The sequence below is a fragment of the Burkholderia sp. 4M9327F10 genome (assembly GCF_005503145.1).
Lineage (GTDB): Bacteria > Pseudomonadota > Gammaproteobacteria > Burkholderiales > Burkholderiaceae > Paraburkholderia.
Window position 1 is genome coordinate 115,051 of sequence record NZ_SCNV01000002.1, and the last position, 230,686, is coordinate 345,736.

Here is a 230,686-nt window from a genome sequence, read left to right on the forward strand (position 1 = left end):
ACAATCCGGATCGTCGAGATCGCCGGCCTCGACCGTCAGGCGTGCGGAGGCACGCATCTGACGAACACCGCACAGTCGCGCCCGGTCCGCATGACCAAGATCGAGAACAAGGGACGCCGCAATCGCCGCGTCCGAATCGAGCTTACGTAGGATAACTTGACATACCCAGGAAGCAGCCATGCCAAGCGGCAGCTCAAAACAGGACGTTCTTTACTGGCGCGACGGTGCGCTCGAGGGAGCGGCACTCGCCACCGCGCGTTACGGCGCGCACGAATTCGAGCGCCACGTGCATGACGAGCTCGTGATCGTGATGACTGAGTTTGGCGCAGGAGAATGCCGCACACGCGCCGGCAGCGAGGTATCCGGCGCGGGCACCGTGCTGGTTTTCGAGCCCGGTGAATATCACTGTGGCGAGGTCTGGGAGAATAAGGCGTGGCACTACCGCGCCATCTACCTCGATATGCACGGGCTTGCAGCGTTAAGCGCTGTCTTCAGCGACGACTCGCGCGGCGACCGGCCCTTGTTCATTCCGCCCGGCCTGTATTGCGACCCGCAGTTGTGCCGGCTCCTGTTGAAAGCGCATGCGAGTCTGGACCAGAACGGCCAAACGCCGCTGATGGAACGGCAAGCAAACTGGTGGGCGGCAATGGGCATGCTCTTTGGCCGCTATGGTCAGCCAAGACCTGTCGTCAACGCGCTCGGCCGCGACACGCAGAAAATGGCGCGCGTGCGCGATTACATCGCGGCCAGGTTTGCCCGCGACATTCCCATCGACGAGCTGGCGGCGGTGGCGAGCCTCAGCCGGTATCACCTGATACGGGCATTCCGGAAGGAATACGGGCTGCCGCCCCACGCCTACGCAAATCAGCTCCGCCTGATTGCCGCGAAGCAGTTGCTGGTGGCCGGCCGCAGTGCCGTGGACGCAGCCGCCAGCGCAGGTTTCTACGACCAAAGCCACCTTAACCGTGTCTTCAAGCGCGCTTACGGTATTACGCCCGGCGCTTACGCAGCGCTAAAGCCCGCGTTCTAGAGAGGCGGCGCGAATCCGCCCGCGCCGCGCGAGGCCCTGACCCGCTCAAGCGTGCAGCAGCAACTTCTGCACACGCCAGTTCAACAGTTCGGCCACGAACAGCACATTCTCCGAGGGACAGGCCATTTGATGAATCCAGCCGAACTGCTTGAGTTGCTTGCCGGACTCGCCAAGCACGCCCAGCACCTTGCCCTCTAGCGTGAGCTTGTAAATGCGCCCAGGAAAACCGTCGGCGCTGTAGAGCACCTGGTTGGGCCCCGGCGAAATGGCGATGGCCCACGGCGCACCCGGTGCGAAGGTGCCGGCGGCAATAGCGGCTTCATCCGGCGCATAGCCGATCGCAGGACGCGCACCGGGAGGGACCGGCACGTCGATCGTGAACTGGCGCTGGAAGTTGCCCTCGCCGTCGAACACCTGAATGCGCCGGTTGCTGCGGTCGGCCACATACACGCTGCCGTTGGCATCGAGCGCGATGCTGTGCGGCGTGTGAAACTGGCCAGGGCCCGTGCCGCGCTCGCCCCACGACTTGAGCCAGTTGCCGTCCTTGTCGACCTTGGCGACGCGCGAGTTGATATAGCCGTCGCTGATGTAGGTGTTGCCGGCTGCGTCCCAGGCCACGTCGGTCACTTGCCGGAAGCGGCCCGGCTCGGCCGGCAACGGCGGATTCGGATGCTTGAGCGGCGCGGTGTCTTCGTCCGCCGCTTCCTGCTTGCGGCCGAACACCATCGCCACGCGCCCCTCCGGAGTGAACTTGATCACCATATCCGAGCCCTTGTCGGTCACCCAGATATTGTCGTGCGCGTCGATCTTGACGGTATGGGCAAACGACCACGCATACAGGTTGCGGCCGATCTCGCGGATATAGCGGCCGTTCGGCGCGAACTCGAGCAACTGCGCGGCGGCCGCACCATAGGCCGGGCCGCTCGTATTGCCGCGCGACAGCACGAAGATGTGGCTTTTCGAATTGAGCGCCACGCCCGAGCATTCCCCAAAGTAGATATCCTGCGGCAACTGCACCGGGTCGGGCACCGAGTCGTAGCGAATCGACGGAACAGACTCGGTCTCCGCATAGCCGAAGCGAGGCATCAATGCGAGTGCCGCGGCGCCCTCCCCGGCAAGAGCAAGAAAGCGCCGCCTGGTGACGAGGCGCTGCTGCAGGTCCCCGCAGCACGGACAGGATTCCAAATGAGGGTGGTTCATTGAAGTCGCCTCCTTGTTATTCCCTTTTGGGTCGATGGCGCTTCGTTTGCTGTTTGCTTTTCGCCGGTTCCTGACTGACTGCCCGAGCGCCGCGCCGCTCTCACTATAGTCCATGTTTCAAGGGACATGCAGCGCAACTGCACGGGTTGCGCTCACCTTAACGCTCACCTTAACGCGCCCCACCCTGGCTCACAAGGCAAGCTTATAGCCGACGTGGCTCGCCACGAAACCGAGCTTCTCGTAGAAGCGGTGTGCATCGGCACGGCTCCTGTCGGTGGTGAGCTGGACGAGATTGCAGCCACGCGTGCGGCATGCCGCAATCGCCCATTCGAACATCTTCTGGCCGAGGCCCGAATCGCGCCGGTGCGCGGCGATCCGGACCGCTTCAATCTGACCGCGCCACGCACCCATGCGGGCAATCCCTGGGATGAACGACAATTGCAACGTGCCGATCACCTCCTCGCCGTCAACGACCACGACCAGTTGCTGATTGGGATCCGCTTCGATGGCGCGAAACGCCGCGACATAGCGCTCATCGAGCGGCAAGCCGGTTTTCTCGCGCTGACTGCCGAGTTCGTCATCAGCCAACATGGCCACAATGGCCGGGACATCGGAGAAAACGGCCGAGCGAAAAACAATCTGTTCCATGCGGAAGCCCCACGTGACTTGAAGAGGTTGCAAAGCAACCCGGAGTCTGACACGTTTTGAGGCGAGAGACGCGCCGGGCAATCCTGGCCCGACAACGTGATGTGCGAGCAGGATCGAGGCGGCAGTTGGAGCGTGCTAGCTGGAGTGGCGCTGAACGGTGCTCCATTCAGCGGCGCCGCCGTTGCCGAAGCTGGGCGGAATTCGCGCGAGACATTCCTGGTAGACCGCCTCGGTGCGCTCTGCAAACATCTGCAGCGAGAACTGTGCAACGCTGCGCGCCCGCGCTGCCATGCCTGCCAGCGTCACTTCCAGCCGGTTGCCGAGCAGACGCGCCAACAGTTGCGCCATGCGTTCATGCTCGTGGGGCGCGACGATCCACCCGTCCACGCCAGCTTCCACGTTCTCCGGCAGGCCGCCGGCGTCGGAGACGATCACGGGTTTGCCCATCGCCATCATCTCCCGGCACGCAAACGACAGCGTTTCGCGCTTCGACAGCACGAAACCCACGTCGAGCGCCGCCACCACCGGACGCACGTCGCTCAGCACGCCAGTGAATATCACATGATCCGTCATGCCTAGCGCGGCGACTCGCGCGCGTTGCTGCGCATCGGGCAACCGGCCGGCAACCACAATGCGAACCCGCTCGCGTTGCGAGGCCGGCAACAACGCCACCGCGGCTACCATATTCAGCCAGCCCTTGTTGCTATCGGTACCGGCGACGCTACCCACCAGCAGCGCGTCGCGCGGAATCACCGGGCACCAGCGGTTACGCAACCGCTCGACCACTTCGGCTCGCACCGGCGCAAAGCGGTGCAGATCGATGCCATGGTGCACGACCCACACCACCTTGCGGTCGTAGACCGTCTTGGCGAGCCGGCGCCGTGTGTAGTCCGACACGCAGATCACCGAATCGGTGCCGAGCTTACCCTTGAGCCACGTGCTCAAACCGCTCACCGGCAGATCATTGTGCTTGGTGAAGACGATGCGCGGCCGGGTCCGTCTCAAGCCGAGCGTCGCCAGCATAACAATGCGGTGATCGGCCGAGCCGTTGACATGCACGATGTCAAAGCGCCGGTTCTCGATCAACTGGCGCAGTTTCCAGCCTGATCCGACCATCTCGCCCAGTCTGTTGCGGAACTCGAGCGCAATCACTTCGACACCGGCAATCTGTTTCGCGCTCAGATAGAGCCGGCTCGAGAGCGGCGCCGCGATCGTCACGCGATGGCGTGCGCTCAGCGCTTTGGCAAGGCTCAGGATGTAGGTGGTATGGCCGCCCCCATCACCCGAATGAAAGTTCGTATAAAGGATTCTCATGACCACGCTTCGTTCCGGAAGTGTCTGGCTCGCTTGAACCAGTAATACGCACGCCCCCAGATGGGGTCCTGGTAGCGATGTACCTTTCGCGCCAGCCATTGCGCGTCCTTGCCGTTGTCGGCGAGGCGATGGATGCGATAGGTGTCGCCGCCCGGCACATTGCGCCGCATGTTGCGGGTCGTGTAGAGATACTCGTACCCTGCGGCCCTGGCAGCATCGATATAGTCGGTGTCGAAATAGCCTTCGGGCCAGCACAGGTGGCGCGAGACCGAGCCGAGGCGTTCGTTCAGGATCGCCTTCGACTTCTCGATGTCGGCGCTGATCTGCTGACGCTTGCTGGCGGCGTCGCAGCACAGTTGGTCCCAGCGCAGGTGGCTATGCGTGTGGCTGTGGAATTCGAAGGTGCCTGCGGCGCGCATCAGTTCGACTTCGCTCCAGCGCACCGTCACCTCGTCTGCGCGGCCGTCGTACACGAGCCGTTCACAGGCCTGGTGCGTACGTGCCGGTGCCGTCAGCTCCGCGCCGATCGAGCGGAACGCGCCGTCATGGACGCGGCTCGTGACGAGAAACATGATGGCGTTGAGCCCATAGCGCAGGAGAATCGGATGCGCGTGGACGTAGTTGTCCAGATAGCCGTCGTCGAATGTCAGCACGATGGATTTAGCCGGCATCGGCGCGCCGCGCAGAAAGCGCGCGAATTCATCTGCCGTTAGCGTGACATAGCCGTTCTTCGCCAGCCACCTGATTTGCGACTCGAAGTTCTCCGGCGAAATGGTGAGCGGCCCACCGGCCGGTGAAACGTGGTGATACATCAGTACCGGTATCGATTTCGCAAACGATTCAGTCGTTTGTATCATTTACTATTCAAACCAAAAGGTGCTTTATCGATTGCGGATCGAAAATGCCGGTTAATATCACGCGGAGTTGCGTTTTCTCCGGGCAAAAGACCGCCCATGGCGGCCTTCCCGCACGGTCGATGCCATTACTACGATGTAATCTGATTTAATATTAGAGTGAACAAACTCTGCGATCTATGGTTGCTTTGTGGAGATTTGTGTCGCAATGTCAAAAACGCCCATCAATCTCGACAAAAAGATCATGCGGGCGAAGTTGGGCCGCACCCGGCCGGATACCGTTGAAAGAGCGGATACGCAAATCCACTGAAGACGCAAACAGCAATGGGACTCGGCGCCGCAAGCGCAACGCCGAGTCCCACTGTGTCAATTAATGTCGTGTGGCACGCACACTTCTTGTCGTATCTTGAGGTCTCTTCGCGATCCCGTGCCTCTGCTCATTGAAGCACTACACCCGCAGCGCGAGCCGTCGCAACTGACGGACCACCTCAGCCACGCTGCCGGTCACAACCTTGTTGCGGAAGGCGCGCGTCACGACCTGGCTCGACATTGCATCGTAGTACCAGACACCCACCTTCCGCCCGCTCAGCTCGACGATACCGCCCACGCTATCTTCGGGCCCATCCTCGACGGAAACGACGAGCCTTACCGACGGCCCCTGGCGCATAAGCTTCGATCCTCTATCCGCCTCCCGCCCATCCATGCGCAGCACGCTGCGTTCACTTCGGAGCCGGGGCCGCCACCGGTGCTGCTGCCGCCACCAGCGAGTCGCTCTTCATCTGCCTGACCGCGTCGGCAGCCGTCGGCGCCAGCTTCTGCTCGGTCAAGGACGCTTCGAACGCGTCGTGCTGCGCCTGCTTCGCCTGCCCATAGTCCGCATCCAGCTCGGCAATGCGCCGCTGATACCAGCTCAGCACGCAGGCCTTGTCGGTACAGTTGCGTTGCCGCCAGCGCCATTGTTCGATGCGGGCGGATTCCACCGAGCGCGGATCGAGACTTGCCGCTACCGCGCGCTGGTAAGACGCGGCCAGTTGGTCATCGAGGCTGGAGAGCTGCGGGTCCTGGCAGACAATCTTCTCGGACGCCGAAGCCTTGCTGGTGCAATGGAAGCTTGCCGCCGACGCCGTGCCCGCGAACGTTGCGCATGCCGCGAATGCGCAGATCGACACGAGTTTCGATCGCGTTGCAAACAAGCGGGTAATGAATGGAAAGGCAGTATTCGATGTAGACATGACTCACCCTGGACGAGGAATTGATCTGATTGCAGCAGACCGCACTCGGGCTGCACGCGGGCTCATGGCAGCCCCGGTCACACCGAGGGATGCTGCTCGCGTGAGGGCAGAATAGTCGTCTTGGGAGGTATCTAGACCCGAAAAAAAGGCCCTCGCCTCACAGTGCTTACGAAACGTTTCCTGGCCTGGGCGCACCCGGCACGCGCGGCTCGCACGCCACGCAAACAAAAACGCTCCGGTCCCGCGGCGCGGAACCGGAGCGGTGTGTTCATTGCGCCTCTACCAGGGCATCAGAACTTGTACGTCGCGCCGATCTGACCGTAGCGGCCAATGTACGAGTACAGCGACGAATCGTAGTAGCTGCGGTTATCGTATTGCCACACCGGGTCATACGGCGGTGCGCGATTGAAGATGTTGTTGATGCCCGCGTAAAGGGTCCAGTGCTTGAAACCGGAGTAGCTCGTGTACAGGTTGAACTGGCTGTACGAGGCCACCGCCGGCGAGCCGGATTCAATCGCCTGCGCGTACGGGCCGGTGAATTGCCAGCTCAGCGTGGTGGTCCACTTGCGATACGCCCAGCTCAGATCCGTGTTGCCCTTCCAGCGCGGGAACGCCGCGCCGAATACCGTGTCGATTGCGCCATTGTTACCCGCATAGTCGACGGCAACACCGTTGCTCGGCATCGTGAAGTGCCACACGTAGGCCCAGTCGGCCGAGAACGTGAAGGTCCCGATCTTGGTCGGCAGCGATTGTTTGAACGTCGCTTCGAAGCCGTCCGTATGCAGGTACGACAGATTCTCGAAAGCTACGTTATAGACCGACTGCCCAGGGTTCGCGGCCACCAGCGACGCAATGCTCTCCTCGCCGATCACGTTGCTGACGTCGATCTTGTACCAGTCGAGGCCGATGTCCGTGGTACGGGTCGGCGACAGCTCAAAGCCGATGTTGTAGTTCTTGGTGCGCTCCGGTTGCAGGTTCGGATTGCCGATCACGTTCTCGTTGACATTTTGTCCGTTGACGGTCTGGTAGACCAGATTGGCTTTTTCCGACGTTTCGATCAGGGTCGGCGCGCGGAAGCCGCGGTCGTACGACGTATACATCGTCAGCATCGAGACCGGCTGGTAACGCAACGCGAAGCGCGGCGAGAATGCCCCGCCGAAGTCGTCGTAATGGTCGTAGCGCCCCGACTGGCTGAACGTCAGGTTGCGCAGGATCGGAACGTCGATCTGGTAGTAAACCGCCGCAACGTTGCGCTCGCCGTCTACCGCCTGCGTAATCGGGCTCAGGTATGCCGTGGAGCCCGCCCCGATATATTCGCTCTGATGCTGGAACTGCGCGCCGAAACCGAGGCCCACGTTGCCCGCCGGCAGCGTAAACAGGTTCGCCGTCGAGATCGTCGCGTCGAGCGTATCGAGCTTCGAAATAGCCTGATCTTGCGACGTGCCGAACAGGCCCGGCAATGAGTTAAGCGTATTCGAGCTGAACGTGCTCGTCGTCACGCTGCTCAGATAGCTAGAGAGGACCGAGGCGTTGATCTGGTTGCCATACGAGTTGGACACTTCGTCTTCCGAGTGGCCGTAGGACGTCGTCCAGTCCCAGTCACCGAGCTTCTCCGTGCTGAAGCTGCCTTTCAGGCCAGTCGAAACGCGATAGAAGTTGGAGACCGTGGTCACCGACTGTGCTTCGGGGAAATAGTAGGTGAGCCCGGTTCCACCCACCGTGGCAGGGAACGCCGAAACGACGCCACCGTTCTCGTACAGCGTCGTTCCCAGGTTGTCGCCCGAGGTAAAGCCGGCGAGACCCTGGAGCAGGCGCGTGGTGTTGTAGCTGTCCCAGACGTCCGCAAACGCCTGAACGTTATCGTTGATCTTGAAATCGGCATGCACCTTCACGTTGGTGCGCTCGGCTTCCGGGGCAATAGACTGCGCGCTCGCGCCGTTGCGGGAGCAGACTGTCCCGGCCTCTTCCGTCTGGATGTTGTTCAACGCCGACGTGACCTTGCCGCCCGATGCGCTGCAATCGCTGAGCGCCTGCACGCCGTTTGCCGTGGTCCAGTAGGAGCTGGGCTGCGAAAAGTAACCGCCGTTCTCGCCGGAGTAATCCTGGTTGCTCGTAATACCCCGCTCATCCATGGTCACGCCGCTGGTGCGGTAGTAGCTGGCCGCAGCCGTAATATTGAAGCCGTCCGAAGTCAGATTGCCGAAGCCGCCCAGTATGCTGAAGTTCGTGGTGCCTTCACCGCCGTGTTGTGCGCCGCCGATGCTGCCGTCCAGTTGAAGCCCCTGGAAGTCCTTCTTCGTAATGATGTTGACCACGCCCGCGATCGCGTCCGAGCCGTATTGCGACACCGCACCGGTCTTGACGATTTCTATGCGGTCGATCATGTTCGCAGGCAGCGTGTTGATGTCGAAGAACGTGTCGGTACCGTTCGACCCAAACGCGTACGGTGCGGCGCGCTGGCCGTCCACCAGCACCAGCGTGTACTTCTCGCTCAGGCCACGCAGCGCGATGCCCGCGCCGCCGGGCGCGAGGTTGTTCACCGTGCTGTCGCTCCAGCTACTCGCCGAGTTGGCGCTGGTCGAGCGCAGGAAATCCGATACCGTGGTGGCGCCACTGTCCTGGATATCCTTCTGTGAAATCGTCTGCACCTGGTTAAAGCCCGTCTTGTCCGCACTGCGGATCAGCGAGCCGGTAACTTCGAATTTCTGCAACTGCGCCACCGCACCGCTCGACTTGCCGCTGGTCGAGGCGGCCGTTGCGGAGGCTGCGGTTGCTGCGGCCGGCCTGGCCGCGGCCGAAGCCGGTTTTGCCGGCGCCGCAGTGGCCGGCGTTGCCGAAGCCGCGTCGGCAGCCGCCGCCGGTTGGCTTTGCGCATAGGCCGGCGCGCCGCAGACCGCCGTGAGCGCCAGTTCAGCCCAAACAATTCGCTGGATAGCGAGCGTCAAACCCCGTTGTTTCATTTCCCCTCTCTCTTGTCAGTAGGGACCACAGCCATAGTGAAAAGCCTTGTGGACTCGTCACCCCGATCCGCAAGCACGACCGGCGCGTGGTCCGGTCGTTCATGCCGAAACTACAATCTCATTTCTTCTCATTACGTGTCGTAGTACTAATTACATTTTCATTGCCTCGTCCTTTCGATTTTTCCGAAACACACCTCTGTCTGGCGAATACGCGTGCAGCGTCCTTCACCTCAATGACTGGCGAATCCCGGCGGACTTATGGCGATAGAAACGTGGATACCGGATGCCATCCGTATGTGGCACGGCATCGATCAATGATTCGGCATACGAACCATATGGCTACATGCCCCCTCTAGACGCGGGGCTCGTGCGGCAGGGGAAAGTTATCAAGTCACAAACCCGTCATCAAACTTTTTTTGATGTTTGTCGCGTTTTAAGCCACGCTTTTTCCTTTCGCCGTCTTACCTTTCGACAGAAAGATTTGGCGGATCGACGAGATGCGGCCCTGGAAGACGTCCATCGCTTACGTCACATTACGTACGGCCCTATCCGTCCGCCTGAAGGCATACGATGCGCTCACACTGCCTCCTCACTCGTTGCAGTGGTCGTAAAACACTTGTTCTAGTCCGCCTTATGACCGTAAGGCGGACTTTTTTTGTTCGTGACGCTCAGCGCCCCGCCCTTCCTGCCGCTCCGGCCGCAGACGCACCTCCCTGTCTGCGGATGTCACGGTCTTGTCATTACCATCGGTTTCAATAGCCTCGCTGTGACGGGTTTGCGTGCGTCGGCCGTGACGGATTCGTGAAGCGCGCCCTTTTTAGCGCTCTGGTTACATCCCTATACGTCTAGACGATTAGATGTTGTGAGATTCCATGCCTGACGCCGGACGGGACGCGCCGGTGGCTCTTTCGTCTGACTACGCGCCCGCGATCCTGCTGGATTTTTCCAATTGGGTTCAATTGGGTTCGCCAGAAATTCATCTAGACGTCTCTATACGTACACCGATGTGTCATATGAGATTCCTAGAATGGTCCGGATTACATGGCGGCTCCGGAGCAGCGGTGCAGCGCCCCTTGAAACGGGTAGCAAGCGCAGGGTATCGATCATCGAGCGGTTCGGTGCGGTTCAAATATAACTTGAGGAAAATATGAAGTTGTCCAAAGTTTTTACCGCTGCGGCGCTAGCGGCTGGCTTCGTCTGCGGTGCGGCACATGCGGCAGGCACCTGCCCGAACGACGGCGTGGTCCGTTTCGGCGTCGAACCGTACGAGTCGGCTCAACGCATGCTGCCCGTGTACACGGATCTGGCCAAGATGATCGGCGACAAGCTCGGCTGCACCGTGCAGATCTACGTCGCGACCAGCTACAACGCCGAAATCGAAGCCATGCGCAACAACAAGCTCGAATTCGGTCAATTCGGCCCGCTCGGATATGTGCTCGCCCATCAGGTCGCGCACGCTGAGGCGGTCGCCACGTTTGCCGGCGCGGAAGGCAAACCGGCCACCTACTACGCGTCCATCGTCACGTGGCCCGGCTCGGGCATCAAGACGCTCGCCGACATCAACGGCCACTCCTTCGCCTACGCCGATCCGGCCTCCACTTCAGGCCATCTGTTCCCGGCCTATGGCCTGAGCAAGAACGGTATCGATCCTGACAAGGGCGTCAAGGCGATCTACGCGGGCAGCCACACCGCCTCGTTCGAAGCGCTGCGCAACCATAAGGTCGACGCCGGCGAACTGAACAGCGAAGAGATTGCCAGCGCCAAGCTGCACAACGAGTACGACCCGGCGGCTTACGTGACGCTGTGGAAATCGGAGCCGATCCCGCTCGATCCGCTCGCCGTGCGCAGCGACCTGCCGGAAGATTTCAAGGCGCGTCTGGCGAGCGTGCTGAACTCGCTCGATCTGCGCCAACTGCCGGAGGCCGACCAGAAATTCATGGCCGCGAACGAGACGCCTGAACTGAAGACGGTGCCGCAGACGGATGCCGCCTACAACCAGATTCGCGATCTGGTCTCCACGCTCCATATCGACCTGGCCAAACTGTGAATACTCTGTCCAGCGCTTCCGGCGATCTGCCGCTCGACCCGGTAGGGGCATTCGTAGCGGCCGGTTCCAGCATGCCGGGCACGGCGCAACGCGCCAAGCTCGCGCCCGGCGTCAAGCTCGCCGTCCGTGATCTGACCATGCGGTATGACAACGGTCATACCGCGCTGCGCAACCTCAACCTGTCGGTCAAGGCCGGTGAGATGGTGGTGGTGCTGGGCAGCAACGGCAGCGGCAAGTCCACCTTCATGAAGTGCGTGGTGGGACTGAACCGGCCCACCGGCGGTGCAGTGGAGCTGGCCGGACGCGATCTGGCCAAGCTTTCTGGCAAGCCCTTGCGTGAAGCCCGCCTGCCGCTCGCGCTGATTTCCCAGAACGCCAATCTGGTCAAACGCCGCAGCGTGCTGGCAAACGTCTGCTGTGGCACGCTGGGCCGCCACCGCACCGTCGCGACCGCGCTCGGACGCCTGCCACGCGACGAGATCGAACCTGCCCGCGCCTACCTCGACGAAGTCGGCCTGCTGCATCTGGCCGGCCAGCGCGCCGGCACGCTTTCCGGCGGCCAGGCCCAGCGTGTGGCCGTGGCGCGCGCGCTCGCTCAACGCCCGCACGTCCTGCTCGCCGACGAGCCCGTCGCAAGCCTCGACCCCGAGGCCGCTGACGAAGTCATGCGGCTGCTACGGCGCCTCGCCACCGAGGATGGACTCGCGGTGGTTTGCGTGCTGCATCAGCCCGATCTGGCCACCCGCTATGCCGACCGGCTGGTAGGTCTGCGCAGCGGACAACTGGAGTTCGACAAGCCCGCGTCGGCCGTCTCCAGTCAGCAGATTGCGAGCCTCTATCTGGCCGAGGCTGCATGAATAAGGTACTCGATATGCGCACCCCGGCGAGCTCATCGGGAATGCGAAGCTTCTGGTCGGTATGCGCCATCGTCGTCGTGCTCGCGCTGTTCGTGCAGGCGTGGATTGTCGTGCAGGCGCGTCCGCAGGATCTGGTCACCGGCGCGCACGGCATGGCCGATATCATTTCGCGCGCCATGCCGCCCGCTTTCGATCAGTTCGTGCCGAATCTGTGGCCGGTGCTCGAAACCATCGACCTGGCGATTTTCGGCACGGTATTCGGCGTCCTGCTCGCCTTCCCGCTGGCAATTCTCGCCGCCGCCAACGTGACGCCGGCCAAGCCGCTGTACTACACGGCACGGGCGATTATCGGCGTGACCCGCGCGGTGCCGGATCTGGTGTGGGCGCTGCTGTTCGTCACGGCGGTGGGGCTAGGGCCGTTTCCGGGTGCGCTGGCGCTGGCGGTTCACTCTATCGGCATGCTCGGGCGGCTCTTCGCCGAAGTGATCGAAGACATGGATATGGGCCCCGTCGAAGCGCTTACGCTGACCGGCGCCGGGCGCCTGCAGGTCTTGAGTCACGCGGTCGTGCCGGGGGTGCTGCCCTCGCTGCTCGGCATCGGACTGTTCCGCTTCGACGAGAACCTGCGCTCCTCGCTGGTGCTGGGCTTCGTCGGTGCGGGCGGGATCGGCTTCCAGTTGCTCACGGCAATGAACCTGTTCCAGTACCAGACCGTGTCGTTTCTGCTGATCGCCACCTTTGTGCTGGTTGCGTGCGCGGAACGCGTTTCAGCTTATCTGCGTAGTCTGGTCGCCTGACGCGGCCCATCCCCTCTCCCTCTTTATCGAATCACGAGAACTTGCATGCTTATTGATCATGGCGTCCCAACCGATCCTTGGACGCTTGGCCGTACCTTGACAGTAGAACCGGAGATCCATTCGTCGTCACTGGTGCGCGCCAGCGATTTTGGCCGCTATACCTACCTTGGGCCGCGCAGCCATGTCGCCCAATCGATACTCGGCGACTACGGCTATGCGATGGGCGACAATCAGATCGCTCATGCGCATATTGGCAAGTTCGCCAATATCGCCACCGGCGTGCGCATCAATCCGCCCAACCACCCTGCCTGGCGCGCCACGCTGCACCACTTCACGTATCGCTCACGCTCGTACGGTTTCTCGCTCGACGACGACTCCGGCATCTTCGAGTGGCGTGCGCAGGACCGTGTCGAGATCGGTCATGACGTCTGGATCGGCCACGACGCGATCGTCATGCCGGGTGTGAAGATCGGCACCGGCGCAGCAGTCGGCTCGGGTGCGGTGGTGACGAAGGACGTGCCGCCGTTCGCGATCGTGGTGGGTGTGCCGGCGCGGGTGCTGCGCTTTCGCGTGGATGAGCAGACGGCAGAGCGTCTGCAGCAGATCGCCTGGTGGGACTGGAGCGCCGAGCAGATCGACGCTGCGCTAGGCGATTTCCGCGAACTCAGCGCGCTCGAATTCGCGGAAAAATACCATCGTTGAGACGGCAGGCGCGTGACGATCCTGCGAGGCAAACCCGCCACGCGCCGCATACCGCTCAGAAGCTATACCCCACCCGCACATTACCGGATTGCGCCGACGTGTGTCCGGTGTTGATCAAGGCGTCGTAACCGAGCGATACCGTCAGTGCCTTGAGCGGCTGCAGGCTCACGCTCACGCCGGTCGTCAGATAGCTGCGCGGCAGCGTCGTGCCGGGCGCGGCGAAGACGGTGCCGTCCTGCGCGGTCACCGTCATGGTCCGGCTGGTGTCGAGCACTTCGTGTGCGTAGCCGACCCGCAGTTGCACATCCACGGGCTTCCATGCATTGCCGAACGACTTGTCGAGCGTCACCTCGGCATACGGCTGCAGGCTGTGAACATTGTCGGTGCCCACCGAGAGATCCTGTCCGTTTGCGCCGCTTTCGCCAAACCCGTTGCCGTGGAAGTAGGCATAGCGCAAGCCGAGCCGCGGGGTCAGCACCACGCTGCCGAGCGTGAGCGGCAAGCTCGCCTGCCCGGCGGTGGTGAACTCCTGCCCCATGTGATCGCCTTCGGCCGTGCCGATCGAGCCGAACGGCCGCTTCTGCGACAGGAAGTCGAGGCCGTAACCGGCGGTGGCCGACACCCCGACCGGGCCCAGCCAACGGCTGCCGTACAGCGCCACCCGCAAGGTGTCGATAGAGCCGGAGTCGCCCGTGCCCTGCTCGTCGGTATCCGTGTGCGTGTAGCCCGCCGCCACGCCGGCGGTGTACGCGCCGAGGGTCTGGTCGAGTCCCGCCATGAAGCCATACTGGTCGGACTGAAAGCCTGGCTGTGCGCCGTTGCCGTCGACCTTGGTCTGTGCGCCGGTCGCGCTTACCCAGCCATCCGGCGCGGCGCCTGCGCCCGTCGAGGCATGGCTGAGCCGTTCGAGCAGCGCCGCGTTGGCCGACTGCGCGCCGATTGCCGCCGACGTGCCGAGCGCCGTGTAGATGCTCGTGCCGACCGGCGCCACCACCACGGGGGTCACTGGAGTCACGGGCGTGGTCGAATTGCCAGGGGAAGTGGCTTGTGCGTCGCTCAGCACAAGATCGACAGCGTTGGCGCCGTAGCTGACCGATTGCTGTAGCGAGCCGAGACTGGCGCCGCTCTGCGCGGTGCTGCTCGCGCTGGCAAAACGTCCTGTCACGCCGTTCGCGGCGCTCAGGATCGTGTACTGGCGCGCCGCATAAGTGCCCGGATCGTAGACGATCGCCAGCGCGCCGTTCAGGACGGCCGCGCCGGCCACATTGAGCGACGAGCCGGCGCTCGGGCTGACTTCGATGGCAAGCGTCGCACTGCTCGCCTGGCTGTAATTGCCGCTCACCGTCAGCGTGCCGATCGAGCCACCCGGCATCACAGTGCCGTTGTTGACGACATTGCCGCCGACCGTGCCGTGGCCGCGCAAGGTGCCGTTGCTGTCGACGGACACATTGCCGCCCAGCACGGCAGTAGGCGTATTGATGTCGCCCACTTCGAGCAGGCCGTTGGCGACTTCGGTCGTACCGGTAAAGCCGGTGCTGACGCCGTCAAGGATCCACGAGGCGCTGCCCTGCTTGAGCAGCGTGCCGGCTCCGGTAAAGGCGCCGCTGTACGTCTGGTTAGCAACGGCGTTCAGGCTCAGCGTGCCGCCATTGATGGCGACACTGCTGCCGCTCGCGCCGCTCAGGCTGGCGACGCTCTGCGTACCGCCTGCTGCGAGATCGAATACGGCGTCCGGGCCGGCCAGGATGACCGCACCCACGACGCTGCCCCCGCTCGCGACCACGAGTGTGCCGTCCTCGATCGTGGTGCCGCCGCTGTACGTTTCCGCAGCGCTCAGCGTGAGCGTGCCGCTGCCCGCCTTGACGAGCGCGCCGCTGCCCGACACCGTTCCGGAGAGCGTCAGGTTCGTCCCGGCGTTGGTGTTGAAGACGCCGTTGCTGGCCAGCGTGACATTGCGCGCGCTGCTCAGCGTACTGGTGGTCTGCAGCGTTCCGCCACTAAAGGTCAAGGCGCCCGAGGCTGCCCCGAGGCTCGTGTCCTGCGCAATCGCCAGGGTGCCGCCGCTGAGCGTCGTGCCGCCGGAGTAGGTGCTGGCGCCGCTTAGCGTCTGCGTGCCGCTGCCCTGCTTCGTCAAGCCGCCGCTGCCGCTGATGGCGCCTGCGAAAGTCTGGCTCGTGCTGCCGTTGATGGTCAGCGCGTTGGCGCCCAGTACGACGCTCGAACCGGCGACACCGCTCAATCCGCCTATCGTCTGACCGCCGCTCGCGGCGCTGAGATTGAAACCCGCGGCGGCGAGGGTGAGACTCACCGTGCCGCTCGACGAAAGGCTGCCGCCCGAACCGATCGCCAGTGTGCCGTTGGCGATCGTCGTGCCGCCGCTATAGGTATTCGCGCCGCTCAGGGTCTGGGTGCCGCTGCCCTGCTTGATCAGGCCACCCGCGCCGGTGACCACGCCGGCAAAGGTCTGGTTGGTGCTGTCGCCGAAAGTAAGCGTGTTGGCGCCGAGCGTCACGCTCGAGCCTGCCGCGCCGCTCAATGCGCCGATCGTCTGATTGGTGGCCGCGCTGATATCGAAGCCCGTTCCCGTACCCGCAAGATTCACCGAACCGGTGGCGGCAAGGCTGCCGCCTGCGCCAAGTGCAAGCGTGCCGGCCTCGATGGTCGTGCCGCCGGTGTAAGTGCTGGCGCCGCCCAACGTCTGCGTGCCGCTGCCCTGCTTGATCAGGCCGCCGGTGCCGGAGATGCTGCCGCCAAACGCCTGGCTCGTGCTGCCCGCAAGCGTGAGCGTATTCGCGCCGAGCATCACGCTGGAACCGCTCACGCCGCTCAGCGCGCCGATAGTCTGGCTGGCCGCCGCGCTGATATCGAAACCGGCTCCAGCGCCCGTGAGGTTCACCGAACCGTTGGAAGCAAGGCTGCCGCCCACGCCGAGCGCAAGCGTGCCGGCCTCGATAGTCGTACCGCCGCTGTAGACATTCGGCCCGGTCAGCGTCTCGGTGCCGCTGCCCTGTTTGATGAGGCCACCGGTGCCCGAGATATTGCCGCCGAAGGTCTGGTTCGTACTATCGCCAAACGTGAGCGTGTACCCGCCCAATGAGACAGACGAACCTCTGCCGCCGCTCAGCGCGCCGATGGTCTGGTTGCCGGCGGCGCTAATGTCGAAGCCCGCGCCGCTTCCCACGAGGTTCAGTGCGCCCGCTGCAGAAAGGCTCCCGCCTGCCCCGATCGCGAGCGTGCCGCTATTGACGGTCGTGCCACCGGTGTAGGTGTTCGCGCCAATGAGCGTCGTGGTGCTGGGGCCGTTCAAGGTCAGGCCGCCGCTGCCGGAGATCGTGCCGGCGAGCATCAGATTGTTGCTTCCGCCAAGCGTCAGGACACTGCCGCTAACGATTTCAATATTGTTGCCAAGCGCAACGGCGGCGATGGAGTCGAGCGTCGCCGAACCGTTAACCGCTACACTGCCCGTGCCGAGCGCCAGGCCGTTGCCGACGCTGAGCGTGCCGCTGTCGAGGTTCGTGCCGCCGGTATAGGTGTTCGCTCCCGTCAGCGTCAACGTACCAGTGCTGTTCTGGCTAAGCGAGCCCGAACCGCCGATCGTGCCCGACAGGGTGATGCCGTTGCTCCCCTGGACCGCCAGTCCGCCCGCGCCGAGCGTGACCGTGTTGGAAACATTGAGCCCCTGGACAGCGGCCTGGATCGCGCCGCCGTTACCCGTGATCGTGCCGGTACCGAGCGACGTGTTGTTGTCGATGATCGCAACGCCGCCGCTGAGCGTCGCATCCTGGTAGGTTCCCGCGCCGCTGACGCTCCACGAGCCACTGGCGATATCGAGGTGCTGGAAATTGACGTAGCTGCTGTTGCTGAGTGAACCGCTCGCCGGGCCGCCGCCGTTCTGTTGCAGCACCAGGGTATTGTTGCCGCCGGCGCCGCCGTCCACTGTGCCGGTCGCCGCAAATTCCAGCGTTGCGGCGCCGACGCTCACGTTGATCGCGGTGCCGGTGCCGCCGGCTGCGTTCACCGACGAGCCGGTCGTGGCGGTGAAGGTATTGGTGCTGCCCGCTCCCAGCGACACGCTGCCGTTGATGGTCCCCGAGTTGACGAAGGTGTTGCCCGTTCCGGGCGTGCCGGACGCCTGGAACGCCACGCGGCCATCGATCGTACCGCTGTTGTTGAAGTTGACCTGGGCGCCACCGTAGGCCATCACGACCGGTGCATCCGCGCCGGTGAGCGTGGCGCCGACCAGCGCGGTCGACCCTATGGTGCCGGTGTTGGTGATGTTCGTCACGCCGCCGGCGCCGTTCTCGGCGCCGAGCGCCATGCCGGTGACGCCGCTCAGCGCGACGCCGGTCGAGCCGTTCAGAGTCCCGTTATTGGTCACCGTAGTGGTGCTCGCCGACGCGTTGCCCACGAGCAGGCCGCTCGACAGGACGCCCAGCCCGTCGCCAAGTGCGGCCGGGTCGATCACGCCATTGTTCGTCACCGTGACGCCGCTGCCCGACAACGACATCGCAGTGCCGCCGACCCCGAGCAGCACACCGAGGCTCGCGCCGGAGTTGACGGTCACATTGAGGTTGCTGGTGCCGTTCGCGTAGCTCGGCGCAAGAGGGTTGGCGACACCGGAGCAACTGACATTGCTGCCTGCTGCGCTGCAGGTGGCATGCGCAGGGATAATGCCGGCGCTCACGAGAGCGAAAAAAACGCCCATGACGGGCACGAACTTCGGCGCTTCGATCTGCGTTTCCCGACGACTGCGGTGCATGCCTACCCCCGATAATTTAGAAACCTGCAACCTGCGCGCTTTCTTTATTTGATTGGAATGTGTAAGGTTTTAATAAGCTGCGTGTTACGTTAATAATTTGTGGTTCGGATTATGGCAGGATCTACGCAATATCTAAAGCCCGGTGTTAAAAGCGATATGGGGTAATGCTTTGACCCGCCGGATTTGTGGGATCCAGCGGGCGCCGAAGGCAGCACTGGCGTGGGTAGCGCGCGAAGGCGACGATAAGGCCGCGCCGGATTTCAAAAGTAATCCAGTACGGCGGTTTTTCTGAATTGCTGCATTAATCACAGTAGTGTAGAGCCGGAAATTCTTAAATTCGGATTCAGGTGCCGCACAGTGGCTGATCCGGAGCGGCAGCGGGCAATCCGCCACCACTCAAGAAATCCAGTCAATTAGCCGATAACCCGATTAGCGGCTTTTTTTCACTCACCGTAACGGACCCTACTCCGACCATGCAGATCCAGAATTCGCTCTCCGTCAGCAGCGGCACGGCCGCTACGCAGGCAACGTCTTCGACGCCCGCTACGTCCGCCACGTCCGCGACCACAGCTACGACCGATCCGGCACAAGCATCGAACAGCGGCAGCGCCACCAGCACCAGTTCGAGTTCGACCACCAGTTCATCGACGAGTACTGGCAAAACCCAGGCCGCAGGTGGCGGCGGCGGTGGCGCGAGCAGTAGCAGCAGCTCGACGGAATCGGAGATCGAGAAGCTGAAGCAACTCATCAAATCGCTGCAGGCACAGCTCGCACAGGTCGAGCAGCAGATCGCGCATAGCTCGCAGCAGCCGGCGCAGGGCACCCAAGGCGCGCAAGACCCCCAGGCCGCATCGAACACGGCAGCGAGCGGCGCCAGCACTGAGGCAAGCTCGATTTCCGCGGCCATCCAGATGGCCACGGCGGAACTGGCTCAATTGATGCTGTCGTCGGGCCAGACCACGGGCATTGTCAACACGCAGGCGTGAGCGCTTCGCCGGCGCCGCGCCCGCGTGTCAGCCGGTAGATTGCGATGTTTTTGACGAGGCAGGAGGGTTGAGCGCTGCGCGCCACTATGCAGGCTCTGGCGGGAATTCGAGGCGATAACCGCGCTGCTCCAGCATCTGCGCAATGTCCATTTCGCGAAAGCCGTTCTTGACCCGGCTCTTCCTGGCCGTGTAGCGGACAACAGGCGGATCGATGCTCACCAGCCGCCGCCATCTGCAATGATGGCCGAAAAGCTGCATCAGATCCGTATCGGCGTTGATGTACCCTGCGTGCTCGATGCCGAATTGCAGGCACAGATCAACCGGCGCGAATTTCAGACCGGCTGCTTCGAGTGACGGCCGCATGACAGCCGTCAGTTGCACATCTTCGTTTAGCGCACCATTGGCCCAGTTCATCCGCAAAGGGACGCCTTCGACCGTATCCGGCGGTCGAATCTCCATCTTTATCTCGGGATGATCGACTAGCGCACGTAGCATGCGGCGGCTGCGCAGGCTGAAACCGCCGTTCAATACAGGCATGACAGTGGTGCCGGGTTTGCCCAGCTCGTGGTTCCAGTCGTACCTGTAAAGCCACTTCGTACCTTGTGCATTGTCGACCCGGCCAACGTGAGTCGTCGGACCCACATAGTCGTAGTTGAGAAAGTCATCGCCCCAATTGGCTGTGTCGAGCACCCAGCCGTCGTCCTGCACCACCAGTACAAACTCCGTTTCAATCAGGCGCCATAGTGCGAACATCATGAACCAGCTGTATTCGTGATAGTTCATGGGGGCAATCGCACGATGTTCGATTCCCTCAGCCCTATTCCGGGGCGCGTTTGGACTGCATAGCAAAGCGCGCGCACCGGGCATCTGGCGTTGACTCAGAGTGAGAGCAAATGCAGCGCCTTGGGCATCCGGCAATCCTGTTACCGAAACGATCGTTATCTGGCTGAAATCGGGCATGTCTGACGGTTAGTGGTTCGATTGGGTAGTCCGCAATGAGCGGAAAGATTGCGAGCGCAACCAACCAGACAGTGTTTCGCAAGAGTAACGGGGACTCAATAGCAAGATTTCGAAAGCTTTTGCTGCAAAGGCGCAGGCCGGCGAATCAGCTGCATGCGCCCAGGCTGCCTCAACGGCTTGCGTCGTATCGCAAACGGCTGTCCTGAATGGCGGTGCGATGCGCACGCGCCCAGAGTGCCAACTGCCGAACCGGCTCGGATAGCGATCGCCCGAGTGCGGTCAACGCATAGTCCACCTGCGGTGGTGTAGTGGCGCGTACCGTGCGCTCGACCATGCCGTCGCGTTCGAGCGTCTTGAGCGTACGCGTCAGCATCTGCTGCGAGATACCGCTCACATGGCGCTTGATGTCGTTGAAACGCCGCGGCTGGTCGCGCAACGCTACCACCACCTGCATCGTCCACCTGTCTCCAACCCGGCTGAGGATCTCGCTGACCCCGCGGCAATCGCTGGGCGCATCAAGCTGCGTGGGCACATCCATATGACCTGGTCCTGAAAATATGCGTTTTTGGTGAACCGCGAGAAATCACATACTGGGTGCTGGCCAACCATCCAGACCCCACATCGCGGAGAATATTATGAAGCTTTTTTACCACCCCGGTGCCTGCAGCCTCGCTGTCCACATTGCGCTTATCGAGGCGGGAATGCCTTACGAACTGGTGAGCATCACCCGCGACAAGCGAACCTCGGACGGGCGAGATTTCATGAAGATCAACCCGAAGGGCTTCGTGCCGACACTGGAATTCGACGATGGAACGGTGCTGACGGAAGCGCTCGTCATTCTCGTCTACATTGCCCATCGGGCGGACGCACTGCTCCCGGAGGACGGCCCGGTACGCTGGCACGCGCTCGAAGCCACCTCATTCATGACGAGTGAAATTCACGGCAATTTCAAGCCATTCTGGAAGGGCGCGAGCGAGGCCGAAAAGGACCACGCAGGACAGATGCTGGTCAGGCACTTCGCCGTCATCGCCAGGCAACTGGGTGACAGGCCGTTCCTGACGGGTGAGCGCATGACTATCGCCGACCCATACCTGTTCGTGATGTTGATGTGGGCGGACAGGCACGGAATCGGAGTATCCGGGCCGTTCGGAAACTATGTTGCCCGGATGAAGGAGCGGCCGTCCGTCGCGCAGGCGCTCGCGGAGGAAGGGCTTGTCTGAATGTGATGGGTAAGCGGCTCACTGCCCGGGTGTTCATTCACTGGCGCACGTCGCCCGCGCCAGGCCCCACCCTCTTTAACCATCCGCGAGGCGAAAAGCACCGGCCATTCGATCCTGCTCGCGAGCAGAAAGCCTGAGCCCATTCGCAATGATTCTCCATTGGCTAACTGTGCTCCGGAAGTCTTCGATGATCGTATCGGCATCGTTCAGGCGTACCCGGAAATATTCGGCTACCTCTCGCGCCAGATCGAGATCCAGGGCATTGTCGGCTTCGGTGATATTGAGCTTCAGACCGTCGGCAACCGGGACGGGGTTCATGTCATAGGCTTCGGAGAGTCGCCATCCGGCGCCCGGAACCAGAATGAAACCGTGGTTACGCAAATGGTCGTCGGTGTTCGAGACGAGGATGTTGAAGACAATCCTCGACCATAGCTCGCGCAAGTCAGCATTGGTTTGCACTCCGCGCATCATGAGAACCTCGGCCAGTTCCAGATAACTGGCGCCTGTGGAGGCATCGTCACCGTCGACATGGCCAGTCATGGTCATCGCCGAGGCAAAGTGAAGGCGTCGGCCTTGCTCGGTGCGATCAAACCGGCGGACCATGAAGCAATGGTAGTCACTGGCGAATTTGCGGGCTTCGGCGACGGCCACATTCAGGCCACAGCCAAGGGCGAGAGCATTGACGACCATCTCCCACCCGCCGACGTCGTAGTCGTCGCGGGTACTCGGAAACTTGGCGATATACAAACGCCCACTGTCGTCCGCGACGCTTGCCTTGGGTCTGGCGCCGCCGAGCGAACCACCAGGGGCAATCAGCATTCTCAGCCAGTCTTGCCCCTCCAGAGCCACGTTATCCGGGTCATCCTCCAAAGCGCGGCTTGCGCTTTCCAGATCGTGAATTTCGGTGAACGGAGGAGCCGCCTCGCCAATCCGGTCATCGAGAAACTCGCCAGCATCATCAAATTTGTAGCGTAAGGCGCCTACACGATAGAGGTCATGCACGCCCAACAGGTAGTCCGATTCGTAGAGCCGTACATCCTTACGCTGGAGGCCGGTGCGAATGTCCCGCTCGAGCCTGCGATCCATGAGCAGGCGGCCCCATCGATCGGGACTCGAATCCGCAAAGACACCGAACTTGTCCTGCGGCGGGACCGGATACTGGGGACCTTCAAACAATCCAAGCCCGGGATCGAGCTGCAATTGGCCGAGGTCGTGGTCACTCAAGGCTGCAGGGTCATACTGAAACTCAAATAGCTCGCTCGCACGGGACTTACGGCTATGCAGAAGCCCGAGCTTTTTAGGCTCACGCAGTCCGTCCCAGTCAGCATACACGCCGATCATGGTCATTTTTTCCCGTGCTCTGCGCGCGCTCTCTTGACCGGCTTCAGAAGCGAAGCAAGATCCACCGCCGTGGTGCCGTGTGATTTCGCTGGAGTTCCCTTCGCACTCCCTGGTGATTCTTGCTTGCCTGCTGCACCCACTCGCTGCCCCTCTGCGACCAGACTCTTACGGACAACGGGACGTGCGGTTCGCCCAGTGCTTCGCTTCACCAGGCTTGCATCCTGCAATTGACGACCGAGTTCGTCCTCTGCTGCCAGTTTTGCCAGATCTTTCTCGAGTCCCAAGACCTGCATGACGGAAACATAGGCTCCGATCGTTACCCCCGAGCTACCGGCCTCCAGCGAGCGAAGCGTCATCGGAGACATACCCGCCCGCTCCGCGACCTGCCTGGCAGTCAGCCTACGGCGCAGGCGCGCGAGCTTCAGCCGCTCACCCAGTTCGGCAAGCAAGCGGTCCGCATACGGTAAGAGCACTGCCGTCTTCTTAGCCATCGTGCCAATATTCCTGCTATTTTGGCCTAAATTAGCCAGAATATTAGCATATTTGAGACTCGCCACGCGCTCGGATAGGCGGAGAGAGGGAGCTGGCAGAGCACCGAAAGTGCTAATATTTTGGCTATATTCCTTAAAAATAGCCAAAATATTAGCATCTTCAAAGGATAAACATCTGGTTGGCGATACGGCTGAGGCCGGCCAGCCGAGCCGCCGTAGCGTATCGGGCGTTCAGATTGAAAAAGGGGCAGCGCACTGCCCCTTCACCGCCTCCATCGCGCTTCATGTGCGGGCGGCGCTCCAGCGCCACCCGCATCACCGTGCACAGTCCTCGCGCTGCAAACCTAGGTCGCCGAAGCAGTCACGATTGCGAGGCCTGGGCAATAATGCGTCGCCCCCAGATAGTCCGCCTGCTGCGACCGGGCTCCAGCAGCATTCGATGTCGGCGGATCGATAAAGACAGAGGCGTTATTCGATCCCACAGGCGCCGTGAAGCTCATGGTCACTTTCCACCAGTTCCCCACCTTCACGGCGCTCACCGAACTCGCTTGCCCAGCGCCCCACGTCCCTCTCACCGCCTGACCGGTGTTCGTATTCAACACCCAGGCGAATTCAGTGCCGTTCGCGTCATCGGTCTGTACCGAGCCACCGGGAAAGACCGTTGCATTGGTGGTAGCGAGAACGTAGTCGGTGAAGCTGTAGTTTTGTCCGCCCTGCACCCTGATGATTTCGTGGATATTGGCCACAGGCGACCCATTGGTGCCGGTCACCGTCGCCGCAAGCGTGCTGCTTCCCGTGATATCCGTTGCAGGCACAGCAGTGCCGCCATTCGACTGGCTCCATGCGTCCGGCGTCGCAAGACTCAGCGGTGAATTGACCAGGTTGTCCGCATAGCAGGCAGCAGCAGTCTTGTCGGCCGGCGGCCCGTAGAAGCTCGCCACGCTGGCCTGAATGGCGTTGTCGGTCGCGTCGGAGGTCGCCTTGGTGATGATTGCGCCTTCGGAGAACTGGATAGGCGCAGCGCTGCCGTCGCCGCCTTCGCCAAGCGAGAGCCCTCCCTGCCATTGCCCATTGAAGGCATGACCCGCATCGTTGCCAAAGTTATAGGCTTCCGGGGGAGCCTGGTCGTACACCGGCGTGAGTACACTTTGCGAAGCCGAACCGCCTTTGACCGCGAAGAGATTCGACGCCGTCACAGGTGAGTATTTGGAGAGCACCGTGACAAATTTCTCCCTCGCCGGTTGCTGCGGACCGTAGAGATAGACGCCCGCTTCGGCGTCCACCCCTGGCCAGTTGACGTCGAGTCCATTACATACGGGGTCTTTTACATTAGGCGCCTGGTCCGAATCACCATCGCAATAGCCGAACACCGCTGCGGCGCCGTTCGAGAACGCCAGCGCGAACATCTCGCCTTCGACTTCGCCGTGCGCATAGGTGCTGGAATTCGCGCTGCTTTCCATATTTCCGTAGGTACCGCAGCAAGTCGACGACTGATCGTAGTGTGCCCCTGCCACCATATATTCGGCGATCTCCGTGTCGCCGATCGACTGGTTAACCGTGCCGAACCTGTTGCGGTAGGCTTGCCCGGCCAAAGTCGCGAGAACCGGAACCTGCGCGCCATGCAACTGCACGAAACTCAGCTTGGCGGGCGTACCGGCAAGCGCCGGCAAGTCGTTGCCGATCGATACCTGAAGCGTCGGCGACTGCGTGGTGAGCGCCGTGGGGGGCTGCTGCAGTTGCACGGTCAGCGTTCCCGCGGTTCCAGGAAGGGTAATCGTCGCAAAACCGTTGAGGACCGGAACGGTCGTCGTTGCCTGCGATCCAGTACCGCCATTCGGCACGCTCAGAGATTCTGTGCCGTTCTGATTGAGCGTGAGCGTGGCCGTCACATTGCCGAACGTCCCGCCTTTGAGCGGTGCAACCAGATCGATCTGATCGTAAATGTAGGTGATCGAGCAAGACGTATTGCTGCAGAACGCGTTGGCGCTTCTGGCATTGGCCGAGCCGATCAGCGCCGGGTCAGCGCCATTCGGCAAGGTACCCCACGTATACGGGTAGATGTTCTGCGTTGCGTTATCGGACGCACGTTGAATCTGGAACAACGGGCCACTGTAGTTTTTCGTCAACAGGCGTGTCACGCTGTGAGCCGCGGAACACGGCGTATTGGCGGCGGCCGCGGCGTCGCATGGCAGCGGCAACTGTGATGACTCCGCCGCCGAGGTGCTCGCAGTCGACTGGGTTGGCGTTGTCACCGGCGACGAATTCTGGGTCGACGCGTCTATCGCCTGAGTCCCCGCAGACGTGGAGCTGGTACCCCCGTCACACGCGGCAAGCGCGACAGTCATCGCCAACAAAGCAGCAATTAATCCAATTCCTCTGGACATCATGACCTCCTCCTATGGGACCAAGCTTCGGAATAGTCTCATCACGCTTAGTTGTACAAACTGAATGGAACGGCACCCTCTTTGCTTGAGCAGATACGTTTTGGTACTGTCACTGCAGGCGACCGCCCTACCCGCCTTCTGCAAGCCATGCTTTGCCGGCGACCACGGCCATCATGCGAATCTTGCTGAGGTGGAGAAAAAAGGAACCGGAATATGCCCTGACACTGGCAGATGGCGAACGCAGCCTGCGTCCAGCACCACCGCCATGCGGTGCAGCACAGCGCGGATCAGCATGGTCGTCTCCATCGTCGGTGCATCGATTGTCCGCCCCGGCGGGGCGGCATCCGGCCTTACACGGCAACACATATTATTACTAATATTAGGCAATGACATCGCTTAGCCATGTAAGGACTATCCCTTATACGCTCAGCGATAACGCCAGCTGGCGCTTGCTGGCGCTGGGACGGAGATGTATCACAGCAATCATTACAGAAATATTATTTATAATATGAACGACCAACGCACGGACTCCAGCGACGCGATACGAACCGTCCCAGGCGCTCCTACACCCAAGCCAGCAGCGGCCTCCTGGCAGGAAGACGAATTCCTCGCCCAGAACCCGCGTCGCTGCTACCCTTTCCGTGAAAATTCCAATCCACGCCTGGGGCCGAACGCAACGCCCCTCTTGATAACGAGTCCGGCCCGCACGGCGCCGGCATTTCACCTGAACTCATGAGCAGAATCAAATTCGACACCGTCGTACTCGGCGCGGGCATCGTAGGCGTATGCGTCGCTGTGCATCTGCAAAAACGCGGCCGCCAGGTCGCGCTGATCGACCGCAAGCTGCCTGGCAACGAGACGTCCTTCGGCAACGCCGGATTGATCCAGCGCGAAGGTGTCTATCCGTACGCGTTTCCGCGCGAACTCGGCACCTTGTTGCGCTATGCGCGCAACCGTTCGCCGGAGCTTCGCTACCATGCCGACGCGTTGCTCAAAACGGCGCCGTTCCTGTGGCAATACTGGCGCAACTCTCATCCGGCAAAGCACGCCGCCATCGCGAAGTCCTATGCGACGCTGATTGAACATTGCGTGAGCGAGCACCGGGCTCTTGTGACCGAGGCCGGTGCGGGCGAATTATTGCGTGCGAGCGGCTGGATCAAGGTGTTTCGAACCGAGGCGGCCCGCGATGCGGAAATTCGTCTCGCCGAAAAGTGGCATCGGGAATATGGCGTCGCGTTCGAACCGCTCGACCCCGCACGCCTGCAACGGGCCGAGCCGCATCTCGACGCGACGTTATCAGGCGGCTTGCTTTATTCGTCATCCCATTCCGTGAGCGACCCCAACGCCCTCGTCACCGCCTACGCAAAATATTTCGAAGCGCTGGGCGGACGGTTTTTTATAGGCGATGCGGACTCGCTTCGCGAAGGTTGGGAACTCGAAACTCGGGCCGCAACAATCGCGGCATCGTCCGTGGTCGTTGCGCTAGGACCGTGGTCGGACCGCCTGGCTCGCCGGTTCGGCTACCGCTTGCCGCTTGCCGTGAAACGCGGCTACCACATGCACTATGCGCCTCTCGCGCAGGCCCGCCTGCATCATCCGGTGCTGGACATCGAGCGAGGCTACCTGCTGGCGCCCATGGCACGAGGCATCCGCCTCACCACCGGGGCGGAAATCGCACACTGCGACGCACCGAAGACGCCTGCGCAACTCGCCGCCGTCGAGCCGGTTGCCCGCACGCTGTTTCCCTTGGGTGAGCGACTCGACGACGAACCCTGGATGGGCCGCCGTCCATGCACCGCCGACATGATGCCTATTATCGGACCGGCAAGAAATCAAGCGGGCCTGTGGTTCGCGTTCGGTCATGCGCACCATGGCTTGACGCTCGGCCCTGTCACCGGAAGGTTGATCGCCGAGATGATGACGGGTGAAGAAACGCTAGTGGATGCACGGCCATTTCGGGTCGAGCGTTTCTAGCGGCAAGCGGTTACGGGGTTGTGAGTTTGGTTAGCATTCCAATTTATACTGAACCGGCCATGATTCATGGCCGCGCCCAATGCATCCAAACTACCTGGCTCTTACCTTCAGCTTCACCTGAAGCAAAGTCAGTGCACCCAGCAGGAACACCGCCACGCTCCACATGCCGTCGTGCTGCAGCAGCACCGAGGCCGCCGCAGCGATGCCTGCCAGCCCTTGCTGCAAGAAGCCGCATAGGGCCATGGCATGCGCGCCGTAGTCGTGGGCATCGCTGACGGCGGTTGCCATGCTGTTTGGAAACAGCACCGCCTGGCCAAAGATAGTCAGGCAATACAACGCGATAAAAATCCACAGCCCGGTGAGATGGGTCAACAGGCCATCCAGCCAGAACACCAGCATCAGCGTGGTCGCCAGGGCGATCAGCGCGGCGCCCGCATGCATCAGCCGGAAGCCGCCAAGCCGGCCCACCAGGCGATTGACCAGCATGGCGCCGCTAAAATAGGCCAGACCAATCAGCAGGCCAATGCTGCCGAAGCCCGTCACGGCCAGGTGAAAATGCTCCTGGAACACGAAGGGACTCACTTCCTGCAAAGTCACGGTCGTGGCAAATCCCAGGCCGCCCGCGCACGCGGGCCAAAAGAAACCGGGGCGTCGCAGGACACTCCAGTAGGTCGCGGCCATCCCCGACGTGACGGCGGTATGGCGCCCCGCCTTCAAAGGCAAGGAATACGACAGCACGACGGCCAGCGCGGCAGTGATAGCCATCAGCACAAAACCGGCTTCCCAATGACTGTACTGGCCGATCAACCCGCCGACAAACTGCCCGCCGCCCAGCGCCGTGATAAAAGCAATCGACAGCACGGAAAGCCGCCGCGCCAGCTCGTCGCCACGCCAGTTATCGCGGACAATAATTCTCGCAATGATCGCCGCGCCACCGCCCGCGATACCCTGGATCGCGCGCAGCACCAGTAGCTCCAGCGCGGAGGTGCAACTTGCGAGCAGCAGGCTGCTGGCAATGAAGAGCAGTAGGGAAATCAGCAAAGGAGCACGCCTGCCCCAGCGTTCGGCAGCGGCGCCCCAGAACAGCACAGGCAGCGCTGCGCCGATCACATACGCGGAAATCGACAACTCGACGGCGCTCTGGGTCATCTTCAGGTCGCGCATGACGGTGGGCAACGACGGTAGATAAACGGTCGTCGCCATCTGCGCCATGAACACCACCAGGCACGCCAGCGCCATGGCGCGCAGAGCCGACCCGGCGCCTTCGAAGGCCGCGTCAGCGGCCAGAGCAGGCTTGTCACTCATGTTCGGCCTTGACTTGAGCGTACATCGTGAGGCGCGCGGCACAGCCGGCCCATTTCCGCCGGCTCATTTCCGCCACATAACGCGCCAACGCCTCCGCAGCTGCAGCGCCGTTATCGCGTCGATATTCGCTGTATCGCATGGCACGTTCGATCTGCAAGGCATCGATCAACGGCCTCGCGTTCGTGGATAAATTGCCACCCTATTGACCGGCGGGTTCGGCAAGGTGCAACAGACAGTCGCCACGTTGCACCCAGGCGGGCACGCGCTTGCACACTACCTCGCCGGCGCTCGCGAACTGCAGCGTCACCGGTTCGCGCAAGGGCGTATCGGGGAAATGGATACGCGCCGCCGGCTGCCCCGCGCTCACCTGCTCGCCCAGTTCCACCAACGGCTCGTATAGTCCGCGGTCATATGCGTAGACGTAGTGTCTGGAGCCCGACACTCGCATAAAGCGCGTACTGCCGGGCGGCTGACCAGGCACGAGCGGGCCATGCAACAGGCCAACAAAGCCGAGCAGATGCAACAGTCCGTGGCGTGCTTCGCGCAGCAGTTGCGGCTGCACGGTGCCGCCACCACCCAACTCCGTCAAGATTGAAATCGCTCCCTGACGACGCGCGGCGGTCGCTGCGTGAACCGGATTCTCCGGGTGCAGAAACGCTTTCGGCAAGCCGAACGCCGCCAGCAGCGAGCGCAAGTGCACGGCTTCCTCGGCGCTGCGTGGCTCGATTGCGAGCATATTGGCGCCGTGATACGCCAGCGAGCTGCCGCCGGAATGCAGATCGATCAGGTATTCGGCACGCGCGAGCAAGGTGTGTTCAATGTAGTCCGCGATCAACTCGGTCGGCGTGCCCGCCGGATCGCCCGGAAACGTGCGGTTCAGATTGCCGCCGTCAAGCGGCGAGGTGCGCAAACCCGCTTCCGCAGCCGGGTAATTCGCCATCGGCAACAGAATCAGTTGCCCTTGAACCATGCTCGCGTCAACTTCGCGAATCAGTTGGGAAACGAGGATCTGCCCTTCGTACTCGTCCCCGTGGTTGCCTGCCATGATCAGCACCACCGGTCCGTCGCCGTTGCGGATCGAGGCGATCGGGATCGGGATCCATCCATATGCCGAGCGGTGCACCGAATGAGGCAGCCGCAGGTAGCCCGTGTGCTTGCCGTTCGCGTCCAGATCGATTTCGCTGCGAATGGGATTGGCTGGTTTTGTTTCCATGGTCACCTGTCGCGGGTCATTGAGCTCTATTCTCGATCAGGGTGGCTTCGAGCGTTACCAAGATATCCAGCAATTTATATCCGCGACGAAGCTATGCTCGTTAAATCGAGCGCAATCCTCGTTATGCTCGGTTTTAGATACATTCTATCTTGGTATCTGGCGGCCCATCTCCTACGATATGCTCGTAATATCGTTCAAAAAGCCCGTTAGGCTTGATTTTACGAGCACGAAGATCGACCAATCCGCAGTTGCGGATTCGGCTGTCCTGTTGCAAGCCCTGAACCTCGGGGAACGGCTCGCGCGCCTGCTTACGGAAGAAGACCCGTCTGTAAAGGCGCAATCACTTCGTGAACGGCAGCGGCGGGTAAATAGACCTTCTCCGAAGAATCCCGATGAGCTGGACTTCCAAGACCAATTGTTGACTGGGCGGATCTGGGAGTAAACGTAGTTTTAGCGAACACAGTGAGGGCCCTGCCATGAAAGCGTCCGTCTTCGTGGGAACCAGTCTCGATGGCTTCATTGCAAGAACCGATGGCTCGCTTGATTTTCTCCCGCCAGGTGGTGGGGAACCCCACGGCTATGATGAATTCATGGCCACGGTCGATGCGCTCGTCATTGGCCGCAACACATACGACACGGTATTGGCGTTCGATGCGTGGCCGTACGCACAAAAGCCGGTATTTGTGCTGAGCACTCGCCCACTGGCAAAGGCTCCTTCGGGCGCGATAGTCGAACGTATCGAAGCGGAACCCGCGCAGATCGTGTCTCTGCTCGAAAAACGTGGCCTCCAGCATATCTATGTGGATGGCGGGATCACGATTCAGGCGTTTCTACGGGCGGGTCTCATACAGCACCTCACCATTACGCGCGTTCCCGTTCTGATCGGCGCCGGGATACCCCTCTTTGGCGGCACACTGCGCGACATTCCTCTCAAGCATGTCGCAACACGGCACTACGCAAGCGGACTCGTGCAGAGCGAGTATGAGGTTGGCGCCTAAGAGACCGGGCATGCGCAGACGCGGCATGCCCGGTCCGATTGCCGAACAGCTTACATCTTCACGACGTCAAGCAACGTCTTCTTGCCGCTCTGGTACGTGTACAGCGTGATCACGCCGTGCTTCAGATCGCCCTTCGCATCGAATGTCGTCTGGCCAATCACGCCGTTATAGTCCGTGGTCGGCATCGCTGCCAGGATCTTTGCCGGATCCGTCGAGTTGGCACGCTTCATCGCGTCGACGATGATGTAGACCGAGTCGTACGTAAACGGCGCGTACAGCTGGATATGCTGGCCGAAGCGCTTCTCGTACTTCGCCTCGAACGCTGCGCCGCTTGCCATCTTCTCGAGCGCCATACCCGCTTCCGAGCACACGATGTTGTCGGTGCCGGCGCCGCCCAGGTTGGCGAGGCTGCTGGTGCACACACCGTCACCGGCCAGAATCTTCGCACGCAGGCCGAGTTGCTTGGCCTGCTTGGCGAACGGGCCGCCGGTCGCGTCCATACCGCCGTACATGATCGCGTCAGGGTTCTCGCCCTTGATCTTGGTCAGAATCGCGCGGAAGTCGATCGCCTTGTCGTTGGTCGCATCGTGCGACACCACGGTCAGGCCCAGCGCCTTGGCGGTCTTCTCGAACTCGTTTGCCAGACCCTGGCCGTAAGCGGTCGAGTCGTCGACGATCGCGACGCTCTTCACCTTCAGATCCTTGGCAGCGTAGTTAGCCAGTGCCGGGCCTTGCTGCGCGTCGGTCGCCACGACACGGAAGGTCGTCTTGAAGCCTTGCTGCGTGTACACCGGATTGGTCGCCGACGGCGAAATCTGCACGATGCCTGCGTCGCTATAGATCTTCGAAGCCGGGATCGAGGTACCCGAGGTTTCGTGGCCGACCACCGCCACAACCTTGTCGTCGACCAGCTTCTGCGCAACCTGGGTGGCCGTACGCGGGTCGCCTGCGTCGTCCTGTGCGTCCAGTTGCAGCGTGACCTTCTGACCGGCGATCGTCAGACCCTTTGCGTTGATTTCCTCGACCGCAAGCTGCGCGCCATTCTCGTTATCCTTGCCCTGTTGAGCGGAGCCGCCGGTCAGGGGCGACACGTGACCAATCTTGACGACCGTATCGGCAGACGCGGCACCGCAAACAGCGAACATCGCCAACGCCGCGAGCGCGGTCTTCTTTGTCAAGCACACATTCATTACTGCTTCTCCTTGATTAACGCTCTTCGAAAAACCCCGTTATGCATAGCATGTCGTCTTGTCGGGACCCGAGATAATCTTGGGCGCCTGGCTAAAACTCCAATGCAAAATAGGCATAGGCCATGCATAAATTGCATAACCGAGGTTAATCCCACGCCCTCAAAGAGATCCGCCTCTCACCTGGCGTTTCCCCCACTATCTAGTCCGTGAAATGCACGGAGCGCTGGAAAGTGCGCCCACGCTACGCGTCTTTTGCGCGAATCAGGTAGCCAATTCCACGCATGGTGTGAATTTCCACCCCGGCATCCGCATGATCGAGCTTGCGCCGCAGATTCGATACGTGCGAGTCCAGCGCGTTCGAGGCGATATCGCGCTCGAATCCGTAGACCTGGGTAGAGAGTGATTCGCGCCGAACGGTCTTGTCGCGCCGTTCGATGAGCGCCTGCAGCACCAGCAATTCACGGCGTTGCAAGGCAAGACGCTCGCCATTCACCAGCGCCTCCTTGGCCTCGAAATCGAATACGAGTCGTCCAATGCTTTCTTGCGGGTCCCTGAGCACGGCGGGGCGGCGATCGAGGGCACGCAGTCGCGCCACGAGTTCGTCCATTGAGAACGGCTTGGGCAGATAATCGTCCGCGCCCGCATCGAGACCTTCAACTCGCGCGGTCACGTCACACATTGCGCTCAGTACGATGATGGCGACGCCAGGCGCGCTGGCACGCAAATGTGGAATGATCGAAATGCCGTCGCCGTCGGGCAGCTTCCGGTCGAGGAGCGCCAGCTTGTAAGTCACCTCATTGATCGCATAGCGCGCGGTGCTGAGCGTCGAAACGTGATCGACCGCCATCCTGCGTTTTTCCAGCGCGCTCTGAATGGCGGAGGCAAGCTCCATTTCATCTTCGATAAGCAGTATTCGCATAGAGCCTTTCGGGTCGTGCTCTCTGGGTTCGACGCAACATGGAGTCCTCATCGGGAGAGCGCCGGTCCAATCACATCAGGCGCCCTCGCCGGCCAGTCTCACTTGAAGGTGTAAGTGACCATCGCGTCAGTCAAAAGGGACGCACGGCGCTGCACAATCGGACTATTGGCGGCATCTCCGGTCAGATTGGTGACCTGCTGCGTTGCCGATACGGACCAGTTCTTGTTGAACTGATGGTTCCATGTCACCCCGGCACGGACGGCATACAGTCCCGAGCCCACGCCGTATTGGGGGAAGCCACTGTTTGCGCTTTGCGACGCGTCGACACCGAAGAATGTCTGGTTGTACTTCGAGGAGCCGAAATCCGCCTCCGCGTTCGTACTCAGGCTATCGCGCCCCACCTGGACAATCACGTATTGAAAGCCTATCCGGTAGGTCTCTCCACGGCTGCGGTTCGTCAGCGGCAGGTCCGCCGCAAGCGTCACGGCGCCGCGCTCACCGAGACGGTATCCCGCCGTGACCGTGGTAATCAGGGCGCCGGGAATGTCGCCCATACCCCTCAGATAGTTGGAACCGCCTAGCCACGATTCATTCTCGTCCTTGCGCCCGCTCGCGTAGTTGATGCTCGTATCGATGAAGAAATTCGCCGGCAGCAGCCACTTGTAGCCAATCCCCTTCCCCGAATCGATATAGATGCCGAGCGGAGTGACCACGTCGAGATAAGGAATCGGCAGAACAAAATAATCGCTGCTTCCCAGGTATCGCGGAGCAATTACGGCGCCAAGCCCAGCGGTGACGCTGTATCCACCTTGTGCACCATCGGCCCGGGCAAGTGGTGCAGTACAAAGACATACCGCCGCAACGGAAATGCAGGAAAAATCTCGAAGGTTCATAGAATCTCAAATCGATGATAACGCCGCCCGAAGCGGTCACGGATCGTCAAGCCCAAGCGGCGCAGAGGTGAGCGCGTCAACCGCAGGCGCACAGGGAGCGACGGCACGCGCAAGTGCGCGGCCCCCTCCTCGCGGCGATCCTGGACGACTTGCTAGCGCAGCGGCGATTCTAGGGACCGCACGTTGTCGGAACATTGTGGAAGTGGCCCGGCATGCTTAAAAGTGCGGACGCGGTGCTGGAAAACCTGCCTTGTCATAAGCGTCTTGTATTGCGGCAGACCGATTTCATCTTGGCGTGCCCGGCGCGGGGAGCATACCGTTATGACCATACGCTGCCCGCATCAACGAGCCTCGTCAGTGTGCGCGCAGCGATCTCTCTTCTTTCCCGAAGCCAATCCAACCATGTACAAAGCCATTCGCAAGAACCCCTCGGCTGCGCCAGCCGACGCAAGAATACTGAATGCGTTGCGGGATATTCCGGTTTCCGCGCTCAGCGACAACATGCACCGCAATATCGGTAGCGTGGGGTTACAGCCCTATCAGAAGCCCGCCAAGAAAACCATGGCAGGCACCGCGGTCACGGTGAAATCGCGGGGTGGCGACAATCTGACCTATCTGCGTGCACTGGAATTTTGCCGCCCAGGTGACGTTCTCGTTGTCGATGCCGGGGGCGATCTCAACAACGCGGTCGTCGGCGGCATCCTGTCGTTCTACGCAGCCAGTATCGGTGTCGTAGGCCTTGTGATTGACGGCGCGATACGCGACGTAGCCGAAATCCGCGACCGCGACTTTCCGGTCTACGCACGCGGCGTGACGCACCGCGGCCCCTACAAGGACGGCCCCGGCGAGATCAATGTGCCGGTGTCGGTTGGAGGCATGGTCGTCAACCCGGGCGATGTCGTCGTGGGCGATCAGGATGGCTTGCTGGCGATTCCGCAGGTGGATGTCGAGCGGGTGATCGAAAAAGCTCGCGAGGTTCTGAAAGCAGAGGCCGAAACCATGCGCGCCATGAAGGAAGGCCGCTGGGACCGCGCGTTTATTGACGCGCTGGAGGCACGCTGCAATAACTAGGGATGCAAAAGCGGCGGTCCCCGGTTACCCGGTGACCGCCGTAATTCTGTTAGCGACAGCTAGCGATAGCGCATTACTCGAAACTGACCAGCACCTTCATCGATTTCGAGCGGTCGCCGGCAGCCTGAAACGCCGCGACCGAATCCTGATAGGGAAATACGCCCGAAATCAGCGGTTTGACGTCGATCAGACCTTTGTTCAGCAACTCCACTGCCACCGCGAATTCCTCGTGAAAACGGAATGCGCCGCGCAAGTCGAATTCCTTGGCAACCACAACGTTGATCGGCAAGCTGATATCGCCACCCAGTCCAACCTGGACGATGACGCCGCGCGGACGCAGCACATCGAACGCACTGCGCAGCGCCGCGGCGTTTCCACTCGCCTCGAACAGGACGTCGAAGCTCCCCTTGTCGGCGGAGAACGGCGCCAGGGCATCGGGCTGCGCGGCAATATTGAACGCAAGGTCGGCGCCGACACGCAGCGCGCTCTCGAGCGGCAGCGCGTTGACATCGGTTGCGACTATCGTCGCGGCTCCCGCTCGACGGGCGGCGGCGACGATCAACGCACCAATCGGTCCGCAGCCCGTGACGAGCACCCGCTTGCCCAGCAGAGGCCCCGCGCGCCGCACCGCATGAAGCGCCACGGAGAGCGGTTCGGCCATCGCGGCTTCCGCGTCGCTCAGGGTGTCGGCAACAACGTGAGCCTGCGCCCGGTCGATGACGATTTCCTGGCGAAACGCCCCTTGCACATGGGGTGTGCGCATGGCGCTGCCGTAGTAGCGCATATCCAGGCAGTGATTCTGCAAGCCTTGCTGGCAATACTGGCAAAGCCCGCATGGCCGGCTCGGACTGATGGCGATGCGCGTGCCGATGGGCAGGTCGGTCACGCCTGAGCCGGCGCCCGCCACGACACCCGATACCTCATGGCCCAGGACCATCGGCTCCTTGATGCGCACGGTCCCAAACCCGCCGTGATTGAAATAATGCAGATCGGAGCCGCAAATTCCTCCAGCCCGAACGCGTATCAGCAACTGGCCGGCCTCGGGTTCAGGCGTCGGAATGTCCTCGATACGCAGGTCCAGCGGAGCGTGGATAACGAGTGCATGCATGGCAAAAGCCTCTGTCGGTAAACCAGTGAAGTGGGATGCGTGAATACGCTGTGCCTGCGGGTTCAGAACCTGTGACGCAGGCCGATATCTGCCTCAAACAGCGAGTTGTGTCCGTAGAACGGCTGATTGGACCCGGAAGCGGCAGCCAGCGTGACCCATGCACCGGTCAGATGATTGTAGTCCGCGCCGATATAGACGTCGGTCCGCTTGCTCAGGAAGTAGTCGAGCGTCGGGCCACCGGTGATGCGCGTGCCGCTTTCGCCTGCATGGTGCACGAAGTCGACGTAGAGCGGCAGATCGACGACAAACTCCGGTGTGACGTAGTACTGCACGGCCGTCGAGAACGAGTCGTTGCGGTAGTCGGCCGGATAGACGTGGCTATAGATATAGGAGCCGAAGACCTTGGCCGCACCGAACTGATAGGTCGCGCCCGCCGTGAAGACTTTCTGCGAGCTGTCCGGAATCGTGAGTCCGAAGTAGGTGCTGCCATACTCGGTCGTGGCCGGCGTCAGGCCGCCAATGTCGTTGATCACCTGATAGGCCGCGCCGACGCTCAAGGGCCCATGCTCATACGAAAGACTGACCGCAGGAGACGAATACTGGTGGAATTCACCCGCGGTCTGGCCAAAGGTGTAAGCGCCTTTAGCGGTAAAACCGGCAATCGTCGGTGAGGTGTACCGGACCGTGTTGTCCAGGCGCCCGCCGCCGGTCTCGCCTGCGCCCTGGAAGCCGACTGTGCCGGTGTAATTGGCAAACGCATAGATGTCGTGCGTCCAGCCCATTTCGTGCACCAGCGTGTATTGACGGCCCAGTGTGATCGTGCCGTATTGACTGGCGAGGCCGACCATGGCGGTGCGGCCGAACAGACGTGCCGTGCCTGAGGGCGTCGATTGCTGGGTCACGCCGGTATTCGGCGTGAAACCGCCTTCAAGCTGAAAGATCGCCGCCATGCCGCCGCCGAGGTCCTCCTTGCCCTGAAAGCCCCAACGGCTTCCCTGAATCTCCCCGCCGCTTCCCATGGTGAAAAGACTGCCGTTGCCGGTCTTGGTCTGATGGTTGTCGTAGCGCACCGCTTCGTCGATGATGCCGTACAGCGTGACGCTGGATTGTGCATATACGGTCCCCGACAATGCCAGTCCAATACCAGTAAGTACACCTAATGTATTATTTTTCACGAGAAGATCCCCTTGCAATTGGAAGAAAACGGAAAGTTTCAGGTCGGCTGCCGCATCCGGCCGGTGCGGCATGTTTTTATATTCAGGGGTGTGACGCGGGAAGCCGCGCCACGTCCCGGCTCTCAGTCCAACGCAGCCACGGCTGCTGCGATCTTCCTGCAGCCTTCGTCGATGATCTCTACGCTGGTGGCAATCGACATCCGGAAGAAGGGCGATAGGCCATAAGCCGAACCTGCCACCACCGCCACCCCGGCATGTTCGAGCAGGTAGAGCACGACATCGGCGTCACCTTCGAGACGCTTTCCCTGCGGCGTGGTGCGGCCAATCATGCCGCTGCAGTTCACGTAGAGATAGAAAGCGCCGCCCGGCGTCCGGCAACTGATGCCCGGTATCGCATTGAGCGCTTCCAGCGCGCGGTCGCGCCGTTGCCGATAGATCTGCACGGAATCGCTGAGGAAACTCTGGTCGCCCGTCAACGCCGCGAGCGCCGCGGCCTGGCTAACGGAGCTGGCATTGCTGGTCGACTGGGACTGCAGCGTGTCCATTGCAGCAATAAGATCGGCTGGCCCAGCCGCATAGCCAATGCGCCAGCCGGTCATCGCGTAGGTTTTCGACACGCCGTTGACGACCAGGGTGCGGTCCGCCAGTTCGGGCTCGACTGACAGCAGATGTTGGGGGACATCGCCGTCGAAGCGGATATGCTCGTAGATATCGTCCAGCATCACGAGCACGCGCGGATGTTGCAGCAACACGTCCGCCAGCGCGCGCACCTCCGCGGACGTATAGGTGGCGCCGGTTGGATTGGTCGGCGAATTGATGACCAGCCAGCGCGTGCGCGGCGTGATGGCGGCCGCGAGATTCGCAGCCGTCAGTTTGAAACCGTCTTCCTCGGTGCAGGGCACCACTACCGGTACACCGTCGCAGGCCAGCACCATGTCCGGGTAGGACACCCAGTACGGCGCGGGAATCAGCACTTCGTCGCCGGCCTCGACCGTGATGGCGAGTGCGTTAAAGATCGCGTGCTTGGCGCCGCACGTGACGATAATGTGTTTGGGATCGTACGTGAGCCCGTTTTCACGCTTGAGCTTGCCGGCAATCGCGGTGCGCAGCGCCGGCGTACCGGCGGTTTGCGTATAGCGTGTTTCGCCACGCTCCACGGCTTCGAACGCCGCGCGGCGGATATGCTCCGGCGTGTCGAAGTCGGGTTCACCAACGACCAGATTGACGATTGTTTTGCCCTGGCGCCGCAGCTCGGCGGCACGGTCGGCCGCAGCACTGCTAGGCGATGGTTTGATTCGCTGGACGCGGGCGGCAATGCGCGATGCACTCACACTGAACTCCTCAACGGCGGTTGACGAGCCCTAACAGTAAGCGCGCAGAAAAGTTGACGCTAAGAGGTCTTTCCGCTGGCGTAATAACATCCACTTATGACAGAACGAGGTACGCACTGCAGCAAATCGCGCCTCCCGCTGTGCATGCCGCAACGCGCCGACCCGGCAGTGTGGGCCTCCGGTCGATTCGCCGGCCTACGGGTTTTTGTCGGGCTGTGCGTCGATCATCGCTTGCCCTATGATGGTTGCAATCCCGTAACCGACGATGGATGCGACCAGCGTGAACCTGCGGCGTTTGAAGTACTTTGTGAAGATTGTCGATATTGGCAGCCTGACTCAGGCGTCCGAAGTGCTGCATATTGCGCAGCCCGCGCTGAGCCAGCAGTTGATCACGCTCGAAGACGAGTTTCAACAGCAGTTGCTGGTCCGCACGAAGCGCGGTGTGACGCCGACGGAAGCAGGCGCCACCCTGTATCGCCATGCGCAACTGATCCTGCGGCAATACGAGCAGGCCCAGTCCGACGTCAAGAGCGCCGGCCAGACCTTGTCGGGCCAGGTCTCGGTTGGCCTCGCGCCAGGCACCGGCGCTTCTGCCCTGTCGTTGCCGCTGTTGCGCACCGTGCGCGCCCGGCACCCGGACATCCTTCTCTACATCAACGAGAACTTCGGGACCACGCTCAGCGAACTGATCATGAACGGCCGCATGGACATGGCCGTCCTGTACGGCGACAAGCCGGTCCACGGGCTTTCGTTCCAGCTTCTCATGAACGAAGAGCTGTTCCTCGTCGCGCCTCGCAGTATGGGCATTACGCAGGAGCAGATCAACGTGACCGATTTGCGCGATGTGCCGCTGCTGCTGCCGCGACCCTATAACTATCTGCGCAAGTACGTGGATGAAGGCTTCGCGCGGGTTCAGATGATCCCCAAGGTGGTGGCGGAGATCGAATCGGCGTCGACGCTTTCGGCTGCCGTGGGTGCGGGCATCGGCGCGACCATCCTGCCGGACTCCACAGCGCGGGTCGTGTCCGCGGCGGGTGACATCGTTCAGTGCCGCATCGTGTCCCCGGTGATCAAGATCCCGCTCTCGGTCTGCCTGTCCGACCACCTTCCCCTTTCGGAGCCCGCCGCTGCGGTCAAGGACATCCTGCTGGAACTGGCAGGAGACCTTGCGCTCGACGTGCGTTCGGAGCCCAGCGCCGATACATAAGCGCGCCTTATCGCTACAAAGCCAAACCGTCTTGGCGCAATATTTCTGCGCCGGATACATTGAGTCCATCGTCGCTCACCCGGTTCGAGCCGGGCCACGGACTCATTGATGGATCTCCAAAAAATTAAGGGCCTGATAGACCTGCTGGCCGGATCGCCGCTCGCCGAACTCGAACTGATCGAGGGCGAAGAGAAGATCCGGCTTGTCAAGGCGCATGGGCGCGGCCGGGCCGCCGCCGCTTCCCTTGCATGCGAGGACAGCCCTGCTACAACGCTTTCGCCTTCGACGCCACACGACGAAGCAGAGCCGGCAAAGACTGACAAGCCCGCTGTCTCTTCTACCGCCCTGGCGTCCGTAGCGAGCGGATCAAGGCTGATATGCGCCCCGATGTTCGGCGTGGTTCATCTCACGCCGGCGCCGGGCGAGGCGCCATTCGTCAACGTAGGCGACGCTGTTGAAGAAGGACAGGTGCTATGCACGATCGAGGCGATGAAGATGTTCAACGCGCTTGAGGCGGAATGCCGCGGAACCGTCGCCGACATTCTCGTCAAGCCGGGCGACGAGGTGGAAGCCGGTCAACCGCTTCTTCGGATCGAGTGACGATGTTCAACAAGGTATTGATTGCCAACCGCGGTGAGATAGCGCTTCGGATCCAGCGAGCCTGCCGCGAGCTGGGACTTAAGACAGTAGCGATTCACTCGGAAGCAGATGCGCAGGCGCGTTACGTGCGGCTGGCGGACGAGGCTTTGTGCATTGGCCCCGCGGCGCCGGGGCAGAGCTATCTGAACCGCGCGGCCATTCTGTTTGCCGCGCATATCAGCGGTGCGCAGGCGATTCATCCGGGCTACGGCTTCCTTTCGGAAAACGCCGACTTCGCCGGGGAAGTCGAGGCAGCAGGCTTGACCTTCATCGGCCCGGAGCCGCAATCCATCCGCACGATGGGCGACAAGGTGGCGGCCAAGCGGGCCATGCGCGCCGCCGGTGTGCCGTGCGTGCCCGGTCCGGATGGCGGCCTGCCTGACGATCCGGCGGCGATCCTGCAGGTTGCCGAAGCGATCGGCTTTCCGGTCATCGTCAAGGCGGCAGGCGGTGGCGGCGGGCGCGGCATGCGCGTTGTAGAGAGCGCCGCGCAGTTGCTGGAAGCGGTGTCCGTGACGCGCGAGGAAGCGCGCCGCGCTTTCGGCAAGCCGGAACTCTATGTCGAGAAGTTTCTCGAGCATCCGCGCCACGTCGAAATTCAGGTCTTGTGCGACACCCACGGCAATGCACTCTGGCTGGGTTCGCGTGACTGTTCGTTGCAGCGGCGCCATCAGAAGGTGCTGGAAGAAGCGCCCGCGCCCGGCATCGATCCGGCGCTGATCCGCCAGGTCGGCGAGCGCTGCGTGGAGGCGTGCCGGCAGACCCGCTACCGCGGAGCCGGCACATTCGAATTCCTGTTCGAAGACGGCGAATTCTATTTCATCGAAATGAATACCCGGCTGCAGGTCGAGCATCCCGTGACGGAGATGACTTCCGGCATCGATATCGTCAGGGAACAGATTCGCATTGCGCAAGGGCACGCATTGACGCTCAGGCAAGCGGACATCCGCACGCTTGGGCATTCGCTCGAATGCCGTATCAATGCCGAGGACCCCTTCAGCTTCATCCCCTCCCCTGGCAGGGTAAGCGCGTGGGAACTGCCGGGCGGAAACGGAGTGCGCGTCGACTCGCATCTGAGCAGCGGCGAGATCGTGCCACCGTATTACGATTCGCTGATCGCCAAGCTCATCACGCATGGGGCGACCCGCGACGAGGCGCTCGCGCGCATGCGGCTCGCGCTCTCGGAGATGCGGGTCGAAGGTATCCGTACCAACGTGCAGTTGCATCAGGCCGTGCTGGAGGACGAAGGGTTTTGCGCGGGCGGCGTCGACATTCATCATCTGGAACGCTGGCTCGCAAAGAGGACACCGACATGACGGCCATCGTTGAGCGTGAGCCGGTTGCGCATGCCGGCGCGGCCGGCGCAATGCCACTGCGGCCGGACTCAGAAAGGACTGCCCCCGTAATGAAACACAACGATTCGGACCAGCCGCTCTGTATCAGCATGCTTGGTACGACGGCCATGCTGTTCGAGGCGCCCGGCGCGCTCGACCTGCGCACGCAGCGCCGCATCTGGACGCTCGCCCGTGAGGTCGAGTCATGGCCGGGTGTGCGCGAGGCGGTGCCCGGCGTCACCAACCTGATGCTGACGTTCGTCACGCCGCCTGCCGATCCACGCTCGCTCGACGCCGCTTTGCGCGACGCATGGGCTGCGGCAGTCGAGCTGCAGATCGAAGGGAAAGTCGTGGAACTGCCGGTCGAATACGGCGGCGAATTCGGACCGCATCTGCATGACGTGGTGACGCATACCGGTTTGTCCGTCGATGACGTTGTGCAGTTGCACTGCGCGCCGCTCTATACCGTCTACGCGCTTGGCAGCCACCCTGGCTACTGCTATCTCGGCGGCATGGACCCGCGCATTGCCACGCCGCGCCGCAAGGTTCCGGTGCTCGGCCTGCCTGGCGGCGCGGTGTCGATCGGCGGGGTGCAGACCGGCGTTTCCGCGTCCACCGGCCCGAGCGGCTGGAACACGATCGGCCATACGTCAATGTCGTTCTTCGATCCGGCGCGCGAGAACCCGGCCACGCTCGCGCCTGGCGACATGATCCGCTTTCGCGTCGAGAGGATCGTCCCATGATCGAGATCCTGTCTTCCTCTGCGCTCGCCACGGTGCAGGATCAGGGGCGCGAGGGCTATCTGCGCTACGGTGTCGGGACCAGCGGTGCGATGGACCGCCTCGCGCTCTCGGTAGGCAATCTCCTGCTCGGCAACCCGGAAGACGCAGCGGGCATCGAGATTCCGCTGTTTCCCTTCCGCATCCGCTTTCTCGAAGATCTCGCGTTCGCCCTCACCGGCGCGGATTGCGCGGCGCGCCTCGGGGAGCGGCCTGTGCTCCCCTGGTGGACTGCGCAGGCAAAGAAGGGCGACGTGCTGACGATCGGTGTGCCGGCCAGCGGCACGCGTTGCTATCTGTCGCTCGCGGGCGGGGTCGACGTGCCGGTCGTGCTCGGCTCGCGCAGTACCCAGTTGCGCGGACAGTTCGGCGGCTACAACGGGCGTCAGCTGCAGAAAGGCGACGTGGTGCAGGCTGTCCGCGCGGCTTCCACGGGGCTGGATGAGCAGACCCGCGACACCGGGTTCGGCACCGTGCCGCCGGAGTATTCGCTGCCGGGTCCGCTGGCCGTGCCTGCGGCCGACGCGGCTGAAACCGTCGTGCGGGTGCTGCCCGCGGCCGAATACGACCGTTACCAGCCGGAATCGCTCGACGCATTCTGGCGCGAAGGATGGAAAGTGACACCGCAAAGCGACCGCTATGGATACCGTCTTGCGGGACCGGCCTTGAACGCGATCCATACGCTCGAAAAGCGCTCGCACGGCATCGTCCCCGGCGTGATTCAGGTGCCGCATAGCGGACAGCCGATTATCCAGTTGCGCGACGCGCAGCCCTCCGGAGGCTACCCGAAGATCGGCACGGTGATCGAAGCGGACTTGTGGCGGCTCGCGCAGGCCCGCATTGGCACGAAAATCCGTTTCGTCCAGACGACTTATCCGGAAGCGGTAGCGGCACTCGAAGAAGTGGAGCGTTATCTCGTCAAGGTGCGCAACCTCGTTAGCCTTTTTCGCGGCTCCAGACACTGAAAGATGACACAGAAAATCGAAGTGGAGATTGGCGAACTTCGGCAGATCACGACGTGGCTGGCCGCGGGTAATGTCGAGTTCGTCGAGATCAGCAGACCCGGGACGACCATTCGTCTGACCATGGAGCAGGAGCCTTGCGCTGCTGTGGACGCGCCGCCGCTAGCGGCGCAAAGCGCGCGCCCTGCCGCGGCGTTCGATGCAACCACGCGCGTACAGAAGCGGACTACTACCGTGACGGCGCGCTCGGTGGGTGTTTTCCTGGCAGCGCATCCCGCGCGCTCTACGCCGCTCGTCGAGCCTGGCACCCCCGTCGCCCAGGGCGAAGTGGTCGGCCTGTTGCAGATTGCGCAGTTGTGCGTGCCGGTCGTCGCGCCTGTGGATGGGACCGTCAGCCAGTTGCTGGCCGTGCACGGCGCTACCGTCGGCTATGGAACCCCCTTGCTTGAGCTTGAATAACGGAGACTGGACTGTGGAAATCGATCTTAACGCCGATCTCGGCGAGGGCTTTGGCCCCTACACCATGGGCGAAGACGAAGCGATGCTCGGGGTCGTCTCGTCCGCCAACGTCGCTTGCGGCTATCACGCGGGCGACCCGGTCATCATGGACAAGACCGTGCGTATGGCGCTGGCACGGCAGATCGACATTGGCGCGCATGTCGGTTTTCCCGACCTGATGGGTTTCGGCCGGCGGCCGATTCACGCCGATCCGCTGGAGCTCGCCAAGTACGTTCTGTATCAGATCGGTGCGCTCGCCGGAATCGCGAAGGCCGCTGGGCACCGGGTTACGCATATGAGCTTTCACGGGGCGCTCGGCAACATGGCCGCCGCATCCTACGCGCTGGCCGAACCGCTGGTGCGGGCGGTCGCCGAGTTCGACCGCGATCTGGTGATCAGCGTCTCGACCAACACGGAGATCGAACGCGCTGCCGAACGGGTGGGAATCCGCACCGCCAACACTTTCCTCGCCGATCGCGCCTATGACGATCAAGGCGCCCTTGTGTCGCGCAAGCTGGACGGCGCGGTGATCAAGGACCGTGCAGCGGTGCTGGCGCGCGTCACGGAGTTGCTCGAACAAGGCACGATCACGACGATTAGCGGTAACAAGCTGAAAGTCACCGTCCAATCAATCCTGCTGCACGGCGACACTCCCGGCGCAGTCGAACTCGCGCGCACCGTGCGCGGCGTGATCGAGGCGGCTGGCGGGCGGGTCGTGCCCCTGTCGAAGCTGGTGCGTTGAATCGCGCGCATCCATCATAAGACCACCTTATCGCTACAGGCCCAATTCGTCTTGGCGTCGCGTTGTCACGCCATATACATTGAATCTCGAGGTGCTCGCCCACCTCGGAGTGAGACATTTCACAGAACCACAAACAGAGGTGATTCATGCCGTTTTCAGACTACAAGACCGCGCTGGTGACAGGTGCTTCGACCGGAATGGGCGCTGCAATCGTCGAGCGGTTCTGCCGTGAAGGACTCGAGGTGCATGCCCTCGCCCGCAATGCTGACCGTCTGAACGAGCTGGCCACGCGCACCGGTTGCATCGCACACGCGATCGATGTCTGCGATCTGGCCGCCGTGACGAAGCTGACACAGGAAGTGCCGTTCGACATCGTCGTGAACAATGCCGGCGTGTCGCGCAAGGGTTCGATTCTGGATGCGGATGTTGAAGATATCGACGTCCAGGTAGAGGTGAACCTGCAGGCGGTTCTGCATCTCGTGCGGTTGACGATGCCTGGAATGGTAGCGCGCGATCGCGGCCATATCGTCAATATCAGCTCGATTGCGGCGATCTACAACTTCAACGGAAACTCGATTTATCACGCTACCAAGGCAGGCATTCATGCCTTGTCGCGTCAGTTGCGGGTCGATGCCACCGGCAAGCGGGTACGCGTGACCGAGATCTGTCCGGGTCGCGTGGCCACCGATATCTTTGGCCATGTGCATGGCGACATTGAGGAAGCCCGCAAGAAGTTCATCGATGGCTTCGAACTGCCGCAACCCTCCGATATCGCCGACGCAATCGCCTTCGCGATTGCCGCGCCGCTCGCCGTCAACATCAGCAACATGGAAATCCTGCCGACGCTGCAGGTTCCAGGCGGACTGACGACCATCAAACGCGAGCCCGGGCATCACGGCCAGTAGGCGCCGGTCCGATCCGAATCCAACAAGGAGGTTTTCCCATGCGAGCATCGGTCCTCGTTACCCGTGCCTCATTTCCCGATATCGTCGATCGCTTGCGCGCCCATTTCGAGGTCAGCGATAACCCCGACGATACCCTCTGGACGCAACCGGAACTGATTGCGCGCCTGCAAGGCAAGACCGCCGCGATGACAGCGGGCAGTGACCGGATCGACGCAACCTTGCTCGACGCCTGCCCGCAGCTCAGAGCGGTGTGCAATATCGGCGTGGGCTACAACAATATCGACGTCGAAGCCTGTACGTCCCGTGGCGTGCTGGTCACCAACACGCCCGACGTCCTGACCAACACGACTGCGGATTTCGGTTTTGCCTTGATGATGGCCGCCGCGCGGCGCATCACGGAGTCGGAACGTTTCCTGCGCCGCGGCGAGTGGGTCAAAACCGGGCGCTACGACATGTTCATCGGCGGCGACGTGCACGGAGCAACCCTGGGGATACTCGGCATGGGCCGCATCGGCCAGGCGATCGCGCGGCGCGCAGCGCGGGGTTTCGACATGCAGGTGATCTATCACAACCGCTCGCCGCTCTCATCCGAGGTCGAGGCAAACTGCAACGCACGCTATGTCGACAAGGACACGCTGTTGCGCGAATCAGATCATCTGATCATTGTGGTGCCCTATTCGGCGAGTTCGCATCATGCCATCGGGGCGCAGGAGCTCAAACAGATGAAGTCGTCTGCGACGCTCACCAATATCGCGCGCGGCGGCGTGGTCGACGACGCGGCCCTCGCGGCGGCGTTGGCCGAGGGCAGCATCGCGGCAGCGGCGCTCGATGTATTCGAGGGTGAGCCGGCCCTGCATCCAGGACTTCTCGGGTTAAGCAACGTGGTCTTGACGCCCCATATTGGGAGCGCATCGTTCGCCACCCGGCGCGCGATGGCGGCGCTGTGCGTGGACAACCTGATCGCCGTGCTTGGCTTTGGAGCGACGCCCGGCAAACCGCCGACCCCGGTCAACCCGCAGGTGCTGGAACGCTCGCCGGCCAGCGCCTGAGCACAGCGGAACAGGCATTTTCAAAGCCGCTCTGTCACGCGCTCGTGCCCCGCAGCAGGAGCGCGTTTAAAAACACAATGGCCGCCAGTACGGCCGGATATCGGAGACAAAAATCATGCAAAGCCTCATCCAGAGGCCCGCCTACGGCGCCTCACCTGCGTCATTCGTGAAACTTATCGGCCCAGAAGAAAGGCGTCTGCAAGCACAATTTTTCGCGAGCTAGTATGAAATCAATGCGGAAGCCAACGGTGTCTTCCGCCTTGAAAACGATGTGACCGCTGATCGGACGAGACGGGGAACATCGGTTCGATCCGAACCATTGGGGCGTGCAATATGAAACTTCATTTTGACCTGGCAACCGTGCTGCAAGGCGACTACGGCGCCCTGTTCCTGCACGGGATCGAACTGACCGTGGCGATGGCCGTGTTGGCGTGGGTGCTCTCATTGGTGGTAGGCATTCTGCTGACGTTGATCCGCATGACCAACAATCGCATCGCGACCGCCTTCGTGTCCACGTTCGTGGCCTACCATCGCAATGTACCGATGCTTGTGCAGATCCTGTTCTGGTACTTCGGCATTTCGAATGTGTTACCGCAGGGACTGCAAGCGCTTCTGAACCAGTACAACGGCCAGTTCATCTTCGCCGTGATTGCGATCGGGCTGTGCAGCGCCGCTTACCTTTCCGAGGACATCCGCAGCGGACTGCGCGCGATTCCCTATGGCCAGTATGAGGCTTCGCGGGCACTTGGGCTGAATTTCCTGAACGGCATGCGCTATGTGGTTCTGCCTCAGGCACTGCGCAATGCGATCCCGCCGATGGTCAACCACGCCGTCCTGCTCTTCAAGAATACGAGTCTTGCCATGGCTATTGGCGCCGCCGAGTTGACCTATGTCACCCGGCAGATCGAGAACGAGACGTTCCTCTCCTTTGAATCGTATTTCGTCGCCACGGTGGTTTACCTCGCGCTGTCTCTCGTCATCATGCTGGCGGGCGCGAGGCTCGCGACGCACTACCGCATTCCGGGAGTGAAGTGACCATGCTTGAGATCTTGCGCGACAACTGGACACTGCTGCTCATCGGGCAGTATCCGCATGGACCGCTGGGCGGCATCGTGCTGACCATTCTGCTGTCGCTGGCGGCACTGGTCATCGCCTTCCCGCTCGGCATCATGGTGGCTCTCGCGCGGGTGAGTCCGTTCCCGTTTCTGCGGGCGCCGGCAACGGCCCTCGTCTACATGGTGCGCGGCATCCCGCTGCTGATGGTGATTTTCTGGGTGTACTTCCTGGTTCCCGTGCTGACCGGCTATCCGGTCACGGGTTTCGTGACCATGCTGTGCGCACTGGTGGTTTATGACTCCGCCTATCTGGGCGAGATCATTCGCGCAGGCATCGAAGCGCTGCCCAAAGGGCAAAGCGAAGCGTCACGCGCGCTCGGCATGAGCTACCTCGGGACGATTCGCTCGGTGGTCCTGCCGCAGGCTCTCTATAACGTCGTTCCGAGCATGGTCACGCAGTTCGTCTCGACGGTTAAGGAAACTTCGCTCGGCTACATCATCAATGTGCAGGAAATCTCGTTTGCGGCCGATCAGATCAACAACCGTCTGCTGACGAAGCCGTTTGCCGTATACCTGATTCTCGCGCTGAGCTATTTCGTTCTGTGTTACGCGCTCACACAACTCGCGCAGCATCTGGAACGGCGCGTGACGCGCAAACGTGCAGGCGCGGCCGCAAGCAATCGCACGGCGGTCGTGGCTCCGCTGGCAGACCCACTGCCCAGCGAGAACTAGACGGTTCACTCCTTCCAGGGAATTCGCATGATCAAGTTTTCCAGCGTCAATAAATGGTACGGCGAGTATCACGCGCTCGTGGACGTCAACGCCGAGGTGCGTAAAGGCGAAGTGGTCGTCGTATGCGGGCCGTCCGGATCGGGAAAATCCACGCTGATCCGCACGGTCAACCGGCTCGAGGAAATCGACCGCGGCCAGATCTCCTTTGACGGCCAGAACATTCACGACAGAAAGCTCAAGCTGAATGCTTACCGCAGCCGTATCGGCTTTGTCTTTCAGCAGTTCAACCTGTTCCCGCACCTCTCGGTGATGGAAAACATCACGCTGTCGCCAATGCGCGTGAACGGTCTCAAGCGTGCGGAGGCGGAGCGCAAGGCGGCCGATCTTCTGTCGCGCGTCGGGCTGTCCAACAAGGCCAGCGCCTATCCTCCGCAACTCTCCGGCGGCCAGCAACAGCGTGTTGCCATCGCCCGCGCGCTGGCAATGGATCCTCCCGCCATGCTGTTCGACGAGCCGACCAGCGCCCTCGATCCGGAAATGGTCGGCGAGGTGCTGAACGTGATGAAGAGCCTTGCCCAGGAAGGGATGACGATGATGTGCGTGACCCATGAAATGGGCTTTGCCCGCGAAGTCGCAGACCGCGTCTGGTTCATGGATGCCGGCAAGATCCTGGAGACGGCGGAACCCGAGGAATTCTTTTTACGACCCAAACATGCGCGCGCACAGAGGTTTCTCTCGGATCTGCGTGTGCATTGACGCAGCGCTTCAGGCGCGAAAGACCCCATACGAGCGTTGCGCGCCATCGAATTGATTACTGTATTCATCCATACGTTAGGAGCACTACGATGCAAGGGAAGAAGATTGTTGCGGGGATGCTGGTCCTGGGTGCTTCAGCCTGTTTCACGCCCGCATATGCGGACCAGCTCGCCGATATCAAGAGCCATGGCGAGCTGACCTGCGGTGTCTATTCGAACGTTGAGCCGTTTTCATATCCGAATGCCCAGACCCGCCAGCTGGAAGGGATGGATGTCGACCTGTGCAATGCCATTGCCAAACAGATCGGCGTCAAGGCAAAGCTTGAACCGCTGGCCGTCGAGGCACGCATTCCGCAGTTGAAGCTCGGACGCGTCGACCTGGTGGTGGCGAACCTCGCCTATACAAAGACACGCGCCAGCCAGATTGCATTCAGCGATTCGTACTATTCGACCAAGGAAGTGCTCGTCGTCAAGAAGGCGGACGCGACAAAGAAACTGACCGATTTCGCGGGACAGAAGATCAGCGCGGCGGACGGCTCGACATCCGCACAGTCGATTCCCCTCTCCATCAAGAATGGCCAGGCGGTGACGTTCCACGACACGAGCTCAGCCTTTCTCGCTCTGGAGCAGGATAAAGTAAAGGGGTTCGTCACGAACCAGATGACAGCCACGAAAATCGCCAGGCAGGTGGACGGCACGGATGGCGCCGTGGCGATCGCTTCGGAGCCGATGCTGATTGAACCGATCGCGGTGGGTTTGCGCCAGAACGAACCGGCAATGCTCGATGCGGTCAACAAGGCCTTGACCGCGCTGGAACAGAGCGGTGAGATCGGCAACATCTTCAACAAGTGGCTTGGACCGAAGACACCCTATGGTCTGGTGCGCACCGACAAGGTGACGCCAATCAGCCAGCTCAAGTTCACTCCGGTATCCTGATACAGGTATTCAGTTAAAAAGGGATTTGAATTGAACAACATCCTCGGCATGTTCGATCTGTCCGGACGCCGTGCATTGATCACGGGTTCGAGCACCGGTATCGGCTACGCGCTGGCGAAAGGGCTTGCTGGCGCGGGCGCCGAAGTCATCCTCAATGCCCGTAACGAAGCGCGCCTCGCGCAGGCTGTCGAGCAGTTGCACGCCGACGGCGCCACCGTGCACGCGGCCAGCTTCGATGCCACCTCGGCAAGCGAGGTGGATGCGGCGGTCGAGCGGATCGAGCGGGAGATCGGCGCAATCGACATTCTGGTCAATAACGCGGGCATGCAGCGCCGCGCGCCGCTGGAACAGTTTTCCCAGGCACAGTGGCAAGAGTTGATGAAGACCAACGTCGAAAGCGTCTTCCTGGTCGGGCAGGCAGTGGCGCGCCACATGATTGGCCGCAAGCGCGGCAAGATCATCAACATCTGCTCGGTGCAAAGCGAACTGGGGCGGCCCAATATTGCGGCCTACACCGCCAGCAAAGGGGCCGTGAAGATGCTCACCAAGGGCATGGCAATCGACTGGGGGCAGCACGGCATTCAGGTCAACGGCCTCGGTCCTGGGTACTTCAAAACCGAATTGACCGAGGCGCTCGTCAAGGACGAGACCTTCAGCAACTGGCTGATCGGGCGCACACCATCGCGGCGCTGGGGCGACGTGGAAGACCTCGTCGGCGCGGCAGTGTTTCTGGCGAGCAATGCATCGAACTTCGTGAACGGGCACATCCTGTACGTTGACGGCGGCGTCACCGCGACGCTGTAGCCGCATCGTCTTTGCGTTATTCGACCGGCGCCCCGCCCGCCTTATTGGGCCCCGCCGCCGAGCCGTGCCTTTGCATTGCCTTGATGAGCTGAGTCCAGAGGAATTCGGCGGCGGGCGACAGGCGGCGCCCAACCCGCCGTATCACCTGGCTGCCGAATTCGCGGGCGATCGGATGGTCGATTTCGAGCGGGACCAGCTTTCCGGCGTCCAGATACTGGCGCGCGGCATCGGTCGACATGAACGCGACGCCCAGCCCCGCAGCGGCAATCGCCTGTGCCGCCGAAAACAGGTCGCAGCGATACGCCGGCGTCAGATTCAGCCGCTCCGCGCGGATCAGCGAGTCGAGATACTGCTGAACGCCAAAGCGCGCCGGCATGAAGATCAGCCGGTGGTGTGCCAGTTGTTCGACGCGGATGCGCCGTTCGCCCGCCAGCGCGTGCTGCGGACTCACGAGCGCGCAAAGCGGCGCGGCGCGAAAGGTTCGCGAGCGAATCGCCGGGTCGCTGCTGCCGCCTGCACACAGGCCGAGATCGACCTCGTCGTTGCGAACCATCGCAATGATTTCGGTGGTCGCGCCGCCGCGCAACTCCACCACGATGTCCGGAAACTGCTGGCTGAACGCCTCGAGCACGGTGGCCAGCAGCTTCTCGACGAACCCCTCGCCGGTGCCAATCTCGATCCGCCCCCGCCGCAGGCCGCGATAGTCCTCCAGTTGCGCCAGCATCTCGGCGTCGCGCCGCGCGCTTTCGCGGAAATGCTCGACGAGGCTCATGCCGATCGCGGTAAGCGTGACGCGCCGCCCGCGCCGCTCTAGCAGCGCCACCCCATGCACGCGCTCCAGATGCGCCACCTGGCGGCTGATGACCGAACCGTTGATGGACAGCGCATCCGCGGCCGCCCGCACGCCGCCGTGCACCTCGATTTCGTGCAGATAGCGCAGACTACGGGTGCCGGGCAAGGTATCGCGCAGGGTTTCCGGGTCGCTCGACATGGCTTTATCTGTTGACATAACAGTCAACATTATCGACCACCAGAGGTCATTGATCGGCTTTTTTTGCGGCGAAATACTGGCCCCCATTACTTACCCTCTTGCAAGCTAGAAACCATGTCAGGCACTCAGGACTTCTGTTCCCTCGACGACACGCGCGACCTGCGCGACGAACTCAGCGGCATGCGCCACCATCTCCATCGCCATCCGGAACTGGCCTATCAGGAGTTCAGGACCGCCGATTTCGTTGCGCAGAACCTCGAAAGCTGGGGTTATGCCGTGACACGCGGCCTGGGCGGCACCGGCATGGTGGCGACGCTCAAGGCAGGAACAGGTTCCCGCGCGGTGGCCGTGCGCGCCGACATGGATGCGTTGCCGATCAACGAGGCCACCGGCCTGCCCTACGCCAGCATCGAGCCGGGCCACATGCACGCCTGCGGCCACGACGGGCACACGACGATGCTGCTGGGCGCCGCGCGCCACCTAGCCCGCACGCGCCGTTTCGACGGCACGGTGCATCTGGTGTTCCAGCCCGCCGAAGAAATCGGCGCGGACAGTGGCGCCAAGCGCATGATCGAAGACGGCCTGTTCGAGCGCTTTCCGTGCGAAGCGATTTTCGGCTTGCACAATCACCCCGGCTACCCGAGCGGCACCTTCATGTTCCGCAGCGGGCCGTTCATGGCGGCATGCGATACGGTCGAGATGGTGATTCACGGGCGCGGTGGCCATGCGGCACGACCGCATCTGGCCGTCGACCCGGTGGTCATCGGCGCGGGACTGGTGAGCGCGCTGCAGACCGTCGTGTCGCGCAGCGTGGACCCGATGCAAGCCGCCGTGGTGACCGTTGGCGCCTTCAATGCCGGGCATGCGGCCAACGTCATCCCCGAAAGCGCGCGTCTGCAGATCAGCGTGCGCTCGTTCGATGCCGAGGTGCGCAAGCTGCTCGAGACGCGTATCCGCGCGCTGGCCCAGGCGCATGCGGACGCCTATGGCGCCCGGATCGACGTCGACTATGTGCCGGGCTATCCGGTCGTCGTGAATAGCGCGCCCGAGACCGAACTGGCGTTGCAGGTGGCGCGCGAACTGGTCGGCGAGGAGCGGGTAATCGACGGCTTCGGGCCGATCGCGGGCAGTGAGGATTTCGCTTATTACCTGCAGGAAAAACCGGGCTGCTTCCTCCGTCTTGGCAACGGTGAAGGCGCTCCCATGCTGCACAACGCCTCATACGATTTCAACGACGACAACCTCACGGTGGGCGCGGCGTACTGGACGCGTCTGGTCGAGCGCTTCCTCGCCGGGACGCCTTAAAGAGCGCGGACGTCTTCGCCATTGATCCAGAACGCTGCGCACAACACCTGAACCACCACGCGCGGACGTACGCAAACTCCGAGCACAAGGGAATCATCATGTCAGCCAAACCCATTGCGGCGTCCGCCTCCTCACCCGATGCAACCGCTTCGTCCCTTCCGACGGCCGTGTCGCAAAGCAAGATCGTGGTGGCCGCGGTCATCGGCAATCTGCTCGAGTTCTTCGACTTCACGGTCTACAGCTTCTTCGCGCTGACCATCGCCAAGCTCTTCTTTCCTGCGCACGATCCGGTCGTCTCCACGCTGCTCGCGCTATCCGCGTTCGCGATCGGCTTTGTTGCGCGGCCGGTGGGCGGCTTCGTGCTGGGACACTACGCCGACAAACACGGACGGCGCGCCGCGCTCACGCTGACGATCTTCCTGATGGCGGTCGGTTCCGCGCTGATCGGCCTCGCGCCAGGCTATGCGACGATCGGCCTCGCGGCTCCCGCCTTGATCGTGTTCGCTCGCCTGTTGCAGGGCTTCGCACAGGGTGGCGAGTTCGGCGCCGCCACCGCAACCCTGCTGGAGACGGGTTCGGCCAAGGGCCGTGGCTTTCGGGCAAGCTGGCAACTGGCCAGCCAGGGCGCCGCTGCACTGCTCGGCTCGGGCATGGCCACGCTGCTCAACTACCAGCTCACCCCCACCCAACTGCTCGACTGGGGATGGCGCATCCCGTTTCTGGTCGGAGTCCTGATCATGCCGGTGGGCGTCTATCTGCGCCGGCATATCGTGGACGATCAGGCCGAAGCCGCCAGAGAGAAAGGTTCGCGCCTCGAGCCGGCACTCGTGCGCAAATGGTTTCTGACCGTGTTCGCAATCATGGGGATGACCGTCGCGACCTACGTCATGATGTACTACATCCCGACTTACTCGATTCAGTACCTGAAGCTGCCGCCGAAGCTCTCCATGCTGGTGTCGATCGGCGCAGCATGCGCCTCGCTGACTCTGTGCCCGCTGTGGGGCGCGCTCTCGGACAAGATGCAGCGCCGCAAACCGCTGACCGTCATCGGCCGTGTCATGCTGATCGTCCTGCTTTATCCGGCGTTCTGGCTGATGAACCAGTTCCCGGAACTGCCGGTTGTGTTCAGCCTGATCGTGCTGTTGATGATTTTCTACACGATGGGATCGGCCCCGGCGTATTCGCTGATGCCCGAAAACTTCCCCAAGCATGTTCGCGCCGGCTACCTGGCAAGCGCATATGCGGTTGCAGTATCGGTGTTCGGCGGGACCTCGCAACTGGTGGTCGCGTGGCTCATCAAGGTCACGGGCAGTACGATGGCTCCAGCCTGGTACATGATTGTCTGCGTGATTATTTCGCTGATCGCCGTTTCGATGCTCGAAGAAACCGGGGGCCGCGAATTGACGTAATTGGGGTTCGGTGGTGCCGCCTTGACATGCAATATGGATAAGGCGAATAATGGGATGTTCGATTAACGAAACACAGTTCGTATATCGAACATCCCAGTTCGCGCTGCCCGGCAAACGATCGGGGGCCATATAGAGCAAAACAACATGAAGCGAGACACCACCCTCACAGCCGCCGGCCAGCCGGCCGCCCAACGCGGAATCGTGGCGGGCCTTGTTTATGTATTCGAGCGGGTCATGCCTGACCCGTTCGTACTGTCCATCTTCCTCACGTTCTTCGTCGCCGTGCTGGCGCTCGTGATCGGGCCGCTCGGCACGGTGCCGACGCTGCTCGACTCCTGGTACACCGGCACCTTCGGCATACTCGGCTTCGCGCTGCAGATGATCCTGATCCTCGCGACCGGTTATGCGATCGCCGAGGCGCCCATCGTCCAGCGCGGCCTGCGTGCGTTGGCGGCGAACGCGCAGACACCGGCCCGCGCCGCGCTGCTGGTATTTCCAGTCGTCGCAATTGCGGCCTGGCTGAACTGGGGACTCGGTCTGATTGTGGGCGCGCTGCTGTCGCGGGAAATCGCCCGGCGGGTCAATGTCGATTTCGCCTGGCTCGTCGCCGGCAGCTATTCGGCGTGGTCGATCTGCAACAGCGGGCTGTCCAGTTCGATTGCGCTGTCGCAGGCCTCGCACGGCAACGCGCTCAATCTCGTCGAAAAGGCGACCGGCCAGGTCGTACCGCTGAGCCAGACCATCTTTGCCCCTTTCGTCTTCGTCCCGACGGTGCTGGTGGTGGTCGTCATGACCGCGATCTTCATCAGGATGCATCCGAAGCCGGAGAATGTGGTCGCGTTTGCCGCTGCCGCAGACAACACCGATGCTGCCGATGACGCCGCCAGTGCCGATCCGCATGCACGTAGCAGCGGTTCCGCGTCATTCGCGACGCGCCTCGAACAGTCGATGCTCGGCACACTGCTCCTGCTGGCGCTCGGCATTGGCTATCTTGCGATGACATGGCGCGCCAAAGGGTTCGATCTGGACATCAACAACACGATCCTGATCTTCCTGCTGATCGGTCTCGCGCTGCAGCGCACGCCGATCGCCTATGCCAACGCAATCCGGCGTGCTGCGCGCCAGACCGGGTCGATGCTGCTGCAGTACCCGGTGTATGGCGGCATCATGGGGATCATGAAGGGAACCGGACTGGCTTCGATGATCGCCAAAGCGTTCGTCACGATCGCAACGCCGGCCACGCTGCCGATCTGGAGTTACCTGAGCTCGCTGATCATCACGCTGCTCGTGCCGAGCGCGGGTGGGCACTGGGCCGTACAAGGGCCGTTTGTCCTGCCTGCCGCGCTCAGTTTGCATGCATCGGTGCCGCATACCGCCATGGGCGTGGCCATGGCCGAAAACGTGTCGAACATGCTGCAACCGTTCTGGGCCGTGCCTATTGTCGCGATTGCAGGGATCCGGATTCAGCGTGTGATGGGATATACGGCGGTTACGTTTGCCGTGTCGCTCGTGATTTATGCGGTGGCGTTGTGGTTGATACCGTGAGGGGGGCGCCCTAAGCCGCGATGTGTCGCGCGTAGTCGGTATAGCCGGCCTCTCCGCCGGCGTAAAGCCCCTGCTCGCGCACTTCGTTCAACGGCGCACCCGACTTGAGGCGTTCGACCAGGTCGGGGTTGGCGATAAAGTGCCGGCCGAACGCGACGAGTTCCACCTGCCGCATTTCAATCAGCGACTTCGCCTTCTCGACGGTCAACCCGCCGTTGGCAATCAACACGCCGTTGAATCGCGGCCTCACAATCTCCAGAATCCTGTCCAGATCGGGCGCGCCATACCAGCCGTTGACGTCGGCGATGTGCACATAGCCGACACCTCGCCTAGCGAGGAACTCTGCGACATGTCCATACATCTCGGGAACCTGATCGTCCAGCGCACTGTTATAGGACGTATAAGGTGAGATTCTGATGCCTACGCGCGACAACGGCATCACCTCGGCGACCGCTTCGACGATCTCTTTGAGAAACCGCGCCCGATTCGCGACGCAGCCGCCATACTTGTCCGTGCGCCGGTTGACATGCGCCGACAAAAACTGGTGTGGCAAATACCCGTTGGCCGCATGAATTTCGACACCGTCGAAACCTGCAGCAAGTGCATTTTCAGCCGCCTGCCGATACTCCTGCACAGTCGCACGCACCTCTTCCTCTGTCATCGCACGTGACGGCGTCGCGCAGATCCGCACATAGCAGCCATTGTCCAGCAGGCCCCAGACGTGGAGACTGTCTACATCATCATTGAAGCCAGATGGAGAAACCGGCTGCTGCCAATCGAGCAAACCCATTGCACCCACGCGGCCACCGTGCCAGAGCTGCGCGAAAATCCGGCCGCCTGCACCATGCACGCTGGCCGTCACCTTTTTCCAGCCTTCGACCTGTTGTGGCGAATAGAGACCAGGCGCCCTGTCGAATGGCCGCGACAAGCGGCTAACATTGGTCGCCTCGGAGATCATAAGACCTGCTTCAGCACGCTGGCCGTAATACTTGGACATCAATTCCGTCGGTGCATCCTCCGTGCCTGCGCGCGCACGTGTAAGCGGCGCCATCACTAACCGATTCGGCAATTGCAGATCGCCCAATTGGAATTCGTCAAACAGACTGCTCATTACCACACTCCTTCAAACGAAAAATCGACGCCCGTACTGTTACGAACGACCGCTAGCCGGTCAGATCCTCGCGCCCGCTTACCTGCAAGCGCAGCTATTCCGTTGCGATCGGCTCGGCGAGGACAATCCCAGCATGCCGCCTGCGGCTGTCGTAAAGCCAAAGCAAAGCGAAGAAGACCAGTGTGATCATCGGCATCGCGCTACCGTCGCCGAAGATCGTCGCTGCCGCTACGACCATGGTCTTGTCGAAAGCCGGCGTCCCCACGGCAAGCGCCTTGAAAGCCGCTGCCCCACCGGCCGCATCGATCTTCGCCGCGTCGAACATGCGACCGAAGACCGGCATCATGACGTAAGTAGAAAGCATGCCAGCCGAGGCCATCGTACCGATCGCAAAAGAACCGCCACCGGGAAACCGCTCCGAAGTGGCCGCCATGGTCGTCGGCCACATGACCGCTGTCCCGATGCCGAACACCAATGCGGCGAACAGGCCTGTCGCGGGTGTACTGGCATGGCTTAGCATCAGCAACCCGGCCAGAGCAAACAGCGACGCGAGCATCAGAAGTCCTGCTGAGCCAAGATGTTTATTGAGTACGCCTGCAAAACTCTTCACGACAAGATGTACGGTATAGATGAAGGCCACCAGCCAGAAACCCTGAATGCCGACCACCTTGGTCAGCGTCAGGTCGATCCAGTTGCTTGGCACCAGTTCGGTAGCCGCAGTCAGAAACATGGCGCACAAGCATAGGTAGAACAGCGGCCGGCTTAGCGTATGGCGAAACATTTCCCTGAACGAGACGCCATGGATCACGCGCTCGCTCAACGGGTACTTCAGCCTGGAAACCAGTATGAGCGCGACAAATGCAGGAAAGAACACGATGCACAGTTGCAGTTTCCATCCCAATGCGTACCGTCCGACCAGCACGCAGATCGGCGCAGCCACAAGCATGCCGAGAGCATAGGCAGCGTGAAACAGGTTGAGCCGGGCAACCTTGCGCGTCGGGTAGATACTGACCACCAGAGGGTTCAAGACGCTTTCGAGCGTACCCCATGCCAGACCTTGCAACAGCGAACCGCCCCACAGGAGTGCGTAGGCATACTCGGCACCGGGATGTGCAAGACAAATCGTCGCCGTGCCGGCAAGAAACGCGAACACGCCGAGCACGTGGACCCGCCGCATGCCGATAGCGTCTATGAAGGGAGCCATGACGAAATTGGCAATCGCAAACCCCAGAAAAAGAACCCCGAGAATCTCTCCAATATGAGCGCCGGACGTCAAAGGATCCACGGCATCGAAGAACGCTCTCTTGATCGGCGTTGCGGCACTGATCCTCAACAGAACTTCAAGTCCCATACAGAACTGGGTAATGAACGCTGCAACGAATATCCTCGTTACGGGCACGCCCTTTAGACTTTTCAGGGTCTTTTCCTGATCGAACATGCTCATCTCACGTCTCCTTCCATACCGTCTTCGATGTCTCTTGTGACCGGTTCCGCATCTCGCTCTTCATCGACTCGCGGCCCTCGCAGCCAATGCGGCCTACACCTCGGAATCGAGCGTCAACTCGAGTTGGTCAATCTTCCACGAACCCGAGACTCTGGAAACCTGGGCGCGATATTCACCCGTCGCCGCAATTTCAGGCGTCTCGCCACGCTCGCACGAGAAAAGCGACAGATAGGTCTTTACCGTCGCCCGGTCATGCTCAAGCGCAACGAACAGCGGCGTCGTGAGTTGATGGCTGCTCCAGAGGGGGTTAGCGTCCCGCTTTCTTGTGAGAGCACTCGCGATCGTCTCGCGTCCTTGCCACGGTTCCGCGCTTGCGGCCTTTCCAGCGACCCTGACGCTTGCGGTGGCGCTCTCGTTGAAAACGTCCTTCAGCCCGGCGCCGTCTCCGCCATCCAAACTCCATGCATATTGATGGAGAAGATCGATAATCTCGAGCATCGACGCTTCGCGCTCATTCCCGGTAAATTCATTCATATGGAATCCTTCTCAATGGATGGTGTCGATCATCTTTCCACTGCCGTCAAAAGGCATCGTCCAGTTCGGCGTCGAGCTTCCTGATCTTCCACTTGCCGAGGGAGCGATGCAGTGTGGCAAGGTAGTGCCCTGTGGTAAGCAGACGCGGCTTTTCGCCTTCGAGGGTCGACACAATCGACAGGTACACCTTCAAAATGGCTTCCTCATCCGTCAACGAGAGGAAAACCGGTGTGGTCAACTGGTGGCGGCGGCGATCGGTCTGCGTGCGGCGGATTTCCCCCAGTCCCTCCAGGATCGCTCGCTGCCCTTTCCACGGCCCCCATCCAAGTGCAGTTCCGTTGACCACGCCGCCTGTGATCGCGTCCTCGTCAAATACCGACGCCAGCAGCGCCATGTCGTTGGCGTCGTAGCCCCACGCGTACCCGTGGACGACATTGAGCACAGCCTGGGCACCCGTCCTGTTGATGAATTCAGCTTCCATAGTGTCTCGATCCATACGGTTGACGACTCGAGTTCAAATTGCCCGCCACGCCAACGCGGCCGCGAGCGCCCTTCGTGGTGCGCTTAGAATGGCGACTCCAGCACCTCGTCGAGCGAATCGATCAGCCAGACGCCGTCACGACTTGATGCCCTCATCACGTATTCACCGGTAGTCACGAGATGAGGCGGCTGCCCGTCGCCATAGGAGAACAGCGACAGATAGACCCTCAAGGTCGCTTGCCCGTCGGTCACCGATTCGAAAACGGGCGATGTAATGACGTGGCGGCGCCGATCGCGTTGTGAACAGCGAATGGCTGAAAGTTCATCGACAATCTTTTGCCGGCCCTGCCATGGACCCCACCCGATCGACGTATCGGCAACCACGCCACCCGTGCTTCCGTTCTCGCTGAATACGCTGCCGAGCAGCGCCATGTCATTGGAGTCGTATCCCCACGAATACCTGTAAAGCAGCGCCAGAACTTCCTGCCGGGGGTTCGAATGATTCACGCCAGAGATGTTGTCCATTTGCGATAGCACCCATAGATACACGTCGATTCAGGCGGCCCGGCACTGCAAATTCCGCCTCGCCGCCGCGTCTTCCTTGATGAACTCAGCCGCGCGCTCCGCGATCATCACGACTGGCGCCGTCGTATTGCCGCGCACGAGCGTCGGCATGATCGAGGCATCGGCTACCCTGAGCCCCTTGATGCCGTAGACCTTTAGCCGTGTGTTAACGACTGCCCTGGCATCGTTGCCCATGGCGCAGGTTCCCGCCGGGTGGAAAGCCATCTGCACATGATTGCGCACATACCGCTCCAGCGACGCGTCGTCATCTCCGAATTGCGCGCCGGGCATGATCTCGCCCTTGACATGCCTGGCGAACGACGGTGCCTTCAGAATCTGCCGCGCGAATCTCACCCCGCGAATCAGGTTTCGCAAGTCTCTATCGTCTTTCAGATAGTTCGCGGCAATGATCGGAGGCTCTGCCGGGTCGGCACTTCTCAGCCTGATCGTGCCGCGCGAGTAGCTCGTGAGGCAACACGGGGCGACCGAGTAGCCATGAACCTGTTCGCCGGTCTCCAGCTTTCCCCAGCTCGTGGATGCCATCGCGAGCGCATGGAGCTGGATCTCCGGACGCCCATCTCCATCCAGATCGAGAAATCCTCCGGCTTCAACCTGATTCGAACTCAGAAGCCCTCGCCTGAACAGGAGCCAGTTCAGGCCGTGACCGAGTGCCTTCAAGCCGTGGTCCTGACCCAGCAGGCTGATCGGTCTGAGCAGTTCGCCGTCGACCGGCGCCACCAGGTGATCCTGATAGTTCTCGCCGACGCCGGGCAGATTGCTATGGACCGTAATGCCGAGAGGCTCCAGTTCGAGCGCATTGCCGATGCCGGAGAGCATCAGCAGTTTCGGAGAGGTAATGGTGCCGGCAGCGACAATGACTTCCTCCCGCGCGTCGATGCGAGTTTCCACACCTTGCGCGTCGCCGATCACCACGCCCGTCGCGCGCCCGTTCTCGATGATGATTCGCAACACCCGGGTGTCGGTCCTGACGCTGAGATTCCACCGTCCCTTGGCGCTTCGCAGATAGCCTCGCGCCGTGCTGCAACGCTCGCCGTTTCGGCTCGATATCTGGTAGTACCCGACTCCCTTTTGAAACTCGCCGTTAAAGTCGTCGTTTACCTGGAGATCGACACCGAAGCCGGTGCCGGCCTCGCGTGCCGCATCGACGAAAGCGCCGCTCAGGATGTGCCGGTAATTGCTGTCGGAAACGACGAGCGGGCCACTGTTTCCATGGAACTCGTTGACAAGGCGCTGGTTGTTTTCGGCCTTGCGAAAATACGGCAACACCTCGTCGTAGCCCCAGCCCGCGCATCCCGCGTCCCGCCAACCGTCGTAATCGTCGCGTTGGCCCCGGATATAAACCATGGCGTTAATGGAGTGCCCGCCACCCAATGTATTGGCCTGCATCACCTGGATCGGCCTGTTGTTGGTGTATGGTTGCGGCTCAGTGAAATACTGAACGGTTCGTTTCGTGCCCATTGTGCGGAAGTACGCGCCATTGATCCTGATCGAGGCAGCCCTGTCGTGCGGACCTTGTTCCAGCATCAGAACCGTCTTTTCCGAGTCCTCACTGAGCCTCGCCGCAATGACACAACCGGCCGCACCGCCACCAACGACGATGTAATCGTATGCGCAGGTTTTCATCTGTCTCCCACTCCATGTCCAGCTTTTTACTTTGGTTTCAGGCTCCTACTTTAGGTGACAGCGAAGCGGCTTTCTCGGCTATGCGCGCCAACCGCTCGACTGCTTGCGCCATGCCGGACTAAGGACGGTAAGGCTTTAGTGTCCTCGTTGATAGGGGCCGGTTGCCCGCGCGTAGGTCGGGATGACGAGATCTGGCTCGATGCCAATTTCCCTCGCAACATGCAGCAGCCAGAACGGATCCCTTAGCAACGCGCGACCGATATAGACCAGGTCAGAAGATCCGCCGTGAAGAATCGACTCGATCAGCTCGCTGGATGTGATCGATCCATTGCATGCCATCGGCATGTTCAGTTCATGCTTAAGCTTCGCTGCATACTCCACCTGGTATCCCGGGTAGATCTCTCCATCGAACACGGGCGACAACCCGCCTGCAGAAACGCTCAGAAGATCGACACCCGCATCCTTCAGTTGAAGCCCCAGCGAGATGGTGTCAGCCAGCATCGCGCCACCCGGCCCCGCTTTATCCTCGGCGGAAAGCCGCACAATCAGAGGCTTGTGATCGGGCCACACCTTCCTCACTGCCGTCACCACTTCGAGCACGAAGCGCTGCCGGTTCTTCGAAGAACCGCCGAAGGCGTCATTGCGCACATTACTGAGTGGAGACAGAAACTCATGCGCCAGATAACCGTGTGCAGCATGAATCTCGAGGCAGTCGAATCCCGTTTCGACGGCGCGTGCGGCGGCAGACACATAAGCCTCGATGACGTTCGTGATCTGCCCGACCGATAGCGCCGTGGGAACTCGTGACGATTCGCTGTAGGCGATCGCCGAAGGCGCGTAGATTTCGCCCTCTATTTGCGACTTGCGCCCGGCATGCGCGATCTGAAGGCAGCTCCTGGCACCGCAGTTGCGGATCATGTCAGCGAGGCGGCGTAACCCATCGATCTGCACATCGCTCCAAAGTCCCAGATCCTTGTGGCTGATACGGCCCGCCGGATCGACGGCGACGACCTCTGTCGTGATCAGACCTACGCCACCGAGAGCCCGTGCCGCATAGTGGGCAAGATGAAGATCATTCACCTTGCCGTCCTCCTGCCCCGTGTACATAAGCATGGGTGCCATTACGACACGGTTTTTGAGCGTCACGCTACGCAGCGAGAGCGGCTGAAATATCAAACTCATGACGTCCTCGGTCCATCCGTCCCTGTCTGTTTCTGTGGCACGCCACAACGCGTCCGTCTAACGAGAAAAACGATACACGTCCGCAGCACGCGTTACTCTGCTCCACGCGCCAGTCGATTGACTCCACGCGCCTAGGGGTTTCACCTCAATTGACGCACCGAAGGCGATGTTTGATCGTGGCGAGCCATCTGCATGGTTAATGAGTAGTACGAGGAACAGTCCACATGATCACGTCCACCTTCAATCTCAATGAGATACCTGCACCACGGCGTCTCAAGTACTGGCAGGACGCGATCTGCAAGACGTATATCACCGTGGATTGCAAGAAGTTGAGCGACAACTCCATTGATGGAGCGATCAGCGCGCGCATGCTGGGAAGCCTCGAACTCAGCGAGGTCACCTCCCCTCCCATGGCGTACTCCCGAGGCAAAGAACAGTTACGTGGCAGCCAAAGCGACTGCTTCCAGCTTGTGCTGGCGGTCGAAGGAAAAGGCATCGTCGAGCAAGGCAACCGGCGGACGCGGTTCAAGCCCGGCGATATGGTGATCTACAGCTCAATGGAAGCATCCACGGTCGCCTATCCGGAAGGTTCGACGACCCAGGTCGTCAAGATTCCGAGTGCGCTACTGGTGGATCGCGTCAGGTCGACCGACGGTATTGGTGCAACGCTGGTGGACGGTTCGACAGCCCTCGGCTCGATGACCAGGAGCCTCATCCGCGAATGCGTGAACTTATCCTTGTCCGGCCAAACTGGGGACACGCGCATCTGCAACGGCGCACTGGACATCTTCGCGGCGGCGCTCGAAAGTAGCCTGCCGGACAGTCCCGAAAGCAGGTTCACCAAGCGGCTCGCAAACATCAGACGATACATCGAGGCGCATCTTTCGGATCCGGATCTCGACGTACAGCAGGTCGCCCAGCACAACGGCATCTCACTACGCACGCTGAATCGCATGTTCGCTGCCGAGGGCACCACGGCGAGCGCATGGATCTGGAATCGCCGGCTCGCTGCAAGTCACAAGGCGCTCAGCGAGGGCAAGGTAAGGCAGGTAAGTGAGGCGGCTTTCGATTGTGGGTTCAACGACCTCTCACACTTCGGCAGGGCATTCAGGAGGCGTTATGGCTTGCTTCCACACGAGGTGCTGCGCGGCAGCCGTTGAGGAAAAGGCGCGAAAAGAAAAGTCGGACCAACGTTTTGCCTGCCGGCCCTGCGCCGCCATTCAGTGCACACGCAGCACGCTATGAGGCACTACGCCAAACGCCTTCTTGAAAGCACGGGTGAAGTGCGAGAAGTCGCTGAAGCCGCAATTGATTGCAGCCTCCGACACTTGCGAAACCTTGCACTCCGCCAATGCCCGATAGCTGGCGGTCAAACGTTGCTGCCACAGCCAGCGTATGACCGTTGTGCCCTCCGCTGCAAACAGGCGATGGATTGTCCGCGGCGCGGCATGACATGCTTCAGCAATGGCCGCGACGTCGAGATCTGGGTCGCCAAGATTGTCGACCATGTATTGCTTGATACGCGCAACCAATCCTGCGTGCCTGGAGTTCGAAGTACGGGGTCCACAAAGCTCGGTTTCGATCGCGACGCACAGGATGTCCATGATCGACCCGCTCAGTCGCGTCGCCACGGCCTGGTCGTCCGGATCGTCAAAATGCACCGCTTCGCAGATGACGGTGTTGGCAAGCGCACCCAATTTCGATTCACCAGACAAACGCAAAGCCATCAGCTTTTCTATGTCCGGCAGGCGCGCCGACAGTACGGCCCGAGGAACTTTCAGGGTCAGTCCGCGGTAGCGTTCTCCAAACTCCAGTGAAAATGGCCGCGCCGCATCATACAGCGCGGAATCGCCCGGCTTCAGTACCGCCTGCCGCCCGCTCTGGGCAATGGCGGCGCTCCCCTCGCGAATCAGACATAGCTGGAGCTCATCGCTTGGGCCGCTGCGAATATCGTCTGCGGTCCGAGCGTAGCTCATCGCCGACGATGTTATATCGGTCAATTGCGCCGGCCCGAAGTCGTGAACCGACACGCTCGCTTCAAGCGCACTCTCCAGCGGTGAGCAGCCCACCGGTACATAAGTACGGCATACAACCTCACGCCAGAACTCCAGGCGGTTTTGGGCAGATACCGATAAGGTCGAAAAGTGCGTAGTCATGATCGCGGACGATGGTACAAATAGATAACAGAAAAAGCAAAATCTACGCCAGCCTTACCCGTGGCCAAAGTATGCGGCGCCGCTGTGCGCGAGCATGCGCCACCCCAACTGCCCCTTCAAGACGCGTTAACCCGACGCATTCCGCTGTTCAAAGCCGCGGCTGGCAGCGAGAGGCCACCGCATTGTCACCCGCAGTCAGGCGGCGTCGTTTTCGTCACATTACCCTGACCCAGCGTCTCATTGGCGGCGCGACACCGCGGCTCGTCATCAACCTGGCAGTCCTTCAACGGCTACCTCAACCCACAGGACAAGTATGCATACCATCGCTTTTCTCTTCAAACGCAAACCCGGCATGACGCGTGAGGAATTCGAGCACCACTACAAGGTGGTGCATGCGCCCATCGCCGCGAAATTACCCGGCCTTCTGGAATATCGCCACTATCCGGTGCGCGAGGCGAACCAGGGCGATGTTCACGCACGCATTCCACCCGGCTTCGACGCCCTTTCTGTGTATACCTTCGAAAGCGCGGAAGCGGCAGAGGCAGCCTGGAATTCGCCCGAAAACGGCCCCGTACAAACCGATACGCTCAAGTTCATCGATGTAGAAACGATGGTCACCTTGCCGTTACTGTTGCGGAAAGTGGTCTGATTGGCGAACCGGGTCAATCACATGGCACTCCTGACCGAGTACCGCTATTTTGGGCTTCATACATTCATCCCCACCAGACGATTTTCTACAACCACCATTCATCTCTATCGGGGAGATCTGTATGCGAGCGAAAACAGAAGGGAGTTTCAGGCACCGTCACGTACCCAACGCGATTGAGCACACGCCATTTGTCACCGGCAAGGGTCGCCGTTGGACCATCGCTGGTGCATTGACAATCGCTTGCACCGGAATGGCACATGCCCAATCGAGCGTGACGCTGTACGGGCAAGTCGATGCCGGTGTTCGCTATGTATCGGCCTTCGACGGGCAGCATGGCAATACCTACCTGTCCTCAAGCGGAATGAGTCCGACCTTCTTCGGTTTTAAGGGTGTAGAAGATCTGGGCGGCGGCATGCGAGCGGAGTTTGCTCTGGAGAACCAGTTCTCGGCGGCCAACGGCGCCGCATCGTCGATCAGCACCAGCCAGCAGCTTTTCGGGCGACAGGCGTATGTCGGCCTGGACACCGATAACTTCGGCACCGTGACGTTCGGACACCAGTACAACGCCCTCAACGTCTTCTTCGACTACGCGCCGTTGTGGGTCGATGGGGCATCGCCATTCTATGTAGGCGGTGACAATTTCGCGCTGGGTTACCGCATCAACAGCAGCGTCGTCTATAAAAAGTCCCTTGGGCCGGTCGCATTCCAGCTCGACTATGGACTCGGCGGACAGCCCGGCAGCCTCGCACAAGGAACCACCCTGGGCGGCAATGTGGCCTACAGCTTCGCGAACGCGATGATTGGCGGCGCCTACGAACAATACAAGAGTGCGGACGGTGCGAGCATGGCACAGAACTGGACCGCAGGCGGACGATATACGCTTGAAGAGGCGTCTCTGTACGCAGGCTACATGCACAACTTGGATAGCGGCACAGAAAGCCAACGGCGCGATCTCTATTTCGGCGGCGCCCAATACTCGGTCACGCCTTCGTTCCTGTTGTCCGGCGGCTATTTCTACTATCGGCAATCGGCATGCAACGGAACCTGCACCGCTGGCCAGTCCGTAGGTGCGGGCAGCAGCGGCAGCGAGATCTACGGCATCAGCGGTGGCGGCGGAACCGGACACGCAAACATCATCGCTCTGAGCGCCAAGTACTTCCTCTCCAAACGCACCACGCTCTATGCCGAAGCGGATACCTACCGGCTTCGAGGCGGCGCCGCACAAGATCAGATCTATTACTGGACCGGGACAGACGACTCGAATCTGAAATCCGTCAACCAGTATGCCCTGATGTTCGGCATGACTCACTCCTTCTAACGGATCACCTGCCATGCACTTCACGAAATCACTCACGCCATTTGCGCGTCACGCCACCGGCATCGTCGCACTGCTTGTTGCAGTGGCAAATCCAGTTCACGCGGCCGCAACTGACGCGAAAGTCATCCTGCTCGGCGCCGACGATGTCTGCGGATACTGTGCCGCCTATAACACGACCGCTCAGCAATATGCGAAGCAGAAAGGCATCGACCTGAAGCTGGTCACCAATAAATTCGATCCGGCCGAACAGGCCGCACAGGTCGATCAGGCCATCGCCCAGAAGCCCGCCGCCATCCTGCTGTGGGCAATCGACGGAACGGCACTCCTGCCGTCGATGCATAAGATCCAGCGGGCCGGGATCCCGCTGTTGCTGACGGACGTTTTGCCGGACCAGAAATACGACAGCCTGTGGCGCCAATACAGTGGTGGCAACTATGAGGCCGAAGGGCGCGCCGCGGCACACCTGATGGTCGACGGCTTTAAGGCAAAGGGGCTCGGCACGACCGGGGCGGTCATCGAAATTACCGGATACGTCGGACAGGCGCAAACCATCTCGCGGCAGCAAGGCTTCCAGGATGAACTCGCGAAAATCGCGCCCGGCATCAGGGTCGTCGGCGTGCAACCGGGCAACTGGGATCAAGGGACCTCGACGACTGCCGCCGCCGGACTCTTCACCAAGTTCGGCAAGGACATCAAGGGCGTGTACGCGCAGGAGGACGCCATGGCGGCCGGTGCAATCGTCGCGGCAGAACGCGCCGGACTGACGCCGTCGAAGCTGGCGGTGGTCGGCGTGGGCTGCGAACCGATAGGTGTGAACCTGCTCAAGTCCGGCAAGCTTTACGGCACTGTGCTGCAGTCGCCGGTTGATGAAGCGCACTACGCCATCGACAGCGTCGCCGATCTGCTCAACGCGCGGAAACTCGACAAACTGCGCTACGTGCCTATGCCTTCGGTAACGGCAAAGGATGACGTCGACCAGATCTGCAAACCCTGGCCGAACGCATCCTGACCGATACGTCCGTGCTTCATAGGGCCACGGGCGCCGGCAACGGTGCTCATGGCCATTTGACCGACTGGTAACACCATGACTGACTCCATACTCATCGCGCAGAATCTCAGCAAACGCTATGGCGGCGTACAAGCCCTCTGCAACGTCAGCTTTGAGCTTCGACGCCAGGAAATTCACGGCCTGTGCGGCGAGAACGGCGCCGGCAAGAGCACCATCGTCAAGATCCTGGGCGGATTCGTCAAGCCAGACGCGGGCACGATAACGGTGGACGGCGATCCACTTCCACTCGGTGAACACGTCGACCCGAACCTGATCTCCATCGTCCATCAGGAACTGTCGATCGTCCCTCACCTCTCGGTACTCGACAACGTCATGCTCGGGGCGCCCGAAGTGCGTTCGATCTATCTGCGGAATCGTTTCAGGGCCATCGTACGTCAACATCTCGACGGCGTAGGGTTACCGCATATCGATCCTATGCAACCCGCGTCGACGCTCAGCCTGGCAGAGCGTCAACTGGTCGAAATTGCCCGAGGCATCGCGCGGGGTGCCAAGGTACTGTTGCTCGACGAACCAACCGCGACCCTCTCTGATGCGGAAATCAGCCGGGTTTTCGGCGTCCTGCGTCGTCTGAGGGATAGCGGCACATCGCTCGTCATCATCAGCCACCGCCTCGACGAGATTTTCGCGCTAACCGATCGCGTCACCGTGTTTCGCAGCGGACAGCACATCTGGACGCGCGCCACGCAAGGGCTGACGAGCGCAGAACTGGTGCATGCCATGATCGGCCGCGATCTGGTCCGTGGCGGACATGTGGCATCCATTCCTTCCCGCCTCGCCGGGTCGCTACGAGTCCGCACAAGAAGCCTCGCCGTGCCAGACCGATTCACGGCGTTCGATCTCGCATTCGCACCGGGACAAATCGTTGCCATCGCGGGACAGCTTGGCTCCGGCGCGGACGCCTTCGTCGAGGCACTCGCGGGCTTGCATCCCGCGTGCACCGGGCATGTCGAACTGGACGGCGAACCCATCGTCCTGAACAGCATCGAATCCGCTCATGCGGTGGGAATTGCCTATGTTCCCGAAGATCGGGCCGGCAAAGGAGTCTTTCTGGATGCACCTATCGGCGTCAATTTAACCTCCCATATCCTTTCACAGATCAGCAAGCGGGGTTGGCTGTCCTCCACCGTAGACCGTAGCCGTGCGCTCTCCCTCGCGACGGAATTCCAGATTGACCCGGCCAGGCTCCCACACGACGTATCGACGCTCAGTGGCGGCAATCAGCAGAAAGTGGCAATCGCGAAAGCGGCCGCAATGCAGCCGCGCGTCCTGCTACTCAACGAACCGACACGAGGCGTCGATATTGGCGCTCGGGCGGAAATCTACGGACGCCTGCAAAACATGACTCAGACAGGCATGACGGTCATCTTCTATTCGACCGATCTCGAGGAAATCATGGAGGTTGCGCAACGCGTCGTGACCGTCTACCGGGGTACCGTCGTCCGACTGCTTGAGCGTGGCGAAACAAGCAGCAACGAGATCCTGCACGACATCCTGCACGGTTCGAGTGTGCCGGAGGCCGCATGAGAATCGCGCTCTCATCTTCAACCGAAAGGTCCGGCTCAAACCGGTCAAAGACTCATATGTGGCTACGCAACCAGTTCGTACCGGCTCGTGTACAGGCAACTTCCATTCAAATTCTGTGTGTCGTCGTACTCATTGTGGCAGGCATAAGTGTCCCGCACTTTGCTTCGATGACCAATCTCGCTGCGATCATCTACTCGACAGCAGCCATCGGTACGGCTGCAATCGGCCTTGCAGCCGTCACACTCTGCGGCGAATTATTCCTGCTATCGACTGGCGCCACGGCGGCATTTGCCGCAATCGTCTTCGTTTCTTCGCTGGGAGCCGGTCCGATCCCGGCCAGCATGGCTGCAGTGGCAGTCGGCCTGATATCAGGCTGCCTCCAGGGCGTCGCAATTGGTCCGCTGCGCTGCAATCCGATCATCGCGTCAATCGCGGCAGCATCGGTTATTACCGGCATAGCATCGTTGCTCACCGGCGGACGGACGATCATCGGCGGTGGGGACGCATCGTGGCTCGGCCTAGGTGTGCTGTTTCCCGGACTGCCACACCAGGGGGTGCTACTCGTTGTTGCAACGCTCGCACTCGAACTGGTCGTCCAGCGCTCGCGTTTTGGACGCGAGTTACGGCTTGTCGGTATCAATCGCGTCGCCGCGCGCGTTGCCGGCCTGAGAACGAGGACAACCGTGCTGATGGGCTGCACGCTCGCCGGCGGCGCAGCAGCAGCGGCAGGCGTGTTGATCGCATCGCAGTCCGGAACCGCGAATCTGCTAATCGGCAGCGATCTGAATTTCGGCGCGATCGCCGCTGTACTGGTCGGCGGCATCGGAATCGCCGGAGGCCGCGGACGAATCTCGGATGCGGCCTTCGGCGCGCTGTTCCTCGCGATCATCGGCAATCTCCTGCTCGTCAAGAACCTTCCTTATGAGGCTCAGCTCGCAGTCAAAGGGGCTGCGGTGCTGCTGTCGGTCACGATAGGCGCCTTCCTCGGCGGAAAACGCCGCTAACCGCTCATGGTTCCACTATCTACTATGAAGACGCACATCCAGCGGACCTTGTGGCAACTCATCCTCCCAGCCGCTTTGCTGTTGATCTTTTCCTTCGCAAGTCGCGATTTTCTGTCTTCGGGCAACCTCTACGCGCTGATGCAGGCGTTTGCGCTGCTTGGCCTCGCCACGCTTGGCATCTCGCTCACCATGATTGCCGGCGAATTCGATCTGAGTGTCGGCGCGGTCTCCGCCGTAGCCGGCCTCGTGCTGGTCAAGACCGGTGAGTCGCATCCCGTTTGCGGCATTGCCCTGGCGCTTCTTGCGGGACTGGCTATTGGTTTCGCGAACGGTGCGCTCACCCGGGCTCTGCGGGTCTCGTCGCTCGTCACCACACTCGGTTCGATGATCCTGCTCAATGGCCTCGCTGTCTGGCTGGAAGGCGGCCAGGTACTGGCCTACAACAACTTCGATGAAGCCGATCTGCTGGATCAGGCAATCGCCGGCATTCTCTCAGTACGAAGTCTGATCGCGTTTGGGGGCTTCACGCTCGTCGCGCTGATGCTCTCGTTCACCCGGATCGGCCGGGACATCCGCGCAATCGGAAGCTACCGCAGGGCCGCGGAAATGGCTGGTGCGAACGTATCAGTCGCACTGTATATCGCCTTCATGTTGTCCGGGATGCTGGCTGCGCTAACCGGAGCCTTGACGTCCGTCAGTCTCTCGACCGCATCTTCGCGCTTCGGTGCCGACCTCGTATTGCAGGCCGCCACCGCCGCCATCGTCGGTGGCGTCACGCTCACTGGAGGCGTCGGCTCTCCGGCAGGAATCGCGTGTGGCGTGATGACACTGACCATCCTGAACAACGGCCTGAGCCTGCTCGGCATCCCCTCGGCGACGATTCTGCTTCTAAACGGCGCGCTGCTGTTCGTCGTTCTCATTTCCGGTGGCCGCAGGCTGCTGCCTCGCTGGATTGCCACAACACCCGGACGCAACACTCGCACATAACCTCGGAAAGCGCCACTGGCACGCCGAGCCTATCCGTTGGCCGCCAAGGACAAGTGGCGCCGGAGCCTTTCTGTAAAGCTAAGAGCCTTTCCCGGGAGAAACAGATATGCCCACTACCCAAACTACAAATACCCTGCGCCTGCTGATGCCGCAATGGCAAGGCGGGAACAACCCGCCCTACCATTTCGGCGCGCAATTGCTCGCATGGCTCGCCCCTCCGGCGAACGGTCCTGTTGAAACAGTTGAGGTGACCCCGCCCGGAGATACGCCGTTACCCATCGAGGAAGGAATCGTGGGCCGTAGCGCGCTGCTTGCGCAACTGCACTCGGCGCGGGAATGCGTCGAGCGTCACCAGCCCGATCGCATCGTGGTTCTCGGTGGCGACTGCCTGGTCGACCTGGCTCCCTTCGCCTACCTGAACGAACGATATGACGGCGAGCTGGCCGTGCTATGGATCGATGCTCACCCCGACATCATGACGCCGCGTGATTTTCAGCACGCGCACGCGATGGTGCTTGGCAATCTGCTCGGCGAGGGAGATCCGGATTTCGTAAAGGCAGTCAGCCGGCCGCTCAATCCAAAACGCGTGATGTATGCCGGCCTCAAGGAAACGCTCGGGGTCGAAAACGCTTTCATCAAGCGGCTCGATCTTCGGCACGCCGGACCGGCCGATCTGGCAACAAACAGTCAGGCCGTCCTGAACTGGCTCAAGGAAACGGGCGCACGAAAGGTGGCGATTCACTTCGATCTGGATGTACTCGACCCAGCCCAGTTCCGCTCCTTGCTGTTTGCCAATCCGCAAACACCGGCAGGGACGTTCGATGGTATCGCGCAAGGCTCCATGTCGATCGAACAGGTCGTTCGATTGATCAACGACGTCACGAAAGTTGCCGATGTGGTGGGTCTCGGTATCACCGAGCATCTGCCCTGGGATGCACTCGCCATGAAAGAAATGCTGAAGCGACTACCCTTACTCGGTTGATCGCCCTGCCGCGCTGCCGGACTGGTAGCGCAGCAGAGGCAAACGCCCCATCACTCCCGCTCCAACCCCGCGAGCAGTTCATCCACCGCGCGATAGACCCGCTCGACCACACTCTCCCCAACCTCGCGCTCCAACGCCCGATACTCGGCCTCCAGATCCGCGGATAGCGCCCGCACCAGTTGCATACTGAGCTTCGTCAACGAGACGCTCACACGGCGTTGGTCGTCTTCAAAACGCTCCTTCACGACAAGCCCTAAGGTCTCCATCCGGGCCAGCACGCCCGCCATGCTCGGGCTCGAAATCGTGCACAGATCCGAAATCTGCCGAGGTTCGAGCGGCCCGCTTTCATTGAGCGCGCGTATCACACGCCACTGCTGCTCAGTCAATCCGTGTGCGGTAATCAACGGACGAAATCGCTCCATCATCTTTTCGCGCGCACGCAGCAGCAGCATGGGCAGATTGCGGTGTTGAAGGGAATCGGCGCTGGAGTCTGACATGGTGGATCGCAAACCTGAGATTGCCCCGGGAAAACCCGAGGGGACGTAACTTTCCGTTGACCTTGCATCTTATCAGGCGCAAACTCACTAACATATTAGTGATTCGTCATGGAGCGACATCCATGTTCAGTGTGAACGATCACCTGCTTCACGTCGAAGGGGAAAGCGTGCCCCGTGATGCGGATGTCCAGACAGTCCACCGTCTGCTCGCCAGCGGCGTTGCCTGCCGCCCCCCGGTAACGGGCGCCGTCTACGGGACGCTGCTCAACGACCAGCGTGCGCTCGACGCGCTCGGCGACGCCATGCATGCCCCTCCCTACCAGGCCCCGCCCCGCGCGCCGGTGCTTTACGTGAAGCCGCGCAACACGCTCGCCGGGCATGGCGCGCAAATCGAGGTTCCGGGTCCGGAAGGGGTGCAGATCGGCGCCTCGCTCGGTATCGTGATCGGCCGCACCGCCACTCGCGTCGCGGAACAAAACGCACTTGACTGCATCGCGGGATACACGCTCGTAGCGGATCTCTGCATCCCGCATGACAGTGTTTACCGGCCATCCGTCCGGTTTCGCGCACGCGACGGTTTCTGCGTGATCGGACCGGCCGTCGTCGCGCGTCGCCATATCGGCGATCCCGATCGCCTCGAGATCAGCGTCGAGGTGGAAGGCCGGCCGGCCATGACGGCAAACACCGCGACTTCGGTACGCAAGGTTGCGCGTCTGCTCGCCGACGTGACCGAGTTCATGACCCTGCGTGCCGGCGACGTAATCACGCTCGGTGCGCCGCATGATTCACCGGTCGCCTGCTCCGGCGATCGTGCGACTGTCACACTGGGCAATCTGCCGCCGTTGCGGATTGCGTTCATCGCACCGGACCAGCAACAAGGAGCAGCAGCATGATGCGCGGACGCGTCGCCTATGCAGGCGCCATTCACGAAGTCACGCCGCAAGGCGCACAAATCCGTCTTTCCGATGGGCGGGTACGAGAGGAACACGAAGTCGTCTGGCTCGCACCGTTCGAGCCCGGCACCCTCTTTGCGCTCGGACTCAACTACGCGGAGCATGCCAAGGAACTGCAGTTCTCCAAACAGAGCGAACCGCTCGTCTTTCTCAAGGGCCCAGGCAGCGTAATCGGCCATCGCGGCGTGACGCGTCGGCCTGCTGACGTAGCCTTCATGCACTACGAGTGCGAACTCGCGGTCGTAATTGGACAGCATGCGCGCCATGTATCGCGTGAACATGCCATGCAATATGTCGGCGGCTATATGATCGCCAACGACTACGCGATTCGCGACTACCTCGAGAACTACTACCGCCCCAACCTGCGCGTCAAAAACCGTGACGGTGGTACCGTGCTCGGCCCCTGGTTTTGCGACGCCGGCGATATCGCGGACGTGAACGCGCTCGAACTTCGCACCTACGTCAATGGCGAGCTGAAGCAGCGCGGCAACACGCGCGATCTCGTGACCGGCATTCCCGAGCTCATCGAATATCTGAGTGGCTTCATGACGCTTTCTCCCGGCGACATCATCCTGACCGGCACGCCCGAAGGGGTCGTCAACGTCAATGCGGGCGATGAAGTCGTCTGCGAAATCGACGGTCTCGGCCGTCTCGTCAACACGATTGTGTCCGACGCCGAATTCGGACTTGCCTAGCAACCGAGGTCATCCACCATGCGCATCGAACATCTGATCAACGGCCGTGCCCATACCGGCCGCGAGTATTTCGAAACCATCAACCCTGCCACGCAGGACGTTCTCGCCGAAGTGGCACGCGGCAGCGCCGAGGAGATCGATCTCGCCGTGCAAGCCGCGAAGCAGGCTTTCCCCGCGTGGGCCGCGCGGCCGGCCGCCGAACGGGCCAAACTGATCCGCAAGCTCGGCGAGCTGATTGCTCAGCATGTTCCCGAGATTGCCAGGACCGAAACGCAAGACACGGGCCAGACCATCACGCAGACAGGCAAGCAACTCGTGCCGCGCTCCGCCGACAACTTCAGCTATTTCGCGGAAGTCTGCACAGCAGTGGATGGCCATACCTATCCCACCGCTACGCATCTGAACTACACGCTGTTCCATCCGGTTGGCGTGTGCGCCTTGATCTCGCCGTGGAACGTGCCATTCATGACGGCCACGTGGAAAGTCGCACCATGTATTGCATTCGGCAACACGGCCGTACTGAAGATGAGCGAACTCTCGCCGCTAAGCGCCTCTATGCTCGGCCAGCTCGCCCTCGAGGCCGGCATCCCGGCCGGTGTGCTGAACGTCGTGCATGGCTATGGCAAGGAAACCGGCGAACCGCTCGTGGCGCATCGCGACGTGCGCGCCGTTTCGTTCACCGGTTCGACCGCAACCGGCAATCGCATCGTTCAGACAGCGGGCCTCAAGAAATTCTCGATGGAGCTCGGCGGCAAGTCGCCGTTCGTGATCTTCGACGACGCCGATTTCGAGCGTGCGCTCGACGCCGCTGTCTTCATGATCTTCTCGAACAACGGCGAACGCTGCACGGCCGGTTCGCGGATTCTGGTGCAACGCTCGATCTACGCGAAGTTCGCCGACCGCTTCATCGAACGCGCCCAGCGCCTCGCAGTCGGAGATCCGCTCGACGAGCGGACGATTGTCGGCCCGATGATCAGCCCCGGCCACCTTGCAAAAGTCCGCAGCTATATCGAACTCGGACCCAAGGAAGGAGCGACGCTTGCCTGCGGCGGCCTCGACGCCCCGGCGCTGGAAGGCGCCCTGGCAAGAGGAAACTTCGTCAAGCCGACCGTCTTCGTCGACGTCGACAACCGCATGCGCATCGCACAGGAAGAGATCTTCGGCCCGGTTGCCTGCCTGATCCCGTTTGACGATGAGGCAGAAGCGATCCGCCTCTCGAACGACATCGCCTACGGCCTGTCCAGCTATATCTGGACAGAAAACACCGGCCGCGCGCTGCGCGTGGCCGCGGCGGTCGAGGCCGGCATGTGCTTCGTCAACAGCCAGAACGTGCGCGATCTGCGTCAGCCGTTCGGCGGCACGAAGGCCTCCGGCGTCGGGCGCGAAGGCGGCACATGGAGCTACGAAGTGTTTCTCGAACCGAAAAATGTCTGCGTGTCGCTTGGCTCGCATCACATTCCGAAGTGGGGCCACGAGTGATCGTGCGTACCGCCATGCAAGCCATCTATCCAGGAGCCGATCATGGGTGAAGTCGCACTGGTCGCCAAGATCACGCATGTCCCGTCGATGTATCTCTCCGAGTTCGACGGCCCACGCAAGGGGTCGAGGCAAGCGGCCATCGACGGGCACATCGAGATTGCCCGGCGCTGCCGCGAGCTGGGTGTCGACACGCTGATCGTGTTCGATACGCACTGGCTCGTCAACGCGGGCTACCACATCAACTGTGCGCCGCATTTCAAGGGGCTGTACACGAGCAACGAGTTGCCGCACTTCATCAGCAACATGCCTTACGAGGCGCCCGGCAACCCCGCGCTCGGCCAGCTACTCGCCCGCGTGTGCAACGAGTACGGCGTCGAAACGCTTGCACACGATTCGACCACACTCGCGCCGGAATACGGCACGCTCGTGCCGTTGCGGTACATGAATGCCGACCAGCACTTCAAGGTGATTTCGGTATCGGCGCTGTGTACGTCGCACTATCTGAATGACAGCGCCCGGCTCGGCTGGGCCATGCGCCAGGCAGTCGAACAGCACTACGACGGCAAGGTGGCGTTCCTGGCGAGCGGCAGCTTGAGCCACCGTTTCGCACAAAATGGACTGGCGCCCGAATACGCCTTCAGGATCTGGAGTCCGCTGCTGGAAACGCTCGATCGGCAGGTCGTCGAAATGTGGCTGAGCGGGGACTGGAGTACCTTCTGCGAGATGCTGCCCGAGTATGCGTCCAAAGGGCATGGCGAAGGCTTCATGCACGACACCGCAATGATGCTCGGCACACTCGGCTGGTCGGCATACGACGGCAAAGCAGAAGTCCTCACGCCCTATTTCGGCTCTTCGGGCACCGGCCAGATCAATGCGGTGTTTCCGGTCACGCCCCAGCGCGGCGACGCGATCCCACGTGCCGAAAGCTCGACAGCCAAAAGCTATCGCGCGTTTCCGCGTCTCTGAACCTATGCCCTCGGTATCTCACCATGCCACATCTGACGATCCTCTATACCCCTGATCTCGACCGTGCGCCGGACCACGGCGGCGCCGATATGCCGGCACTGTGCAAGGTGCTCGCCGAGACCATGGTCGCCCAGCGCGACGAGAGCGGCCAGCCGGTGTTTCCGGTCGGCGGCGTCCGTGTGCTGGCCTACCCGGCCGCGCATCATGCGGTGGCCGACGGCGGCGCTGCCGGCCTTGCGGCCGGCGGAACCGGCGAATACGCATTCGTCTACCTGAACCTGCGGATGGCGCGCGGCCGCAGTGCAGCCGTGCACGAGTCGGTCGGGCAAGCGCTCGATGCCTGCATCAAGCGTCATTTCGCTGCGCTTCTCGCCACCCGGCACATCGGCATCACGCTGCAGATAGACGAAGGCGCCGAAGTGTTCAACTCGCGGACCAGTTCGCTGCACCCGCTCTTCCAACGAGGCTGAGCCATGCTGACGCAAGACACGATCCGCTCGCTCGCGCAACAGCTCTACGAAGCCCGCAAGACGCGCACCCCCCTGCGGCATTTCTCGGCGCAATTTCCAGGCATGACGATCGAGGACGGTTATGCCATCCAGCGCGAATGGGTCAAGCTCGAAATCGCGGACGGCCGAACCATCAAGGGCCGCAAGATCGGCCTCACCTCGCGCGCCATGCAGCAGGCAAGCCAGATCACCGAACCCGATTACGCGCCGTTGATGGACGACATGTTCTTCGACACCGGCAGCGACATCCCGGCCAGCCGCTTCATTGCACCGCGGGTCGAAGTCGAACTGGCCTTCATTCTCGACACAGCGCTGGAGGGTCCAGGCGTCACGCTCTTCGACGTCTTGTCGGCGACGCGTTATGTCGTGCCCGCAGTGGAAATCATCGATGCGCGCATCGAGCAGTACGACCGCGAGACGCGCGTGATGCGCAAGGTCTACGACACGATCAGCGATTTCGCCGCCAACGCGGGGATCGTGCTCGGGGGGCGCCCAGTGCGAGTGGACGATGTCGACCTGCGATGGGTCGGGGCCATGCTTCACAAGAACGGCGTGATCGAGGAAACCGGCCTGGCGGCTGCCGTGCTGAACCACCCGGCCACCGGTGTGGCCTGGCTCGCGAACAAGATCGCACCCTACGGAGAGCAGTTGAACGCGGGCGACATTGTGCTGGCCGGCTCCTTCACCCGTCCAACACCGGCCTCGGCCGGCGACACATTCCATGTTGACTACGGGCCGCTCGGCTCGATCTCTTTCCGTTTCGTCTGATTCGTCTAATTCCTCCAATAGGTACGAAATGCAGATTCCGGCCAACACCTTTCGCAACGCACTGCGCGCGCGGCAGACCCAGATCGGACTTTGGGTTGGCCTAGCCGACGCCAATGCCGCGGAACTGCTGGCGGCCTGCGGGTTCGACTGGTTGCTGTTCGACGGCGAGCACGCACCGAACAACGTGCGCACGGTGCTCGACCAGCTACGCGCGGTGGCGCCTTACGCGGTACACGCCGTAGTCCGGCCGGTGAGCGCAGAGGCATCGCTGATCAAGCAATACCTGGACATTGGAGCGCAGACACTGCTGGTTCCGATGGTCGACACCGCCGCGCAGGCTGAGCAGATCGTGCGGGCCACGCGCTATGCGCCCGACGGCATTCGCGGCATGGGAGCGGCGCTCGCGCGTGCCTCGCGCTGGAACCAGGTCGAGGACTACCTCAATCGCGCGAACGATGAAATGTGCGTGCTCGTGCAGGCCGAGACGGCGTTGGCGATCAATAACCTGCAGCAGATCGCCGAGGTGGAAGGCGTGGACGGCGTATTCTTCGGCCCGGCTGATTTGTCCGCGTCTATGGGTTATCGCGGGCAACCGAACCACCCGGCTGTCCAGCAGGCGATCCTCGAGGGAATCCGGACCGTCCGGGCTGCGGGCAAGGCAGCCGGCGTGCTGATGGCGAATCGCCAGGTCGCCCAGATCTATCTCGACGCGGGCGCGCAGTTCGTCGCGGTTGGAGTAGACACAACACTGCTCGTACAGGCCGCGTCGGCGCTCGCCCGTGACTTCAGACAGGAACCCGCCGGCTCGCGCGACTCCGTGGCGCCCTCCTCTGGCCCCTACTGATTCGTTTCGTTTCAGCGGACCGCCACAAAGCGGTCACGGTCACACTGAACCGCCGTCCCGACGAGTCAGGAAAGGAAATTCTTCAGCTCCAGAAAATCGCGTAGCCGCTGCGAATCCACCCGGAAGACCTCGGGGTCATACCTCAGTGGACTCGTATACAACTGCGCCATGGACCTGATCCCATGCTGCTCGAGTCTTGCGCGCTCAACCGGACTGGACGTGTGCCGCGACCACCCGCGCTGCTCACGCAGCGCATGGCTCGCGTCGATCTCCTCGTCGCTGGGGTCCCGGTAATACTCCTCGTGGACCACTGCAGCCAACGGCAAGCGCTCACGCTTGTCGGGATTCTCGTCCGGATACCCGACGACAATCGTCGCCACCGGCACGCAGGTATCCGGAAGATGCAAGGCCTCCGCAATGCCCCCCATCGCGGATAGCGTCGATCCCATGTAACAGACGCCCAGGCCCCGTGCCTCGAAACCGAGGCACACATTCTGGGCCACGATCATCGCGTCGCATAGTGCGATGTGGTAGCCCATCAGGTTGTTGAAATTGTCGCGTGCCGCTCCACGCGCGAGCCAGCGTCGCGTGCGGTAGCAGTCGGCCACAAACGTCACCAGCAAGGGCGCCTGCAAGATCATTGGCTGCCGTGCATGTAGTTCGTAGAGCTGCCGCCTGCGTTCTACCTCCAGCGTCAGGACCAGTGAGACGCTGTTCAGATTGCCCGAGGAGGATGCACCGGCCAGTGCGTCGGCACATACCTCGTCGATCAGTTGGCGCGGGATCGAGTCGGACTTGTAACGCCGGATCGAGCGATGCCGGTTAAGCAGCCGGGAGATTTCAGTCATTGATCCCACCCTGCGCTGCGCACATCGTCGAAAAGCAGCGATCGAGGATAGCCAACCCCGCTTCGAGCGTAGCCAGTTCGATCGTGAGCGGCGCCAGCATACGCAGGACGTTGCCGTGCATGCCCCCAGCGAGCAGAAGCAGACCCTGCTCGCGCGCTGAGTTCACCAGCTTCCTGGTAAGCTCCCTTGCCGGTTGCCCATCGGCCGTGCGCAACTCGACGCCGATCAGTGCCCCCAGTCCCCGCACGTCTGCAATCAACGGATAGCGCCTCTGCATGGCTTGCAAGGCCGTGCGCGTGACCTCGCCGATCTGGCGGGCACGAACCAGAATCTGTTCCCGCTCCATGACGTCGAGTACGGCGAGCGCAGCCGCACAGGCGAGCGGGTTCCCGGCGTAGGTGCCACCCAGGCCACCGGGCCCCACCGCGTCCATCAGTCCGGCATGGCCCGTCACGCCCGCAAGCGGCAAGCCGCCCGCCACCGATTTGCCGAACACCACCAGGTCCGGCGCCGCCCCCATCTGCTCGACGGCGAAGAAGGTACCCGTGCGGCCGGCGCCGCTCTGCACCTCGTCGGCAATCAGTACAATCCCTTCACGGTCGCACAGCGCCCGCAGTTTCGAAACGAACCCGGGCGGGGCAACCTGTATTCCGCCCTCCCCCTGCACCGGCTCGAAGAGAATCGCAGCAATGTCCTCAGGGGCCGCGTCGCTTCGGAAAATCTGCTCGATACTGGCGAGCGCCGCATCGACGCCTATGTTGTTCAGCGCGTCAGGATACAGCGCACGGTAGACGTGGCCCGGCATCAGGCCCATCCCGGATGCGTAGGGCGCCACCTTGCCGGTCAGTGCGAGCGTCATCAGTGTGCGGCCGTGATAGGCGCCGCTAAACGCAATCACACCGCTGCGCTTCGTATGCGCGCGTGCAATCTTGATGGCGCTCTCCACGGCTTCGGAGCCGGTACTGAACAGGGCGGTCTTTTTTGCGCCGTCGCCCGGCGCCAGTGCATTGATCCGCTCACACACCGCAACGTAGGATTCATACGGCAGCACGGCGAAGCAGGTATGAACGAAATGGCGCAATTGCCGCTGCACCGCCTCGACGATATCCGGGTGAAGGTGGCCGGTATTGAGCACGGCAATGCCGCTCGTAAAATCGATGTACTCCTTGCCGTCGACATCCCAGAGGCGGTCGTTGTGCGCCCGCGCTGCAAAGACCGGGTGTACCTGGTTGACGCCGCGGGCAACCGCAGCCTGCCGGCGACCGAGCAGCGCTTCGTTGGTGACATTCATGGGGGTGAGAATCCTCTATAGGCAACATGGCTGCGACTGAAACGGGTTGGCGCCGTATCACGGCGCCGCCTGACATCAACTCACAGGCAATTGCTCCGACCGGATGGCGGCGAGACGCTCGTCGGCGCGTGCGGCAAGTTCCAACCGGTCACCATAGCGATAAGGGTCGAGGAACTCGAACGGTCGCGCGCTCGGGCCACGCGCAAGCTTTGCCGCGAGACCGTCGGGCGCGTGGTTGGCCCAGTCGAGCAGCGATCTGGCGAATTCAGTCGTCGGCCGCGAAACATAACGGTTGGCAAAATCCGAGAAGTCCAGCGGTAGATGGGCGCGATTCTCCTGATACAAACCGTGCAACGTCTGGATTGTCTCCGCCTCGGCGATCTCGCCGGCCTTGAAACGCTCCATCGTCGAACACGCGGCCTCGAACATCTGTTCGTAACGGTGGCTTTCAATCGACAGGTGACCAGGGTAGGTTGCGTTCTCGAACGCTGCCTGCAACGCGTCATCGTCCCGATTGGCCAGATAGTCCGCGAGAATCCGGCGCAGCCGCAGCACACCAATGTAGCTGCCGCTCAGCCAGATGCGGAACCATGCGTTCCAGAGCGGAAAAGTCTTGAAGGCAGTGTACGAGTTGGCAACGAGGCGATCGTTGATCCGTACCACCTCGAGACTGTAGCGTTCGAGCGGAAGCAGGTTTTCCCGTGTCCATGAATCGCTTTTCACCGATTCAAGCAGCGTCGGCGCCAGTCTTGCGATCGATTCGAACGTATTGACCAGGCCTCGTGAAAACAACGGGTCGACAAACCCGACGGCGTGCCCGAGCAGGCAGTACCGGTCACCTACCGTCTCGCGGCTGGTGTAATTCAGGCGCGGAGCGACAGTCCACTCCCGCACGCGCGCTGCGTTTTTGAAGTGCCTCGCCGCTGACGGATGATCTGCCAGAAACTGCTGGAATTCCTGCTCCGGATCGCGGCCGGCCGGGCCATGCCTGTCGATATCGAACTGCAGCCCGACGCTGCACAGCGGATTGGTGCTAAACGGTTGATTGTTGAACGGGATAATCCAGAGCCAGCCGCAATCGAACATGTGATGCAGCGTGGTCTGCGACAAGGCGGTCGGTGCGCCATGCGTCTCCACCGGTGCGATCACGTCCTCGTAAAGATCCACGTTGACCATATGCGTGAACAGCGAACGCGTGTTGGCCTGCATCGGCCGGGCGCCTTCGCGCAACTTCAACGCATCGGCGAGCGGCGCACGGTAGCCTGCGGCGTCCACCACGAAGCGCGTGCGCAGTTGCTGTGCGTCGGCAAGCGTCAACGTGACGCCGTCCGCTGCGATCCCGATGGCCTGGATGCGCGCCTGCTGCCTGATGACCGCACCGAGCCGGGCCGCCAGCGCGACATAGTATGCGTCGATGTCCTGGCGAAACAGGTGGGCCTCCGGCGCGAGCACAGGGGTCGACACCACATCGGCGATATCGTGTTCCTTGCGAAAGCCGTTCCACGCAAAGCTGAAAGCGAGCTTGATGCCGGCCGCCGACGAACCAATGTGGCGGTTGATCTCGGCAATGTTGCCCGGATAGGCCAGTTCGGGGATGTCGTAGCGCGCCGCCATCAGTTCAAGCAGCACGGCGCTTTCCGGCACCATCGACTCGCCGACCGCAAAGCGCGGGTGCGTCCCCGCGTCCAGCACAATGACCTTCACGCCGTTCCTGGCAAGGATAGCCGCGAGCATCGAACCCGAGATACCTGAACCGATAATGGCAACGTCATAGTCGTACATCATGTTTCGTACTCCGATTTATATAACCTGTAAATGGAACACCCAAATCACCCTTCAATCTGGTGAATGTCAGTAGGAATCGGCTTTGCTGATCAACGTGCCCGTCACCCAAACCTCTTTCGCCTGATCGAATTCCGCCGCGATAAGGATCAGATAGCGCGCGCTATCTTGCCTCAGCCAGCGCGTAGCAAGCACGTCGACCGGCGTCCTTGCCTCCGCGGCCGGCATCGTCAGGTTCATCGTCGGGCCGCGAAAACCGAAGCGAGTACAGCAGATGGCCAGCGCCGCGCCCGCATTGGCGTTGATGAACGCTGCCGGCGACACGCGGCCGCTGCGCTTGAGGTCGGACCTCACGCGCAACGCTGTGGCTCTCGGGTAGGCGCTGCCGGACTGGATCATGCCAACGTGGTCCCGATGGGCTTCCAGCCGGGCACCGTGCGCGCGATACAGCCGTGCGACACATTCGAGCACGGGCCATACCATCGGATCGGCATTTCTGACGCCGCCGCGCACCTCGGAATTCAGTTGCTCGTACGCAGTGCCGTGCACTTCACAGATGTCGACGATGTCGTAGCGACGCTCTCGCAGAAAAGTCCCGTTCATCACGCTCCGACTCCCTCAAAAACCAGACTGGTGTTGAAGCCGCCAAAGCCGATTGTGAGGCTTAGCCCATAGACGGCGTGGATGGACCGGGGACGCGCCACTGGCATCGGCAAGGTAAAACCCTCTATCGGCTCTTCCAGTTCGTATATGGGGGGTGTCACCTGCTCCTGCAGCGCGAGAATCAGCGCGATTGCCTCAAGTGCACCGGTCGCTCCGAGCGTATGACCGAACGAGCCTTTGGTCGCAAAGATCGTCGGCTGGGACGCGCCGAACAACGTCAGGTATGCGGCGCTCTCGATCCGGTCGTTGGTCAGGGTTCCCGAACCGTGCGCGTTCACGACACCGATATCCGCGTGCCTCAGCCCCGCGTCTTTCAGCGAGCGCTCGATGGCGAGCCGGATGCCGTTGCCGTCCTTGTCGGGTGCGGTCAAGCCGGCTGCATCGTTGGACGAACCCGCACCGCGCAGGACTGCGAGCGGCGGGACCGCACGCTCACCGCCGCGTTCGAGCACCAGGAAGCCGACGCCTTCGCCGAGGATCGTGCCGTCGTGACGGCGATCGAAGCTGCGCAGCGTGGTCGGCGACATGGTGCCGAGCGCGGTATGCGCGAGGCGTTTGGAGTCGGCGAGCACGTCGGCGCCGCCGCAAATGCAGCGGTCGGCCACGCCGGCCCGGATCAGCTCCGCTCCTAGCAGAAGCGCATCCGATCCCGACGAGCAGGCCGTCGACAGCGCAACCGACGCGAGGCCGAACCCGTCGGCGATCTCCTGCACCCAGCGATCAAGGGGCTCAGCAGCCGCAAGTGCATCGTCAAGCCGCGCACCGAAGCTCGTGCCTACCACCAGCACCGTGCGCGCCGCATGATGGGACAGATCCAGTTGCGCATGCGCGGCAGCGGCGGCAACGGTTTGCCGGGTCAACCGCTCGAGCGTATCGCGTGTGTCGCGCGTGTCGACGCGCTCAGCCAGCACGATCGCTGCCGCCCGGTCGTTTTTCAGCGTATGCGGCGAGGCGAGCGTGGCAATGCCGGTCTCGCCGTCGAGCAGCCGCTGCCATACGCCGGATAACGTGTGGCCCAGTGCTGTGTGCCAGGCCATTCCCGTGATCACAATGTCGCTCATGACGCGTCATCCTGCGCCGGCGTGCAGGCAAGGTTCCAGTCGTTGCGCGGCGCGGCTCCGGCACACTCCGCGGGCCCATAGACGCGCAGATAGTCGTCAGGCTTGTCGGCGTCGAGCGGGTTCGGATAGAAACTGTCGTGGATCGACTCCCCCGCCGGCGAAATCGTTCGTGCGAACGGCTCGCGTTGCAGCCAGTTGTCACTCACCAGAAAGCGCGCTTGCACGTCCGCATTGTCGAACCCGGGGAGTTCGTCCGGCCGCACGAATTTCCGGCGAGATTTGTCAAACACCTGCCGGTACGCTGATGAATCGAAGTAGCGAATCCGCCCGTCGCTCACGAGCGCGTTCACGGAGTGCCACGGCTGCGGCAGATACAGGTAATTGACGAAGATTTTGCGGATCGCATAGACCGGTTTCCCAAGCAACGCGCTAACCAGCGTACCCGCCACATCGCTCATTTCCGTGCAGAAACACGGCAGGCGCGGTGTGCCAGGCTCGACAAACGCGCGCAGATAGTCGCCGAGAGAAATCGACGGAATCACCTCGTCGCGGTAGTGCGCATAGACCGCGTCATGCTCCGCCCATTCCTCGCGGGGGTAGGTCAGGCGGACAAGATTCGCCGGCCAGGTGCGAAAGACTTCCGACTCCTGGGTGATATGACACATATGCACAGGAATGAGCCGCACCACGTCCTCGATGCTCTTCAGACCATGCTTTGCGATGATCGCGCGGGTTAACTCGGCAATGTCTTTGTTCACGGTGCGCATCCTCATTTATAAAATTCGTACTGCTGCCTGTTCACGGGCGTGAGCGTCAAGGTGCTCGGGCGTTCGATATGCTTTAAGCCTTTCATGATCTCCGCCTTCATCGCATCGGCTTCAGCGGGCCCCACCAGCAGGTCGTCCACCGTGACCTCGAGAAAATATCCATTGACGGTATCGGCATGGCGGATCGATCGGGTCCTGCAGGTCAGCACGCCCGGTAGCGCACGACAGAACTGCTTGATCGCGGCCAGGTTGACCTTCTCGTCGTTCAGCACAATGAAGTCGGATCTGCGGTGCTTGAAGAAGAGATAGCCGTCTTCGTCGATTTCAAAGATGTCTCCCGTTTTCAGCCATGTGTGCCCGTCCATTTCGACCAATGGGTTTTGGGCGTTTCGGCCAATCTTGCGCCGCAGAAGCGTGTCTGAATGAACCAGCAGTTCGCCCTCGCGCGCAGCTCCGTCCACCTCGAGCAGGCGCACCAGGGTTCCCTGCATTGGACGGCCGACGGACGCCAGCCGCCTCGCGTCCGATTCGTGAGCCCGCCCGGTGGATACACGTGGCCCCGCTTCGGTGACGCCGTAGGTCAGGTACAGTTCCTTGCCGGGGTAGCGCTGGACGAAAGCCGCAGCATGCTCCGGTGCGAGAAAGTCGCCGCCCACGGTGAGCGCACGGACGCTCGCCGGAAGTTCGGTGGATGCATGCGCAAGCAGCGTGCGCATCAGGACCGGCGTCACGGAGCTGACTGTCACGCGATGGCACGCGAGATCCGCGATGTAACGCGACCCGATGAACGGCGGCCCACTGATGACGAGCCGCGCACCGCACTCAATGCTGGCGATCGCCTGGGCGACAAGCGCGAACGAATAATAGAGCGGCAGGTTGACCAGAACCGTGTCCGCCGCACACAGGCCGATATCGGCTGCGTGTTTGCGTGCATTCGCCCTGAGCGAATCGATCGAGTGCACGCAGCCGCTACTGAAGTCCGACGACGTGCCCGAGGTAGTCAGGACCACTTCGCCCGGTTCGGTGACCGGTCTCGTGCCCGCGCGGAAAAAGCCGATCTCGACACCCGCGTGCCGGTTGACTGCGTCAATACGCAACTCCCTGCGCAATTCCTCCCCCAGGCGTGGCTTGACCACAGCCATGGCGTGAAAGTCTTCGGCCATCTGACTCAGGCGAAGGACGGGCGTAGTCGGCGACAGCATGGCCGGGACATAGCCGGCTTCCACAAGCGCGAAGAAAAGCCGCAGCAGATTCCTGCCGTTAGGCATGCAAACCAGCACCACGGCGCCCTCCGGCAGCGCATGGGCCCGCAGTCCGGCTAGCAACGGTTCGAGTGCTACCTCCTCGCCTCCCGGCAAGGCAACGCTGGATGTTTCGGTAATCAGGTGATCAACGTCAGCGATATGCATAAGGATCTCTCTTGTTGAGCAACGTGCCCGCATGGGGACTAGCGGGCCGCCAACTTCGTAAGCAGGAATCCGGACAGCACATCGCAATTCAGAAAGTTGTCGGGCACAAAATCGCTCTCGTCGATCTTGATTCCGAATTCCTCCTCGCACTGATAGCGAAGTTCGATGAAGCCAATCGAGTCGATCCCGACCACGGACAGGAAGCCGTCGGTGAGGCCGATCCGGTCAGGGGAAATGTCCACGTCAAGCCGTGTTGCAACGATATGGCGAAGACGCTCGACGATCTCTTGTCTGCTTGCGTTCATTAATTACCTTCAGGAAAGGAGTGCTGGTTTAAAGGTCACGCAGCCGGCTTGCGCTGCGGGTCCGCCAGCGGTTGATTTCCCGCACGCATGTGATAGCGCACGAGCGGTGTGGTCATTGCAGTCGTAACGAGAGCAAACAGGACCAGCATCGTGTAGACCTTGGGCGGCAAAATGCCCAACTGCAGGCCGATCGAGAGCACGATGAGCTCCATGAGGCCTCTCGCGTTCATCAGCGAGCCAAGGAATGCGGCATCGCCCGAGCGCAGTCCGCAGATTCGCGCGGCGAGATACGAGCCACCGAACTTGCCGGCGAATCCCGCCCCGAGGAAGACGCACAGCCATAGCCAGGCGCTGGCCCCATCAATTGACGAGATGGAGGTGTGCAAACCCGCGTAGGAGAAAAAGACCGGCATCAGGACGGTACGGATGAAGCCGCCAAACCATTTGTCCCATTGCTCGCGAACGGCCGGGATGCCGCGCAGGAGCATCCCCGGAAGCAGCGCGCCGAATGCACTGTGAAAACCCAGGCTGGCAGTGATGCCGGCGGAGATCAGGACATGGCACGTGACGATGGTGAACACGGCGCGCATGTCGTCGCGCTGCGCCGCCCGTATCAACATGGGCCGAACCGCGTAGCGTGTGACGAGCACGCATCCGATCGAATACAGCCCGATCCCGCCAAGGGCCAAGGCAAGCCCGAGTGCGCCATTACGTGGATGCGCAATCGACGCGACCACGGCCAGCAGCACCCAACCCGCGACATCGGTCAGCATGGCAGCCGAGAGCGCCGTCCTGGCCAGTGGATTCCTGTCGAGGCCAAGATCGATCACAATGCGCGCCATGACTGGAACGGCGGAGACCCCCAGCGCGACGCCGCAAAAGAGAACATAGGGCACACCCGGCACACCTGAAGCCAGCGCATCCTTCGAGCCGATCGCCACGAGCACGCCAAGAACAAACGGCATGACGAGTCCAAGCGCCGCGATCAGTCCCGGCAAGCGCAATCCGGCGCCAGCACGCCTGTCCGGAGGCTGAATGTGCATGCCGATCTCGAACATGAGCAGGACAATGCCCACTTCGCCGAGCTGGGACATGCTGGACGCCGAACTCGCGGGGAAGATAACGTCGTGGATACCCGGGTGGAGCACCCCGAGGACCGAAGGGCCAAGCAGGATGCCTGCCGTGATTTCGCCCACTACACGGCATTGACCGATGCGCTCAGCCACATGACCGCACGCATGACACGCCAGGATAACGATTGCTAACTGGAGAAGAAACATTGGAATTTCCGCCGTGGACCCGAAGGCAAAAAATAGCGCGAACGCTCAGGGCCAGATAGCTCCAGGAAATGAGAGGGGTGCAGTCCCGCGCCCGGTTCGCCTCCGCTGCCGCAGCGCTTACCCGATGAGCCCGAGTACGGCCGCTTTCGCCGCTGCGTGCGTCTTGTTGACGGCGCCGAGCTTGCGCGTGGCGTTCGTCAGGTGAAAGATGCAGGTCGACTCGGCGATGCCCAGAATCACCCCGATTTCCGCGGCGGTTTTTCCTTCCGCAGTCCAGCCCATCACCTCGCGCTCGCGCGGCGACAGGTGAGGCATGCTGCCCGCGAACATGGTTGGCAACAGCCTCGCGCCGAGGCTCGCATGGGCGAAGTGGGCAAGCCAGGTCATCGGATACTCCGTGACGGCCAGTTCATCCGGGTAGATGGGCGAGGAATTGCGGGCCAGCGTGAACCAGGTGACGGCGCTGAAGCGGTCGCGCAGCGAAATCGACCATCCATACCGGATGCCGTGTGCTTTGGCGTCGTCCCAATACTGCCGCTCCGATGAGGGAGCTTCAGCCGTCCATATCAGCGGGACCGATGACACCTTGCAATGACGGAGGATGGGATCGATCTCGACATAGCCAGGCGTCCGGTAGCGGGACTGCCATGACGGTGGATAGTTACCGCGAACCTCGGTGGCCGGGCGCGTCACTGGAATCGGCAGGCGAATGCCGAACATCCAGAAGTCGAAACTCAATGCCTTGGCACTGCTGGTAATTTCCCCGTACAGCTCTTCGTCGGAACTGTGATGGTCGGCCATCCGTTGCAGCTGTTCCTGGTACCACTCGCGCATGTCAATCCTCTCCGGAAACAAGAAACTCGGAGAGAGCGCGGCAGCCGCGGCGGGCCGGATTAGTGAAAGGAAGAGGCGCGATGAAACAATAAAAATGGCTTGCGCAAGAAATGCCCGAACAGCGTCGATAGCTGGACCGGAATCAATCCCGGAGATTGAGGGTGAACGGGATTGCGCAGATCGGGAGAACGCCGACTTCAGCCATGCGGATTCCCTTCCTTACTTGCGTAAGGTTTGAAATCCAGCATCGCTTCGCCCGGTTACCGCACCTCCGCGCAAACACAAACCGGTGACCGGAGCAACGCAAGTCGTGACACACCCTTCCCCGTAATTGGCCTGGCCTATCCGCTTATAAAGTTGCCGCTTATTAAGTCGATTATGAAAGCGCGAACGCGCTATGGTTGTGCGGCTTGTACAAGTATGGGCGCCCGGCTTGTCCGAGCATAGCGTGCCGGAGCTAATTGCGCTTTGAAGCCGCTGCTGCCACACCGGCAGCTTGATGTCCGGTGACCGCTTCACCGCTTCGCTGCGCAGCAAGGTGATGAATGAGCGTAATCGCGAGGCCAAGCGCCGCCAGTACGAGGCTCACCATGCATACCATGTCCCATCCATAACTCACGAAGACCAGCGGTCCGAGGACCGAGCCGAGCGCGCCCGCTGCGTAATAGCAAAACATATATACGCTATATATGCGACTGCGTGCGTTGGCGTCAATTGCCAGTAGCCGGGTCTGATTGGCCACCTGCGCGGAAAAGCAGCCGACATCGAATAACACCAGGCCAATTGCCGTTCCTGCTATTGATGAGCGAGCAACGAACAAGGTGACCACGCCGGCAAGCAGCAGCGTGAAGCCGCATGCGATGACCGGCCGGTACCCAAACCGGTCAGCCGCACGCCCCGCGACACGCGTTGCAAACAGGCCGAGCGCGCCAGCAAAGCCGAACATACCCGCCTGAGCGGCGTTCAGATTAAGCGGAGCCTTTGCGACCGCCAATACGAGCGTGACCCAGATCATGCTGAAAACGAAGAACCAGCACGCTCCCACGGCTACGCCCTCTCGCAGCAGGCGATACCGGAATAACACCGAAGGCAGTGATCTGAGCAAGCCTAAGTAGCTCTGTTCGACGCGTGGCGTCTCTTTGGGCAACAGGCGACGTGTCAGGCAGGCCAGCAGAAAGGACGCAAGGCCGAACAACAGGAGCATGATCCGCCAGTTCAGCTCCTGCGATATGAGCCCACCGACGAAGCGGCTCAACAGGACGCCCGCGGACACCCCCGTTCCAACCGTACCAACCGCGCGGCCACGTGACTGCGGCTGCGATGTGCGAAACGCGACCGCCGCGAGGTGAACGGCATTGGTTGCCATCGCACCGATCACACAGCCCGCGATGGCCAGCAGAGGCAGGGTTGGCGCATACCCCGCCGCCGCCAACGCCAGTGCCAGCACCGCGAATTGCAACGAAACAATTCGCGCCGCGGACACCTTGTCGCCAAACGGCACCAGCAGGACGATACCCGCCATGTACCCCGCCTGCATGCTGCCGGCCACGAGACCCATTGCGGTCAGCGGCACATGGAAAGTCTGCGCGACGGCGGGAAGTGCAGGCAGGAGCGCGTAATTGTTCGAGATCGCCACACCCGCGGCAATCGCGATAAACACCGTCAGCCACCCATGCGGCGTATCTCGCCCTTGCTCATCACTCCCGCGCGCAACGCGACTCATGACAGGTTCGAAGCCGCGGCGCTTTTGACTGCAGTGATTTCGATCTCGATGAGGATCTTCGGATCGACGAACGGCAGCACGTGCAGCAGCGTCAGCGCCGGGCGAACGTCGCCGAACACCTCGCCATGAGCGCGCCCCGCCTCCTTCCATTGACTGACATCCGTCACGTACAGACGGCTGCGCACGACGTCCTTATACGCGAACCCGGCGTCGGCCAGCACGCTGCCGAGTTTCTCGAGAATGGTTTTGGTCTGCGTGTACAGGTCGTCACCGACGATTGAACCATCCGGCCCGCTCGACGCCGTGGCCGACACGTAGAGCGTGTTGCCCGACTGAATGGCACGCGAATACCCGACCGTCGTTTCCCAGCTCGAACCCGACGAATAGCGCTTGTTCATACTGCACTCCTTGTGGTGAGTCCTAAATAAACGGCTACACTACCGAGGTAGTGAATATCTACACTACTGAGGTAGTGTACTGTATCGGAATGACATGTGCTAGTCTCGCGCCATATGACCACACAGATTCCTGCCGACCTGATATCCGCGCTGATCCGTCTCGGCTTTTCACAATACGAAGCGCAAGCCTACTGTGCGCTCCTGCAGCGTTCACCGATGAATGGTCACGAGGTTGGCAAGCTTTCCAGCGTGCCGCCGTCGAAGATTTACGAAACCCTTCAACGCCTGGACGCCAAGGGCGCGGTTCTCATGCATCGGTCGGAACCGGTCCGCTATGCAGCGGTTCCTTACGCAGAGGTGCTGGCCCGGTTGCGGGACCGCTTTGAGGACGACCTCGCCATCGTGAACGATGGACTGTCGACGCTGCCCGCGGCCCGCGAGCCCGGTCTCGTCTGGTCGCTGCGCGACAGCCGCGCAATCATCACCGCATTCCTGACCACCATAGATAGCGCCCAGCAAACCCTGTTCGCGGCCATCTGGGACGAGGAAATGGAACCGCTGCGCGGCGCGATCGAAGCGGCCTCCGCACGTGGCGTGGATGTCCATGTGGCGATCTACGGCAAGGCGAGCCTGAGCGGCCCCCGCTGTTACGACCTGCGCGAATGCGGTGAAAGTGCCCGGAACCGTCTCGAGGGCCGCCGCCTTTCGGTCGCCGTCGCGGACGAACAGGACGCGATTACCGCGGAATTCGGGCCGTCGGCCAATGAAGAAGCCGTACTCACCAACAATCCGGTAATCAGCCTGCTCGCGATCGAGTACGTCAAGGCTGACGTCATGGGGCGAATCCTGATCAACTCGATGGGTCAGGCCGCCTATGAAAAAGCGCTCCATGGCGATGTGATGCAGGCGCTCCTCGCGGCCAAAACCGTCCTGTTACCGAGACTGAAAAGCAAAGCCACCGCAGCCGCGAGCGGAGTCAAACGACGAAGCCGGGCCGGCACATCAGGAAGCGGGACAGATCAGGGCTAGAACGCCTCGCTCGATCGCGCCCCAAAACACGCAGACCTTTTGTTGGGTGACAGGCACAAGATCTGTCGCCCTGGTGCCTCATTCCACACGCGTTCTCGCCCAAGTGTCTGAAAAATGAGATATGCATCTAGCAAAAGACTGCGGATAGCTCTACACTACCGAGGTAGGGTATTGATTCCCTACCTCGGTAGTGAAGTTCAGCAGTTAAGTTGTTCAAGGTTGGCCACAAAAAAAAACCGACCCGCTAGGGGTCGGTGAAAAGATCCTGGCCAATTCCGAGGGCCGGGCCAGAATCTGAGAGCTAGATATAAGTATCGCATTATAAGAATGTCGTGTGCGGGCAAATCGCTCGCACACGCGAATTTACGCGCCGCGGAACGGCGGTTGCTGGCGGGATGCGAGTGCCGTTCTCTCATCGCCGCCATGCAGTTTCGCGGCTAGCGTAGATATTCGCACGCGAGAATCCAATCGCTCCAATATCTGAACAATAATCACACCAATCTTCCCGCGCCATTTGCTGATTGACGGCGTCATGTCTGATTTTTCGATTTAACAATTCAGCAGCGCTTCTTGCAATCACGCTTTCCCGCAATGGCGATCTCCGGCGCGAGCGATTAATCTGCAGCGCCCGGTACAGTCCATAACCAAAGTACCGATCCGGCAATCATGGCTTTTGGTCCATATGCATCGGGGGGAGCGACGCTCATAGTTCGGCAGTCGGAACGCAGCATTCCCGGCGATTTCAACTCAACCGAAGGAGCGTCATCATGGTAACCCGTGCAGCACTTCCCGCCGACCTCAAGGAAGTCGTCCGTCAAATGGTCGACCGTCATAACTCAGGCCGGGCTTATCCGGGTCTGAATTACGGCGTCTATGCAAACGAAGGGGGTCACGGTTCCGTCCGCTTGCCGACGGCCAAAAAAAATCAGCAGTACTACGAAGGCCGTGTAGGTGAAGATCAGGCCGGCCAACCCGGTGTTTACCGCATCGTCATGCTGTTCGACGACAACACCAATCAGATACTTGCGGGTTACTACACGCGCGATCACTATTTCAGCTTTGTGCAGTTTCAGTGATGCCGCGGACAACTGACGGGTGATTGCGCAGTCGTTGCACCGGCAGGCCAACTGCGGCGCCGGTGCTTTTGATTACCGGGCCGACGTATGCCCGAAACTCGTCGACAGTGCGTCGATCTGACGCTGCGTGAAACGCGCCAGCGCACGCCAGGTGATGCGTGTGAGCCAGATGCAAAGCAGCAGGCCGAGCAGCCCGATCGGCAAGGCGACAAAGGCGTAGCGCAGGGCAATGGATTCAAGCGATTTACCGCCGAGCCCTGAGATATGGATATGATCGTTGCCGTCGTCGACCGCAATCTCATCGTTGCCGATCGATACATGGCTGTTGTCGCTGTTGTCGTGCACGCTCAGATGTTGCGTATCGCCGTTTGCGTCCTGCACGAAGCTCACACGACTGCCGTCCTTGCCGGCGATGCTCCACCTCAGTTCCTGCTTATGCTCGCCGCTGCGGGCCAGCGAGAGCCGGCCGTCCACCGTGTCGCGGAAATCGAGTGCGTTCACCACGTCGCGGTCGATGCTGAAGCTGCCGTCGGCGTTTTGCGTCAGCAGTTTGCGTGCGGCGGCGTCCGGTATTTCCATCACGAAATGGCCCTGCGCGCTGCGCTTGAGCTCGATCGGCCCGGCATTGGTGACAAGATCGACCCGGGCACCGTTGTTCAGACGCAAGACGAAGCGCTTGTCGAGTACTTGCAACCCGGAGAAACCGGTGTGTAGATCTCCGACCAGGTCGGCTTTCGTTTTCGCATCGCTGCCGGGTTTCAGGTTCAAATCTGTACCGAGCAGATGATGACTACCGAGCGCGATCACTGCGACCAGCCCGGCCACGGTTAGCGCGCCGGATACGATATAACCGGCTGTCAACATCAGCAGATACAGCAGGAACGGTCCGAGCAGAAACAGTTGCAGCAGGCCAAGCCCGGCGACCGATGCAACCACGCGCATCAGGTTGCCGAACGAGCGTTGGGCTTCCCACTGCTTGTAGCTGGCTTGAGCCTTGAGTTCACGGGCAAGCTTGGCCGGGTCACCCAGCGCGGCGATCACCTCCTCCTCGTGGCGGCCGGCTGCCAGCGCATCGCCGATATATTCACGGTAATCCGCCACGATCTCATCGATCGCCGCCTTTGGCAGACCACCGAGTTCCTGCCGCAGCGTATCAATGAATACGTCCTGCTTCATGGGTTTTCCCCTTTGCTCTGTTGCTTGCCTTGTTGCCCCAGCACGCCGTTGACTTCATCAACGAAGCTGCGCCATTCCCCTTCCATTTCCAGCAGGCTGCGGCGACCCGGGCCCGTGAGCGAGTAATACTTGCGCGGCGGTCCCGACGGCGACTCCACAAGGTAAGTGGAGACCCACGCTTCAGCCTGAAGCCGCCGCATCAACGGGTAAATGGTGCCTTCGCTGATTTCCATGGTGGCCGACAGCGTCGACACGAGTTCATAGGCGTAGCTGTCCCCGCGGGCCAGCACCGCAAGAACACACATGTCGAGCGTGCCTTTCTTGAGTTGGGTCTTCATCGCGTCTCAGAACATATCCGGCACGTTGCTAGCTACTGTGTTATGCATGATATCTGGGCACAATAAGGCCCTGCCGAGTGCCAAGGCCGGACTTTATCAGCCTGTACCGTTTTATGCAAAGTACGGGTTTTGGCAAGTATGAATCGCTAATACAAAAGAGGACAAAAAAGGCGGTGCACGAGGCACCGCCTGAAAAGGAACTGTCGGTGGAGATTTCGGCCGGATCGCACGGTGAAGTGCGGATCGGTCCGTCGTCCCCGTCACCGGGTTCCCCTGCAATGACGCCTGGGAACCCGGATCACAGCATGCGACTTATTTCGACGCTGCCAGTGAAGTCTGCGGCGTCACCGGTCCCGGACCCTGCTTGAGCCAGCCGTGCGACTTCACCACGTACGCCTTGCCGTCCTTCATGCCGCGCTCCGTGTAGAAGTACTCGTGCGTCTGGCCCACGTTGAACGTGTCCCAGTTGATCACGGTGCGTTGCGTGCCCTGGTTGATGGTCATCGTGTTGGCGTTCTGCGAGATGCTCGCCTGGCCCGCCGCAACCTGGCCGTTGGTCGGCAGGCTCTGCGCGAAGCTCACCGTCGCGCCGGTAGCCATCAGCGCTGCGGCCAGCGCCTTCATGATCGAAACAACACCCAACTCAACGTCGGCTGCGGCCACGCCTGCGCCGCCACCCTCACCCGGGTGCTTGCCCTGACTCGTTGCAGTTTCTTCAACTGCGACCAGCATGCCCAGGCGCTTGCTGAATACCCGGCGAAATCGATTCTTGTTCATGGTTCAGGAAATTTAAAAGAAAAAAGTGCGGCGCTCAGGCAAGCGCTGCTCGACACGCAGTGATACGGAAGGGGGCACACTCAACCAAAGGAGTGCGACCGGAGTCCGCGGAAGCCGGAGTAGTGAGACTGGTCAAAGTCATCAGGTGGACAGACGGAAGTCCGGAATACGCGGAACTCATCGATCAGTACGAAGCCCTCTGTGATATCGCGTTGACGTGCAGACGGTTGCTGCGGATAGGAAATGCTCGTGCAAATTCCTCGGCGGAGAATAGAAATGACGGGATTCGCCTCATATCGAATAAATTCGAAAACCAGCGAACTGTGGTGTGCTTACATCATGGGAAGCAAAATACGTCGACAGCAGAAGCGAACGCTGCGCAGGGCAAGGAGGGGAATGTCCCGAAAGCGGGAACTCGAGGCCTGCGCGGTTCATCGCATTTGCGACTACACGCGCCACACACATTCGTGTGGCCGGACGGAATAACTCACCGGTGCTGGCCGTTCTCCATTCACCTATCGCTATCCTTTGCCTGCCAGCCCACCATGACCTCATACGATCTGAGCCGCCTGCTCACCCCCATCGACGATGCCTCACCGTCTGGAGATGACCTCGAATACGATCCGGCATTTGTCGAACTCGAACGGATCGCCGCCCCCACCACGGAGCGCTCGATCGGTGACAATGTGAAACCCGCCAGGGAACCCGACTGGGACAGAGTCGCGCTTGCTGCGCAAGCGCTGCTAGGACGCACGAAAGACGTGCGCGCGGCAATCCACCTGAGCGCCGCGTGGACCCGGCTGCGGGGTTTGTCAGGATGGTGTGACGGTCTCGCACTCGTGCGCGGGCTGCTGGAGCCCTACTGGGACAGCGTGCATCCGCAACTGGACGCCGACGACAACAACGATCCCACTGCACGCGCGAACGCCGTGATGCCGCTCGGCGATCCGCAAGCCGTACTCGGCTATTTCCGGACCGCGCCCTTCGTCCAATCGCCAAGGCTTGGCCGCTTTTCGCTGCGTGACCTGCGTATCGCCAACGGCGCGATCAGTGTTGCGCCGCCGGCTGACGGCTCTGCGCTCCCCACGATGGCCGACCTTGAAGCGTGCTGCATGGATTGCCCCGACGATCAGTTGCCCGCCGCAGCCGCGGCGCTAGCCGAGGCGCTCGAGCATGCGCAGGCCATCGATACACTGCTGGCCGGCAAACTGGGGACGGCCGCTCCCGACCTGTCGCACCTGAGTGGCGATATCCATGAACTGAAGCGATTCGTCGATACGCAGTTGTCCAAACGGTTTCCCGACTTCACCGCTAACCACACCGTCGAGAGCGCCGCGCAGGACAGCGATGCCCACGCCAGTCCGGAAGCCGGCGTCCAGCACCACGACATCCGCGGCGGCGAGGACGTCATCCGCCGAATCGACGAAATCTGCGAATACTATGACCGCCATGAGCCGTCGAGCCCGTTGCCGATTCTGCTGCGGCGGGCCCGACGTCTCGTGGGTAAGAGCTTCACCGATGTGCTAAGGAACATCGCGCCGGGCGGACTCTCCGAGCTGCAAATGCTGTCCGGCCCGGACGACGAGTAACGCGTCACGCGCCAGAAGCGCGCCGCCGCTGCGATACCGCATCTGCCAGGGCGGCATCGTCACAGCGAAAGTGGCGCAAGCCACCAGGCCAGCGCGACGCACAGTCCGGCCACGCTGAGCAGCGCCGCGAACACCGCCAATCGTGCGATATACCGCATCCGGCTCATCTGGTTCGCGCGCCTCGCAATCGTCTTGTTCACACTGCCTGCGTCATCACGTGGCGCTGTGGCGCCTTTGGGATGCGCGTCGTCCGCCGGTACCCGCACTGCACGGCGCACAGTGTCGAGATCGGTGTCACCCAACTCGCGCAGCGATTCGAGCAACCCGCGCCGCCGGTGCCGGTATTCATCGCGTGCGATGCGGCCCAGTCGATACGCTTCGTCGAGGGCACACAACACCTGGCTAGCCCGCCGTTCGCGCTGGCTCGCTACGTAACGCTCTGTGGAGGATGTCGCATCGAGCCGCACTATCACGGCGGAAAGGTTGTCGCGGGCGGGACGCTCCAGCGCCAGCGAAAAAATTTGCGCGAGTGCCTCGTCGGGCTCAATGGGGCATTCATGGCCAGGAGCCAGCTCCTCGTCGCTCAGTTCCTTGTTGATTCCATCGGAGCACAGCAGGAAATGCATGCCAGGACGGCTGCCAGCCACGCTCCAGTCTATGTACAACTGATCCTCGGCGCCCACTGCTCTCGAGAGCACGCCCGCGCCAGCGGACACGCAGACGCTCCGGCCAAACGGCAAACCATATTGCGTCACGTCACCTGGCCGTCCGCAAACATGATCACTGGTGAGTTGCACGAAAGCGCCGTCCTCGTGGACATAGGCGCGACTGTCGCCAACCCAGCCGCACAGCACGAAGTCGCGGTCGTGGACCAGCACCACCACGGTTGACCCAATCACGTCGACGTGCCGCGAAATAGCCTCCTCGCGCAATTCAGTATTGACCTGCCGCAGGCTGTCCTCGATCGCTTCAATGAAGTCGCAGACGCTGCCCTCACGCTTGAGTGCCCCCAGCCGCCCAACGATCAGCGCACTCGCATAGTCGCCAGCCGAATGACCACCCATGCCGTCGGCGACCACCCACATCCCGAGGTCCTCGCGAACGAGGATTGCGTCTTCGTTCCGGTGACGCACCTTGCCGGTCTCGGTGCGGCCGGCGGAGCTAAAGCGCGTGGTCATCCCGCCTCCCGCCGGGTCGCCTCAAGCAAGGCGCCGGCCCTCTCGCCCGGCAACGAACAATGCTGAGCGTGCGGGTGAACACGGATCTCTACGACCGCGAGCGGCCATTGTGCCGGGGCCCCTCCGAGACCGGCGTGGGCCGCCAGATGAACCCGGGCGTCCTCACATGTGGCAAGGCCCAGCGCCTCGGCGCACAACTGTTGCGGCAGCCGCGCGAGCGAACGGGTCGCGAGCAGCAACAAGCGATCGCCTTCTTCGAGTTCGGCACGCGTTTCATCGCAATCCGGCTCGCCGGCCGTGCCGAGACCCGCCATCGTCAACCAGTCGGCGCCGAACAGCAGATCGTCGAACTCGCCGCCCACTCCAGCCGCGCGTTCGACGAACAACGTGCGCAACTGACCCTGCCGCCAGTGCCAGGCGGCCGCCGCGCCGATCCGCAGCACCCGCACCGCGCCGGTTTCGAAACGGGCCGCGAGCGCAGCGCCCTCTTCGGGCACCGGTTCGAGCGGATCGTGGCGGGCATCGCGCAACTGTGGATGCAGTGCGATCAGATTCAATCGCAGGCTCGTGAGATCCGGGGCGCTTGCCGATGCCGTTTCGCGGATACGGAGGGCAGCCCGGCGTCGTGGATCCTGGGGACCATCGTCGGCGCTCAGCAACAGCGTATTGCCATCGCCGAGATACTGCAGGGCGTCGTCGACCCACCTGCCGGCGGGCATCGCAACCGCATCGGCTTCCACCACGCCTCGCCAGGTATGGGCATGCAGCACGTTGTCCCTCACGACGTTGCAAGGCGGTTCGAGTCGCGCTGCGTGCAGCCCATCGTCCGCTTGAGCCACCTCTTCCGTGACGGTGGCCGCATCATAGAGCGGTGCAGCAGCATGGCCGGCGAAACCGGCCACAGCTGGCGGCTCCCCGTGAACACCCGGCGGCAGAGCAATGAGCAGGCTTCTATAACTGCGCGGCAAGCCACGCGTTGCGAGCATTCGCGCGGCGCCGCGAGTCCACCACAGGCACCACTCGCCGCGCCGAACGCTTGCCTCGCGCCATGCTTCTGCAAGCACCATTCCCGCCGCTTCGTCGTCCGGCAACGCCAGTTGCCATTCCTCTCCTTCCCAGTCGAGCCCTTGCCAGACCCATGCAAGGTCGGTTGCGTCGGCTGGCGGTCGCGCCAGCGACGCTACCTGCGCGGCAAAGTGTTCGACGCTGGCCCCCTCGTTCCGGGCAGAGAGATATACGCGTTCAAGCGAATCGAACCACGCGCCATGACCAAGGACGGCGCCGGCATCACCGGGACAAGGTGCAGCCAGTACCATCGGAAAGCCCCGGCCCAGACGGTCGGTGGCCGGCCCGATCAGGCCACACCAGCCGCTCGGGCCACACACGCTCGGAGACAGCACAAAGCGCCATGCCTCGCCCTGCGTCCATGCTGTACTCCAGTGCGCGCCCAGTTCGCGGCGTCCCGTCTCGACAGCACGCTGAAAATGCCGGTCCCAGATGTCCACGAAGACAGAGGGTAATTGTCGCTGGACGAAGTCGCCCGCACCCGGCAGCTTGCCGTAAAAGCCGACCGGGTTGTTCATCGCGGACACCTGAAACGCCGTACTTCACCATTGAGAAACGGATTCTTGAGGCTCGCCGGCTGGATTGGCAGCTTGACGGCATGGCCGGCAAAATCAAAGTTCGCGAGATACTGAAGGTCCCCCTGCTTCTGTAAATGAGCCGCGTCGAGCGCATGGAAGAACGCCCAGTCACCGTTGTACGTGAGCGGTGTGCCGACGGGCTGCCCCGACTTGTCAAACGCGCTGACTACCACGTGGCCCGGTTGTGGGCCGGGCCACGTCATCGCCATGCTCGCCGCACCGCCAGCGTTGCCGCCGTACTCGTACTTCTGACCGTCGATTTCAATACTGACCCTGGCGACTGCCGGATCGAATTGCGGAGCCAGCAACGTGAAGCCGACCTGAACCTGGGCGGCGTTGCGAAAGTAGATCTGGCGGATATTGTCGGCGGTCTGTGCCGTGCTCAGCACCGCATCGGGGCCGGGCGGCGTGCCGCTCCTCCAGTTCCAGGTGCGGCCGCTCGTGTCGACCCGCGATGCGAGCGTCGACTTCAGGAAACCGTCGAAACGGCCGCCATTGCCGAACAGCTCTGCAAAGTTCTGCAGCGGAATATCCGATGCGCCACCTTGCGCGAACGGGTAGCGGCCGTCGACGAAACTCGCGCAATCGTTGCCTGCCGCAGCACGAAACTGGTCGGCGAGAGCCGCGTTGCTGCCGCTCGCAACCAGATTCGCGCTCTCGCCCGTCAAACCGGAAATCAGCGCTGCGACCTGCGGCGGCAACTGATCGGACTCCTGACGAGCAGCGAGTAGCGCCGGGTTGTTTTGCGTTCCCGGGGCGCCCAGGTCGGTCATCGTCAGCAGACTTTTGCCTAGCTGGTCGAGAACGCTGCTCGTCTGGTCGAGCGGCGTCGACCCGGGGGTGCCCGCGCTCACCTGATCCAGTTGGGCAAAATGCGCCTCGATGGCAGCGCCCGGCCGGCTAGCGGCCGCCGCGCCCGTATCCTGCACCGCGTCAGCCGCTGCGCCCGGCGCATTGCCGTTGGGCAACGTTGCGCCCGCGTCGCGCAGCTCGCCCGCGAGTCGCGTGTTGGCCGCGCGGCGCGTGGCGAGATTTTCACCGACGGTTTTCGCCTGCGCGCTCACCGCCGATGCCGCAGACCCCGCGGTGCTCGCAGGCGAGCTGCGCAGCATATCGCTGGTGTTGTCACGCACCAGATTCAGCAAGGCCTTGAGCGGCGAACTTGGGCCGGACAGTTTTGCGGCCAGCGCGCTCGCGGCCTGGATGCTGGCGACCGGCTGCAATTGCAGGTCGGCCAGCAGAGCGTCCCAGGTCTTGATGTAGTCCTGCTCATAGAGCGCGAGGACCTGCTGTTCAAAGCGCGAGCGCGCGAGCGGGTCGGTGCGGGTCGCATCGAATACCCAGTAATCCGCAACGAAGTGGTCGACCGACTGTTCCAGGCCACCGTTCACCTCGGATGCGAAATACGGACGGGTGAACAGCGCCGGCAACGGCTGTGACAGAGGCACGCCGCTTTTGCGGGTGAACACGTTGCCGAGCAACCCAAGCGCCTGGTCGAGGCGCACCGGCGGAGCATCCGAGCGTCCGGCATCGAGCTTGACGCCACCGTAGATCAGCGTCGCAAGATCGGCGGTCTTCAGCGTGGCCCGCGCCTGGTCGATGAGCGCGCCGTCGAGACTCAACGCGCGCGGCTTTTGTGGGTCGTCGACCAGCGCCGAGAAGTGCTTGTTGAGCGCCGTCTGGATGACCGGGTCCTGAGGGAACAGGCGCTGCCATTCGATGCGCGCGAGCGCCGCCAGTTCGCCGGGGTCCAGATGCTGAGGCTGGCCCAGCATCAGATAACCCTTCAGGTAGTCGTAGAGCGCCTGTGGATCATTTGCGCTCGCGCTCAGGCCCTCCCGGAAACGCACGCCGATCCCGGGCAACAAGGTGCCGTTGAGCTCGCGCAGATAAGCCGCGTGGACCTGCCTGAGCAGCGCGTGGCCCTGGAACAGCCCGAAGCGCATCAGCAACGGCACATGATTTTCGTACTGACCGGCGACCTCCTCGCCACCGGAGACGATCTCGAGACGCGCCAGCGCACGCGCAAAATACACCTTGAGATCCGGAGCACCACTGAGACTGCTGGCGGGCGGCAGGTCCTCCAACGACGCCTGTACCTCGCCCACGTAGACACGGTTACGCGCGTAGCTGACGGCCATGCCGGCGACCAGCAACGCCGTGACGAACGCGATGCCACCCCAGGCTGCGGCCTGCCACAGCACCTTCTGCCGTTCAAGACGCGGGTTGGCAGCGGCAAAGCCCGATTCACGAAACAGCACCTCCTTTAGCAAACGCTCGACGAAGTAGGTGCGCGGCGGCGCGGTCCCGCCGCGCACCCGAGCAGCGTCGACGCCAAAGGTGCGCGCCACTGCGCTCAGCATGCGATCGATCGGCGCACCCTCCTGCGTGCCGGAGGTGAGATAGGCGCCGCGCAGCAGCGCAGGCGCACCGTATTCGTGGCGGCCAAACACGCCTTCGACGAACTCCCGCGCGATCTCGCGAAAAGCGCCGAGCTGTTGGGGAAAGCTGAGCACGGCGGCGCGGCGGCTGCGGTCCCGCTCCGCGTGCAAGCGTTCGATCACACGAGTATTCAAACGCTCCAGCAGCAGGTCGAACTCGGCGCCGAATAGCGCGCTCGCGCTGCCGTCGGTGCTTCTGTCGGCCGGAAACGTCATGCCCCAAACCTGGCTGCGCAGGTCCGGACCGAGGTCGTCGAAGAATTCGCCGAAACCCGCCACCAGGTCGCACTTGGTGAACACGAGATAAATGGGCACCGCGACCTTGAGATGTTCCGCGAGTTCGTCAAGGCGCCGGCGCACGGCGCGAATGTGCTGCTGGCGGCTGCGCTCGTCGAGCGTCAGCAGGTCCGACACGCTCATCGCCACGATCACGCCATTCAGCGGACGCCGCCTGCGATAGCGGCGCAACAGCTGCAGGAACGCCTGCCACGCGGAGGCATCCGCGGCGGCATCGGAATCCTGGGTCGTATAGCGGCCCGCCGTGTCGAGAAACACGGCTTCGTCGGTAAACCACCAGTCGCAGTTGCGCGTGCCGCCAATGCCGCGTAGCGCCTCCTTGCCAAAACGCTCGGACAGCGGGAAGTCGAGACCGGAGTTTTGCAGCAGCGTACTCTTGCCGGAGCCAGGCGGCCCGATCACCACGTACCACGGCAACGCATAGAGATTGCCGCCGTTCCTGCGGGTCTTGCGCAGCGTGTCGATCGCCTCCTGGAAGCGCTGCTGCAACTGCCCGCTCTCGGCGGCATTGCGATCCTCGGCGGCGAGTTGCGCGTCCTGTGCGCCCAGCGCGCCGGAGAGTTGCGCGGTCTTATGTTTGCCGCGCCACTGGATGATCTGGATAAGCAGCATGCACAGCAGCACGATTACGAGGATCAGCGCGAGCCGCGCCGATGCGCTCGCGAGCGGCTGGCTCTCGCCGATGCCAAGGTAGGGACCACCCAGCCAGATCAGCGCCGCGACGAACAGAAGTCCGACCGCGCTCACGAACCACCGGGAGGTTGCCCAGGCTTTCAGCTGATTCATGGGTTCAGTTCTCCGGGAAATACATGATCTCTACCCGCCGGTTGCGCGCCCGGTTCTCCGGCAGATCGGCCGGTGTGGCAAGCGGCTGCGAGGAACCGGCACCGCTCGCTTCGAGCCGCCGCGGATCATCGAGACCCTGGGCGAGAATCTGCAGCGTGTTTTGTGCGCGTGCGGTAGACAGTTCGAAGTTGTCCTTGAACTTGAGCGAGCGCACCGGCTGGTCGTCGGTATGGCCGACCACGATCACACGTCCCTTTACCTGGTTCAACGCCCAGGTAATGCGGTGCAGAAGATCGGTCTCGTTCGCCGCAATATCCGCGCCGCCCGATGGGAACAGCTCGGCGGCGGCAAGACGCACCGTGTCTTCGCCATCGGGCTTTTCGTCGATACTGAGCTGCCCGGCCTGCTCCTGTGGCGCGAGCAGTTGCTTGAGCGTCTTGCGCGAGACTTTGGGCGTCGCGATGGTCTGCGGCGGAGGCGCGTTCTCGAGACCGATGCTCGCAAGCTGCGCGTTCACCGGTTCGGCAAGCAGGTTGAGCCGGGTGAAGAAAAACAGGAACGCGCCCAGCAGCACGAAGGCCGCGGCGGCCGCGGCGACCCACAAGGGCACGTGACGCATCAGCGGGTTACGACGGTCTTCGATACCGCGCCAGTGCGGCGCCAGCTCCGTGGCTGGCGCTTCGCGCAGCCCGTGGATGCGGCGGTAAAGGTCGTCCTGGATATCCGTGAGACGCGCAAGCCCGCCGGGCTCGACAAGATAACGTCCGCCGAAACCCAGTGCCAGGCAGATATACATGAGTTCGATCAGGTCGAGGTGCCGCGAAAAGTCGGCACTCAGCCGCTCGATAATCTGGAAGAACTTCGCACCTCCGTAGGTTTCACCATGAAACGTGACGAGCAGGGTTTTCTGCGCCCAGCCGCTCTGATCGCCCCAGGGGGCGTTGTTCACCGACTCGTCGAGCATCGTGCACAGCACGTAACGCGCGGCCATGATCGTCTGCGTGTTGAGCCCGGCGCCTTGTGTGTAACGCTCAAAGCTGTGCACCTGTGCGACCGCCTGTTCGCGCAGGCGGGCAATGTCGACCGGCGGTGCAACGCTGTGACGCAGCTGGAGCGCAAGCAACAGCAGCGGATTGGCTGCCCGCACCAGCGGGTTGGGCGCGCCGCTCAGGAAATCGCCCAGTTCGGCACGCAAAGCCGTTGGGGCCGCGGGCTGAAGCGGCGACGGTGGTCGCATCGACGTGGAGCGCGGCGCGACGACCCGCGTCGCGTCGTCTGCCACGACTGGTTTTGTGTTCCCTCGCGGGCGCACCACGGTCGCATCGCTGCGCAAAGTCGGTTGATCGGAACGGTTGCCAGTGTTCATGTGCGCACCGCCCAGAATTGCAGATCAAGGCCGGCGAAACCGCTGCCAAAATGCATGGCAACGCCACCGGAGGTCTTCAGCGTGCTCCACATCGGCGAATGCCTGTCGCATTCGAAATAGAGGAAGCCCGCGGTGTACGGCAACTGGCGCGGGGCGACGGGCATCGGTGAAACGCCGATGCCCGGCAGTTGCAGATTCACCAGATCGCGAATTTTCTCCACGGGGCCGATCTTCGATTGCATGGGCAGTTGCCGGCGCATGTCCTCGGCCTTGAGATCGGCCCGCGCGGCCAGCACAAAAGTTGCTGTATCGAGCAACGTCAGGTCGGGCACCACGCCAACCCACACGCCGTACTTGCGCTGCTGCAGCGGGATCGCGACGGCGCTTTGCTCCAGCACCGCGCTGAGCGCAAGGCGCAGCGCGGCGATCACCGGCTCGAAGCTCTCGCGCAGCGACTCGTGCCGGTACGGCGCAAACGCCTGCGGGCGTTTGGCCGGCGCGGTAAACGTCGCAAGTTCCCCAGCCAGTTCGAGCAGCAGGCGGTAAAGCGCTTCCGGATGCAGCAGCGGCGCTTCGGCGAGATGCGCGACGAGCGGCTGGTAGCGGTTGATCACCTGCAGCATCAGGAAGTCCGCAATCTCGGCCGCGCCGCCACGGTCGGTTTCCGACACGCGGCTCGCGAGCGCTTCGCCGCGCTGATGCAGCAGACCCAGCAATTCGGACAGGAAGGTCACCAGCCGGTCTGCGGCCTGGGTGTTAAGCGCGCTTGGCATGAAACCGTCGTCGAGTATCACGCGGCGGTCCGCCCGGCACTCGATCACCCGTGCGAGTGGAATCTGCATCAAGCCCTCCCTCGGCTGCGACTCGGGCGACAGCCGTGTGCTCATACCTGCCACTTCGAGCGCCGTGACGCCTTCCATGCTGCCCGAGGCATCGAGCACTTCGGTTTCGCGCACGCGGTAGCGGAACAACTTATCGCTGCCGCCGTCCGGCCATGCACTGTCCGGCTGCGTAGGAGAGCGCAGCGGCAAGGTCAGATGCACGATCTGGTCTCGCCAGTTGGCGTCGATATCGAGCGGCGGCGGCAACGGATCGTCCCCGGGCATGGCGAACGGCGTGCCGTCGGGAAACACACCCCGCGCGCGCTTGATGCCGAGCTTGCCGATCGCCAGCAGATCGCTTTCCAGTTCAAGCTCCTGGAAGCCCCATGCGTGCGGACGCAAATTGCCGGCGCGCAGCTCTACGTAGCGCTCGAAATAGCGCTCCTGCTGCTGCATATGCTGCGGCCTGAGGAACAGGCCCTCGCTCCATATCACCTTGTTGCTCTGAGTCATGTCTGTGAGCCGAATAAAGGTCTTTCATGCGTCTTTCGACGCTCGCCGCAAACGACAATGTCTGTCGCTGCGGAGTCAGTTACGACGGTTTTTCAGGCGTCCGAGTTGTTCCTCATAGGCTCGCGCGAATTCATCGCCAAACAGGCGCTGAAAGCATTCATCAGGATTCCTTGTCACTTCCTCGAACTGCGCCTTGTAATGCTCCCACTGGGGCGACCGGCCAATGAAGGGCAGACGCCGCTTATTACGCTCCGTTTCCTGCTCGATCCGGGCCGGATCGAACTGCGCGAGCAACGACTGGAACGCGGAACGCACGCCTGCCAGCATGGCCATCTGGTGATGACGGATATCTTCGGCCGCATCATTGAGCGCCGCGCTGCCGGCCAAAAAACCGTTGCCGGGTGGGGCGAGCAGTTTCCTGACCGCTTCCTGTGCGGTTGGTGCGAACTTCAGCGGGTTGTTCTCCGAACGCTGGATCAGCGTCGCGGGCAGGCGGAAGCTGTTCTTCAGTTCCGCCCGTGCCCGCAGCACGTCCATCATTGCGTCCACGGCGATGTGAAACATCTCCGTGAGGTCCCGTGCCGAAGCGTCCGTCGCTCCGGTGGCTTCGTTCGCTGGCGTCGGCGGTGCGGACGGCGCTGGCGCAACCGGCGCGATCGGCGCAGCCGGCGCAACCGTTATTGCCGCCGCCGGTTCGTGGCGTGGTGCGGGGTCAACAGGAATGACAGGAGGCGCAGACGCCGCCGCGACCTGGCTGTGGGTCGCATCCCAGTCTTCCGGCAACACAGGGCCATCGGCCCGCGCCGCTTCGCGTTGTGGCGGCCTGAACCGGTCGGCCACGGCTGGCGTGTGGTTCCAGGCAGGCGTTGGCGGTACGGATCGCGCCGGCGCGTCAAGGTACGACGACGATGTATCGAAGAGCGCAAGCGGATCGAGCACAGCGCCCGGCAGCGGCGCGTCGACGCCGGGAATCAGCCCTTCGGCATCGCCTTCTTTACCCGGCACCCCGGCGCGGCGCGGTCCAAGCAACAGACTCAGATCCAGTGAATCCTTGTTCTCCGCACTCGCGGGCGCAACTACAGGCGTCTGCGCGGGTGCGGACGCGGGCGAAGGCGCGCCACGTGTCGAGTGACTGCCGCCCGCCTGGATATCCGCCTGAGAATCAGCATGGGTATCAGCCTCCCCGTCCAGACGCACGCTGACCTCGAACAAGTCGATCTGCAGACGGTCTCCGTGTTTCAACGCAACGGGATCGCCTTTGCGCAGCGGCGTGTCATTGAGCACCATGCCATTGGTGCTACGGTCCTCAATGAAGTAGATATCGTTCAGATAACGCACCATCGCGTGCAGGCGCGAAACGCCGTCAGAACGCAGCACCCAGTCGCAGTCCTCCGAGCGCCCGATGCTGCCGTCGCAGCGGTCGAACAACCGCTCGCGCTCGCCGCCGGAACGATCCGCCTGCCCGTCTTGAATCGACAGGATCAGGACCGGTGCGGCGCTCATTGCCTACCCCCATCAAGGCTGCCTTGAACGCTGAGCAGGTTCAGCGCACCGCGCACAAAGGAAGCACGACGGCCATGAAACTCCGCAGCGGCCAATGCAGCCATATAGGTCACCGCCGACGTTGCCGCGATCGCGGTGAGGTGCTCCGGCGGTGGAGTCGGCTCTTCGTAGTGCGGATTCAGGTTACCGCCCGACCAGCCGGCAGCGGCCGCGGCCCACGCACCGATCGTCCGGTAGCGATGCGTCTTCGCAAACGCAAGTGCGGCGGCCCGCTGCGCTTCGCCGGGATCGCGCACCCACGCCTGCGCCAGAGCGAGACCGGTGCGGTCATGCTCGCCCAGCACCTCCCGGCGGCCGCACTGGCACACCCAGGCAACTGCGTAGCGGTGCGGCAGCAAACGGGCGAGCAGACCGAGCGCATCGCCCGCGAGGTTGGCATCGAGCAGCGCCTGCACAGCCGAACGCGCTGCCATCGTTGGCTGCAGGGTCGCCTGCGCCGGCGCGGAAAGCCGCATCTCGCGGGCCGCGTCGAGGATCGCGATCATGCCTGCCATACCTCTTGCAGCGTGGCCGACAATCCTCGCCTCGCGGGCAGCGGCGTGCGATGGCTGGACAGGTTTTCCATATGCGATCCCCTTTCTTGCGTCATGCACCGGGCTAAGCATCAGCTCACGCCGAGCGCGCCCAGCACCGGGTTGTCGAGGCCGCCGTCGAGAAATCCCGCGAACGGCTTCAGCAAATGCTTGCGCAGCGCACCCCCGGACGGTTCCTCGCCCGGCTTGGCAAGTTCGGACACGGTTCCGTCATCGCTGGAAATGCTGTAACCGGTATCGCGGATGTATTGCGCGCTCCAGCCGCGCAGCTCATCAAGGTGTTTCACACCAAGCGCGTACTGGCTCGCCGTAATCGGCTTCTGGTCGGCAGAGAACATCTGCAGGAAATGCATCTTGCTGATGAGGCCACTGTTCAGCGCCAGTGCTGAAACAACCGGCACGCTGAGCGCGTAGCTGCGGAACCACCTGTTGAATTCGATCGGCCGCGTGTGCAGTTGCAGGGATTCGCGCTGCTCCCATTTCGCCTTTGCGTCCGCGAAGAATTTCTTTAGCCGCCGCAGTTCGAACACGCGCCACGCGGCCTTGATCAGAACCTCGACAATCGACGTGACCAGATTGACGATCGTCGAGGCGCCGACCGAGCCGATCTGCATGCCGAGCTGAGCACCGCTTTTCAATGTGCCGTAAAGATTCTGCGCGATGCCAAGGTTCATCGCCCGTTCGATTCCGTTGACGATCGCCACGGGCGTGCCCGCCATCAGTTCCGTCTGACGGCCGCCCGCCCACGCCTTGAAGCGCTCGAAGCAAGATTCGATCAGCTTGTAGAGATTCGATGCAACACCAAACACGTCGCCGATAATCCCGGTCACCGCGTCGGATAGAAACTTTCCGGTCAGATAATCGCAGAGCGAACGCAATGCCGGGCCGCCGTACTCGTCCCAGACCCCAACCACATAGTCCCAGGCCTTTCTGAAATAGTCGAAGATCGCGTCGGACAGCCGCCGCTGGTTGCCGCCGAGCGGCTGGCCCCGTTTGTCCATCAGGCTGTGCGAGCTGATCGTGCGGGTTTGTTCGGCCGGCGCCGCACCGCGGCTTGCGCCCGTTCCTGCGCCCGTTCCTGCACCCGCTCCCGCACCCGTTCCGGCCCCGGCGGGCTGACCCGAGCGGGCAGCGACGCGCCGGTCCAGCGCTTCAGCGGCATGCTCGATCGCCGAGCGGCCACCCCCACTCATGCCCTGCTGCACCTTGCCAATCACGTTCTGCGCACCGGCGCTACCCACATCCTTGCCGTAGTCGAGACCGGCGTCAGCCGCGTCGAGCACGCCCTCCGTAATGATCTTGAAGATGCCCAGATCGCATTCGAGCTTGCCGAACAGATACAGCAGACCCAGCCGCGAATGCACCAGGTCGGACGCCATGAACGACGGCACGCCGAACGCCGAATCGGTATCGCCATCCTTGTAGAGCGCCGCATAAAGCAGGCTGAACGAATACTGGCCGGTATTACGCTTGCTGCTCATCCATTCGTTATCCTTTCCATGTGCGCTGCGCCAGTTGCTGAATGCCGTTTTCAAACGAATCAGGCTATCGCCGCTAGGCACGCGCAGATAGGTATCGAGATGCATGTCCAGCACCTTCAACTGGGCGCTACGTTGCAGCATGACCCGGGATGTTTGTTGCATCCACTGCTGGTAGGTGAACGGTATGTCGGGCAGCGTGGTATGAAGGTCTGGCATGGTCGTGTTCCGGATAGGTTCAGTGGCCGGCTCATGGCTACAGGATCATCGGGGCCGCGCCGCCCAGCACCGCCGTCGCGGTGCCGATCAACTGCAGATTGATGGACTGCACAAGACAATCGGCTTCGGATGTAATTTCCATTGCCGCGGTCGAGCTCATGCTCAGATTCGCCTTCGAGTTGATCTCCATCGCGAGACCCGAGGCCATCGTGACGTTCATCTCGCCGTTGATCGTGAGGCTGGTGCCCTGGATGGAGATTTCTCCCGAGCTGTTCATCGTGATGCTGGCAAGACCGGTGACCAGCCTGATCTGGTTTCCGGCAGTCAACGTGTAGTTGCGCGCAACCTGGACGTCGTGATCGTGTTCCGATTCCTCGCGCAGATCCTTCTGCGCGTGAATCAAGACCTGCTCGCTGCCCATCCTGTCCTCGAAGCGGATCTCGTTGTAGTCCTCGCTCGCGCCGCCTTCATGGCTGCGGCTTTTCACGCCGCTCTGCGTCTTGTTGTCGGGCAGGCTGTAGGGCGGCATGTTGTCCGCGTTGTAGACACTGCCGATAATCAGCGGCCGGTCCGGGTGGCCATCCAGAAAACTCACCACCACTTCCTGGCCCACACGCGGGATGAACTGCGAGCCCCAGCGTTTGCCCGCCCACATCTGGGCGACCCGCACCGGGCATGAGTTCTGCGCGTTCGGCTTGCCCGGCCGGCTCCAGAAAAAGGTCACCTGCACCCGGCCATACTTGTCCACCGCGATGTCCTCGGCGGTATCGCCGTAGACCACCGCGGTCTGCACGCCGGCAATCACCGGCCGCGGCGTGACCGGCATCGTGCGAAACGGCTGGCGGCCGCGGATCACCTTGAACTCGCAGTGGAATGGCCCTTCGTCATCGTCGCTGCCGCCACCCGCCGCATAGTCCGGTTCGACAAGGCGCGTGACCGTATCGATCACCAGGTATTCCTGGTTCGCACCGGCAAGCGGAAAGTCCTCGAGCCTGAATAGCGTGCCGGTGGCAAGACCGCAGGCGTCGGTGCGGCCGGCGCTCGACGCCAGTGGCACGTTCAACGCGTCCGCGCGTACCTGTGCATAGCGCTGGCCGTCGGAAAGGCGCTCGTCATAGCCGACGTAGTCGTACCCATAGTCGTAGATATCGAGTCCGCTCACGCCATGCGCATCCTCTGTGTCGGTCAGTTCCTCGGTCGCCAGAAGCGATGCTTTCGGTTTCAGGTAGTCGTAATCGTCGAACTGAACCCGCGTCGTGTTCACCGTATGCGCCGTTTCCCAGTCGCTGATCGACGCCTTCATTCGCGTTCCCCGCTCGGTAGGCGGCGCGTAAGGAATCTGCTCGAAGCCCGGCACGGTCGAGTGGGCGCCGAGCGAATCGGCGAGCACCATCGTGTGCGTGCTCTGCGTATGCGTGAAGAAGTAGTAGATACCTTCCTGCTCCATCAGCCTGCTGACGAAGTCGAAATCGCTTTCGCGGTACTGCACGCAGTAATCGCGTGCCGGATAGTCGGCGCTGAGACTCAGTTTCAGATCGCCGTAGCCAATCTCGCCGAGTACCGATTGAATGATCTGCGGCACGCTCATGCTTCGATAGATGCGGCAGTCGCGCCTGCGCGTGGACAGCCAGGGCTTCGGCACGAGCCTGAACGTGTAGACCGCATAGCGAACGTTCTCGATATTGACGAAACCGCCCTGCCCGCCTTCGCAAACGATCCCGTTGAAATAGCGCGTATAGCCCTGCGGCGTCACCAGCTTCACGGTCATCGGCGTGCCAAGCAGCGAACGCAGGTCCACCTCGGCGTTCTTGCTGATCGCCTCCAGATCGTATGAAAACAGCCGGCCAAGCGACTCGGCCGCACTCATGTTCGCGAACAGCAGACTGGAGCCAAGCGCAGAAGTAAGCGTGATTGCGTGTGCCATCGGAATGTCAGGTAGTGAGTCGATACAGGTACGCTTTCAGGGCCAGACATCGCAGAAAACCGGCTTGCGAATTACAGCGCGTTGCTTGCCCTGCGATCAACACAACAGCCCAGCCCGCCGTTCTATTCCTTCGAATTCGCAGCACAGGCAATGCATCCTGCGTGACCGACTATTGCTCGTCTTGCGTTTGCCTTATGCCGTCGCCGGAGCTATAGGCAAAGTCGTCATCCACGACACTCACGCAGACTCGCTCCATCGCCTCGCCGCGCATTGTCCGCGCGAGGAAATCGCGGCTGAGCGCCGGCAGCATCGTGTTGGTGAGAATCGAATCGATCATCCGGCCGCCCGACTCGCTCTCCGTGCATCGGCTCACCACCAGTTGCACGACCGCGTCGTCATAGTCGAACGGCACGCCATATCGATCCTCGACGCGCCGCTTGATGCGCTCCAGTTGCAGCGTCACGATTCGCGCAAGCATGGACTGGCTAAGCGGAAAGTATGGGATCGGTACGAGCCGGCCAAGCAGCGCGGGTGGGAACACGTCCAGAAGAGGTTCACGCAGCGCCTGGGCCAGGCCTTCGTGGTCGGGGATCGACTCAGGATCCTGGCACAGCCTCGCAATCAGATCCGTACCGACATTCGTGGTAAGCAGAATCAGGGTGTTCCTGAAATTGATCGAGCGACCCTCGCCGTCTTCCATGACACCCTTGTCGAACACCTGGAAGAAGATCTCGTGCACGTCCGGGTGCGCTTTTTCCACTTCGTCGAGCAACACCACCGAATACGGCTTGCGGCGTACGGCCTCGGTCAGCACGCCGCCCTCGCCGTAACCGACATAGCCCGGCGGCGCACCCTTTAGCGTCGAAACCGTGTGAGCCTCCTGGAACTCGCTCATATTGATCGTGATCAGGTTGTGCTCGCCGCCGTAGAGGGCTTCGGCCAGCGCCAGCGCGGTTTCGGTCTTGCCCACCCCGGACGTGCCTGCCAGCATGAACACGCCGATCGGGCGATCGGGATTGTCGAGGCCGGCGCGCGAGGTCTGGATGCGCTTCGCGATCATCTCCATTGCGTGGTCCTGGCCGATGACCCTTTCACCCATCAGGTTCGCCAGGTTCATCACCGCCTGCAATTCGCTGCGGACCATGCGTCCAACCGGAATGCCGGTCCAGTCGGCGACGACTGAAGCGACCGCCTGATAGTCGGCGTTCGGCAGGATCAGCGGATTTTCTCCCTGCAGTTCCGCGAGTTGCGCCTGCAAGCGTTTCAGCTCGGCAAGGACGGCCGCTCTCGCGTCATCGTCGAGCGCGCGCACCGCCGGCAACGAAGCGGCTTCTTCGCTGCTCTCTTCCTCCCGTGCGGCCTGCTCGAGCGCGCCGCCGGTGCCTTCGACCGGTGCGCTTTCGCCTCTGAGCCGTGCGCGCAATGCCAGAATCTGCCCGACCAGCGCCTTCTCTTCCTGCCATACCGCCTCGCGCTGCCTAAGGCGCTCCCGCTGCGCCTCGAGCGTCGTCAAGGCCAGCGTTTCGCGAGCCATCACGTCTATGCCGACGCTCTTCTCGCGCGCAATGATCGCCAGCTCCGTCTCAAGCGCCTCGATGCGCTTGAGGGTGTCGTCGATCTCCGGCGGCACCGCGTGCAGGCTGATCGCGACCCGCGCACACGCCGTATCGAGCAGGCTGACCGCCTTGTCCGGCAACTGGCGCGCGGTGATATAGCGATGCGACAGTTTCACCGCCGCTTCGAGCGCTTCGTCGAGAATCTGCACGTGGTGGTGCCGCTCCATCACGCTCGCTACTCCGCGCAGCATCAGGATGGCCCTCTCTTCGCTGGGCTCGTCCACCTGCACGGTCTGGAAACGGCGCGTCAAGGCCGGATCCTTTTCGATGTGCTTTCTGTATTCGCCCCAGGTGGTCGCACCGAGCGTGCGCAGGTTGCCGCGTGCGAGCGCGGGCTTGAGCAGGTTCGCAGCGTCGCCGGTGCCCGCTGCACCGCCGGCGCCCACTAGCGTGTGCGCTTCGTCGATGAACAGGACGATGGGTTTGGCGGACGACTGCACCTCGTCGATCACCTGACGCAGACGATTCTCGAATTCGCCTTTCATGCTCGCACCGGCCTGCAACAGGCCGATGTCGAGCGCGCGCACCTGGACGTTTTTCAACGGTGGCGGCACGTCGCCGCGGGCGATGCGCAGTGCGAAGCCTTCGACCACCGCCGTCTTGCCGACGCCGGCCTCGCCGACCAGCATCGGGTTGTTCTGGCGGCGGAGCATCAGGATATCGATCACCTGGCGAATCTCCGGATCACGGCCCACGATCGGGTCTATCTGTCCATCACGGGCTTGCGCGGTGAGGTCCACCGTGAACTGATGCAGTGCCTGCTGCTTGCCCATCTGCGCGGGCGCCATCGCGCCGCTGCTTTCGCCCGGGGTGGTTTCGTCGATACGAAAGCCGTCGGTGGCAGACAGATGCTCTTCGGGCGATCCCGCGACAATACCAGCGAAGTCCTCCGCCAGCGCTTCAGGCAGCACCTTCGCGAATTCCGCGGACACCTCGTGCAGCGCATGGCGCAAATGACGCGTACGCAGCAGTCCGACAATCAGGTAGCCGGTGCGCACCTGGACCTCGCCGAACATCAGCGTGGCAAATACCCAACCGCGCTCGACGGCTTCCTCGACCTCGGCGGACAGGTCGGAGATCGTGGTACTGCCGCGCGGCAACCGATCCAGCGCCGTGGTGACATCGCGCGCGAGGTGCGACGGATTGAGGTCGAAGTGCCTGACGATGCGGTGCAGATCCGAATCCTGCAATTGCAGGATCTGGTGGATCCAGTGTGCAAGCTCGACGTAGCGGTTGCCGCGCAGCTTGCAAAACACGGTGGCGCTTTCAATACCCCGATAGGCAAGCGCGTTGAGCTTGCCGAACAGGGCTGCGCGACTGATCTCGGTCATAATTTCAATCCTGTGTAGAGTGAGGCGGCCGCGAGACGGCCGCCGGTTCAGTTGCAAAGTGCGACAAGTCGCGGGGCACGAGCGTCAATCCACCGGCGTCAACACAACCTGATCGGCATCGCTACGTTGCGGATAGCGGCCCAGCCAGGTGTTCAAGCCCATGCGGCCCGCCTGGCCGATGTGAGTCAGCGGCACGTCCTCTTTCTTCAGCACCAGTTGCACGTCCCACCCCTTCTCCTCGCCGACATACAACTTCACCGCGGCAACGAGTGGCCCTTGCGCATCGCCGCCGGGCAAAAACCGGTTGAACTCGCTCTGGGTCAGCGGTCCGACACGCAGCCGGAAGCGCTGCTGTGCGCCGCGAACGTGCGCGCCGAGCAACGCGTTACGGCCCATCACGGCCATCGCGGTCCCCATGCGCAGATGGGCATCGCGCGGCAAGCGCATCCAACCCGCCACGAATTCGAGCACGTGCACAGGCACCCCAAAGTAGTGCTCGAGAAAACCCTTGAGTCCTTCCGCGTTACGTGCCTGCTGAACGAGGCGGCCTGCGAAAAAGCGCTTGTACTGATCGGGCAGCGCATCGCGTCCGTCGAGATGCGGCGTCGCAGTGCCAATCAGCGCGCCGACCCAGGTGCGAAACCGGTCCTGCTCCGGACGGTCGAGCTGCACCGTGGGCTGCGCATCGGCCCAGGCGCGGTAGAAAAGGCTCAACATCCGGTGGTGAAAGATGTCGGCAAACGCGGCGAGCGTCTGATCCTTCGCGTTGCGTTGACGGTCGAGCACATGCTCGGTGAGGTGCAGCGGCAGCGGTCCGTGCGGCCCGAACAGTCCGAGAAACAGGCCGTACAGCCGTCCCGGCCTGCCGGCCGCGCCCGGCTCGAAACGTTCGATGCTGCGCGGAGCAAACTTCAGCGAGGGCGCATGCGCGAGCCGCACGGGATCATCGGCCGCCCTCGTCGAGTGGCCGAGCCGGGGCTGTTCCGGGTACGCGCACTCGAGGCGGCGCATGGCCTCAAAGAACTCGAAGTTCTCCGGCCGCTCGCGCAACGCCGCTTCCAGCGCTAAAGGATCGGGCGCTTGCCGAGTGTGGCGGGCCATCGGGCTACCTCGTTACGTTCGAGCGTGCGCAGTACCGTCTCGGTGAAGGAATTCAGCGAGACATAGCGCGCAAAGAAGTGCTGCAGGATGGAGGCCAGCAGAAACGCGCTGCTGCCTTCGAAAGCCGCATCGGCGCAGGTCAAGGTGATCTCGAGTCCGCGGCCATACGTAATCGGCCCGGGTACCGGCACCCTGCGCGTGACCGGTTGCGCCGCGACGCGCTTGATGCCCTCGATCTGCCGGCGCGCGGCTGCATCGAACTCGTCGTAATAGAGACCCAGCATCTCGCGCAGCGCAGCCGCGCCCTGCCCGCCCTCCTCATCGAGCAGGGACAGATAATTCAACTGCAGATGGCTGATCAGACGCCACGCAGACTCGCCCGTCGCCGTCGGCGCGCGCGGCCGGGTCGGCCCCGCGACGCAGCGAATCGAGGCGACCGGCGCATCGGTGTCCAGCGTGAAGTCCGTATACGACTTGCCCACCGGCATGTGCAGCGGCAGGTCACGATTCGTGCACAGCAGCCGCAGACCCAGTTGGCGCAGCGTAGTGGCATATGGCGCGTCATTGCCGTCGACGAGCGCGATAAAGGTCTCGCTGCCTATATAGCTCGAGCGCGCTCCACGCTCCTGCTGACGACTCGACAGCAGGCGCGGTTCGCGCCGCAACGTATAGAACGCGGCGAGTGAACCGTGCCATGTGCGCCTGGTGCTTCCCTGCGCGGTGCTCGCATAGAAAGGCAGGAAGCTTTGCTCGGGTTCCTGGCGATCGCCATATCCTTGCACTTCAAGCACGCTGTGCACCTCGAAGTCCATCGGCCGGGTACGATCGCCGAGCACGTGATACTCGGTCTTGCCTTGCTGCAAATGAATGCGTTCCGCGCGACGCTCGAACAGATTCACGACCGGCGTACAAAACAGCCGGAAGTTGCCGGCATCGATCGAGTTGTGCAGGCGCGTGACGCTGCGGTCGAGCCACACCACAATCTCGAAGTCATGGCCCCGCGCGCGCGCAAGCAAGGAGCGCAGCCCGGTAAACTCCGCGAACAGAAAGCGCTCGGGACACGCGAAGTATTCCTGCAGCAAACGGTAACCGCTGAACGAACGGTCTCCATACGGCAGCAACGCCTCCTCTTCGCTGAAGCCTTTGGCCTGCAATGCCGACGCTTCGTGGTGTTCTTCGACGAACTCGCCGTCCTGCGCCACGGTTCGCACGGTGTAGCCGACGCCATTGGCCAGCAACTGTTCGTAGATCAGTCTGGGCAGTTCGTCCGCGCCGGCAAGAAAGAGCGGCAGGCTGTCGAGCGCAAGCATCTTCGCCTGCACGCCCGACAGAGTCCTGAATTTCAGGCGCAGACCCGCGCGAACCCGACGCCCCGCAGGCGCGGCGAGGCCCGCCGCGGCGAGGGCCGCCGGTGTGTCGAAGTAGCGCGCTTCGGCAAGCTGCAACGGCCACAGCGTGACGTCATGCGCGGTGCGGTATTCGCACGCCGTGCGATCGCCGAAGCCGGTCAGGCTGCGCAGCACGGTATGCCGCGCGACATCATGGCCCGCGGGCGGCAGGTTCTCGGCCTCGTCGGGATGCAACTGCACGACCGCCATCGATGGAATCGGCGTCAGGTAGTGCGGGTAAATCATCTCCAGCAGATGCTGCGTGAACACCGGATACTGCGCATCGAGTTTCAGTTGCACGCGGGCAGCAAGAAACGCGAAACCCTCGAGCAACCGCTCAACATACGGATCCGCGCACTCGAAGCCTTCCAGGCCCAGACGGCCGGCAATCTTTGGATGCTCGCGCGCGAATTCCGCGCCCATCTCACGGACATGCTGAAGCTCACGGTTGTAATAGCGCAAAAGGCGTGGATCCATGGCGATCATCCAAACCAATGCGAGACGCGGAACTCGCCGGTCTCGAGATCGACATCCGTGCGCAGGTAGAGGCTGAGCGGCATCGGCTGCGCCCACATCTGCGCTTCGATACGGAAACTGAGCGACCGGCTGTCCATGCGCGACTCGTCGATGCTGGCGATCACCTGCACGGTGCTGCCGATCAGGCGCGGCTCGAAATCGAGCAGTGCGGCACGGATGCGATTCTGCAGCACGCCAGCGTCGATACTTGAGAGCGCCGCGCCCGCGAGATCGGGAATGCCGAAGTTGAGCACGGAGTTGCCTACGTGCTCGAGTCCTTCGAGCTCGCCGCTGCTCCATTGACGGGTGCAGTTGAGCAGCGACGCGATATCGCGAGTCACGCATTCGCGCAGACGGGCAGCGGTAATCACCCGCTGCTCGCGGCTTTCCTCGCGCTGAGCGGGCGCGAGGTCGGTCAGCCTATCGAGCAGCGAGGGCTGCAAGCGTTCCCGGGGGGTGAGTTCAGCCACTATTGCTTCGCGACCTGTTGCATGTCGTAGGTGAAGTCCTTCGTGCCGCCGCTTGCCTTGCCTTCGTCGTCCTGCGGCTGAAACGCGTACTTGAACTTGCCGAAGTGCAAGGTGATGTTTTCGGTGAGGCGCTCGTCGCCGCCGGTGCCGCCCGTCGAGACCGACGTGACAAGCACGCCTTCGCTCAGTTCGATGGTCACGAAGTCGGTCTGCTGACCGGTGGCATTAGTCACATAGAGGTAAGCGTTGTCGACGCGCGCACCGGTGCAGCAGGCGTTGAGAAGCGCGTTGGAGCAGCTATCGACATACTTCGTAACGGTGATGTCCTGCACGTTGGCCTTACCGCCTGAAGCGTAGCCGGCGCCCGTGTGCAGGTTGCCGGTATTGCTGACGCCCCACGACCACGCAATGATGGGGACTTCGTTCTTGTGCTTCGAATGGTTGGAAGCGCCCTGTATCGTGACCGCTCCAGAACCGAATTTCAGATGCATGTCGAAAGCCATAGTGACCTCTGTTGAATTACCGATTGAAAAGATTCGCCGGCCCGGCGAACGATGAAGAACGGAATCAGTTCGCTGCGCGTGTGTACCCCTGCGTGGTCATCCCACGCATGCTTACGCCGCTTGCGCGGAAGGCAGACGCGATACCAGTCTCAGGGAGACAGTCAGACCTTCCAGTTGATAGTGCGGCTTGAGGAAGAATTTCGACGTGTAGTACCCGGGATTGCCTTCCACTTCTTCCACGACCACCTCGGCCGCTGCCAGCGGCTTGCGGGCTTTGGTTTCCTCGCTCGAATTCACCGGATCGCCGTCGACGTAGTTCATGACCCAGTTGGAAAGCCAGTTCTCCATCTGCTCCCGGGTGCTAAACGAGCCAATCTTGTCGCGCACAATGCACTTCAGGTAATGGGCAAAGCGGCAGCACGCAAACATGTACGGCAGCCGCGCGGAGAGGTTCGAATTGGCGGTAGCGGCCGGGTCGTCATACTCCTCCGGCTTCGCAACGGATTGCGCGCCAATGAATGCGGCAACATCCGAATTTTTGCGGTGCACGAGCGGCATCAGCCCCATCTTGTCCAGCTCCGCCGAGCGGCGGTCGGTAATGGCAATCTCCGTGGGACATTTCATGTCCACGCCGCCGTCGTCGCTTGGGAACGCATGCACCGGCAGATTTTCAACCGCACCGCCCGATTCGACGCCGCGAATACGTGTACACCAGCCATACGATTTGAACGAACGGTTGATGTTCACCGCCATCGCATAGGCAGCGTTCTGCCACGTGTAGCTGGAGGATTTCGCACCTTCGGTCTGCTCTTCGAAATCGAATTCCTCCACGGGGTCCGTCTTCGCGCCATAGGGAAGCCGCGCAAGCGTGCGCGGCATGGTCAGCGCCAGGTAGCGGGCATCTTCCATTTCACGCAGCGATCTCCACCCGGCATAATCCGGCGTGCCGAATATCATCGACAGGTCGCGCGGATTGGAAAGCTCATCCCAGCTCTCCATGCCGAGCAAGGCAGATTCGGCCGCAGCAATAAACGGAGCGTGAGCAGCCGCGGCAACCTTTGCGATTTCACGCAGCAGTTCCACGTCCTGGGGACTATGATCGAAATAGTAGTCGCCCACAAGACAGCCGTACGGCTCTCCGCCGAGCTGCCCGTACTCTTCCTCATAGATACGCTTGAACACCGGGCTCTGGTCCCAGGCCACGCCCTTGAAGCGCTTCAGGCTCTTACCCAGGTCCTTCTTCGATACGTTCAGCACCCGGATCTTCAGCATCGGGTCCGTCTCGGTGTTCGTCACGAGGTGGTGCAAACCGCGCCATGCGCCTTCGAGCTTCTGGAATTCCGCGTGGTGCATGATCGCGTTCAACTGCTCGCTAAGCTTGCGATCGATTTCCGCGACATATGCGTTAATGGTTTGCGTGACATCATCGGAGACGATGTGCGAGTCCTCGAGCACCTGTTCGGCGAGGGTGCGTACCGCCGCTTCGACTTCTTCTCGGGCGCGCTCGTTCCTGGGCTTGAACTCCTTGCGCAGCAGCACGGAGAAGTCGCTGACGTCGCTGGTTTGCGCCGCTACGCCGGATTCGGCCTGTTGCTGTGTATCCATGATCTCTGTTACTCCTGTCCGGGTTCTACTTCGGTGGCGCGCGGCGCGGCGGCGAGAGACTGCATCAACGCCGGATCCTTGAGCGCTTGCGCAATCAGCTTTTCGGCGCCGGCCTTGCCGTCCAGGTAGGTACCCAGATTGGCGAGCTGCGTGCGGGCCTCGAGTAGCTTTGCGAGCGAGTCCACCTTGCGCGCGACCGCAGCGGGAGAAAAATCGTCCATGCTTTCAAAGGTGACGTCGACCTCCAGGTCGCCTTCGCCCGTGAGCGTGTTGGGAACCAGAAAGCTCACGCGCGGCTTCATCGACTGCATACGGCCGTCGAAGTTGTCCACATCGACCTCAAGCGCCTTGCGCTCCTCGATGGGCGGCAGATCGCCGGCATTCGCACCGGACAGATCCGACATCACGCCCATGACGAACGGGATCTGCACCTTCTTCTGGGCGCCATACAACTCCACGTCGTACTCGATCTGTACACGCGGCGCACGGTTGCGCGCGATAAATTTCTGACTGCTCTGTCTCGTTGCCATTTACTCGTTCCTTAGATGTCCATAATGCCTAGTGAAATTGGATACCCATCAAGACGAAATGCTGATGTGGGATTGTTCGACATCGTCCCGGCTTTTTATGGAGCCGCCAATGCATCGCCCACACAACGAAAACGGCGCACCTCCTCAACTTATTCCACGCAAGCCAACTTTTAGCGCGGCTGCCTTGAACACTGCATGCAGCGTCTGTACCGGTCAGAACATCCAGGGCGCCACAGCTATTCCCTGACTGAGCGAATTTTCGTTGAGCCGCTTCGCGTGTCCGTCTCACGCTTCGTCTTTACACCCCAAAATCATTCTCCTGGAGTTTGGGAACACGAAGTGCAGCCACGCGTAAGCGGATCGGAACCACGACTGGTGAGTGAAAAATTTCACATGAGGGTGCGGAATAATTCCGCCTGGTGAGCCGTTTTGCGGTAACCGTACCCATGAGTGGAACTCCTGCAGGTGACGAAATGCCATCCTTGAAGACGCTGCTGCGATCGCTGGCCAGATCGCCCTCACCGCTTATGCCACTGGGTTTACTCGTGATTGCTGTGCATGCGAACGCGGGCTGGACGCTCGTGCAGGCAGATGCACCCGTCACCGTGATTGACGACGCCAGCGAATACCGGGCTAGCAATGGGCAGCGTCTCGGCCTCAACGATATGGTTGAGACGCCGGCTGCCGGCGATGCCCAGATCCAGGACGATGCCGGCAACAGCCTCCTGTTCGGTCATGACACGCGCGTGATGCTCATGCGCGATGGTCAAATAGCCTTGCTGCAAGGCTGGCTTAAGGTGCTTCATGCGTGCAGTGCACCGAACTGCGCAGCAGCCGTCATTGAAACCGCCGGCACGAGAGTCGAACTGGGTGAAGCAACGTCCGTCGTTATCGCGGCGGCGGCGCCCAACTATCGGGAGGTGGACGCGGTGTTCTGCGAGAGCGGCACGGTACGCGTGACCGCGATTGGCAGTCCGCGCGGCAAGCCGGTCCCGGTCAGGTTGGACACCCCACAGTTCGCCGCACGCACAGCCGCCAACCCGACACTCTCCGCGGTTCCGCGTCCCGATCCTATCTTCATCGCGGCCATGCCTGTTAGCTTTCGCGATGCGGTGCACCCCTTGCCGGTGCCGCCTGGCTCGCACGACGCGCCAGCACGCAACACGCAACCCGTCAGCTACGACGACGTTTCGGACTGGCTCAATAGCGGACTCGCGGCCCGCACGCAAGCGGCGACGAGTTTCGCCACACGCTTCCGGACGCGGCTCTCCGACCCCGCCTTTCGCCGCGAGATCAAACAGCATTTGCGCACCCTGCCGGACTGGCGGCCGTTGATTTATCCGGCGCCGCGCAGCACCGCCTCCGCAGGACCCTACCCTTACCACCTCACCAGCAACCACCCATGAAGCTGTCGCTCGCGATCAAATTCAATCTGGTGTTCGTCGCCATCTTTGCAATCGGCCTCACCGCGACCGGCTTCGTGGCCGATCGGGTTTTGCAGCAACAGGCGCTGGAAGAAACGCGCCACGACGCCGATGTGCTGACAAGCGCTGCTGCAGCGATGCAGAACTACACTGCCCAGCACATCACGCCGCTTCTGGCGACACAGATCAAGTATTCGTTCGTCCCCGAGTCGGTTCCCGCCTACTCGGCTATCGAGATGCTGGGCACGCTAAAGAGCGCATTTCCGAATTTCTCATACAAGTCGACCATGCTCAATCCGACCAATCCACGCGACCGGCCCACCGATTGGGAAGCCCAGGTCATCGCGCGCCTGCACGATCGTCCTGAACTCAAGGAAATGACCGGACAACGTCCAGGGCCTGGCGGCGAGAGTCTGCTGTTCCTTGCACGGCCCAGCCGCATCACCGACGCGGCGTGCATGCAATGTCACAGCACGCCGTCCGCAGCACCGCCCACAATGCTTGACAAATACGGGCCTGCAAACGGCTTCGGCTGGACAATGAACGAAGTGATAGGCGCCGAGTTCGTCTCGGTCCCCATGTCGGAATCCATTTCCCGTGGGCATGCGGTATGGCGCAGCTTCATGGCCGCCCTGAGCGCCGTGTTCGCGGTGGTTCTCATCGCGCTGAACGTCATGGTGCATTTTCTGGTAACGCGACGCTTGCAGGCCTTGTCAAAGGCCGCTGACGCGGTGAGTCTCGGCAAGCTCAACGAAGTCGAATTGCCCAGCGGCGGCAGCGACGAGATTACGTCGCTTGCGGTATCGTTCGAGCGCATGCGCACAAGCCTCGTTGCGGCATTTGAAATCCTCGAAGAGCCAAATCATTGAACGAGGCGAATGGCGCGAATGACAAACACGACCGCAAGCGGAGGTTCCCTACCGGCGCGTATTGGCCGCTATCAGATTGAAGGTGTGCTCGGCCGCGGGGCCATGGGCACGGTCTATCTGGCGAGCGACCCTCACATCCAGCGCAAGGTGGCGTTGAAGACGATTCGCACCGGGCTTCTGCTTAACGATGAGCACGGTGCGGCGGGTACATCGACATCCGATCTGCCCGCGCGTTTCGTCAACGAGGCGCGCGCAGCCGGACGGCTCGTGCATCCGAACATCGTCAGTGTGTTCGACTACGGCGACGCGGACGGCATAGCCTACATTGCGCTCGAGTACGTGCCCGGCGAAAATCTGGCGCAACGCCTCGCACAGCATGCCGATGCCGGCACCGTGATGCCGCTGATGCCTGCATTGGTATGGTTCTCGCAACTGCTCGATGCGCTCGCTTACGCTCATGAAAGCGGCGTGATTCACCGCGACATCAAACCGGCCAATCTCCTGATAGCGCCACGCGGCGAATGCAAGGTGACGGATTTCGGCATTGCGCAGCTCGACAGCGGACGGCTCACGCAAGCGGGAATGATGATCGGGACACCGAGCTACATGTCGCCCGAGCAATATTCCGGTACGTCGATCGACGCACGCAGCGACCTCTTTTCAGCGGGTGTGGTGTTCTACGAAATGCTGACAGGCGTCGCTCCGTTTGCCGGCACCGCCGCTGCCATGATGCACCGGGTCATGAACGAAATGCCGCTTGCGCCATCGATCCACACCGCGGGTGTCCCCGCAGAGCTCGACGCGATGGTGCTCAAGGCGCTCGCCAAGCGGCCCGAAGACCGCTATCCGTCGGCACAAAGCTGGCGCCTCGCGCTGCTTGCGCTACTCGGCAATCTGACGCCCCATACCGATCCGGAACGAACGGTTCTGCTTGCTCCGCGCGTGCATCGGGCTCTCGATCCACCGCAACCCGTCACGGTGGCACGCACCGGACAAGTCGACTGGCCACCGGAACTGTTGGCGCAACTGGCTCAGAACCTTGCAACGCACATTGGGCCTGTGGCTACACTGCTCGTGCGGCGCGCCGCGGCGCACGCAGTCAGCTCGCACATGCTCGCGACTCAACTCGCGCACCACTTACCAGACGATGCTGCACGCGAGGCATTGCGCGCGCTGCTCGAACGTCATGCGAGTACCGCGGGACTGAGATCGACGCCCTCAGGTAGAGAGGGAACGAGCGATTCGCTTAGCCGGGCGGCGTCTGCTGCGAGCCCTCCTGTGGACGCCGCACGCATTGAAGCCGCAGCAAGCCGCCTCGCCAGTTATATTGGTCCGATTGCGCGCATCGTCGCGGAACGTGCTGCGCGTGGCGCCGATCAGGCGACGTTCTATGCGCGGCTCGCCGAAGCGTTACCGGCTTCGGTAGACAAGAAATCATTTCTGCGCGCCCTCAAGGATCCGGTCGCGTAAACGCATGCACGTCCTCACGAAATTCGCACAATGAGTATAATTTTCGGCAGGTCATTCCACACCTTTCATGGTGCTAGAGAATTGCAAGCGATCTGGAAAGATGGACGAAAATTCGCATCCACGTACTGTGCCCCACGGAGCGAACCTGCTGCTTCGATATGTTGTGATCGCCGTCATCACAGGCGCATTGGCTAGCCTGTTTGCTTACGTGGGCGGCTGGTTTCCGCAAACGGTCTATGGCCATCAGCCTCGCGCGCAACAGATTGTCGACGCATTCGAAACGATGACCGGAGCGCATCCAGGATTTCGTCGCAACCATGCCAAAGGTATTTGCGTGACCGGCCGTTTTGAGAGTAATGGGAATGCGTCGGCACTTTCAGTAGCAAGCGTGTTTGAGCCCGGCAGCTACCCAATTATTGGGCGATTCTCGGCACCAGGCACTAATCCTGCCCGGCCGGACACCGAGTCGAAGGTCCGTAGCTTCGCATTGCAATTTACGTTACCGCGCCAGGAACAATGGCGTACAGGGATGAATTCAGCGCCAATTTTCGCCGTGCGAACCCCCAGGGCAGTTTTCGAACAACTGTCCGCACAAGCGCCCGACGCATCGGGGCACAAGGATCCCGAGCGAATGGCAGCATTCCTGCGCGCACATCCGGAGGCGCAGGCATTCAACGCGTGGGTCGATTCGCATCCGCCATCGTCGGCATTCTTTAACGCCGCCTATTTCAGCATCAACACGTTCCGCTTCGTGGATGACCACGGCGGCAGCCGTTACGTTCGCTGGAGAGTTGTGCCCGAGACGCCCTACCGGCCCGTCAGCACCGGCGCGCAAGCCGACCCGGACTTCCTTGAGCACGACCTGGTCGAGCGGCTGAAACACAGCCCCTTGCGCTGGCATCTGATGATCTCGGTGGCGAACGAAAATGATCCTGTCGATGACGCGACACGACAATGGCCGGCCGAACGCGATCGCGACAGCATCGATGCGGGCACGCTTGTCATTGATCGCGCGCAGTCGCAGATCGACGGCCCGTGCCGCGATATCAACTTCGATCCGCTGGTACTGCCGCACGGCATGGAAGCGTCGAACGACCCCCTGCTGGCCGCGCGCTCGTCGGCATATGCAGTCTCGTTCTACCGTCGCGCAAGCGAAGAAGCGCGCAATTAAGCGAAGCGAAACTGATGCCGGGATGTCACACCATGCAAGCTTCACGAAATCGCACAAAGGAACGTGAGCGTCGTCGGCAGAAAGTTTAAATCGACGATAAACTGCCTGTCTTTCCAGTCTAACCGGCATGCACGGTCTCAAACGCACCGGTACATGACAGGACCCGCTACGCGGACTCATCAAGGAACGAACGTCGATGACCGGAGCAGACCTAGCCAGCGAGCTTCCACAAATGCTGCCTCGACTATGGGCGTTCGCGCTGCGCATCTCGGGCGACCGGCACGACGCGGAGGATCTGGTGCAGCGCGCCTGCGTCCGTGCGCTCGAGCGGGCACATCAGTTGCAACCCGGCACCTCGCCACTAAGCTGGATGTTTTCTATCGTTCATTCAGCCTGGATCAACGAGGTGCGTGCGCGCAACGTTCGCAGCCGTTCGGGAATGGACTGGGACGATGCTTTCCTCGAAACGGTACCGGACCCCAATACGCGCACGCCTGAGCAGAACGTCATGGATGGCCAGATCGTGAGTGCGGTTCAGCGGTTGCCCGAGGCGCAGCGCGCCGTTATGCTGCTGGTAGGCGTAGAAGGACTCAGTTACAGTGAAGCAGCCGAAGTCCTGAACGTGCCTATCGGTACGGTCATGAGCCGGCTTTCACGGGCGCGTCAGGCAATTGGCGCGCTGTTCAGCGGTCAAAACGAAAAGCCTTTAAAAACTGCGACAAACACGAAGGACCCGGGGTTATGACAATGGACGACATTCTGCTCCTGGCATATGTCGACGACGAACTGGCGCCTGAAGAACGGCTGGAGGTCGAGAAGGCGATCGGTGCGTCGGCCGATATCGCCGAACAGGTCGCGCTGCTCGAAGCGTCGAAACTGCCTTATCGTCAGGCGTACGCCCGGCAAAAGCTGCCGCCTGTTCCCGACAGCCTGAAACAGAAAATCGCCGCACTGACTCAGGCTTATTCAGCGCCGCCGGAGGACCTTGGCAGGCTCGGCGCAAACTCCGCAGGAATGGGCGCGGGCGTCAACGATCCGGTGGTCGGCGCAGAGGCGCAATTCGCTGCGCGCCGCTCCACGCCGGTCCGTTCCCGCATGCGGGTGGCACTGCCCTGGCTCGCGGTTGCTTTCGTCGGCGGCGCCTTTTGCCTCGGCACCGTATTGCGTCTCGCGCCGGGCATCCTGTCGGGTCCATCTGGCGGCTCCGCCCAGCAGACTGCGGACAGTAGTGCATCGCCCTGGGTGCGTGCTGCCGCCGGTTATCAGCAACTGTATTCGCGCGATACGGTCGCTCTGGATTCGCAGTCGCCGGACGTATCGGCTCGCACGGTGTCGGATATCCGCCAGAAAGACGGCCTTGAACTGCGCGTGCCCGACTTGCGCTCTGTGGGGCTGACTTTCACGCGCGTGCAGCGCTTGCGTTTCAACGACAAGCCTCTGGTCCAGATTGTTTATTTGCCGCAGGAGGGACCGCCCGTCGCGTTGTGTGTGATGAAGGACGCGAAACCCGACGCAGCGGTTTCCCAGCAACGCGTCGATAAGATGGATGTGGTGACCTGGCGGCAAGGCGAACTCAGTTATGCATTGATTGCCAAGCCAGGCGTCGCCAATCTGAATGACATTGGCAAGGAGATTGCCGGAAGCAGTGTAGGCGCGATGTTCAGTCAGCTAACTTCCACGCTAAACAAGGCGCTCGGCTGAGGCGTCTGACTCAACACCATCCCGGCATCGTCGCTGGCGCAGCGCGCCATGATCTCGCGTGATCGCCCCAGATCAATACGTTCGCGAGACGAAACGTCTTTTCGCATCCGCGACTTGCGCGCTAGCAACAACGCCATTCCATCCGCTTTTTCCTAAGCGCTCTCTGAAAGCCTGGCGCCGAAACCCGCAACCCGTTGACGATTTCGTCCCGAGAGACGGAATAGATCGACACGCCTGATCGTTTAGAGGTAAGCCCACGAAATGAACCAACGCGCACGATTGGTTCAGCCGGGCCGTTGATCGCCAGTTGCAAATTTTGAAGGCGTCGAAAAATCTCAACAGGAGGTGTAGTGTGAACGCAAGCAGATCAGTTGCAATAATTTCTTTTTTAGGAATCCTGATTGGTAGCCTAGCCGCGTGTGGAGGCAGCAGCAGTAGTGATCCAGGCTCATCCACAACGCCGGGCCCATTCTCATCAACAGCGCTAGTATCCAACGGCAGCGTTACAGCCGCTCATACCGATCCAAATCTGCAAAATGGATGGGGAGTTGCATTCAATCCCACCGGCACGTTCTGGGTCTCCGACAACACGGTACAAAAATCGTCGCTGTATGACGGCAACGGTGTGGTGCAGTCGCTCGTCGTGACGATACCTGCCGGCTCACAAGGTCCGGCGAGTCCCACCGGGATCATCTTCAACACGACCAGTGACTTCGTCATCAGCTCCGGCGGGAACAGCAGCAAGGCGGTGTTTGCATGGGCAACCGAGGCCGGCACGATAGCAGCCTGGTCGCCGAAAGTCCTGCCGACTCAAGCCGTGACTGCCTTCGACGATCAGGCAGGCGGTGCAATCTATAAGGGCTTGACGGCAGCCTCGGCAAACGGTCAGAACTTCTGGTACGCAACCGACTTCCACAATGCCAAGGTTGATGTCTTTAACGCCACGTTCCAGAAGGTTCAGCTCGATGGACAGTTCGTCGACCCTAGCCTTCCCTCCGGTTTTGCACCATTCGGCATTCAGGCGATTGGCAACAACATCTTCGTGACTTTTGCGAAGCAGAATGCAGCCGCCTCTGCTCAGGTTGTCGGCGCAGGCTTTGGCGTTCTGGACGAGTTCGATACCAGCGGTCACTTCATCAAACAGATCGTGGCTGCAGGCGGATCACTCAATGCGCCATGGGGGATGGCGCAAGCACCCGCCAACTTCGGCTCGCTAAGCAACGATATCCTCGTAGGCAACTTTGGTGACGGGACAATCGAAGCGTTCGATCCGAACAGCGGTCAGGACCTTGGCAAGCTGATTCTCACAAGCGGTGCCCCGTTCACACAAATGGGACTCTGGGGTATCAGCTTCGGCAATGGCGTGGACAATCAACCGACCAATACGCTGTTCTACGCCGCAGGGCCTAGCAAGACGACCGGTGTGTTCGGACGGATCGATCTGGCCAGCTAGACGACGCTCAGAAACGCTGCTGTATGCCCAGCATCACGCCGACCTGGTTCATGCCGGTTTCCACCGAACCTCCTACCGCCACCGGTTCGGCGGCCAACCGGCCATTGAGCATGTATCCGACTGACGTGTAGAGCGTGGTCCGTCTCGAGAGGAAATAGTTGGCGCGCGCAACCAGCAGGTTCGAGTTGTACTGGTTGCGCAACTCGTAGTGCGCCACCTGGCTGGAATAAACGTGTGGAAGCGACCGTTATCGCTTTGCGGGACTGGTGTGATCAATGGAGAGGCCTAAATGGTGGAAGATTCAGTAGCCAAACTGAAAGTTAAGCTGTCATCGGGCGGCTGTTATGTGCATCAGGAAGGTAGCGACGCCTACCATCAAGCGACGAAAGTCCGCAATGGCGCCCTGGATATCGCGCCGCTCATCGTCGTTAGCTGCTCGACTGAGGAACAGGTCGCCTGCGCGGTGCGCGCGGCTCAAGAGTTTGAATTCCCGTTATGCGTTCATAACGGCGGTCAAGACTGGAACGGTCGTTCGCTCCGGCACGCGAACGTAGTGATCGACATCTCAGGCATGCAGGGCTTGTCAGTCGACGCCGAACGCCGGGAAGTGACGGTCGAATGCGGCGTGACGTCGGGCACGTTGAACGCGGTGGCACGCCGGCATGGACTGGCTGCCGCTATTGGCAACGATGGCGCTCTTAGCGTTACCGGCCTGGTTCTTGGCGGTGGCTATGGCCCCATGATGACGCGCATAGGACTGGTATGCGATAGCCTGATTTCAGCGCGTGTCGTTCTTGCCGATGGCCGCATTGTGTCGTGCGACGCCACCGAAAACAGCGACCTGTTCTGGGCGATAAGAGGTGGCGGCGGAAACACCGGCGTTGTGGTGTCAATGCGCCTGCGCCTTCATCAAGTCGGCCCGGTCATTGCCGGCAGCATCGTATTTCCATGGGAGCAAGCCTCGCAAGTGTTGCGCGGATTCTCCGACCTGATGGTTTCCGCGCCCGACGAGTTGTTCGGCGCCTTGGTGCTAACCATAGGGCCCAAAGGAGGCCCGGTCGTAGTCGTTTCGCCGGCCTGGTTCGGAGAAGCCGACCTCGGGCATGCGCTTATTGCCGCGATCGAGAATATCGGAACGCCTCTGCTCAGCAAGATAGATCCAATGATGCCGACCGATCTGCTAGCGCTAACGGATGGAAAGCTGACTCACGGACTGGGGTACGAGGTGGCGACCCGCTGGTTCCATGAGCTAAGCTCAGCGTCGATCGATGCGCTCATCTCTGCATTTGAGCATCGGACGTCCCCTCTCTCGTCAATTATCCTGCATCATTGCCATGGCGTTGCGACCCGGGTTGAACCAAACGCAACAGCGTTCGGCATGCGCGAACCGCACTTCACGGCGTTGATCAACGCGGCGTGGGAGCCAACCCAGCCTGAATCCGACATTCACCGGGATTGGGCTCGCAAACTGTCTTCGAATCTATCGTCGTCGGCATTGCCAGGCGGCTATGCCAACTTGCTGCCCGATGCAGCCGATCGCCAGATCGCCCATGCCTTTGGGCCGAACGCGCAACAGCTCGCGCAGGCGAAAGAAAAATTCGATCCCACGGCAGTCTTTCGCGCCATACCTATCCCGCTGCCTTGATATTTCTGGGTCATCCATCTTTCTCGTGGCTGCGCCATGGATACCCATAGCGCAGCCGCACCTCACTTCTCACGCAGCTAGGACAAAACCACTACAGACAACAATACAGACGCTGCGTGGGCTAAACTATGTCCCAGTTGCTTTCCCGCACCATCTCACGCAGGCACTCCAACGGACAAGCCATGTTCGAACTGGCAAAAGACGAAATTCTTGAAGGAAAGGCAGATTCGATCCGGCGCGCGATCGAACAGGCCATCCTCGACGACCGGCTGAAGCCGGGCGACACGTTACCCACCGTGCGCACATTGGCGGCCGATCTTGGGATCAACAAAAACACGGTAGCGGTTGCATACCGCCAGTTGCAACAGTCGGGCCTTGTGATCGCGGATGGCCGGCGCGGCTCGATAGTTGCCCGTCAAGCCTCGCGCCATACCGGCAACGCCGATGGCGGCCGTCAAACGATGTCGGTACGGGACGGCAATCCCGATATCGCCTTTCTGCCGAGCGAGGCCGACTTGCGCGCCGCGCTCGAACGAATGAATGTCAGCCATCATCTGTACGGTGAACAGCGCAATTACGCGCCGTTCTTGCAATGGACCATGGATTGCTTCGCTGCCGACAACCTCCCCGTCGATCGTGGCGTCTTCGTCTCGGCGGGCGCGCTCGATCTGATAGAACGGGCATTCAATGCCGCTGGCCTGCCGCCTGGCTGCAAGATCGCCGTGGAAGATCCGGGTTATATGAGTTCGCTCGCGCTCGTGCGATCGATGGGCTTCGAACCCGTGCCACTCGCCCTCGATCAATCCGGCGTCGTGCCAGCCAGCCTCGCAGCCGCACTCAAGGCCGGCGCGTCGGCGGTGCTGGTGAGCAGCCGCGGGCAAAACCCGACCGGCATCGCCACCTCGAAAACACGCGCTGCCGAGTTGAAGCGCATCGCCGCCGGCACCACTAACGTGCTGTTCATCGACGACGACCATTCCAGCCTGCTAGGTCTCGCTCCGTACTATCCATGGCATTCCGCAGCGGGCGGCCGCTGGCTTACCGTACGCTCGCTGTCAAAGTTCCTGGGACCGGACTATCGCATCGCCATTGCTACCGGCGATGCCGACACGATTGAACGGCTCGAAACGCGGCAGAGCGTTGGTATGGGCTGGGTCAGCACGTTCCTGCAACGGCTCGCGCTGGAACTCCTGACGACTAGCACGGTGCAAAAGAAAATCGTCTCTGCTGGCGTGACCTATCGGGAACGTTACGAAGCGCTGTTCTCAGCGCTGAAAAAGAAGGGTTTCAATGTGGCAGGCAGCGCCGGGCTCAACCTATGGGTGCCGATTGCCAACGAAAGGGAAGTCGCAGAGCGGCTATTCGATGCCGGCTGGCTGGTGCGGCGCGGTAGAGATTTCTGCATCAGCAACCAGTCCGGGATACGCGTGACGTGCGCTCGCATGACCACGCAACAGAGTCTTGCATTCACAGAAGCGCTCGTGGCCGTACGCAGCGCGACGGCCACGACGCTGGTGGCATAAACCCATGCGCCCAATTCAGGCGGCGGATTGATTCGACTGGTACGCGCGTGCGGTTGCGAGGCGCTTTTCGGTGATCGGGCGGGCGCGCTCCCTAACCGTGGCGAGAATCGAGGCCGGCGCCGTGGACGGGGAACCCGCCTGGAACGGCGGCTTCGGATCGTACGCCATGTACAGTTGCAACTCCTGCGCAACTGTCTCGCCACGCAGCAACGAAACGACAATCAATGAACCGTCGATGCCCGATGTCACGCCTCCGGCACTGACAAACTTGCCGTCGATCACGACCCGCTCATCACTCGGAGTCGCGCCAAATAGAGGCAGCACCTCCATTGCCGTCCAGTGCGTTGTGGCACGCTTGCCTTGCAACAAGCCTGCGGCGCCGCAAATCAAGGCGCCAGTACAAACCGAGAACACATAACGCGCACCTGCTGCCTGCTTGCGGATAAACGACAGCACCACCTCGTCCTGCATCAGCGCCTCCTGGCCGTGACCACCCGGAACGAGCAGCACATCAAGCTGCGGCGCTTCGTCGATAGTCGTATCCGCCAGCAGTTGCATGCCGGCCAGATCGCGCACAGGGTTTTTATCCTTCCAGATAGTCATGAAACGCGAGTTCGGCACACGGGCCAGCGCTTCGAATGGACCGGTGAAATCGCACTGATCCATGTTCGGGAAGATCAGGCCGCCGATGATGAGATGGGTATCGAGGGGGATGCTCATGAGTTGCTCCTAGGCTCAAATCCGGACCCATCTTGTATTGGGTCAAAACAATTTATGAACCAGTACAAATGTACAACATCCAAGCGATCTGTCAACGTTTTTCTTGGGTGCGGTGCAGTTCATTACCAGCGAGGTAGTTGAGCGGTCCCGTGCCGCCGATAGTATGACCATGCTCTTCACCCAGAGCCGTATGCAGGAACCACGTGAGAGTGGGAAGACCCGTTCGATGTGGACTCCAACATTCGTAGCCCGATTTACAGATATTTAATCTCCAGAGGATGTATGGACAAAGCAAATTTCAATCGCCGCAATCTGCTGGTCGGCGCGGCGGCCGCAGCAGTCGCAATGCTCCCTATTCAGCAAGCTGCGGCCGCTTTGCAGTCAGATAGCGACACTATTACGTTCAGGAAAAAAGCTACGCCCGCATGGCTGCTGGCGTTCTGGAAAGAAATCGATGACAAGACTTGGGGCCCGGGATTCGACTGCTTTGCCGACGATGCTGAAGGCAATCTTGGTGTCGGCCACTGGGAAGGCCGCGAAGCAATCCGTTCGAATCTGCGTGCATTCGTCGACAAACAGATGACCACCCGTCATGAAGTGGTCGAGTACTGGGATGGTGGTTTGCTAAAGGTTTTCCGCGGCTACGTGACGATGAAGTTCGACGATCCATCCAGGGGGACGGTGAAGCCGACGATGACGCACTTCTTCTACATGGATAAGGCCGACCCATCGAAGGTTCGTGCGTGGTTCGGTTCAGTGGGACCAACCGAGTTTTAACGCGCAAGAGCATTTCGCACTACGCCTCGATCACGCGGAATTTTGATTACTTATCAGGTAGTTATCCGAATTTATTCAGCCACTAAGATTGTCATCATCTTCTGGATGCAGCAGGTTACGCGTGACCTCGCAAACCTTGGAAGATATCCATGCAATCTCGTTCAATTTGAGGATATCTGGAGTCACACATCATGAAATTGCTTTTGAAGATTCTGTCTGTTGTTATCACACTTACTATCCCTGCCGTTTCGTTTTCGCAGACCGCTGAACCGCTTACCCGCGAGGAAGTACGCGCCCAACTGGTCGAACTTGAAAACGCGGGGTATCACCCTAACCGGCGAGATCCTCACTACCCTGCAGATATTCAGGCGGCCGAAGCCCGGGTCGTGCAGAGCGAAAGCACCGCTCAACCCTCGACCACCGGTGTGGGTGGGGCCAATGACGTGGCTTCCGAGTCAGGCCGGGGACCGTCGTCGGTTGGCACCAGGTCGATTTACTTTGGGCGGTGAGGTGGTTGAGGGGTCATCTGCGGGACCAACTGCGCCAAGGTCTCTCGTCCTTTAAGCCCGTTGCCGTGCAAACGCACGGCAACGCATGCGGGCGCATCGGTCGACGCAACTGAAAATCGGTTACGTGGTTGGCTACTCGGCCCCACAACGCCCATACCCCCAACCCACTTCACGCAACATACCCCCCCAACGCCTCCAACGGCACATGCAACCTCTTATCCCCCGCAAACGCCTCTAGCAGATACTCCAGCGTCGCCTGCACGCGCGGCGCCATCAACGCTCGGTGCGGGTACTGCATCACCATCTCATAGCTACCCGGCTGATGATCCGGATAAAGCACCACCTTCAACGCACCAGACAAAAGGTGCTCCCAGGCGAGATGAACGCCGACCTGGGCAATCCCAACGCTATCGCATGCAGCCTGGACGACAGACTCCGGTGCGGACAATGTCATCACCGCACGGTCCGCGGGATCGAACGTGGTGATACTGCCGTTTTCCGCCCTGAAAGCCCATGGAGCAACACGTCCCCCCAAAAAGCGCCGCGCAATGAGCCTGTGCGTTCGCAGTTCCTGGGGAGTCTGCGGCACCCCGTGGCGTGCCAGGTAATCAGGAGACGCGACCAGCACCACGTTCAGACGAAAAATCGGACGCGATACGAGATTGGAATCCGGAATGTTGCCTCCTCTGATCGCGAAATCGTAGCCGTCGCGCACGAGGTCAACGACCTTGTCGTCGAAATCAACCTCAACCGACAACGCCGGGTAGCGAGACAACAGCCCAGGCAAGACCGGCATCAATTGCTCGCGTCCGAACGCCCAGCTCGTTGAAATGCGGACGCGTCCGCTGGGCGTGACGCGCTGCGCCGCGACGGTATCGATCGCTGCATCGAGTGCTTCAAGTGCGACGCGCGCCTGGCGGAGAAACGCGCCGCCCTCCTCGGTGAGCTTGAGCGTCCGGGTCGTGCGGTTCATCAGCCGCACGCCTAACGCCCTCTCAAGGCCGGCGACGTTTTTGCTGACTGCCGCAGAACTGATTCCGAGTGTGCGGCCTGCCGCCGCAAAACTGCCTGCGTCCGCTGCCTGAACAAAGGAAAGGATCGCGCGAACGCGTTGCGATGAATCCAAGCCGTCCTCCATGAATTAGCCCACGCGGTGCGCACAGCGAAGGCCTGCCGGAAAGCCTCATTATCAACCTTGGGTTGAGAGCGGTTCAACCCGCTCATAACTTCTGGTTGCAGCAGGCACCGGACAAAATGCCCTGCATCGACAATCACACCGCAAAGGATGGAATCCGATGTTGGCGACAATCATCTACGACAGCGGCTACGGCCACACGAAAAAGCAGGCCGAGGCCGTTGCAGAAGGCATTCGTCGTGTGCCTGGGGCCGAAGTGCAACTGGTCGCAGTGAGCGAAGGCGAAACGCCATGGGAGACGCTGGCCGCGAGCGACGCCATCATCTTCGGTTCGCCCACGTACAACGGCACGGTCAGCGCTCGTCTCAAGCAGTTCATGGAGGACTCGACACGTCCGGCGTGGCTGCCGCAAACGTGGCGCAACAAGATCGCCGCCGGCTTCACCAACTCTGGCGCCCAGCATGGCGACAAGCTGAACTCGCTGATGACCATGGCGCTGTTCGCGGCCCAGCACGGCATGATCTGGGTCGGGCTTGATCTTTTCCCCGGGAGCGCGGCGGATCAGCCCAATCGAATCGGCGGCTGGCTGGGTGCGATGGCCCAGTCCGACGATGTATCGCCCGAACTTTCGCCGATCGCGAGCGACCTGCAGACCGCCGCCCATCTGGGCCAGCGCGTAGCCGAAGTGACGAGCCAGTTCAAGGGCAAGGACTGACTGGGCACGCCGCAGATGTTTGCTCAGACCTCATCCGCTCGGGCACGAACGTGCCCGATTCGTGTTCCCCAAGGAGCCTCGTCATGAAACTGCTGTGCCTCGATGTCCCCCTGTCCGGCGCCAGCCCGCAAAGTTATCAGCCTCATCTGCTGGACGAAGTGCGTCACGGCTGGCAGCTCTACAAGAGCGGTATCGTGAGGGACATTTATTTGCGCCAGGACCGGCTCGGTGTTGCCATCATTGCCGAGTGCGACTCGGTAGAAGCCGCGAGAGAGGCGTTGCGCGAATTCCCGCTCGCCAAGGTCGGCCTGCTCGATTGGGAAATCATTCCGCTCGGCCCCTTCCTGAGCTGGGAAATGCTCTTTGCTCCCAGCGGTGTTTGAGCAAGGTGCGTGGCGATGCCGGTCAGCAGCAACGCTTGCAGCAACAATGAGCCATGCGGTCTAAGTGGTGAGCGAATGAGGCTACAGCAACGCTCGTCTACCCAAGACCTCAAACATCTCGACCGTTCGCCGCGCCCGCCAACCTGAGCACGAATGCAAGGCCGGTGAAGCAGAACCCCAGCGCGCATACGCCGTCCCAGCCGGCCCACGCCCACATCGCGCCTGATAGCACCGTACCCAGCGCCCCGCCGACAAAAAACACGCCGACGAATAGCCCGTTCAGTCTGCCGCGCGCCGCCGGGTTCATCAGGTTGATCGCCCGGCGGCCCAGCGTCTGATCGGTGACTACGCCGGCGTCCAGCGCGGCAGCGCCCGCCACCAGCAGCGCCACCGCCAGCAGCGGATGCGCGCTCGCTGAAAACCCTCCCCAGCCGGAACCGGCGACGCCGATTACAACGAGCGCAACGAGCATCGTGATATGCCCGGCAAACAACGTGCTCCGGCCCAGGCCGCGATCGCCCGCGCGCCCCGCGAGCGGCGTGACGATCGCGCCCGCCGCACCGGCCAGCGCGAACAGCGCGATCCCGTTCATGCCGAAGCTGAACGGCGGCTGCACGAGCCGCAAACCGATCGCAGTCCAGAACGCACTGAATGCGCCCATCACCAGAGCCGCTGAGACGGCGTTCCGTTGCAGCACGCGCTCGTTGCGCAGCAGCGTCCACAGCGAGCGCAGCAACGTCGAATAGCGAGTCGAGACTGACGGGACGCGAACCGGCAACTGCATATAAAGCACGACGGCAAGCAGCGCATCGATCACCCCGGCAATGCCGTAGAACGCGCGCCAGCCGATCGTTCCGGCGATCAGGCTGGCGGCGGGACGCGATAGCAGGATGCCGAGCATCAGGCCGCTCATCACGTTGCCGACCGCGCGTCCGCGGTGACTCTCATGCGCCATCGACGCGGCCATCGGCACCAGCATCTGAATCACACTCGATGCCGCGCCGGCCACGAACACAGCGGCCAGAAATACCCCGCGCGAACCGGTGAACATCGCGATTGCGAGGGCGACCGCACAGCACGCCAGCGTGCGGACGATCAGACGGCGGTTTTCCAGCAGATCGCAGAGCGGCACCAGCAGTACCAGACCGGCCGCGTAACCGAGCTGCGGCAGCATGGCGGCCAATCCCGCGAACTGCGGCGCAAGATGCAGGCTGCGGCTGATCGCGCCGGTCAACGGTTGCGCAGCAAACAGGTTCATCACGATCACGCCGACCGCCGTCGCGAAGAAGACGGTGAGCAGCGGTGTGAGGGTATGCGTGTGCGGACTTTCGGCGGAGATCGTGACGTCCGTGTCGGCGTGCGTTTCAGCAGAAGAGTTCATCAAGATGGAGTTCCGGGGACTGAATGTGGCTCATGGTAGCCACCCACACAATATGCTACAATTGAAATATTTGTATAGTCACTATGCGAGTTTGTTTTGAATACACGTGATCTGCAGGCGTTCGTTGCGGTCATCGAGAGCGGCTCAATGGTGCGCGCCGCGGAGCGCCTTCATCTGACGCAGCCCGGTCTGACGCGCCGCGTGCAGAGCCTCGAAACCACGCTCGGCGCCGAACTGCTCGACCGCCAGAGCAAACCGCTCAAGCCGACCGCCACCGGTAACGAGGTCTATGCGCTCGCGCGCACAGTGCTGAGCGCGGTCGACGATCTGCTGTCGGTGGCGTCAGCCGACAGCGAGCCGGCCGGCGAACTGAGAATCGGCATGCCGCCGTTTCTGGCCGACGTCGCGCTGGAAAAACCGGTCGACCATTTGCGCAGCGCATTTCCGCAGCTCACCCTGCGGATTACGGCGGGCTGGTCACTGGGCCTCGTACAAAGCGTTGAACGGGCAGCGCTGGATGCAGCGGTTGTGCTGATGCCCTCGAACTTCATGCCACCCGACACGCTGCGCGCAACCGCCCTCGCCTTCCAGCCGACGGTGATCGTTGCTGCGCGCTCGCTGGGCCTGCCCGATACGCCAGTGGCGCTCTCCGATCTCGCCAGATACGCGTGGGTGCTCAACCAGAACGGCTGCGGGATGCGCTCCGCCTTGGGCCGCGCCCTGGAAATGGCCGGCTTGCCATTCAACGTCGCCGTCGAAGCATTTGGTTCGGATCTCCAACTATCTCTGGTAGCACGCGGTCTGGGCATCGGCGTCGCTACGCCGGACGTGCTCGCGCGTTCGGCTCATCGCGACGCGCTGCAGGTGATCGATGCCGTCGATTTCCGCACGGGCGTCGAGGCGTGGTTCCTGCACGGCTCGCTGCCTGGCCGGCTGATGCGTCCTGTTGAACTACTGCGTGGTTCGTTGACTACGGTGCTGGCTGAAAGCGGGCTAAAGACGTATGGCGACAAGCGTGCGTCCAGGTTGTAAATGGCCTACTGGATCGCGATGCCAATCGCACTGTTGACCATCAACCATACCGTCGCAGTATGACGCAGCTTTGATAAAACATGCGGTTTGGGTGGATTTCCACCCGGCTCTCATATTCGCAGGTTGGATTCTTCGATAGCCGCGACATGCTGACATCAATCCTGTAGGATTGGCGCGCAGTTGATGTTCACAACCTTGGGAGGCACGTGTGAAAGACCTGCGCAGGTTCTTTGTCATCGGTATCTCGGCGGCGATCTTTGGCCCAGCTAGTGTCGTGGCGCAACAGCAGCCACAGATAGACCCATCGATGCTGAAACAGATCCAGCGATCGACCTTGCATGACGTTCATGCAGCAGGAAAGGTGATGTCTGTCGGCAAAGCGACCGGCGACGATAACAAGCCGCATATGCTCGTCGGCATTCGCCTCGATCAGCCACTCTCCGGCGGTGTGACGATTGTTACCGCGACGGTTACGCACAACGAACCCCCGCAGTCCGTGCAGACCGGACTCGGCATTCACTCTGGTCACGTCAAGGTGGTCGACTCCGTCGACGTAACCTGTCCGGTCGTCAACGTCATGACGGTGCGGACAACAACCAGCGCATTCGGCGAAGAATGTACGTTCAATAGTTACACTGGGCCGATTTCGTGAATCGCTTCGTGAGCCGCTAGCGGCTTCGCAGCAGCGGCATCACTGCTATTACTCCCGTTGCCCCTATATGCAATGACCTGACCGGCGGCGCACCCGTCTTGCTGTCCACGTACGGGCCGGACAACGTAGCCCACGTATTTCACTTCTCGACCAGGTTTCTTCAGCAACAGCCATCCCGGGAAGTGCACAGGCCGCCGTCACGGCGCCTGCATAGCGCAGGAACTCGCGTCTTTTTCTATTCGACATGCTCAGACAGTCTCCGTCTTTCCGGTCAGTTGGTTCGCCTGCGTGGCGCGAGTGAGCAGCAGCAGGGTCGCTACGCTCAAAAGCGTCAGGATGGCGAGTGGCATAAGTGCAAGCGCATAGCTGCCGGTCGCGTCTTTGACCACCCCATAGACATTGACCATCAGGCCGCCACCTAGCAGATTCGCAATGGCGTTGACCGTTGCAAGACCCGCGGCGACCGCGCTATTCGACAGCATGTCGGTGGCGAGCGCCCAGAATGGGCCCTTGAAGGAATACGCACCAACCAGTACCGCGCAGAGCATGCAAACCGTCGGCACGAGCGACCCGCTGAGCGAAGTCGCAAAGAGCCCCGCGCCAATCAGCAGCATCGGCACCACGGTATGCCAGCGGCGTTCGCCCAGCCGGTCCGAACGTCGTCCCCAGACCACCATCAGGATCGACGCGACCGCGTAGGGGACCGAGTTCAGCAAGCCGGTCTCCATAACAGTGAGACCGAAGGATTTCAGCAACTGCGGCTGCCACACAGAAAGCGTGCTGCCCGCCGCCGACGCGCACGTGTCGACGAGCGCAAGGCACAACACGTATCGGTTGCAAAACAGCTTCGTCAACGGCATGGAGAGCACTTTTTTAGGCGCCTTGTGCTCGGTGGCCAGCGCGTTCACGAGCCATTTGCGTTCGTCGTCGCTGAGCCATCTGGCGTTTTCCGGCTTGTTCGTCAACAGGAACAGGCAGGCGACACCGAGCAGGATCGTGGGGACACCTTCAAGAATGAACAGCCAGTGCCAGCCGCGCAGGCCAGCGAAGCCATCCATCTGCAGAAGCAATGCCGAGATGGGCGAGCCGATGAAGCTCGCCGCTGGAATGGCGACCATGAACGTGGCAACGATGCGCGCACGATAGGCAGAGGGAATCCAGTACGAGAGATACAGCAACACGCCTGGAAAGAAACCCGCTTCGGCCGCACCGAGCAGAAAGCGCAGGATGTAAAACGAAGTCCCATTCTGCACCAGCGCGGTTGCTGCCGACACAATGCCCCACGTAATCATGATGCGGGCAATCCAGATTCGCGCGCCGTACTTCTCGAGCGCCAGATTGCTCGGCACCTCGCAGAAGAAGTACGAGACAAAGAACAGGCTGCTGCCGAAGCCAAATACCTTCGCCGACATGCCAAGGTCATGATTCATCTGCAGGGAGGCCATCCCGACATTGCCCCGGTCGATAAAGGCAAGCAGGTAACACACCATCAGGAAAGGGACAAGCCGCAAGACGACCTTTCGGACCGTCTGTCGTTCGATGGCGGATAGTGCTGCGTCTTTAGCCGATTGCATAGATGTCTCCAACCTTTATTGTGCGCCTTAGCGCCGCTTTTTGATTTCCGCGAGCGCCGGAAATAAGCGCGTCGAACGCTAGCGGCCGGTCGACGGCGCTCATTCGAGTGCCTTGCCGCGTGTTTCGGGCGCAAGCAGAACCACGATTGCCGCCGCAACGAAGGCAACGATGGTCGTCGCAAGCCCGAGGGTGAAACCTCCCGTGGTCGAAGCCAGCGCGCCGATCACGAGCGGCGCGATAAACCCGCCGAGCCGGCCGCCGTTATAGGCAAATCCCATCAGCAATCCGCGTGATGCGGTATTGCCGATAACCTCGGCGAGAAATGGGCCCGCGCCCGCGAAGATGCCATTCACGCCGAAGCCCGTCAGAAAGATTGCGGCCATTAACGCCAACGGGTCCGTCGAGACGATGTACACGCCCACGGCCACAGCGCCGACCAGCAGATAGGCGAGGAACATCGGGCGTCGTCCCAGCCGGTCGACTAGCGCCGAGAAAAGCAGGAAGCCGGCAATCGCGCCGAACTGAAGCGCAAAAACAAACTTCAGGCTATGGACGAAATCCAGATGCTTGACCGTCTGCAGAAATGTCGGCGTCCATGTGAACACACCCCAGTAGAGGTATTGCAGGAAGAAGATGAACGTGAACGCGAGGACAAGTCCGCGCACGTTCGTCCTGACCGGTGTCACCGGAACAGCAGCGCTCATCTGCTCTTTCGATGCACGCCGCTCCAGCCAGATGGCTGACTCCGGCGTCGTCCGTGCGACGAAGAACAGAATGAAGAACGGCAATGCGCCAATCACGAACAGCAGCCGCCACGCGTTACCGGCGAGTCCACCATAAGAACTGCTGACAATACCGGCGATGGTAATGGCGAGAATTGCCCCAACAGGCAGGCCCATCTGCATGAGTGCGCCACCCTTGCCGCGACGGCTTGCGTGCCAGGTTTCCGCGACCAGCGCCGCACCCGAGGTCCACATTCCCCCCATTCCAAGCGCCCCGAAGAAGCGGAAGCTTGCAAACCAGTGTTCATTCGGCGCAATGGACAGCAGCCCGGAGAAAGCCGAGTAGATGCCGATGCAAAGCGTGGCTGTTCTTACCCGGCCCAGACGGTCGGACACCCAGCCGAAAATGATTCCGCCGGTGATTTGCCCCGCCGCCGTGATGCTGGTGAACAGCCCAAGCTCCGCCTTCGACAAGCCGAACTGAAGCGCGAGCACCGGCAGCAGCAGCGAGAGCAGGAAGGAGTCGTAGCTCTCGAACGTCCATCCAAGTCCAGCGAGAGTCAGTGAACGCCATTCGGGACGCGTGATACTACGGTAACGATGTGCTTCGGCGTCCTGCGCCCTCGCCATTTCCGCTGCTGCCATACTGATCGATGATTTCATACGGTGTCTCTTGTCCCGCGCAAGCGGTAAATTCGTGTCGCGGTGCCACTGAAGAGCGCTTCGCGTTCCGCGGCAGATGCGTGAGCGGCAAGCCGCTTGAACGCGTTCCACAGAACGCAATAGCTAAACATCCCCTTGTCGACCGGAAAGTTGCTTTCGAACATGCAGCGATCGGCGCCAAAGAGGTCGATGCAGACATCGAAATAAGGTCGCCATGCATCGGCGAGCTGTTGCGACGACGGCGGCAATCCGGCACTGGCGAAGTCGTAACCGAAAACCGGCATGCCGGCGCCGCCAAGCTTCATGCAGGTGTTCGGCAGCGTGGCGAGCCGTTGAAGGCTGCTGCGCCAAACAGCCAGCACTTCTGCGCGGTGCCCCGCGTAAGGCCCGACACCGACCGGCCCGCCGAAATGATCGATAACAACCATGACGTCAGGCACGCAGCGGGCAAGCTCGTAGAGCTCATCGAGTTGCGAGTGATAGACCCACGCATCCAGCGAGAGGCCGTACCTTGCCAAGGTTGCGACGCCCGCTCTGAATCCGGCGTCTTGCATCAGACCGCGAGGCGGTGTCACGGGGCTCGACCTGACGGCATCGCTTTCATGCCGCGCAAGCGGGTTGCGAATGCCACGCAGCCGCCCGCCCGACACCTGCAGCATTGCTTCAAGCACCGGTGCAACGCCCTCGCCTAGTGACAAATCCGCTCCGCCGACAATCGCTTCGCAACATCGCGTCTGCCCACACGCGCCGCTCGCGCTCATTGCCGCGATACCGTTTGCGAACTCGATCTCGCCTACCGGCCGCATCTCGACAGGGCCGTCAGTCCGCAGCATTGAACGGCATTGCACGTACACCGTCGACACGACCCGATGACCGGAACCCGTGTCCTCGAGAAATTCGTGCGCGAGATAACGTCCGCTCTGACGGTCCCAGAGATGATGGTGAGCGTCGACGATCGGCCAGTCCGGTTGCAGCACGGGTTCATCGCGCAGAGCAAGCCAATCGGCCCGGACAGGAAGATGCGGAGCGTTCACGATTTGCATCAGCGGCTCCCGGCGTCGGAATGCCCGAGCGCCAACCTCTCGCGCCGGCGTATGGGAGCGCCCGGGTCGCCGAGCCAGGCAATCGTCGCGGCGCCCACCAGCAGCACGGCGGCCACCGCCATCAGCGGGGCGGTGAAGCCGTTCGATGTCTGTTTGATAAGGCCAATCATCGAGGGGCCGACGAATCCTCCAAGATTGCCGACCGATACAATGAGTGCGAGTCCCCCGGCAGCAGCCCGGCCGGTCAAAAAACTCGAGGGGATAGCCCAATAGGTGGCCTGAAACGCGAGAATTCCGCTGACCGTGAAGCACAACGCGACCAGCTTGAGAGCCGGTACATCGGTCATCACACTTGCCGTCAGCGCAGCGCCGGCAATCACCAGTGCGCCCGCGACATAGGGAATGCGATTGCTAACCCGATTCGCCAATCGGGCCCACAGGAGCATCGCCACGGCGCCAATGGCGTAAGGCACCGCCGTCAGTGCGCCGACCACCGCATGGCTGACGCCGAACTGTTTGATGATTTGCGGCATCCAGAGACCCACCCCAATGGAGCCGACAATGCCGCAGAAATTGACGAACGCAAGAGCGAAGACCCGCCAGTTGGTCATCGCGTCGCGCAGCTTTGCGCCGTGCTTCGTCGCGATGTCTTTTTGCTCCACGGCAAGACGGCGCACAAGAATCGCCTTCTCTTCGTCGCTGAGCCATTTCGCTTTTTCGGGGCGATCGGCCAGCACAAACAAACAGGCGATGCCGAGGACGACGGCGGGTAAGCCTTCCATCAGCAGAAGCCATTGCCAGCTGCGCAGCCCGTGCATTCCGCCGAGTTGCAGCAGTGCGCCCGAAATCGGCGAACCAATCATGTTCGCCACGGGAATGCCAACGAGAAATGCGGCGGTAACCTTCGCGCGCCACTTGCCGGGAAACCAGTGCGTGAAATACAGGTAGATGCCGGGCGTAAAACCGGCCTCGGCGACGCCAAGCAGAAAGCGGGCTGCGGCGAAACTTTTGGGGCCGGCGACGAACGCAGTCAGCATTGAGAACACGCCCCACGTAATCATGATCCGTGCAATCCATACGCGTGCGCCGACCTTCTGCATAATCAGATTGCTCGGTATTTCGAAGACGAAATACCCGATAAAGAAAAGCCCGGCACCCCAACCGAACTGCTCCGCAGTCAGGCCGAGATCACGATTCATGGTGAGCGCGGCAAAGCCCACGTTGGTGCGGTCCAGGTAACTGACGACGTAGCACGCGAAGATAAACGGCAGGATGCGGCGAAACACCTTGGCGAGCGTGCGCTCGCTGGCGGCATGCTCGTCGGACAGTGCAGCGTCATCGGCAACGTGCTCTGCATCAGCCTTTTGCGCCACGCCCCTCAGGGTGTGAGAAATCTGCATGGTGTGCTCCTCCGTCGCGCTTCATGGAACGCGACTCGTCATCTGGTTTCGCGGTCAACCCGGCCGCGCCGGTTAGCGTCTCAGATGCGCGGGCGTGCCTGCTTTGGAAGCACACCTGCCACGTCCATCCTTGCAACAAGGACGCTACCGCTGACCGACTCGGTCATGAACAGCGTCTTCATGTCGGTATCACCGAAACACAGGTTCGTCAGCGATGCGCCCTCGGGACTCGTCAACACCACGACAGGCTCTGCATGGTGGTTGAGAACCCAGGCTCGTCCAAGGCCCGGGTTGGCGACAAGGAGGCGCCCCTGCGTGTCGATGGTCAAACCGTCGGGGCCGCTCGGCCCATACGAGGTGAAGAACTGGCCGACCTTGCTGACCGAGCCGTCGGCCTGCAGCGGAACGCGCCACACGCAGTTGCCGCGCGTCATCGCAACGTAAAGCACCTTTTCATCCGGCGACAACACGAGGCCATTCGGGCTCGGGCAATTGCCGAGCAGCATGTCGAGTCTGCCTTCCGGACTCAACCGGTACACGCGGCCCGTCGGATCATGCAGACCCGTCTGGCCCTGGTCCGTGAAGTAGAGGTTGCCGGCGGAATCGAACGTCAGGTCGTTGACACCCCTGAAGCGCTCGGTATTGCGGCGCTCGAGATACGGGCGAACCTCGCCGCGCTCGATGTCGAGCAACATCAATCCGTTGCGATAGTCGGTGATGAGCAGGTGGCTATCATCGAAAAGCTTCATCCCGTTCGGTTCGCCGCCGTACTCGACGACAAGCTCCCACTCGCCCGAGCGAGCAATACGAAACACCCGGCCATGAGGAATGTCCGTTACGTAGAGAAATCCATTCGGACTCCATACCGGACCTTCGAGAAATGAATCTGTTCTCTGGCCGCCCCGGTTCGCCCGGGCCCAATCCGTCTGGACGTCCGGCTTCCGGTATTTCTCAGGCATGCGCGTAAAGACTTCCGCTGGGCGCACGTCGGGTGAGTTGAGGAAAAACATGTCGAACCTCTAGCTTCCAGGACAAATCACGCTGCTGTGCGAGCCCGCTCTTCGAGTACGGCGAGTACATTGGCGGCGGCGCCCTTCCCCATGTTCACGTAGGCCGCGTCGCTGACACCGCCGATGTGGGGCGAGAGAATGAGATTGGGGGCACTCTGGAACGCGTGAGGATTCGGCATCGGCTCGACACTGAAACTATCGAGGCCGGCGCAAGCCAGTTGACCTTCGGCCAGTGCCTCGACGAGCGCTGCTTCGTCGATAAGACCGCCGCGTGCCGTGTTCACGAGAATCGCGCCCCGCTTGAAGCGCGCGAAGGTCTCGCGGTTCAGCATCTGACGGTTCTCCGGCGTGAGCGGGCAATGCAGCGAAACGACATCGGAGCGGTTGTACAGCGCATCAAGCCCGGCCAGTGTCACCCCCACCGGCGCTTCCTTCGCGAACGGGTCATGGGCGAGGACCTTCATGCCAAAGGCGACGCCGACTGCCGCCACCCGCCGTCCGATTGAACCGAGACCGACCACACCGAGCGTGCGTCCGTCCAGTTCCACAGACTTGTGAATCGCCTTATCCCAATGCCCCGCTCGCATACGGAGATCCAGTTGGGGAACCGACTTCGCACACGCGAGGATCAGAGCCCATGCGTGTTCGGAGACCGCCGCCGCATTGGCGCCGACCGCGGCGCGCACCGTGATCCCGCGCTGCGCCGCGGCGTCCTGGTCGATAACGTCAATGCCGCTACCGTGCTTGGAGATCACCTCGAGCTGGCCGGCGGCGTCCATGATTCGCGCGTTGATCTTGCCGTAGCGAACGATGATGGCGACGGGCTTGCGTGCGGCGCACAGCGCGACCACCTCGTCCTCGGTGGGCTGCTTTCCCGCGAATACCACTTCGAAGCCGTTCAACATCTCGAGCGCCTCAGGCGCCAGGTCGGCTGCGGTAACCAGGATGACTGGCTTTTGCTGGCTCGTTTGCATCACAGTGCCTCGCCTTCCGCCAGCATGCCGACCGCGCGCAGCTCCTTCTCCAGCCACGTCGCACGGGTGTCGCCGTTCTTGATTGCCGCGATGCGCCTCGCCTCCGCCTCGACCTTTTTCTGCGCCAGTTCGAGAATCTTCGGCACGTCGTGGCGCGGTATGACGACGACACCGTCGGCGTCGCCCACGACGAGGTCGCCGGGATTGACGCTCGTCCCGCCGGCCGAGATGGGGGCGTTCACGCGCCCTGCGACGCTCTTGGTCGGGCCGCATGGGTTGAGGCCAGCCGAGAAGACCGGGAAGTCGCCGTGCACAAGTTCATGCGAGTCACGCACAGCCGCATCGATAACGAAACCCGCAATACCCGTTGCGTGGGCCTGCGTGGCCATGATTTCGCCAATCAGGGCGCAGGTCTGGTCGCCCTTGCCGTCGACCACAATCACATCACCCGGCCTGGCAATGGCGAGCGCCGCGTGAATGGCGAGGTTATCGCCCGGCCGCACTTCAACGGTGACAGCCGGACCCGCCACTTTCATTTTGGGCGACAGCGGCTTGACGCGGCCATTCAGCGTGCCGCGACGGCCAGCGACATCCGCAAGAATGGCGGCCTGGAATTTCGAAGCCTCCGCGACGAGTTCGGGCGGCACGCGCTCAATGTCGCGGGAGATGGGCGATGAATCATTCGACGGGGTGCTCATAACCTTACCTCTGCAAGTGATGTTGTACTATGTACAACTATGGTGTACTCAGTGAAACCACTATAGCTTGCGAGGAAAGCGGATTTCCACTGGCGTTTACCCTTTTACCGAGTAAATCACCGTTTTACTGTGTACAATCTCCGAACAGAGCAAACAGGACACGAAGATGGGAAACGAAGGTGTAGCGGCCGTGGAGAAGGCGCTGTCGTTGCTGGACTGCTTCAAGCCTGGCGCGGAGGCACTTGCGCTGGCTGCGCTTGCGCAAGCGTCCGGGATGCACAAGACGACGGTGTATCGCTTGATGAATTCGCTGGAGCGCATGAACTACGTCGTGCGCTCAGAGACCGGCATGTACTCGCTTGGCCCGCGTGTTCTGTATCTTGGCAAGCTGTACGAGCAGTCGTTCCATCTTTCGTCGCTCGTTGAGCCGATATTGCACAAGCTGGCGGCCGAGACGCGGGAGAGCGCATCCTACTACGTTATCGACCACGGTCAGCGTCTCTGTCTTTTCAGAGCGGAACCGTCGGAAGGACTGAGGGAAACGCGTCTGCCGGGAACCGCACTTCCGCTCGACGACACGGCTATCAGCCGGGTGTTGAGATACTGGGGGCTCAAAGAGCCGTTGTACGAAACACCTCCAACGCTACCCACCTTCACGTCCGGCGCACGCGACCGGCACACCGCGGCATTTGCCACGCCGGTCTTCGGCGAGGGTGACAAGTTCAAGGCGGCATTGACCTTGTCTGGCGCGGCATCGCGGCTCGAGGCCGCCCATGCGTCGAACGAATTCGATCGCTTTCAGTTGAATGCGGCGTCCGAGTTGTCGCGCAAGCTGGGGGCGAGTGCGGCGTTTTGTGAAAGGATGTATGGGGGTTGAGAACCGCCCGACACCAACTGACGGCCGGTCCTAACGTCGTCTGAAGAAAGCCGGGTCGGTTAGACCCTATAACTCCCGCCGTCGCGCTCCAGTAGTCGCAGCAATGCGGTCCACTCCCGGTCTAGGTGGACCGTGTCGAGGTACGCATAATCGTCGTGCTGCTTCGCCGCGTGCTCACACACTTCCGGGGAAGGGATAATCACCTTCTGGCCGGCAGAAAGCGTCGCCACCTGAATCTCGCAGGCCTTGTTCAGGTAATACATGCGTGTGAACGCTTCAGCAACCGACCTGCCCGTGGTGAGCAGTCCGTGATTGCGAAGGATGAGGTAGTCCTTCTTGCCAATCGACTCCACAATGCGTTCGCGCTCGTCGAGTTCCAGCGAGATGCCTTCGTACTCGTGGTACGCGACCCGGTTGTAGAACTGCATGCTGATCTGGTTCAGAGGCAGAAGACCGCATTCCATTGCTGCGACTGCCATGCCATACGTCGTGTGGAGGTGCACCACGCATTCGACGTCGTGGCGCGCCTGGTGCAACGCGCTATGGATGGTGAAGCCCGCGGCGTTGACTTCGAACCGGTCATCGCCAATGGGGTTGCCGTTGACATCGATCTTCACCAGAGACGACGCGGTAATCTCGTCGAAGAACCACCCGTGCGGGTTGATGAGGAACTGATCGTCCGTTCCGGGAACTCGCGCGGAAATGTGCGTGTAAATCAGGTCCGTCAGCTCGAACTTCGCGGCAAGCCGGTACGCGGCGGCCAACTGGACGCGGGTATCCCACTCCGCCTGCGAGATGTTGCGCGGCTTTCGGTTGATGTGCGGGTCGGTGGTGGAAATCATGTTTCGAGGTTCTCCGTGATTGAGGTTCGACGAGTCACGCGTGCACGCCCAGCGCATCGCCGAAGTTAAAAGTAGACGACTCGCTATTCAAGGGATGAAACAAGGCCGGGAACCAGTTCAAACAGGTCACCCACCAGGCCAAAGTCAGCCACCCCGAAAATAGCTGCTTCGGGGTCCTTGTTGATTGCGACGATAACCTTGCTGTCCTTCATGCCGGCCAGATGCTGAATCGCACCGGAAATGCCGACTGCAACATACAGTTGCGGCGCCACAATCTTGCCGGTCTGGCCTACCTGAAAATCGTTCGGCACATAGCCCGCATCGACGGCCGCGCGCGATGCCCCAAGCGCCGCGCCGAGCTTGTCGGCGAGAGGCTCAAGAATTCGGGTGTAGTTCTCCGCGCTGCCCAGACCCCGGCCGCCCGACACGATGATTGACGCGCTCGTCAGTTCCGGCCGGTCGAGCTTCGTTACTTCGCGGCTGACAAGCTGCGAGATTCCCGCGTCGGCCGCGGCTTCGATTTTTTCCACAGGCGCCTGGCTGCCCTCGGCTGCCGCCGGGTCAAAACCCGTGGCACGCACCGTGATGACCTTGATGCGATCATTCGATTGCACCGTCGCGATAGCGTTACCGGCATAGATCGGGCGTTCGAACGTGTCGGTGCTACCGACTGCGGTGATGTCGCTAATCTGTGCGACGTCCAGGTGTGCAGCAATGCGCGGTGCGATGTTCTTGCCATAAGCCGTCGCCGGCGCGAAAAGGTGCGAGTAGTCCGCCGCGATGTTCAGCACCGTGCGCGCGACATTTTCGGCCAGGCCGTCTGCGAGCTGGGGTGCGTCGGCCAGCAGCACCTTGGACACGCCCGCGACTTTTGACGCCGCATCTGCCGCCGCCTGCGCGTTCGAGCCAGCCACCAGCACATGAATTTCACCGCCCACTTTCGCCGCTGCGGCAATCGTGTTCAACGTTGCGGGCTTGATCGACACGTTATCGTGTTCAGCAATCACCAGAATCGTCATTTTCCTGCGTCTCCTCACAGCACTTTCGCTTCGGTCCTGAGCTTCTCGACGAGCGTCTTCACATCAGGCACGGTCATGCCCGCGACACGCCCGGACGGCTCGGTGACTTTCAACGTCTTCAGCCGTGGCGTGACATCGACACCGAGGTCCGACGGCGTGACGGTCGCGAGCGGCTTCTTCTTCGCCTTCATGATGTTGGGCAGCGTCACATAGCGCGGCTCGTTCAGACGAAGATCGGTCGTGACGACCGCGGGCAGTTTCAGCGACAGCGTTTCGGAACCGCCATCGGCTTCGCGCGCAACGGTGGCCTTGCCGTCTGCAACCGTCACTTTGGATGCGAACGTCGCTTGCGGAAGCCCGGTCAGCGCGGCGAGCATCTGGCCCGTCTGGTTAGAGTCATCGTCAATGGCCTGCTTGCCGAGGATGATGAGGCCAGGCTTTTCCTGATCGACGAGCGCCTTGAGAATCTTGGCAACCGCCAACGGTTGCAACTCTTCTGTGGACTCGACCAGAATCCCGCGGTCCGCGCCGATCGCCAATGCCGTACGCAGCGTTTCCTGACACTGCGTCACGCCGCATGAAACGGCGATAACCTCCGACGCGATACCCGCCTCCTTCAGGCGCACCGCCTCTTCCACGGCGATTTCGCAAAAAGGGTTCATGGCCATTTTCACGTTGGCGATGTCCACGCCCGTGCAATCCGACTTCACGCGGACTTTCACGTTGTAGTCGACAACGCGCTTCACCGGTACAAGTACCTTCATCGTGTTTCCCTTGATATGTGTTTCACATTCCTGCTGTCTTGCCCGCCTCGAAAGCGGCCGGAGACGGCACCGCTTCACTTTCGTCAAAAAAGCAAAAAACATAGAAATTTTCCAAATTTTGGCGACCCAAACTCTCTACCCAAGCGAGCTTTCGGCGCTTCCTTCAGTCAATAAACCATGGCTTCCAACCCTTATGAAACATGGCTTTACAAGTCATCAACGGTGAGAAAGAATGCCATGAAGCAAGGAAAAAATTTTGTTCGCTTGACATCACTGTAAGACGTCACTCATCATATGTCAACGAGCAAAAATAAGGCTTCGAGCCATGCAGACATGGCGGAGCGGAGGAAGACACAAACTGTCCCCAGCGCGTTACCGGCCTCCAGCAATTGTTCGTGCGTTATCGGGAATTCGTGCTGAGCACTTGCTCGGCACATATCATGGTTTACAAGGAGAGTCATGGTGGCCAGTCACGACAAAGCGCGGGTTGGTGTTGACATCGGTGGGACCTTCACCGATGTCGCGCTTGAACTCGGTGGGAGCCTCTTTTCCACCAAGGTGCTGACGGATTACGAGGCGCCCGAGCGCGCCATCATCAAAGGCATCAGTATCGTTGCGGGTAAGGCCGGCATCGGGCTCAAGGACATTGGCGTCATCATTCACGGCACAACGCTCGCGACGAACGCACTCATCGAGCGGCGCGGCGCCAGAACCGCCTTCGTCACCACCGAAGGATTTCGCGACACCATCGAGATGCGAACCGAAAATCGGTTCGAGCAATACGACCTGAACATCAAGCTGCCCCCGCCGCTCATCGAGCGCGCGGATCGCTTTACGCTGAGCGAACGCATCGACGCACAAGGCGGCGTGCTGCTCGCGCCGACTGAAGCCCAGATCCAGGCAATCGTCAACCGCATCGAGAAAGGCGGCTTCGAAAGCGTCGCGATCGGTTTCATCCATGCATACGCCAATGGTGTGCATGAACGCCTCATGCGCGATGCGATCCTCAAGCGCTTGCCGAACGTTTCGGTGTCCATCTCGAGCGAGGTGTCGCCGCAGATTCGCGAGTTCGAGCGCTTCAATACCGTTTGCGCGAATGCATACGTGCGGCCCATCATGAAGTCGTATCTGGACCGCCTGATGGGCAAGGTTCGTGAAGCAGGCGCCGTTTGTCCGATTTTCATCATTCACTCGGGCGGCGGCATCGTCTCGATTGAGAGCGCGTCCGAATTCCCGGTGCGTCTGGTCGAATCGGGTCCGGCGGGTGGTGCGATCTTCGCCGCACACATCGCGGCCCGTTACGACCTGAACACGGTGCTCTCCTTCGACATGGGCGGCACCACCGCCAAGATCTGTCTCATCGACGACCTCACGCCCAAGACCGCAAACACGTTCGAGGTTGCACGCACCTACCGCTTCAAGAAAGGCAGCGGCATGCCCATCTCCATCCCCGTTGTCGAGATGGTCGAAATCGGCGCCGGCGGTGGCTCGATCGCCTCGCTGGATGTGATGCGGCAGATTCGCGTCGGCCCGCATAGCGCGGCATCGGAGCCGGGGCCGGCCTGCTATAAGCGAGGCGGCACCCAGCCGACGGTTACCGACGCCGACCTGCTGCTGGGCCGTCTCGACCCGGCGAATTTCGCGGGCGGCTCCATCCCCCTGTCCACCGGCGACGCGGCGAACGCGATGGTGTCCGAGGTTGGCGGCCTCATCAAACTGAGCGCAGAAGAAGCCGCGTACGGCGTGGCGGAGGTCGTCGACGAGAACATGAGCAACGCCGCCCGCGTTCACGCGGTTGAGAGCGGCAAGGATATCGGCGACTACACGATGATTACCTTCGGCGGCGCCGGGCCTCTGCACGCGGCCCGCCTGTGCGAGAAAAGCGGAATCAGGAAGTTCATCGTGCCGCCGGGCGCCGGTGTCGGTTCAGCGATTGGATTCCTGCGTGCGCCATTCGGATATGAAAGTGTGCGCAGCGCGAGCATGCGTTTCGCCCATTTCGATGCCGAGGCGCTCAACGAAATCGTCGAGCAGCTCACTGAGGAGAGCGTTCACTTTGCTCGCCAGGGTTCAGGGGACGCGGAGCCTACCGTCGAAATCAAGGCGTTCATGCGCTACGTCGGACAGGGTTGGGAAATTCCGGTTGCAATTCCGTATCGGCGTTTCACTGCGGAGGACCGCAACCATTTCAGCGCATCGTTTACGAAGGCATACACCCAGTTCTTCGGCCGCCCAATCGACGGTCTGGACATCGAAATTGTCAGTTGGGCGGTCAAGGCAAGCTCGCCGCTTCCGCCCGTCGAACGCCTGCGGTTGGTGAGCTCGCGTGACGCGGCGAAAATCGACAAGGGTCGCAAGATCTTCGACGCCGCCCTGAGCAGGTTCGTGGACGCCGCGATTGTCGAGCGCGCCTCACTGAAGGTGGGCGAAACCGTCAGCGGCCCCGCCATCATTGTTGAGCCGGAGACGTCCACGCTGATCACTTCGTCGTTCAACGCGACGGTCCAACCCGACGGATGTCTTCTCGCGGTCTCGAAAGCACTGAACGCAGCCGCTGCAAATCAGGAGTAAGCCCATGTCACTCAGCAATCTCGACACCATCCACATGCAGGTCATGTGGAACCGTCTGATTTCCGTGGTCGAAGAGCAGGCACTGGCCCTGATCCGTACCGCGTTCAGTACCAGCGTCCGCGAAGCAGGAGATTTGTCCGCAGGCATCTTCGACAAGCGCGGCCGCATGCTGGCGCAGGCCGTGACGGGAACGCCCGGTCACGTGAACACGATGGCCGAAGCAGTTGAACACTTCATGAACGACATCGGCCTCGAGCGCATGTACGAGGGAGACGTCTATCTGACGAATGACCCATGGAAAGGCACTGGCCACCTGCATGACTTCACGGTCGTCTCTCCTTCGTTCTACAACGGCGAACTGATTGGTTTTTTTGCCAGCACGGCACACGTGGTCGACATCGGCGGCCGTGGCTTCGGCCCGGATTCGCGCGAAGTGTACGAAGAAGGTCTGTTCGTGCCGATCATGAAATTCATCGAGCGCGGCGAAGTCAATCGCGACCTGGTCAACATTCTTCGCCACAATGTGCGTGAAGCCGACAAGGTCGTGGGCGACCTGTACGCACTGGCGTCGTGTAACGGTACCGGCCACAAGCGGCTCGTCGAAATGCTGAAGGAATTCGACCTGAAGGACGTCGAAGGCATCGGTGAGTTCATTCTGGCGCGCAGTCGCGAAGCCACGCTCGAGCGCATCGCTGCGCTGCCGAAGCAAACAGCGACGAACGAAATGACGCTCGACGGCTATGACACGCCAGTCGCGCTGAACGTTACGCTCACGATTGCCGACGACCACCTGCTCGCGGATTTCACCGGCTCCTCGCCGGCGAGTCCGTTCGGCATTAACGTACCCCTCCTCTACGCGAAAGCGTACGCCTGCTACGGTCTGAAGTGCATCATTGCGCCGGAGGTGCCGAACAACGCAGCGTCGCTGGAGCCCTTCCGTGTTCAGGCACCTGAAAGCTGCATTTTGAACGCGCAGCATCCAAGCCCGGTTGCGGTCCGTCACGTTCTCGGGCACTTCGTTCCTGACCTCGTGCTTGGCGCGCTAAACAAGGTCGTGCCAAACCGGGTTCCCGCGGAAGGCTCCGGGGCGCTCTGGAACCTGCATGTCAGCGCGCGTCCCGTGCGTGAAGACTCGGGCCTCAAGGGCAGCGAAATCCTGATGTTCAACAGTGGAGGCACCGGCGCCCGTCCGGAACTCGATGGCCTGTCGGCAACGGCGTTCCCGAGTGGCGTGCACGCGATGTCGGTCGAGGCGACCGAACAGGTGGGTCCTATCGTGGTGTGGCGTAAGGAGATGCGTTCAGGCTCAGGTGGGGCCGGCGAGCATCGCGGCGGCCTTGGGCAGATCGTGGAAATCGGCCCGCGCGAAGGCTATCACTTCCGGTTTAACGCAATGTTCGACCGTATTGACCACCCCGCACGCGGGCAGTCCGGCGGCAAGTCAGGCGAGGCAGGCAAGGTAACGCTTTCGGACGGAACCAGGATGCGCGGCAAAGGCACCCAGGCCGTAGGCGAGCACGAGCGGGTCACCCTGTCGTTGCCGGGCGGAGGCGGCGTGGGTTGGCCTGAAAATCGGTCGAAGCAGGCCCTGCTTCGCGACGTGCGCAACGAATACATCTCTGAAACGCAACTGCGTGAAGACTACGGCTTGTCGCTTGACGAGCTGAACGCGGCCGCCGGCAAGTAAGGAGCAACGCATGACAGACATCAGCAAACCCCCGTTCGAGAACATTCTGATTACGGGAGCGGCCGGCGCACTGGGTTCGGTACTCCGTGAATCTCTGCGCCCCTATGCGAAGACACTCACGCTGAGCGACCGCGCCTCGTTAGGCGAGCGGCGCGATAACGAGGTCCACCATGAGTGCGACCTCGCGGATCTCGACGCCGTCTTCGACATGATGAAGGGGGTAGACGTGGTAATTCACCTGGGCGGCGCGCCACGCGAGAACACCTTCCAGGTCATTCTGGATTCGAACATTACCGGCAGCTACCACATCTATGAAGCTGCCCGCCAGTCTGGTGTGAAGCGTGTGATTTACGCGAGTTCGGTTCACGCAATTGGCTTCTACGAATGTACGCAGACCATCGACGCGAGCGTGCCGCAACGCCCGGATAGCCTCTACGGTGTGAGCAAGACATTTGTCGAGAACCTGTCGCGCTACTACTTTGACAAGTTCGGTCTCGAATCGGTATGCGTGCGCATTGGCTCCTGCTTCCCGAAACCCGTCGACCGGCGCATGTTGGCGACCTGGCTCTCGTACGACGATTTTTCGCGTCTCTGCGTTCGCGCGCTCATAACGCCGAGCGTCGGCCACATGATCGTCTACGGCAACTCGCACAACAGCGCCAACTTCTGGGACAACACCGAGGCGGCCTATCTAGGCTACCGCCCGCAGGATTCAGCGGATGCGTTTGCTGACGAGGTCTATGCGAGCACGCCCTCTCCAGACCCGCGGAATCCTGCCGTCAAGTATCAGGGCGGCCAGTTTGCGGCAGATGGGCACTACGAAGACCCGAAAGCGAAGTAAGCGCCTCGGAACCGATCGTCTCTCCTGGACAGCATCAAGATGGCACAGCAAGCAGAAAAGTCCCACTATGACGTCGTCATAGTGGGCGGCGCAGTGGTCGGTAGCGCGACGGCGTACTTCCTCGCGAATAACCCGGATTTTTCGGGTTCGGTCCTTGTCGTGGAGCGTGACTGGTCTTATGCGAAATCGGCAACTGCACTCTCAAGCGCCTCGATTCGGCATCAGTTCTCCAACCCGCTGAACATTAGGATTTCCCAGTTCGGCACGGAATTCATCCGCAACTTTCATGAACTCGTGGCCGTCGATGGCGACGCGCCTGAACTCGGCTTCAAGGAAAACGGATACCTGTATCTGGGAGACGCAAAAGGTGCGCCGATGTTTGAGCGCAACTACGAAACGCAGCGCGAGAACGGCGCAGATGTGGTGCTGCTCGACCCGGAAAAGCTGGCGTTCCGCTTTCCGTGGCTCAACACGGAAGGTCTGGTCAACGGCGTGTATGGGCAAACGGGCGAAGGCTGGTTCGATAGCTATGGCCTGCTGCAGGGCATGCGCAAGAAAGCCCGTTCGCTAGGTGTCGAGTACATCGAGAACGAAGTCGTCGAGATTCGTCGTGAAGGTTCGAGGATTACCGGTGTCGTACTGAAGAGCGGCGAAGAGATCGGCTGCGGCGTTCTGGTCAACGCCGCGGGTACCCGCGGCCCTGCCATCGCCCGGAAAGCCGGCCTTGAAATCCCTGTCGAGCCAAGAAAGCGCTGTCTCTTCGTGTTCGATTGCCGCACTCCGCTCGAAGGCATCGTGCCTCTCACCATCGACACGACGGGTATCTTCTTCCGTCCGGAGGGCAAGTACTACCTGACCGGCTGCTATCCCGAGCCCGACCCGCTCGCGGACGTGGATGACTTCGAGGTCATCCATTCCGAGTTCGAGGACATCATCTGGCCTGCTCTCGCCGAACGCGTACCCGCGTTCGAGGCGATCAAGGTCGTGAGTTCCTGGGCAGGTCATTACGACTTCTGCATGCTGGACCACAACGCAGTTGTCGGCCCGCACGCCGAAGTGACCAACTTCATGTTCGCGAACGGCTTCAGCGGTCACGGTCTGCAGCAGTCCCCCGCCATTGGCCGGGGCTTGAGCGAACTGATCACCTACGGTCAATATCGCGCGCTTGATCTCTCGCCTCTGGGCTACCAGCGCGTTGTCGAAAACAGGCCCTTCCTCGAGGAAGGGGTGATTTAACGGTCCCCGCGACGCCATCCTCTTCGAAGCAATGAACTCTACTCACTATCGTCACTATCGCAACGCGTTGGTAACCGGTGCATCCAGCGGCATCGGACGGGCCATCGCAAGACGGCTTGTCGAAGACGGCCTGCATGTGTACGCAGTCGGCCGCGATGCAAGCGCACTCGATGAGCTTGCATCGGCAGGTGGCATCACTCCGATTGCGCTTGACCTGCGCGACTCATCGTCGTTGCGCGATGTATTCGGACACGCTGAAATCGATGTCATGGTGAACAATGCAGGACTCCTTCCTGCCGTCAAAAAATTTGATGCGTGCTCGGCTGACGACATCGACAGCATGATCGACATCAATCTTCGCGCCCCGCTTCGTCTTGCCCATACGGCACTCGAAGGGATGTTGCAGCGCAGGCGCGGACATCTCTTTTTCATCGGGTCCAGCGCGGGCCGTTTCCCGCATCCCAACACCGCCGTGTACGGTGCAACAAAGGCCGCAATCAGCATGTTCTGCGACTCGTTGCGCTGTGACCTGCTAGGCAGCCGGGTTCGCGTGACGGAGATTGCTCCGGGGCGCGTGCAGACGAACCTGTACCGCTCGGCACTCGGCGAACAGGCCGCAAACGAAAAGCTGTATGACGGCTATCGCTCGATTCAGCCGGAAGACATTGCAGAACTTCTCTCGACCGCACTCAGGCTTCCCGACTCGGTGGACGTCTCGCGGCTCGAGGTGTTCCCCACCGACCAGGCACCAGGCGGTTCGCAGATTGTCGCCATCGACGCATAACAAAGTCATTAGCTGGAGAACCCGATGAAGAATCAGAGAGTGGTAATTGTAGGTGGCGCGACGGGCCTCGGCCTGGCGATTGCGAAGCTGATGCTCGCGGACGGAGCCGAGAGCATCGCCTTGATTGACAAGAATGCTCCGCTCCTCGAAGAAACTGTCGGGGCCCTGAGGACTCAGGGTCACAATGTAACGGGAGTCGAAGGAGACATCACGCGACGCGAGGCCGCTCACGCCGCTTTCAGGCAGGCGCTCGACGCGCTTGGGCGAGTCGATGCGCTGATTAACAGTGCTGCCATCTACCCTCGCCGGCCGATCCTCGATATCTCCGATGACGACTGGGACCTTGAAAATGCAGTCAATATCAAGGGCACCTACCACATGGCCGTGGCGGCCATAGAACACATGCGCAGCCGGCCAAAGGTCGAGGCCAATGTCGCCGGGCGCATTGTGAATATCACCTCTGTCGATGCCTTCAAGGCGCACCCCCAGAACGCGCACTATGCAGCGACGAAAGCCGCCGTTGTCAGCCTGACCAGGTCATTCGCGCAGGAAGTGGCGAAAGACGGCATCCTCGTCAACTCCGTTGCGCCTGCCGGGTTCGCCACTGAGAAGGCGAAGGCCGCCGGCTTCCTCGGCGAGCTTGCGGCCGCAAACCCGCTCGGTCGCGCCGCGGAGCCCGAAGAGATCGCCCAATGGGTCGTGATGATGGCCAGTTCCCGCAACACCTATACGACTGGCGAGAACGTCATCGTGAGCGGTGGCTACATCTACGCTTAAGCGCAAACAGAACGAAAATAGCGCGCACATGCATGCCGTCGCCACCGGCGACGGCAGCCTCGCTGTGATAAAGTCGTAATATGTCATACGGCGCAGGTCTGACTCCCGGCGCCCCCGCGGCATTGTCTGGAATGCCTGCGATGCTCTAATTGTCCGGTGTGAGGGACTCGGAATGACCTTCGACGCAGAAACATTACTCAAGAGTGCGGCAAGCTCGGGAAAGCGACGCAGCCTGACGGAACTGGTTATCCAGGCTCTGAACGACAGAATCGACCGGGGCGACTATGCTCCTGGCTCCAAGTTGCCGACCGAGCCGGAGCTGTGCACAGAATTCGGTGTCAGCCGCACGGTGATCCGTGAGGCCGTCGCTTCGCTCAAGCTTGGCCGGAAACTCATCGCGAGACACGGGGTCGGCGTATTCGTCGCCGATGCGCCCGGACAATCCGACGGCGCCAGTTTCATCGACTCGACGACGCTGAATAATTCCATGCATGTGCTGGAGTTGCGTAGCGGCGTAGAAACGGAGTGCGCGGCCTACGCGGCTCAGCGGCGCTCCGAAGCCCATCTGCGAGCGCTGAAAGAAGTGTATGCCCGCATGGAGATTGTCGCGATCGACGATGACGCTGAGTGCGCACGCGCTGACTTCGAATTTCATCTGGCCGTCGCGGTGTGCTCGGAGAATCCGCACTTTGCGTCCATTCTCAGGTCACTCGGCCAGGAAATCATCATTGACCTTCGCCTGAAGCATGGCAAAGCCACTCCGAAGGAACGCAAGACATACATTCGACGTATTCAGCGGGAACACGGTGACATTCTGGATGCCATTGAGCGCCAGGACGTAAGCGGAGCACGTCGCGCCATGCGGCGTCATCTCAATGAGAGCCTTGAGCGCTATCACAACCTCACGAGCACTCGCGGCGAGGTTTGACGAGGTTTGAAATTGTGTCTGGCGTCGCGAATAACCGATCCGCGACGCCTCCAACCCGATAAACCAGACTGGCTCCGTTACCTGGTGATAGGGTCCACCTTGTCGCCGACAGCAATTGCCTGAGGCACCCACTTGCCGTCTATAACCTTGTAGAACGTTGCAGTCGGCTCTTTCATGTCTCCGTTAGGCAGGAACGCAATGCTTCCAGATACGCCTTCGAAAGACACGGACTTGATCACCGGTCCATAGACCTTCGGATCCGTCGAGTTCGCCTTAAGCATGGCGTTGATAAGCACCCACGTTGCATCGTAGGCGGCCGGCGAATAGGCAACCACACCTTCGTTGTACTTCTTCTTCATCTTCTCGTCGAACTCGCGGCCAGTCTTCATTCTCGACAGCGGGATTCCATAGTCCCAGGACACGGCGCCTTCGGCGCTGGCGCCCGCGACGCTGAGGAACGTTTCGTTCTCGAAGCTGCCGCCACCGAGCATGACCGCCTGGATACCCAGTTGCCGCATCTGCTTTGCCAACAGTCCTGCTTGCTGGTCGAGCCCGCCCCAGAAAATTACATCGGGATTGAACGACTTGATTTTCGTAAGCTGAGCCTTGGAATCGACCGCCTTGTCTGTCGTGAATTCACGGTCGACCACCTTTCCGCCGGCTGCTTCAACGCCTTTGGAAAACTCATCTGCCATCCCTTGGCCGAAAGCCGTGCGGTCGTCGATGACGGCGATGCTTTTACCCTTCAGTGATTGCACGGCCGATTGGCCCGCGAGTTTCCCCATCTGCGCGTCCGAATTCACGACCCTGAAGACATTGTTGAAGCCCTGCGCGGTCAGAGTGGGATTGGTCGCCGTCGGCGACACCATGGGGATGCCCGCAGTGTTGTAAATCCGGGATGCGGGGATGCTCGTGCCGGAATTGAAGTGGCCGACAACGCCTGCGACGTTCGCATCGACCATCTTCTGCGCGACCTGGGAGCCCATGCGCGGGTCGCCCTGGTCGTCTTCTGCGTCGAGAACGAAATGAACCGTCTGGTTGCCGATTTTCAGGTTTTTGGCGTTCGCGTCGTCCAACGCCAACTCGACACCTCGCTTCAAATCGACCCCGTAATGAGCCGAGCCCCCCGTCAAGGGCGCGGCGAAGCCGATGGTCACGTCTGCTGCGTGCGCGGCCGCATTAAGGAGCAGACCTCCGGAGAGAATCAGGGAACGGGTAACACGTGAACAGGCGAGTGAACGTTTCATGGTGAAACCTCAGGCTTCCAAAGTTAGATTGATGCCGGGCCGCCAGCGATGACCGAAGGCGCCCATTCCGGGAAAACATCAGACCAAAGCCGGCCGTCGAAACTCAACCTGCTCCAGACGTCAAAGTATTAGGTGAGACGTCATATGTCAATGAGTCAAAATTAAGGATTCTCCCGAGTATCCCTAGGGACTGAAAGCGTCAAATTATTACAAATCACATTCAAATCGCCATGCTTCGCACGCAAAAGAGTGCACTGGCAGCAACCTCAGGTTTCCGGCGTTTTCAGCCAAAACGGCCGCCCAGTGCGGAATAGAGGGAAAGGCAAGTCTTCCGCGCCGGACGGAGCAACCGCCGAAGCCGGTGTCGTTTATGGAAAGAAATGTAATGATTCTGAGCCGATCAACGCTCTTCTTTCGTTGCGATTTTTATGCATTTTTTGCGAAAGATTCGTCTGTTCGACGGGTACTACGATTCAGTCACCCCACTCAATTCGGCAACACGCGTGGAAAGCAGGTGCGTTGCGGTGTTGAGCAAGGCGATGGCTATCGATCACGGGCCGCAAGGGATTCGCGTGAACTGTCTCTGCACCGGTCCGGTGGCGACCCAGTTGCTCGAAGATGTGTTCGCCGGCAGGGACGCCCCCCGGGCCTACGCAGGACGTTCGAGGCCTCCACCGTGCTGCGCAGGTTAGGCAGGCAGGAAGATATCTCATCCGCCACAGCGTTTCTGGCAAGCGACGATTCGGCGTTCATGGCAGGAGCGAATCTCGTCATTGACGGCGGCTGGACAGCCCGCTAGCGTCGCCGTCCTCAGTTCAGGCGCGCGTCGTCCCACTTCATGCATCGAGCGATTCCAGATACGCAGCGCCCTTTGCGGCGTCGTACCGGCCCTCCCATCTGGCGATAACCAGCGGCGCCAGCGCATTGCCAATGACGTTGAGCGCAGTCCGCCCCATGTCCAGAACACGGTCTACGCCGGCGATAAAAGCGAGTCCTTCGATGGGCAGCCCGGCACTCGCCAACGTGGCAAGCATGGTGACGAGCATGAATCCCGGTACGGCCGCTACCCCTTTCGACGTGAAAACCATCGTCAGAACCAGCACAATCTGCTCTTGCCACCCGAGATGTATGCCATACAGCTGTGCAATGAACAATGCACCAATGCCGAGATAAATTGATGCTCCATCGAGGTTGAACGTGTAACCGGTAGGTACGACAAACGTTGTAATGCTCTCCGGCGCGCCGTAGTCTTCCATCTTCTTCATGAGCTGCGGCAATACGGTTGCCGAACTGGCGCTCGAAAATGCGATGATCAGTTCGTTTTTGATAATCCGCAGCAGCGTGAAGATCCGGAAACCGAACAGGCGTGCCGTAATGCCAAGCACTACGAATATAAATACGGCAATCGCAAAGTACGTTACAGCAACAAGTTTGAGCAACGGCAACAGCGAACCAAAGCCAAAGGTGGCCACTGTGACGGCAATCAACCCAAACACGCCGACCGGCGCGTAGCGCATCACCATCCCCGTTACCTTGAACATCGCATCGGCTATGCCTTTCAGCGTAACGAGCACCGGCTTGCGAAATTCCTCCGGCACGGACTGAAGACCGAGTCCAAACATCACCGAGAAAAAGATAACGGGGAGCATATCGCCCTTTGCCATCGACGCCACGATGTTGTCCGGAATGATTCCCAGCACGAGCGAGGCGAATCCGGCATGATGCGGGGCCTGCTGGGAGACCTGTCTGAGATGCGACACATCCGTCTGCGTCAGTTGAGACATGTCGGTCCCCACGCCGGGGTGCAGGACGTTGGCGATGATGAGGCCAAGCACGATCGCAATCGTTGTGACAATCTCGAAGTAGACGATGGTCTTCAGGCCGATCCGGCCAAAGGATTTACTGTCGCCCACACCTGAAATTCCGGTCACCATACTCGTAAATACGATGGGTACGACGATCATCCGGATCAGCTTGATGAAGATATCGCCCGCGGGCTGCAGGAATCCCGTAATGGCAGCGTCCTTCGCCTGCGGGAAGTGATTCAGCACGACTCCGACAATGATGCCAACGGCAAGAGCAAGTGCGATCTGCGACGCCAGACTGATGCGGCGACGCTGACGGGTATGCGACGACGGCAGGTTATCGGAAGCCGTATCCATGAAAGTCTCCTTTTAGCCAGGTATTGGAACCCAAGCATGTGATTCGAAAGTTATTTTTGTGTACTGCCCAGACGCAGCCGGGATACGCGTGGGTACTACGTCATTCGCGGGTGGGCGCAACCGTGGAATTCATCCCCGTATGAACACCACGGCAACTCCGGTTGCCTCACAACACCCGCTCCTGGGAGCGCGTCAGGCCGCTTACGATTCCAGCGCTGCACATGCAGCAGCAATTCGTCGACACCCTTCCTGAAGCTGCTCGTACGACGTCGCAAACGAAATCCGGAACGCGGGCGACAGACCAAACGCAGCCCCCTGGATGACTCCCACATCCTGCGTTTCCAGCAGATGCATCACGAGATCGGTGTCGTTGCGGATCACTGCCCCGCCTTTCGCACGCCGGCCCATGATTCCCGCGCACGACGGGTAGACGTAAAATGCGCCGCTCGGACGCGGACAATAGAGCCCATCAATCGCATTGATGCTGTCCACCACGAGATCGCGCCGTCGCTGGAACTGCTCACGCCAGCCAATCAGGAAATCCTTCGGGCCTGTGAGCGCGGCCAGCGCGGCGGCCTGACTGATGGCGGATGGGTTGCTCGTGCTCTGCGACTGCAGCTTGGCCATTGCCTTGATCAGCGTCCGCGGGCCACCGGCAAAACCGATTCTCCAGCCAGTCATCGCGTACGCTTTCGATACGCCGTTGACGGTCAGCGTGCGTTCGCGCAAGTGCGGATTGCAGTGCGCGAAGCTCGCAAACTGCATGCCGTCGTAAATCAGGTGTTCGTAGACATCGTCGGTCAATATCCAGACGTGCGGGTGGCGACCCAGCACTTCGCCGAGTGCGACCAGTTCGCTCTCACTATAGGTCGCGCCGGTCGGATTGCACGGGGAATTAAGAACCAGCCATTTCGTGCGCGGCGTGATCGCCGCTTCGAGTTGGGCCGGTGTCATCCTGTATCCGCTATCGACGTCACATTCGACAATCACCGGATATCCACCGTTGAGCAACACCATATCCGGGTACGACACCCAGTACGGTGCAGGCACGATAACTTCGTCGCCATCTTCCACCGTGCAGGTCAGCGCGTTGAAGATGATCTGCTTGCCGCCGTTGGCCACACTCACTTCGTCCTGCGCGTAGACAAGGCCGTTTTCGCGCTCGAATTTCTCGCGGACCGCGCGCTTGAGTTCCGGTGTGCCGTCGACCACCGTATAGCGTGTACGACCCGTCTTCATTGCCTCATACGCGGCCTCCACGATATGCGGCGGCGTATCGAAGTCTGGCTCCCCGACAGTCAGCCCGATGATTTCGCGCCCGGCCGCACGCAGTTCCTTCACGCGCGCAGTTGCTGTCGAGCTTGGCGAGGGCTTGATGCGGTTAAGGCGCGCTGCAATCAGATTCATGTCACTCATTTTTTACCTGTTCTCCGTGCTTACGCAATGACACCTTTGTCTTTCAGAGTCGCGTCGATCCATTCGCGCCTGTCCTTGCCGGCGAGAATTGCTTCCTTGCGCTGCTGTTCGCGCAGTGCCTGCGCACGGGCAGCCTGCAGCACATCGTCGAGCCGGCTCGCCGGCACCGCGACCAGGCCGTCCTCGTCGCCAACGATCAGGTCGCCGGCCTCGATCACCAGACCCCCGATCGCGACCGGCACATTGATCTCGCCCGGCCCCTCCTTGAACGGTCCGCGATGCGTGTTACCGCGTGCGAAGCACGGAAAGTCGGCGGCAAGAAATGCGGCAACGTCGCGCACTGCGCCGTCGATCACGAAGCCCGCGACACCGCGCACCTGCGCATGCAGTTGCATCAGTTCGCCTACCAGCGCCTGCGTAAGGTCACCCCCGCCGTCCACGACGATCACGTCGCCGGGCTCGGCGAGGTCGATTGCCTTGTGGATCATCAGGTTGTCGCCGGAGCGCACCTTGACGGTGATCGCGCGGCCCACGAGTTTCTTCTCGCGGTGATAGCGCTGCAGCCCGATGACGCCGCACAGGCGGTGCATGTTGTCGCTGATGTGCGGTGTGACGACGCTCATGAATGCGTCGACGGTGGCGGCCTGAATCGGCGCGGGCATCGGCAGGATGCGGAATCCAAGATGGGCGGGCTGGCTCATGGGTCTCCCTGAGATGAAGATTGGATCAGAATGTCGGATGCTTCAGCAGGTACGGCACAAGCCCGCCGGCATCCAGGATGGCAAGCATTTCAGACGCAATCGGCGCCGCTCGCAGCGGCATTTCGATGCCGTCGCAATGGACGGTGATCTGCTCGCCGAGGTCGATACGGAGTGCGGCCCCCTCGGGAATCCCCCGGGTATCGCACTCAATCGGGTACAGTCCGTTGTTCACCGCGTTGCGAAACCAGGTGCGGGCAAAGCTTTCGGCAATCACAATCCGAATACCGGCACCGGCGATCGCCGTGACCGCGACCTCCATCGCCGAACCGCAGCCGAAATTCCGCCCGGCCACCACGATATGCCCGGGGCGCACCGAGGCGGCAAAATGCGGCGCGATTGCCTCAAACAGATACGTCTTCAGCACCGCGGGGTCGAGTGACTCCCGCTTGCGCCGTGACGAGATGATGTAGTCGGTATTGATGTCGTCGCCGAAGCGTCGAGCAGTACCACTGATTAACGTCGTCATCCGGTTACCTCCCCACGACGTCGAGCATGCCGGGACTTGCAATGCGCCCGGCGATCGCGCTCGCCGCGCACACTGCGGGCGACGCAAGATAGATGTTGGCGCTCGGATTGCCCATGCGGCCTTTGAAATTGCGGTTCGCAGTTAAAATCACATTCGCGTTGTCTTCCGGAATCGCACCGCTGGTGCCACAGCATGCGCCACAGCCCGGGGCTACGATTACCGCACCCAGTGCGATCAGTTCGGCAAGCTCACCGTCACGGACCAGTTCGAGCAGCACATCGCGCGACGCCGGCGTCACGACCAGTTGAACGCCAGGCGCCGGCCGCCCGAACTGACGGAACACCTCGAGTGCTTCGCGGAAGTCCTTTGCCCGCCCGCCGGTACAGGTGCCGAGAAACACCATCTGTACGGGGGTTGCGGTAAGCGCGCTGACTGGCACGGTGTCGCAGACCGCATGCGGCACTGCAACGAACGGAACCAGTTCCGCGAGGTCGACGTCCAGCGTGCGGGAGTAAACGGCGTCCGGATCAGCGCTGACTGCGCCGGACAGAGCGGCGCCGCGCCGCGCGAGATAGTGCCGGCATGCGTCGTCGAACGGGAAAATGGCATTCTTGGCGCCAGCTTCGACCGACATGTTCGCGATCACCAGCCGATCTTCGAAATCGAGGCTCTGCACACCATCACCTTCGAATTCGAGCGCCTCGTAGTTTGCGCCCCCCGTGCCAAGCCGTTGCACGAGATGTAGCGCGAGATCCTTTGGATAGACGCCTTGCTTGAAGCGGCCATGCAGTCTGACGCGGATCGAGGCAGGCACCTTGAACCAGGCCTTGCCGGTTTTCATCACACCGGCGAGATCAGACGAGCCGACACCGGTCGCGAAGCAGTTTGCCGCGCCGTAGGTCACCGAGTGGCTGTCAGCACCAACCAGAAGCCGGCCCGGCGCTGCAAAGCCCTTTTCTACGACCAGTTGATGACCAATACCCTCGCCGACGTCGAACAGCCGGACGCCCTGCTGATGAGCGAAGCGCCTGATGCCGGCCTGCAGCAAGGCTGCTTTCGGGCTTGGCGCCGGCGCATAGTGATCCATCGCAAACAGCATCCGGTCCGGTGAGTGCAACTGGCCGCCGCCCATCGCCACAAAATAGTCGATCGCCATCGGAACCGAGCCGTCCGTACCCAGCGCGTAGTCGACGTGGCAGACGACGAAATCGCCCGCCCGCACATCGCGCCCAGATTTCGACGACAGTATCTTTTCGGAAATCGTCTTCCCTGACATCGCTTCGTTCCCGTCGATAGACCCTGAACCGGCGCGATATCGCATGCGCCCCGGACACAGTATGGCAAAGACGCTCACCGCAAACGCGGAGTAAATCGCATCACGAACCTTGAAAAAAATTCATGTATCGGCCGGCCGGAACACCGCTTTGTGCCGCGCCGCCGCTTGCCAGAACGCGCTGTGCCATCGATACTGATGTCTACCCGCTCCGGCCCTACGTGCCGGCCCCCTTCCCCAGACGAACGTCCTCCCCCAGCCTCCGTGATCACCCTCAAACAACTCGAAGCAGTGTTCTGGGTGGCCCGGCTTGGCACATTTGCCGCTGCGGCCGATCGCCTTCATACGACCCAGTCGGCAATATCAAAGCGGATCAACGAGCTCGAGGTATTTTTCTCGACAGCGCTGTTCGACCGCAGTCACCGCACGCCGCGTCTGACCTCCAAAGGACGCGACCTGCTCGATACCGCGGAGGAAATGCTGCAATCCCGCGACCGGCTGCTGGAGCGGATGGGCAAACAGATCGAGGAAGTGAGGCGATTCAGGATCGGCATCACGGAACTGATCGCACTGACGTTCCTGCCGCGGCTGATCAGCGAGGTACGCCTCGCCTATCCGGCGCTTTCGTTCGAACCCGAGATCGATGTCAGCACAAAGCTGGCCTCGCGGCTGCTGGCCGGCGAGATCGACTTCATCATCGCGCCAACCGCTATCAGGACATCGCGTTTCACTTCAGTACCGCTGCGGAAACTCCAGCTTGCGTGGATGGCAAGCCCGTCCGTGGTCGGAGACACACGTACGCTGTCGCTCGAGGAGATTGCTGCGTGGCCCATCCTGATGCAGGCGGGTACGTCCGGCATCGACGCAATCTACGAGCGCTGGTTCGAATCGAACAACCTGTCAATCCGGCGTGCCTTTGCGGGCAACAGTCTGATTTCGCTCTGCTCGTTGACTGTCGCAGGAGTCGGAATCAGCTACCTGCCCGCAGCCTATTTCGCGGACTTCGTCGAGCGGGGACAACTCGTCGTGCTGCAATCGACGCCGGTTTTGCCGACGGTTCGTTATTACGCGGTCTACCGCAACGAGGGGCCACTGCCGTTGTACTCGCGCGTGGCGGACCTCGCCCAGCAACTCTGCGATTTCTCCAGACAGGATTTCCATCCTCAGCCAGTTTCACGGCCCGCGTGAGACGGGAACAGCGGCTGGGCGGCGAGCCCGGTGCTTCTTCGCTTTTTTTTCATGGAATGAACAGAACACCCGGGGAAGCCATCCCCTATCCTGCTCGCAATCTCGCCTGGTTTCGCAACCGAGTAGTCGATATCCCCCGGAGTGTTTGATGTCATTCAAAACCAACGGTCGGCGTGCACATTACACGACGTCCCGGTACGTGTGCTTTCTCGCCCGTAAGACAATGGGGTTTTCCATTGTCTGCAGCGGCTTCGTCGTGATCATCGGGCATTTCCTGTGAAGTGAAAGCCGCGGCGCACCGTGCGGCATAGCGACGCACGCACCGCCTTTTCACGCGGAAGACCCCGCGCCGGAGCAGCGTGCAGGCACACGACAAGGCAGCGCAAACTGTACCCCCTGCGCAGCAACGCAAGTGTACCGGTGGCGCCCATCGGATCGCACGTAATCTGACGTGGCAACCCGGCCAAACTCTCCCTATGGTGCCCACGTCATGATTGTCCGCCCCGCACTCAACTGGTTTCGCATGCTGTTCGTGTGGCACGGATCCGTGCTCAAGTCGATTATTCCGCAACTGGTGTTCATGGCGCTCGTCAGCATGCTCGCCATGTACACGCATGGGCGCCTGTTCGGCGAAAAGATCCCGCTCAATACGACGCCCTTTACGCTGTGTGGCGTCGCGCTGACGATTTTTCTCGCGTTTCGCAACAACGCGAGCTACGAGCGGTACTGGGAAGCGCGCCGGCATTGGGGAAACGTGCTGATCGCGGCACGCGCGATCACTTCCCAGGTCAGCCAGTACGTGCCGGCCAATACCTTGCAGTTCGACCACTTCTCGTTTGTGCGGCTGCTGACTGCATTCTCCTACGCGCTCAAGCATCAGTTGCGCGGCTCGGATTCCTCCGCCGACCTGACGAGACTGCTCGGCGAAGGCATGGCGTCGATCTACCGCAATCGGGTTTTCACTCCGATCCTGCTGCTCGACGAGGCACGCCGCCGCCTCGCGATGCTCAACCGTACCGCCGTGCTTTCCGATACGCAGTTGTGGATGATGGACAAACAGCTCGACGAACTCGGCGCCTCGGCAGGCGCCTGCGAACGCATACATGCCACGCCCATTCCGTTCGCCTATGGGGTACTGCTTCATCGCACCGTCTATGCGTACTGCAGTCTGCTGCCGTTTGGACTGATCGATTCGATCGGCTTTGCCACGCCGCTCATCTGCGTATTTGTGTCGTACACGCTGCTGGCGCTCGAAGCGATCGCCAGCCAGATCTCGGAGCCCTTCAACTGCTCGCCGAACAGCCTCGCGCTCGATGCCATGACTCGCAACATCGAACGCTCGCTCTTCGAACTGTGCGGCAAGCCCATGCCACCGGCTTTGCAGCCCAATCCGCACTACGAGCTGAGCTGAGGCGCTAACCGTGTGGGCCGGCTGTGTCCGGCCCGCGGGCGTCCAGTGCCCGCATGCCGGCGTCAACGGGCACAGGCTTTCGCGAGCTGGCCCACGGTCATGACCGCTTGCTCGATTTCGCTCGACCACGGTGTGCTGTAGTTGAGCCGAATGAAGTTCCGGTAGTTGTCCGTGATCGAGAACATGTAGCCCGGCCCGATTGTGATGCCGTTCTCCAGTGCGAGCTGATAGAGCTTCATCGAATCGACCTTTTGCGGCAGCTCGACCCACAGCACGTATCCACCCGCCGGGCTCGATATCCGCGTGCCTGCCGGGAAAAAACGCATGACCCACGCCCTCATCAGATTCGCCTGCTGTGCATAGTACTTACGCAGGCGCCTCAAATGATGTTCGTAACCGTCACGCTCGAGAAATTCCGCTATCGCCAGTTGCGGAATCACGGGCGTGGTCAGCGTATTGAGGAACTTCAGCTTTTCGACTTCGTCGCGATAGCGGCCGGGCAATGCCCAGCCTATGCGGTTCTCGGCCGTGAGGCTTTTCGAAAACGAACTGCAATGCAGCACCATGCCCTTTTTGTCATACGATCTCAAGGTGCTCGGGTGCGATTCACCGAAGTAGAGTTCGTTGTACACACCATTTTCAATGATGGGAATGTCCGCGCCGTTGAGCAGCTCGACGAGCGCACGCTTGCGTTCGTCAGGCATGTGAAAGCCCAACGGATTCTGGAAATTCGGCATCACCATGCAGGCCGAGACTGTCTGCTCCCCTATGATCTTCGCCAGTTCGTCGATCTCGATGCCGTACTCCGGATGCGTCGCCACCTCGATCACCTTCATGCCTGAACGCTCAATGGCATGGAGCATCGCGTAGAACGTGGGCGATTCGACGGCAATCACGTCGCCCGGTTTGGCAACGGCCTGCAAACAGAGATTGATCGCCTCCGTCGCGCCCACGGTCACGATGATCTCGTTCGGATCGATCGCCATGCCGTTCTCGAGGTAGCGCCGCGCGATCTGCCGGATGAGGCTCGGATTGCCCGGCGGCAGGCCATTCACCACGCCCCGCAGCGATTTGTTGCGCCCCGCCGCGGACGCATAGCGGTTGAGCTTCTCGAGCGGGAAGAGCACCGGGTCGGGATAAGGCGAGCCGAGCGGAACGGCGTCGTCCACGCTGATCGAACGCAGCGTGGAGAGCACGAGACGGCTCACGTCGACAGACGCCGACACGGCGATCGGCCGTGACGAGCGCAGCTCGTTGGTAACGTCGTGGCCCCCGGTTGCGCGCACGCTGACGAAATAGCCGGATTGAGGACGGCTCTCCAGTATGCCGCGGCTTTCCAGCAGCAGATAAGCGCGTATTACAGTTGTAATGCTAATGCGGTGCTGCTGACTCGCCTGCCGCACCGAGGGAATACGATCGCCCGGCCGGTAGACGCCTTGGTGGATGAGAGTTTCGATGTCCTCTGCGAGCTTTTCATAACGCTTCACTGTTTGCTTCTCCTGAGCACGGACGCAGTACTTCAAATGTCATCTAAGGACGCCGGTTAGAACTGTACTCTAGAAAGTCTCCATATTCTGTGTGCTTTGACACCAGTCCTTTGCTTCTACCCTTTCGCTTGTCAAATGCACTGCGCAGCACTCGCCGAATGCGGATGTTCGCCAGCGTGAAGTCAACGGAGTCAGGGTCATGGACAAGGCAAAACCAAAGGGCAAAATCGAGGCGTATCACCACCCGGCCGCCGGTTGGGGCGCGCTGAAATACGTCGCCATCAATCTGATCAAGGAGCGTGTTGCCGGGGGTGGTTATCGCACGCTATTCAAACAGAACCAGCCGGACGGTTTCGACTGCCCGGGCTGCGCGTGGCCCGACCGGCAGCACGCTTCGACGTTTGAATTCTGTGAGAACGGTGTGAAGGCCGTAGCGGCCGAAGCCACGACCAAGCGCGTCACGCCGTCGTTCTTCGAAGAGCACACCGTCGAATCGCTGATGAAGCAAACCGACTATGAGCTCGAGCAGCACGGCCGGCTGACCGACCCGATGGTGTACGACGCCGTCACGGACCGCTATCGCCCCATCGCATGGGACGACGCTTTTGCGCTTATCGCAAGGCACCTGAACCAGATCGACTCGCCCGACGAAGCCGCGTTCTACACCTCGGGGCGGGCCAGCAACGAAGCGGCATTTCTCTACCAGTTGTTCGTGCGCATGTATGGGACGAACAATTTCCCCGACTGCTCGAACATGTGCCACGAGGCCACGAGCCGCGGCCTGCCGACAACGGTAGGCATCGGCAAGGGAACGGTGACGCTCGACGACTTCGAGCACGCCGACACGATCATCATCTTCGGCCAGAACCCGGCGACGAATCACCCACGCATGCTGGGCGAACTGCGCGAAGCATCGCGCCGCGGCGCCACCATCGTTTCGGTGAACCCGCTGCGCGAACGCGGTCTCGAACGCTTTGCGAGCCCGCAGCACCCGGTGGAAATGCTCACGTTCAGCAGCACGAAGATCGCCTCCACTTTCATTCAACCGAAGCTCGGCGGCGACTTCGCGCTGATCAAAGGCGTTGCCAAACACCTCATCGAGCTTGACGACAAGGCGCTCGAAAACGGCACGGAACGCCTGCTCGACCTCGACTTCATCGAGCAGCACACGCTGGGTTTCGAAGCGTTCGCGCAGGACCTGCGCGACGAAAGCTGGCCGCGCCTGGAAGCGGAGTCCGGCGTCGCCCGCGAAGACATCGAGGGACTCGCCCGCATCTACGTGAATGGCAAGCGCGTGATCGCCACGTGGGGCATGGGCATTACGCAGCACAAGCATTCGGTGCAGACGGTTCACATGCTCTCGAACCTTCTCATGATGCGCGGCAACATCGGCCGCGAAGGCGCCGGCCTGTGCCCCGTGCGCGGACACTCGAACGTTCAGGGTAACCGCACTGTGGGCATCGAGGAAAAACCCAGCAAGGCGTTTCTCGACCGGCTCGGCAAGGTCTTCAACTTCGAGCCGCCGCGCGAGCACGGCCTCGATGTCGTCGAAACGGTCGAGCACATGATCGAAGGCAAGGTGAAAGTGTTCATGGGTCTCGGCGGCAACTTCGCCATGGCAACGCCCGACACGCTACGCACTTTCGACGGCCTGCGCTCCTGCAACCTGACCGTTCACATCACGACCAAGCTGAACCGCAGCCATCTCGTCCACGGTGTTGACGCACTGATCCTGCCGACGCTCGGCCGCACCGAGATCGACACGCAGAACGGTGTCGCACAGGGCGTCACGGTGGAAGACTCCATGAGCATGGTGCACATCTCGTACGGCATGAACAAGCCCGCCTCGCCGAACCTGATGTCCGAAACGGCCATCGTCGCGAACATCGCCCACGCGACGCTCGGGGACGAAAAAGCGGACTGGCTCGCCTACGCCGGCGACTACGCGAAGATTCGCGACGCCATTGAGCAGGTGCTCGACGGTTTCGAGCGCTACAACGAACGCATCCAGCACCCCGGCGGTTTCCATCTGCGCGTGGCTTCGCGCGAGCGCGACTGGCAGACCTCGACCGGCAAGGCGAATTTCATCGTGCACGCCGTCCAGCAGGACACGCCGATCGCCCGCGCAAAAGCGCTCCATGGCGAGCGCCTCATGACACTCATGACGACGCGCTCGCACGACCAGTACAACACCACCATCTATGCGCTCGACGACCGCTATCGCGGTGTGTTCGGCCAGCGGCGCGTCATCTTCATCAACCCGGCGGACATTGCCATGCTCGGTTTCAGGAACGGCGACTGGGTGGACATGACCACCGTCTGGGACGACAACGTCGAGCGCCGCGCGGATCACTTCCGCCTCGTCGAATACGACATTCCGCGCGGCTGCATCGGCGCGTACTACCCGGAGACCAACCCGCTCGTGCCGCTTTCCAGTGTGGGCGACGTCTGCAACACGCCGACTTCGAAATCGATTCCCGTATTGCTGCATCGCTCATGCGAGCCGGCCGTGGAGCCTGCTTTCTGATTTCCCATTGACCAGACGGGCCGCGCCTTTCGCGGGGCACTGCCCGTTTTCAACCTGCCTGGTGACTACCATGTCTGTCGAAGCCTTGAATCTGGCACGCGGCCAGTTCGCGATGACCGCGATCTTTCACATCCTGTGGCCGATTCTCACGATCAGCCTGTCCGCCTTCCTGCTCGTCGTCGAAACCCTTTGGGTCAAGACCAGCGATGTCGTCTGGTATCGCCACGCGCGATTCTGGAGCAAGCTGCTGATACTCAATTTCGCCGTCGGCGTCGTCAGTGGCATCCCCATGGAGTTCCAGTTCGGCACTAACTGGGGTCCCTTCTCCGAATACACCGGCCAGTTCTTCGGCAATATCCTCGGCTTTGAAGGCGCGATGGCGTTCATGCTGGAGGCGGGCTTCGTCGGCATCATGATGCTCGGCTGGGGCCGCGTGCCGAAGGGCGTGCACCTCTTCGCCACCGCGATGGTCGCGCTCGGTTCGTCGCTCTCCGCGTTCTGGATCATGGTCGCGAACTCGTGGCTGCAGACGCCGCGCGGCGTCGCGGTGGTGGACGGCAAGCTCGTCGTCACCAGCTACATTCAGGCCATCTTCAATCCCGACATGGTGTGGGGCGTCTCGCATATGTGGTTCGCGGCCCTCGAAACCGGTCTCGTCGTGGTGGCCGGCATTTCGGCGTACTACCTCCTCAAGCGCCGCAATCCGGAATTCTTCGTGCGATCGTTCAAGGTTGCGCTTGTCATGCTCGCGTTCGTCGCGCCCGTGCAGATCTGGCTCGGCGATTCGAGCGGCGTGGACGTTTTCGCCACCCAGCCGGCCAAGGGCGCGGCGATCGAAGGTCACTGGCAAACGAATGCACCGGGCACCGGGGCAAACTGGTCGCTCATCGCATGGCCCGATGCCGCGAAGCAGCGCAACGACTGGTCGCTCGAAGTGCCCGGCATGCTGAGCATCCTGGGCACACATACCCTGCACGGCCAGGTTACGGGCCTCAAGGACATCCCCGTCGAGAACCAGCCGCCGATGATTCCGCTGCTTTACTACGCGTTCCGCGTGATGGCCGGCATCGGCTTCCTGTTCATGGTGCTCGCCTTCTGGACCGTCTATGCGCTGCGCAAGTCGCGCGGCCGTCTCGAGTCCCTGCTCGCGCGCCGCAAGCTGCTGCTCGCATGGGTGCTGGCGATTCCTCTGCCCTATTGCGCCGTGGAGTGCGGCTGGATCGTTCGCGAGGTAGGACGGCAGCCGTGGGTCGTGTACGGCCTGCTGCGCACGGAGCACGCCGCGTCGGCCATTCCGGCCGGCACGGTGACCGGCAGCATGATCATGTTCGCGGTCTTCTTCGTCGTGCTCATCACCTCGTTCTTCGTGTTCGCACGGCGCTGGCTGCGCCGCGGCCCCGATCTCCAGATGATGCCGCCCGCCGAACCCGCAAGGCAGTCCATCGCGCACGCAGTCGATTACTGATCGGCCGTCCGCACAATCACATTCATCGTACAGGACGTCACCATGACACCCACCTCAACGCAGGACCTGCTAAGTCACGCGTGGTTCGGCCTCATCGGCCTGATGCTCGTGCTTTACGTCGTCACGGACGGCTTCGACCTGGGCGTCGGCGCACTCACGCTGCTGCGCCGACGCGAGAGCGAACGTGACCTTATGATCCAGTCCATCGGCCATGTCTGGGATGCCAACGAGACCTGGCTCGTCGCGCTCGGCGGCGCGCTCTTCGGTGCGTTTCCCGACGCGTACGCCATGATCCTCTCGGACCTCTACGTCCCCGTGATGGTCCTCATCGCCAGCTTCATCATGCGCGGCGCGGCCATCGAGTTCCGCCACGCCGCCCACACGAGCAAGGCTGTATGGGATCGCGTGTTCGGCATTGGCAGCCTGCTCGCGGCAGTCTCGCAGGGCATCGTGCTCGGCAAGATCCTGACCGGCTTCGTGCCGGGTCTCGCAAGCCTCGGCTTTGTCGTCGTGACCGCCATAGGCGTCGTGTCCGGATACGGCCTGCTCGGTGCGACCTGGCTCGTGAAGAAAACCACCGGCGGCATCGAGCGCTGGGCGCGCCGCTGCGCCACCGTGGCGATCTTCACGACCGTGGCAGCCGCGCTCGTGGTATCGCTCGCCACGCTCGAACTGAGCCCGGTGGGCGTGACGCGCTGGCACGAGCACGGCATCCTCCATCTGTTGATCGCGCTTGGCGTCCTTGCCGCCTTCGCCACCCTTTATGTGCTCTACGCTATCCGCATGCGCGGCGAACACGGGCCGTTCGTCGGCGCCACCCTGCTCTTTGTGATTTCGTTCGCGGGGCTTGCGATCAGCATGTTCCCTTACATCGTGCCGGGACAGCTCACGGTCGGGGCCGCAGCTTCCGATAGCGCTACGCTGACCTTCATGCTGTTCGGGATCGGAATCGTGTTGCCAATCATGATCGGCTACAACCTCTACCAGTACCACCTGTTCCGCGGCAAAGTCGTGCCTGTCAAGCACTGACGCCTGCCTGGTCCCTTACCGAAACGCCTTTCCCGGGGAAATCCGCGGGAAAGGCGCTGTACTTTCAGGCGAATCTTTCGCGCGAATTCCCGGCACTTGCCGAACCCTGCCGTGTTCCCGGCGCAACTGTACCGCTGCATTTGCATGCGGACTGTGCCTCCGGCGCAGTCTGCCGACACAGTATTCTGAGCGGGCGTTGTACCGGAACGGTTGTCCGGCCCTGCGCGCCGAGGGCGCGAGTGCCGGCGCCCCGGCCCTTACTGCTTGCTACGGACTTACGACGAGATCGTGAACGCCATTGCCGACACTGCATTTCACCCGCTCATTCTGGCCGGCGCCCAGGCGCCTGTTCTGGATGCGCTCGGACGCCCGCTGCGGGATCTGCGTCTTTCCGTGATCGACCAGTGCAACTTCCGCTGCACATACTGCATGCCGCGCGACGTCTTCGGCGCAGACTATCCTTTCCTGCGGGCCTCGGAGCGTCTGTCCTTCGACCAGATGGTAAAGGTCGCGAAGGCGTTCGCTTCGCTCGGCGTCGAGAAGATCCGCATCACGGGCGGCGAACCGCTCCTGCGGCGTGGGCTCGAAACGCTGATCGAGCGCCTCGCGCAGTTGACGACCGCAAGCGGCAAGCCGATGGACATCGCCCTCACGACGAATGGCTCGCTCCTCGCGGCCAAAGCGCGTACGCTGCGCGACGCCGGGCTGCGCCGCGTCACCGTGAGCCTCGACGCACTCGACGACGCCGTATTCCGGCGCATGAGCGACGTGGACCTGCCGGTCGCACGCATCCTGGACGGCATCGAGTCGGCCCACGCGGCTGGCCTTGCGCCCATCAAGGTCAACACGGTGATCGAACGCGGCGTGAACGACAGCCAGATCCTGCCGCTCGTGCGTCACTTCCGCGGCACGGATATCGCCCTGCGCTTCATCGAGTACATGGACGTGGGCGGCGCGAGCGCCTGGTCGAACGCCACGGTACTCACTGCGCGCGAAATCCGGGCTATCGTCGAAACCGAATTCCCCTTGGTTGCGCTGGCGGAGGAGCGCGAGACGGCCACGGCCGTCAATTACCGGCACGCGGACCAGAGCACTCAGGTAGGTTTCATCGCCAGCATTTCGCAGCCGTTTTGCGGCGGCTGCTCACGTGCGCGCGTGTCCGCCGACGGCCGGCTTTATACATGCCTGTTCGCCACAGAGGGGACCGACCTCAAGCCATGGCTTGCAGACGCCGTGCCGGTGGAACGGCTTGTCGAGACGCTGCGCCGCCGCTGGAGCACGCGCGACGACCGCTACTCGGAGCTGCGCGCTATCCGGCGCAAGCCCGGTGCGGGCAAGATTTACCCCACGGTCCGCATGTCGCTGGTTGGTGGCTGATGCGGGTCGTGTGAAGAAAGCAGACACATCGGAGAACGAATCATGACAACCACCCTGACCGACCTGGGCACGCTTTCCGCAGACTCGCCCGGCCATCACGCCGAAGAGCCCGACGCGCCGCGTGCGAGCATTGCCGCCGGTTTCGAGGTGCGCGTGCAGCGCCATACCATCGACGTTCACGCGGAGATGGCGCCGATCATCCGCAATCCCAACATTGGCGCCGTCGTCAATTTCGTCGGCGTGGTGCGCAACAGCGGTGACAGCGACGATGTGGTCGCACTCGAGCTCGAGCACTATCCCGGCATGACCGAGCAGTCGCTCTGGGGCATCGTCGAAGAAGCCAATGCGCGCTGGAGCGTGGACGCCATAAAGATCGTGCACCGCATCGGGCGCGTCGCGCTCGGCAACCCCGTAGTGCTGGTCGTGGTCGCGGCTGCGCATCGCGTGGATGCCTTCGAGGCGTGCGAATTCCTGATGGATTTCCTGAAAACACATGCACCGCTCTGGAAAAAGGAAATTCGCGGCGACGGGGGCTCCGAATGGGTCGAAGCCAGAACGGGCGACGAGCAGGCCATGCTCCGATGGGGATAAAACACGGCCGCCCTCTTCTACACGCTACGGAGAACCCTCAATGAAACTCACCATCAAGTACTTTGCCAGCATTCGCGAGCAGCTTGGCGTCGCTCAGGAAGCCCTCGATATCGATGCACCCACCATCACCGTCAATGCGCTGCGCACCCGGCTCGCCGCGCGGGACGAACAGTCTGCCAGCGCGCTGCGCGAAGGCCGGCCGGTTCGTGTCGCCGTCAACCACGAGATGGTCTCAGGCACGTTCATCGTGCGGCAAGACAGCGAGGTGGCTTTCTTCCCTCCCGTGACCGGAGGGTAAGTCTTCCGGTATCGCGGCGTGCAAAGCACTCCTCACGCTGACTGAAAGGCTGTCCACTGTATTTGAAACCCTACGCGCAACGGCGCTTTTTTTTGCCCTTCGATGTATCCGCCGAAATATAACGCCGTGGCGCGCCACTCACGTATCTCCACCATGGCCTCACCGAGGTCCCCCACCACAAGCTACACAAAATGAAGAAGACAATTCTTGCCCTCGCAGCTTCCCTGCTTTGCGCCGGACAAAGCTATGCCCAAAGCAGTGTCACGCTCTATGGCATCGTCGATACGACGCTCATCTACGGCAACAACGAATCCACTGGCGGCAAAACGCCCACGGGCCACTCCGGCATCGAAATGAATAGCGGCGGCATTAGCGGCACGCGCTGGGGCCTGCGCGGCCAGGAGGACCTCGGAGGCGGACTGTCCGTCATTTTCAGGCTGGAAGACGGTTTCTCCAGTACGAACGGCAAGCTCAGCAACAGCGGGGACCTGTTCGGCCGCCAGGTGTACGTCGGCCTCAGTTCGACCGAATACGGCCGTGTCACGCTCGGCCGGCAGTACAGCTTCATGTCGCAGTACCTCTCCGCGATCAGTGCGGAAGGCCTCGGCTGGGGGGGCAACCTCGCCGATCACCCGTTCGACAACGACGACATGATCCGCCATCAGAGCATCCAGAATTCGATCCGCTACGAGACGGTGAACTACCGGGGACTTAAGGCAGGCGCCATGTACGGCTTCTCCAACGAAGCCGGCGAATTCTCGAACGACCGCGCGTACAGCTTTGGCGCCCGCTACGACCAGGGGCCCGTCACGCTGATCGCCAGCTTCCTGCAGATCGACCGCTCGGCCGGCGCCTCGAACGTCAATACCAATGGCGCCGTCACCAACGGCGACAGCGACGCGGTCATTTCAGGCGGCCGCCAGCAGATCTGGGGGATGGGCGCCAGTTACGCCATCGGCGCCGGGACCGTCGGCTTCGTCTGGACACATTCGGCCACCAACAACGTCACCGGCGTGTTCCAGGACGGCAATCTGACGCCGCTGAACGGAGATCTGTTGCGCTTCGACAATTTCGAACTCAACGGCCGATACTTCTTTACCCAGGCATTCAGCCTCGCCGCGTCCTATACCTATACCGACGGCCGCTTCGTGTCGTCGACCGGCGACCTCTCGCCGAAGTGGCACGAGGCGATCGTGCAAGCGGATTACCGCTTCAGCCGGCGTACCGATGTCTATCTGGAAAGCCTCTATCAGACGGTCAACGGTGGAGGCGGCAATCCGGTCTTCAACGCGTCGATGTTCAACGTACCGGCCTCCTCCGACAACCATCAATTGCTCTTCGTCGCCGGACTGCGTCACCGGTTCTGATACGGGTACACAGTCATCGAATACCGGCTGGCCGTCCTGATGGCCAGCCGGTCCGAATCATTTTCCCGATCTGATTGTTTCAATTGAAATTGAATAAAACGAGCAAACGACATTTGAAACGCCTATCATCCTGAACGCAGCAATCCGAGCCTGCTGTCAGGCTCATTCTGAATTTTCTTTAATCGAAAAATTGACGGTTTTCACACTGGACGAATAGCTTTATTGTCGAATTTTTCGTTCGAAAATCATTAAACTTCTGTTGATCGTTTCCTTCCAAAAAATCAACTGTTTTGCTGCGCGCGAGCTGACTAATATCGAGTTCAAGGCCAGCGACATGTTGGATAGCTGCCTGGGCCTGGTCGACTTGCAGCATGACTGCCGACCCTTCGCGATAACGCATTTATCGCAAGTCTTTATCTCATCCGCAATGGAAGGAAATGCAACATGACTGATCTGTCGAGACGCAAGATGCTGGTGGGCGCTGCCGCTTCGGCCGCCGCACTGGGCGTGGCAGCCACCGCAAAAGCGGCAACGTTCGGCAACCCGGACAATCCCGCCGAAGGCGCAATCAACGCAAAGAGCCCGACTAGCCTGGACGATCCGGGTCCCAAGAACCCGGGTCTCGCGAGCCAGTTCCCTGACACGGGCAACCCGCCGCCGACCGACGTGAACGGTATGGCGGAATTCTGGGCGTCGTTCAACAACGCGCCCAAGCGCATTCAGGACGGTGGCTGGGCCCGCCAGGTCACGCAGGAAGACTTCGCGATTTCCACCGAAATTTCCGGCGTCAACATGCGCCTTGCGAAAAACGGTATTCGCGAACTGCACTGGCACCAGCAGGCAGAATGGGCTGTGATGACCGACGGCAAGTGCCGCATCACGATCATCGACGAACTGGGCCGCCCGCAGGTAGCCGACGTGAAGGCCGGTGACCTCTGGTACTTCCCGCCGGGCTTGCCGCACTCGCTGCAAGGCATCGGATCCACCGGCGCCGAGTTCGTGATTGCCTTCGATAACGGCATGGCGTCTGAATTCAACACGCTGTTGCTGACCGACTGGATCGCCCATACGCCGCCGGAAGTGCTCTCCGCCAACTTCGGCGTACCGGCCGACGCGTTCAAGAACATCCCGCTGAACAATCTGTGGATCTTCCAGGGCAAAGATCCGGGACCGCTCGATGCCGACCAGCGCGCCGTCAAGTCCCCGCTCGGCCCGCCGACTTTCCCGTTCGTCTTCTCGCTGAGCGATCTTCCGCCGGTGCGCAAGACCGCAGGCGGCATGGTCCAGATCGCCGACAGCAAGAACTTCAAGGCTTCGTCGACGGTCGCCGCGGCGCTCGTCACGGTGAAGCCGGGCGGCATGCGCGAGCTCCACTGGCACCCGAACGCCGATGAATGGCAGTACTACATTTCCGGTGAAGGACGCATGACGGTCTTCGATACGGGTCCCCGCGCCATCACCAACGACTTCCGCGCCGGCGATATCGGCTACGTGAAGAAGAGCCTCGGTCACTACGTGCAGAACACCGGCAACACCGACCTCGTCTTCATGGAAATATTCCGGTCGGATCACTACGCGGAAGTGTCGCTCTCCGACTGGCTGACCCACACGCCGCCGCAGATGGTCATGGAACACCTGAACATCACCCCGGACGTGCTGGCCAAGTTCCCGAGAAATCGTCCGGACGTCGTGCCGGTCTAACTCTCCCTCAAGCCTTGCCAAGCCTGCCCGACGCCACCTGGTTGCGGGCAGGCAAGCAGGACGGCGTCATCTCGCGATGGCGCCACCAGGGACGCTGTTTCTGCCAATGGCAAACGCCTTGAAGGCGTGCGTCACAGAAGCCAGTTCCTTTTCCGCGCGATGAACGATATGCCAGTTCCGCATCACAGGAAAATCGACCACGTCCAGCACCTTCAGGATACGCGCACTCAACTCGAGCGATACCGTGTGGGTGGAGAGAAACGTAATTCCCATCCCCGAGATGACCGCCTGCTTGATCGCTTCAGTGTCGCGAATCTCGATCGTGTCGTGCAGCTCCAGTTCGCCGGCAAAGCGCCGCTGCATGGCGCTCCATGTATCGGAGCCCTGCTCGCGAACGATGAAGCGCTCGCCGCGCAGTGCGGCAAGATCGATGCGTTCTTTTCCGGCAAGAGGATGTTGCGGCGACGCAAGGATCACGAACACGTTAGGCGCAAACGGCGTGCTGGACCATTGCGGATCGTCGGGAGGATTTGCCATGATGGCAAGATCGATACGGTTCTCCGCGAGGCGTGCCAGCAAGCGTTCCCGATTCTCAATGGTGAGATCGAGTTCGACGCCCTTGTTGCTGGCCGAGAACTCGGCGAGCAGCTTGGGGAGAAAGTAACTTCCGCTGCTGACCACCCCGATGTTGAGCTTACTGCCCGGGACTTTGCCCATCTTCGCCAGCGCTTCCTCGGCCTCCCGAAAGCAGTGAATGATTGCGCGGCAATGGCGCAGCATCTCGCGGCCGGCTTCCGTCAGGTAGATTTTCTTGCCGAGCTGCCCGAACAGCGCCATGCCTGCATGTTCTTCGAGATGCTTGATCTGCGTAGAAACCGCAGGAGGAGAAAGATTCAGCTCGTTCGCCGCGCGCGAAAAGCTCAGACGACGGGCAACGGTTTCGAAGGTTCTCAGTTGGCGCAGCGTGGCATTTTTCACGGTGTATGGCAAAAGTCGAAAGTTTTTACTCACACGCCGGCGCCCGATACTGGGGACAGTCCGTTTTTCGAATGCGTTCGGACGCACTCCCGCGAAAACATCCCGTTCAATGTCTAGCTCGAGGTCGTGACCGGCGGTGAAAGGGGACGGGCACAGCATAACCTCGCCCGCGTGCCGCCCGGCATCACACAAACATGACAGGAATTTCATCTTGCGGGGCCGCCCGTTGAACAGACGCGGCGCCGGATCGGTTACCGATGAAATCGAATTACGCATCCTTGCAATTAACCGGTAATTCCCCTCGCCAACACTGCAGATCAACGCCTTGTTACGGAAATTCCCCATGTCCGGTTCTGCATTGATATCGTCCGTGCTTCGTCAGGATCCGCGCTCGCATAGCATGTGGGTTGTCCCGGCGGTGCGGCGTGGCGGACACGAGGCGTCTGATCGCTTCGCGGCCCGCGGAGGCGAGAGCCATGCTTGACACACGGGTACTGGTCATCGAAGACGACGAGCTTGCCGCCGGGGCGATCATGCACGCGTTGCGGCCCTGCGGCTTTACCGTCGATTGGGTTGACGACGCTCAGGAGGGCATAAGCCGCGTGATGGCCCGCGACTACGACCTCGTGACGCTCGACCGCATTCTGCCCGGTATCGACGGACTCACAATACTGAACCGGATACGCAGCGCCGGTGTGAAAACGCCGGTCCTCATGGTGAGCGCGCTGACCGACGTGGACGAACGCGTGCGCGGGTTGCGCGCAGGCAGCGACGACTACCTTACCAAGCCGTTCAACCCCGATGAACTCGCAGTACGGGTCGAAAACCTCTTGCGGCGGCACGGGGGATCCACGGCTGAAGCCGTGACACGACTGCAGGTCGGGCCGCTCACGCTCGATCTGATCGCACGCAAGGCCCACCGCGACGGCGAGGAGATCGCGCTCCTGCCCACCGAGTATCGCGTGCTCGAATTCATGATGCGCTATGCGAACCGGACCATCACGCGATCGATGCTGTTCGAAGCCGTCTGGGGCCATCACTTCGACCCGGGCACGAATCTGATCGATGTCCACGTCGGGCGCCTGCGCAAGAAAATCGAGCCCAGCGGTACGACACCCATGATCAAAACCGTCCGTGGCGCCGGCTACGTCTTCGGTCGCGATCACGCGCTTAACTAACGGCACTCGTCCAGTCCATCAAGCACGCCCAATCAGGTGACCCATGCGTATACTTTTCGCTTCCCAGCCTCATCCCGAATCCGACTGGTTGTGCAAGGCGCTGCGAGAAAGCGCCCACAGCCTGCATCGTGCAAAGGCGCTCGAGAGCACCGCGGAGGAAGCCGCGCGCGAACGCTTCGACGCTATCGTCGTTGTTGTCAGCGACCCGACGCGGCCCTTCGACATCGAGTCCCTGCTCACCCGCATCTGTGCGGTGGCGCGCGGCGCCATCGTCATGACGCTTCTGCCTGCGGCACGCGCCCAGGAGCGGGTGAAAGTGCTGCGAGCGGGCGCCGACGCCTGTTTTGTGAGGCCGTTTTCCTTCATCGAGGTCCACGAGCGCCTTCAGGCATTGCGGCGCATGTCGTCGACCCAGCCTCTGCTTATGCCGGAGCAACCCGATACGGTCGAGCCGCTGCGGCTCGATACGGCCACGCGCGAGCTTGTGAAGGGCGAACACCGTCTGCCGCTCACCAAGCGCGAGTATCTCTTCTTCGAATGCCTGCTGCGGGAAGTCGATGCACCGGTCGCCCACGACCAGCTGATTCGCTACACGTGGCCCGAGAAAGGGGCCTTCGATTTCAGCAGTGTCAGCCCGCTCGTCTGGCGTCTAAGAAGCAAGTTGAAAAAGTCTCTTCCGTCGGTGCATATCAGCACCGTCAACGGCTACGGTTATCAACTGAGTCTCGCGTCAGCGCGATAGAAGGAGGGAACCATGCTGCCATAACCACCAGAACCTGCCTGCAGCACCACGGCCGCTCAGCGCGGCCCGGCCGGCACCGGTTTGCGGCGCCGGCCTCGCCCGGTATAGCGGATCACGGGCATACGTAAGCCGCCGGGTTCAGGTCGGGTTTAGGCCTGCCTCGCGCCCGCCTCGCAACCTACCGGCTGCTCGCTCCTGAGCGCCCGGAACATCCGTCCCAGCCGGCCATTGGCCGCATCGTAGGCAAGCAGCGGCACGACATGTAGCTGGGAGTCGTGCAGATTCACCACGTCCGCGAACTGGCGGTACGTCGAATCGTCCAGACACCATCGCCCTGACCGCTTGCCGGCATCGAGCACCCGCGCAATGGCGCGCTGTGCGCTTGCCATTGTCTCCTTGTCGAGGCGCCCGTATCCGCTATCGCTCAGACATCCTGTCAGCAACAACACACGCGTCATGGCTTCGGCCGCGCCAAACCACCCCTTGCCGCGCCGCAACGCTTCGAGTGCGGCGTGACAGCGAAGGGAAATCAGGTCTGCCCGGCTGCGCTTCATGGGCAGCAAAACCGCCTTCTTCGCGCGGGCAACGACACTCTGTTTGAGGATGAAATACGGAGGTTGATATGGCATGTGCGTTTGGGAAATGAGGGGAAGAATCACGCTACGTCGTCATTCAGCATAGCGAGCGCCTCGCGCCACCCGCTTGTTGAAATCATGAAGAGTTATTTAAACGACCGGCGACGATCAATCTTCAATCATTAATTCGTATACCTAATTTATTTACGAACCTCATCTGCAAGAATTAACTTTCCTTCATCGATATAACAACCGCCATGTTTGCAGCGCCATGTACGCTTCATCATCGACGCACGATTGACGTCGTCACCTGACCATCAACTCACCTGGAAAGCCATCATGAAACTGCTATCGAAAACTGCCGTCGTCGCCCTTCTCGCCATATCCAGCGCATCGGCCTTCGCCGGCCAGCACCTGACGCCCCAGCAATGCAACGACTATCCGTTCACACCGCTCAAGACTGAAGTGACTCACGCTCAACTGATGCAGGAACTGGCGGAGCTCGAATCGGTTGGCTATAGCCCGTCGGACAACGACGAGTACTATCCCCACGACATTCACGTCGCGCAAAGGAAACTCTGGGCGGAATATCATGCAGACTGCCTGCCCACGGGCGCGCAGAACGCCGCGGGAACCGCGGCGAATGCGACGCCGGCTGGCTGATGGCGCAAATGGCCTCTGCGCTGCCGTCGCGTAAGCGACTACTGGGTCAAACGGTGAAATGCGCGCTGTAACGCGAGCGCCAGATCCTCCGTCCGCAACGGTTTGCGCAGCAGCGCCACGACGCCCCCTTCCCGTGCCTCGCGTTCGAGGGCAGCATTGCCATATCCGCTGCAAAGGATGACGGGTAAGGACGGCTGAATGACCCGAAGGCGGGCAGCCAGTTCCAGACCGGTGAGATCGGGCATCGTCTGGTCGGTGACGACAGCGTCGAAGCGCGAGGGATCGGCTTCGAACGCTGCCAGCGCCGCCACGCTCGATCCGTAGCCGACGGGTTCATAGCCCAGTTCGGCAAGCACGTCTTCGGCGAGCGAGACGAGCAACGGTTCGTCGTCGACGATCAGCACGACCTGGCCGTCGCCGTGGGGCAGCGATTTCGGCACATCCCCGATAGTGGGCGGCGGGGCATCGGTAACGGGCAGATAGACATCGAATTGTGTCCCCTCGCCGACCACGCTAAAGACGTTGATGCCGCCGCCATATTCGCGCACGATGCCATCCACGAGAGAAAGACCGAGTCCCGTTCCCTCCCCTGTCTTTCGGGTGGTAAAGAACGGGTTGAAGATACGCTCGAGAACGTCCGGCGCGATACCCGTGCCGGTGTCCGCGACGCGCAGCAGGATGAACTCACCCGGGCCGACGACACCGTCGGACAGCGTGGCCGCAACATCGAGGCGTGTGCATGCGAGCGAAACCACCAGCTTGCCGCCGCCCGGCATTGCCAGCACCGCATTGCTGCACAGGTTCATCACCACCTGGTGAATATGCGTCGCATCGCCGGCCACGTAGGCGTTAGCGGCGTCGAGCCTCGCCTCCAGGCCGATGCTTTCGTGCAGCCTCACTTTCAGCAGATCGATCGTTTCGGCAACAACGGGCTGCACGTGTACCGGCACGCGCACCGTCATGCCCGAACGGCTAAACGTCAGGATGCGCTCGACCAGCGCGCGCGCCCGGTTGCCTGCGTTGAGCACGTGCTCGATATATGACCGTTCTTCACTCGCCGCCGGCAACAGACGCAGTGCGCGCTCACTGTATCCGAGAATCGCTCCAAGAATGTTGTTGAAGTCGTGCGCAATTCCACCCGCAAACGTGCCGAGCGCCTCGAGCTTCTGCGACTGCCTCAATTGCGACTCAAGACGGCGCCGCTCGCTTTCGGCTTCGCGGCGCAGCGTGATGTCTTCGATCGTCGCGACGAGCATGCCCGTAGAGGGCTGTACGCCCGCGGGAAGCGATGCCTGATCGGCCGCTACGCGCGCCATGCCCACATCGGTCCACACGACTCGCCCGCTGCGATGCAGGTAGCGGACCTGAAAGCGAATCTTGTCCAGCGCACCCGAAAACAGCTGGTTAGTGTAATCGCGGGTCGATTGCACATCCTCGCTGTGGATCAGATTGAAGGCGTTCAGGCGCGCCAGTTCGGCGGCGGAGTATCCGACCATGCGCCGGAAGGCGGGGTTCGTCGCTCCGCAGACACCGTCCTCCGTCAAGACCACGATGCCGAGCGGTGCGTTCTCGAAGACCGCGCGCCACCTGCGTTCGCTCGTGCGCAGCCGGACGTTGACTTCCTCCAGGCGGCGCATCTGCCTGATCAGCGCATAGGCGAGCAGCGCAACGAACACCGATATCAAGGCCGTCCGGACGAACGCGTTGGTTGACGTGGTACGCCAGTCGGCAAGCGCGACCGATTCGTCGCGCGAAACCTGCACCTCGAGCGCAAAACCGGGCACCTGCTTCAGTACGGTGCGCATTTTCACCGGCTGCCTTCCAGGCTGTGGGGCAGGATATTGAACGATCGGAATGCCGCCATCGCGCAGCAGCTCGATCGAAGCGCCGGGTCCGAGATCGGTGCGCCGATAGAAATCCCGAAAGTAGTCTTCCTCAACGAGTGCGCGTGCCACCCCGGCGAAATTCCCATCGGGGTCCTGCAACCGTATGGCCATTGCGAACGTCGGCTTGCGCTCAAGAAGACTCTCCAGCGGCTCGCTGATCACAAGCGCGTTGCCGGACGCGGCCTTCAGTTCCTGAAAGTATCGCCGGCCCGAGATGTCCGGGTCGGACTTCGACAACACCATCGTGGACGCAACCCGCATGCCGTTCGGGTCGGTCACGGTGAGCTCGCGAATCTGCGGCAGTCCTTCAATTTGCCGCCGCAGGAACGCGGTTTCATCTTCCGGGATGCTGGACTGCGTCTTCGCCTCCCGTTCCCATACAGCCGTGCGGCGCAGGATCAGGTCTACCTCCTGCAGCGAGCGCGCTGACTGCTCCGCGATGGCATTCGCGAGGCTGGAAATCTCACGGTCATTGTCCGCGAGCGTGAAGCGTCGCGCGCGCCAGCTGTCCCAGCCCGATGCCACCCAGACGAGCACGACGATCAACGCCGCGCCCACCGCAATCACCCGCTGCAGATTGGTTCCGCCGATGATCCGTCTGGTTCGTTTCGCGTCTGTCATGGTGCTTGCGGAGCAAAGAAATGTGATCGTCTATCGTCTGTAGGTATGCCGAACGTTTCGTGACCTGTCTGGCGATCGTTATGATATACGCAACATCACATGCATAACGCAACACCGGGACACGGTTTTTCCGGCAGTCCATATCACGTGCGCGGCATTGCGCACGCCGCCATTTCAAATGTAACCCTCTGCCTGCCGGCTGAAACGCTCGCGTAACCGCGCAGGTTTCCAATAGACGCTAACAGGAAGCGCCGGCGCCACCGTATGACGCCGGCACATCGTCTCATGACGTTTTTCAAGGAGTAGATTCGTGGGCTCGTTAAGCATCTGGCACTGGCTGATCGTTTTGCTGCTGGTCGCACTCGTCTTTGGTACGAAAAAACTTCGCAACGTCGGCAGCGATCTGGGCGGCGCCATCAAGGGATTCAAGCAGGGTATGCAGGAATCCGATGAAATTCCACAAGTGGAAGCGATCGGCACCGCAACGACCACGACCGGCGCGAAGGACAGCGCTCACGTGTCGTCGCGTTGACGCGATCGGCCGACAAAGCGCTACGGAGTCTGCCGCCATGCTGGACTTTTCCATGACCAAGGCCGCCGTGATCGCAGTGGTGTCGCTCATCGTCCTCGGACCGGAGCGGCTGCCGCGCGTGGCGCGCACCGCCGGCGCCCTGCTGGGCCGGGCTCAGCGTTATATCGACGAGGTGAAGGCCGAAGTCAGTCAGGAGATCGAACTCGACAAGCTGCAGCAATGGAAAGGCGATCTGGAAGCCGCTGCAATCGACGCCCGTAAAGCCGTCGATAGCGGCCTGCGCAAGCAGCATGCGGCCATCCAGTCGGCTGTCGAGGCGGTGGACACACACGGGACGGCTTTGCGCCGCGCGATCGAAGAGGATCCTCTACCTGGCGTGTCGATCGAAGACATCCCGGAACGGAGCGGATGGCTGCAATCGCGCTTTGACCTGACGCCGCAACGCGCACCGCGCAAGAACTGGCGCATCAAGCGCGCCGTCCCGCCGGCATGGCGCCGCTGGGCACCCTCAGTGCACGGCGGCAATCGTCCGCAGCGCGCCTTGAGGCGCCCCTCGCTCGTGGCCGCTAACCGCCGCCGTTTCCTCTAACGTGACCTTGCCTGCTACTGGACATCCGCGTGAGTGAACTTCAGCAGACTCCGAACGAGTCCATCGCCAGCCCCTTCGTTGCGCATCTCGTCGAACTGCGCGACCGGATCATCCGTGCCGGCCTTTCGGTTATCGTCGTGTTTCTCGGGCTCGTCTACTGGGCTCCGGACATTTTCCGGATCCTCGCACGCCCGCTCATGGCGAACCTGCCGGCAGGCGGCAAACTGATCGTTACGGACGTCACCGGATCCTTCTTCGTGCCGATGAAGGTGACGATGCTCGTGGCCCTCGTCATTGCGCTTCCCGTCGTGCTCTACCAGATCTGGGCCTTCGTTGCGCCGGGCCTGTACCAGCACGAGAAGCGGCTGGTCGCACCGCTGGTCGGCTTTAGTTATGCGTTGTTCCTGTGCGGAATGGCGTTCGCCTACCTGGTCGTGTTTCCGACCATCTTTCGCGTCATGGCCCACTACAACGCGCCGCTCGACGCCGCCATGAACACCGACATCGACAACTACATGAGCTTCGTGCTGACGATGTTCATGGCGTTCGGCGTCACGTTCGAGGTTCCCGTCGCAGTCGTGCTGCTCGTGCGCATCGGCGTCGTTTCGGTGGAAACGCTAGGGAAGATCCGGCCTTATGTGGTGGTCGGTGCGTTCGTCGTGTCGGCCGTTGTGACGCCTCCCGACGTGCTATCGCAACTGATTCTCGCGCTGCCGCTGATTGTGCTGTACGAAGTAGGCCTGATCGTGGCGCGGCTGGGCGTACGCAAACGTGGCGCTACGCCCAAAGCCGACGATTGAAGACTCACTATAGCGATGCGGAACTAAGCCGCTCCACCGTCGCGGCGAAGGTATAGCCCGCGCCGCGCTCGGTCTTGATGAACTGTGGATTCGACGGGTCTGCCTCGATCTTGCGGCGCAGCCGCAGAATCTGCACGTCGATTGAACGATCGATGACGTCGTCATAAAGACGGCTGGCCTCGAGTAGCTGGTCGCGAGACAGCACACGCCCGGGCGCCGCGAGAAAGGCGCTCAGCAGCGAAAATTCGCCGTTGGTGAGATCCACGCGCTGGCCCGTGGGTGAAGTCAGCTTGCGCGTGCCGGTGTTCAGCTCCCATCCGGCGAAACGAAAGGCGCGGACATCGGTCTGGCGCCCTGTCAGCGACTGGACTGCTGCAGTGCGGCGTAATACCGTACGGATGCGCGCCAGCAGTTCGCGCGAGCTGAACGGCTTGGTCACATAGTCGTCCGCGCCCAGCTCGAGCGCCATGACGCGGTCTGCTTCCTCGATCCGGCCCGAGACGATAATGATAGGCAGCGAAGATTGATCGCGAATGCGCCGGGCAATCTGCATGCCGTCCTCGCCCGGCATGCGCAGGTCGAGTATCACCAGATCAATGGCATGCTCTTTGAGTGCCTCGGTCATCTCCTTGCCGCTCGAGGCCACGGTCACTCGCATATCGTGGTCCCGAAGATACGCGGAGATCAGGGCGGTCATTGCGGGATCGTCGTCTACCGCAAGAATATGAGGCGGGTTTTCATTACTCATGCGTCGTGCTCCCATGGCAATCAATGGCCATGGCGATGAATTATAGCGTGGGCGCCCGCCGGGAGTCCCCGGTGCGACAACGGGTCATTGCGCCGAGGGGCGCCTCGTCAGGGAAAGAATGATCAGGGGAATGGGCAGTGTCAGCAAAAGCAGTATCCATACGAGCACATAAACGGACTGCACCCCGTCGTTCTGCAGATTGACAAAAAGCTTGACTGGAATGCCCTGCGGGAAATACGAAAATACCGCAACAATGCCGAATTCGCCAATGATGCGAACCCACGCGACGACTGCCCCGGTGAGGAGTTCACGTGAAGCGAGAGGCAAGCTCACGCAACGGAATGTGCGCCATGGCGAGCAACCCAGATCCTGAGCCGCCTCTTCGAGTATGGGCGGGACATTGTCGAACGCCGTCCGGGCAGCCATGACGAAATAGGCGAGCCCGCCGTAGACCTGCGCCAGGACGAAAGAGGACGCGTTATTGTTGAGCGAAATGCCAATCCGGCCGAGTAGTTCGCCAATCGAACCATATGGCCCGTAAACCGAAACGAGCAGAATGCCGATGGCCAGCGAAGGCATCAGCAAGGACAGCAGAACCAGCGTCTCTACCCCTCGTTTGAGCCAGCATTGCGTTCTCGCCAACCAGAACGACAACGGCAAGCCGACACCGACGATAAAGACCATGGCTACGGCGCTCAGCGTCACCGACACCTCGACCGCGTGCCAGTCCCCATAGGCGGCCTCGAGCTGCGCCCAATGCGTTTGCTCCATGAGCGACGCCAGCGGAAGCACGAGCAGCAGCAGCGCGGGCAGGATCAGCACCCATCTGGGCACGCGAACGTGCTTCTCTCCCGGTACCGGGGCGCGCCATGACGCGCTAAGGAAGCGCGGCGCCCTTGGGAGGTCCATATCCATTCTGCTTGAAAAGCGCCTGCCCCTCACCGCTCAGCGCGAAATCGACGAACTTCTTTGCCTCCGCGGGGTCCGGCGCATTCTTTAGCACTGCGGCATAAAATACCAGCGGCTGAGGCCGCAGTGTTTGCGCCTTGCCGGCCGAATCGCGCAGATCGAAGGAGACGGTGTCGTACCAGCTTTTGCCATACGACGGATTGCTCAAGTTGATCTCGTCCGGCAGCTCGATATACGGCAGCCCCGCCGAAATGACCGCGCTTTCATATCCGGAAGAGGCATCCACCTGCCCCGCTTCCAGCCGTGTCAGCAGGCCGCCGTCCGCAAAGACCTGCTGCGGATTTTCGATGTCCCCCAGAACCTGCCTCGCCAGTTCCGGTTGACCGTAGTATCGCTGCGCGAGCATCAGTGTAAAGATGATGTTCTGCCCCTGGGGGTCGATCTCCGGATCGGTCCTGCCGAAACGCAACCCGGGCGACTGCAGCACCTTCCACCACGGGTTCGCGCCACCGGCCCGGCTGGCGGCGAGCGCCTTGGCGAATGCACTGTGCGGGCTATACGCGATAACCATGCTTGTGCTCGCAACCGGAACCGCCTGATCGATCAGGCCGGCCTGCTTCAGTATCTGCATCGGGCCCGGGGTGATCGAGACGAACACGTCGGCGACGATTTTCCGCGAGGCGAGCAGCCTGGCCATTCCATAGGCACCCTCGCCCTGCCCCTGATACTGCACGTGATTCGCGCCGGCAAAGGCCGGCCCCAGAGCCTTGTCCATGACCACGCCCATGGAGCCGGCGTAAGTCACGCGTATCGACTCTTCCGCCTGTGCGCTACCGGCCATCAGCACGGTGAAGGCCACCGTGATCCAGGCCACCATGCCTCGTTTCACTTTCATCCTCGTCTTGATCCGCAGTGGTTACACGTTCATCCTCGACACGCAGGGTGAAATATAACGACCCACCATGGCCCGCCAGAAGCACAGTTCGCAAACCAGGCGAGGAACACAGTCACAGGTGACGGCCACACGCCTCGGCCATCAGTTACCCGGCAGGCCCGGAATATTCACACCGAAGGTCTGCAGAATCAGAACCACGTTGAGGACGACAATGATCGCCGTTCCCGCAATGGCCGCTGTGCTCACGAGCCTGCTGTTCGAATACGCACCCATGACGTCGCGCCGGCAGGTGAAGATCGCGAGCGCAATCATCGGTACAGGCAACGCGAAACTCAGGACGACCTGGCTGTACACGAGGGCATCGGTCGGATTGACACCCAGCGCGACCACGACGAACGCCGGCGCCATGGTCACGATCCGGCGCAGCCAGACGGGGACATGGAAACCGACGAAGCCCTGCATGATCATCTGCCCGGCCATCGTGCCCACGACCGAACTGGAAACGCCCGAGGCCAGCAGTGAAATCAGGAACGCCCCCGCAGCCCCGGCGCCCAGCAGCGGCGTCAGGATGTGGTAGGCCGTTTCGATTTCGGACACGTCGGAGTGCCCCGCATGAAACGCGCTGGCGGACATCACGACCATCGCCATGTTGACGAGGCCGGCCACGCTCAGCGCAATCAGGACCTCACGATTGGAGAATCGAACCAGCATGCGGCGGCCTTCTTCCGTGCGGGCAACCACGCGCTTCTGGGTCAGACCTGAGTGCAGATAGATTGCATGCGGCATTACCGTCGCGCCCAGTATCCCAACGGCGACCGTGAGGGCCTGGCCCGAGTGCAGCACCGGCACGAAGGTGCCGTGCAGCGCCGATGTCCACGACACCGGCACGATGAACAGCTCGACCACATAGCACAGCGTAATGGTCGCAACGAGCGCCCCAATAATCAGCTCGATCGGCCGGAAGCCCTGCTTTTCGGCAAGCAGCAGCGCATAGGTGACGACGCCGGTCACGATCATGCCGTCGATCAGGGGAAAGTGGCAGAGCAGCGACAAACCGATCGCGCCGCCCAGAAATTCCGCCAGATCGGTCGCCATGGCTGCGATTTCGCTCACCACCCACATGCCATACACCACGGGCGCCGGAAAATGCTTGCGGCAAAGCTCCGCGAGATTGTGGCCGGTAATGATGCCGAGCTTCGCGGAAAGCGCCTGAAACAGCATCGCAATCACATTGGCGGCCAGAACGACCCAAAGCAGCGAATAGCCGAACTGCGCGCCAGCCTGAATATTGGTGGCGAAATTGCCCGGGTCCATATAGGCAATCGAAGCCACCACAGCCGGCCCCGCAAACAGCAGCCGGTTTAGACCGGCCATTTTGCGGCCCGCGAGTACATCGTGAATTGCCGACGTCGTTCTGTCGGTCAACCTTTGCGACATTTCTCCAGTATTCATTACAGAAACCTCTCGACGGATATTGAACGGTAAAAGTCAGAGACAGTAGGCGCGAGCGCAAGCCGCAGCGACGGTGAAGATTGCCGTCCGCCACATCGCGCTGATCAATACAAATGGAATGATTACGGTGGGCTTCCTGTCCCGAACGAGACGGCCGCTCCTGTTGAATCACCGGCAACTGCCGACCTGCTTGCCCTGCCTTGCTGATTCATATGATCGCAAGAATAAGGCATGAACCCGCTGAGGCGGCATCACGAAACCATGAAGGAAAGTTAAGAATTGAATCGGCCTGGGCCCGGCAGCCCACCCTCTGCCGGACATGCCCGCGCCAGATAACAAATTCGTAATCCGCGCGTCACCGGGATGGAATCTTCACCCTCATAGGATGAATGCACGTTGATACCGGCGTGCAAGGAACACGATGTCATGCCGTGATATCGCAGACAGACGTCGGACCGCAAATGTCCGAAATTCCGAAGTCTCTGTCTCAAGGGGTATTCGTGTACAGGCTAAAGTCGTCGTAACCGTCATGTACTCGAATCGCCTTTGTTTCAAAAGACGTGAGTCCAGGCAACAAACGTACAGATCGATATAAATGATGGGAGCACAGTCGGAAAGAACATCGCTTTTTATAGCTTGAAACTCGATTTGCTGATCAAATTTTAGACCGGCCGCCCCTGTCGTCGCGGCCGCCTGTGCCCGCGCGAACATCGTCTTGAATGGGCACTCTCTGGAGCCAGGCATGTACGCAGACAGTATTGAGAAATTCGCCAGGATCGGCGCCCACAAGGCGTCCTCCATTCTTCACACTCCGCTCGCCTTTCTGATCGGCGCGGCCATGGCCGGCGCCTACATCGGCTTCGGAGACATCCTGATGTTTTCGGTCGGCTCGCATGTCGATCCGGCCTATGTTCACCTGATCATGGGCGCGGTGTTCGCCTGCGCGCTCACCATTGTGATCTTTGCCGGATCGGATCTCTTCACCGGCACCGCGATGTACATGCCGCTCGCCCTGTTTCGCGGTGAAGTCAGCGTTGGCCATGTCCTGATGGTCTGGGTGGTGTGCTGGGTGGGAAACCTGCTTGGCGCAACCGTGCTCGCCGCAATCCTCCACGCTTGCGGCGGGGGAGTATTGCTGACCGATGGGTCCGCGGTCTTCTTCAAGGCCGTCGAGGTGAAGATGTCGACGCCGGGCCTGCCCCTGTTCGCAAAGGGTCTGCTCTGCAACTGGCTAGTCTGTCTGGCCGTGTGGATGACGAGCCGCACCCAGAACGACGGCGCCAAGCTCGGTCTCATCTTCTGGCCGGTATTCGCCTTCGTGGCAAGCGGTTTCGAGCACAGCGTGGCGAACATGTTCGTGTTCGCGCTCGCGCTGATCGGCAGCCACCCCGCCGACATTACGCTGGCGGGTGCCGTCCACAATGAAATCTTCGTTACGCTCGGCAACCTCGTCGGCGGCGCCGTCTTCATGGCCGCGGGCTACTGGCTGCAGGACGGTGGTATCGGCCATCCCTCGAATGCGAAGGTGCCTGCGCCGGTCACGACCGTTCGCACGAACTGAGCGCCGTTTCAGCACCTGCCGTACAGACGATCATGCGCCTTCTCGCCATCGAGGATGACCCGGACATCCTCCACAACATAGTCAGCTATTTCGAGGCTCGCAAGTACGTCGTGGACTGCGCGCTGGACGGCATGCAGGGCTTCACGCTCGCGAGCAAGGGCGAATTCGATGTCATCGTTCTCGATCTCGCCTTGCCGCGGCTCGACGGCTACGAACTGTGCCGCCGTCTGCGCAGCGAAGCGCGCTGCGCGACGCCGCTCATCATGGTGAGCGCGCGCGATACGCTCGACGAGCGCCTGACGGGTTTTCAGGTGGGCGCCGACGACTACCTCGTCAAACCGTTCGCCCTGGCCGAGCTGGGTGCGCGCGTGAAGGCCCTCGTGCAGCGTGCGCGCGGCCTCTCGGGCGCGCACCACTTGCAGGTTGCGGATCTCGAACTCGATCTCGATACGCGTGAAATCACGCGCGCCGGTCAGCCGCTGCGCCTGCCTCCCGCGCCCATGACACTGCTGACGATACTGATGCAGGCGAGCCCTGCCGTCGTCCCGCGCCGCAAGCTGGAGGAAGCGCTATGGCTCGATTCGCCGCCGGACAGCGACAGTCTGCGCACGCACATTCATCAACTGCGTCAGATCATCGACAAGCCTTATACGCAGCCGCTGCTGTACACGGTCCACGGCGTCGGCTACCAGCTGCGGGATACGCGCGATGACGATGGCTGAAGCGATGCCGCCCACACCAGCGCCGGGCGGCACACGGCGCACCCTCGCGCGTGAGCTTGCTCTCGTCTGTTTCGTTCTGGTCCTGCTGGTTGGCACGCTGCTGTCCCTCGTGTCCGTGTGGACCGTGAACCGGCTGGAAATGCATCTGCAACTGATCGACATGGGCATGGCGCTGGAGCGCGTACGCGGCGAATATCTCGCAGGCAAGGACGTTGGCCGGCAGGATCGCTTCTTTCACGGCGCCCCCGGCAGCGACACGTTTCCCGCGTGGCTGCGGCAGACGCGCCCCGGTTTCACACGCGTCGAGCATGACGGCCGCGACTGGCATGTGATGGTGGATGACCGCGGCGGCGTGCGCTACATGCTGCTGCGCGACTACACCGCGTTCGAACAGAAGTTTGCCCGTTCGCATTGGGTGACGGTCTGCAGCGTCGGCAGCAGCCTTCTGGCGGCATTTCTGCTGGGTGGCGTCGTTACGCGCCGGGTTGTGCGGCCGCTCGTCCGGCTCGCCGAGCACGTCGCCAAACGTCCGGCCATGCCGTCGCGCACCCACCTCGCGCAAGCCTATCCTGCCAACGAAATCGGCCGGGTGGCCGCCGCTTTCGATCAGACCTACAACCAGCTCGAAGCGGCGCTGCAACGCGAAAAACTCTTCACTGCCGATCTCAGTCACGAGTTGCGCACACCGCTCATGGTCATTTCGAGCTCGTGCGAGCTGCTGTCCGACGATCCATCGCTCGCGCCCGCGCACCGCGCGAGGCTCGTACGCGCGCTCGCGGCTTCGGGCGAGATCCATCAACAGCTGGCTGCCTGCCTGATGCTGTCGCGCGGCTCTTCCGATGCCGCCTCGTTTGCGCAAGCCGAGGTCACCGCCATCGCGCGCGAGCAGATCGAGTACTGGGCGCCACGCGCAAAGCAGCTTGGCCTGCGCATCGAAGGCGCAATCGACGACGCGGGTACGCCGCCTCCCCTGCCGCCCTCTTTCCCCGCCGCGCTGCTGCGTATCGTCATGTCGAATCTGCTCCGCAACGCCTTGCAACACGCATCGAGCGGCACACGGGTCGTCGTGCGCGCGAGCGCGACCGTCTTTCACGTTTCCGACGACGGTCCCGGCATCGCCCCCGAGGTCGCGTCACACGTCTTCATGCCGTTCGTGCGCGGCGAAGCAACCGGCGCAGGCAATCTGGGCCTCGGGCTTTCGCTTGTACATCGCATCTGTGAGCATCAGGGCTGGCGCGTCACGTTCGATACGCAACCTGGCGCAGGCACCCAATTTCATGTCGATCTGATGCCGGGCTGAACCGCGTAGAAGCTCGGCGGCCATCAGCAGGACTGCGGTGCCGATCGTCGCATCGCGTCAATCAGCCGCACGTTCCCGCGACGCCGCATAGCCACGCTCAAATTCACCGGCCTCCCCTGGCCTTGCGAACAAAAAGCCTTGTGCGAGAGGTACGCCAATCTGCACGAGGATGGCTTGCTGTTCCGCCTCCTCCACGCCCTCTGCTATCACCAGCGCCCCAACCTGCCCGGCAAGGAAGCGGATCGCTTCCACCAGCGCGCGGTCGCCGCCGCCGACACCCTGAACGAATTGCCGGTCGATCTTGATGTAGTCGAAGTGAAACCGCTGCAGCAAGGCAAGGTTGCTGTTTTCCGTGCCGAAGTCATCCACGGCGAACCTCACGCCTTCACGCCGCAACTGGGCGAGGCTGTCTTTCACATCGTCGATGCCGGCAAGCAGGCCGCGTTCGGTGATTTCGAGCACCACCTGTAGCCTGGTTCCGCTCGCCGCGAGGATATTGCTCAAGTCGCAGGGAAAGCAACGCAGGCCGGCATGAAACGCAGCCAGGTTGACCGTAAGCCGGAATCCGCCTGGCAGATCCATGCCGCCCAGTTCGCTCAACGCCCGCCGCAACACGAATTGCGTGAGATCCGCAATCAGCGGGCTGCGTTCTACCTCGGCAATGAAATGGGCCGGCGTCACGAGGCCCCGCCGGGGATGTTGCCAACGCACCAGTGCCTCGGCGCCCACCCATTGTCCCGTCGCCATATCGACGATAGGCTGGTAGTGGACGACAAACTCTCCGCGCTGCAGGGCGCGCCGGACGTGGCGGATCAGGCGCTGGCCCGGCCGGTAGCAGGCGAGATAAGCCCCTGCGCAAACGGTCCCCAGCAGGAGTCCGGCCACGAGCGCCAGGCCTTCGACTTCGAACTGGTCCTGCAGCCGCCATTCAGGGCCGGCCTCCACCGAGACGGAAAAAAGGCCCTGCGGCGCAACATAATGGGCCCACGCCTGACGAGGCGGCTCAGGCGGAGGCGGCGCCGAACTGCCGTCGCTGGCGAGCACGCTGCCGTCCGTGCCGGAAACGATCACCGATCGCGCGCCGGCAATCTGCGCGCTTTCGAGAATGTCGACCACATAGTCACCCGGCACGACCAGACCCATGCCACTGGTTGCGGACAAGCGCTCGTACACCATCATCGTCTGCCGATGAGAAAAGCGCGGCGAACCGGCATACATCACAATCCGCGCCGTGCCGGCAGGCGTGTGAAGCTGTGCCGGCAATGGAAGATCGAGTTTCCCCGCCAGCGTCGAGCAGTAGATGCGATCGCCCCTGACGAACAGCGCACTTCGGACGTAGCGCGTCGGCTCATTGTTGCCGGCCAGACCGGACTGAATGCTCTCGCAGGACTGCCCCGCAAATTGCGCGAGACGCCCGCCGTCGGACTGGGCCGCGGCAATGACGTTCCCCAGCAGCACGCCGATTCGTTTCGCGAGCGTCGACTCGCGCTGCAGCGTGCGTACGGTCGCGAAGGGATAGCCCATCACGAGACAGGCCGCCAGAACCGCACCGAAGATAAGGGCGGCGGACAGCCGCGCGCGCAATGGCCGGGTCTTTATGTCGTCGGTACGGAACAGTTTGGCGATCACGGGGATCCTCAGCATCGGTCGATGGTCATGCATGCGCGCCCGGGCTCACATCGCGGGGCGCGGGCGCGGTGTCCGCAATGCGGACACACGCTAGAGCGAGACGCTGAGACGGAACCTCGACGTCGAAGCGGTCAGGTCGCTCGCCTGCGATTCCAGCGATCCCGCGGCGGCGGCTACCTGTTCGACGAGGGCCGCATTGCGCTGCGTAACGTCGTCGAGCAGCGTGACGGCCTGGCTGATCTGCTCGATGCCCATTTGCTGCTCGTTCGACGCAATCGAGATCTCGCCCATCAGATCCTTGACCCGCCTCACGGCCTGCACGACGTCGCCGATGGTCCGGCCGGCGGCGTCCACCTGCGCGGCACCCACCCTGACCTGCTCGACCGATGCACCAATCAGGTCCTTGATCTCCTTTGCGGCCGCCGCGCTGCGCTGCGCCAGCGTGCGCACTTCGGCCGCGACCACGGCGAAGCCGCGGCCCTGCTCGCCCGCGCGCGCGGCCTCCACCGCTGCGTTGAGCGCCAGAATATTGGTCTGAAAAGCAATGCCTTCGATAACGGCGGTGATCTGCGCCACCTGGGTAGAGCTCGCGCTGATGGCCTCCATCGTTTTTACGACCTGGCTGACCGCGTCGCCTCCACGCACGGCAATCGCCGACGCGCTGATCGCCAGCTCGTTTCCCTGCTTCGCGCTTTCGGCGTTCTGGCGAACGGTAGTCGCCAGTTCCTGCATGCTCGATGCCGTTTGCTCCAGCGAAGCCGCCTGTCCCGCGGTCCGCGCGCTCAGGTCGGAGTTGCCCGACGCGATCTGACTGGCGCCTGCGGCGATACTCTCGCTGCCCGTGTGAACCTGGCCGATCAGCCCGGCGAGGCTCGCATTCATCCGCTTGAGCGCGTCCAGCAGGTGAGCGGTCTCGTCCCTGCCGACCACTTCGATCCGGGAAGTCAGGTCGCCCGCGGCAACCGTCTCAGCAATGTTGACCGCCGCAATCAGCGGGCGCGTGATCGAACGCGTGATGGCATAGGCGAGGCCAATACCGGCCAGTACGGCGGCCGCGCCTAGAGAGGCCATGAGCGTGCGTGCGAAGTCGATGGTCTGGCGAACCTGATTGCCCAGCGCCATCAGCTGCGTGCGCTGCAGTTCCACCAGCGCCTCAATGGACTGGCGAAGCGCCAGCAGGTCGGACGACGTCTCACCGTCCATCAAAGCGGCCGCATCGTCGCGCCTGCCCTGCGCGAGCAACTGGCGAGCCGCCGTGTACGACTTCACGTAGGCATTGCGCAGCCCGCGAATCTTTGCAACAAGTTCCTTGCTCTCGCGCTTTTGCACCAGTCTTTCGAGCAGGTCGAGCTGTTCGGAAATCCTGGGTTCGTTGTTATCGATCGCGCGATTGATGGCGTCGGCCTTCGTTTTGTCGTTCGTGGTATAGAGCTGCGACGCAAGCAAGGCATTGTCGTGGGTGAGCTCACTGACTCGCTGCGCCGCTTCCACCCTGCGCCATTCCTTTTTGAGCATATTGTCGGTAGCCTGAGCAATGCTGGACAAGCGCACGACCATGATGCAAATCAGAAGCACCAGAAATATCAAAAGCGAACCGAATCCTGCGGCAAGACGCATCCCTATTTTCACCGTTACTCCCTCTCACGATTGCATGAAGCTGATTTTCAAAACTTCGTTTACGTCACGTGATATGGATTCTTTAGGTATGCAGAAAATATTAATAACGATGCGCAAGAAAGAAAAGTTTCGAAAATCTCACGCACTCACGGCCCCTCGCGTGCGCAGTTTTCGTATTGGCGAATCTGACAAGGTGCGAGTGTCGCGCAGGGGACGTTAAGAAAACGTCAAGATTGTTGCAGCGAGTGGCATGGCGTCTGGTCACGGGCACACCGTCCACGAGACCATCCCGCTCGCCGGTTGTGAACCCTTCTTTGGCAGTCGCGCCGAAACAACAGCAACAGGTTCATGAAAGGCACGTCATGTGTGGTGATCCACAGGCTTCCGGGCGCTGCGCCGCAGCGCAGCAAAGCGTCGCGAACGTATGTGTTTTTTGTGACCACCCTGCTCACATTTTGAATAACTATGTTTCATGTAGCGAAGTCGCATGCCCACCTGCCGCTACCTATACTCCGGCCGTTCCACAATCGCCGTAATCGTTGCGGAGAACGGAATCTACAACGGAGAAGACTCTCATGAATTACCGGCAATTCGCCGTCGCAGCTTCGGTGCTGTTCGCCAGCGCCGCCGCGCATGCTCAAAGCAGCGTCACGCTGTTCGGGATCATCGATACCGGCCTCGTCTATAGCAGCAGCGCCCGCGTCAATGCAGCGAAGCCCGCTGCGGGCGGCGGGACGCAGTGGCAGGAGTTCGCCGGAAGCGTCTATACCCCGCGCTTCGGCCTGCGCGGCAGCGAGGATCTGGGCGGCGGACTGAGCGCGGTTTTCTGGCTGGAAAACGGCTTTAATTCCGCCAACGGCACGTTCAAGAACGGCGGCGATCTGTTCGGCCGCCAGGCGTGGGTCGGTTTGAGCTCGACGCAGTACGGCACGCTCACGCTCGGACGCCAGTACGACTTCATGGTCAGCTATCTCGCGCCGCTGAGCGCAACGGGCTCCGGCTTCGGCGGCAACATTGCCGAGCATCCGTACGACAACGACAACCTGAACAACGACATGCGCCTGAACAACTCGGTGAAGTTCAGCAGCGTCGCGTTCAACGGACTGAAGGTCGGCGCCATGTACGCCTTCGGGGGCGAAGCCGGCGACGTCTCGAACAACAGCGCCTACAGCGCGGGCCTGAGCTACTCGTATGGCCCGATCAACCTCGCCGCCTCGTACCTGCAGGTCAATCGCGATCCGAATGCGGAGAACGCGACCGGCGCGGTCAGCACCGGCGACGGCGATGCGCTGACTACCGGCGGCACGCAGCGTATGTTCGGCCTCGGCGCGCAGTACATGTTCGGCAAGTCTTCGGTCGGCCTCGTCTGGACGCACACGTCCACCGACAGCGTATCGAGCCTCTGGTACGGCGGCAGCACGAGCAACGGTGCATTGCCCGGCCCTTCGAACGGCGCTGGCAACTACATCAAGTTCGACAACTTCGAAATCAACGGCCGCTATTTCCTGCGCCCCGATTTCAGCCTGGGTGCGTCCTATACGTACACGATGGCATCGTTCGACTCGTCGTCGACCAGCGCTCACCCGCACTGGAACCAGTTGATGGCGCAGGCCGACTATCAGTTCTCGCAGCGCACGGACGTCTATCTTGAAGGCGTGTATCAGCGCGTTGGCGGCGGCAACGGCATCTCCGCGTTCGATGCCGACGTCTATACGCTGAACCCGGCCACAGGCAACCAGCAGGTGGTTGTGGCAGTTGGCCTCAAGCATCGCTTCTAGGCGCAAGCGCAATCCGGGCGAGGTTCCGGCGCCGCACGGCGCAAGCGGCCTCGCCCGTCGGCGCATTTTGTCCGCGCCTCAGAACGCCTACTTTGTTGCGACGTCAGGCGGCCACGTCCAGCATGCGCGCCAGACCCAGCGCCAGACCCAGATGCAGAGGTTTATTCGGCCAATGAGTCGACGCCGCCAAGACGCGTGGCGACCGTCGGCCGGACCCGCGTCAGGAAGCTGAAGATCATCACGGCGGAGAGCAGCGTGATCGCCGCCAGCACATACACCAGGCTGCTGAAAGCGCGTCCGAAGCTCGCCAGCATCTCCGCGTGGTCGAGTCCCGGCAGCAGCCGTGTCACCTCGCCGACGCCGCCGAGCGAGAGCCAATGCGCCGCTTCGGAGAGCGCCTGCCGCGCCGGTGCCTGGGCTGCGCCGGCCAGGGTGTCGTGCAGGCCGGTCTCGGCGAATGCGGCCAGCAGGGCGGCGACGACCGCGAGCGCGATGCTCTCGCCCGCCACACGGGTGGTGTTGAAAATACCCGTAGCCATGCCGGCGCGCTCCTTCGGCACGACGCTGACCGCGAGTCCATCCATCAAACCCCACGGCAACCCAACACCGGCACCGATCGTGAACATGGCCGGCACGATCGCCGCCGCCGAATGTCCTGGCGGGCATTGCGCCAGCCAGAGCAGACCCGCCGCGGCGATCAGCAGACCGACGCCGCAGATCGCGCCGGCGCTAAACCAGCGCGTGAGCAGACCGGCCACCATGGGCAGCACCAGCAACGGCGCGGAGATCGCGAACATGATCTGGCCGGCTTCCAGCGAGCCATAGCCTTCGATACTGATCAGGCGCAGCGGCAGCAACACGAGCAGCACGACATACGAATAGGCCGGCGCCGCGGCGAGGAACTGCACGCCGATAAAACGGCGATACCGGAACAGCGACAGATCGAGCAGCGGATTACGCACCGTGTTTTCGATCACGGCAAACGCGCCGAACAGAACGATGGAGGCGGCCAGCAAACCCAGCACCGACGCACTGCCCCAGCCGCTATCCGGTGCCCGCAGCACGGCATAGGTCAACAGCGCCAGTGCGGCCGTGAAGCTGAGCGCGCCCGGCCAGTCGAGACCGGCCGCATCGCGGTCACGGGAATCGCGCATGCAGAGTGCGGCCAGCACGAACGCAACCATGCCGATGACCATGGTGCCGACAAACACGCTGCGCCAGCCGCTCTGCTGGATCAGGAAGCCGGCGAAAATCGGCCCGAACGCGAGCCCGACGCCGAACGAGGTGCCGAGGCAACTGAAGGCACGCGTCATGGCCGGCCCCTCGAAGTCCTGCGCCAAGGCAGCCCCGCCGCCCGACAGCGCGGCAGCCGCCGCCAGACCCTGCAATGCGCGCAACAGATCGACCGCAGCGATGCTCGAGGCGTGCCAAAGCCCGAACGACGCGACGGTAAACACCACCACCCCGGTCAGGAACACTTTCTTGCGGCCGATGCGATCCGCCAGCGCGCCGGCCACCAGCAGGAAACCGCCGAAGCAGAGCATGAACGCATTGGTGATCCAGCTCAATGCGATCGGGTTGCCGCCCAGCTCGCGAGCAATATCCGGCAAGGCAACCGCTGAACAGGTAAAGCTAAGCGGCATGCAAAGCGCAGCCAGGCACACCGCGCACAGCCCCAGCAATTTCTGGGTAGCCGAGCGCCGCCCCGCGTGGGTTTCAATCGGGTAACTGTTCATAATTTTATTTGCATAAATTAGATAATCGGCCTAACTAAATTTCAATCGCCATTATCTGAACGATCAGCCACATGACGAGTGGCATCCGGTCTCGATAATATCTTGGGCAACACATTCGAATTGAGGTGTTAAACTCCGCGCAGATCGGACAAATCGGCCAAAGTGGGGGACTCGTGGATAATCTGAACAGCCTGACCATATTCGTCCAGGCCGCTCAACATGAAAGCTTCACGACTGCCGGGCGCATGCTCGGCATTTCCTCGTCCGCGGTCGGCAAGAGCATCACCCGGCTCGAAGAACGCCTCGGCGTTCGCCTGTTTCACCGCAATACCCGCCAGATCAGCCTGACCCACGAAGGGGCGCAATTCTTCGCCCGTTGCCGGGACATTGTGCGCGACCTCGAGGACGCCGAGGCCGAGCTGAGCCGCAGCGCCGGCGAGCCGCGCGGGCGTGTGCGGGTCAGCTTTCCGGCCGTCGGCTACCGGCTGATCGCCCATGCGCTGCCCGCCTTCCGGCGTCTCTATCCGCAAATCGAACTGGACCTCGATTTCAGCGACCGGATGGTCGACCTGGTCGAAGAAAGTTTCGACGCCGTCGTGCGCAGCGGCGACCTGCCCGATTCCAGCCTGATGTCGAAACCGCTCGGCCAGTTCCGTCTCAATCTTTACGCGTCGCCGGATTTTCTGAAACGCCATGGCGAGCCCGAATCGCTCGACGCACTCCCTTCTTTCGACGGCATTTATTTCAAATTTCCATCGAGCGGAAAATTACAACTCTGGACATTAAAATCAGACAACCGGGTCTTTGAGGCAAAATTCTCTCCCGTCGCCGTCATGAATAATATCGAGGCTGTCCTGTCGGCCTGTGTCTGCGGCGCCGGCATTGCCTATCTGCCCGACTTCGTCACCCGCGAGGCCCTCGCAAGTGGCGCGCTGCAGGCAATCCTCACCGATTACAGCGTGACCGGCATGTTCTGGATACTGTGGCCGTCGAGCCGCCATCTGTTGCCGAAAAACCGGGCATTGATCGACTTCATGGCCCAATCGCTGCTTCCCGGGCTGCAGCCGGCACTCGAACTCACCAAGCCCGCGCGAACGACGTAGCCGGTGCATATTCATTCGAGCGTCAATCCATCATCTGCTCCCGCCGCTCCCCTGTAATGAGCCGCGTGCCGCGCCGGTAGGTGAGATACGCCCAGAGCCAATCGAGAATCACAATGGCCCGGTTCCTCCCGCCGGCCAGAAAGGCGATATGGGCTGCGCCCCAAAACCACCACGCAGGCTCCCCCCAGACGCAAAGCTTGCCGATCTCGGCAACAGCCGCCTGACGCCCGATCGTGGCAAGGCTGCCAAAATGCCGGTAGCGAAACGGCGGCGGCGGGCGTTGCCCCTTCACACTCGCGGCAATCACGCGGGCCACATACCGGCCCTGCTGTTTCGCAGCCGGCGCGAGGCCCGGGACGGCTGCGCCGCGCCATCCCAAACAGCATGCGGTATCGCCGATCGCATAGACCCGTTGCAGATCCGGCACGGACAGATCGGCAGCGACGGCAAGCCGTCCTGACGGATCAGCGCTCTGCTTCAACCATTGAGCAGCAGGCGACGCCGCAACTCCCGCCGCCCATAGAACGGTACGGGCGGCGATACGCTGCCCGCCAATGTCGACACCCTCGCTGTCCACCCCCAGCACCCTGGTATCGAGCCGGACTTCTACGCCGAGCGCTTTCAGCGAGCGTTCTGCGGCGCTGGAAAGTGTCGTGGTGAAAGTGGGCAGGATCCGCGGCCCCGACTGCAACAGGATTACGCGAGCAACGGCCGGATCGATGGCGCGGTATTCTTCGGCCAGACCATGCCGGGCCAGTTCGGCGATGGCGCCGGCCAGTTCAATACCGGTAGGGCCGCCACCGACGATCACGAACGTCAGCCACGCGGCACGTTCGCTCTCGCTCACCGCGCTTTCGGCTTCCTCGAACGCACGCAACAGGCGGCTGCGCACGGCGGTCGCATCTTCGATACTCTTGAGCCCCGGTGCAAAAGGCGCCCAGCTATCCTTGCCAAAATAGCTGTGGCGAGCGCCCGTGGCCAGCACCAGATAGTCGAATTTCAGGCGTAGCGCGCCGGCCTGTACCTCGCGCGCCACCATGTCGACTCCCGTCACCTGCCCTAGCCTGACCTGAACATTGCGCTGACGCCGGAACAGGCTGCGGATCGGCGTGGCGATTTCGGCGGGCGACAGCGCGGCCGTGGCCACCTGGTAGAGTAGCGGCTGAAACAGATGATGGTTGCGCTGATCGATCAATGTGACCCGACAGCGCGCGTCGCGCAGCCCTTGTGCGGCCGCGACACCGGCAAAGCCGCCGCCGACCACGACCACATGCGGCAGGTCTTGCGGGACACGATCGTCTTCTTGCGACGCGCCGCCGCTCCACCGGGCGAACAGCCAATCGAGGGAGAATGGGCCACCGCCCGCGACCACGAGTACAAGAAGCAGAAGCAGGACCGCCAGCCGGTCGTCGGCTGACATGGCGATACCGGCCACTGGAACCATCACCGCGATGAACAGCGCGGCAAACCGCGTCGCACAGCCCAACAGCAGCGCCAGCGCGAGCGCCGACGCGGACCATGCTGGATGAACAAGAGATGTCACGGCAGTTCCCAACATCCCTTTCTGCAACCACGATCCGGCCGGTAATGCGAAGTTCACGAGTGAAGCAGCAAGCCCCGCCCGTATAGCAAACCGCAGAAGCGGGTCCAGATTCCGTTCGAGCCAGACGTAAAGCTCATGCGTGAGCCGTATCGGGCGAAACGGAATCCACGACAAACCCCGCGCGAGGAGGTTGTCCAGTGAAACAGCGCCTGCTCCGCTTACGACCAGCCAGGCAAGCAGCGCGAGTTTGGCCTCCTGTGCGCCCACCGCCAGCGCAGCATGGCTGTCCGCGATTGTCTCTACGAGCAGCACAAGCGCGACTGGGCGAGTCAGCAGCCCCAAGGTAAGCAACAACGGCACCACGCTGTGCAGCACCGCATCGATCCCGGACGGTACATGCAGGCCGCCGGAAAACAGAGCGCCATCAGGACTTCCTGCCATCGCCATGATCTGGTGCACGAAGACAACCTGGCCAAACCAGATTCGCGCAAGCAACCGCAACCAGGGCATGCAGAGCCCGCATAGAGCGAGGCAGAAGCCGTAAGCGTGTCTAGTGGCGTTTCGCAACATAAGCATAGATAGTCCAGACCTCGGCGAACGGCCGCGCACTCCACCGCGGGTCAAGACCTGACCGTCGGACGGATGCCGCCCCTGAATCTACACCTTGCAGATTCAGCAGATAGTTCGTCCCGGACCGGCAGACGGTTACGGCGATTGAAGATTTTTCTTCGGCGCCCGGATGGCCGCCCCCAAGAGGTATCGAGTGCGGGGAATCGTCCTGTTCGCCTGGCAGCAAGCGGTTCTGGTGCTAGTTCCAGCCTTGGATTAACTAATCAGCAATGCTTATAAATTGCCCAATTTTCGACCGAAGTAAACACTTCACAGGTTGAAAAGAAAAAAACAATTTCCCTGTAACCGAACATCTACAGCCCACGAAATAGATTGCGTACCCATCGCGGGTACCTTCCATCCCACTACTGGAGAGATTCAATGTCCGCAAAAGTCACCGTCAGTTCCGCGTTGCTCGCCGGTGTAGTCGCCAGCCTGCTCGCATCGGCCGCCAACGCAGCCCCGCTCACTCAGGCGGAAGCAAGCGCGGCTATCGCAGCGCACAAAGAGAAGTGCTACGGCGTCGCCCTGAAGGGGCAAAACGACTGCGCCGCCGGCCCCGGCACCACGTGCCAGGGTACGTCCGCAATGGATTTCCAGGGCAACTCGTGGAAGTTCGTTCAGGGTGGCACCTGCACGAGTATCCAGGTGCCGGGCGGCGGCCACGGCTCGCTCACGCCCCTGAAGTCCTGATCCGGCCAACGACAGGAGGATCGCAGCGGCCATGGACAATTCCACGATGACAACGGCAGTTGGCAAACCAGGCCGCCCCTTTCACGCGACACCTGACGCCCAGCGGCTCGCCGGAACCAGTTTCAAGCATGAGCACCTGCCCGCAATCCTCGCGGACGGACTGAACGACGGCTTCTTCGAGGTTCATGCAGAAAACTACATGGGCGCGGGTGGCCCTCCGCATCGGGTGCTAGCGGCCATCCGCAAGGACTATCCGCTTTCCATTCACGGCGTGTGCATGTCGATTGGCGGCCCGCAAGCTCTGGATGTCACGCATCTCGCACGCTTTCGCGATCTGGTAGCGCGCTACGAGCCCATGCTGGTATCCGAGCATCTGGCGTGGTCCTCGCACGGCGGCAAATTCTTCAACGATCTTCTGCCCCTGCCGTACACGAAAGACACCCTCGATAACGTATGCGCACACATCAACCAGGTCCAGGACGCCATCAAACGCCCCATTCTGCTGGAGAATCCATCGACCTATGTCGCTTTCGCATCGTCGACCATGAGCGAAACCCGCTTTATCCGCGAGGTCTCGCAACGAACCGGCTGCGCTCTGTTGCTGGACGTCAATAACGTTTTCGTCTCGGCCCAGAATCACGGCTTTTCGGCCTCAGCTTACCTTGCTGAATTCCCACTTGAACGGGTGAGCGAGATACACCTGGCTGGACACAGCGAGCAACGCGACGACGAAAACGAACCGCTGCTGATAGACAGCCACGACCGTGCCATCTCTGAACCTGTCTGGAAGCTTTACAGCGATGTCATATCGCGTATCGGGCCGAGGCCGACGCTAATCGAATGGGACAGCAACCTTCCCGGCTGGCAGGTGTTGCAGGCTCAAGCACTGGCAGCCCGCGGGATCATGGCCGAACACGGAATGTCGCGCGCGGAGGAGGCCAGCCATGGGGTATGAAAGTCATCCATGCCTATACGACGCGGCGTTTGCGCCGGGCTTGACGGACCCAGCGGTCACCGCGCCGGACGACGTGGTCGCCGCGTCGGGCAAGGGTGTCGTCAAGCGCTATAACGTTTATCGCAACAACGTGACGGTGAGCCTGATCGACGCGCTGGCTGCCATCTACCCCGCTATCCAGCGCATCACCGGCGTTGACTTCTTCAGGGCGATGGCGCGCTTCCATGTCCGCGCGACGCCTCCCTCTTCTCCGCTACTGTTCGAATACGGGCGGGATTTTCCCGCCCTCATCGAAGCCTACGAATACGCCCGTGATATGCCGTGGCTCGCGGATACCGCGCGCATCGAGCGCGCGTGGCTGGATGCCTATCACGCTGCCGACCTGCCTGTGCTCGCCGCCGAAGCGTTAGGAGAAATTGAGCCCGCGTCGCTGGCCGCGGTGTGTTTCGTGCCGCACCCCGCCGCGCGGGTCGTACGGTCGCCCTATCCGGCCGTCTCAATCTTTGCGATGAACCGGACTGATGGCCCTGTTTCTCCGCTTCGTTCAAGCGAACCGGAGGATGCACTCGTGACGCGGCCGGAACAGGCCGTGACGGTATCGAGCCTGCCTGCCGGTGGTGCGGCCTTCCTCATCGCTCTTCTTGAGGGTGCATCGCTGGGCGAAGCGGCCGCGGCCGCGTTTCAGGAAGCCCCGTCCTTCGATCTCCAGGCCAACCTGGCGGGGATGATCTCAGCCGGGGTGTTTACCACCATCCAGCATGGGGGATAAGCCTTCCCCCAGTCCGGCTTTCACCAGTTCAGCAGGCGGGGCCCCAGCACTGCGCCAGCAAGCGTGGGAATCAGCATGCCGAGGAGATACCAGACCGCCCAGAACGGCACCCCCATCTCGGGGCAGTGGAAACAGTAAGCAACTGTTGCAGTCGCTCCCGCCACCAGGCCGCCGGCAGCACCGGCCAGCCTGGGGCGCGTAGGCGCCAGGCCTCGCATCGCCCAGAACACCGTGATAAACACCGGCACCGAAAGCAAGGCGATATTAAGCGGACATACGCGCCACGTTTCGCCTAGCACCAGGGGCAAGCGCGCATCGGGCGGCGTCAGCCACAACAGGACGAGCGCCGCAATCCAGACGGCCAGCACCGGCACAGCAAGCCCGGCCCACGCGCGGCCTACCGGCATACCTGGCCGGGACAAGCGCGCCGTCACCAGCAAGGCAGCCAGTCCGAGGCACAGCGGCAGGGCCAGCTTGATCCAGAAGAGCGCTGTCTTCATCACCGTGCCGATATCGGGGCGAATGCCAAAAACGATTGCCATGAGCACCGCGGAACCGGCGCCGCCGCATAACATGGCCCAGCTGAATCGCTTGGCCGACACGTTGTGATCGACCGCGGGCACCCCCGCGGCCAGCAATGAAACGAGATCCTCTGTCTTCATCATGCGCCTTGAAACTTCAGTGCCAATGCCTTCAAACCGCGGTGCACGCCAACCTTGACCGCCGACTCCGATAGGCCCGTCAGCTTTGCGGTTTCAGTCACCGACAGCCCCTCCAGCTTCACGTGCTGGATCGGCAGGCGCTGGCGATCGGGCAATTGTTCGAGCAGCTTGCTCAAATCACGCCGGGCCTCTGCCGGTTCGACGTCGCAGTTGGCAAAGATTGCCAGTTCGTCGTCCAATGGCATATGCAACGCTTCCCGGCGCGATCGCGCGCGGAAAAAGTCGGTCAGTTTGTAGCGGGCGATGGCATGCACCCAGGCCGTCAATGGCTGGTCCGGACGGTAGGTATGGCGTCCATTATGCACTGCCAGCAAAATCTCCTGGACCAGGTCCTCGACATCGTCTGGCAGATAGAAGAGGCGCTTTCTCAGGAACCCGCGCAGATGCCCGGTCAGGTCGCCGAGAAATGCATGATAGGCCGCCGCATCCCCATCCAGACCGCGCACGAATAGAGCCTTCAGCCGCTCTTCGACGGGACGCACCGGGCCGTCTTCGGTAGTTCGATTCATTTCGGGTTCTGGTTACAGTTGGCGCGAAATAAACTGCATGAAAGGAATTTACAGCAACAGCAGAGAAATCGAGCGGGTCATCAAGCGCCTTCATTCGCGGCGGCGCCATCGGCGACCAGCGTCTTGTGAGGCCCGTGTGACGGGCCTCTGCGTTTTAGATCGTTCGTTTTAGAATATACTAACCCAACTGAGGCCGCAATCTTCCGGCGGTTCGAACGCAAGCAAAGGTTGCGGCATGGCGCGCCCAAGAGAATTCGACGAAACGGCTGTCCTCGATGCGGCGGTTCAGTGCTTCTGGACACGCGGCTATGAGGCGACGTCAGTGCGCGATCTCGCGGAAAGTATGGGCATCACGGGCGCGAGCCTTTACAACGCATTCGGCGACAAGCGTTCGCTCTATCGGCGGGCGCTGGATCACTATGTCGAGCAGAGCTTCGGCGACCGCGTGGGGCGCTTCGAGGGACGCCTCGCGCCCAAGCAGGCCATTGCTGCATTCTTCAGCGAAATCATCGAGCGCTCATTGAGCGACCCGGACCGCAAGGGCTGCATGCTGGTGAATTCCGCACTCGAAGTAGCGCCGCACGACGCCGAATTCCAGCGGGTGGTCGCGAATGTGCTGGTTCAGGTGGAAGCTTTCTTTTACCGCTGCGTGAGCGCCGGTCAGCATGATGGAACGATCGCGAGCGCACAGCCGGCCGAGGATCTCGCACGCCTGTTTCTGGGTGTGCTGCTCGGGCTTCGCGTGCTGGCCCGCACCCGGCCGGAGCGCCCGTTGCTCGAAGGCCTGGTGCGGCCCGCACTGGCGTCGCTTGACAGCGATAGCAGCAGCTAGCCTCCTCACTGGCACCCCTTCTACGCTACCATTATTGGCGTAGCCCGCTAACAGCGGCATTGATGGAAAATACCTCATGTCAGCCGAGTGGAAACGTCGCGTCAAGCTGTTCATCCAGCGTTTCTGGCAGCCGACCAGCGCGTGCATGACCTGCATGCCCGGGAGCTGGGGCAATGTCATGAGTCTCACCCATTGGTCGATCGCCTGCCATACAGGTCTGCTCACCGGATTTCTCGCTGTACTTCTGACCTTCACGCCTGCGGCGAAACTCTATGCGAATCGATATGGCAATGCGCTGCTCGTCGGTTTGCTGACAACGCTGGGCGACGCCTACTCGCATCCTAGCCAGTACCGCATCCCTTATCTCGAGCATGTCGTGACGGGCGCTATTTCAGGTCTCCTGACGCTAGCGGCCTCCTATCTTTTCGAAGACCGCGCGCGACGCCTGCGAGCCGCATGGGCCTGGGTGGTGGGTTAGCTCTGCAGGTTGCGCTACCACCGCAGGTAGAACGGCGCAAGCGAGGCGCCTATACCGGCGGTTGTGACTACCGCCAGTACATACCAGATACCCCAGAACGGTACAGACATCTCCGAGCTGTACAGCGAATAGACTAGCGAGCCTTGCGCGCCCGCGAGCAGTCCGGCGCCTGCGCCCGCCAGTGCAAGGCGGGTGGGCGCAAGCCCCTTCATGGCATGCATCATGACCGCCAGTGAAGGCAAAGAGACCAGCACGATATTCGCTGTGGTCACTCGCCACGTGGTGCCCAACATGAGTTGCAGGCGATAGCCTGGAGGTGTTGCGATCAGAATAAACGCGGCAACCAGCAACAGCGTGACGAATGGCAACGTGACCGCGAACCACGCCAGCTTCACAGGTACGCCGGGGCGGCCAAGGCGGCCCGCGAGTTTCAGTGAAGTCATGAGTGTGGCCACGGGAAAAGTAAGCCGTATCCAGAACATCGTCGTCAACAGCAGGTCCGGCATATCGCTGCGGATGCCGTAAAGCACGACTAGCAACGCGGTGCTGCTGGCAAGGCCAACGCTTAGTGCCCGGTTGAGCCTCTTCGAAACAGGATTCGAGCCAATCGGCGTCAGACTGTTAGCAAGCCGGTGTATCAGATCTGAGGTTCTCATTTTTTCGCCAGGAAGCGGCCGGCCATTCCGAACGCTCCCGGCTCACACCGTATTCGCCGAGAGCCTCGGGTCATGTCCTGAATGACCTGTCACCGAGCAGATAGTCGATCGATATCAGGCCCGGCCCCCAGGCGGCAATTCCCAGTGCCATTGCCAGCCAGGTCAGGTGGATCGGCCAGCCGTCCGGCACAGTCAGCTCGATGATGCAGGTCATCAGTATCAGGCCGGCTGCGGCGAACCGCGTTCCGAAGCCAAGCACGAGCAACACCGGGAATGTCACCTCGCCGCAGCCCGACAGAAACGCAAAAACAGCGGGGGCGGGAAACGGATACGGACCGCCGGGGAGATGGAGCTTGAACTCGTCCGTGAACAGGTCTATCGCCGTGTCGTTCAGTTGAAGGAAGCCGTGCCATTTAAGCATGCCCGATTTCCAGAAAGGTACGGCCAGCGCAATCCGCAGCACCAACTGAACGAGCCAGGGTTGCGCGAGTTGCTGGATTAGCCGCTTTGCCGCTCCAATCGCGGATATGACCACGCCCGGCAACGGCAGTTTTACGTCCTGTTGGTTCGACATCTCGACTCATCTCCATGTTGGATGGAAGCAAACACGCCGGCTGAGATCATCCCTGCCAGGCTGGCCCTGAGACCGAGGGACGAGGCTTCCTGAAACGCAGCCGCGGCCGCTTCTCCCGGCAATGTGCCCAGTCCTCTCACAGGGAGGGCGGCCCGTTTCTCGACTCCAACTGACGTTGTTCTCGTGAAATCGGTCATGGCCGCCCTACTTCCTCTTGGCGTTGGCCGGATCAGGACTTCAGGGGAGTAAGCGAGCCATGACCGCCACCCGGCACTTCGATACTCGTGCAGGTGCCGCCCTGAACGAACTTCCACGAGTTGCCCTGGAAATCCATCGCGGACGTACCCTGGCACGTGGTGCCGGGACCGGCGGCGCAGTCGTTTTGCCCCTTCAGGGCGACGCCGTAGCACTTCTCTTTGTGCGCTGCGATAGCCGCGCTTGCTTCCGCCTGAGTAAGCGGGGCTGCGTTGGCGGCAGATGCGAGCAGGCTGGCGACCACACCGGCGAGCAGAGCGGAACTAACTGTAACTTTTGCAGACATCGAATTTCTCCAGAGATTGAGAGCAAGCGGTACCCGTGATGGATACGTAAGCTAATTCGTGGGCTATGGATGTCTGGTTACAGGAAGGACGTCTTTTTTTGCTTTCAATCTGCGGCACGACGGAGCCAGCTTGCCCGGTCAATGAACTCCGCTGGGAGCGCCCGACCAGCCGGAGCTTGAAAATTTCTTGCAGACGAGAACGGAAGCAGCGTGCGTCCGCTTGCGTTCTCCTTTCTCTTTTAATTTGTATTACTAATTAATGTGCTCGAAAAAAACTCATCCTGCTCAAGGCTGAGCGGGAGTTTCACTACCGGTTGAGGAAGCGGCATCGTTTTCAATGCGGGGCTGACCCTTAGGGTCTCTGTGACTGTCAGGACTGGACAGTGCTGATCGATCCATTTGCTGGCCCAGGCGAGCGCATACTGCTGTCCGGCCTCCGCTCTGACGAAGGGTGGGCCGATCAGCCCCGAACGCACAACGCGCCGCCCGTCCTTCGCAATATCTGCCCAGCCGCGAAACGAGCCGTCCGCCAGCGAATCGGCTGCGGCGTATATGACGTAGCCTCTCGCGTCCGACACCTGTTTGCCACGTGAGAGCAGACCCATCCACCGTGAAAATCCGGTGCGCTCCGCTTGTTGCACCGGGGCATCTTCCTCGCCCGTTTCCACCTCGGCTGCTGTGTGAGGGTTGTGTTGCTCTCCGGAGAGCCGGCGCGCCATCTCGGCAAACGGCGTCGTCTCGCGCGCCCTGTCCAGCGTGCCGGGCACGGTCTGCCATGCGTCCGCGCTCTTCCAGAGCACGTGAGGAGCGCCGTCACTGCGAAGAAACCGCGGACTTTGCGAAACCGCGTAAACAGAATCAGGGGAAGATACTGTCGGGACGAAGGCAAACGTCCGCCCCTGCTTCGACAACAAGGCGGCCATTGCCGAGAGTGTACCGTTAGCGCGCCACTCCTCGAAACGTCGCCGGCAAGTTGGAACCGAAGGATAGCCACCGGGAATCCTGGACCACGGCTCTCCCGTGGTCATCACCCACAGGACGGCGTTGGCTACGACGCGCAGTTCCGCGCGCGGCCGTCCCCGGCGGTTCAGGCGGCTGACACCGGCCTCCTGAATCAGCGGCTGAAGCATCAGCCACTCATCGTTGCTTAGCTTATCGAAATACATGTATTTCTCCACATCGCCATAACCGGCATCCCACCTGGACGTCATGAATCCGTCATGCAGGACCCGTGCGCCATTGCCGGATTAATCCGTGTTTGTGCGCTTTTCCGCGGCATGAAGCAGGCTCACGCCGGCACTGAACCAGCGCGAATATTCATGGCGTCGATGCGCGCAAGCTGGTCTCGCTCGCGTGTGGAGTATGTTTGCGGGGGGCGTGCCCAGCGCCTCTACAACAGCATGGCTGGGCATGAAAACAGGAAGCTCCCCGCTTTGGCCTTTCCTTTTTCACGGGATCTCGAGTCCCGTTCTCCAGCAGGTTCAGTGAGGACGTATCGCCTTCTCGGAACATTGCGGATAGGTTGATCCTAAGCGCTCGATAATGTTCATCGAAGTCGGGTAACGAGAAAATTTCCCGGGACTCACGCTGATTTTCGTGTCAGGAAATCCCTAACGTCACGCGCCGCCCAATCATCAGTCCGGCGCGGCTCAGAATGGCGCCGAAAGCGACAGGCGCACGCCCTGCTGAAAACTGTTGACGCCGAACATGACGGTGTAATCGAGTCCGAGCGTCATAAACCGGGTCCGGAACTTCGAGCCAATGCCGACCTGCGTCCTGTTCTGGCCGAACGGCGTCGACGTCACGAAGTAGGCCGGGCCGGAGCCCGCGAGGTCGGCGTAAGCGAGCCCCGCGTTGCTCTGCCCGTTGAAGTCATGCTGATATTCGACCCGCGCGTAAGGCAGCAGCACGCCCCACTTCGTCGGCTGCGCATATTCCGCGCGCAACCCGAGCGTGCCCGAGACCGTCGTGACCGTCTGTCCGAAATAGGTCAGCGAGTCGGTGCCCGCGCCGCTTTCGCTGAATGAGTCCAGCGTCGCCTGCGAGTACGACATCCGGGCGTATGGCGAGATGAGCCAGCTATCGGTGTGGCGTTCGTATCCGGCGGAAAGCGAGGCAAACGTCTGCCTGCCGTCGCGCTGCCCGGTCGCGAATGCGCTTGCGTCGGTGTCCCAGCGCCGCGAATTGAAATTGAGCGAGCCAAAGCCCGCGAGTCCGTCGACGAACAGAGCCGGTTGCGGCCGGTAGCTGCCGTAGACGGCGAAGCTATAGCTGTCGCCCGTGCTTTTGGTGCCGTCGCTGCCGATATCGGTCGAGTCGTGCCCATAACCGCCGCCCGCGCCAATCGAGAACTGATCCGAGATCCGATAGTCCATGCCCGCCGTGACGCCCGGTGTCGTGAAGCGGAATCCGGAGCGCTGCGTGCCCGCATTGTTGAAGCCGAAGTCGACGACCCCCGCGCTCCAGAACGCGAGGTTGGGCAAACTCTCGCCGGCCTGCGACGGGTTGCCGGGCGTGGCAGGATCCTGGTGAGAATCGCGGGGCGTCGACGCGGTGCTGCTCAGTTCCTGGTTCGCTCGCAAACACGCGTCGCGCAACGTCGGCGCCGACGCGTCTTCGCATGCGGCGGAAGCATTGGGGGCCTGGCCGGGCAGCGCCACGGAAATGCCGTTGGTCGAAGGGGCATGCCCCGTGCCGTGCAGGCTTTCGAGCCGCTGGTTGTAGTTCGATATCTGCGCATTGGCAAAGCGGCGTGCGGCTTCGACCTGCGCGTCGATCAGGCCGACGACGTCCGGATTGGTCGATGGATCGGCACGCGGCGCAACCGCGATGTCGATGATCCCGGGGGCCGATGTCGCAATCGAATTGCTCAGCGTGTAGCTAACCACCGCCGTGCCTGCAAAAGCGGCCGCCGGGACAAAGCGGATGCTGTACTGTCCCGCTTGCGTCGCTGCGGCGCTGGCCGCCTTCATGGACGCGGATGAACTCGTGCCGTTCACGATCGTCGCGGTGCCGGCCGAACTCGGCGAGACCGAGACGATCGCCGCACCGGTAAACGGGCCGCCCGTCGCACCATCGCTGATGTCGATCAACGCGGTCTGGGTGGCCGGCGTGCTCACCTGGTGTGCAGCCGCCGGGACCGGCACGGCGTTCACCGTCACCGTGACCGCGATGGGCGCGGACACTCCCGCACTGTTCGCGATCGTATAAGTAAAGCCGATATTGCCGGAGGAAGTCGCCGCCGGGGTGTAGACGATCTCCTGTCCGTTGACCACTGCCGTGCCGCTACCCGGCGCCGTCGCGATGGCGACCGCGGTGAACGGGCCGCCGCTCGCATTGGCAGTGGCGTGAATCGTCACCGGGGCGTTGGACTGGGTCGTCACCGTGACCGGCGGCGCCACCGGCACGGTTTGGCCAATCGCGAGCACATAGCTTCTCGTGCCGGTAAACGGACCACTGCCGCCGCTGCTGTCCTTGGCCTGAACCGTGAAAGCGGAGCTGCCCGAGGTTGTCGGCGTTCCCGAGATGACCCCGGCCGACGACAGCGACAGGCCAGCGGGCAGCGCCCCGCTCACCACGCTATAGGTGTAAGGCGCCGTCCCGCCCGTCGCGGATAATTGCTGGCTATAGCCGGCGTTGACCACGCCGCCCGATAGCGATGCAGGGCCAATGGAGACGACCGCGCTGCCGACGTTCACCGCATAGGGCGTGGTTTCGGTGAAGTTATTGGCATCCGTCACCTGAACGATAAACGTAAAGGAACCCGCCGCGGTTGGTGTGCCGGTGATGCTGCCCGTGGCGGAATTGAGGCTCAGACCAGGCGGCAGCGCGCCCGTCCCCACCGAGTACACGTAAGGCGCCGTGCCTCCGCTCGCGCTGAGCGTCTGGCTATATGCCGTGCCGACTACCGGCGCCGGCAGCGTTGCAGGGGTGACGGCGATGGTCGGTGCGGAGACCGTAAGCGTATACGTCTGCGAAACGGAGAACGGGCCATTGCCGGTACTGCTGTCGGTCGCCGTCACGGTAAACGTGAAGCTGCCGGCCGCCGTCGGCGTACCGGACAGGGCACCCGTGGTGGCATTGAAGGTCAACCCGGCCGGTAATGAGCCTGAGGTAATCGCATATCGATAGGGCGACTGGCCGCCGCTGGCAGCGATGGACTGGTTATAGGCAACGTCTGCCTGCGTCGCCGGTAAGGTAGCCGGTGTGAGGGACAGTGTCGGCGCGGTGACCGAGATGGACACGGTGCCCGACGGATCGATGCCGCTGTTATTGCCCACCGAGTACGTGAACGAATCGGCTCCCGAATATCCGGTCCGCGGGGTGTAGGTCACGGACGTTCCGGACACCGCCGCCGTTCCATGGCTTGGCTGGGAAAGGATGTTCACAAAGGTGATCGCGCCACCGCTCAGATTGAGCGTGATCGGGGTGGCGGTGCTGTCGTAGGCGACCGTCGCGCTGGTCGGGCCCACGATCGGAGCGGCCACGTAGGTGTACTGGTCCGCGGCACTGGTGGCGCTCGTACCGTCCGGATTCGTGACTGTGACGTCCACAGTGCCGCTGCCCGCGGGCGTCGCTGCGTTCAGCTCGGTCGAGGAGATGACCGTGAATGAGCTGGCGAAACTGCCGCCGAACTGGACTGCGGTCACGCCGGTGAAATTGGTGCCGATGATCGTCACAACCGTGCCGCCTGTGGTCGGGCCGGACGTTGGGTTGACCGCGGTGACAGTTGGGACGTCGGCCTGGGCGAGACCCGGCAATGCAAACAAGGCAACTAGCACGGCCAGTGCGACCCGCAGCGCCACAGCGCGCGATATTGAAAGCCGCAGGCTGAGCTGAAAAAGACGCAATACCGCCATTGCCCTTCTCATATCACCAGAAAAGGGGCTTCCCCGACGCAATCTTGTCATTTTTTCTCCGGCGCTTTATCACGCCTTGTCAAATTTCTTATTTGCCGTTGTAGACGGCTCACCGCTCAGCCCCGGCCATTGCGCCGGTGCGCTGAAACACGGAGTGGTACAGGAAGTGGAAGTTGAAAGCGCGGCGAAACGATCCGCCACCGACCTTGGCGCTCCACGGCGCGACTCTAGCAATGCTCGGCGGCAATGTCTTGATAAATCTTGCTAAATTTTTCTAATTTTTTTTGGCCAGCGGCACCTGGGAAGTGCCTCTAGCGCGCCAAGCAGCGAGAAAGACACGCACGAAAATTGATTTCGGTAAGTAATTTGTAAATCAAATGCCGATACGCCAATACTTGGTTAAGAGAATCCCTACCAAATCTTTATATCTTTTCGTTGCGTCCGAGCGGAATGTGAATGGAAACCGAGGTACCCATCCCGGGCGCGCTATCGATCAGCAGCGAACCGCCTATCATCCGCGCCCGCTCGCTCATTCCGAGCATTCCATATGAGTAGCGTTTGCGCACCGCCTCCTGGTCGAACCCGCGGCCATCGTCGCTGACATGCAGGTCCAACGCTGCCGCGGAGCTGGTCAGCGTCACATCGGCCCGCGTCGCACCCGCATGGCGGGCAACATTCGTCAGCGACGCCTGCACGATACGGAACACCGCCGTCGCGTGCGCATCCATCAAAATGGGTTCAGGGCCATTGATTCGCAACTGACAGGGAATGTGGTTGCGCCGACCGAAGTCTTCGACAAGCCACTCGAGCGCCGACACGATCCCGAAGTTCAAGGCCGCAGGCCGCAAGTGATTCGCCACATTGCGCACCATCCAGATTGTCCTTTCAACGAGATCACGCATATCGTCGGCTTTTTTCACTACGTCGGAGTCGCCGGAAATCCGCATCTTGAGCAACGACACGTCCATCTTCAGAGCGGTAAGCAACTGGCCCAGCTCGTCATGAATTTCCATGGCAATGCGCTTTCTTTCCTGCTCCCGAATCTCCTCCAGATAGGCAGACACCCCGCGCAACTGTTCGCGCGATTCGAACAACTCCTGCTCGATGCGCTTACGCTCAGTGATATCGTTCAAGCCGATATAGATTGCAGGTGCATCGTCATACGAAGCGACGCGCGCAGTCGCCATTGCCCAGAACGTGGTGGCATCCGGCCGGCGGAAATGAACCTCCGTATTGAGAAATCGTCCCTCCTGCCGAACGTGCTCCACCAGCCTGTCGCACTCAGCGGCATCCACATAGAGGTCACCCACGTTGCTGATCTGGTTGTTGAGCGGGTCGAGCCCGAACAGCGTACGCAATGGCTCATTCGTGTAGAAAATCTCGCCATGGGGCATCGAGACAATACACAGCGGCACCGGACTCGTCTCGACAATGGCGCGAAAGCGCGCCTCGCTAACCTGCAGCTGCGCTTCGATCCCCCGGCGCCGCTCCACCTCCGAGCGTAGGCCGGCATTCGCTCGCGCGAGTTCCTGTTCCACCTTCTTGCGTTCGGTGATGTCGCGAGCGATGCCGACGGTTCCGGCCAGTTGTCCGTCTCCGTCGGCGAAAGGCGTCTTGATCGTGTCCACCCACCTCGAGCGGCCGTCCGCCTCGAGATGGGTTTCTTCGAAGCGTTTGCGGCATCCCGAGGCCATCACTTCGACATCGTCGGTGCGGTAGGCCTGCGCGTATTCAAGCGGATGCAAGTCGAAATCAGTCTTGTCCATCACGTCAGCCGGTTCAGCGTAGCCTAAGGAGCACGCCAAAGCCCGATTGGCCGCCACATATCGACCGCGAGTGTCCTTGACCCAGGCGAGGTCCGGAATGTTGTCGAGGATCGCAGCCATCTGCGCGTTGGCGCTGCGAAGTTGCGCAGCATGCTGGTCAAGCCCCTCGAACATGACGTTAAGCGCACCGACCAGTTGATCCAGCTCGTCGGGTTTGCGCCGGGTCCGACGTAATCGCAATGGTGCGATGGTGATGCCCGGCGTGCGTCCTTGCAGCGTCGCAGCAATATCGATGAGATGGCGCGTGACAAGCCGGTGAACCATAAACAGGATAAACAGTGCGACCAGAAATGTTTTTGCCGCGTTGCTCACGAGAATCACCAACGCCTGGCGCAACAGATCGCGGTAGATGTCGGTCAAGCTGGCCTCGAGATGCAGGACCCCAATCTGGTGACGGCCTTTGTCACAGCAATAAATGGGAAACTCCCTGACGACCGCGTTCTTGACCTGTACGGAACCTCTGGAAACCGTTAGCGGGTGCTGGACCTGCGTTTCGCGGACTTCGGCATAACGGATCAGGGGCAGACGCAGCATTCCGTCGAGCTGCCCCTCCAGCTGTTTGCTGTCCAGCGCCCACAACGCGTTGCCCAGCCCAGACGCATAGCCCTCCTCAATTTCGTTGAAGTGGTTCTGCAATCCCGAAACCTCGGCCTGGTAACTGAGCAGAAGTTGAACGACCGTCACCGCCAGCGTAACCATCGTGCTGAATAGCAGCACACGAGTCAGCAGGGCGACAGCAATTCCGCCTCGTGGCGTACTGAAGGTTTTAGGCAGCAAGCCATTATGCAAAGCCAACAAGATCCGCTCCATGCAAGAGGCCATCGCGACATTGACTTCCATGCCGCCGATACGGGTCAACGGCCGCAGCCGCAGTGCGAAAAGGTACGCTGGAGCGCTTACTGGGTGTAGTTTGCCAACACTTCGCGGATCGCCGGATCATTCATGTTGTGCGGCGTCACTGTCACTACGTCGACGAATACTTTGGAGCGGGGCGGGTGGCCCTGCAAGGCCCCAACCAATGCCTCCACCGCAAGATAACCCATGCGGTAAGGGTCCTGCAACACATCGGCATACACGATGCCGTGCTTGAGTCCATCCGCGAATTCCGGGCGCCAGTCGAATACGACCAGGCGCGGGCGATTGCCGGCCGCTCTGGTTTCAATGATCCGCAAGGCGCCATAAGCGATCGGTTCAGCCGGCGCAAAAACAGCATCAAGGTGACCGGAGTAGCCGTTCAGAGCTTTGGCGATCAATTCCTCCGCATCATGGGGCCGGTACCCAACGTAGGTATCGATAACCACATTCCATCCCTCCTCCCGCGCAACGCTCAGAAACCCGTTTTCGCGATCGGTCGTGGAACTGATGTTCGGCGCAAGCCGCAGCAGGGCCACCGTGGCGCCCTTTTGCAGCTCGGGCACCAGGCTGAGCGCAGCCTTTTTGCCCGCACCGAAATTGTCGGTATAAACGGTCGAGATGCCCTTGTAATCGGCGCTGTCCCGGTCGACCAGGACCACGGGAACCGAGATCGAAACCTGGGTTTTCTTCTGCAGAGGTTCGGGTACGAGGACGATGCCGGCCACGCCTTGCTGCACCAAGTAGTCAATGATGTGCAGCTGGAGATTGGACGTATCGAGCGACGCCCCGTCTGAGGGGTTGCGCATCAGGAGCTGCACATGCTGGTCGTCCGCTGCCCGTTCGATTCCCCTGATCATTGCCTGGTAGAAGACCAACGAGGACCCAGCGAGAACAACGCCTATTGTGGTGGCTTTGGCCGCCGGCACCGCCGCGGCCAGAGCAGAGACAAGAAATGAAAATGAAAGAAAATTGCGCATCGTAACGGGTCATCGCTATGAGAACCGACCCAATACCGTTCCGCGTGCGGAGGTGGGTCGTTCCAGAACGATACCCCGTTGAGGGCGCGTTTCCCTTTTTTTAGGTGTTATCACCCACCTGGCGGACCGGCCTCGCCATTACGAAGCCAGAAAATCCAGCACTTGCCGGGCAACTGCGCGCGGTGCTTCTTCCGGCATATAGTGGCCGCATCCGGTAACTACGCCGCCCCGCACATCCTCGGCCACGAGCTGCATGGTGTCGAACAGCATTGACCCGACACCCGACTCCGCTCCGAAGGCCAGCACTGGGATGTCGAGCTTGCGCTCGCCGCGCTGCCGGCTTTCCTCCATGCCCTGCTGGCTGAACTGGTGGCGGTAGTACGCCATCGCTGTGCGTATCGCTCCCGGCGCGGAATTGACGCGCACATACTCGTCGAGATCCGCGGCACCAATAGCCCAGGGATGAACGGACTTGACCCGGAACAGCCAGCTCAGGAATTCCCGCTCCCGGCCCTGGAGCAGTATCTCCGGTAAATCAGGCAGACGATTGAACGCGAATTGCCAGGTTTTCAGGTTCGCCTCTTCCGAAGGAATGCCTGCGGTCAGCTGCGAAATCCCGGGCAGCGCGGAATCGAATACCGCGAGCCGCTTCACGTCTGCCCGCCAGTCGGCGGCATAGGTGTAACCGATCCACGTGCCGACGTCGTGACCCACGACGTCGATGGGACCGTCGGCCGTTAGACCCAGCGCCTCGGCAACTCCATGGACGTCCGCTGCCGCCGTTCGCATGTCATATCCCGAGGTGGGGTGGTCCGAGTCGCCCATCCCCCTTGGATCAAGCGCAATCACGCGCCGCCCGGCCTCAACGAGCAGCGGCATCACATATCGCCATGCATACCAGCTTTGCGGCCAGCCAGGTATCAGCAGAACCGGGGCTCCCTGGCCGCCTTCGACATAGTGCAGACGAACGCCCTTCACTGAAGCCGTACCGTGGCGAAACGTTTTCCAGAATTCCTGTGGCTCAAAAGGCGCCACTGTCTCGTCCGCCTGCACCTGTATTGCATCGCGTTTCATAAAAAGCTCCTTGCTTCCAGAGTTAGCCATCAATTAGAAAGTATTCACTTCCAAATTATCCAAAAAAATATCAGTCAAGCAGCTTCAAGGCGCGCTCGGCAATGATCATCATCTCGTCGTGCGACCGGCCCGTCTTGCCCAGCAAGCGCATGCCCTGGAGCACGCACAGCAGCAGGCGCCCCGTGGACTCCGCATCCACGCCACTCGCTATGGAGCCGTCCTGCTGACCCTGCAGGATGCAGTCAATGAGGCGCTTCTCATGTGTCTTGAGAACGTCTGTCACGCGCCTTGCCACCTCCTTGTCGGAACTGGCCAAACCCACCGCACTCCCCACCACCATGCAGCCACGCCTGCCCTGGTTGCCGTGACTGTATTCCGCGTAGAGTGCGAGAATGGCCCGTACGCGCTCCCGCCCTGTCTGCGCATGCGCCAACTCCTTACGCAGGCGTTCGTTGCGCAATTCGACATAACGTTCAAATGCTGCAAGAAAAATGGCGCGTTTATCCCGGAACGCCTTGTAGAGGCTGCCCTCCGTGATTCCAATCGCCGCGGTGAGCTTGCCCAGCGAGGTTGCATGAAACCCGGATTCGCTGAAGACGGCAATCGCCTTGTCCAGCACGTCCTCCAGCACGAACTCCCGAGGCCGTCCAGGTCCGCGGCTTTCGGCTTCATGAGAAATTAACTTGTCCATGGCGCAATATTAGGAAGTGTTTGCTCCCAAATCAAGTTTTTTCTGCAATGGCATCGAGCCGCCGACCAGGCGCGTGTGTCTACCGGGTCAGCGCACGGCATATCGCGCTCCCCGGCGATGGCCTCCACCCCTATGCCTTAACTACGCTCAGTGACGGGAGACTGGGCGTCCACTGCGTCGGGCACCCCATCATGCGACATCAGGATCGCCAGCCAGCGGGTACTCTGAAACTGGGCCGCTATCACCATCATCAGCACGGTCAAGGGTGTCGCGAGAATGGCGCCCGGTACGCCCCAGAGAATCGTCCAGATTCCCAAAGCGAGCATTCCAATGAGTGGGTCCGTATTGGTGCTTTTGGCCTGGACCTTCGGCATGATGAGATTGTGTGCGATCTGGAAAACCGCCAGGACAATCACGAACACCCCCAGAGGCAAGGCGACCGATCCGCTATGAACAGCAGCAAACAATGCGGGCACCACACTCGCAACGAAAGGTCCGACGACGGGCATGAATGCCAGAAGAAATACCGTCACTGACCAGAATGCCGTGTCGGGTAATTGAGCAAAGCGAAAGACAGCGGCGGAAATCGCGGCAATCGCCAGGTTGATTGCGGTTTGCGAGATCAGGTAGGCCTGGACCCTGCGCGTGATTTTAGAAAGCACAGCGCGCTGGGAGTTTGCTCTCGCCTCGTTAGTCGTGGCTTTGAGTATTTTTGGATCGGCGTCTGCCGCCCGTCCCAGAAGCATGAACACGAAGAAAAATAACGTAAGGAATGCTTTCGATACGGCATCGCCCACCCCGGACGCCAGGTTGTGCTCCAACGACGGGAAATCGATCAAGCCAAGCACGGTTGCCAGATCAAACCTTCGTCCAAAACCCACGCTGACTGATCGAATCAGGTTGTCGAGTTGGGCCGGGAGCGCGGGAGCCTGTTTGACGAGGTCGCTCATGCCCTGAAGGATAACGATGAAAATGCTATACGCGCTAAAGCCGACAATCCCCACAGTCGCGACAAGTATCAGCCACCTGGGCGCACGCGGAAGCACCCGGACTACCAGCGAGACGATGCCCGCAATCAGGATCCGGAGCAGCACCGCCAGAAAGAAAGGAACCAGGATTGGACGCAAAAAATACAGGATTGCCAGACCCGCCGCCACGCCGGTAGTGGTCTGAGCGACAGAACTCGGTGTTGTCGTCATGATTAATTTTCTAAAAGGTTCGAGCCAGCCAGCACGCTATTGGATCGTGCGATCGTGCGCTCTTTTTCGCCGACGAGGATATCAGGAACGGATCAATCCTGTGAGGTCGTCTGCCTTACAGCCGAAACGCCAGGAAGCGCCTGGAAACGCGTGGAAGCGGCGAACTGGCGGCGCCCGATTTGTTCCTTCGAATCACAAGTGTTTGTCCGCACCGGGTGTTTGAACGCGACGCCAACACGCCTACATTACGGACCTATCGGAGCCACTCGCCCGATCGGCAACAGAGCCCACCTCTTAATTGATTCGGAGTTTATCCATGAGCACCTCACAAAAAGTCATCGTTGTAACCGGCGCGTCGCAAGGCATCGGCGCAGAAATCGTCAAGGCCTTCCGCAAGCTGGACTATCGCGTGGTCGCCACCGCACGCAGCATCAAACCGTCTGAGGATCCCAACGTCCGCACCGTGGCCGGCGACATTTCCGACCCTGAAACCGCCCGCCGCGTAATCGAGGAAGCCGTGACGCACTTCGGCCGCGTGGACACGCTGGTCAACAATGCCGGTGTCTTCATCGCCAAACCTTTCACCTCGTACACCGCTGAAGACTACGCTTCGATCATCGCGGTCAATCTGAATGGTTTCTTCCACATCACCCAGCTTGCCGTCGCTGAGATGGAAAAGCATTCCAGCGGCCACGTCGTCAGCATCAGCACCACGCTGGTCGACCACGCCATTGACGGCGTGCCTTCAGTACTCGCTTCACTGACCAAAGGCGGCCTGAACGCAGCAACCCGCTCCCTCGCGATCGAGTACGCAAAACGCGGCATTCGGGCCAACGCCGTGTCGCCCGGCATCATCAAGTCGCCGATGCACGCGGTCGAAACGCATGCGGCACTCGGCGCACTCCACCCGATGGGCCACATGGGAGAGATGAGCGACATCGTCAACGCGATTCTGTATCTGGACTCCGCCCCGTTCGTCACCGGCGAGATCCTGCATGTCGACGGTGGCCAGAGCGCCGGACACTAAGCGGGCCGGATCAGTAGCGCACACCCACTTACCGGACCGGATGCCTGCGTTAGCACGGGCTCCGGTTCTTGAACTGCGATCAAGGAAAACGTCATGCCTATCGTCACAATCCAGGTCACCCGCGAAGGGACCAAGCCCGGAGTAAACTCGGTTACTGCGGAAGAAAAAGCTGAACTCATCAAGGGCGTCAGCCACGTGTTGCTCGACGTGCTGAACAAGCCGCTGGAAGCCACCTTTGTCGTCATCGAGGAGGTGGAAATGGAGAACTGGGGGTGGGGTGGCTTGCCCGTTGGCGAATATCGCAAGCAGCTTCGAGCGAAATAGCGATTAGCGATGTTCCGCGGGCGGTTGTGCCGCGACACGATCGTGTGGCTATAGATGGAGGCAATGACGATGGACAGCAAATCTCTCACGCGCGGAATCGATCATATCGGGCTGACGGTCCGCGACCTGAACCTCACGCGCGACTTCTTTGTCGACTGTCTGGGCTGGAGCCTGGTTGGAGGCCGCCCGAGTTACCCCGCGGCTTTTGTCTCCGACGGCCACGTGACGCTGACGCTGTGGCAGGTGACGAATCAGGACAGGCGCGTCGAGTTCGATCGCAAGACCAACGTCGGTTTGCACCACCTTGCGTTCCGGCTAGACAGCGAAGCGGCGCTCAACGAGATGTTCGCGCGGGTATCGGCATGGCCGGGCGTGACGGTTGAGTTCGCACCGGAAAATCTGGGCGAAGGCCCCAAGCGGCATACGATGGTGTACGAACCCGGCGGCATCAGACTTGAGTTCGATTTCGATCCGCGGGTTCAGGCGGGCTGATACCGTCAGGCACTTCCTGGCTTACCCTGTCGATGATCAGCAAGCAGACTGATCAAGCGCGGGAAACGCGCTTCGCCGGCTCTGCCATAGCCGCCACAGGCGTCCCGTCTTGCTGTTGCTGCTCCCTCGCCAGGCAGGCAATGGTGGCTATCAGCTTCTGACAAACCACCGACGGCGGGGTAAGGTTGGAATAGCTGGCCCAGATGCCAATGCTCAAATCTTGCGCGAGTGGCCGCACGACCACGCGCTCGCGAATTTCCGGCGGCAGGCTGGACAGGTTGACCAGTGTCGAGCCCAGACCGTTCTTCACATAGGACGCCGCGGCCACCGGCGAGTCGGCCTCGATCGCGTAACCAGCCTCGGACCGCGTGCCGAAAAAACGCCGCTGTACCCGGCCGAGCGGTGCGTGAGCGGGATAGCTGATCCATGGCTGCGCGAGAAGATCCTCTGCCTTGATCGCTGCCTTGCGCCTCAATGGCGAACTCCTCGGCATCACGCACACCACCCGGTCCTCGCCGATCTGCTGTGTGATCAGACGCGGATGGTCAATGGACGACAAGGAAATACCCAGGTCGACGTTGCCGCCGAGCAGCTGATTCGCGATCTCCGCAGCCTTGAACGTGCGGATCTGCACCTGTAGCTGCGATATCTGCGATTGCAAGCTGCTCAGGGCGCGGGGCAGCATGACCTGCTCGAAGCAGGAACTGGTGGCCACCTTCAGCGTGGCGACACCTCCGTGCGCCAGGTTCACAGCCAGACTGTTGATCTGACACATGCGGTTATAGACGTCCTCTATCTCCGCATAGAGGCGGCGTGCCTCGGGCGTGGGGACTAGCCGCTGCTTCGTACGCTCGAACAGCAGGTAGCCGAGGCGCGATTCGGCCAGCGCGAGCATGCGGCTGATCGCAGGTTGCGAGACGTGCAACATCCTGCCCGCGCTGCAGATCGAGCCCGACAACATGATGGCGCGAAAAATCTCGATCTGACGAAGGTTCAGCGGACGCTGGTCGACCGCAGCGTCTGCCGCGCGCGACAAATGGACGTGTTCCATACGGCGAGCTCCCGGAAACGGCATGCCTGAGCTTATCCCGACATTTTCCGTTGTGCATGGTTTGCGCCATCGTCAGTCCAGAAGATTCACTCATAACCTGAGCGGATGAGTCACCTTTTTTTTTGCATGAGGCCGCGGCACCGTCTCTCCAGTACGCTGGATTCCACGTGCGACGCAACGTTCGCCGTCTGGACATCGGGATACTCGCAAGGGAAATGTCATGGAACGCAGGGATTTCTTGAGGGGTGCGGCGTTAGGTGGCCTCGCCGTCGCCTCGGGCAGCCTGCCCACAATGGTGCAGGCGCAATCGCCCAAGGTGCTGAAGTTCGTGCCGCAGGCCGACCTGGCCAATTTCGACCCGATCTGGGGAACGCAGTATGTCGTGCGCAACGCGGCCATCCTCGTCTGGGACATGCTCTATGGCGTGGATGCCAGCCTCAGGCCGCAGCGCCAGATGGTCGAGTCCGAGCAGGTCTCCGCCGATGGCCTCACCTGGACCTTCAAACTGCGCGCCGGCCTGAAATTCCACGATGGCACACCGGTGAC

General features: G+C 61.5%; 207 protein-coding genes and 3 pseudogenes (2 of these 210 running past the window's edge). 99 read left to right on the plus strand and 111 right to left on the minus strand.

Annotation, left to right across the window (positions count from 1 at the left end; genetic code table 11):
* Positions 1 to 150, plus strand: the end of a protein-coding gene (locus FFS45_RS02920) for an alanyl-tRNA editing protein (RefSeq protein ID WP_137953202.1). 564 nt of this gene lie to the left of the window's left edge; 150 of the gene's 714 nt are visible here — the last part of the coding sequence; its start codon lies beyond the left edge, outside the window; it ends in the stop codon at positions 148 to 150.
* Positions 151 to 178: 28 nt separating this feature from the next.
* Positions 179 to 1,030, plus strand: coding sequence for an AraC family transcriptional regulator (locus FFS45_RS02925; protein ID WP_137953203.1), 852 nt, complete (start codon positions 179 to 181; stop codon positions 1,028 to 1,030).
* A gap of 45 nt (positions 1,031 to 1,075) precedes the next feature.
* Here FFS45_RS02925 and FFS45_RS02930 read toward each other — a convergent pair whose 3' ends face one another.
* The 7 genes from FFS45_RS02930 to FFS45_RS02960 form a co-directional block, all read right to left on the minus strand.
* The gene (locus FFS45_RS02930) at positions 1,076 to 2,230 is read right to left on the minus strand and encodes a peptidyl-alpha-hydroxyglycine alpha-amidating lyase family protein (RefSeq protein WP_137953204.1); all 1,155 of its coding nucleotides are present in this window, start codon (positions 2,228 to 2,230) and stop codon (positions 1,076 to 1,078) included.
* 189 nt (positions 2,231 to 2,419) lie between these two features.
* On the minus strand, positions 2,420 to 2,878 hold the full coding sequence (locus FFS45_RS02935) for a GNAT family N-acetyltransferase (RefSeq protein ID WP_137953205.1): 459 nt from the start codon (positions 2,876 to 2,878) through the stop codon (positions 2,420 to 2,422).
* Between the two features lie 135 nt (positions 2,879 to 3,013).
* Complete coding sequence (locus FFS45_RS02940) at positions 3,014 to 4,192, minus strand: glycosyltransferase (protein WP_137953206.1); 1,179 nt, start codon at positions 4,190 to 4,192, stop codon at positions 3,014 to 3,016.
* Positions 4,189 to 5,049 (minus strand): polysaccharide deacetylase family protein, encoded by an 861-nt coding sequence (locus FFS45_RS02945; protein ID WP_137953207.1) that lies wholly within the window; start codon positions 5,047 to 5,049, stop codon positions 4,189 to 4,191. Before FFS45_RS02945 ends, FFS45_RS02940 begins: the two co-directional genes overlap by 4 nt.
* 445 nt (positions 5,050 to 5,494) lie before the next feature.
* Complete coding sequence (locus tag FFS45_RS02950; protein ID WP_137953208.1) at positions 5,495 to 5,713, minus strand: hypothetical protein; 219 nt, start codon at positions 5,711 to 5,713, stop codon at positions 5,495 to 5,497.
* Positions 5,714 to 5,765: 52 nt separating this feature from the next.
* Entirely contained in the window at positions 5,766 to 6,278 is a 513-nt protein-coding gene (locus FFS45_RS02955; RefSeq protein ID WP_137953209.1) for a hypothetical protein, read from the minus strand.
* Positions 6,279 to 6,568: 290 nt separating this feature from the next.
* Positions 6,569 to 9,238 carry a TonB-dependent receptor gene (locus FFS45_RS02960; protein WP_137953210.1) on the minus strand — a complete coding sequence of 890 codons (2,670 nt, stop codon included), beginning with the start codon at positions 9,236 to 9,238 and terminating at the stop codon, positions 6,569 to 6,571.
* A 1,147-nt stretch (positions 9,239 to 10,385) separates the two neighbouring features.
* Here FFS45_RS02960 and FFS45_RS02965 point away from each other — a divergent pair.
* Genes FFS45_RS02965 through FFS45_RS02980 form a run of 4 tightly spaced genes read left to right on the plus strand, consistent with a single transcriptional unit; the run spans position 10,386 to position 13,641 of the window.
* Positions 10,386 to 11,285, plus strand: coding sequence for a phosphate/phosphite/phosphonate ABC transporter substrate-binding protein (locus tag FFS45_RS02965; protein WP_137953211.1), 900 nt, complete (start codon positions 10,386 to 10,388; stop codon positions 11,283 to 11,285).
* A complete protein-coding gene (gene phnC / locus FFS45_RS02970) occupies positions 11,282 to 12,142 on the plus strand; it encodes a phosphonate ABC transporter ATP-binding protein (protein WP_249362568.1) in 861 nt (286 codons plus the stop codon). Before FFS45_RS02965 ends, phnC begins: the two co-directional genes overlap by 4 nt.
* Entirely contained in the window at positions 12,139 to 12,939 is an 801-nt protein-coding gene (gene phnE, locus FFS45_RS02975) for a phosphonate ABC transporter, permease protein PhnE (RefSeq protein WP_137953212.1), read from the plus strand. Before phnC ends, phnE begins: the two co-directional genes overlap by 4 nt.
* A gap of 45 nt (positions 12,940 to 12,984) precedes the next feature.
* Positions 12,985 to 13,641, plus strand: a complete 657-nt coding sequence (locus FFS45_RS02980; protein ID WP_137953213.1) for a DapH/DapD/GlmU-related protein — start codon at positions 12,985 to 12,987, stop codon at positions 13,639 to 13,641.
* 55 nt (positions 13,642 to 13,696) lie between these two features.
* Here FFS45_RS02980 and FFS45_RS02985 read toward each other — a convergent pair whose 3' ends face one another.
* The gene (locus FFS45_RS02985) at positions 13,697 to 18,400 is read right to left on the minus strand and encodes an autotransporter-associated beta strand repeat-containing protein (protein ID WP_137953214.1); all 4,704 of its coding nucleotides are present in this window, start codon (positions 18,398 to 18,400) and stop codon (positions 13,697 to 13,699) included.
* A 473-nt stretch (positions 18,401 to 18,873) separates the two neighbouring features.
* Between FFS45_RS02985 and FFS45_RS02990 the strand changes: the two genes are divergently transcribed.
* Entirely contained in the window at positions 18,874 to 19,386 is a 513-nt protein-coding gene (locus FFS45_RS02990; protein ID WP_212745686.1) for a hypothetical protein, read from the plus strand.
* Positions 19,387 to 19,470: 84 nt separating this feature from the next.
* Here FFS45_RS02990 and FFS45_RS02995 read toward each other — a convergent pair whose 3' ends face one another.
* Both FFS45_RS02995 and FFS45_RS03000 read right to left on the minus strand, forming a co-directional pair.
* Positions 19,471 to 20,169, minus strand: coding sequence for a DUF5672 family protein (locus FFS45_RS02995; protein WP_249362570.1), 699 nt, complete (start codon positions 20,167 to 20,169; stop codon positions 19,471 to 19,473).
* Between the two features lie 346 nt (positions 20,170 to 20,515).
* Positions 20,516 to 20,884, minus strand: coding sequence for a helix-turn-helix domain-containing protein (locus FFS45_RS03000; protein WP_137953216.1), 369 nt, complete (start codon positions 20,882 to 20,884; stop codon positions 20,516 to 20,518).
* 97 nt (positions 20,885 to 20,981) lie between these two features.
* Between FFS45_RS03000 and FFS45_RS03005 the strand changes: the two genes are divergently transcribed.
* Complete coding sequence (locus tag FFS45_RS03005) at positions 20,982 to 21,566, plus strand: glutathione S-transferase N-terminal domain-containing protein (protein WP_137953217.1); 585 nt, start codon at positions 20,982 to 20,984, stop codon at positions 21,564 to 21,566.
* A gap of 75 nt (positions 21,567 to 21,641) precedes the next feature.
* Here FFS45_RS03005 and FFS45_RS03010 read toward each other — a convergent pair whose 3' ends face one another.
* The 4 genes from FFS45_RS03010 to FFS45_RS42690 form a co-directional block, all read right to left on the minus strand.
* Positions 21,642 to 22,913 (minus strand): HipA domain-containing protein, encoded by a 1,272-nt coding sequence (locus FFS45_RS03010; RefSeq protein WP_137953218.1) that lies wholly within the window; start codon positions 22,911 to 22,913, stop codon positions 21,642 to 21,644.
* On the minus strand, positions 22,910 to 23,398 hold the full coding sequence (locus FFS45_RS03015) for a helix-turn-helix domain-containing protein (protein WP_137953219.1): 489 nt from the start codon (positions 23,396 to 23,398) through the stop codon (positions 22,910 to 22,912). Before FFS45_RS03015 ends, FFS45_RS03010 begins: the two co-directional genes overlap by 4 nt.
* A 344-nt stretch (positions 23,399 to 23,742) precedes the next feature.
* Positions 23,743 to 25,785 carry an arabinofuranosidase catalytic domain-containing protein gene (locus FFS45_RS03020; RefSeq protein WP_137953220.1) on the minus strand — a complete coding sequence of 681 codons (2,043 nt, stop codon included), beginning with the start codon at positions 25,783 to 25,785 and terminating at the stop codon, positions 23,743 to 23,745.
* Between the two features lie 168 nt (positions 25,786 to 25,953).
* On the minus strand, positions 25,954 to 26,076 hold the full coding sequence (locus FFS45_RS42690) for a hypothetical protein (protein ID WP_283204748.1): 123 nt from the start codon (positions 26,074 to 26,076) through the stop codon (positions 25,954 to 25,956).
* Positions 26,077 to 26,523: 447 nt separating this feature from the next.
* On the opposite strand from FFS45_RS42690, the gene FFS45_RS03025 reads away from it, so the two are divergent.
* Positions 26,524 to 27,756 carry an FAD-binding oxidoreductase gene (locus FFS45_RS03025; protein ID WP_137953450.1) on the plus strand — a complete coding sequence of 411 codons (1,233 nt, stop codon included), beginning with the start codon at positions 26,524 to 26,526 and terminating at the stop codon, positions 27,754 to 27,756.
* A 90-nt stretch (positions 27,757 to 27,846) separates the two neighbouring features.
* Here FFS45_RS03025 and FFS45_RS03030 read toward each other — a convergent pair whose 3' ends face one another.
* The 3 genes from FFS45_RS03030 to FFS45_RS03035 are packed head-to-tail and all read right to left on the minus strand — an operon-like array spanning position 27,847 to position 30,274.
* Positions 27,847 to 29,061 carry an MFS transporter gene (locus FFS45_RS03030; RefSeq protein WP_249362572.1) on the minus strand — a complete coding sequence of 405 codons (1,215 nt, stop codon included), beginning with the start codon at positions 29,059 to 29,061 and terminating at the stop codon, positions 27,847 to 27,849.
* Entirely contained in the window at positions 29,054 to 29,230 is a 177-nt protein-coding gene (locus FFS45_RS41570) for a hypothetical protein (protein WP_171029552.1), read from the minus strand. Before FFS45_RS41570 ends, FFS45_RS03030 begins: the two co-directional genes overlap by 8 nt.
* A gap of 30 nt (positions 29,231 to 29,260) precedes the next feature.
* Entirely contained in the window at positions 29,261 to 30,274 is a 1,014-nt protein-coding gene (locus tag FFS45_RS03035; protein ID WP_137953221.1) for a succinylglutamate desuccinylase/aspartoacylase family protein, read from the minus strand.
* 476 nt (positions 30,275 to 30,750) lie between these two features.
* Here FFS45_RS03035 and FFS45_RS03040 point away from each other — a divergent pair, with 476 nt between their 5' ends.
* The gene (locus FFS45_RS03040) at positions 30,751 to 31,272 is read left to right on the plus strand and encodes a dihydrofolate reductase family protein (protein WP_137953222.1); all 522 of its coding nucleotides are present in this window, start codon (positions 30,751 to 30,753) and stop codon (positions 31,270 to 31,272) included.
* Between the two features lie 50 nt (positions 31,273 to 31,322).
* Here the strand turns inward: FFS45_RS03040 and FFS45_RS03045 are convergent, their stop codons facing one another.
* The 3 genes from FFS45_RS03045 to FFS45_RS03055 all read right to left on the minus strand — a co-directional run bounded on the left by FFS45_RS03045 (position 31,323) and on the right by FFS45_RS03055 (position 34,274).
* Complete coding sequence (locus tag FFS45_RS03045; RefSeq protein WP_137953223.1) at positions 31,323 to 32,462, minus strand: branched-chain amino acid ABC transporter substrate-binding protein; 1,140 nt, start codon at positions 32,460 to 32,462, stop codon at positions 31,323 to 31,325.
* A 241-nt stretch (positions 32,463 to 32,703) separates the two neighbouring features.
* Positions 32,704 to 33,381, minus strand: coding sequence for a response regulator transcription factor (locus FFS45_RS03050; protein ID WP_137953224.1), 678 nt, complete (start codon positions 33,379 to 33,381; stop codon positions 32,704 to 32,706).
* A 98-nt stretch (positions 33,382 to 33,479) separates the two neighbouring features.
* On the minus strand, positions 33,480 to 34,274 hold the full coding sequence (locus FFS45_RS03055; protein ID WP_137953225.1) for a MipA/OmpV family protein: 795 nt from the start codon (positions 34,272 to 34,274) through the stop codon (positions 33,480 to 33,482).
* A gap of 402 nt (positions 34,275 to 34,676) precedes the next feature.
* On the opposite strand from FFS45_RS03055, the gene FFS45_RS03060 reads away from it, so the two are divergent.
* A complete protein-coding gene (locus FFS45_RS03060) occupies positions 34,677 to 35,345 on the plus strand; it encodes an RraA family protein (RefSeq protein ID WP_137953226.1) in 669 nt (222 codons plus the stop codon).
* A 73-nt stretch (positions 35,346 to 35,418) separates the two neighbouring features.
* On the opposite strand, the gene FFS45_RS03065 is transcribed toward FFS45_RS03060, so the two are convergent.
* From FFS45_RS03065 to FFS45_RS03075, 3 genes are all read right to left on the minus strand, one after another.
* A complete protein-coding gene (locus tag FFS45_RS03065; protein WP_137953227.1) occupies positions 35,419 to 36,453 on the minus strand; it encodes an L-idonate 5-dehydrogenase in 1,035 nt (344 codons plus the stop codon).
* A gap of 62 nt (positions 36,454 to 36,515) precedes the next feature.
* Positions 36,516 to 37,589 carry a porin gene (locus tag FFS45_RS03070; protein WP_249362609.1) on the minus strand — a complete coding sequence of 358 codons (1,074 nt, stop codon included), beginning with the start codon at positions 37,587 to 37,589 and terminating at the stop codon, positions 36,516 to 36,518.
* Positions 37,590 to 37,750: 161 nt separating this feature from the next.
* Positions 37,751 to 38,959: an aspartate transaminase gene (locus FFS45_RS03075; protein WP_137953229.1), complete on the minus strand. Its 1,209-nt coding sequence runs from the start codon at positions 38,957 to 38,959 to the stop codon at positions 37,751 to 37,753.
* A gap of 280 nt (positions 38,960 to 39,239) precedes the next feature.
* Between FFS45_RS03075 and nac the strand changes: the two genes are divergently transcribed.
* The 14 genes from nac to FFS45_RS03145 all read left to right on the plus strand — a co-directional run bounded on the left by nac (position 39,240) and on the right by FFS45_RS03145 (position 51,356).
* Entirely contained in the window at positions 39,240 to 40,166 is a 927-nt protein-coding gene (nac, locus tag FFS45_RS03080; RefSeq protein WP_137953452.1) for a nitrogen assimilation transcriptional regulator NAC, read from the plus strand.
* Between the two features lie 108 nt (positions 40,167 to 40,274).
* Positions 40,275 to 40,766, plus strand: a complete 492-nt coding sequence (gene accB / locus FFS45_RS03085; protein WP_137953230.1) for an acetyl-CoA carboxylase biotin carboxyl carrier protein — start codon at positions 40,275 to 40,277, stop codon at positions 40,764 to 40,766.
* A gap of 2 nt (positions 40,767 to 40,768) precedes the next feature.
* Positions 40,769 to 42,121 (plus strand): acetyl-CoA carboxylase biotin carboxylase subunit, encoded by a 1,353-nt coding sequence (accC, locus tag FFS45_RS03090; protein WP_137953231.1) that lies wholly within the window; start codon positions 40,769 to 40,771, stop codon positions 42,119 to 42,121.
* Positions 42,122 to 42,210: 89 nt separating this feature from the next.
* Complete coding sequence (pxpB, locus tag FFS45_RS03095; RefSeq protein ID WP_171029553.1) at positions 42,211 to 42,882, plus strand: 5-oxoprolinase subunit PxpB; 672 nt, start codon at positions 42,211 to 42,213, stop codon at positions 42,880 to 42,882.
* Positions 42,879 to 43,883 carry a biotin-dependent carboxyltransferase family protein gene (locus FFS45_RS03100; protein WP_137953232.1) on the plus strand — a complete coding sequence of 335 codons (1,005 nt, stop codon included), beginning with the start codon at positions 42,879 to 42,881 and terminating at the stop codon, positions 43,881 to 43,883. Before pxpB ends, FFS45_RS03100 begins: the two co-directional genes overlap by 4 nt.
* Before the next feature lie 3 nt (positions 43,884 to 43,886).
* A complete protein-coding gene (locus FFS45_RS03105) occupies positions 43,887 to 44,339 on the plus strand; it encodes an acetyl-CoA carboxylase biotin carboxyl carrier protein subunit (protein ID WP_137953233.1) in 453 nt (150 codons plus the stop codon).
* Between the two features lie 13 nt (positions 44,340 to 44,352).
* Complete coding sequence (locus tag FFS45_RS03110) at positions 44,353 to 45,120, plus strand: 5-oxoprolinase subunit PxpA (protein WP_137953234.1); 768 nt, start codon at positions 44,353 to 44,355, stop codon at positions 45,118 to 45,120.
* Positions 45,121 to 45,266: 146 nt separating this feature from the next.
* Positions 45,267 to 46,025 carry an SDR family oxidoreductase gene (locus tag FFS45_RS03115; protein ID WP_137953235.1) on the plus strand — a complete coding sequence of 253 codons (759 nt, stop codon included), beginning with the start codon at positions 45,267 to 45,269 and terminating at the stop codon, positions 46,023 to 46,025.
* A gap of 38 nt (positions 46,026 to 46,063) precedes the next feature.
* The gene (locus tag FFS45_RS03120; RefSeq protein WP_137953236.1) at positions 46,064 to 47,074 is read left to right on the plus strand and encodes a D-glycerate dehydrogenase; all 1,011 of its coding nucleotides are present in this window, start codon (positions 46,064 to 46,066) and stop codon (positions 47,072 to 47,074) included.
* A 333-nt stretch (positions 47,075 to 47,407) separates the two neighbouring features.
* Entirely contained in the window at positions 47,408 to 48,109 is a 702-nt protein-coding gene (locus tag FFS45_RS03125; RefSeq protein WP_137953237.1) for an amino acid ABC transporter permease, read from the plus strand.
* Between the two features lie 2 nt (positions 48,110 to 48,111).
* The gene (locus FFS45_RS03130; RefSeq protein WP_137953238.1) at positions 48,112 to 48,861 is read left to right on the plus strand and encodes an amino acid ABC transporter permease; all 750 of its coding nucleotides are present in this window, start codon (positions 48,112 to 48,114) and stop codon (positions 48,859 to 48,861) included.
* A 27-nt stretch (positions 48,862 to 48,888) separates the two neighbouring features.
* Positions 48,889 to 49,617 (plus strand): amino acid ABC transporter ATP-binding protein, encoded by a 729-nt coding sequence (locus tag FFS45_RS03135; protein WP_137953239.1) that lies wholly within the window; start codon positions 48,889 to 48,891, stop codon positions 49,615 to 49,617.
* An 89-nt stretch (positions 49,618 to 49,706) separates the two neighbouring features.
* Positions 49,707 to 50,552: a transporter substrate-binding domain-containing protein gene (locus tag FFS45_RS03140; RefSeq protein ID WP_137953240.1), complete on the plus strand. Its 846-nt coding sequence runs from the start codon at positions 49,707 to 49,709 to the stop codon at positions 50,550 to 50,552.
* A 48-nt stretch (positions 50,553 to 50,600) separates the two neighbouring features.
* The gene (locus tag FFS45_RS03145; protein WP_137953454.1) at positions 50,601 to 51,356 is read left to right on the plus strand and encodes a glucose 1-dehydrogenase; all 756 of its coding nucleotides are present in this window, start codon (positions 50,601 to 50,603) and stop codon (positions 51,354 to 51,356) included.
* Positions 51,357 to 51,372: 16 nt separating this feature from the next.
* On the opposite strand, the gene FFS45_RS03150 is transcribed toward FFS45_RS03145, so the two are convergent.
* Positions 51,373 to 52,347 carry a LysR family transcriptional regulator gene (locus FFS45_RS03150; RefSeq protein ID WP_137953241.1) on the minus strand — a complete coding sequence of 325 codons (975 nt, stop codon included), beginning with the start codon at positions 52,345 to 52,347 and terminating at the stop codon, positions 51,373 to 51,375.
* Positions 52,348 to 52,461: 114 nt separating this feature from the next.
* On the opposite strand from FFS45_RS03150, the gene FFS45_RS03155 reads away from it, so the two are divergent.
* The 3 genes from FFS45_RS03155 to FFS45_RS03165 all read left to right on the plus strand — a co-directional run bounded on the left by FFS45_RS03155 (position 52,462) and on the right by FFS45_RS03165 (position 56,606).
* Entirely contained in the window at positions 52,462 to 53,652 is a 1,191-nt protein-coding gene (locus FFS45_RS03155) for a M20 aminoacylase family protein (RefSeq protein ID WP_137953242.1), read from the plus strand.
* Positions 53,653 to 53,750: 98 nt separating this feature from the next.
* Positions 53,751 to 55,061, plus strand: a complete 1,311-nt coding sequence (locus FFS45_RS03160) for an MFS transporter (protein ID WP_137953243.1) — start codon at positions 53,751 to 53,753, stop codon at positions 55,059 to 55,061.
* Positions 55,062 to 55,205: 144 nt separating this feature from the next.
* Positions 55,206 to 56,606, plus strand: a complete 1,401-nt coding sequence (locus tag FFS45_RS03165; protein ID WP_137953244.1) for a TIGR00366 family protein — start codon at positions 55,206 to 55,208, stop codon at positions 56,604 to 56,606.
* 10 nt (positions 56,607 to 56,616) lie between these two features.
* On the opposite strand, the gene FFS45_RS03170 is transcribed toward FFS45_RS03165, so the two are convergent.
* From FFS45_RS03170 to FFS45_RS03200, 7 genes are all read right to left on the minus strand, one after another.
* Entirely contained in the window at positions 56,617 to 57,717 is a 1,101-nt protein-coding gene (locus FFS45_RS03170) for an alkene reductase (RefSeq protein ID WP_137953245.1), read from the minus strand.
* 94 nt (positions 57,718 to 57,811) lie between these two features.
* A complete protein-coding gene (locus tag FFS45_RS03175; protein ID WP_137953246.1) occupies positions 57,812 to 59,161 on the minus strand; it encodes an MFS transporter in 1,350 nt (449 codons plus the stop codon).
* Between the two features lie 93 nt (positions 59,162 to 59,254).
* The gene (locus FFS45_RS03180; RefSeq protein ID WP_137953247.1) at positions 59,255 to 59,695 is read right to left on the minus strand and encodes a nuclear transport factor 2 family protein; all 441 of its coding nucleotides are present in this window, start codon (positions 59,693 to 59,695) and stop codon (positions 59,255 to 59,257) included.
* Between the two features lie 46 nt (positions 59,696 to 59,741).
* Positions 59,742 to 60,191 carry a nuclear transport factor 2 family protein gene (locus FFS45_RS03185; protein WP_137953248.1) on the minus strand — a complete coding sequence of 150 codons (450 nt, stop codon included), beginning with the start codon at positions 60,189 to 60,191 and terminating at the stop codon, positions 59,742 to 59,744.
* A gap of 68 nt (positions 60,192 to 60,259) precedes the next feature.
* On the minus strand, positions 60,260 to 60,700 hold the full coding sequence (locus FFS45_RS03190; RefSeq protein ID WP_137953249.1) for a nuclear transport factor 2 family protein: 441 nt from the start codon (positions 60,698 to 60,700) through the stop codon (positions 60,260 to 60,262).
* A gap of 30 nt (positions 60,701 to 60,730) precedes the next feature.
* Positions 60,731 to 62,383, minus strand: coding sequence for a GMC family oxidoreductase N-terminal domain-containing protein (locus FFS45_RS03195; protein WP_137953250.1), 1,653 nt, complete (start codon positions 62,381 to 62,383; stop codon positions 60,731 to 60,733).
* 135 nt (positions 62,384 to 62,518) lie between these two features.
* A complete protein-coding gene (locus tag FFS45_RS03200) occupies positions 62,519 to 63,565 on the minus strand; it encodes an NADH:flavin oxidoreductase/NADH oxidase (RefSeq protein WP_137953251.1) in 1,047 nt (348 codons plus the stop codon).
* Positions 63,566 to 63,789: 224 nt separating this feature from the next.
* Here FFS45_RS03200 and FFS45_RS03205 point away from each other — a divergent pair, with 224 nt between their 5' ends.
* On the plus strand, positions 63,790 to 64,725 hold the full coding sequence (locus FFS45_RS03205) for a helix-turn-helix domain-containing protein (RefSeq protein WP_137953252.1): 936 nt from the start codon (positions 63,790 to 63,792) through the stop codon (positions 64,723 to 64,725).
* 60 nt (positions 64,726 to 64,785) lie between these two features.
* Here the strand turns inward: FFS45_RS03205 and FFS45_RS03210 are convergent, their stop codons facing one another.
* On the minus strand, positions 64,786 to 65,721 hold the full coding sequence (locus FFS45_RS03210; RefSeq protein WP_137953253.1) for a helix-turn-helix domain-containing protein: 936 nt from the start codon (positions 65,719 to 65,721) through the stop codon (positions 64,786 to 64,788).
* Between the two features lie 313 nt (positions 65,722 to 66,034).
* Here FFS45_RS03210 and FFS45_RS03215 point away from each other — a divergent pair, with 313 nt between their 5' ends.
* From FFS45_RS03215 to FFS45_RS03245, 7 genes are all read left to right on the plus strand, one after another.
* The gene (locus tag FFS45_RS03215) at positions 66,035 to 66,370 is read left to right on the plus strand and encodes an EthD domain-containing protein (protein WP_137953254.1); all 336 of its coding nucleotides are present in this window, start codon (positions 66,035 to 66,037) and stop codon (positions 66,368 to 66,370) included.
* A 121-nt stretch (positions 66,371 to 66,491) separates the two neighbouring features.
* Positions 66,492 to 67,688, plus strand: coding sequence for a porin (locus tag FFS45_RS03220; protein WP_137953255.1), 1,197 nt, complete (start codon positions 66,492 to 66,494; stop codon positions 67,686 to 67,688).
* Between the two features lie 13 nt (positions 67,689 to 67,701).
* On the plus strand, positions 67,702 to 68,697 hold the full coding sequence (locus tag FFS45_RS03225) for a sugar ABC transporter substrate-binding protein (RefSeq protein WP_137953256.1): 996 nt from the start codon (positions 67,702 to 67,704) through the stop codon (positions 68,695 to 68,697).
* Positions 68,698 to 68,772: 75 nt separating this feature from the next.
* Positions 68,773 to 70,281, plus strand: a complete 1,509-nt coding sequence (locus FFS45_RS03230) for a sugar ABC transporter ATP-binding protein (RefSeq protein ID WP_137953257.1) — start codon at positions 68,773 to 68,775, stop codon at positions 70,279 to 70,281.
* A gap of 167 nt (positions 70,282 to 70,448) precedes the next feature.
* The gene (locus FFS45_RS03235) at positions 70,449 to 71,285 is read left to right on the plus strand and encodes an ABC transporter permease (protein ID WP_171029554.1); all 837 of its coding nucleotides are present in this window, start codon (positions 70,449 to 70,451) and stop codon (positions 71,283 to 71,285) included.
* Positions 71,286 to 71,309: 24 nt separating this feature from the next.
* A complete protein-coding gene (locus tag FFS45_RS03240) occupies positions 71,310 to 72,272 on the plus strand; it encodes an ABC transporter permease (protein ID WP_137953259.1) in 963 nt (320 codons plus the stop codon).
* A gap of 106 nt (positions 72,273 to 72,378) precedes the next feature.
* Positions 72,379 to 73,254 carry an arginase family protein gene (locus tag FFS45_RS03245; RefSeq protein WP_137953260.1) on the plus strand — a complete coding sequence of 292 codons (876 nt, stop codon included), beginning with the start codon at positions 72,379 to 72,381 and terminating at the stop codon, positions 73,252 to 73,254.
* 50 nt (positions 73,255 to 73,304) lie between these two features.
* On the opposite strand, the gene hpaR is transcribed toward FFS45_RS03245, so the two are convergent.
* Entirely contained in the window at positions 73,305 to 73,751 is a 447-nt protein-coding gene (gene hpaR / locus FFS45_RS03250; RefSeq protein WP_249362573.1) for a homoprotocatechuate degradation operon regulator HpaR, read from the minus strand.
* A 122-nt stretch (positions 73,752 to 73,873) separates the two neighbouring features.
* On the opposite strand from hpaR, the gene FFS45_RS03255 reads away from it, so the two are divergent.
* The 7 genes from FFS45_RS03255 to hpaI are packed head-to-tail and all read left to right on the plus strand — an operon-like array spanning position 73,874 to position 79,965.
* Positions 73,874 to 74,644, plus strand: a complete 771-nt coding sequence (locus tag FFS45_RS03255) for a fumarylacetoacetate hydrolase family protein (RefSeq protein WP_137953261.1) — start codon at positions 73,874 to 73,876, stop codon at positions 74,642 to 74,644.
* On the plus strand, positions 74,641 to 75,399 hold the full coding sequence (locus FFS45_RS03260) for a fumarylacetoacetate hydrolase family protein (RefSeq protein ID WP_137953262.1): 759 nt from the start codon (positions 74,641 to 74,643) through the stop codon (positions 75,397 to 75,399). Before FFS45_RS03255 ends, FFS45_RS03260 begins: the two co-directional genes overlap by 4 nt.
* An 18-nt stretch (positions 75,400 to 75,417) precedes the next feature.
* The gene (hpaE, locus tag FFS45_RS03265) at positions 75,418 to 76,878 is read left to right on the plus strand and encodes a 5-carboxymethyl-2-hydroxymuconate semialdehyde dehydrogenase (protein ID WP_137953263.1); all 1,461 of its coding nucleotides are present in this window, start codon (positions 75,418 to 75,420) and stop codon (positions 76,876 to 76,878) included.
* A gap of 42 nt (positions 76,879 to 76,920) precedes the next feature.
* Entirely contained in the window at positions 76,921 to 77,844 is a 924-nt protein-coding gene (gene hpaD / locus FFS45_RS03270; RefSeq protein WP_137953264.1) for a 3,4-dihydroxyphenylacetate 2,3-dioxygenase, read from the plus strand.
* A 23-nt stretch (positions 77,845 to 77,867) separates the two neighbouring features.
* Positions 77,868 to 78,314, plus strand: a complete 447-nt coding sequence (locus FFS45_RS03275; RefSeq protein WP_137953265.1) for a 5-carboxymethyl-2-hydroxymuconate isomerase — start codon at positions 77,868 to 77,870, stop codon at positions 78,312 to 78,314.
* A 3-nt stretch (positions 78,315 to 78,317) separates the two neighbouring features.
* The gene (gene hpaH / locus FFS45_RS03280; protein ID WP_137953266.1) at positions 78,318 to 79,121 is read left to right on the plus strand and encodes a 2-oxo-hept-4-ene-1,7-dioate hydratase; all 804 of its coding nucleotides are present in this window, start codon (positions 78,318 to 78,320) and stop codon (positions 79,119 to 79,121) included.
* Positions 79,122 to 79,149: 28 nt separating this feature from the next.
* A complete protein-coding gene (gene hpaI, locus FFS45_RS03285; RefSeq protein ID WP_137953267.1) occupies positions 79,150 to 79,965 on the plus strand; it encodes a 4-hydroxy-2-oxoheptanedioate aldolase in 816 nt (271 codons plus the stop codon).
* A 65-nt stretch (positions 79,966 to 80,030) separates the two neighbouring features.
* Here the strand turns inward: hpaI and FFS45_RS03290 are convergent, their stop codons facing one another.
* The 12 genes from FFS45_RS03290 to FFS45_RS03345 all read right to left on the minus strand — a co-directional run bounded on the left by FFS45_RS03290 (position 80,031) and on the right by FFS45_RS03345 (position 92,326).
* Positions 80,031 to 80,813, minus strand: a complete 783-nt coding sequence (locus tag FFS45_RS03290) for a nitroreductase family protein (RefSeq protein WP_137953268.1) — start codon at positions 80,811 to 80,813, stop codon at positions 80,031 to 80,033.
* Positions 80,806 to 82,104: a 4-aminobutyrate--2-oxoglutarate transaminase gene (gene gabT, locus FFS45_RS03295; RefSeq protein WP_137953269.1), complete on the minus strand. Its 1,299-nt coding sequence runs from the start codon at positions 82,102 to 82,104 to the stop codon at positions 80,806 to 80,808. Before gabT ends, FFS45_RS03290 begins: the two co-directional genes overlap by 8 nt.
* Positions 82,105 to 82,179: 75 nt before the next feature.
* Complete coding sequence (locus FFS45_RS03300) at positions 82,180 to 83,889, minus strand: NAD(P)/FAD-dependent oxidoreductase (RefSeq protein WP_137953270.1); 1,710 nt, start codon at positions 83,887 to 83,889, stop codon at positions 82,180 to 82,182.
* A gap of 66 nt (positions 83,890 to 83,955) precedes the next feature.
* A complete protein-coding gene (locus FFS45_RS03305) occupies positions 83,956 to 84,489 on the minus strand; it encodes a hypothetical protein (RefSeq protein WP_137953271.1) in 534 nt (177 codons plus the stop codon).
* On the minus strand, positions 84,489 to 85,610 hold the full coding sequence (locus FFS45_RS03310) for a beta-ketoacyl synthase N-terminal-like domain-containing protein (protein WP_137953272.1): 1,122 nt from the start codon (positions 85,608 to 85,610) through the stop codon (positions 84,489 to 84,491). Before FFS45_RS03310 ends, FFS45_RS03305 begins: the two co-directional genes overlap by 1 nt.
* Positions 85,607 to 86,368, minus strand: coding sequence for a hypothetical protein (locus FFS45_RS03315; protein ID WP_212745687.1), 762 nt, complete (start codon positions 86,366 to 86,368; stop codon positions 85,607 to 85,609). The genes FFS45_RS03310 and FFS45_RS03315 overlap by 4 nt, the downstream gene beginning before the upstream one ends.
* Before the next feature lie 11 nt (positions 86,369 to 86,379).
* The gene (locus FFS45_RS03320; protein WP_137953273.1) at positions 86,380 to 87,786 is read right to left on the minus strand and encodes a class I adenylate-forming enzyme family protein; all 1,407 of its coding nucleotides are present in this window, start codon (positions 87,784 to 87,786) and stop codon (positions 86,380 to 86,382) included.
* Between the two features lie 38 nt (positions 87,787 to 87,824).
* The gene (locus tag FFS45_RS03325; RefSeq protein WP_137953274.1) at positions 87,825 to 88,091 is read right to left on the minus strand and encodes a phosphopantetheine-binding protein; all 267 of its coding nucleotides are present in this window, start codon (positions 88,089 to 88,091) and stop codon (positions 87,825 to 87,827) included.
* Between the two features lie 35 nt (positions 88,092 to 88,126).
* A complete protein-coding gene (locus tag FFS45_RS03330) occupies positions 88,127 to 89,371 on the minus strand; it encodes a cation:proton antiporter (RefSeq protein WP_249362575.1) in 1,245 nt (414 codons plus the stop codon).
* A 117-nt stretch (positions 89,372 to 89,488) separates the two neighbouring features.
* A complete protein-coding gene (locus FFS45_RS03335) occupies positions 89,489 to 90,205 on the minus strand; it encodes an autoinducer binding domain-containing protein (protein WP_137953276.1) in 717 nt (238 codons plus the stop codon).
* 457 nt (positions 90,206 to 90,662) lie between these two features.
* Positions 90,663 to 91,928, minus strand: a complete 1,266-nt coding sequence (locus FFS45_RS03340) for an MFS transporter (RefSeq protein ID WP_137953277.1) — start codon at positions 91,926 to 91,928, stop codon at positions 90,663 to 90,665.
* A complete protein-coding gene (locus tag FFS45_RS03345) occupies positions 91,925 to 92,326 on the minus strand; it encodes a RidA family protein (RefSeq protein ID WP_137953278.1) in 402 nt (133 codons plus the stop codon). The genes FFS45_RS03340 and FFS45_RS03345 overlap by 4 nt, the downstream gene beginning before the upstream one ends.
* A 114-nt stretch (positions 92,327 to 92,440) precedes the next feature.
* On the opposite strand from FFS45_RS03345, the gene FFS45_RS03350 reads away from it, so the two are divergent.
* Together FFS45_RS03350 and FFS45_RS03355 are read left to right on the plus strand one after the other, a co-directional pair.
* Positions 92,441 to 93,355, plus strand: a complete 915-nt coding sequence (locus FFS45_RS03350) for a helix-turn-helix domain-containing protein (protein ID WP_137953456.1) — start codon at positions 92,441 to 92,443, stop codon at positions 93,353 to 93,355.
* A gap of 767 nt (positions 93,356 to 94,122) precedes the next feature.
* Complete coding sequence (locus tag FFS45_RS03355; RefSeq protein WP_137953279.1) at positions 94,123 to 94,431, plus strand: ribonuclease domain-containing protein; 309 nt, start codon at positions 94,123 to 94,125, stop codon at positions 94,429 to 94,431.
* A gap of 72 nt (positions 94,432 to 94,503) precedes the next feature.
* Here the strand turns inward: FFS45_RS03355 and FFS45_RS03360 are convergent, their stop codons facing one another.
* From FFS45_RS03360 to FFS45_RS03370, 3 genes are all read right to left on the minus strand, one after another.
* Positions 94,504 to 95,607, minus strand: a complete 1,104-nt coding sequence (locus tag FFS45_RS03360; RefSeq protein WP_137953280.1) for a DUF1700 domain-containing protein — start codon at positions 95,605 to 95,607, stop codon at positions 94,504 to 94,506.
* Positions 95,604 to 95,945: a PadR family transcriptional regulator gene (locus FFS45_RS03365; RefSeq protein ID WP_137953281.1), complete on the minus strand. Its 342-nt coding sequence runs from the start codon at positions 95,943 to 95,945 to the stop codon at positions 95,604 to 95,606. Before FFS45_RS03365 ends, FFS45_RS03360 begins: the two co-directional genes overlap by 4 nt.
* 312 nt (positions 95,946 to 96,257) lie before the next feature.
* A complete protein-coding gene (locus FFS45_RS03370) occupies positions 96,258 to 96,722 on the minus strand; it encodes an ESPR-type extended signal peptide-containing protein (RefSeq protein WP_137953282.1) in 465 nt (154 codons plus the stop codon).
* 545 nt (positions 96,723 to 97,267) lie between these two features.
* On the opposite strand from FFS45_RS03370, the gene tssA reads away from it, so the two are divergent.
* Complete coding sequence (gene tssA, locus FFS45_RS03375; protein WP_137953283.1) at positions 97,268 to 98,311, plus strand: type VI secretion system protein TssA; 1,044 nt, start codon at positions 97,268 to 97,270, stop codon at positions 98,309 to 98,311.
* 59 nt (positions 98,312 to 98,370) lie between these two features.
* Here tssA and FFS45_RS03380 read toward each other — a convergent pair whose 3' ends face one another.
* The 16 genes from FFS45_RS03380 to tssB form a co-directional block, all read right to left on the minus strand.
* A complete protein-coding gene (locus tag FFS45_RS03380; protein WP_137953284.1) occupies positions 98,371 to 99,489 on the minus strand; it encodes a PP2C family serine/threonine-protein phosphatase in 1,119 nt (372 codons plus the stop codon).
* Entirely contained in the window at positions 99,486 to 101,072 is a 1,587-nt protein-coding gene (tagF, locus tag FFS45_RS03385) for a type VI secretion system-associated protein TagF (protein ID WP_137953285.1), read from the minus strand. The genes FFS45_RS03380 and tagF overlap by 4 nt, the downstream gene beginning before the upstream one ends.
* On the minus strand, positions 101,069 to 104,656 hold the full coding sequence (tssM, locus tag FFS45_RS03390) for a type VI secretion system membrane subunit TssM (RefSeq protein ID WP_137953286.1): 3,588 nt from the start codon (positions 104,654 to 104,656) through the stop codon (positions 101,069 to 101,071). The genes tagF and tssM overlap by 4 nt, the downstream gene beginning before the upstream one ends.
* 4 nt (positions 104,657 to 104,660) lie before the next feature.
* Entirely contained in the window at positions 104,661 to 106,022 is a 1,362-nt protein-coding gene (gene icmH / locus FFS45_RS03395) for a type IVB secretion system protein IcmH/DotU (protein WP_137953287.1), read from the minus strand.
* On the minus strand, positions 106,019 to 107,356 hold the full coding sequence (tssK, locus tag FFS45_RS03400) for a type VI secretion system baseplate subunit TssK (protein ID WP_137953288.1): 1,338 nt from the start codon (positions 107,354 to 107,356) through the stop codon (positions 106,019 to 106,021). The genes icmH and tssK overlap by 4 nt, the downstream gene beginning before the upstream one ends.
* 75 nt (positions 107,357 to 107,431) lie before the next feature.
* Positions 107,432 to 108,859, minus strand: a complete 1,428-nt coding sequence (gene tagH, locus FFS45_RS03405) for a type VI secretion system-associated FHA domain protein TagH (RefSeq protein ID WP_137953289.1) — start codon at positions 108,857 to 108,859, stop codon at positions 107,432 to 107,434.
* On the minus strand, positions 108,856 to 109,413 hold the full coding sequence (locus FFS45_RS03410; RefSeq protein ID WP_249362577.1) for a hypothetical protein: 558 nt from the start codon (positions 109,411 to 109,413) through the stop codon (positions 108,856 to 108,858). The genes tagH and FFS45_RS03410 overlap by 4 nt, the downstream gene beginning before the upstream one ends.
* A 110-nt stretch (positions 109,414 to 109,523) precedes the next feature.
* The gene (locus FFS45_RS41575; protein WP_171029555.1) at positions 109,524 to 111,149 is read right to left on the minus strand and encodes a hypothetical protein; all 1,626 of its coding nucleotides are present in this window, start codon (positions 111,147 to 111,149) and stop codon (positions 109,524 to 109,526) included.
* Positions 111,150 to 111,186: 37 nt separating this feature from the next.
* Positions 111,187 to 113,073 (minus strand): type VI secretion system tip protein TssI/VgrG, encoded by a 1,887-nt coding sequence (gene tssI, locus FFS45_RS03430; protein ID WP_249362579.1) that lies wholly within the window; start codon positions 113,071 to 113,073, stop codon positions 111,187 to 111,189.
* A gap of 169 nt (positions 113,074 to 113,242) precedes the next feature.
* Positions 113,243 to 116,020, minus strand: a complete 2,778-nt coding sequence (tssH, locus tag FFS45_RS03435) for a type VI secretion system ATPase TssH (RefSeq protein ID WP_137953292.1) — start codon at positions 116,018 to 116,020, stop codon at positions 113,243 to 113,245.
* A gap of 84 nt (positions 116,021 to 116,104) precedes the next feature.
* Positions 116,105 to 117,121, minus strand: a complete 1,017-nt coding sequence (gene tssG / locus FFS45_RS03440) for a type VI secretion system baseplate subunit TssG (protein ID WP_137953293.1) — start codon at positions 117,119 to 117,121, stop codon at positions 116,105 to 116,107.
* On the minus strand, positions 117,085 to 118,986 hold the full coding sequence (gene tssF, locus FFS45_RS03445; protein WP_137953294.1) for a type VI secretion system baseplate subunit TssF: 1,902 nt from the start codon (positions 118,984 to 118,986) through the stop codon (positions 117,085 to 117,087). Before tssF ends, tssG begins: the two co-directional genes overlap by 37 nt.
* Before the next feature lie 5 nt (positions 118,987 to 118,991).
* On the minus strand, positions 118,992 to 119,495 hold the full coding sequence (gene tssE, locus FFS45_RS03450) for a type VI secretion system baseplate subunit TssE (RefSeq protein WP_137953295.1): 504 nt from the start codon (positions 119,493 to 119,495) through the stop codon (positions 118,992 to 118,994).
* Positions 119,495 to 119,998 carry a type VI secretion system tube protein Hcp gene (locus FFS45_RS03455; RefSeq protein WP_137953296.1) on the minus strand — a complete coding sequence of 168 codons (504 nt, stop codon included), beginning with the start codon at positions 119,996 to 119,998 and terminating at the stop codon, positions 119,495 to 119,497. The genes tssE and FFS45_RS03455 overlap by 1 nt, the downstream gene beginning before the upstream one ends.
* A 111-nt stretch (positions 119,999 to 120,109) precedes the next feature.
* Positions 120,110 to 121,603 carry a type VI secretion system contractile sheath large subunit gene (tssC, locus tag FFS45_RS03460; RefSeq protein WP_137953297.1) on the minus strand — a complete coding sequence of 498 codons (1,494 nt, stop codon included), beginning with the start codon at positions 121,601 to 121,603 and terminating at the stop codon, positions 120,110 to 120,112.
* Between the two features lie 8 nt (positions 121,604 to 121,611).
* On the minus strand, positions 121,612 to 122,133 hold the full coding sequence (gene tssB, locus FFS45_RS03465; RefSeq protein ID WP_137953298.1) for a type VI secretion system contractile sheath small subunit: 522 nt from the start codon (positions 122,131 to 122,133) through the stop codon (positions 121,612 to 121,614).
* Between the two features lie 473 nt (positions 122,134 to 122,606).
* Between tssB and FFS45_RS03470 the strand changes: the two genes are divergently transcribed.
* From FFS45_RS03470 to FFS45_RS03500, 7 genes are all read left to right on the plus strand, one after another.
* The gene (locus tag FFS45_RS03470; RefSeq protein ID WP_137953299.1) at positions 122,607 to 123,539 is read left to right on the plus strand and encodes a hypothetical protein; all 933 of its coding nucleotides are present in this window, start codon (positions 122,607 to 122,609) and stop codon (positions 123,537 to 123,539) included.
* Entirely contained in the window at positions 123,536 to 124,426 is an 891-nt protein-coding gene (locus FFS45_RS03475; RefSeq protein WP_137953300.1) for a DUF3365 domain-containing protein, read from the plus strand. The genes FFS45_RS03470 and FFS45_RS03475 overlap by 4 nt, the downstream gene beginning before the upstream one ends.
* A gap of 18 nt (positions 124,427 to 124,444) precedes the next feature.
* Positions 124,445 to 125,896, plus strand: a complete 1,452-nt coding sequence (locus FFS45_RS03480; protein WP_249362581.1) for a serine/threonine-protein kinase — start codon at positions 124,445 to 124,447, stop codon at positions 125,894 to 125,896.
* A 163-nt stretch (positions 125,897 to 126,059) separates the two neighbouring features.
* Entirely contained in the window at positions 126,060 to 127,067 is a 1,008-nt protein-coding gene (locus tag FFS45_RS03485; RefSeq protein WP_249362582.1) for a catalase family peroxidase, read from the plus strand.
* A 196-nt stretch (positions 127,068 to 127,263) separates the two neighbouring features.
* A complete protein-coding gene (locus tag FFS45_RS03490) occupies positions 127,264 to 127,812 on the plus strand; it encodes an RNA polymerase sigma factor (protein WP_137953303.1) in 549 nt (182 codons plus the stop codon).
* On the plus strand, positions 127,809 to 128,768 hold the full coding sequence (locus FFS45_RS03495; RefSeq protein WP_137953304.1) for an anti-sigma factor: 960 nt from the start codon (positions 127,809 to 127,811) through the stop codon (positions 128,766 to 128,768). Before FFS45_RS03490 ends, FFS45_RS03495 begins: the two co-directional genes overlap by 4 nt.
* Positions 128,769 to 129,120: 352 nt before the next feature.
* A complete protein-coding gene (locus FFS45_RS03500; RefSeq protein ID WP_137953305.1) occupies positions 129,121 to 130,221 on the plus strand; it encodes a TIGR03118 family protein in 1,101 nt (366 codons plus the stop codon).
* 7 nt (positions 130,222 to 130,228) lie between these two features.
* Here FFS45_RS03500 and FFS45_RS03505 read toward each other — a convergent pair.
* Positions 130,229 to 130,429, minus strand: a pseudogene (locus tag FFS45_RS03505) (porin); the annotation flags it as partial.
* Positions 130,430 to 130,510: 81 nt separating this feature from the next.
* Here FFS45_RS03505 and FFS45_RS03510 point away from each other — a divergent pair.
* Positions 130,511 to 131,866 (plus strand): FAD-dependent oxidoreductase, encoded by a 1,356-nt coding sequence (locus tag FFS45_RS03510; RefSeq protein WP_137953306.1) that lies wholly within the window; start codon positions 130,511 to 130,513, stop codon positions 131,864 to 131,866.
* Between the two features lie 182 nt (positions 131,867 to 132,048).
* Positions 132,049 to 133,389, plus strand: coding sequence for an aminotransferase class I/II-fold pyridoxal phosphate-dependent enzyme (locus FFS45_RS03515; RefSeq protein ID WP_171029556.1), 1,341 nt, complete (start codon positions 132,049 to 132,051; stop codon positions 133,387 to 133,389).
* Positions 133,390 to 133,404: 15 nt separating this feature from the next.
* On the opposite strand, the gene FFS45_RS03520 is transcribed toward FFS45_RS03515, so the two are convergent.
* Positions 133,405 to 134,109: a DJ-1/PfpI family protein gene (locus FFS45_RS03520; RefSeq protein ID WP_137953308.1), complete on the minus strand. Its 705-nt coding sequence runs from the start codon at positions 134,107 to 134,109 to the stop codon at positions 133,405 to 133,407.
* 282 nt (positions 134,110 to 134,391) lie between these two features.
* On the opposite strand from FFS45_RS03520, the gene FFS45_RS03525 reads away from it, so the two are divergent.
* Positions 134,392 to 134,886 (plus strand): nuclear transport factor 2 family protein, encoded by a 495-nt coding sequence (locus tag FFS45_RS03525; protein ID WP_212745689.1) that lies wholly within the window; start codon positions 134,392 to 134,394, stop codon positions 134,884 to 134,886.
* Positions 134,887 to 135,077: 191 nt separating this feature from the next.
* On the plus strand, positions 135,078 to 135,395 hold the full coding sequence (locus tag FFS45_RS03530; RefSeq protein WP_137953309.1) for a DUF4148 domain-containing protein: 318 nt from the start codon (positions 135,078 to 135,080) through the stop codon (positions 135,393 to 135,395).
* 169 nt (positions 135,396 to 135,564) lie between these two features.
* Here the strand turns inward: FFS45_RS03530 and FFS45_RS03535 are convergent, their stop codons facing one another.
* Positions 135,565 to 136,521: a LysR family transcriptional regulator gene (locus FFS45_RS03535; RefSeq protein WP_171029557.1), complete on the minus strand. Its 957-nt coding sequence runs from the start codon at positions 136,519 to 136,521 to the stop codon at positions 135,565 to 135,567.
* 169 nt (positions 136,522 to 136,690) lie between these two features.
* On the opposite strand from FFS45_RS03535, the gene FFS45_RS03540 reads away from it, so the two are divergent.
* Both FFS45_RS03540 and FFS45_RS03545 read left to right on the plus strand, forming a co-directional pair.
* Positions 136,691 to 137,245: a flavodoxin family protein gene (locus FFS45_RS03540; protein WP_137953311.1), complete on the plus strand. Its 555-nt coding sequence runs from the start codon at positions 136,691 to 136,693 to the stop codon at positions 137,243 to 137,245.
* Between the two features lie 83 nt (positions 137,246 to 137,328).
* Complete coding sequence (locus FFS45_RS03545) at positions 137,329 to 137,628, plus strand: superoxide dismutase (protein ID WP_137953312.1); 300 nt, start codon at positions 137,329 to 137,331, stop codon at positions 137,626 to 137,628.
* A 109-nt stretch (positions 137,629 to 137,737) separates the two neighbouring features.
* On the opposite strand, the gene FFS45_RS03550 is transcribed toward FFS45_RS03545, so the two are convergent.
* Positions 137,738 to 139,009 (minus strand): MFS transporter, encoded by a 1,272-nt coding sequence (locus tag FFS45_RS03550; protein WP_137953313.1) that lies wholly within the window; start codon positions 139,007 to 139,009, stop codon positions 137,738 to 137,740.
* Positions 139,010 to 139,105: 96 nt separating this feature from the next.
* Here FFS45_RS03550 and FFS45_RS03555 point away from each other — a divergent pair, with 96 nt between their 5' ends.
* Both FFS45_RS03555 and FFS45_RS03560 read left to right on the plus strand, forming a co-directional pair.
* The gene (locus FFS45_RS03555) at positions 139,106 to 140,041 is read left to right on the plus strand and encodes a LysR family transcriptional regulator (protein ID WP_137953314.1); all 936 of its coding nucleotides are present in this window, start codon (positions 139,106 to 139,108) and stop codon (positions 140,039 to 140,041) included.
* Between the two features lie 208 nt (positions 140,042 to 140,249).
* Entirely contained in the window at positions 140,250 to 140,693 is a 444-nt protein-coding gene (locus FFS45_RS03560) for a hypothetical protein (protein WP_137953315.1), read from the plus strand.
* Positions 140,694 to 140,941: 248 nt separating this feature from the next.
* On the opposite strand, the gene FFS45_RS03565 is transcribed toward FFS45_RS03560, so the two are convergent.
* The 7 genes from FFS45_RS03565 to FFS45_RS03595 all read right to left on the minus strand — a co-directional run bounded on the left by FFS45_RS03565 (position 140,942) and on the right by FFS45_RS03595 (position 148,778).
* Complete coding sequence (locus tag FFS45_RS03565) at positions 140,942 to 142,267, minus strand: MFS transporter (protein ID WP_137953316.1); 1,326 nt, start codon at positions 142,265 to 142,267, stop codon at positions 140,942 to 140,944.
* A 99-nt stretch (positions 142,268 to 142,366) separates the two neighbouring features.
* The gene (locus FFS45_RS03570) at positions 142,367 to 143,653 is read right to left on the minus strand and encodes an MFS transporter (RefSeq protein ID WP_137953317.1); all 1,287 of its coding nucleotides are present in this window, start codon (positions 143,651 to 143,653) and stop codon (positions 142,367 to 142,369) included.
* Positions 143,650 to 144,696, minus strand: a complete 1,047-nt coding sequence (locus FFS45_RS03575) for an amidohydrolase family protein (RefSeq protein WP_137953318.1) — start codon at positions 144,694 to 144,696, stop codon at positions 143,650 to 143,652. Before FFS45_RS03575 ends, FFS45_RS03570 begins: the two co-directional genes overlap by 4 nt.
* Entirely contained in the window at positions 144,696 to 146,096 is a 1,401-nt protein-coding gene (locus FFS45_RS03580) for an MFS transporter (RefSeq protein WP_137953319.1), read from the minus strand. Before FFS45_RS03580 ends, FFS45_RS03575 begins: the two co-directional genes overlap by 1 nt.
* 80 nt (positions 146,097 to 146,176) lie before the next feature.
* Positions 146,177 to 147,106: an SMP-30/gluconolactonase/LRE family protein gene (locus tag FFS45_RS03585; RefSeq protein ID WP_137953320.1), complete on the minus strand. Its 930-nt coding sequence runs from the start codon at positions 147,104 to 147,106 to the stop codon at positions 146,177 to 146,179.
* A 26-nt stretch (positions 147,107 to 147,132) separates the two neighbouring features.
* A complete protein-coding gene (locus FFS45_RS03590; protein WP_137953321.1) occupies positions 147,133 to 148,080 on the minus strand; it encodes a hydroxyacid dehydrogenase in 948 nt (315 codons plus the stop codon).
* A complete protein-coding gene (locus FFS45_RS03595) occupies positions 148,080 to 148,778 on the minus strand; it encodes an RraA family protein (RefSeq protein WP_137953322.1) in 699 nt (232 codons plus the stop codon). Before FFS45_RS03595 ends, FFS45_RS03590 begins: the two co-directional genes overlap by 1 nt.
* Before the next feature lie 166 nt (positions 148,779 to 148,944).
* Here FFS45_RS03595 and FFS45_RS03600 point away from each other — a divergent pair, with 166 nt between their 5' ends.
* On the plus strand, positions 148,945 to 149,655 hold the full coding sequence (locus FFS45_RS03600) for a helix-turn-helix domain-containing protein (protein WP_137953323.1): 711 nt from the start codon (positions 148,945 to 148,947) through the stop codon (positions 149,653 to 149,655).
* Positions 149,656 to 149,714: 59 nt separating this feature from the next.
* Here the strand turns inward: FFS45_RS03600 and FFS45_RS03605 are convergent, their stop codons facing one another.
* The 3 genes from FFS45_RS03605 to FFS45_RS03615 form a co-directional block, all read right to left on the minus strand.
* On the minus strand, positions 149,715 to 150,497 hold the full coding sequence (locus FFS45_RS03605; protein ID WP_137953324.1) for a class II aldolase/adducin family protein: 783 nt from the start codon (positions 150,495 to 150,497) through the stop codon (positions 149,715 to 149,717).
* Between the two features lie 83 nt (positions 150,498 to 150,580).
* Positions 150,581 to 151,516 (minus strand): FAD-binding protein, encoded by a 936-nt coding sequence (locus FFS45_RS03610; protein ID WP_137953325.1) that lies wholly within the window; start codon positions 151,514 to 151,516, stop codon positions 150,581 to 150,583.
* 14 nt (positions 151,517 to 151,530) lie between these two features.
* Complete coding sequence (locus tag FFS45_RS03615; protein ID WP_137953326.1) at positions 151,531 to 152,280, minus strand: electron transfer flavoprotein subunit beta/FixA family protein; 750 nt, start codon at positions 152,278 to 152,280, stop codon at positions 151,531 to 151,533.
* 459 nt (positions 152,281 to 152,739) lie between these two features.
* Here FFS45_RS03615 and FFS45_RS03620 point away from each other — a divergent pair, with 459 nt between their 5' ends.
* The 7 genes from FFS45_RS03620 to FFS45_RS03650 all read left to right on the plus strand — a co-directional run bounded on the left by FFS45_RS03620 (position 152,740) and on the right by FFS45_RS03650 (position 161,104).
* Positions 152,740 to 154,851 (plus strand): hydantoinase/oxoprolinase family protein, encoded by a 2,112-nt coding sequence (locus FFS45_RS03620; protein WP_137953327.1) that lies wholly within the window; start codon positions 152,740 to 152,742, stop codon positions 154,849 to 154,851.
* A gap of 4 nt (positions 154,852 to 154,855) precedes the next feature.
* Complete coding sequence (locus FFS45_RS03625) at positions 154,856 to 156,538, plus strand: hydantoinase B/oxoprolinase family protein (protein ID WP_137953328.1); 1,683 nt, start codon at positions 154,856 to 154,858, stop codon at positions 156,536 to 156,538.
* Between the two features lie 10 nt (positions 156,539 to 156,548).
* A complete protein-coding gene (locus FFS45_RS03630) occupies positions 156,549 to 157,379 on the plus strand; it encodes an NAD(P)-dependent oxidoreductase (RefSeq protein WP_137953329.1) in 831 nt (276 codons plus the stop codon).
* A 39-nt stretch (positions 157,380 to 157,418) separates the two neighbouring features.
* Positions 157,419 to 158,615: an FAD-dependent oxidoreductase gene (locus FFS45_RS03635; protein WP_137953330.1), complete on the plus strand. Its 1,197-nt coding sequence runs from the start codon at positions 157,419 to 157,421 to the stop codon at positions 158,613 to 158,615.
* 31 nt (positions 158,616 to 158,646) lie between these two features.
* Positions 158,647 to 159,399 carry an SDR family oxidoreductase gene (locus FFS45_RS03640; protein ID WP_137953331.1) on the plus strand — a complete coding sequence of 251 codons (753 nt, stop codon included), beginning with the start codon at positions 158,647 to 158,649 and terminating at the stop codon, positions 159,397 to 159,399.
* A gap of 24 nt (positions 159,400 to 159,423) precedes the next feature.
* Entirely contained in the window at positions 159,424 to 160,176 is a 753-nt protein-coding gene (locus tag FFS45_RS03645; RefSeq protein ID WP_137953332.1) for an SDR family oxidoreductase, read from the plus strand.
* Positions 160,177 to 160,348: 172 nt separating this feature from the next.
* Entirely contained in the window at positions 160,349 to 161,104 is a 756-nt protein-coding gene (locus FFS45_RS03650; RefSeq protein ID WP_137953333.1) for a FadR/GntR family transcriptional regulator, read from the plus strand.
* A gap of 77 nt (positions 161,105 to 161,181) precedes the next feature.
* Here FFS45_RS03650 and FFS45_RS03655 read toward each other — a convergent pair whose 3' ends face one another.
* The 6 genes from FFS45_RS03655 to FFS45_RS03690 all read right to left on the minus strand — a co-directional run bounded on the left by FFS45_RS03655 (position 161,182) and on the right by FFS45_RS03690 (position 168,432).
* On the minus strand, positions 161,182 to 162,351 hold the full coding sequence (locus FFS45_RS03655; RefSeq protein ID WP_137953334.1) for a branched-chain amino acid ABC transporter substrate-binding protein: 1,170 nt from the start codon (positions 162,349 to 162,351) through the stop codon (positions 161,182 to 161,184).
* 836 nt (positions 162,352 to 163,187) lie between these two features.
* Positions 163,188 to 164,513, minus strand: coding sequence for a cation:dicarboxylase symporter family transporter (locus tag FFS45_RS03670; RefSeq protein ID WP_137953337.1), 1,326 nt, complete (start codon positions 164,511 to 164,513; stop codon positions 163,188 to 163,190).
* A gap of 201 nt (positions 164,514 to 164,714) precedes the next feature.
* Positions 164,715 to 165,920 (minus strand): pyridoxal phosphate-dependent aminotransferase, encoded by a 1,206-nt coding sequence (locus tag FFS45_RS03675; protein ID WP_137953459.1) that lies wholly within the window; start codon positions 165,918 to 165,920, stop codon positions 164,715 to 164,717.
* A 29-nt stretch (positions 165,921 to 165,949) separates the two neighbouring features.
* Positions 165,950 to 166,630, minus strand: a complete 681-nt coding sequence (locus FFS45_RS03680) for an RraA family protein (protein ID WP_137953338.1) — start codon at positions 166,628 to 166,630, stop codon at positions 165,950 to 165,952.
* Between the two features lie 25 nt (positions 166,631 to 166,655).
* Positions 166,656 to 167,156 carry an alpha-IPM isomerase gene (locus FFS45_RS03685; protein WP_137953339.1) on the minus strand — a complete coding sequence of 167 codons (501 nt, stop codon included), beginning with the start codon at positions 167,154 to 167,156 and terminating at the stop codon, positions 166,656 to 166,658.
* A 4-nt stretch (positions 167,157 to 167,160) separates the two neighbouring features.
* On the minus strand, positions 167,161 to 168,432 hold the full coding sequence (locus tag FFS45_RS03690) for an aconitase/3-isopropylmalate dehydratase large subunit family protein (protein ID WP_137953340.1): 1,272 nt from the start codon (positions 168,430 to 168,432) through the stop codon (positions 167,161 to 167,163).
* 261 nt (positions 168,433 to 168,693) lie between these two features.
* Here FFS45_RS03690 and FFS45_RS03695 point away from each other — a divergent pair, with 261 nt between their 5' ends.
* Together FFS45_RS03695 and FFS45_RS03700 are read left to right on the plus strand one after the other, a co-directional pair.
* The gene (locus tag FFS45_RS03695) at positions 168,694 to 169,617 is read left to right on the plus strand and encodes a LysR family transcriptional regulator (protein ID WP_171029558.1); all 924 of its coding nucleotides are present in this window, start codon (positions 168,694 to 168,696) and stop codon (positions 169,615 to 169,617) included.
* 490 nt (positions 169,618 to 170,107) lie between these two features.
* Positions 170,108 to 171,028 carry a bestrophin family ion channel gene (locus FFS45_RS03700; protein WP_137953342.1) on the plus strand — a complete coding sequence of 307 codons (921 nt, stop codon included), beginning with the start codon at positions 170,108 to 170,110 and terminating at the stop codon, positions 171,026 to 171,028.
* A 62-nt stretch (positions 171,029 to 171,090) separates the two neighbouring features.
* On the opposite strand, the gene FFS45_RS03705 is transcribed toward FFS45_RS03700, so the two are convergent.
* Positions 171,091 to 172,515, minus strand: a complete 1,425-nt coding sequence (locus tag FFS45_RS03705) for a PLP-dependent aminotransferase family protein (RefSeq protein WP_137953343.1) — start codon at positions 172,513 to 172,515, stop codon at positions 171,091 to 171,093.
* A 199-nt stretch (positions 172,516 to 172,714) separates the two neighbouring features.
* Here FFS45_RS03705 and FFS45_RS03710 point away from each other — a divergent pair, with 199 nt between their 5' ends.
* From FFS45_RS03710 to FFS45_RS03740, 7 genes are all read left to right on the plus strand, one after another.
* Positions 172,715 to 175,042, plus strand: a complete 2,328-nt coding sequence (locus FFS45_RS03710) for an FdhF/YdeP family oxidoreductase (RefSeq protein ID WP_137953344.1) — start codon at positions 172,715 to 172,717, stop codon at positions 175,040 to 175,042.
* A gap of 70 nt (positions 175,043 to 175,112) precedes the next feature.
* Entirely contained in the window at positions 175,113 to 176,507 is a 1,395-nt protein-coding gene (locus FFS45_RS03715) for a cytochrome ubiquinol oxidase subunit I (protein WP_137953345.1), read from the plus strand.
* A gap of 42 nt (positions 176,508 to 176,549) precedes the next feature.
* Positions 176,550 to 177,536, plus strand: coding sequence for a cytochrome d ubiquinol oxidase subunit II (cydB, locus tag FFS45_RS03720; protein ID WP_137953346.1), 987 nt, complete (start codon positions 176,550 to 176,552; stop codon positions 177,534 to 177,536).
* Between the two features lie 297 nt (positions 177,537 to 177,833).
* Complete coding sequence (moaA, locus tag FFS45_RS03725; protein WP_249362611.1) at positions 177,834 to 178,913, plus strand: GTP 3',8-cyclase MoaA; 1,080 nt, start codon at positions 177,834 to 177,836, stop codon at positions 178,911 to 178,913.
* A 42-nt stretch (positions 178,914 to 178,955) separates the two neighbouring features.
* Complete coding sequence (locus FFS45_RS03730) at positions 178,956 to 179,504, plus strand: molybdenum cofactor biosynthesis protein MoaE (protein WP_137953348.1); 549 nt, start codon at positions 178,956 to 178,958, stop codon at positions 179,502 to 179,504.
* Between the two features lie 40 nt (positions 179,505 to 179,544).
* Complete coding sequence (gene moaD / locus FFS45_RS03735; protein WP_137953349.1) at positions 179,545 to 179,802, plus strand: molybdopterin converting factor subunit 1; 258 nt, start codon at positions 179,545 to 179,547, stop codon at positions 179,800 to 179,802.
* A gap of 191 nt (positions 179,803 to 179,993) precedes the next feature.
* Positions 179,994 to 181,169, plus strand: a complete 1,176-nt coding sequence (locus FFS45_RS03740; RefSeq protein WP_137953350.1) for a porin — start codon at positions 179,994 to 179,996, stop codon at positions 181,167 to 181,169.
* 178 nt (positions 181,170 to 181,347) lie between these two features.
* On the opposite strand, the gene FFS45_RS03745 is transcribed toward FFS45_RS03740, so the two are convergent.
* A complete protein-coding gene (locus FFS45_RS03745) occupies positions 181,348 to 181,569 on the minus strand; it encodes a hypothetical protein (RefSeq protein WP_137953351.1) in 222 nt (73 codons plus the stop codon).
* A gap of 44 nt (positions 181,570 to 181,613) precedes the next feature.
* Between FFS45_RS03745 and FFS45_RS03750 the strand changes: the two genes are divergently transcribed.
* The gene (locus FFS45_RS03750) at positions 181,614 to 182,870 is read left to right on the plus strand and encodes a cupin domain-containing protein (RefSeq protein ID WP_137953352.1); all 1,257 of its coding nucleotides are present in this window, start codon (positions 181,614 to 181,616) and stop codon (positions 182,868 to 182,870) included.
* Between the two features lie 66 nt (positions 182,871 to 182,936).
* On the opposite strand, the gene FFS45_RS03755 is transcribed toward FFS45_RS03750, so the two are convergent.
* Entirely contained in the window at positions 182,937 to 184,193 is a 1,257-nt protein-coding gene (locus FFS45_RS03755; RefSeq protein ID WP_249362584.1) for a LysR family transcriptional regulator, read from the minus strand.
* A 131-nt stretch (positions 184,194 to 184,324) separates the two neighbouring features.
* Here FFS45_RS03755 and FFS45_RS03760 point away from each other — a divergent pair, with 131 nt between their 5' ends.
* Complete coding sequence (locus FFS45_RS03760) at positions 184,325 to 185,026, plus strand: response regulator transcription factor (RefSeq protein ID WP_137953353.1); 702 nt, start codon at positions 184,325 to 184,327, stop codon at positions 185,024 to 185,026.
* Between the two features lie 43 nt (positions 185,027 to 185,069).
* Positions 185,070 to 185,768, plus strand: coding sequence for a response regulator transcription factor (locus FFS45_RS03765; RefSeq protein ID WP_137953354.1), 699 nt, complete (start codon positions 185,070 to 185,072; stop codon positions 185,766 to 185,768).
* A 149-nt stretch (positions 185,769 to 185,917) separates the two neighbouring features.
* On the opposite strand, the gene FFS45_RS03770 is transcribed toward FFS45_RS03765, so the two are convergent.
* On the minus strand, positions 185,918 to 186,397 hold the full coding sequence (locus tag FFS45_RS03770) for a hypothetical protein (RefSeq protein WP_137953355.1): 480 nt from the start codon (positions 186,395 to 186,397) through the stop codon (positions 185,918 to 185,920).
* A gap of 285 nt (positions 186,398 to 186,682) precedes the next feature.
* On the opposite strand from FFS45_RS03770, the gene FFS45_RS03775 reads away from it, so the two are divergent.
* Positions 186,683 to 187,006 (plus strand): DUF4148 domain-containing protein, encoded by a 324-nt coding sequence (locus FFS45_RS03775; protein WP_137953356.1) that lies wholly within the window; start codon positions 186,683 to 186,685, stop codon positions 187,004 to 187,006.
* A 38-nt stretch (positions 187,007 to 187,044) separates the two neighbouring features.
* Here FFS45_RS03775 and FFS45_RS03780 read toward each other — a convergent pair whose 3' ends face one another.
* On the minus strand, positions 187,045 to 189,513 hold the full coding sequence (locus tag FFS45_RS03780) for an ATP-binding protein (protein WP_137953357.1): 2,469 nt from the start codon (positions 189,511 to 189,513) through the stop codon (positions 187,045 to 187,047).
* Between the two features lie 310 nt (positions 189,514 to 189,823).
* Between FFS45_RS03780 and tatA the strand changes: the two are divergent.
* The 3 genes and pseudogenes from tatA to tatC all read left to right on the plus strand — a co-directional run.
* A pseudogene (gene tatA / locus FFS45_RS42215) lies at positions 189,824 to 189,973 on the plus strand (Sec-independent protein translocase subunit TatA); the annotation flags it as partial.
* Between the two features lie 109 nt (positions 189,974 to 190,082).
* Positions 190,083 to 190,634 carry a twin-arginine translocase TatA/TatE family subunit gene (locus FFS45_RS42875; protein ID WP_137953359.1) on the plus strand — a complete coding sequence of 184 codons (552 nt, stop codon included), beginning with the start codon at positions 190,083 to 190,085 and terminating at the stop codon, positions 190,632 to 190,634.
* A gap of 29 nt (positions 190,635 to 190,663) precedes the next feature.
* Positions 190,664 to 191,434 carry a twin-arginine translocase subunit TatC gene (gene tatC / locus FFS45_RS03795; protein WP_137953360.1) on the plus strand — a complete coding sequence of 257 codons (771 nt, stop codon included), beginning with the start codon at positions 190,664 to 190,666 and terminating at the stop codon, positions 191,432 to 191,434.
* 7 nt (positions 191,435 to 191,441) lie between these two features.
* On the opposite strand, the gene FFS45_RS03800 is transcribed toward tatC, so the two are convergent.
* The 4 genes from FFS45_RS03800 to FFS45_RS03815 form a co-directional block, all read right to left on the minus strand.
* Positions 191,442 to 192,182: a response regulator gene (locus tag FFS45_RS03800; protein ID WP_137953361.1), complete on the minus strand. Its 741-nt coding sequence runs from the start codon at positions 192,180 to 192,182 to the stop codon at positions 191,442 to 191,444.
* Between the two features lie 84 nt (positions 192,183 to 192,266).
* Positions 192,267 to 193,091 (minus strand): ABC transporter permease subunit, encoded by an 825-nt coding sequence (locus FFS45_RS03805; RefSeq protein ID WP_137953362.1) that lies wholly within the window; start codon positions 193,089 to 193,091, stop codon positions 192,267 to 192,269.
* Entirely contained in the window at positions 193,060 to 193,986 is a 927-nt protein-coding gene (locus FFS45_RS03810; protein ID WP_137953363.1) for an extracellular solute-binding protein, read from the minus strand. The genes FFS45_RS03805 and FFS45_RS03810 overlap by 32 nt, the downstream gene beginning before the upstream one ends.
* A gap of 141 nt (positions 193,987 to 194,127) precedes the next feature.
* Positions 194,128 to 195,438, minus strand: a complete 1,311-nt coding sequence (locus FFS45_RS03815) for an Nramp family divalent metal transporter (protein ID WP_137953364.1) — start codon at positions 195,436 to 195,438, stop codon at positions 194,128 to 194,130.
* 742 nt (positions 195,439 to 196,180) lie between these two features.
* On the opposite strand from FFS45_RS03815, the gene FFS45_RS03820 reads away from it, so the two are divergent.
* Genes FFS45_RS03820 through FFS45_RS03830 form a run of 3 tightly spaced genes read left to right on the plus strand, consistent with a single transcriptional unit; the run spans position 196,181 to position 199,021 of the window.
* Entirely contained in the window at positions 196,181 to 196,999 is an 819-nt protein-coding gene (locus tag FFS45_RS03820) for a formate/nitrite transporter family protein (RefSeq protein WP_137953365.1), read from the plus strand.
* 32 nt (positions 197,000 to 197,031) lie between these two features.
* Positions 197,032 to 197,721: a response regulator transcription factor gene (locus FFS45_RS03825; protein ID WP_137953366.1), complete on the plus strand. Its 690-nt coding sequence runs from the start codon at positions 197,032 to 197,034 to the stop codon at positions 197,719 to 197,721.
* A complete protein-coding gene (locus FFS45_RS03830; RefSeq protein ID WP_249362586.1) occupies positions 197,708 to 199,021 on the plus strand; it encodes a HAMP domain-containing sensor histidine kinase in 1,314 nt (437 codons plus the stop codon). The genes FFS45_RS03825 and FFS45_RS03830 overlap by 14 nt, the downstream gene beginning before the upstream one ends.
* A gap of 57 nt (positions 199,022 to 199,078) precedes the next feature.
* Here FFS45_RS03830 and FFS45_RS03835 read toward each other — a convergent pair whose 3' ends face one another.
* Together FFS45_RS03835 and FFS45_RS03840 are read right to left on the minus strand one after the other, a co-directional pair.
* A complete protein-coding gene (locus FFS45_RS03835; protein ID WP_171029559.1) occupies positions 199,079 to 200,665 on the minus strand; it encodes an EAL domain-containing protein in 1,587 nt (528 codons plus the stop codon).
* Positions 200,666 to 200,740: 75 nt separating this feature from the next.
* On the minus strand, positions 200,741 to 202,267 hold the full coding sequence (locus FFS45_RS03840; RefSeq protein ID WP_137953368.1) for a methyl-accepting chemotaxis protein: 1,527 nt from the start codon (positions 202,265 to 202,267) through the stop codon (positions 200,741 to 200,743).
* 575 nt (positions 202,268 to 202,842) lie between these two features.
* Between FFS45_RS03840 and FFS45_RS03845 the strand changes: the two genes are divergently transcribed.
* Positions 202,843 to 204,045, plus strand: a complete 1,203-nt coding sequence (locus FFS45_RS03845) for a porin (RefSeq protein ID WP_137953369.1) — start codon at positions 202,843 to 202,845, stop codon at positions 204,043 to 204,045.
* 161 nt (positions 204,046 to 204,206) lie between these two features.
* Here FFS45_RS03845 and FFS45_RS03850 read toward each other — a convergent pair whose 3' ends face one another.
* The gene (locus tag FFS45_RS03850) at positions 204,207 to 205,781 is read right to left on the minus strand and encodes an MFS transporter (RefSeq protein ID WP_137953370.1); all 1,575 of its coding nucleotides are present in this window, start codon (positions 205,779 to 205,781) and stop codon (positions 204,207 to 204,209) included.
* 173 nt (positions 205,782 to 205,954) lie between these two features.
* Here FFS45_RS03850 and FFS45_RS03855 point away from each other — a divergent pair, with 173 nt between their 5' ends.
* Complete coding sequence (locus tag FFS45_RS03855) at positions 205,955 to 206,884, plus strand: LysR substrate-binding domain-containing protein (protein ID WP_137953371.1); 930 nt, start codon at positions 205,955 to 205,957, stop codon at positions 206,882 to 206,884.
* A gap of 22 nt (positions 206,885 to 206,906) precedes the next feature.
* Here FFS45_RS03855 and FFS45_RS03860 read toward each other — a convergent pair whose 3' ends face one another.
* The gene (locus FFS45_RS03860; protein WP_249362588.1) at positions 206,907 to 208,937 is read right to left on the minus strand and encodes an NAD(P)/FAD-dependent oxidoreductase; all 2,031 of its coding nucleotides are present in this window, start codon (positions 208,935 to 208,937) and stop codon (positions 206,907 to 206,909) included.
* A gap of 480 nt (positions 208,938 to 209,417) precedes the next feature.
* On the opposite strand from FFS45_RS03860, the gene FFS45_RS03865 reads away from it, so the two are divergent.
* The 3 genes from FFS45_RS03865 to FFS45_RS03875 are packed head-to-tail and all read left to right on the plus strand — an operon-like array spanning position 209,418 to position 211,453.
* The gene (locus FFS45_RS03865) at positions 209,418 to 209,729 is read left to right on the plus strand and encodes a DUF2282 domain-containing protein (protein WP_137953373.1); all 312 of its coding nucleotides are present in this window, start codon (positions 209,418 to 209,420) and stop codon (positions 209,727 to 209,729) included.
* 46 nt (positions 209,730 to 209,775) lie between these two features.
* Positions 209,776 to 210,684, plus strand: coding sequence for a DUF692 domain-containing protein (locus FFS45_RS03870; RefSeq protein ID WP_283204749.1), 909 nt, complete (start codon positions 209,776 to 209,778; stop codon positions 210,682 to 210,684).
* Positions 210,674 to 211,453, plus strand: a complete 780-nt coding sequence (locus FFS45_RS03875) for a DNA-binding domain-containing protein (protein WP_137953375.1) — start codon at positions 210,674 to 210,676, stop codon at positions 211,451 to 211,453. Before FFS45_RS03870 ends, FFS45_RS03875 begins: the two co-directional genes overlap by 11 nt.
* Positions 211,454 to 211,473: 20 nt before the next feature.
* Here the strand turns inward: FFS45_RS03875 and FFS45_RS03880 are convergent, their stop codons facing one another.
* Positions 211,474 to 212,115 carry a DUF1109 domain-containing protein gene (locus FFS45_RS03880; protein WP_137953462.1) on the minus strand — a complete coding sequence of 214 codons (642 nt, stop codon included), beginning with the start codon at positions 212,113 to 212,115 and terminating at the stop codon, positions 211,474 to 211,476.
* Positions 212,115 to 212,684 carry a sigma-70 family RNA polymerase sigma factor gene (locus FFS45_RS03885; RefSeq protein WP_137953376.1) on the minus strand — a complete coding sequence of 190 codons (570 nt, stop codon included), beginning with the start codon at positions 212,682 to 212,684 and terminating at the stop codon, positions 212,115 to 212,117. The genes FFS45_RS03880 and FFS45_RS03885 overlap by 1 nt, the downstream gene beginning before the upstream one ends.
* 235 nt (positions 212,685 to 212,919) lie before the next feature.
* Here FFS45_RS03885 and FFS45_RS03890 point away from each other — a divergent pair, with 235 nt between their 5' ends.
* Positions 212,920 to 213,516, plus strand: coding sequence for a TetR/AcrR family transcriptional regulator (locus FFS45_RS03890; RefSeq protein WP_137953377.1), 597 nt, complete (start codon positions 212,920 to 212,922; stop codon positions 213,514 to 213,516).
* Between the two features lie 76 nt (positions 213,517 to 213,592).
* Positions 213,593 to 213,994, plus strand: coding sequence for a hypothetical protein (locus FFS45_RS03895; protein ID WP_137953378.1), 402 nt, complete (start codon positions 213,593 to 213,595; stop codon positions 213,992 to 213,994).
* A 14-nt stretch (positions 213,995 to 214,008) separates the two neighbouring features.
* Here the strand turns inward: FFS45_RS03895 and FFS45_RS03900 are convergent, their stop codons facing one another.
* From FFS45_RS03900 to FFS45_RS03950, 11 genes and pseudogenes are all read right to left on the minus strand, one after another.
* On the minus strand, positions 214,009 to 214,650 hold the full coding sequence (locus FFS45_RS03900) for a DUF1109 domain-containing protein (RefSeq protein WP_137953379.1): 642 nt from the start codon (positions 214,648 to 214,650) through the stop codon (positions 214,009 to 214,011).
* Between the two features lie 70 nt (positions 214,651 to 214,720).
* Positions 214,721 to 215,224 carry a DoxX family protein gene (locus tag FFS45_RS03905; protein WP_137953380.1) on the minus strand — a complete coding sequence of 168 codons (504 nt, stop codon included), beginning with the start codon at positions 215,222 to 215,224 and terminating at the stop codon, positions 214,721 to 214,723.
* Positions 215,225 to 215,453: 229 nt separating this feature from the next.
* On the minus strand, positions 215,454 to 215,765 hold the full coding sequence (locus tag FFS45_RS03915; protein ID WP_137953382.1) for a DUF2282 domain-containing protein: 312 nt from the start codon (positions 215,763 to 215,765) through the stop codon (positions 215,454 to 215,456).
* A 239-nt stretch (positions 215,766 to 216,004) separates the two neighbouring features.
* Positions 216,005 to 216,976 carry a transposase gene (locus tag FFS45_RS03920; RefSeq protein ID WP_137953383.1) on the minus strand — a complete coding sequence of 324 codons (972 nt, stop codon included), beginning with the start codon at positions 216,974 to 216,976 and terminating at the stop codon, positions 216,005 to 216,007.
* Positions 216,977 to 217,414: 438 nt separating this feature from the next.
* A complete protein-coding gene (locus tag FFS45_RS03925) occupies positions 217,415 to 220,624 on the minus strand; it encodes an autotransporter domain-containing protein (protein ID WP_249362590.1) in 3,210 nt (1,069 codons plus the stop codon).
* Positions 220,625 to 221,046: 422 nt separating this feature from the next.
* Entirely contained in the window at positions 221,047 to 222,714 is a 1,668-nt protein-coding gene (locus FFS45_RS42225; RefSeq protein WP_349292308.1) for a PAS domain S-box protein, read from the minus strand.
* Between the two features lie 84 nt (positions 222,715 to 222,798).
* Positions 222,799 to 223,290: pseudogene (locus tag FFS45_RS42695) on the minus strand (hypothetical protein); the annotation flags it as partial.
* 56 nt (positions 223,291 to 223,346) lie between these two features.
* The gene (locus FFS45_RS03935; protein ID WP_137953386.1) at positions 223,347 to 224,282 is read right to left on the minus strand and encodes a substrate-binding domain-containing protein; all 936 of its coding nucleotides are present in this window, start codon (positions 224,280 to 224,282) and stop codon (positions 223,347 to 223,349) included.
* 138 nt (positions 224,283 to 224,420) lie between these two features.
* Complete coding sequence (locus tag FFS45_RS03940) at positions 224,421 to 225,356, minus strand: alpha/beta hydrolase (RefSeq protein ID WP_137953387.1); 936 nt, start codon at positions 225,354 to 225,356, stop codon at positions 224,421 to 224,423.
* 70 nt (positions 225,357 to 225,426) lie between these two features.
* The gene (locus FFS45_RS03945) at positions 225,427 to 225,987 is read right to left on the minus strand and encodes a TetR/AcrR family transcriptional regulator (RefSeq protein ID WP_349292307.1); all 561 of its coding nucleotides are present in this window, start codon (positions 225,985 to 225,987) and stop codon (positions 225,427 to 225,429) included.
* 197 nt (positions 225,988 to 226,184) lie between these two features.
* Positions 226,185 to 227,246 (minus strand): AI-2E family transporter, encoded by a 1,062-nt coding sequence (locus FFS45_RS03950; protein ID WP_137953389.1) that lies wholly within the window; start codon positions 227,244 to 227,246, stop codon positions 226,185 to 226,187.
* Between the two features lie 316 nt (positions 227,247 to 227,562).
* Between FFS45_RS03950 and FFS45_RS03955 the strand changes: the two genes are divergently transcribed.
* The 3 genes from FFS45_RS03955 to FFS45_RS03965 all read left to right on the plus strand — a co-directional run bounded on the left by FFS45_RS03955 (position 227,563) and on the right by FFS45_RS03965 (position 229,089).
* Positions 227,563 to 228,273 (plus strand): SDR family oxidoreductase, encoded by a 711-nt coding sequence (locus FFS45_RS03955; RefSeq protein ID WP_137953390.1) that lies wholly within the window; start codon positions 227,563 to 227,565, stop codon positions 228,271 to 228,273.
* A 93-nt stretch (positions 228,274 to 228,366) separates the two neighbouring features.
* Entirely contained in the window at positions 228,367 to 228,597 is a 231-nt protein-coding gene (locus FFS45_RS03960) for a 4-oxalocrotonate tautomerase family protein (RefSeq protein WP_137953391.1), read from the plus strand.
* Positions 228,598 to 228,666: 69 nt separating this feature from the next.
* Positions 228,667 to 229,089, plus strand: coding sequence for a VOC family protein (locus FFS45_RS03965; RefSeq protein WP_137953392.1), 423 nt, complete (start codon positions 228,667 to 228,669; stop codon positions 229,087 to 229,089).
* A 52-nt stretch (positions 229,090 to 229,141) separates the two neighbouring features.
* Here the strand turns inward: FFS45_RS03965 and FFS45_RS03970 are convergent, their stop codons facing one another.
* Positions 229,142 to 230,140 (minus strand): LysR family transcriptional regulator, encoded by a 999-nt coding sequence (locus FFS45_RS03970; protein ID WP_171029561.1) that lies wholly within the window; start codon positions 230,138 to 230,140, stop codon positions 229,142 to 229,144.
* Between the two features lie 220 nt (positions 230,141 to 230,360).
* Here FFS45_RS03970 and FFS45_RS03975 point away from each other — a divergent pair, with 220 nt between their 5' ends.
* Positions 230,361 to 230,686, plus strand: partial view of an ABC transporter substrate-binding protein gene (locus FFS45_RS03975; RefSeq protein WP_137953394.1) — the 5' portion only. Its footprint extends 1,270 nt past the window's final position; 326 of the gene's 1,596 nt are visible here — the first part of the coding sequence; its start codon is at positions 230,361 to 230,363; the stop codon falls past the right edge of the window.

Bases quoted from the DNA above. Each gene is read 5' to 3' on its own strand.
- FFS45_RS03970 (WP_171029561.1), bottom strand. From the start codon at position 230,140: ATGGAACACGTCCATTTGTCGCGCGCGGCAGACGCTGCGGTCGACCAG.
- tssM (WP_137953286.1), bottom strand. From the start codon at position 104,656: ATGAATCAGCTGAAAGCCTGGGCAACCTCCCGGTGGTTCGTGAGCGCG.
- FFS45_RS03040 (WP_137953222.1), top strand. From the start codon at position 30,751: ATGAAAGCGTCCGTCTTCGTGGGAACCAGTCTCGATGGCTTCATTGCA.
- FFS45_RS03530 (WP_137953309.1), top strand. From the start codon at position 135,078: ATGAAATTGCTTTTGAAGATTCTGTCTGTTGTTATCACACTTACTATC.
- FFS45_RS03030 (WP_249362572.1), bottom strand. From the start codon at position 29,061: ATGAGTGACAAGCCTGCTCTGGCCGCTGACGCGGCCTTCGAAGGCGCC.
- FFS45_RS03810 (WP_137953363.1), bottom strand. From the start codon at position 193,986: ATGAAAGTGAAACGAGGCATGGTGGCCTGGATCACGGTGGCCTTCACC.
- FFS45_RS03680 (WP_137953338.1), bottom strand. From the start codon at position 166,630: ATGAGCCAGCCCGCCCATCTTGGATTCCGCATCCTGCCGATGCCCGCG.
- FFS45_RS03225 (WP_137953256.1), top strand. From the start codon at position 67,702: ATGCACTTCACGAAATCACTCACGCCATTTGCGCGTCACGCCACCGGC.
- FFS45_RS03215 (WP_137953254.1), top strand. From the start codon at position 66,035: ATGCATACCATCGCTTTTCTCTTCAAACGCAAACCCGGCATGACGCGT.
- FFS45_RS03545 (WP_137953312.1), top strand. From the start codon at position 137,329: ATGAAACTGCTGTGCCTCGATGTCCCCCTGTCCGGCGCCAGCCCGCAA.
- FFS45_RS03775 (WP_137953356.1), top strand. From the start codon at position 186,683: ATGAAACTGCTATCGAAAACTGCCGTCGTCGCCCTTCTCGCCATATCC.
- FFS45_RS02965 (WP_137953211.1), top strand. From the start codon at position 10,386: ATGAAGTTGTCCAAAGTTTTTACCGCTGCGGCGCTAGCGGCTGGCTTC.
- FFS45_RS03125 (WP_137953237.1), top strand. From the start codon at position 47,408: ATGAAACTTCATTTTGACCTGGCAACCGTGCTGCAAGGCGACTACGGC.
- FFS45_RS03370 (WP_137953282.1), bottom strand. From the start codon at position 96,722: ATGAACAAGAATCGATTTCGCCGGGTATTCAGCAAGCGCCTGGGCATG.
- FFS45_RS03845 (WP_137953369.1), top strand. From the start codon at position 202,843: ATGAATTACCGGCAATTCGCCGTCGCAGCTTCGGTGCTGTTCGCCAGC.
- tssG (WP_137953293.1), bottom strand. From the start codon at position 117,121: ATGGCCCGCCACACTCGGCAAGCGCCCGATCCTTTAGCGCTGGAAGCG.
- FFS45_RS03830 (WP_249362586.1), top strand. From the start codon at position 197,708: ATGACGATGGCTGAAGCGATGCCGCCCACACCAGCGCCGGGCGGCACA.
- FFS45_RS03170 (WP_137953245.1), bottom strand. From the start codon at position 57,717: ATGAGCAGTCTGTTTGACGAATTCCAATTGGGCGATCTGCAATTGCCG.
- FFS45_RS02995 (WP_249362570.1), bottom strand. From the start codon at position 20,169: ATGAACTATCACGAATACAGCTGGTTCATGATGTTCGCACTATGGCGC.
- FFS45_RS03580 (WP_137953319.1), bottom strand. From the start codon at position 146,096: ATGCAGATTTCTCACACCCTGAGGGGCGTGGCGCAAAAGGCTGATGCA.
- FFS45_RS03145 (WP_137953454.1), top strand. From the start codon at position 50,601: ATGTTCGATCTGTCCGGACGCCGTGCATTGATCACGGGTTCGAGCACC.
- FFS45_RS03230 (WP_137953257.1), top strand. From the start codon at position 68,773: ATGACTGACTCCATACTCATCGCGCAGAATCTCAGCAAACGCTATGGC.
- tssC (WP_137953297.1), bottom strand. From the start codon at position 121,603: ATGGATACACAGCAACAGGCCGAATCCGGCGTAGCGGCGCAAACCAGC.
- FFS45_RS03175 (WP_137953246.1), bottom strand. From the start codon at position 59,161: ATGAGCATGTTCGATCAGGAAAAGACCCTGAAAAGTCTAAAGGGCGTG.
- FFS45_RS03630 (WP_137953329.1), top strand. From the start codon at position 156,549: ATGACAGACATCAGCAAACCCCCGTTCGAGAACATTCTGATTACGGGA.
- FFS45_RS03190 (WP_137953249.1), bottom strand. From the start codon at position 60,700: ATGGACAACATCTCTGGCGTGAATCATTCGAACCCCCGGCAGGAAGTT.
- FFS45_RS03300 (WP_137953270.1), bottom strand. From the start codon at position 83,889: ATGATGTACGACTATGACGTTGCCATTATCGGTTCAGGTATCTCGGGT.
- FFS45_RS03160 (WP_137953243.1), top strand. From the start codon at position 53,751: ATGTCAGCCAAACCCATTGCGGCGTCCGCCTCCTCACCCGATGCAACC.
- tssI (WP_249362579.1), bottom strand. From the start codon at position 113,073: ATGGCACACGCAATCACGCTTACTTCTGCGCTTGGCTCCAGTCTGCTG.
- FFS45_RS03055 (WP_137953225.1), bottom strand. From the start codon at position 34,274: ATGAACCTTCGAGATTTTTCCTGCATTTCCGTTGCGGCGGTATGTCTT.
- FFS45_RS03645 (WP_137953332.1), top strand. From the start codon at position 159,424: ATGAAGAATCAGAGAGTGGTAATTGTAGGTGGCGCGACGGGCCTCGGC.
- FFS45_RS03835 (WP_171029559.1), bottom strand. From the start codon at position 200,665: ATGCTGAGGATCCCCGTGATCGCCAAACTGTTCCGTACCGACGACATA.
- FFS45_RS03570 (WP_137953317.1), bottom strand. From the start codon at position 143,653: ATGAAATCATCGATCAGTATGGCAGCAGCGGAAATGGCGAGGGCGCAG.
- FFS45_RS03950 (WP_137953389.1), bottom strand. From the start codon at position 227,246: ATGACGACAACACCGAGTTCTGTCGCTCAGACCACTACCGGCGTGGCG.
- FFS45_RS03760 (WP_137953353.1), top strand. From the start codon at position 184,325: ATGCTTGACACACGGGTACTGGTCATCGAAGACGACGAGCTTGCCGCC.
- FFS45_RS03120 (WP_137953236.1), top strand. From the start codon at position 46,064: ATGCGAGCATCGGTCCTCGTTACCCGTGCCTCATTTCCCGATATCGTC.
- FFS45_RS03815 (WP_137953364.1), bottom strand. From the start codon at position 195,438: ATGAATACTGGAGAAATGTCGCAAAGGTTGACCGACAGAACGACGTCG.
- FFS45_RS03940 (WP_137953387.1), bottom strand. From the start codon at position 225,356: ATGAAACGCGATGCAATACAGGTGCAGGCGGACGAGACAGTGGCGCCT.
- FFS45_RS03885 (WP_137953376.1), bottom strand. From the start codon at position 212,684: ATGAATCGAACTACCGAAGACGGCCCGGTGCGTCCCGTCGAAGAGCGG.
- FFS45_RS03955 (WP_137953390.1), top strand. From the start codon at position 227,563: ATGAGCACCTCACAAAAAGTCATCGTTGTAACCGGCGCGTCGCAAGGC.
- FFS45_RS03515 (WP_171029556.1), top strand. From the start codon at position 132,049: ATGTTCGAACTGGCAAAAGACGAAATTCTTGAAGGAAAGGCAGATTCG.
- icmH (WP_137953287.1), bottom strand. From the start codon at position 106,022: ATGAACACTGGCAACCGTTCCGATCAACCGACTTTGCGCAGCGATGCG.
- FFS45_RS03960 (WP_137953391.1), top strand. From the start codon at position 228,367: ATGCCTATCGTCACAATCCAGGTCACCCGCGAAGGGACCAAGCCCGGA.
- FFS45_RS03010 (WP_137953218.1), bottom strand. From the start codon at position 22,913: ATGACCATGATCGGCGTGTATGCTGACTGGGACGGACTGCGTGAGCCT.
- FFS45_RS03575 (WP_137953318.1), bottom strand. From the start codon at position 144,696: ATGCAAATCGTGAACGCTCCGCATCTTCCTGTCCGGGCCGATTGGCTT.
- FFS45_RS03605 (WP_137953324.1), bottom strand. From the start codon at position 150,497: ATGATTTCCACCACCGACCCGCACATCAACCGAAAGCCGCGCAACATC.
- FFS45_RS03655 (WP_137953334.1), bottom strand. From the start codon at position 162,351: ATGAAACGTTCACTCGCCTGTTCACGTGTTACCCGTTCCCTGATTCTC.
- FFS45_RS42875 (WP_137953359.1), top strand. From the start codon at position 190,083: ATGCTGGACTTTTCCATGACCAAGGCCGCCGTGATCGCAGTGGTGTCG.
- FFS45_RS03155 (WP_137953242.1), top strand. From the start codon at position 52,462: ATGTCAGGCACTCAGGACTTCTGTTCCCTCGACGACACGCGCGACCTG.
- FFS45_RS03650 (WP_137953333.1), top strand. From the start codon at position 160,349: ATGACCTTCGACGCAGAAACATTACTCAAGAGTGCGGCAAGCTCGGGA.
- FFS45_RS03180 (WP_137953247.1), bottom strand. From the start codon at position 59,695: ATGAATGAATTTACCGGGAATGAGCGCGAAGCGTCGATGCTCGAGATT.
- FFS45_RS03495 (WP_137953304.1), top strand. From the start codon at position 127,809: ATGACAATGGACGACATTCTGCTCCTGGCATATGTCGACGACGAACTG.
- FFS45_RS02955 (WP_137953209.1), bottom strand. From the start codon at position 6,278: ATGTCTACATCGAATACTGCCTTTCCATTCATTACCCGCTTGTTTGCA.
- FFS45_RS03150 (WP_137953241.1), bottom strand. From the start codon at position 52,347: ATGTCGAGCGACCCGGAAACCCTGCGCGATACCTTGCCCGGCACCCGT.
- tssA (WP_137953283.1), top strand. From the start codon at position 97,268: ATGACCTCATACGATCTGAGCCGCCTGCTCACCCCCATCGACGATGCC.
- FFS45_RS03525 (WP_212745689.1), top strand. From the start codon at position 134,392: ATGGACAAAGCAAATTTCAATCGCCGCAATCTGCTGGTCGGCGCGGCG.
- FFS45_RS03890 (WP_137953377.1), top strand. From the start codon at position 212,920: ATGGCGCGCCCAAGAGAATTCGACGAAACGGCTGTCCTCGATGCGGCG.
- FFS45_RS03065 (WP_137953227.1), bottom strand. From the start codon at position 36,453: ATGCATGCACTCGTTATCCACGCTCCGCTGGACCTGCGTATCGAGGAC.
- moaD (WP_137953349.1), top strand. From the start codon at position 179,545: ATGAAACTCACCATCAAGTACTTTGCCAGCATTCGCGAGCAGCTTGGC.
- FFS45_RS03455 (WP_137953296.1), bottom strand. From the start codon at position 119,998: ATGGCTTTCGACATGCATCTGAAATTCGGTTCTGGAGCGGTCACGATA.
- FFS45_RS03595 (WP_137953322.1), bottom strand. From the start codon at position 148,778: ATGAGCACCCCGTCGAATGATTCATCGCCCATCTCCCGCGACATTGAG.
- FFS45_RS03490 (WP_137953303.1), top strand. From the start codon at position 127,264: ATGACCGGAGCAGACCTAGCCAGCGAGCTTCCACAAATGCTGCCTCGA.
- FFS45_RS03115 (WP_137953235.1), top strand. From the start codon at position 45,267: ATGCCGTTTTCAGACTACAAGACCGCGCTGGTGACAGGTGCTTCGACC.
- tssF (WP_137953294.1), bottom strand. From the start codon at position 118,986: ATGGATCCACGCCTTTTGCGCTATTACAACCGTGAGCTTCAGCATGTC.
- FFS45_RS03765 (WP_137953354.1), top strand. From the start codon at position 185,070: ATGCGTATACTTTTCGCTTCCCAGCCTCATCCCGAATCCGACTGGTTG.
- FFS45_RS03730 (WP_137953348.1), top strand. From the start codon at position 178,956: ATGACAACCACCCTGACCGACCTGGGCACGCTTTCCGCAGACTCGCCC.
- FFS45_RS03935 (WP_137953386.1), bottom strand. From the start codon at position 224,282: ATGCGCAATTTTCTTTCATTTTCATTTCTTGTCTCTGCTCTGGCCGCG.
- gabT (WP_137953269.1), bottom strand. From the start codon at position 82,104: ATGAATGTCACCAACGAAGCGCTGCTCGGTCGCCGGCAGGCTGCGGTT.
- FFS45_RS03710 (WP_137953344.1), top strand. From the start codon at position 172,715: ATGGACAAGGCAAAACCAAAGGGCAAAATCGAGGCGTATCACCACCCG.
- FFS45_RS03140 (WP_137953240.1), top strand. From the start codon at position 49,707: ATGCAAGGGAAGAAGATTGTTGCGGGGATGCTGGTCCTGGGTGCTTCA.
- tssK (WP_137953288.1), bottom strand. From the start codon at position 107,356: ATGACTCAGAGCAACAAGGTGATATGGAGCGAGGGCCTGTTCCTCAGG.
- FFS45_RS02940 (WP_137953206.1), bottom strand. From the start codon at position 4,192: ATGAGAATCCTTTATACGAACTTTCATTCGGGTGATGGGGGCGGCCAT.
- FFS45_RS03305 (WP_137953271.1), bottom strand. From the start codon at position 84,489: ATGAACGGGACTTTTCTGCGAGAGCGTCGCTACGACATCGTCGACATC.
- FFS45_RS03240 (WP_137953259.1), top strand. From the start codon at position 71,310: ATGAAGACGCACATCCAGCGGACCTTGTGGCAACTCATCCTCCCAGCC.
- FFS45_RS02980 (WP_137953213.1), top strand. From the start codon at position 12,985: ATGCTTATTGATCATGGCGTCCCAACCGATCCTTGGACGCTTGGCCGT.
- FFS45_RS03255 (WP_137953261.1), top strand. From the start codon at position 73,874: ATGTTCAGTGTGAACGATCACCTGCTTCACGTCGAAGGGGAAAGCGTG.
- FFS45_RS03350 (WP_137953456.1), top strand. From the start codon at position 92,441: ATGACCACACAGATTCCTGCCGACCTGATATCCGCGCTGATCCGTCTC.
- FFS45_RS03740 (WP_137953350.1), top strand. From the start codon at position 179,994: ATGAAGAAGACAATTCTTGCCCTCGCAGCTTCCCTGCTTTGCGCCGGA.
- FFS45_RS03135 (WP_137953239.1), top strand. From the start codon at position 48,889: ATGATCAAGTTTTCCAGCGTCAATAAATGGTACGGCGAGTATCACGCG.
- FFS45_RS03625 (WP_137953328.1), top strand. From the start codon at position 154,856: ATGTCACTCAGCAATCTCGACACCATCCACATGCAGGTCATGTGGAAC.
- FFS45_RS03565 (WP_137953316.1), bottom strand. From the start codon at position 142,267: ATGCAATCGGCTAAAGACGCAGCACTATCCGCCATCGAACGACAGACG.
- FFS45_RS03235 (WP_171029554.1), top strand. From the start codon at position 70,449: ATGACCAATCTCGCTGCGATCATCTACTCGACAGCAGCCATCGGTACG.
- accB (WP_137953230.1), top strand. From the start codon at position 40,275: ATGGATCTCCAAAAAATTAAGGGCCTGATAGACCTGCTGGCCGGATCG.
- FFS45_RS42690 (WP_283204748.1), bottom strand. From the start codon at position 26,076: ATGCTGATCCGCGCTGTGCTGCACCGCATGGCGGTGGTGCTGGACGCA.
- FFS45_RS03015 (WP_137953219.1), bottom strand. From the start codon at position 23,398: ATGGCTAAGAAGACGGCAGTGCTCTTACCGTATGCGGACCGCTTGCTT.
- FFS45_RS02950 (WP_137953208.1), bottom strand. From the start codon at position 5,713: ATGCGCCAGGGGCCGTCGGTAAGGCTCGTCGTTTCCGTCGAGGATGGG.
- FFS45_RS03105 (WP_137953233.1), top strand. From the start codon at position 43,887: ATGACACAGAAAATCGAAGTGGAGATTGGCGAACTTCGGCAGATCACG.
- FFS45_RS03820 (WP_137953365.1), top strand. From the start codon at position 196,181: ATGTACGCAGACAGTATTGAGAAATTCGCCAGGATCGGCGCCCACAAG.
- FFS45_RS03540 (WP_137953311.1), top strand. From the start codon at position 136,691: ATGTTGGCGACAATCATCTACGACAGCGGCTACGGCCACACGAAAAAG.
- accC (WP_137953231.1), top strand. From the start codon at position 40,769: ATGTTCAACAAGGTATTGATTGCCAACCGCGGTGAGATAGCGCTTCGG.
- FFS45_RS03510 (WP_137953306.1), top strand. From the start codon at position 130,511: ATGGTGGAAGATTCAGTAGCCAAACTGAAAGTTAAGCTGTCATCGGGC.
- FFS45_RS03335 (WP_137953276.1), bottom strand. From the start codon at position 90,205: ATGCGCGAGTGGTACCAGGAACAGCTGCAACGGATGGCCGACCATCAC.
- hpaR (WP_249362573.1), bottom strand. From the start codon at position 73,751: ATGTCAGACTCCAGCGCCGATTCCCTTCAACACCGCAATCTGCCCATG.
- FFS45_RS03000 (WP_137953216.1), bottom strand. From the start codon at position 20,884: ATGGATGTGCCCACGCAGCTTGATGCGCCCAGCGATTGCCGCGGGGTC.
- FFS45_RS03245 (WP_137953260.1), top strand. From the start codon at position 72,379: ATGCCCACTACCCAAACTACAAATACCCTGCGCCTGCTGATGCCGCAA.
- FFS45_RS03920 (WP_137953383.1), bottom strand. From the start codon at position 216,976: ATGACGTCCAGGTGGGATGCCGGTTATGGCGATGTGGAGAAATACATG.
- FFS45_RS03805 (WP_137953362.1), bottom strand. From the start codon at position 193,091: ATGGACCTCCCAAGGGCGCCGCGCTTCCTTAGCGCGTCATGGCGCGCC.
- FFS45_RS02945 (WP_137953207.1), bottom strand. From the start codon at position 5,049: ATGATACAAACGACTGAATCGTTTGCGAAATCGATACCGGTACTGATG.
- FFS45_RS03310 (WP_137953272.1), bottom strand. From the start codon at position 85,610: ATGAGCGACATTGTGATCACGGGAATGGCCTGGCACACAGCACTGGGC.
- FFS45_RS41575 (WP_171029555.1), bottom strand. From the start codon at position 111,149: ATGCCAGACCTTCATACCACGCTGCCCGACATACCGTTCACCTACCAG.
- FFS45_RS03550 (WP_137953313.1), bottom strand. From the start codon at position 139,009: ATGAACTCTTCTGCTGAAACGCACGCCGACACGGACGTCACGATCTCC.
- FFS45_RS03685 (WP_137953339.1), bottom strand. From the start codon at position 167,156: ATGACGACGTTAATCAGTGGTACTGCTCGACGCTTCGGCGACGACATC.
- FFS45_RS03060 (WP_137953226.1), top strand. From the start codon at position 34,677: ATGTACAAAGCCATTCGCAAGAACCCCTCGGCTGCGCCAGCCGACGCA.
- FFS45_RS03590 (WP_137953321.1), bottom strand. From the start codon at position 148,080: ATGCAAACGAGCCAGCAAAAGCCAGTCATCCTGGTTACCGCAGCCGAC.
- FFS45_RS03020 (WP_137953220.1), bottom strand. From the start codon at position 25,785: ATGATGTCCAGAGGAATTGGATTAATTGCTGCTTTGTTGGCGATGACT.
- FFS45_RS03860 (WP_249362588.1), bottom strand. From the start codon at position 208,937: ATGCCCTGGTTGCGGTTGCTTGCGCGAATCTGGTTTGGCCAGGTTGTC.
- FFS45_RS03200 (WP_137953251.1), bottom strand. From the start codon at position 63,565: ATGAGTTTGATATTTCAGCCGCTCTCGCTGCGTAGCGTGACGCTCAAA.
- FFS45_RS03715 (WP_137953345.1), top strand. From the start codon at position 175,113: ATGTCTGTCGAAGCCTTGAATCTGGCACGCGGCCAGTTCGCGATGACC.
- FFS45_RS03825 (WP_137953366.1), top strand. From the start codon at position 197,032: ATGCGCCTTCTCGCCATCGAGGATGACCCGGACATCCTCCACAACATA.
- FFS45_RS03755 (WP_249362584.1), bottom strand. From the start codon at position 184,193: ATGGGGAATTTCCGTAACAAGGCGTTGATCTGCAGTGTTGGCGAGGGG.
- FFS45_RS03260 (WP_137953262.1), top strand. From the start codon at position 74,641: ATGATGCGCGGACGCGTCGCCTATGCAGGCGCCATTCACGAAGTCACG.
- FFS45_RS03275 (WP_137953265.1), top strand. From the start codon at position 77,868: ATGCCACATCTGACGATCCTCTATACCCCTGATCTCGACCGTGCGCCG.
- FFS45_RS03620 (WP_137953327.1), top strand. From the start codon at position 152,740: ATGGTGGCCAGTCACGACAAAGCGCGGGTTGGTGTTGACATCGGTGGG.
- FFS45_RS03005 (WP_137953217.1), top strand. From the start codon at position 20,982: ATGAAGCTTTTTTACCACCCCGGTGCCTGCAGCCTCGCTGTCCACATT.
- cydB (WP_137953346.1), top strand. From the start codon at position 176,550: ATGACACCCACCTCAACGCAGGACCTGCTAAGTCACGCGTGGTTCGGC.
- FFS45_RS03670 (WP_137953337.1), bottom strand. From the start codon at position 164,513: ATGGATACGGCTTCCGATAACCTGCCGTCGTCGCATACCCGTCAGCGT.
- FFS45_RS03325 (WP_137953274.1), bottom strand. From the start codon at position 88,091: ATGAACGCAAGCAGACAAGAGATCGTCGAGCGTCTTCGCCATATCGTT.
- FFS45_RS03770 (WP_137953355.1), bottom strand. From the start codon at position 186,397: ATGCCATATCAACCTCCGTATTTCATCCTCAAACAGAGTGTCGTTGCC.
- pxpB (WP_171029553.1), top strand. From the start codon at position 42,211: ATGAAACACAACGATTCGGACCAGCCGCTCTGTATCAGCATGCTTGGT.
- FFS45_RS03865 (WP_137953373.1), top strand. From the start codon at position 209,418: ATGTCCGCAAAAGTCACCGTCAGTTCCGCGTTGCTCGCCGGTGTAGTC.
- FFS45_RS03380 (WP_137953284.1), bottom strand. From the start codon at position 99,489: ATGACCACGCGCTTTAGCTCCGCCGGCCGCACCGAGACCGGCAAGGTG.
- FFS45_RS03880 (WP_137953462.1), bottom strand. From the start codon at position 212,115: ATGAAGACAGAGGATCTCGTTTCATTGCTGGCCGCGGGGGTGCCCGCG.
- FFS45_RS02935 (WP_137953205.1), bottom strand. From the start codon at position 2,878: ATGGAACAGATTGTTTTTCGCTCGGCCGTTTTCTCCGATGTCCCGGCC.
- FFS45_RS03050 (WP_137953224.1), bottom strand. From the start codon at position 33,381: ATGCGAATACTGCTTATCGAAGATGAAATGGAGCTTGCCTCCGCCATT.
- FFS45_RS03745 (WP_137953351.1), bottom strand. From the start codon at position 181,569: ATGCGTTATCGCGAAGGGTCGGCAGTCATGCTGCAAGTCGACCAGGCC.
- FFS45_RS03360 (WP_137953280.1), bottom strand. From the start codon at position 95,607: ATGAAGCAGGACGTATTCATTGATACGCTGCGGCAGGAACTCGGTGGT.
- FFS45_RS03635 (WP_137953330.1), top strand. From the start codon at position 157,419: ATGGCACAGCAAGCAGAAAAGTCCCACTATGACGTCGTCATAGTGGGC.
- FFS45_RS03900 (WP_137953379.1), bottom strand. From the start codon at position 214,650: ATGAGAACCTCAGATCTGATACACCGGCTTGCTAACAGTCTGACGCCG.
- FFS45_RS03480 (WP_249362581.1), top strand. From the start codon at position 124,445: ATGACAAACACGACCGCAAGCGGAGGTTCCCTACCGGCGCGTATTGGC.
- FFS45_RS02960 (WP_137953210.1), bottom strand. From the start codon at position 9,238: ATGAAACAACGGGGTTTGACGCTCGCTATCCAGCGAATTGTTTGGGCT.
- FFS45_RS03915 (WP_137953382.1), bottom strand. From the start codon at position 215,765: ATGTCTGCAAAAGTTACAGTTAGTTCCGCTCTGCTCGCCGGTGTGGTC.
- FFS45_RS03185 (WP_137953248.1), bottom strand. From the start codon at position 60,191: ATGGATCGAGACACTATGGAAGCTGAATTCATCAACAGGACGGGTGCC.
- tssB (WP_137953298.1), bottom strand. From the start codon at position 122,133: ATGGCAACGAGACAGAGCAGTCAGAAATTTATCGCGCGCAACCGTGCG.
- FFS45_RS03780 (WP_137953357.1), bottom strand. From the start codon at position 189,513: ATGACAGACGCGAAACGAACCAGACGGATCATCGGCGGAACCAATCTG.
- FFS45_RS42225 (WP_349292308.1), bottom strand. From the start codon at position 222,714: ATGGTTCACCGGCTTGTCACGCGCCATCTCATCGATATTGCTGCGACG.
- FFS45_RS03165 (WP_137953244.1), top strand. From the start codon at position 55,206: ATGAAGCGAGACACCACCCTCACAGCCGCCGGCCAGCCGGCCGCCCAA.
- FFS45_RS03205 (WP_137953252.1), top strand. From the start codon at position 63,790: ATGATCACGTCCACCTTCAATCTCAATGAGATACCTGCACCACGGCGT.
- FFS45_RS03750 (WP_137953352.1), top strand. From the start codon at position 181,614: ATGACTGATCTGTCGAGACGCAAGATGCTGGTGGGCGCTGCCGCTTCG.
- FFS45_RS03690 (WP_137953340.1), bottom strand. From the start codon at position 168,432: ATGTCAGGGAAGACGATTTCCGAAAAGATACTGTCGTCGAAATCTGGG.
- FFS45_RS03875 (WP_137953375.1), top strand. From the start codon at position 210,674: ATGGGGTATGAAAGTCATCCATGCCTATACGACGCGGCGTTTGCGCCG.
- hpaD (WP_137953264.1), top strand. From the start codon at position 76,921: ATGGGTGAAGTCGCACTGGTCGCCAAGATCACGCATGTCCCGTCGATG.
- tagH (WP_137953289.1), bottom strand. From the start codon at position 108,859: ATGAGCGCCGCACCGGTCCTGATCCTGTCGATTCAAGACGGGCAGGCG.
- FFS45_RS03675 (WP_137953459.1), bottom strand. From the start codon at position 165,920: ATGAATCTGATTGCAGCGCGCCTTAACCGCATCAAGCCCTCGCCAAGC.
- FFS45_RS03600 (WP_137953323.1), top strand. From the start codon at position 148,945: ATGGGAAACGAAGGTGTAGCGGCCGTGGAGAAGGCGCTGTCGTTGCTG.
- FFS45_RS03700 (WP_137953342.1), top strand. From the start codon at position 170,108: ATGATTGTCCGCCCCGCACTCAACTGGTTTCGCATGCTGTTCGTGTGG.
- FFS45_RS03610 (WP_137953325.1), bottom strand. From the start codon at position 151,516: ATGACGATTCTGGTGATTGCTGAACACGATAACGTGTCGATCAAGCCC.
- FFS45_RS03290 (WP_137953268.1), bottom strand. From the start codon at position 80,813: ATGACTGAAATCTCCCGGCTGCTTAACCGGCATCGCTCGATCCGGCGT.
- tssH (WP_137953292.1), bottom strand. From the start codon at position 116,020: ATGACCGAGATCAGTCGCGCAGCCCTGTTCGGCAAGCTCAACGCGCTT.
- FFS45_RS03100 (WP_137953232.1), top strand. From the start codon at position 42,879: ATGATCGAGATCCTGTCTTCCTCTGCGCTCGCCACGGTGCAGGATCAG.
- FFS45_RS03475 (WP_137953300.1), top strand. From the start codon at position 123,536: ATGAAGCTGTCGCTCGCGATCAAATTCAATCTGGTGTTCGTCGCCATC.
- hpaH (WP_137953266.1), top strand. From the start codon at position 78,318: ATGCTGACGCAAGACACGATCCGCTCGCTCGCGCAACAGCTCTACGAA.
- FFS45_RS03410 (WP_249362577.1), bottom strand. From the start codon at position 109,413: ATGGCAGGCATGATCGCGATCCTCGACGCGGCCCGCGAGATGCGGCTT.
- FFS45_RS03850 (WP_137953370.1), bottom strand. From the start codon at position 205,781: ATGAACAGTTACCCGATTGAAACCCACGCGGGGCGGCGCTCGGCTACC.
- FFS45_RS03965 (WP_137953392.1), top strand. From the start codon at position 228,667: ATGGACAGCAAATCTCTCACGCGCGGAATCGATCATATCGGGCTGACG.
- FFS45_RS03355 (WP_137953279.1), top strand. From the start codon at position 94,123: ATGGTAACCCGTGCAGCACTTCCCGCCGACCTCAAGGAAGTCGTCCGT.
- FFS45_RS03520 (WP_137953308.1), bottom strand. From the start codon at position 134,109: ATGAGCATCCCCCTCGATACCCATCTCATCATCGGCGGCCTGATCTTC.
- FFS45_RS02985 (WP_137953214.1), bottom strand. From the start codon at position 18,400: ATGCACCGCAGTCGTCGGGAAACGCAGATCGAAGCGCCGAAGTTCGTG.
- FFS45_RS03800 (WP_137953361.1), bottom strand. From the start codon at position 192,182: ATGAGTAATGAAAACCCGCCTCATATTCTTGCGGTAGACGACGATCCC.
- FFS45_RS03470 (WP_137953299.1), top strand. From the start codon at position 122,607: ATGCCATCCTTGAAGACGCTGCTGCGATCGCTGGCCAGATCGCCCTCA.
- FFS45_RS03035 (WP_137953221.1), bottom strand. From the start codon at position 30,274: ATGGAAACAAAACCAGCCAATCCCATTCGCAGCGAAATCGATCTGGAC.
- FFS45_RS02930 (WP_137953204.1), bottom strand. From the start codon at position 2,230: ATGAACCACCCTCATTTGGAATCCTGTCCGTGCTGCGGGGACCTGCAG.
- tagF (WP_137953285.1), bottom strand. From the start codon at position 101,072: ATGAACAACCCGGTCGGCTTTTACGGCAAGCTGCCGGGTGCGGGCGAC.
- FFS45_RS03045 (WP_137953223.1), bottom strand. From the start codon at position 32,462: ATGAATGTGTGCTTGACAAAGAAGACCGCGCTCGCGGCGTTGGCGATG.
- FFS45_RS03925 (WP_249362590.1), bottom strand. From the start codon at position 220,624: ATGGCGGTATTGCGTCTTTTTCAGCTCAGCCTGCGGCTTTCAATATCG.
- FFS45_RS03365 (WP_137953281.1), bottom strand. From the start codon at position 95,945: ATGAAGACCCAACTCAAGAAAGGCACGCTCGACATGTGTGTTCTTGCG.
- FFS45_RS03905 (WP_137953380.1), bottom strand. From the start codon at position 215,224: ATGTCGAACCAACAGGACGTAAAACTGCCGTTGCCGGGCGTGGTCATA.
- FFS45_RS03195 (WP_137953250.1), bottom strand. From the start codon at position 62,383: ATGAAAACCTGCGCATACGATTACATCGTCGTTGGTGGCGGTGCGGCC.
- FFS45_RS03320 (WP_137953273.1), bottom strand. From the start codon at position 87,786: ATGCATATCGCTGACGTTGATCACCTGATTACCGAAACATCCAGCGTT.
- FFS45_RS03870 (WP_283204749.1), top strand. From the start codon at position 209,776: ATGACAACGGCAGTTGGCAAACCAGGCCGCCCCTTTCACGCGACACCT.
- FFS45_RS03340 (WP_137953277.1), bottom strand. From the start codon at position 91,928: ATGAGTCGCGTTGCGCGCGGGAGTGATGAGCAAGGGCGAGATACGCCG.
- FFS45_RS02990 (WP_212745686.1), top strand. From the start codon at position 18,874: ATGCAGATCCAGAATTCGCTCTCCGTCAGCAGCGGCACGGCCGCTACG.
- FFS45_RS03585 (WP_137953320.1), bottom strand. From the start codon at position 147,106: ATGTTTTTCCTCAACTCACCCGACGTGCGCCCAGCGGAAGTCTTTACG.
- FFS45_RS03840 (WP_137953368.1), bottom strand. From the start codon at position 202,267: ATGCGTCTTGCCGCAGGATTCGGTTCGCTTTTGATATTTCTGGTGCTT.
- FFS45_RS02925 (WP_137953203.1), top strand. From the start codon at position 179: ATGCCAAGCGGCAGCTCAAAACAGGACGTTCTTTACTGGCGCGACGGT.
- FFS45_RS03895 (WP_137953378.1), top strand. From the start codon at position 213,593: ATGTCAGCCGAGTGGAAACGTCGCGTCAAGCTGTTCATCCAGCGTTTC.
- FFS45_RS03210 (WP_137953253.1), bottom strand. From the start codon at position 65,721: ATGACTACGCACTTTTCGACCTTATCGGTATCTGCCCAAAACCGCCTG.
- hpaE (WP_137953263.1), top strand. From the start codon at position 75,418: ATGCGCATCGAACATCTGATCAACGGCCGTGCCCATACCGGCCGCGAG.
- FFS45_RS03330 (WP_249362575.1), bottom strand. From the start codon at position 89,371: ATGTTTCTTCTCCAGTTAGCAATCGTTATCCTGGCGTGTCATGCGTGC.
- FFS45_RS03345 (WP_137953278.1), bottom strand. From the start codon at position 92,326: ATGAACAAGCGCTATTCGTCGGGTTCGAGCTGGGAAACGACGGTCGGG.
- FFS45_RS03130 (WP_137953238.1), top strand. From the start codon at position 48,112: ATGCTTGAGATCTTGCGCGACAACTGGACACTGCTGCTCATCGGGCAG.
- hpaI (WP_137953267.1), top strand. From the start codon at position 79,150: ATGCAGATTCCGGCCAACACCTTTCGCAACGCACTGCGCGCGCGGCAG.
- phnE (WP_137953212.1), top strand. From the start codon at position 12,139: ATGAATAAGGTACTCGATATGCGCACCCCGGCGAGCTCATCGGGAATG.
- FFS45_RS03220 (WP_137953255.1), top strand. From the start codon at position 66,492: ATGCGAGCGAAAACAGAAGGGAGTTTCAGGCACCGTCACGTACCCAAC.
- FFS45_RS03640 (WP_137953331.1), top strand. From the start codon at position 158,647: ATGAACTCTACTCACTATCGTCACTATCGCAACGCGTTGGTAACCGGT.
- FFS45_RS03615 (WP_137953326.1), bottom strand. From the start codon at position 152,280: ATGAAGGTACTTGTACCGGTGAAGCGCGTTGTCGACTACAACGTGAAA.